This window comes from Bradyrhizobium sp. USDA 4532 (genome assembly GCF_024171315.1).
GTDB lineage: Bacteria > Pseudomonadota > Alphaproteobacteria > Rhizobiales > Xanthobacteraceae > Bradyrhizobium > Bradyrhizobium australafricanum.
Window position 1 is genome coordinate 1 of the sequence record NZ_JALJZN010000001.1, and the last position, 230,686, is coordinate 230,686.

Sequence of the window (230,686 nt, forward strand, 5' to 3'; positions counted from 1 at the left end):
GCAAGGCTGAAGATAGCCCGGTTGTCGCCCTTGAGGACTTCGAGCCAGCCTTGCTGCAAGCTGGGGACTGGGCTTCGATATAGCTGTAACCGAAGTGAGCCGCTATGAACGCACTACCGAGTTCGGCGACGCATTCCTCGGCCGCCTTGGCATTGCTGAACACCTTCGCGTTGAACTTGTGGTTCAATCGTAACTGGCGCCCAGTGGCGTGGATCGGTTCGTGGCCAACGTCGAGACAAAGTCGTCGTCCGAATCGAATGCGGAATAGGCCGGCATCATGACTTTGCCTCGTGCGGGGTAATAGGCCGGTTTGGTCTGTCGCCTCGTAGTGCACCGGAATGCCACTCGCTGGAAGAACCCTTTCGATCCTCGGCGCACCATAAACCCACGATACAACGTCGGTGATGAACTCCACGCCGGACGATCGCGATACACCTCGGGAGCTTGGCGAACGCCAAGCGCCACTGCTGGCGTGGTGCGCACCGCCTCATGCACCGGCCACAGATTGTAGTGAGCCACGTACAGGCTCACGACTGCTGCGTGGTGATCCAGATTCTTTGAGAAGCCGTTCGTGAGGCGCGCAAAGCGCTTTTCCGTCCTCGCCAGCATTGTAGCTGCGGCGATCGGCAAAGGCTTCATTGGCGGCACCGATGCGCTGGAAGCGGTCTTTGCCCAAGCGCTGGTGGGTCGCACCGTCCTCGCGCTGGTGACGCATGCGATAATTCGGGTGGCGCTGGCAAGAGGCTTGCTGGTGGTGCTGCCGACGGTCGCCGGATTCCTATTTGTACTCTATCTCGCTCGCGCCGAGTCTTTCGTTTGAGTTGACGAGCGCAATGGTTTCATCCGGAATAGCCGCTGCCGGTATTGGCTCACACATTGGCGAAACCAAATGATGCTTAGCGCAGACGTGTCCAGCATGCTGGACCGCATTCTAGATGCAGCAACCGATAACCTCAGGTTCGCAAAGATTCTGGTTCAGATGGGGCTCGATCCCAACAACGTGACCTGGGACGCCATCTTCAGCCGGCTGCTGGAAATCTTTCTGCACAACATCACCCTGGCAAACATGTTCGCCCTGGTCGGCGCGATCTTCTTTGTCGCCACCCTGCTGACGCAGACCATGGTGCCGCTCCGGGTCGCTAACATGATCGGTTGCGTATTCTTCGCCATCTTCGGTGCGCTCACTGGAGCCGTCACGACATTTCTTCTTTATCTCCTGATGGTTCCCATCAACGCCTACCGCCTTCGTCAAATGCTCGCTCTCGTGAAGAAGGCGCGCGCCGCAACACAGGGCGACATGTCGATGGAGTGGCTCAAGCCGTTCATGACCCAGCGCAAGTATCGCAAGGGTGATATCTTGATGGAGAAAGGTGACGCAGCCAACGAAATGCTGCTGACAGTTACCGGCAGATTCCGGGTCGTCGAAATCAACGTCGATGTTCCGCCGGGCCGCCTGATGGGCGAACTCGGCTTCCTCACGCCTGACAACCGCCGGACCGCGACGATCGAATGTATCGAGGACGGCCACGTTCTAACCATCACCTATGAAAAGCTGCTCGAGATCTACTTCCAGAACCCGCAGTTCGGCTATTACTTCCTTGTCTTGACCAGCCAGCGCCTACTGGAAAATCTCGCGCGGGCCGAAGCCATCATCGCGCAGAACAGGATCGCGGTGCAGACGGGCTCCGCGAACTGACGGCGGTCCGGCTCGATAAACTCAATGGAGGCGGGTATCCAACAGACGGTTCCCCGACGGGTTAGTGCAGCGTACCAGGGCGCGCGAAAAGGCGAGAACCGGACGTCAGCGAGGCCCGGGACCGAGCGTGCGCCGCCTTAGATCTGGCGCAAGGGGTGTCCTGTCAACCCCATTGAACGAATTCGCTTTTTTGAAAGGACGATTGCAGAAGCTGCGGTGTCTGCCACGGTGAACCACACGCTCGGAGTAGCCTATTATTGCCCTCACGGTGATACCGCGGTCCGGGACCGCGACGATATATCACGTTATCGAAGGTCGAGCGCGATGGCCCGGCTGTTCGGGGAAGAAGGAACGAGCGTGGTCACGAAGCTCTCCGCATTTCTGCTTCTGTGTATCGGGGTTCAGATCATGATCACCGGGTGGTCGAGGTTGCGCGGTCGGTGACCGGCATCTCCGTATAATTCATCGACAATTGGATCGGCTCAGTTGAGGGGTAGGCGAGCCGGGCTGGTTCACTGAGTTCAACGCGCTACAGGTCTCGCCGTAACGCGCCGTCTTCGCCTGCGGATCCGGTGCGCGCCTTCGTCCACACGAGCACACGAGGTCGGGTCGTACCGTGGGATCGCAGCCGCTGCATGTTCGGCAAGGAGGTGTTGTAAAGTCGGCTCCGGCATCATGCCGGTCGCGGGTCGTCGGCATTGTTTCCGGGATTGCCGCCAATTTCCTTTGAGAGTTGAGGCGATTGCACTCGTCAAAATGCTTGCACGATGTGCAGCCACACTGTCGCGCTCAGGATCATCCCTTGGAGATCGGCGATGATCTTCATGTTGTTTGCCATAGCCATCGCCGCCCTGTTTTTTGTCGGCTCGCTCATCTTGCTCCGTTGGGGGCAGCATCTGGGCAGGCGCTATCGTGAACGGAGCGAGGGAACCGGAGGGTTGGCGACTGTTGAAGGTGCAATCTTCGGCTTGATGGGCCTCCTACTGGCATTCACGATCTCGGGTGCATTGCAGCGCTTCGATGATCGCCGTCAGTTGGTCATTCAGGAAGCGACGACGGCCGCCACGGCGTACGACAGGCTGAGCCTATTTGCCGGGGACGATGGACGCAGGCTCCAGGGTAGCCTCAAGGAGTACGTTGGCGCTCGGATCGAGCTGTATCGTATGCCGCATGACTTTCTTGTGCTGCAGCGAGCGGAAGAGTTTTCAGACCAACAGGAAAAGAAAGTACGAGACCTCAAGAACCGGTTGTGGGGTTCGGCGGTGGTGGCCTGCCCGCAGCCAAACTACCGGCCTGCATGCGCGTTGTCGCTCCCGGCGCTGAACAGCCTCTTCGAGGTGGCGCTTCAGCGCGCTGGTGCGGCCGAAAAGCATCCGCCGCAGATCGTCTACTTCATGCTGTTCGGGCTTGGTCTCGGTTGCTCACTGCTCGCTGGTTTCGGCATGGCGGCGAACGCGGGGCGCAGTTGGATACATATGGTGATATTTGCAGGAACCCTGACGGTCGCGCTCTACATCGTCACGGACATGGAGTATCCGCGCCTCGGTCTCATTCGGATCGAGAGCTTCGACCATTTTCTTGCCGACGCTTATGAGCGGATGAACTGAGCCGCTAGGCGGGTGGAGGAACGGATCGTCGCTCCGTTCCCTTCGGGAATACGCGCGGCAGGCAGCCACGTTAATCTAAGTCAAGAACGCGTGACAGGGACACTGGATGCTGTTGCTGGTTCGCCGTTGTTATGAGGAGGGACGCGCGACATGCGGATCATCAGAACAATATGCTGGATATGCGCCTTCCTCGGATTATTGCATGTCGGCCTTCCTGCGCGAGCACAGACAAACGACCAGGGGCCGCAAACGCCGAGCAATGCACCCGCGCCGGTTCCCGAGCAGCCGGCGCTAAAGCCGGCTGAGCTCGAGGCGCTGGTAGCGCCCATTGCATTGTATCCCGATACGCTAATGTCGAATGTGCTGATGGCATCGACCTATCCGCTGGAAGTGGTGCACGCGGATCGCTGGATGAAGCAGAACAAGAACCTCAAGGGAGATGCCCTCAAGGCCGCGCGACGGATATCTGCGTGTCTACTATTCCCGGCTCGGCCTCAAGTTTCGGTCGTATGGTGGTTGGGCCGCGTCCGGAGGCGTGCTGCCGAACACTGGCGCGCTGCCGCGCCGAAGACCGCGCCCACGGTCGGCTGCTCCAAGCGCGGATTCGCTGGCCCTAAACTAGCCAGCGGATCGGGGCTGGATTGCCGAACCAACCGGCAACCCCAGCTTTGAACGTGCTGGCCTGTTTCCATCCACAGTGGTCCGCTTTGATTTTTTGGAGCGACCTAGTTTGGGTTTTAGCCCTGTGGCAACCAAGCCTAGGCCGATGCTCTCATTAGAGATATCGAGAAGCCTATTCAGTGTTGTGGGTGTATAAATTCCTGTGTTGCAATTCGCGCTCATTTCGCGCATGCGCGTTTGATCCAGACAAGTTTGTTTCTCCAATTGAGGTGGCGGTGATTGCACTATGCAACCGCGTTCGATCGGATGTAGAGTCCCAACCGCAACGCAGGAGTTGCGGTCATGGGCAGTGATCTCCTTAGTAGCTTTTGTACTGTACTCTTTGGACTAAGCCCGCTCGTCATCATCGGCATCGCGATGTTCTTGCCGTAAGGCACTTGGCGCACATGCGCCGCCGCCCGGGCCGGTAGTCGCCCCAGCACGCGCGCCCAACTTTTTGAGTTAAACAGCACGGCCGCCTCAGTTGGCGGCCTTATTCGTGCAGGAAACCCGGATGCATTCGCGTCCAAATGTCCGGCACGGAATGACAAGAACTGATGGCACGCAAGGGCTAGACTCGCGGCTTCTTGAGAAGGGGTTGCCAAGTGCCGTTCTCGCGGAGCCAGTCAGTCAAGTTGAAGGTCGCACAGTCCCAGATCTCGATGCTCGGTTGAATGGCATTTGTTTCCAATGTGTCGCGTGTTTCGGTGCGGCGGACGATCGGGGGGCTGCTCTTGGCTCGATCGTCTGTAGGCGCTTTCCTCATGGCAAGTTCCTTCGGGGTCACTGAGCAGTTTGCGGGCGGCATCGTCGGCTTACAACCCTCGGCGAAGAGCCTCGCGCTTACAGCGGTAGCGCCAAACAAATGACCTGGGGATCCCTTCCGCGTCGGACTTGAAAGCCAAATTTGGCGAAAACCCTTCGCATCGCCGTGTTCTCTGGCAGGACTTCGGCGACGAGCTGCTCGAGCCCAGCCGTGCGCGCCAGGATGAGGAGGTGGTGCATGAGCAAGGTGCCGACGCCCTGTCCCTGATAGTCGTCGATGGTCACGAAGGCGATCTCGGCCATTCCGGGATCCATGACGACGTAGCGACCGCCGCCGATGATCACCTCGTGTTCGTCCTCGTCGGCAAGCGCGATCAAGGCGACGTGATTGGCGAAATCGATGTTCATGAAGAAATCGACCTCCTTCTTTGAGAAGCTTCGCTTGGGGCCGAAGAAGCGACGTTGCAGCGACTGGCTACTCGTGCGGCCAACGGCGGCCAACATGTCGTCCTGGTCGTCCGCTCGTAACATGCGGATCTCGACGCTCCGGCCATCGCGCAGGCGTTCGCTCGCTGCATAATTCTCAGGCACGGGCATCAGCCTATCCTCCCGGCGCAAGAAAGACGTACGGCTGGGGCTCGTGGCTTGACCTAAATCAACGATCCGGTGCGCGTGACGCTTTCAATCGGACTGTCGGCGGAAGGACCGAAACGATGTCGCTGGACAATCTGCAACTCCCGGGCGGCCCGATGTCAGGGGTCGTCGCCAAGGCCGTGGAATATATGGTGGATGCCGGGCAGCGTAGCGTACTGCTGCTGGACATACTGCGGCAGCGCGGCGATCAGTATCGCGAGCATGTTGCCCAGACGGCGCCCCACGTCCTGAGCTATGCAGCCGAGCTCATCCTGGACGGTCGCACGCTCGAGCAGCCGGTCAACTATGCGTTGGTGCGCATCATCCCGCCCAAGGGTGTGGAAATCGACCTCAAGCGGCGGCCATTCGTTGTCGTCGACCCGCGTGCGGGCCATGGACCGGGGATCGGCGGCTTCAAAGCCGATAGTGAGATCGGCGTCGCGATGAAGGCGGGGCATCCCTGCTATTTCATCGGCTTCCTGCCCGAGCCAATGCCGGGCCAGACCATCGAGCGCATTGCCCACGCTGAAGCAATCTTCATCGAAAAGGTCATCGAGCGGCATCCCGAGGCTGATGGGAAACCATGTGTGATCGGGAACTGCCAGGCCGGCTGGGCGATCATGATCCTCGCCTCGTTACGGCCGGAACTGTTCGGTCCGGTGATCGTGGCGGGCGCGCCGCTCGCTTATTGGGCTGGCGTACACGGCAAATACCCGATGCGCTACTCCGGCGGACTGCTCGGCGGAAGCTGGCTGACCGCGCTTTCCAGCGACCTCGGCGCCGGCAAGTTTGACGGTGCCTGGCTGGTGCAGAACTTCGAGAATCAGAATCCGTCGAACACGCTCTGGACCAAGCAGTACAACGTCTACTCCAAGGTCGACACCGAGGCCGACCGCTATCTCGAATTCGAGCGCTGGTGGGGCGGGCACGTCAACCTCAATGCCGAGGAGATCCAGTTCATCGTCGATGAACTCTTCATCGGCAACAACCTGGGTGCCGGCCGGGTCAAGATGTCCGACGGGACCACGGTCGATCTGCGCAAGATTCGTTCGCCGATCGTGGTGTTCTGCTCGAAAGGGGACAACATCACGCCTCCGCAACAGGCGCTGCACTGGATTCTGGACCTTTATGCTGATGTCGACGAGATCAGGGCACATGGGCAGACCATCGTCTATACCGTGCATGAGACGGTCGGCCATCTCGGCATCTTCGTTTCCGGTGGCGTGGCCAAGAAGGAGCACGCGGAGTTCTCGAGCAACATCGACCTGATCGACGTGCTGCCGCCCGGCCTTTACGAAGCGACGTTCGAGGCGAGGGGATCCGACACGCTCAATGATGAGCTTGCGGTCGGGCAGTGGGTGATGCGCTGCGAGGCCCGCACACTCGACGACATCCGGGCGATGGGCGGGAACTCGCCGGAGGATGAGCGGCGTTTCGAGACTGCCAAGCGTGTCTCGGAAATGAATCTCGCTGCCTATCAGAAATACGTGCAGCCCTGGGTCAAATCGATGGTGACGCCACAGATGGCGGAGATGATGCGCAACTGGCATCCGCTCCGCCTGCAATACGAGGCGTTCAGCAGCGAGAACCCCTGGATGAAGATGGTGGAGAGCGCCGCGGAGAAAGCGCGCGACGACCGCAAACCCGTCGCCAAGGACAATCCGTTCCTGGCGTTCCAGGAGCGGGTATCGCAGCAGATCGTCAGTTCGCTCGATCAGTGGCGTGACTCGCAGGAGGCGCTGAGCGAGGCGATGTTCCTTGCCGTTTACGGCTCGCCGGCGCTGCAGGCCGCGGTCGGGGTCGATCCGCAGTCGACACCCTCCCAACGCCGCGACATGGATCCAAAGCACCGCGAGCTCTTGCAAGCTCGCGTAGCGGAGCTGACTTCCAGGATCGGCTCCGGTGGTATGCGAGAGGCCGGCATTCGGGCCTTGCTTTACGTCGGATCGGCCCGGGGCATGGTGGACGAGCGCAGCCTCGAGGCGCTGCGGCGGCTTCGCCAGGCCGATGAGGCTGCGCGCGTGACGCTCGCGGAGTTCAAGATGTTGGTCCGCGAGCAGTTCTTCATGCTGCTGCTTGATCGGGAATCCGCGCTTGCGGCCATTCCAAAGCTTTTGCCGGACAACATGGACGAGCGCCGCAGGGCGTTTGCCGCCATTCAGGACGTGCTGTCGGCGAGCGCGGAAATATCCGGCGAGGTGGCCAGGCGATTGAAGCACGTCGCCGGGCTGTTCGGGCTCGACGGTTACGACAACACCGTCCCTTTCGATCCGAAAGCCCGGGCATCATAGCAATTCAGAGCGGAGCGATGGGTGTCATGCCAGCCGGACCGAACGAAACCCAGCCGGGATCGAAATATGATCGCCTCATCGTCGCCGCGAAGGGCGTTCCCTCGGTCTCCACGATCGTGGTGCATCCCTGCGATGAAAGCTCGCTGCGAGGGGCGATCGACTCCGCCGAGGCAGGAATCATCAAGGCGGTTCTGGTCGGTCCGGCCGCGCGAATCCGGGATACCGCGACAAAGCACAATATTGATATTGCGGGCTATGAGATCGTTGATACGCCGCCAACTGAGGCTGCTGCCGCGGCCAGGGGCGTCGAGTTGATTCATGAGGGGCGAGGCGAAGTCCTGATGAAGGGCAGCCTCCACACCGATGAGCTGATGCGCAGCGTGACGGCAAAGGTCGGTGGGCTGCGCACCGACCGGCGCATCAGCCACGTGTTCGTGATGGACGTGCCGGCCTACGCCGAAACGGTGTTCGTCACCGATGCCGCCATCAACATCTTCCCGGACCTCGACGCCAAGCGCGATATCATCCAGAATGCCGTCGATCTCTACAATGAGGCCGGTTTCGGCACGACACCGCGGGTGGCGATCCTGTCGGCGGTCGAGACCGTCACGTCAAAGATTCCATCGACCATCGAAGCGGCCGCGCTCTGCAAAATGGCGGACCGCAAACAGATCACCGGCGCGCTGCTCGATGGTCCGCTGGCCTTTGACAATGCGATCGACCTGGAAGCGGCGCGGATCAAGGGGATCAGGTCGGAGGTCGCCGGCCGGGCGCAAATCCTGGTCGTGCCCGACCTCGAGTCCGGCAACATGCTGGCGAAGAATCTGGCCTATTTTGCCAAGGCCGATGGCGCCGGCATCGTGCTCGGCGCGCGGGTGCCGGTGGTGCTGACGTCGCGTGCCGATTCGGCGCGGTCACGGATGGCGTCAGCCGCGGTTGCATGCCTTTACGCGGATGCCCGGCGTCGCCGTGCTCCGATCGCCGCCGCGTGACTGCCATGGATACGATCCTCGTCGTCAATGCCGGCTCCTCAAGCGTGAAATTCCAGGTCTTCGCGGTGGAAGGCGAGGGCCGGCTGCGGCGGCAGCTGAAGGGCCAGATGGACGGCATCGGCAGCCGGCCGCGAATGCGCGCCAGCGGCTCAAGTGGCGAACCGCTGGCCGACCGCGCCTATCCGATCGAAGCGGTTGCCGACGTTCCTGCCGCCATGTCCGTCGCGGGAGCCTGGCTGAGGGAGGAACTCAACATCAACCCTGTGGCCGTAGGCCATCGGGTTGTTCACGGCGGCCCGGATTACGCGCACCCGGTGCTGATCGATCCTGTGGTCGTGTCGCGGCTGGAACGCTACGCGCAGCTGGCCCCGCTGCACCAGCCGCACAATCTGGCGCCCATCAAATCCCTGCTGACCAATTTTCCGGCCCTGCCGCAGGTGGCCTGCTTCGATACGGCGTTCCACCGTGATCATGACCCGCTGGCGGATCATTATGCCATTCCGCACCAGCTGTACGCCGAAGGCGTCAGGCGCTACGGCTTCCATGGCCTGTCATACGAATATGTGGCCAAGCGGCTGCCGCAGGTGGCGCCGGAGGTCGCGGTTGGACGTGTGATCGTGGCCCATCTCGGCAGTGGCGCCTCGATGTGTGCGATGCGGGCAGGCCGGAGCGTCGAGAGCACGATGGGATTTACGGCGCTCGACGGCCTCGCGATGGGAACGCGGCCCGGCCAGATCGATCCCGGTGTCGTCCTGCACCTGCTCACCGAGAAGGGAATGTCGGCCTCCAAGGTGCAGGATTTTCTCTACCGCGACTGCGGCTTAAAGGGACTGTCCGGCGTCAGCAACGACATGCGCGAGCTCGAGACAAGCGGAGACCCGCAAGCTGCATTTGCGATCGATTATTTCGTCTACCGTGTTGGCCTTAACGCCGGCATGCTGGCAGCCGCGTTGGAGGGGCTCGACGGCTTCGTCTTCACCGCGGGGATCGGTGAGAACTCCGTTTCGATCCGTGCTCGCATTGCCGAGAGGCTGTCCTGGCTTGGGATCGCGCTGGATCCCGCCGAGAATGCGCGGCACGCGACCAGGATCTCCGGACCCGAAAGCCGAATCCCCGTATTCGTCGTGCCGACCGATGAGGAACTGATGATCGCGCAGCATACGCTGACGCTGCTCATGAACCAGCCATCGCCCAATCCTAAACGCGAGAGAGTGTCATGACCATCCCGGTTTATCCTGAGACCAGTGTCGCGCTGAAGGGCAAGAAGGGATTGATCGTCGGCATCGCCAATGACCAATCGATCGCCTGGGGCTGTGCCAAGGCGTTTCGGGCGCTCGGCGCCGAACTCGCCGTCACCTACCTGAACGAAAAGGCCAAGAAGCACGTCGAACCGCTGGCCAAGGCGCTGGAATCGCCGATCTTCATGCCGCTTGACGTGATGGTCGAGGGCGAGACCGAGAAAGTGTTCGAGCGGATCCAGAAGGAGTGGGGTCAGCTCGACTTCCTGCTTCACTCGATCGCGTTCTCACCGAAGGACGCCTTGCATGGCCGTGTGGTCGATGTGGATCGCGCCGGCTTCCAGAAGACCATGGACGTGTCCTGTTGGTCGTTCATGCGCATGGCCCATCTCGCCGAACCGCTGATGAAGAACGGCGGTACGATGTTCACCATGACCTATTACGGCAGCCAGATGGTGGTGAAGAACTACAATGTGATGGGCGTCGCGAAGGCGGCGCTTGAGGCAGCCGTGCGCTACATCGCGGCCGAGCTTGGGCCGAAAGGCATTCGGGTCCACGCCATCTCGCCAGGACCACTTGCCACGCGCGCAGCATCCGGCATTCCCGAATTCGACGAATTGATGGACAAGGCGCAGTCGCAGGCACCGACGCGCAGCCTCGTCAGCATCGACGACGTCGGCAAGGCCACGGCGTTCCTCGCCCTCGACGGCGCAAAGCTGATCACGGGAGACGTGCTCTACGTCGATGGAGGCTACCATATCATCGATTGACGCACGTAAGCTCGGGGTCAGCTGTAGTGCAGGCCGATGACCTCCGCTACGCAGGCAGGGCGGGCACCGCCCTCCATCTCGATCACAACGCGGTAGTGCACTCTCAGCCCATTCGGCGGCACGTCTTCGGCTTCCGCGATGCCGACGCGACCGCGCAACTTTGATCCGGCGGGCACCGGTGCCAGGTAGCGGATCCGGTCCGCGCCATAGTTGAGCGTGTTCTTCAACCCCTTCAGGCCCATCACCGAGCGGATGAACATCGGCGTCAGGCTCAGCGACAAGAGGCCGTGGGCGATGGTCTTACCTCCGGGCATTTCGGCCTTCGCGCGTTCCTGATCGACGTGAATCCACTGCTCGTCGCAGGTCGCGTCGGCGAATTTGTTGATGCGTTCCTGGGTGATCTCGATCCAGTCGCTGACACCGACTTCGGTGCCGACCGCCGACTTGAGTTCGTTGAACCCGTTGAAGATCCTCATGGCATCGACTCGCTTTGGTCAGAACGTCATTTCGGGAACGGTGTCGGGAAGCACGAGTTCGGCTTCCGTCACTGCCAGCACCTCGGCAACCGTCAGGCCCGGCGCCGTTTCCAGCAGGGTCGCCTTGCCGCCGGGGAAGGCGATGACCGCCATATCTGTCACGACAAGGTCGACAGGTCGCGCTGACGTCAGCGGCAGGTTACATCTGGCCACGATCTTCGACTTTCCTTTTGCCGCATGTTGCATGGCGACGATGACCCGCTTGGCACCGCTGACGAGGTCCATGGCTCCGCCCATGCCCGGCACCATTTTGCCCGGGATCATCCAGTTAGCCAGATGCCCCGTGGCGTCGACCTGCAGGCCGCCGAGCACCGTGATGTCGACATGACCGCCACGGATCAGGCCGAACGACATGGCGCTATCGAAGGTCGCCGCGCCCGGCAAGGCGCTGATCGGCTTGCCGCCGGCATCGGTCAGCAGCGGATGAGCCATGCCCTGCTCGGGAATTGGGCCCGTGCCGATCAGGCCGTTCTCGGACTGGAAGTACACGTTGAGCCCTGCAGGAACGTAGTTCGCAACCAGGGTCGGAATTCCGATGCCGAGATTGACGAGGTTACCCGGCCGCAGTTCTTTCGCTACGCGACGCGCAATGATGGTCTGTGCATCCATGGCTCACCCGTTCGCAACGAGATAGTCGACCAGCGGTCCCGGCGTGATTACGTGATCCGGAGCAATCACGCCGACCGGAACAATATGTTCGGCGGTCACGATCACCGTGTCGGCCGCCATCGCCATCACTGGATTGAAATTTCGCGCGGTGAGGGCATAGGACAGGTTGCCGGCGTAGTCGGCCAGGAAGGCGTGGACGAGCGCGAAATCGGCGCGCAGCGCGGTCTCCAGCAGATATGGTTTGCCGTCGACTTCGATCTTCTGCTTGCCTTCCTCGACAAGCGTGCCGACGCCGGTGGGCGTCAGGACGCCGCCAAGACCGCATCCGCCGGCGCGGATCCGCTCGACAAAGGTGCCCTGCGGAATAAGGTCGACCGTGATCTGCTTGCCCAGCATCTGTTGCTGGGCTTTCGGATTCAGCCCGATATGAGTTCCTATCATGCTCGACACCTGGGTGCCGTCGAACAGCTTGCCGACACCCTTGCCGGGAGTGGCCGCATCATTGCTGATGAGTGACAGGCCCGATTTCTTCTGTCGGACCAGTTCATCCAGCAGGCGCTCCGGCGTGCCCACGCCCATGAAGCCGCCGACCATGATGCGCGCGTTGTTCGGAATCATCGCAACAGCTTCTTCGGCGGATACGGCCTTCATAATTGGGCTCCGGCAATTGATCCGAGGCGGGATATCCCGGTGAACACTGTCGTTTGGCGAAGCGGCTACGTTGATCTGGGTCAAGGCCCGCGTCATTCGCCGTCGGCGCGGTGGCTAATCCCAATGCTATCCAGCATCTCCGCCCACAATTTGCGCACCTGTCGATGCCGATCGTTCACGGCCGCGCTGACGGCGTCGCGGACGGGCTTGAGATCGTCACCTTTCAGAAAATGGATCTGGGCCTGGATCAGCCGGCTGCTTTCAAATTCGATCCGGCGCAACGCCACGACAAAAGGATCATCTGCCGACGCCTCGACCGGCAACAGGGCGGCGGGCCGGATGGCGCCGTGCGCGGCATGCCCGAGGGCTGCAATGTCGACTGTCGTGGCAAGCCGGCGATCGGCAACTCTGGAAACCGGGCTGGGCGCCCAAGCCAGTTCCCAGATCAGCGTGTTGTAGAAGGCCATGACATCAGGCGTCCACGAGGTGGCGCGCAGGAGAAGGGAAACGATCTCCGTCTCGCGATGCAACTGTGTGTTCAATTCGGTTTGCCAGCCGGCCTTGAACTGGCCCGGCAAGGCGAGGGCCAACTGTCGTGCAAGCGCGCCATGCACCGAGACCAGGAATGATGACACCCGAGTTTGCTGTAGCGGCGGTACGCGACCGGAGGAATCGAGCGGGCCAAGGAACTGGTTCATGACGTAGCCCTTGGCACGGGAATCGCACGCAGGTGGTCGAAGCCAGCCGGGAAGGGCATCATCTCGCCACCGGCGTCGTCGGGTGCGATCCATACCGTCTGCTTACCCTGCCAGCGCCCCGCTAGGACGTCTTCGGCGAAGCGTGCGAGCAGGTCGGCCGTCAGTGCGGCCTTCTCGAGGGTGAAGGCGTGGTAAGCGTTGGGGATGATGACTAGTGAGCTGTCGGCAATGTGAGTGCGCAGGGTTTCGTGAAGCGAACGCGGCGTGAGGAAGTCAAATTCTCCGTTGAGGATCATCGTTGGCGTCCTGATCGACGCCAGTTGTGGTGTCAGCGGCTGGAAGTCGAGGAAGGATTCCATCAAGTTTTGCACCGCATAAACGTCATTGATTAGCCAGCCCTGTCGCTTCACCGCGTCGAGATTGCCGAGCAGAGGCTTGAGCCAGGAGTCCGAGAGATTCATCGGAAGCAACAAATCCTGCAAATAGCTGGTTCCGCCCAAGATCAGCCCGGTGCGCAGCGCATTGCCAAGCAGCAGAAGTTGCGGCGACATTTCTGCGAAGGCACTCATAGGCACCAGGCCCGACAGCCTGTTGCTGTGCAAGATCGCGTAGCGCAGCGCGATCAGTGCGCCGAAACTGATGCCGCTGAGGAATATCGGGCCATCACCGAGTTCATCAATCAGGAGCCGAAGCGCCTCAACCTGATCATCCTGGCTGATAAACAGTTCTGGTTTGGCCGAGGCGCCCTGACCGAGCAGATCGAAAGTGGCGACACGAAATCCTTTGCCAACCAGCGTGTGCCGATAGGCCGCCCAGAGCTCCGAATATTGAGTAAGCCCGTTGACGAGCACATAGGCCGGCGCGTCCGTGGCACCGTCTAGTTCATAACGGATGCGGTGCGAGCCATGCGAGAGAAACGGCATTCGCTTCACTTGCTCAATGCTTTCGGGTGTCAAATTGTGGTGCGCGCCCAGCCGCACCCTTGACCTAGGTCAACGTCGGCCGCGCGGTCCCGACGGAACCTTCCCAAAATCGGTCAGGGAGGCATTCCATGAGGCGTCTTTTCATTGGCCTGCTATTGCTTGCCGTCAGCGCATCCGTTGCGGCTGCCCAACCGTTCACGCGCCGCTCGTCGCAAGTCCAGCATGATGGCCTGAAGCAATATTACGAGATTGCCGACTTCAAGCTCGGCGGCAAGTATGACCTGGCCAATCCGTCCAAGTGGGAAAATGGCGGCGAGGGTGGCGTGACCCTTGAATCGCTCGGTGGCGGTAAGCTGCGCACTGCCTACATCGCGGTCGGTACGCCGCGGCGCAACGCCGCAGGCGAGATCACCAATGCCGTTGTCATCAATTCATATTACTCGGGCGACTCCACCGACATGTATGAGCAGTGGGTCAAGGGCGCCGCGCTGTCGGGTGGCGTTCCGATCATCGGACCCGGCCGGCCGATCGACACCGACCGCTATTATGTCGTGATGGTCGATCCGCTCGGGACCTGGGGCGCAAGCAAGCCATCGGATGGCCTCGGGATCAAGTTTCCGCAGTACACCTACTACGACATGGTGCAGGCGAATTACCGGATGCTTCGCGATCATTTGAAGATCGCCAGGGTCGCGCTCGCGGCCGGCGTCTCGATGGGTGGCACGCAGACCTATGTCTGGGGCGTCATGCATCCGGAATATGTCAGTGCGCTGATGCCGATCGGCGGCACGACACAATCGGACGCCGGAGATCCCGTCGGCAACTGGACATTCCAATTGATGACGGCGGCGATCGAGTCGGATCCGGTCTGGCAGCAGACCAAGGGCGACTACTACAACCTGCCCAAGGAGAAGCACCCGCTGATGGGCATGGCGTTCGGCTGGTCGGTATTGGGTCTGACCGGTTACGATCTTTCATACCGGACTACGCAGGCGTTCACCGCGGTGCAGCCGGAAATCTTCTATTGGGATCCGCCGAACGAGAAGGCCGGGCTCAACGTGATCAATCGTTCCAAGCTCTATGACGCTGTTGACCTCGTATGGCGCAACCGCGTGGGCGAGCTTCACAACATCAACAATGACCTCGGTCGCATCCAGTCGCGCACTCTGGTCATGCACATCAAGAACGACCTGTGGCTCAACTTCAAGCTTGCCGAGAAAGCGGTCGAAAACATCCCGGGCGCCGACCTGATCGCCGAAGAGAGCCCGGTCGCGCATTACGGCGTGTTCTCGATCATCAATGGCCACAAGAACGACCCGAAATTCGTGGCGTTCATGGATGACGTCGCCAGCCTCGACAAGGCGCAGCAGTTCGTCGACAAGAACTTCCGCACGCCGGGCGTGGCGTCCGACATTGATCCGAAGAAATCCTTCTGGAAGGACTACGTCACCTATCCCTATCCGGTGAAATACGCGAATGCTAAGGACGCCAAAGGAACGATCTGGCAGATCGGCTACATGGATGAATACTACGGCAGCGAGAAGGATCCGAAGGTCCTCGTCATCATCCACGGCAAGGGAGCGTTCGCCGGCCACTACGGCAATATCATGCAGTACGCCCTGCGCAGTGGGTTGCGCGTGATCGCGCCGGACCTGCCGCACTACGGCATGTCGGGCCCGGGCAATCTCGACAAGAGCCCAGCGCGGACCATGCAGGACATGCGTGAAGTGGTCTATGACGTGATCGTCAACCAGCTCAAGGTCAAGCAAGCGGCCTACCTTGGCCATTCCTTGGGCGGCCAACTGATCCTGGGCTATGCGCTGACATATCCGGACGCGGTGAAGAGCCTCATTCTCGAGGCGCCCGCGGGCCTCGAGGAATATCCGCGCGAGGTAACGATTGCACCGGGCAAGACTGCTAAGCTGTTCGACGCCTCGCTCGCGGGTAACTTCGACAAGTGGAAGGATGTCTGGGGGCCGACCCAGGTATTAGCCAACGAAATCGCGCGGCCGGAGCAGAACATTCGCGACTTCTTCTATTTCAAGAAGCGCGATCCCGCTACCGGCGTGGTCGGGCGCAGCAAGAGTGGCTACTTCATGAACGACAGCGAGTATGCGCGGTTGCATACCGAGCAGCGTATCGGCCTCATCAAGGGCAACCCGAAGGAGCTCGAGCAATGGGCCAACGTGTACATTCTCGACATCTACGGTATGGTATCGGAGTTGCAGCAGGATGATCCGAAGAACCTGTATCGGCGGCTGACCGACATCAAGGTGCCCATTTTCCTGGCCTTCGGCGACAAGGAGCCGTTCATTCCCGGAACGCCCTTTAATGGGTTGAAGGACCTCGGTCGCGACATCATCACCCCGTTCATGACGCGGATGACGCGCGCGAACAACCGGCCGATCCTGAAAATCTATCCTGACACCGGTCATTTCATCCACACCGACAATCCGGTGGAATTTCCGGCTGACGTGACCGATTTCGTGATGACCGGCAATCTCGACACCAGTTCGCCGCTCGAGACGGACAGAATTATCAACGGCGTGGTGTCGGCGATGGCTGTTGCGCCGACGCCGGACGGACCGAATCCGACAGCCGGATTGAATAAGTGACCAGCAGGCTGAGTTGCAACGAGAGGATCAAACTGTAGCAATGCCCAAAGTGCGTGCCGGAGAGGTCGACCTTGGCTGGCGGGAGTGGGGCGAAGGCGAAACCACGGTCGTCTTCGTCCACGGCAATCTCGCCAGCAAGGACTGGATCGAGCTCGCCGCCCCCTTGTTCCCGAGCGGCCTTCGGGTCATCGGAATCGACTGGCGCGGTTGTGGCGACAGCGATCGCCCGGCCGCGACGCCGGGCTATACCAACTACTCGATGCAGCAACATGCGCTCGACATGCTGGCGGCGCTGGATGCTCTGCAGATCCCATTCTGTCATCTCGCGACGCATTCCACCGGCGGCATCATCGCGGCGCGCATGTTGCTGATGCGGCCGGAGCGGTTTGGCCGGGTATTCGCGCTCGATCCCGTGACGCCACTCGGGCTCGCGTTCAACGCGGAGCAGATCGGGCTGTTCCGCGCGATGATGGCGAGCCGCGAGGTGACGCGCGCTATGATGGCGACGGCTGCTTCTTCCTTGTTCCTTCCGGACAGCATGGCGCCGAATGCGGTGCCGGTGTTCCGCGAGGGGTTGGGCGCGATCCCAGCCCTGTTCGAGCGTATCCTGGAGCAGACGTTTGGCGTCTCCGAGGGAATATGGATCGGCACGCCCGTCAATCTGACACGCGAGCGGGAAAGCCGCGAGCTCGAGCGGCGGATGCCCGAAATCCGGCATCCACATCTCGTCGTCTGGGGCGAAGGTGACGGCTGGATCGCGCCCGCCGACCTCCGGACCATGGCGGCGGCGATGCCGAACTGCCGGTTGGTCGTCGTCCCGGGCGTCGGCCACTCAATGAACCTGGAAATGCCGCCACTCTATGCCGGCTATTTTGGCGCCTGGTTTGGTGGCCTGAACGACCAGCGATGGTGAAACTCGTGAAGATCCGAAATCCTTGGTTCGGTCGACGGGCGATTAGAAGCGGCATGCCGCAGAAGAAGGCCTGCTCGCTTCGAACCTCAACTGACTGTTGCTAGCTCCAATTTGAATCGAAGGGATCGCTTCGGAGGATCAATGGCTGACACCCCAAAACTCTCGGTCGAAAAGGCGCTAAAGAAATTGCGAAATAGCGATGAGCCGAAGTCGAAGAACGAACGTCATGACGAGAAAATGAGCGCGCTCGACGAAGAAATAAGGCGCATGAGAGCGCAGAGGCTGCGCCTGGATCGGCTCAAACGCACCCGCGACTAGGGGAACTCGTTGTTGTGGTAGCCCGAACGAACCCCCGTGACGTCGCCGACTCCTGAGCTTTTGGCCGGAAACGAGTCAGCGATGCTCAACGCGGTTGACAGACCCGCTGCGCTCGGGCGAGTGAACTGACGATCCGGCAAGGTTCGAACCTGCAACCCGCAGTAGAAATCCGCTGCTCGGCCATTTGGCCTACGGCGCGTTGAGCGGGCGGGTGCGGTGGTGGGTCGGTTTGAAAACCCATCCCGAAAGATTTCCCTTGGTTAATTCAAGGCCGCGTCCATCCCACCCGTAGAACTACGGGTTCGGCATCAACGGCCGCACCTTCACCAATCGCGAAGCAACTATGATGCTGTATTCGATGTATCCAACATCGGTGCGGCGGTGGATCGCCGCGCGCGGCGGGTTAACGCCGCAGATGATCTTCCTGCGCGGCAAGCAACTGCAGGCGATGTACCAACCGTGTTACCTCGATGCGTTAGGATCGGTTGGGCGCTGAACCTTCTCGGTCGGCTCCAATACGGTCCTGCCCACGCCGACGAGATGATCGAGTAGTCGGGCAGTTTGCCGTGGCGCATGAGGCCGGAAGTGACCCGAATGCGAAGTCCGGGCGCCCCCTGAATTGTCAGCTCGTCGGGGTAGACCGGAAGCGGGTGGCCGAGCTTCCGAACGGCGCTTTTGTGAAGGGTTTCGGATGCCGGCCGCATGACTGACGGCGCGGCACATTCGGCGGCCGGCGTCCGAAAGCCTCCAAGGGAGATGCTATGGTGCGGGCGGCGGCGGTGAGGACGGTGAGGATATGGCATTCATCGGCGCTGATGTGAACCGATGGAGCACCCCATGCAGAAGTTGAACGACCTGAGCCGATCCCTCACACCCCTCAAACCGGACGGTACGCTGATCGCTGTGATCGAGATGAGCCTGTCGAGCTGGCTCGTTGCGGGGATTGTGCCTGGTGTCGAGCGCCAGCCGTCGAAGAAGCTTGAGGTCGACGAGAACGCCTTGCTGAAGCTGCTCAATCGCTGGCGAGAAGAGGCGCGGAAGGCAGGACACCGCATCGAACGCATCGCGGTCGCTTTCGAGGCCGGCCGTGACGGTTTCTGGCTGGCCCGCTGGCTCAGGGTGCGCGACATCGAGGCGCATGTCATTCACGCATCGAGCATAGCGGTATCGCGCGAGCACCGGCGCGCCAAGACCGATCGTCTCGACACCGAACTGCTGAAACGCTCTTTTCTCGGCTGGTTGCGGGGCGAGCGTGATCACTGCAAGATGGTCGCGATCCCGACAATCAAGGACGAAGATGCCAAGCGCCCCACCCGTGAGCGCGAGAGCCTTGTCGGAGAGCAAAGTCGGATCGTCAACCGAATGAAAGCAGCGTTGATACGGCTCGGCATCCGCGGCTTCAATCCCAAGCTGAAGAAAGCCGCCGAACGCCTTGACGGCTTGCGCACCCCCGAAGGAGAGCCGATCCCGCCCAACACCCTGGCTGAGCTGCGTCGCGACATGGCGCGCCGGCGGCTCGTCAGCGATCAGATACGGCAGATCGAGGAGGCTCGCCTGGAGCGTCTCAAGCAAACGCCCAGTGATGGACCACACGCAATGGAGCGCCTGTTGGCGCGGGTAATCGGGGTTGGTGTCGAGACCGGCGACATGCTGGTGCAGGAGGTACTATCGCGAAGCATGCGCGACCGAAGGGCGATAGCGCGTTATGCCGGCCTCACTGGCTCGCCTGACGAAAGCGGCAGAAAACGCCGGGAGAGAGGGCTGACCCGTTCCGGCAATGCCCGAGTGAGACGAGGCATGATCGAATTGGCGTGGCGATTTCTCAGATTCCAGAAGGACAGCGTCTTGGCGCAGTGGTTTCGAACTCGTACCGAGAATGCCCGCGGGACGCGCAAGACCATGATCGTGGCCTTGGCGCGCAAGCTCCTGATCGCTCTGTGGCGACTCGTGCGGGAGGGCGTAGTGCCGGACGGCGTCGTTCTGCGGCCGGCATCATGAACGGAGGAAGGACACCCCAACAGTTTCGGCCTTCCGTCCGCCTGTGACGGTGTCGCCGATGACGGTTCGAGGTGGCGGGGTCCCGACGTGTTTCCTTGGCTTCGATGCCGAAAGGGAGAATGGGTCCGCCGCTTCGGAGCTTCGCTGCCGATGCGCATGACTGCATCATGGTTCGGGGTCCTTGGACCCACCGGATACAAGGTTGTGGCGCGATTGATCGCGCCCGCAAGCGGGCTCCCCTCCGATCGTCATCCCGATCGCACCAAGCGATGCCGTCGTGCTCGAAGCTGTCAAGGTGTGGCCTGGCAACGGCGGAGCCTGTCGTACGATTCGTGCGGCGGCCAACCTTGACAGCTTCTGCGCGCGCCAGCGCAAGCGAAGTGCGGGTCGGGACGAAGAAACGGCCTCAGATCGAACAAAGAAACTGACGAAGGAAAAGATGCGCCGACCTATCGCCTATTTAAACGCCTCCCTTGACAAAGCCCATACAAGGAAACCGCGCTTAAGGGAAACGTAGGCGGTGCCGCAGGCGCTATGGGGATTTGACTGCCGCGGGCGAATTGGCTGATTTGAATCGAGCCGATGCAACGAGGTGTTTGAGGGTGAATCGGCTGGCGAATGCGCGGCGGGTGGTGTCGAGCTCGACAAATTGTCGAGCGCGTTGTGGCGGGCGGTGGATATCTGAGCGCGCTCTGCCGTGGCTGGCCGAGAGGCAGCGAGCACTACGAATAGATTTGCAGGACAGCGACGTGGTCATGAGGTGTCGATCCTGATGCGGTTCGTTGGAGCTGTCGGCCGATGCCGTGGCGTACAACCGCGCTCGAAGACCTCGATGATGATCATGCGACCGCCGCAGCATGGGCAAGCCGGCTTGTTGGCATCGACGGCAGCCGCGGTGGGATTGGCTTCAGGCTTTGCACCGGTGAGCAGCTCGCGGACGCGTGCGATGTTGTCGGCGCAAGCGCCTTTGGCGAACAGGCCGTAATGGCGGATGCGGTGAAGGCCCTTGGGCAGCACGTGGATGAGGAAGCGGCGGATGAACTCGTCTGTGGCGAGCGTCATCTGCCTGTATCGATCAGCGGCCCTCGATGCGGTAGTCCTTCCATTTGAAGGTGACGCGCTGCTGGTCGCAAGCGATCAAGCGGCTGTTGGCGATGGCAACCCGGTGGGTGTAGCGCGACAAATAGGCCAGCACCGCCTCCGGTCCACCGAACGGACGCTTTGCATAGACGCCACTTGGTTTTGCGCAGCGGCGCCAGGAAGGCTGCGAAGCATGGGGTATCAGCGAGCTGGCTGTTGTCGCCAAAGAAGCTCAGGCGGCCGGCTTGATGGGCGGCGACGAGCTTCTGAAGGAACAATCGCCGGAACAGGCGGGAGAGCACGCGCACGGGGAGGAAGAATCCGGGCCGGCAGGACACCCAGCGCTGACCATCGGGCGAGATGCCGCCGCCCGGCACGATCATGTGCACGTGGGGGTGATGGGTCAGCGCCGAGCCGCAGGTGTGCAGCACGGAGGTGATGCCGATCCTGGCCCCCAGATGCTTCGGATCGGCGGCGATCGTCAGCATGGTCTCGGCCGAGACCTTGAACAGCAGGTCGTAGAGGACGGCCTTGTTCTGGTAGGCGATGTCGGCGATCGCTCCTGGGAGTGTGAACACCAGGTGGTAGTACGGCACGGGCAACAGCTCGGCCTCGCGATCGGCGAGCCACTCCTTTGCGGCGGCGCCTTGGCACTTCGGGCAATGCCGGTTGCGGCAGGAGTTGTAGGCGATCGTCGTGTAGGCGCAGTCCGCGCAGCGCGCGACATGGCCGCCGAGCGCCACCGTGCGGCAGCGCTCGATCGCCGACATCACCTTCAACTGGTCGAGGCTGACATGGCCGGCATGGGCTTTGCGCCATGCTACGCCATGGCTGCGGAAAATATCCGCAACGGGCGCGACACAAGCGCCGTCAGCCGGGCGGTCGGACCTCCTTGAGCTTCAGCGTGATATGCTCCAGCGGGCTCATGACCTCGCTGATCGTCTTGGTGGCGACGCGGGTATAGAGCGGGGTGGTGTCGAGCTTGGCGTGGCCGAGCAGCACCTGGATGACGCGGACGTCGATGTTCTGCTCAAGCAGGTGGGTGGCGAAGCTGTGCCGCAAGGTGTGCAGCGAGACGCGCTTGTTGATCTCCGCCATCTGGGGCGGCGGCGTGGCAGGCACGGTTGAGCTGGCGTGTGGTCATTGGCTGGGCCGGGTCACGGCCAGGGAACAGCCAGCCTTGCGGCCGAGCCATCTTCCACCAGGCCCGTAGCAGCGCGAGCAGGCTGGGCGACAGCATGACATTGCGGTCCTTGCCGCCCTTGCCCTGCTCGACGCGGATGATCATCCGCTTGCTGTCGATATCGGAGACCTTGAGCGAGACGACCTCGTTGGCACGCAGCCCGGCACCGTAGGCCGCGCTCAGCGCCGCCTTGTATTTGAGCCCCGGTGCGGCATCGAGCAGCCGTGCCACTTCCTCCACGCTCAGTACCACCGGCAGCTTGCGCGGCTCGTGAATGACATGGGTATGCTCGACGATCTCGTGGCGCTTGAGTGTGACCCGAAAGAAGAACCGCAGCGTCGAGACGGTCTGGTTGATGGTCGGCGCGCCAACGCCGCTTGCCGTCAGATGTAGCTGATAGCAGCGCACGTCCTCGAAGGTCGCCGTATCCGGTGATCGCCCGAGAAATGCGGCGAAGTTCTTGACCCTTTGCACGTAGTCATGTGGGTCTTCGGGGCCAACTTGCGGATCGTCATGTCTTCGATCATGCGCCGGCGCAACGGGCTCATTGCCTCGTCGGTCATGGGGATGCTCCTGTCTTGAGTGAGGTTGTCGAACCCCTCGATCTCAAGACAGGACGCCCCGTTGCGCTATCGTCTTGGCCGTGCCGCCAGCCGCGGCGTCCTACCGCGCGAGCGGTTTAGTCCTCTGACCCATCTGCGACATTGCGGCTGGCGGGGAGGGGTTTTGTCGGTCATCCTGATTTGTGGTACTTTGAGCCCAGGAAGAGCACAAGCTAACTCAAGCCGGCCCGGCGGAAGGCTTCTAGATAGTGCTCGCGGTCGGCCTCGTATTTGAACGGCAAGTTCTTCCCGATCCAGGCTAGGGAGAAATCGGGCTGTCTGCGGAGCAGTTCCTGCAATGCAGCCGTGGCGATTTCGCCTCGTCCGGCCATCGCAGCCGCCGCAGTCAGCATGCGGTAGCCGGAGACATGATCGGTGCGAAGCCGAATGCTGGCTCCGGCCAGGCGCATCGCCTCCTCGTAATTTCGTCCGACCAACTGGGCATGGGCGGCGATGCCGTTGTAGATCGCCGCAAATGGATCGCGCGGGCTGAGGCGCAACGCCTTCGTGGTGGCGACGCCGGCTTCCTCCCAGTGGCCGCTGAACGTCAGCGCCAGGCCGTACACGCTAAGTGCCAGCGCAAAGCTTGGATTGAGCTTCAGCGCCAGCTCAAACTCGCCAAGCGCTTCGTCGAAACGTCGCAGCAGCACATGAACGCAACCCAGCGCATGATGCGCCCAGGGATCCTCGCTGTCGGCGCGGACTGCCGCCAGCGCCGCGCGTTCGGCAATCGGCACCGATGTCGCCATCTCGCTCCAGCCATTGTAGGCGCAAAAGGTGTGGCTGGCGGACAGAACGGCAAGCGCTTGTCCGTAGTACGGATCGATCGCAATCGCCTTCTCCAGCAGCTCCTGCGCTTTGACATAGTCGGCTGGCGTGATCCGCCAGAAATGCGACATCGCCCGCATCACCAGACCCCAGGCGTCCATGCTGTCCGGGGTCTTGCGTTTGGAGTGAAAATGCTCCGCCGCATAGAGCTGCGGCTCGATCGACGCAACGATCGCCTCGGTGATCTCGTCCTGCACGGCAAACACATCGGCGAGGCTGCGATCGTAACGCTCCGCCCACAGGTGGCTGCCGGTGGCGACGTCGTTGAGCTGCGCGGTGATGCGCACGCGATCGCCTTCCTTGCGCACGCTGCCTTCGATGACATAACCGACGCCGAGGGTCGCCCCGACCTCTTTGATGTTGACGGACTTGCCCTTGTAGGCAAACGACGAGTTGCGCGCGATCACAAAGAACCAGCGCAGCTTCGAGAGCGCGGTAATGAGGTCCTCGCTGATGCCGTCGGAGAAATAATCCTGGTCCGGATCGTCGCTCATGTTGGCAAAAGGCAGCACGGCGATGGCGGGACGGTCAGGCAGAGGTAATGCCGCAATTCGCTCGCTGGATTCGTTCAAGTCCGGCTCCGCGCAAAGCTCTCCGAGCTCGTCGTCCATCGGCGGCGTGCGCACTTCGCCGACGAAGCGCAGACCCTTGCGCGAAATGGTGCGGATCAGCTTCTGCTGCTGGCCGCTGTCGCCGACCGCCTTGCGCACGGCATAGACGCGGCTGGTCAGCGTCGCATCCGAGGTGACGCGGCCGCCCCACACCGAAGCAACCAGATCGTCCTTGGTGACGACGCGATCGCGATTCTCGATCAGGTAGAGCAGAAGGTCGTAGACCTGGGGCTCGACTGCAATCAGTTCAGACCTGAGCCGCAGCTCGCGGGCGCTGGTATCAAGCACGTAATCGGCGAAATGAAACTGCATGCTCGTATCCTGGACCGGACTGCCGCAACGGCCTGTCGCGATTTGGACCGCATCGACCGTGGTTGCAACCGTCTTTGGTGCGCCGCGGCGCGTGTTTGCCGCGTCCGGCTGGGGGCTCAGGCGATCACGGCCCGATCACGGCCCGATCACAATAGCACAATCAGGAAATCAGCAGGGCTTCTTCAGGCAAATCACGGCGTTCTCAAGACCGGCTTCAAGCCTGTCATCCTCTTCGCGGCTAAGTATCGGTCAAGGGGCATGAAACCTCTGGAAGGATGACGACCATGGCTATCAAAGCTGGCTTTTCTCCGACCACCGGCCTGCTGTCGGTGTTCGACGACAATCTCAACAACTCGATCACCGTGAGTCGCTCCGCGGCCGGAACGATCCTCGTGAATGGCGGCGCGGTCCCGGTCACGGGGGGCACCTCGACGGTCGCTAACACCTCCTTGATCCAGGTGTTCGGCACCGGCGGCAACGACACAATCGCGCTGGACGAGGCCAACGGTGCACTCCCGGCAGCTCAGCTGTTCGGCGGCGCCGGCAACGACGTCATCACCGGCGGCTCCGGCAACGATCGGCTGTTCGGCGGCGCGGGCGACGACACCCTGATCGGCAAGGGCGGCAACGACCTGCTGTTCGGCGGCGGAGGCGGCGACACGCTGGTTGGCGGCGCGGGCGACGACCAGATGTTCGGCGGCGCCGGCAACGATCTCATGGTTTGGAATCCGGGCGATGGCACCGACCTGATGGAAGGTGGCGACGGCATCGACACCGCCCAGGTCAACGGCGGCAACGGCGCCGAAAACTTCATCCTCACCGCCAACGGCTCCCGCGTACGATTCGATCGCATCAGCCCGGCGCCGTTCTCGCTCGATATCGGCACCACCGAGAACATCGTGCTCAACATGAATGGCGGCGACGACGTCTTCACCGCCGGAAACGGCCTTTCCAGCTTGATCAAGCTAACCGTAGACGGCGGTGCGGGCAACGACTCCATCACCGGTGGCGACGGCAACGACACGCTGCTCGGCGGTGACGGCAACGACACCATCATCGGCGGCCGCGGCAACGATCAGCTGTTCGGCGGCGCGGGCGACGACACCTTCGTCTGGAATCCGGGTGACGGCAGCGACAAAGTCGACGGCGGTGACGGCAACGACACCCTGGTGTTCAACGGCGCCAATGTGACCGAGAACATGACCGTCTCGGCCAAGGGCAGCGGCGCCACCCTAACCCGCGACGTCGGCACGGTCTCGATGAACCTCGCCGGCATCGAGACCATCGATGTCAATGCGCTAGCTGGTGCGGACACCATCACCGTCAACGACCTGACCGGCACCAGCGTCAGTCAGGTCAACATCGACCTCGGCGGTAATGACGCGCAGCCGGACACGGTTGTGCTCAATGCGACCAACGGTGACGACGCGATCAATGTCACGGAAAGCAACGGCGTCATCACGGTGACGGGTCTTGCGACGGACGTGACCATCTCCAATGTCGGCGCCGGCGACCGTCTCGTCATCAACGGCCTCGGCGGCGACGATGTGATCTCGGCTTCCGGACTGCGCAACGGCATCCTGCTCACTGCCAATGGCGGCGGCGGCGACGATGTCCTGATCGGCGGGAACGGCAGCGAGATCCTCAGTGGCGGCGCGGACGATGACATTCTGCTCGGCGGCAGCCCGCAGAATGTCCTCGATGGCGGTGCGGGACACAACGTCGTGATCCCGGGCGCGGCGCCAGGCCTCGCGCATACGGCGGCGGCAAGCGCGAGCCTGCTCGGCCAGTTCATGGCGTCGAGCTTCGTCTCGGCGGGAGCGGATCACGGCGCGATGCCCGTCGCCGAGCCGCCGTTGAGCCAGCAGCCGCAGCTCGCTCAGCCGCACGCCGCCTGACGCCGACGGCGTCGTCCTGGAGAACAACCATGAGCATCGAAACCAATGGTGCGAGACCGACCGACCCGGGTCTCGAAATCCTCGTAACGCTGCTGCATCTCCAGGGCGTTGCGGCCGATGCCGGACAGATCGGGCATCGGCTGGGAACGGACAGGATCGGCGCAGCGGATATGCTCCGCTGCGCCAGGGATCTCGGCCTCAAGGCCCGTGCCTACCGAACCGATTGGTCACGGCTCGGCAGCACGCCCTTGCCCGCCATCGCGTCCCTGCGCGATGGCGGATTCCTTCTCCTTGCCAAGGCAGATGCGGACCGGGTGCTGGTGCAGTCGCCGCTTGCGCCTCGGCCAGCATTGATGTCACGGGACGAACTCCTCGCCATCTGGGATGGGCAGCTGATCCTGATGACCCGACGTGCCGGATTGTCCGACATGGCGCGGCGATTCGACATCAGCTGGTTCGTCGCCGCGATCCAGAAATACCGGCATCTGCTGGGTGAAGTGCTGGTCGCCTCATTCTTCCTGCAACTGCTCGGCCTGGCTTCGCCGCTGTTCTTCCAGGTGGTCATCGACAAGGTGCTGGTGCATCGATCGCTGAGCACGCTCGATGTCCTCGTGCTCGGGCTGGTGACGATCTCGGCTTTCGAGACCGTGCTGGGAATTCTGAGGACCTATTTGTTCGCGCACACCACCAACCGCATCGACGTCGAACTCGGCGCACGGCTGTTTCGGCAATTGCTGGCTTTGCCGATGGCCTATTTTCAGGCGCGTCGCGTCGGCGATTCGGTGGCCAGAGTTCGCGAGCTGGAAAACATCCGGAGCTTCCTCACCAGTTCGGCGCTGACGCTGCTCATCGACCTGTTCTTCACCTTCGTCTTCGTCGGCGTGATGTTCTTCTACTCGCCGCTGCTCAGCTGGATCGTGCTGGGCTCGTTCCCATTCTATATCGCGATCTCCGCCGGAGCGACGCCGCTGTTCCGGCAGCGGCTGGACGAGAAATTCCGCCGCGGCGCCGAGAACCAGGCCTTCCTGGTCGAGAGCGTCACCGGGATCGAGACGGTCAAGGCCATGGCGGTCGAGCCGCAGATGCAGCGGCGCTGGGAAGAGCAGCTGGCGGGCTATGTGGCTGCGAGTTTCCGGGTCCTGAGCCTCGGCAACAGTGTAAGCCAGACGGTGCAGCTCGTCAGCAAACTCGTCACCGCAAGTATCCTCTACTGTGGCGCAAGGCTCGTGATCGACGGCAGCCTTTCCGTGGGCGAGCTGGTCGCCTTCAATATCCTCGCCGGCAGGGTGAGTACGCCGGTGCTGCGTCTTGCTCAGCTCTGGCAGGATTTCCACCAGACGCGCCTGTCGATCGCACGGCTCGGTGATATTCTTAACACCGCCGCCGAGCCGACCTATTCGGCGGCGCGGGCGCGGCTGCCGGCGATTCGGGGGGACATCAAGTTCGACCACGTCTCGTTCCGCTATCGCGTGGACGGGCAGGAAGTCCTGCGCGACGTCTCGTTCGAGGTGCCGGCAGGCCAGATCGTCGGCGTTGTCGGACCTTCCGGGTCCGGCAAGAGCACGTTCGCCAAGCTGGTCCAGCGGCTTTACGTTCCGGAACGCGGACGCGTGCTGGTCGACGGAATGGATCTCGCGATGGCCGAGCCCACCTGGCTGCGCCGCCAGATCGGCGTCGTGCTGCAGGAAAACATGCTGTTCAACCGCTCGGTGCGCGACAACATCGCGCTTGCCGATCCGGCGATGCCGATGGAGCGCGTGATCGCGGCGGCGCGGCTTGCAGGCGCGCATGAATTCATCCTCGAACTCGCAGAAGGCTATGACACCATGGTGGGCGAACGCGGTTCGACTCTATCCGGCGGCCAGCGCCAGCGGATCGCCATTGCGCGGGCCCTCGTCACCGACCCGCGCATCCTGATCTTCGACGAAGCGACCAGCGCGCTGGACTATGAGAGCGAACGAATCATTCAACAGAACATGAAGGATATCGCCAACGGGCGGACCGTGCTGGTGATCGCGCACCGGCTGTCGACCGTGCGGACGGCGGACCGCATCGTGACGCTCGATCGCGGCCGCCTGGTCGAGGATGGCAGCCACGACACATTGATCAAGACCGGCGGCCGCTATGCGTCGCTGCATCGGCTGCAGGGAGGATTCCATGAGGTCGGCTGAACTCGCGGCGCCTAAACCGTCAACGCAACACGTGATCGCGTTCCGCAGTCCGCGAGGGAGGCGCCGCGAAGAGCTGGCGTTTCTCCCCGCCGCGCTTGAAATCGTGGAGACGCCGCCATCGCCGCTCGGTCGCACGATCGGCAGTACGATCGTCGTCTTGTTCTGCCTGGCTCTGGCTTGGGCCTGGTGGGGCACGATCGATATCGTCGCGTCGGCCACGGGCAAAGTCCTTCCCAGCAGTCGCGTCAAGATCATCCAGCCGTTCGAGACCGCCGTCGTGCGCTCCATTCGGGTACAGGACGGCCAGGTGGTCAGGGCCGGCGATGTCCTGATCGAGCTCGATCCGACCGCGAACGAGGCGGAGCGAGATCATCTGCGCAACGACCTCCTTGCCGAGCGGCTCAATATCGCACGTTTGCACGCGGCGCTTTCGGAGAATCCAGCGGCCGATTTCATGCCGTCGGCCGGCGTAGATCCGGAGCTGATCAACACGCAGCGTCAGCTGCTGCTCAATCAGGTGACGGAGCATCGCGCCAAGATCGCCGCGCTCGCGCGACAGCAAGCTCAGAAGGAAGCCGAACTGGCCACGACAGGGGCGACGATCCACAAGCTGGAGACCATCATTCCGGTCATTCAATCACGCGTCGATATCCGCAAGATGCTTGTGGAGAAGGAACTGGGCTCGAAGCTGACCTATTTCGAGGTGTTCCAGCTCCTGGTCGAGCAGCAGGAGGAACTTGTGGTTCAGACCAGTCGCTTGCACGAGACGGAAGCGGCCATCGCAGCGATTCGCGAGACGCGCAGCCAAGTGGCAGCGGAGTATCGGCACACGATCTCCGACGACCTCGCCAAGGCCGAACAGAAAGCGAGCGGGCTCACCCAGGACCTGATCAAGGCCGAGCAAAGAACGAAGCTGCAGCAGTTGACGGCGCCGGTGGACGGCGTGGTGCAGCAGCTTGCGGTTCACACCGTTGGCGGCGTAGTGACGCCGGCGCAGCAGCTGCTTGTGGTGGTGCCGAGCGAGAGCCGGCTCGAGATCGAGGCCATGGTGTCGAACGGCGATATCGGCTTCATCCATGCCGGACAACAAGCCGAAATCAAGGTCGATACTTTCAATTTCACCCGCTACGGCCTGTTGCATGGCGAGGTGCTGTCGGTGTCACAGGACGCCGTGATCCGCGACCGCCCGCAGGATCGCGCCGGCGATCGGGCGCTGGGTACGGCACGCGAGAGCAGCGAGCCGAAAGGCCAGGAACTGAACTACAGCGCGCGAATCTCGCTCGATTCTACCCAAATGCAGATCGACGACAGAATGGTCAATCTGTCGCCCGGCATGGCCGTCACGGTGGAGATCAAGACGGGATCGCGGACCATCCTGAGCTATCTGTTGTCGCCGCTCCGCCGCTATCGGCAGGAAACTTTGCGGGAGCGCTAGTAGGCAGGGTAATGTTCGCACTGATTTCGGCAAGGCCGTTCAAACGCTGGAATAGCTCGATCTGGTGTTGTCGGCGGCGCTGTTTGGCTAGACCAACCGGCTGATGCACGCGCTCGGCGAACCGCGGGCGTGACGACGGCCTGCTGGAGCATGATGAGGTCGGGTTGAATCGGTCTCTCGACCGCCGCGCTGCACTCCTTGCGAGCGGGAGCCCACCGACTTCGCTATGACCATTCAACCTGATCGCATCGCGCTCTACGAACGCACTCATAAATCCGGGATGTCCGCCCTTGAGGCAGAGCAGACTCGCAGCCCTGACCGAATGGGCTCGTCTTGTGGCCCTGGCCGTGTGAAAACGTCGATGCTTTTCTAAGATTCCCTGGTCATTGTGTGGGGGGAAGCTGATGAGGCGCTTCGTGAAGCAGGCGGATCGTGAACAGTGGACGCTAGCCGACCTTTCTTAGAATGCCCCCAATGTCCGCAGCCGGGAGGGAAGCCGACCAAAGTCGAGCGGGGCGTCGTGGTCGGCTTTTGACCATCCCGGACGTCGGCCCCAACCCGCAAGCGCCAGCGAAACCTTCATTTGAACATCGGCTATGTCCGACCACTATGCTCCCTTCACCGCACTGGCGAGGTGTGCCTTTATCGGAAACTTTAACCCATCATCGGCGACATGAGACGTCAGCGCGTCTTCTACCTCGCTGACCAAGACCCTACGGGTTTCATCCGAGACTTTGGCCACATGGCCTGAGAGCGGCGATCCGCGCACATAGTCCTGCACGAACCGCGAAACTGACGGAAAACGAACGGTTCCTGCAGCCGACTCAATCGTTATGTCGCTGAAACCTTCCGCAGCCACAAGCGCGCGTAGCTGTTTGGCATCGGCGAGCGCAAAAGGAGCGCGCATTATGCTCGCCGCCTCAGTGCTGACGTGCCGCGAAAGCGCACCGGCTAAGGCGCTGAACCCAGGACTGTATTGGATGTCCTGCCACACCATAAAGCCGAGGCGGCCGCCAGGTACCAGCACGCGATACATCTCGCGCAGTGCGGCGGGTCGATCTGGAAAGAACTGGAGTCCCAATTGGCAGTACACGACATCGAATGTCCCCGCAGGCAGAGGCATGTTCGTCGCGCTGGCCTCTTGCCACGTGATCGGTGCGCTTGTGGTCGGGCGGGCAGCTGCGATTGAGGCGGCGACCGCCAGCATACCGGGATTCAGGTCGAGACCGGTCACGCTCCCGGCGGGGCCTACTCGCTGCGCGGCGAGCCGCGCCACCACGCCGGTACCGCATGCGACGTCCAATACGCGCTCACCTGCTCGCGGGTCTGCGAGTGCAACTACGAGCGGTGCCCAAGGTGCGAAGACAGCCGGAACAAGGGCGTCCTCGTATGTCTCAGCGGCATTTCCAGCTACTTGCCATTGTCCTTGGTCAACCACGGCCTATCCTTGATAGCCACGTCCCCCGCTCGCTTCCGTGTGAAGCTAGCACATCGAGGGGGACAGCAGTCGCGGCCCTTTAGCGCACGTGAACATCGCAAAGTGCTCGATCTGAGGCGTGTACTCATAAACGTTGGCTTGCGGTCATAAAGCGGAAGTCGCCCGGTCTGACCGCCAAGGGCGGCTTTTGACCCAGCGGAAACGTCGCAGCTCTTTGCATTTGGTGTTATGATTGGGCACCAACGGCGGTGCAGCATCTGGGTTTCGGGGAGCGGCCATTGGGGCCTAAAAACGAGTCGGGATTTCAACTCAAGCCGTTGGCCAGCGAGCGGGCTCTGGAGCGCGCTGAGCGATTGGCCAATCTTCTGGCCTCCATCGTCGAGTCCAGCGACGATGGAATTGTGAGCAAGAATCTAGATGGCATTATTACGAGTTGGAACAAGGCGGCCGAGCGCATTTTCGGTTACTCGGCCACGGAGGCTATTGGTCAGCCCATTACACTCGTGATTCCGCAAGACCGGCTCAGCGAAGAACGGGAGATTTTAACCCGCATCCGACGAGGTGAGCGCATCGACCATTTCGAGACTGTCCGGCGACGTCGGGATGGTAGCTCAATCATCGTTTCGCTAACTGTTTCTCCTGTCAAAGACGCCCACGGCAACATCGTCGGCGCATCAAAAATTGCTAGAGATATTACCCAGCAGAAGCGAACTCAGGAGCAGATTAGCATTCTGGCTCGCGAGGCGGAGCATCGAAGCAAGAACATCCTTTCTAACGTACAGGCAATTATCAACCTTTCTCAGTCCGACACCTCCGAGGGCCTCAAGGAAGTGATCAGCGGGCGCATCCAAGCGATGGCAAATGTTCACTCGCTGTTTGTTGAAACGCGGTGGATAGGAGCCGAAGTCTCGGCGATCGCCAAGCAGGAGTTTGCCCCTTACCTCGAAGAGAGTCACCAGAAGCGGATTGTGATGGAGGGGCTGCAGACGGTGTTAGAACCCATCGCTGCGCAGGCGATTGCTGTTGTCCTGCATGAGTTAGCAACCAATGCTATCAAGTATGGAGCGCTATCCAACACAAGAGGCCGGATAGAATTGGCCTGGTCGCGCGCCGAGGATGGACAGCTGGTGCTCCGCTGGACCGAACTGGGCGGACCGAGGGTAAATGCGCCCCAACGTAAGGGTTTTGGTAGTCGGCTCATCGAAGGGACGATCAATCCACTTGGCGGGAAGGTGCTGTTTGACTGGCGCGCGGAAGGGCTGGTTTGCGAAATCGCCGTTCCGACGTGAGGTGCCAATCGAGCTTCGCTGCTCTCGCCGCTACAACTTTTGCTTATGGCCGATTCTGTTGAAAATGGCGGCTGTTGCGACGCAGAGGTATCAGTGATTCAGTCTGTCTAATTGGCAGGACTGAAGATCATGATGGGACATCGGCAACTCGACCAGGCTGCGTTGTTCTATGAGTTCTCGCTCGAAAGGCATATCCTCGCCGACCACTTGCTCCGGTCGATCGACAGGTTTGTCAACCTTGAACGGGTCAGGCAGGAGCTGGCGCCTTTCTACAGCAGCATCGGCCGACGTTCGATCGATCCCGAGCTGATGATCCGGATGCTCCTGATCGGTTACTGCTTCGGCATCCGATCGGAGCGGCGGCTGTGCGATGAGGTCCACCTCAATCTGGCCTATCGGTGGTTCTGCCGGCTCGGTCTGGATGGGGCGGTGCCGGATCACTCGACATTCTCCAAGAACAGGCATGGCCGCTTCCGGGAGAGCGACCTCTTCCGTCACGTGTTCGAGAGCGTCTTGTGCCGCTGCATCGAGGAGCGACTGGTCGGCGGTGAAGGATTTGCAGTTGATGCGAGCCTGATCAAGGCCGATGCCAATCGGCAGAAGGGGATCGAAGGCGATAAGGGACTTCTGCCGGATGCTGCCGGTCGAGCAATCGATGAGCGTCTGGCTATGCCGCTTTCGGAGCCGCGACCGAGGTCACCCCGAAGTTCATATCGCTCTCCGATCCGGCGGCGCGCTGGACGGGGCGCACGGCGGCCAAGCGTTTTTCTCCTATTCGACGAACTACCTGGTCGACATCGAGAACGCGATCATCGTCGATGTTGAGGCAACGACGGCAATCCGGCAGGCGGAGATATTGACCGCTAAGCGCATGATTGAGCGCTCGCTGGAGCGCTTTGATCTCTATCCGAGCCGGCTCCTCGGCGACAGCGGCTATGGCTCGGCCGAGATGCTCGCCTGGCTAGTCTATGAGCACGGCATCAAGCCGCACGTTACAGTCTTCGACAAGTCGGCCCCGCACAGACGGGATCTTCTCGCGGGAAGACTTCACCTATGACCATGCTGGGGACATCTATCGTTGCCCTGGTGGCAAAGTTCTTACCACGACGGGAACGTTGGTGAATGATGGTGCCACCATGCTTTACCTCGCCAGCAAGCGCGATTGTGATCGATGCGCATTGAAGGCTCGGTGTTGCCCCAAACAGGCTTCACGGAGAGTGCCGCGCTCAATCTATGAGGGCGCTCGCGACATGGCGCGCCAGATCGCGAGATCGTGGGAGGGAGGCACCTCGCGCCGGCTTCGCAAGAAAATCGAGACGTTGTTCGCGCACCTCAAGCGCATTCTCAAGCTCGACCGTTTGCGTTTGCGAGGTCCAAACGGCGCGCGCGACGAGTTCATCCTCGCAGCCACCGCCCACAAACCTTCGAAAGATGGCCAAGCTGATCCCGATGCCCACCCGGAGGCTCGCATAGGGTCGGTAGAGCAGTTCGGCCACGTCGCGGCGGAGCTACTAAAACGAAATACTGCCAGCCTTTTTCAACGCAATCGACCATATGCAGACATTCGTCACCCCGGCCCGCGCCCTCTCGGCTTGGGCTCGGCCAACGGTGCGACCTCGACCGTGGCGCTCTCTGTGGCGCGCTCTCGCTCAATAGTCAGCCGCACTTGCTGACCGACCGCGGTCAGCCCGATGAGGTTGCGCATTTGCGTGGCGCTGCGGATCGGGATTTCGTTGGCCTTCAGAATGATGTCGCCGCGGCGAAGGCCCGCGCGCTCTGCGGGCGAGCCGGGGCTGACCTCCTTGACACGGGCACCCTGCGTCACACCCGCAGCGGGCGCCTCGAGATCCTCCAGCGCAACGCCGATGCGGCCACGCTCGACCCGCCCTGTCTGCGCGAGCTGCTCCATCACCTTGCGGGCCATGTTGATGGGTACCGCAAAGCCAATTCCCACATTGCCGCCTCCCGGAGAGATGATCGCCGTGTTGATGCCAACGAGTTCGCCGCGCAGATTGATCAAGCCGCCACCGGAGTTGCCGGGGTTGATCGCAGCATCAGTCTGGATGAAATCTTCATAGCCGTGCTTACCAAGGCCGGTGCGCCCGAGCGCGCTGACAAGGCCTGACGTGACGGTCTGGCCCAGGCCGAAGGGATTGCCCACCGCAATGACGAAGTCGCCGACCTGAAGCGCGTCGCTGTCGCCCAGCGCGATGGCTTTCAACCCGACGGGCCCCTTGACCTGTAGTAGCGCGATATCGGTCGGCGCATCGCGGCCGACCACGCGACCGGCAAACTTTCGGCCATCCTTGGTTCTGATTTGCACCGCGGTCGCGTTGGCAACAACGTGGTTTGCCGTCAATACATAGCCGCGCTGGGCGTCGACAATCACGCCCGATCCGGTGGCGTTGATTTCCTTCTCCAGCTGCTTCGGAACGTCGAAGAACTCCCGGAAAAACGGATCCTGGTACAGCGGATTGTCCTCGCGCACGCTTCCCTGCACCGAGATGTTGACGACGCTCGGCGTCACCTCCTTGACCAACGGCGCAAGGGTTGGCACGCGGCCGGTGTTAACGTCTGGAATTTGGGCGAGAACTGGCGGTCCGGAAAGGGTTAATGCCAGCGTCGAGCTGAGCCCGAGTCGCGCAAGCCCACGCAAGTATCGCATCATTTCTCTCCGGTAGCACACGCGTTTATCGCCCCGTCCTCCGGGGCGGTGGCGGCGATTAACTGGTTGGCTCAAGTCGACTGTTCAAGAGCCCTCAGTGCATCGTTCGGATGAGCCGCCAAAATTTTCGTAGAAGCTCTTGAACGGATTTTGTCCGTTACCTAAGTCGCTTCCGCCCGGGGGCCGGTTTCCGGACCCGGATTTTTGACATCGCTGACCTAATCAGGAGGATGTGCATGCATTTCCGTCCATTGCACGACCGCGTGCTCGTGCGCCGCATTGATGCCGAAGAAAAGACCGCTGGCGGCATCATCATTCCCGACACCGCAAAGGAGAAACCGCAGGAAGGCGAAATCGTCGCCGCGGGCCCTGGCGGTCGGAATGAGCAAGGACAATTGGTGCCGCTCGACGTTGGTCCCGGCGACCGCGTGCTTTTCGGCAAGTGGTCTGGCACCGAAGTGAAAATCGACGGCCAGGACTACCTCATCATGAAGGAAAGCGATCTTCTGGGCGTGGTCGACAAAGCCGGCTCGCTCAAGAAGGCCGCTTGAGCAAGCTGGAAGCTGACAGTCATTCGAGAAAGGAGCAGATAATATGGCTGCCAAAGACGTGAAATTCTCAACTGAGGCCCGCGAGCGGATGCTGCGCGGCGTCGATACGCTCGCCAATGCGGTCAAGGTGACGCTTGGTCCCAAGGGACGCAACGTCGTCATCGAAAAATCCTTCGGCGCCCCGCGCATCACCAAGGATGGCGTCACTGTTGCCAAGGAAATCGAGCTCGAAGACAAGTTCGAGAACATGGGCGCACAGATGGTGCGCGAAGTCGCCTCGAAGACAAACGACCTCGCCGGTGACGGTACCACGACGGCGACCGTGCTAGCCCAAGCCATCGTCAAGGAAGGCGCAAAATCGGTCGCCGCCGGCATGAACCCGATGGACCTCAAGCGCGGTATCGATCTAGCGGTTGAAGTCATCGTCAAGGACCTGCAGGTGCATGCCAAGAAGGTCACCTCCAACGAGGAAATCGCGCAGATCGGCACCATTTCCGCCAACGGCGACACCGAGATCGGCCGTTTCCTTGCCGATGCCATGCAGAAGGTCGGCAATGAGGGCGTGATCACCGTCGAGGAAGCCAAGAGCCTCGATACCGAGCTCGAAGTGGTCGAAGGCATGCAGTTCGATCGCGGTTATGTCTCGCCTTACTTCGTGACCAACGCAGAGAAGATGCGGGTCGAGCTCGAGGATCCCTACATCTTGATCCACGAGAAAAAGCTCTCCGGGCTCCAGACCATGCTGCCGCTACTGGAGGCGGTGGTGCAGTCGGGCAAGCCACTGCTCATCGTCGCCGAGGACGTCGAGGGCGAAGCACTCGCGACTCTTGTCGTCAATCGGCTCCGCGGTGGCTTGAAAGTGGCAGCCGTCAAGGCGCCCGGGTTCGGCGACCGCCGCAAGGCCATGCTCGAGGACATTGCGATCCTCAGCGGCGGAACGGCGATATCGGAGGATCTCGGAATCAAGCTCGAGAACGTAACCCTCAACATGCTCGGGCGCGCCACGAAGGTCGTCATCGACAAGGAGAACACGACCATCGTCAACGGCGCAGGGGCCAAGAAGGACATCGAGGCCCGCGTCACCCAGATCAAGGCGCAGATCGAGGAGACTACCTCCGACTACGATCGCGAGAAACTCCAGGAGCGTTTGGCGAAACTCGCTGGCGGCGTCGCCGTGATCCGCGTCGGCGGTGCCACCGAGGTCGAAGTCAAGGAGAAAAAGGATCGCGTCGACGATGCAATGCACGCAACGCGCGCCGCGGTCGAGGAGGGTATCCTGCCCGGAGGCGGCGTGGCGCTCCTGCGCGCGTTGAAGGCGCTCGATGGTCTCAAAGCTTCTAATGCAGATCAGAAGGCCGGCATCGATATCGTGCGTCGCGCCATCCAGGTTCCTGCCCGGCAGATCGTCCAGAACGCCGGTGAAGACGGCTCGCTCGTCGTCGGCAAGCTGCTCGAGAACGCCGACTACAATTGGGGCTTCAACGCAGCCACGGGAGAGTACCAGGACATGGTCAAAGCGGGCGTGATCGATCCTGCCAAGGTCGTCCGCACCGCGCTGCAGGACGCGGCTTCAGTCGCCGCCTTGCTCATCACGACGGAGGCCCTGGTGGCCGACAAGCCGAAGAAGGCGGAGACGGCGCCTGCCGCGCCGTCCATGGACTTCTGATCAACCCTGAGCCCGGTCGGCGACGGCCGGGCTCATCCGATCCACCACGAGAAAGCAACGGTAGCACCAAGGAGCTTCAGATGAGCAGGCGCATGCAATCTCCACCACCCAACGGCGGGGCGGCTGTAATGCATTGGCTCATGTTCGCCCTCAGCCTTCTCACCATCGCTTGGATCGGCTTGCCGAAATTAGGAGGATGAGATGACAGGAAATGATACCCTTTCCGCTCGTGCTGAGACTTCAGCCCGCCGGGCCCGAATGATGATTGCGGGCGCGTTCGCTTATGCGGCAATGCTGCTCCCGGCGGGTGCCTGGGGCCTGGACGGTCCCCCAAGGCGGATCCCCGAGCGCGCGAACCACCCTCTGCCGCTTCCGCCCATCCCCTATCTGGATTCGATGCAGTGGATGAGCTGGAAACCGAGCCCGCCGCTGTTCAAGATGGACACGCTGCTGTTGCCAGACAGCAATGAACCCAACGTCCTTCGTCTTCCGTCCGACCTGGAAGGGACTGCACCCCAAGTGAGCTAATGCTCCACGCGCGGCCCGTCTATGGGTCACGCAGCTTCCCTGGCGCTCGAGGACGGCGAACCTGCGCCTCAACCGCGCTGTCCGAATTGCGGGCCCGGGTGCATAACTCGCTTGTTAACGAAACGGACGTCAGGTCAGGTTACTGGGGACCAAAAGCCCTAAAAAATTTTTGGCCCCCTCTTGAAACCAAAAACGACTTTGCTAATTTTTTTGTCGCCACCGAACGGTGGTGTCCGGGCGCCTCAGGGGTCCGGCCGTTGAGACGGGCACCGGTCGTGTCCGGTGCCGCTCGTAACCATCTTGCTCTTTGGAGGATTTGGCTATGCGCACTTATGATTTCTCGCCCCTTTGGCGTTCGACCATTGGCTTCGACCGCCTTTTTGACCTCGCGGAAATGGCCCAGCGGGCCGGCGAGGACAACTATCCGCCCTACAATATCGAACGGCTGTCTGAGGACCGCTACCAGATTTCGTTGGCGGTTGCAGGTTTTGCGCCCAACGAGATCGCGATCACGGCCGAACAGAACGTGATCACCATTGAGGGCAGCAAGTCGGAGAAGGCTGAGCGCGATTTTCTCTATCGCGGCATCTCCACCCGCAGCTTCAAGCGGCAGTTCAACCTGGCGGATTACGTTCAGGTCAAGAGCGCCGCATTCGACAACGGCTTACTCAAGATCGAGCTGGTCCGGGAAATTCCGGAAGCCATGAAGCCGCGCCGTATCGCAATCAACGGCGTATCGGCCGACAATGTCCAGAAATTGGAAGCCAAGGCAGCCTAAGCAGGCTCCGACCGGCGCCGCGCGAGGCTTCGCGCGGCTGCCGCTCGTCGTCAATGCAAAGGAGGATACCATGCGGCCGACGACCGCTGACGACAACGTGTTTGACTTCAACGCGCTCCTGCATCCCGGCACCGCTTTCGAACATCCCAGGGATGTCGTGTGCCACGCCGGCCTGACGACGGCCGAGAAGCGGGCAATTCTGGCATCCTGGGCGTCCGACGCATCGGCGATAACATCATGCCCGTCGCTCCGCTCGCCCGCCGGACTGAAGATGCCCGTATCGATCGACGAAATCCTCGAGGCCCTGTGCGAACTCGACGGCGGACCCCGGAATCCTCCGGGTGGAAAGCCTTGTCGGTTGCGCTCAACCGAGCGTGCCTTGGCCGCCTGAGCCGGAAGGGGACGAATGATGATCGAGGGAAATCTTGAACGCCTGCGTGCCCATTGCGCCAATATTCGGCGCTACCGCAGGCTCCTCGAGACGCGGCTGTCGGACCTGGAGCGAGCGTATATCGCACGCCGGATGAGCGAAGAGCAGCGTTCCGTGGAGGCTCTTTTGCACGAGACGTTTCCCGATCGCCTCTCGCTGCAGACGGATCGCCGACGAACAACGAACCTGGAGATGGCCGGGCTGCTGCATCCAGCCGAGGCGTTCGCTCATCCAATGGACGTTGTCGAAGATTTCGACCTCACATCGTACGAGAAACGGGCCATTCTATCGCTTTGGGCCGCGGATGCTTGCGCCGTGAAAGACGATCCAGAATTGAACCAGACAATCGATGGAGCCGTGAGCTTCGACGACATCGTGGATGCCCTGTGCCTTCTGGAGTCCGATTCGGATCGAAGGACCGATGGGTCCAACCGAAAAGGCCGACGTTTTGGCAGCCATGAGGCGGACGATAGTCCCGCCCTGTAGACCGATGCTTTTGTTGCTCTGCCGCGACTCTGACGAGCGCGGCAGAGGCGGGACTTTGTTGAGCGCTGCGAGGGGGAAATGTCTCAAACTGTCTCTCAGAAATTGCCGTCGCTCGGCACCGGGCTGACGAAGTATTTAACGGAAATTAGACAATTTCCGATTCTCACTCAGGAGGAAGAGACCACCCTTGGTCGGCGATGGCGAAACCACGGCGATCGTGAAGCGGCTTATCGCCTGGTGACAAGCCACCTGCGTCTGGTTGCGAAAATCGCCATGCGATATCGAGGTTATGGCTTACCCATTGCCGATATCATTTCCGAGGGCAATGTCGGCCTGATGCAGGCCGTGCGGCGATTCGATCCGGAGCGGGGCATCCGCCTTTCCACCTATGCCATGTGGTGGATCAAGGCAACGATCCAGGATTTTGTTCTTCGCTCCTGGTCGCTGGTGAAGATCACGGCGGACGCTGCCCAGAAGAAGTTATTCTTCAAACTGAGGCAATCGAAGAGTGCGATCGCCGCCTTGGAGGACGGGGATCTGAGGCCAGAACAGGTCAAGACGATCGCCACTCACCTCAAGGTACCCGAACGTGAAGTCGTGAATATGGACCGCCGCCTGCGTGGCGACCTGTCCCTGAATTTACGACACAACGATGCCGGCGACGTCGGCGATGCCCTCGAACGACTGGTAGATCCGTCGCCTACTCATGACGTGACGTTGGCCGAGCACCAGGAACTGGCTCAACGGCGCCAAGCATTGACAGCAGCCATTGAGAAGCTAAGCCCCCGTGAAAGGCATATCTTCACAGCACGCTATTTGAGTGAAGATCCCCCGAAGCTCGAAGCGCTCGCCTTGGAGTACGAAATATCGCGCGAGCGCGTCCGCCAAATCGAGCAACGGTCATTTGAAAAGGTACAGTCCGCGATGCTGGCAGGAGGAGCCTGTCTGAAAAGTCCAGACAACATTCGAAGGAACGGTAAGCACACTTTCGGCTCAGGCGCTTGACTGTACGATGCTAACGCCATTCATTCTTTGTCTGATGGCGCGAACAGCATGGCCGCGGCAGGAGCCAACTGCGCGGCACGACATATCTCCGCATTTGAAACTGCTCGCCTGCGTTCAACGTCATTAACTACAAAGGCATCAGAAGACGCGTGTGCTGACGCCAGCTCGTTCGCCGAAGACACGGAGATTCGCGACGCCGCCTGAAGCGCTCCCACGCATTTCAAAAATAGGGATTCGGGGCGCACCGTGGTGGGGCTCCCTCTTCTAGGTGCCTGGTAAGCGCCCGACGCAGAAATTTTTGCATCGAACCCAGAATTTTTCTTAGACCCCTCTTGAAGCCCAACTCGTTTTTTCTAACCAAGGTCCCAGCCGTGGCCCGTGGTCCCGCCTGATAGACGCCGATAGTGTGAGAAACAGCGGTACTGACAAAGGTCATGCCGGACGCAGCAACAATGCTCAGTCGTCGCTCGGAAAATCCAACTCATCCCTCGAGCAGAGAGAGCATGAGCAGTGCTCTGAAGCCGTAGATTGCTAAATCGTTTGGATCATACCAAGCCGTTCCCGCAAACCGGCGCAAACTACGCGGTCCCTGATATTCGGAGTTGGCGGAGAAGCATCAGGGACTTGCGCTCCGCGCTGGCGTATTCCCTAAGTCGTGAATAGCGGAAATGGTCCAGCCCGACACCACTGTTGGTCGGCTGCGCTCCGCGGCAACATTAGCTTTGAGATGGGATATGATCGGTGGGCGAAGTCGTGCGCCCCAATGCGCTGTAATATTCCTGCTGAAAATTAGAAAAAAGCGGCCCGGCCTTGGGGTAGCTCTGGGGTGGGCCGGGCCGTCAGGACATGCCGAAGTGTGAGTTTCCGGCCGCGCCATGAGCGGCTCCGATTCGGGCAGCAAGAGGGCGCGCAATTCGATGTCGAGGGGCGATCATTTTGCCAACTCTGCCAGATTTAGTATTTCGGCGACGATTTTACGCCGCTCCGATGTGTCGTTTGATCGATTGAACTTATCTTCCAGCACTTGGAAGGTTGTTCTGATCAGCGTGTCATCGAGCACGACCGGCAATTTATCCACGGCATCAAATCCGGCAGCAGCTGCCTCCTCAAACCCAGCCACGAATGCCTTCTTAAAGGCCTCGCGATCGTGCAGAAGATGCACGATCTTCGGCTCAATGGACGCGCTGAAGGCATGTCCGAAAACAAGAAACATACTCATGCCGCCACCCTCGAGCGACGCAAAGAACACGCGGGGAATTCCAGTGAATGGTACGACAACTGATCCTGGCATTACGAAGGTGCGATCTCGACCTTGGGGATAGGGGTCAACCAGGCCGAGATCGCGCTGCCTCGCCGCTGCTGACATCGCGATCATTGTTCGCCTTCATGGCCGTGTTCTGGCCGGATGGTGGCTCGATCTTGGTTGTCCGCGATGTTCACCGTGTCGGCATTGTCGTCGGGAGCCTCGCGGCGATCCGCCATCGCCTCGACGGCTTCGATCACATGCCGTCTTACTACCCGGTCCCGGATCGAGCGAAAGGCTCTGCCGCTTGACGTAGGGCTTCACATAGGCCTGAGCCATCAACCGCACCGCATGCCCCATCGTCCGCAGCTCGCGTGACCAATGATGCAATGATGCGCAAGCCTCGATCCCCACCAGGCGTGGCGGCAGCTTCTGGAAAAATGTCAGGACGTGCCGGCGCTTCAACTGTCGGCGTATGACCACCTGGCCGGCTGCATCAACGCCGTGCACTTGGAAGACCGACTTCGCGATATCCAGACCGATCGTCGAAATTGACTGCATAGGCTGCTAGTCCGAATCGTGGGAACCTCAAACGGCGCCCACTCCTTGGCACTCTCGTGCCTGTGGAGGAGTCGTCCAGCGTTAGGAGCTGACCTTCCGGCCCAGCTTCCAGAGCACTTCTTGCATGATCATCGCGCCGGCTTGTCCGCACGCTCTTGGCAGCATCCCCGCCGTGTCCACACGTAAAGGGCGATATTGTCATTGTCCTATCAAAATAGGTGTGCGGGATGCGCGTTACCCCATAGGTGGTACTGCTTCTTCACCCTTTACCTTGAATTTTCTCACTCCTTTACTGGCAAAGTTCCATTGGGAGGCATGGCCTCGAAATTTGTTGGACGGTGTTTGCTTCTCCACTTGCGTTCGCAGCAGTTTGCAGCAGATCGAGGGAGAATAGCATGCAAAAGCATCCGATCATTCGATTGCAGGTACTTCTCTCCGCGACTGATTATTCAGGCAGCGTCGGAGGGGCGTGCGCGAAGTAACGACAGGCTTCCGCTGCGCCCCATCTTAACGGACTTCCAGAAACTGACGTCCCCTCCCGGCGAGCGCCACAGATCGCCGAAGAGCTGACGCTTGGATTGCGCATTGTTTTGCAGCGAAACCGTTGGGCGATTGCGAGCCCGGGCGGCGACCGCCTGTTCCGAAGAAGGTACGAACGAGCGCCGCCTTTCGAAGGGAGGAAATCATGGCACCAGTATTGACGATCAATGGCAATCTCATCATCGACGAAGCCGCGAGCTTGCAGACCAGCGGCACTGACAATGACACGGGTGTTCAGGCGGGGCCCGACAACGAAGTTGCCTGGTCTTTCCTGCTTGCGAACATGAGCGCGGCTCTCAAGACCAGTCTGGGCATTGTGGCTGGCTCCACCGGCGAAGAGTCGGGTGATACGAGCGTGGTGTTTCCGCAAGCTGCGGCGCGGACGATCGGCAGTGCCGGCACCGATTTCATCCAGCTCGGCACGACCACCGTCACCGACCTGCAATTCTCGAACTCCACGGGGGGGACGATCACCAACGGCACGCCGACCCAGATTTTCGCCACCGGCGACGGCGCGCAGATCTTCCTCTACACCGATTCCAACAGCCACATCCTGCTCGGGCGCGAGGGCACAACGTCGGACGGTGGCCAGACCTGGCAAGCCAGTTCCACAGGCACCGTCGCCTTCGCTATCGTGCTGGACGAGACCATCACCTCCGGCAACGTGACAGGCGGCAACGTCTGGACCATCCAGTACGAGGCGCTGAAGCACACCAACACCAGCGGGATCGACGACGCCGATACGCTTAACCTTTCCGGCCTCGTCGATGTGAAGGCCTTCTTTACCACGACGACAACCGTCAACTTCGGCGATTTCAGCCACGTGCCGTCCGGATCTGACGACTGGTCGGCCATCGAGCAGACCGCGACCGCCGGGGCGGACACCAGCGATCCCGACATGCTCATCACCGGCTTGGCGCCGGGCTCGAAAGTGACCGTCAGCACACAGGGCCTCGGCAACAATTCGCAGGCGCTGAACCCCGGAGAGGCGGTGCGCGTCGATGTCGTCAATCACGTGAACTACCCCGACTTCCCCCTGACAAATCCAGACGTGCATGATCTGACGAAGCTCAGCTACAGCACGCATGTGGCCTCGGTGACGGAGGCGAGCTTTTCGTTGACCCAGGTGAACCCCGGGAACGCGAACACCACCGTCAAAGTGCACATATATGCCTTCAACGAAACGAGTGATCTTCAGGCTGGCAATCTTGTCTCGACCACCAGCATCGGCAGCAGCGGCTTGGCCGGCAACGACCAGACGCTGGTCCCGATCCTCGGCAACACGATCAAGGTGTATTCCGACCTCGCGAAGACACAGTTGGTCACGACAGGCATCACCGTTACGGCCGCGGGCGACGGATCGTACTTCATCGATGGCCTGAAAAAGAACTACACCGTCGACTTCCAGGTCGCACAATCCAGCCACATGGATCGCTTCGTGGTCGGCAATGCCCAGCCGACCAGCGGCAGCGGATCCAATGTCAGCTTCGACGCCGGCAATTTCGCGTTCAGCGTCTCGAACTCGACGAGCGACACTGCGCATACCGGCGTCGGCGGCAACCTGTTGTTCGAGGACGACGGTCCGACCCTGCTGGCGAACGGCACGGCCACGGCGTTGCAACTCGACGAGAGTTATCTCGCGGCCGGCTCCGCCCCCAATGCAGCGAACACCACCACGTCCGGCAGCTTCAGCGGCCTGTTCACACCCAATTACGGCGCCGACGGGGCTGGAGCCGTCGGCGGCTACACGCTCGGCGTCAAGTCCGCCAACGTCGATTCCGGGCTGGTCGATTCCGTGTCGGGACAGGCTGTTCTGCTCAGTATTGCGAGTGCCAACGACCCCAGCCACAACATCGTCACCGGGGACGTTATCGGCAAGACGAGCTCAGGTGGTGATCTCGTTTTCGGTGTTCACGTCGATTCGGCAGGAACCGTCACGTTCTCGGAGTTTCGGGCCGTCAAGGAAGCGACCGCCGACACCACCAGCACTGATGGGGCGGTCGGCGACAGTTCCGAAGCCAGCGCCAGCATGGCCGCGGACCTGATCACGCTCTCGGCCACTGCCACCGACAAAGACGGTGACACGAGCGCCGCCGCGGCGGCCAACATCGGAAACAAGTTCCAGCTGCTCGACGATGGTCCAAGCCTCAGCGGGGTGCAGAGCCTCTCCGGGCAGGACGCCCAGCATCCGGCCGTCGGCTTCACTGCCGGCTCCTCGGGATCGGACTCGTTCACGTCACCCGACGGCGCCGACGGGGCCAAGGTCACGATCGATGCCGCCGCTGCCATCACCGGGCTCACGCAGTCATACAACACTGATCATACAGTCCTGACCTACAAGGATTCCGGCGGCAACGGTGTCTACCAGCTGAGCGTATCCGACACAGGTTACACCTTCACGGTGCTGCAGACGCTCGCCAACCCGCCGGAGACGCTCAACTTCAGCGCCATCAAGTCGGGGAGCCCGGTCGAGACGCTCAATGTCAGCACCAGCGGCGGCCACAACATCGTCTTCAACGGACTGCTGTTCCCCGCCGCCGATACAGGTGCCCTCGGACTGCAAACCCAGGCCCAGTTGCTGACCGCGGATCTCGGCACCTCGAACCCGGCCGACGACCTCAACCCCGACAATATCGGCTTCGGGGTGAAGAACGGGCAGGCGTCGCAGATCAACATGAACGAGGGCTTCTTCTTCAATGAAGGCAGCGGCCTCAACCTCAAGAACCTGGCCTTCGACGTGGCGGGAATCGGCAACGTCACCAGCATCAAGGCGGAGTATTGGCTGTTCAACTCCGCCGGCGATTTGATCGACTACGAGAACCCAACCATCAGCGGTCTCAAGCAAGGCAACGTCCACGTCACCGTTGCGGACTTGGGCAATACTATCGTGCCCGGCAGCAATCACGATGCCGCCGGAGAAACATTCTCGACCGGCTACATCCGGTTCTTCTTCACCCCGGTCGACACCAATGCGGGTGTCCGCATCATCAACTTCACCACCCAGGTGGCCGCCCCGGTGAACGATCAGGACATCCAGTTCCGGATCGTCAACACCGACGCCGATGGCGATACGGCCAAGGCCACCTTCAACGTGCTGGTGGACAACCCGGACTCGACGACCGTGAGCCACTGGCCGTTGGCCTAGTTCCGTCGCGCGGAGACGCATCCGACATGGATGCGCCTCCGCGCCAAAGTCTCTTGAGGTCGAGAGCCCCTAGGAATCGATACGCGTGTTGGACATTCTCTCGGAGTGCTGGTCTCAAGTCGCCGCCAACGCGCAAGCCTGGTTCGGCCCGGCTCTCGACGGGCCGCGCGATTTCATGCTCCGCGCGGCGCTGCCTATCGTGGCGGCAATCATCCTTCTCCGGCTGGCGCGAAGGCGGCGGGGGCGCGCGCGGCCTGCTCCCGCCGGCGATCACGACGGGTCACCGACCGCACACGATCTTCCGTCGCTGCTCCGGGCCTGCCGCGGCGTGCTGATCGGCATCGGCTTGATCACGGCCATGCTGAACGTGCTATATCTCACCAGTTCGTTCTTCATGCTGGAAGTCTATGACCGCGTGGTGCCGAGCCACAGCGTGCCGACGCTCGTCGGCCTCGTCGTCCTGGCCTGCGGCCTCTACCTCTTCCATGCATTCCTTGACATCTTGCGCGGGCGCATCCTGATCCGCATCGGCGACTGGCTCGATCGCGCATTCTCGGAGCGGGCTTATGACATTGTTGCCCGCTGGCCGCTGCGGGCGCGCATCAGCGGCGACGGGCTGCAGCCGATGCGCGACCTCGATCAGGTCCGCAGCTATCTCTCGGGGCTCGGGCCGACCGCGTTGTTCGACCTGCCGTGGATCCCGTTCTATCTCACAATCTGTTACCTGTTCCACCCGCTGCTGGGGCTCACCGCGTTGATCGGCGCGCTGCTGCTCGTTTTGCTGACGCTAGTCACCGATCGGCTGACGCGTGCGCATGCCAGGGACATCACCGGGCGGGTAGCACAGCGCAATGCCCTGGCCGAGGCCAGCCGCCGCAATGCCGAGGTGTTGCACGCCATGGGCATGCGTGGGCGCCTCGCCGCGCGTTGGGCGGCGGCCAACGACGGTTACATGGCCAGCCAGAGGCGCGCCGCCGACATCGCCGGCGGCTTCGGCTCCGCCTCCAAGGTGCTGCGCATGGCCTTGCAATCGGCGGTGCTCGGCGTCGGTGGCTATCTGGTCATCCGACAGGAGGCGAGTGGCGGGATCATCATTGCCGGCGCCATCCTCACGTCGCGCGCGCTCGCTCCGGTCGAGCTCGCCATCGCGCACTGGAAAAGCCTGGTCGCCGCCCGGCAGAGCTGGAAACGTCTGCAGCAATACTGGGCGCAGCTCCCGGACGAGTCGGAGAAGACTCCGCTGCCGCCGCCGTGCAAGGGCCTCGCGGTCGAGACCATCTCCGTGCCGCCGCCGGGCGATCGGCGCGCGGTGGTGCTCGAGGTTTCCTTCACGCTAAAGCCCGGACAAGGGCTAGGGATTGTCGGCCCGAGTGCGTCGGGTAAATCATCGCTGGTGCGCGCCATCGTCGGTGTGTGGACACCGGCAACCGGCAAGGTGCGGCTCGACGGTGCCGCCCTCGAACAATGGAATTCGGAAGCACTCGGCAGGCACATCGGCTATCTGCCACAGGATGTCGAGCTGTTCGCCGGCACGGTGGCCCAGAACATCGCCCGATTTGATCCCGAACCCGACGTGCCGGCGACCATCGCCGCCGCGACAGCGGCCGGTGTGCATGAAACAATCCTGCAACTGCCTGATGGCTACGACACGCAGATCGGCGAGGCTGGAGCGGCGCTCTCGGCCGGGCAGCGCCAGCGCATCGCGCTCGCCCGTGCGCTATACCGCGATCCGTTCCTGGTGGTTCTCGATGAGCCCAACTCCAACCTGGACATGGAGGGCGACCAGGCCCTGACGCAAGCCATCATGGGCGTGCGCGCACGCGGCGGCATTGTCATCGTCGTCGCGCACCGAACCAGCGCGCTTTCCGGCGTCGACCAGTTGATGGTGATGTCGCAGGGACGTGTGCAGGCGCTCGGGCCGAAGGATGCGCTGCTGGCCAAGATGATGCAGCCGCGGCCGGCTCCGGTACCGCTCAAGGTCGTGAGCGAGGGAGCGAGCCCATGAACGAGCCCATGAACCGCGAGCCGGTCAACGTCGTGCCGCTCTCGATCCGCCGCCACCTCGGCGCGGGACTGGTGGGTGTCATCCTTCTCGCCGGCGCCGTCGGCGGCTGGGCCGCCACGACGGAACTCGCGGGCGCCGTCATCGGCGCAGGTACGCTGGTGGTCGACAGCTACAGCAAGAAGGTGCAGCACCCGACCGGCGGCGTGGTGGGCGAACTCAATGTCCGAGAGGGCTCGAGGGTGAAGGCTGGAGACGTGCTGCTTCGCCTCGACGAGACGGTGACGCGGGCCAACCTTCTGGTCATTCTCAAGAGCCTCGACGAGCTAGCGGCGCGCCAGGCCCGGCTCGAGGCGGAGCGCGACGACCAAAAGCGCGTCGACTTTCCGGCGGACCTTATCGCGCGTATCTCCGACACGGACGTGGCGCGCGTGCTCGTCGGCGAGCACAAGCTGTTCGAGCTGCGCGGCACCGCCCGAGCAGGCAAGAAGGCCCAGCTCAACGAGCGCATCGGCCAATTGCGAGAGCAGATCGGTGGTTTGGAAGAGCAGATCGCCGCGAAAGACGGCGAGACGAGGTTTGTCGACCAGGAGCTCGTCGGCGTGCGCGATCTGTGGCGCAAGAACCTGGTCCAGATCACGCGCGTGACCACACTTGAGCGCGATGCGGTGCGCCTGCACGGCGAACGCGGCGCTCTGGTCGCCTCCATCGCCGAAGCGAGGGGCCGGATCACCGAGACCGCGCTGCAAATCATTCAGGTCGATCAGGATCTCCGCACCGAGGTGGGAAAGGAGCTTGCCGAGATTCGCGCGAAGACCTCGGAGCTGGTCGAGAAGCGGGTGGCCGCCGAGGATCAGCTCAAGCGCATCGATATCCGGGCGCCGCAGGACGGCACCGTGCAGCAGCTCGCGCTGCACACGATAGGCGGCGTCGTCACCGCCGGCGAGCCGATCATGCTGATCGTCCCCGCCCACGACCTGCTGGTCGTCGAAGTGCGCATCGCCCCGCATGAGATCGATCGCGTATCGGTCGGCCAGCCGGTGCTGCTGCGCTTCACCGCCTTCAACCAGCGGACCACGCCGCAGCTCAACGGTGAAGTGAACCACGTGTCCGCTGATGTCACGAACGACCAAAAGACTGGAACCAGCTTCTATGTCACCCGCATTGCGGTGACGGAGGCGGAGATGGCCCGCCTCGGCGACGTGAAGCTGATCGCGGGCATGCCAGTCGAAGCCTTTATTCAGACCGGGCAGCGCACAGTGATGTCTTACCTCTTCAAGCCGTTCTCCGATCAGCTGATGCGCGCCTGGCGCGAGCGCTAGCGGCTCACGAACTCTGCCTCACCTCGACCGGCTTCTGCGCGAACTGCGGAAATGTCTCGGCCACGACCGGTCCACCCAGCCGCCAAGAATAGCAGTCGCCGACGAAGAATGGCTGCTCTCGCTGCTCAAACAGTTTGCGTACGACCTGCGCCATGTCGTCAGCCGGCAGACCCTGCCGGGTTATGAACTCGTGATCAGTCACGATTCGAGCGACGCTGAGTGACCGAACTTCAAACCCGTCCCTCTTGACGGGCTCACCGCGCGACTTCGCTGGCGCGGCCTCATTCCGCGTTCGGAGGACAGCCGATCGTCAGCTTGATGTGGTCCGAACTGCCAAATTTTGCGTTTTTAGGGCGTGTTATCCGAAATGAAATCAATGTCTTGTGCGGGCGGGGCTGCCCATGCGCACTCATGGGAGAGAAGGGTGCGCATCCCCGAGTCGTGAAATGGGTACGGCAAGTTTTGGTAGAGACTTTCGATTTTTGCGCAGATCGGTTGTTCGCATTGGAGTGAGGGTCTTAGCCCATCATAACCTTGTCGGCCCGGCTACGTCCGGTTCTTCGATCAACCCCGAGTTCGAAAGTAACACGATCACCTGGCCTAGGTGTTACTCCAGGCAGAAGGGACGTGACATGGAAGAAGATATCTTCCCCACCGGTATCCGGCTTTATGAATCCGAAGCCTTTGTCTTCCTTAAACAGCTTGACCATGCCCTTGGGCATTTCACTATTTCTCCGCTCAAAGACCGCATAATCGCACCTCCCTGTTAACGAGTTGCTTAGGCTGCGAACAGCAAGTGGTTAACGCGTCCGTAGGAATCCGGGGAAAGCGGCAAGCTCGGTATCCTCGCTGAGGCCCGTTTCTCCTGCCGATGTTTTTGTTCCACGCGCGGAAAGTAATAGAGGTTGCTGAGGGGCGGCGGATATCGAGAGAGCACTCGAAAGATTGTAGCAGGCGATCCGTGCCAGCCCGCACGATCTGCTGATGTGGCCTTGGTTGATCTGGCGTGGGCTCTTGCAGTTCCTTCCACGGGCCTGCGCTGCAGGCAATGCGCCAAGTTGCTCGCCTGCATCCGGGTTATGTAGTTACCTTCCAATCCATTGCCGCGCCGCTTATCCTGGGCGTTTGACGAGGCGCGCCCAGTCGCTGGAGCAGCTTGAGCGTTGGCCGGAAAAGCGACCGTGGATGCGGCCTGACGGTTATGTGCTTCTCGTCGAAGGTATCCGCCTCGCAGCCATCGAGTGACACCGCGATCCTAACCGAACCGGACAGCGGAAATCCTCTTTTGAAGATAACCGCCTTCGGCGTCAGAGCTGCGACGCTCGCCAGTTGTTCGGATTGCGAAATATGGTCCTGCGTCAAAGAAATAGCTCCATCGCAATTCCCAGAGCATCTAGCGCTCGGGCCCAGGCCACGAAGGCATATCAGACGGTTTGAGCGCGGCGCGCTCCAGTCTGCGAAGCGGTCAAACACGCGGGAGCCCCGCGCCAAGGCAGCTAAGGCCAGCAATCAGCAGCACGCCTGCGCACGCCTCCAGGATGATCGAACGACGCCGGCTTGCATACAAGGCGAGCATAGATCCCACGATCGTGGTCACGATACCGAATTCCAGGATCATCGATTCAAATCGCTGAACTTTGAAATTGGCTTTTGACGAAGAGAGAATGAAATATCTCAGAGACTGCCACGCCGGGCGCGCTCATCGTTTTTCGGTTTAACGTTAAGGTCGCGATCCGTGGACGGATGCGCCGCCGAGCCCGCGAACGCCGGCTTGCTCAATAGGGGAGGGAGGTCCGAGCGAGAAACCTCTACCGACGCGGACGAGGCTTCATTCCGACGCAAAAGCAGGGTCCGCTCTTTTGAAGCCAAAGCGGCGACGCGAAATGACGGACGTCAGGGCGTGCCTCGATCAATCGGGCCGTCGCACGCTGAGAAGCCGCTAGACGTCGCGATGAGTGGACGCCAGCGAACCGCTCTAGCGCGGTTGGTCAGGGATTTCTTGCCACGTCTTCGAGTGCTCTGAAATCCACTTCGCGGCGTCGTGCTCAGTAGTAAAACCCTTGATGACTTCCGTTTCGCCATCGGGCCACAGAATGTCGATCCTCCAGCCGGGGCCGGGATTTTTGCAAGCCATGAAAGCTGGTCGCTGCTCGATCATTTGTTGACTATGCGCCGACGGTGGCTAGCTACAAGCCAGTGATCCTGCCACACCTCCATCTTTTTCGCTCGTGCGACCCTTAGATCTCACGCCGATCCTTTCGTGGTCGTGAGTTAAGAAGATCCGGCAGCGCTGACAGTTGGGGGCGTGGCTCGGAACTTGGCTCTGTGGTTGCTTCGTCCTGGACATTGGTCCGGCGCCGGCGGCTAATCACAAGGCCAATCAGGCCGACCGCTATCAGCGCGGCCCCTGCGATTATCAGCCAATGCGGCAATGAGAGCAGCAAGGCCTTTGCCATTTTCACTCCAGGACAGCGTACTCAAATGCCACGCCCTCGGGGGCGTTTTCCTCGAACCATTTCTCGGCGGCCTCGATCGAAGCGAAGACCTTGATGTGGTCCTCGTCGCCGATTTTCTTGGCCGTGTCCGTGTAGATCCAGACAGTTTTCATCGCATCAACTCAAATAATCCTTGACCTCGGTCAACCCGCAGCTTGGTGCCCCACGGCATCTGCCCCAGCAGCATATGCCTCGTGCCGAGCGCGACCCGATCGCGTTAGATGTTGTCCTGTTCTGCGTGATAACCCTTCATGTCCGCGGCGAACCGGTGGGCGACCTCGGGCGGGATTTCCAGCAGCTTTCGGTTGATCGGCATGGCATTGGCATGAAATTACGACAACACTGCCAAGTTTAAAATACGCGCAGCCGGCGTGGGTGCCATGGTTCATCTTCCAAACGGATTACTGCGGCGGAGGCATGCAGAAGCTCCCGCTCTTCCAGCCGCCATGTTTTGACGGATAGGCGATGGCTGAAATCTTATTGGCCCGCATCGCCGGTGCGAGTGCAATGATGGGTTTGACCGACGTCTTGTGCGCCAGCTGCCATCCTTGCGCTAACGCTTGCGGGATCGCGGGGCGCAGCGAGCGGTGAAATCACGCGTATGAAGGACGATTCGACCAAAATCACGCTCGGCAAAATGCGACAAACAGGCGCAACTCGCACATTGTTCTCTGCAAAGATTATCGGCGCTCCCACAATGTCCGGCTAGGCGCAGCGATAGCACGACGGGATGTGCCTATCCGATCTTAATTTAATTGCACGGCCTTGAAAGGCAGGGCTCGATCATTCGATCGCTCGACGTGCCGCCCGAAATGGATCCTAATTAGCTGCGCCGGCAGACTGCGTTGGTGTACGTCGCTCGGCAATTACGCCGTAGTCAGTGCCCAAAAAACAACCACAGCAGGATGATCACAGGAATTGGCACGCCCAAAAGCCAAAGCAAAACGCCTCGTCCCATCTCGCTTCCCTCCCTTATTTATTCACGCCAATGGCAACTCCGGAGACGCGGCCATGTTCCTAGCCCACCGATCGCGTCGTTCTTGCCGCCGCTACGAAACCGGCGCCATGCTGATCACGTCAAACCGTAGTGTTGCCGAATGGGGCACCGTGTCGCCACCGCGATCCTCGACCGGCTCCTGCATCACAGCCACGTGCTGACGATCCGCGGCGACAGCTACCGGCTTCCGCGCCAAGCGCAAGAGCGGCCTCATCAAGCCGCCCGCCGCTGACGGCCCTCCGGTCGGCTCCGCCTCCCACCGGAGGACCATCTGATGGAACGAACCCAAATCTTCGACCTCATGGGCGAACTCAAGCTCTACGGCATGAAGGCTGCCTTCGACGAGATCATGGCAACTGCCGTCAAACGCCAGCACGAACCTCAGCGCATTGTCGGCGACCTGCTCAACGCCGAGATCAACGAGAAGCAAGCCAGGTCGATCAAATACCAGCTCACCATTGCCAAGCTGCCGCTTGCCAAGGACATTGCCGACTTCCAGTTCGACGGCACGCCGATCAATCAGACCCTCGTCAATGATCTCGCTGGCGGCGGCTTCATCGCCCAACAACGCAACGTCGTGCTGGTTGGCGGCACCGGCACAGGCAAGACCCACCTGGCCATTGCCATCGCCAGAAGCTGCATCCGATCCGGGGCCCGCGGCCGCTTCTTCAACGTAGTCGACCTCGTCAATCGCCTCGAGACCGAGACCCGCAACAGACGGCAAGGACGGCTCGCCGAGCATCTGACCCGGATGGACTTCATCGTGCTGGATGAACTCGGCTATTTGCCCTTCGCCCAGTCCGGTGGCCAGCTTCTCTTCCACCTCGTCAGCCGGCTCTATGAGCGCGCCTCTGTCATCGTGACCACCAATCTCGCCTTCGGCGAATGGCCGAGTGTGTTCGGCGACTCCAAAATGACCACCGCGCTGCTCGACCGGTTGACCCATCACTGCGACATTGTCGAGACCGGCAACGATAGCTGGCGGTTCAAGAGCAGAGACGACGATCACGCCACCCGCGCTCGTCTCGCCTCCGCTATCCCGGCCAGCTCCGACGAGACGAGCGCTACCAGCAAAGCCCGCCGCGCAAAGGGGTCAAAATTGGGCTCTGTAGCAGTTTTGGTGCAGCTCCGATTATTCTGCGCCGATTAGTCTGGCCTGAAGCAGATCGATTTTCCCGCGACCATACATCTGACGTCTGACGAGCTTGAGGCGCGTGATCTGACCTTCAGTCTGTCCGTTGGACCAAGGCGAGGTGATTGCCGCCCTAACCGCCGCTTCATCCCTGACGACGCCGCTCGCGAACGAGGCGACGAGACTGATGCGGGCGCGCTCGATCCATGAGGTAAGCCGTTCCTCAACCTTGCGCCGGATCATCGCGTGGAATTCGGCGATGATGTCACGGGCCTCGACCAAGCTTGGTACGCCAGCTTCGATCGCCGCGATCGTGACGGTCTCCGCTTTCGTCAGCAAGTCCCGGCCGATTGTCATGAGACGAGCGATCGTTCTGGCCGACGGAATCCGTTGGAGGTTTTGCGTATCGGCCTTTTCAGCTCGTCGCCTGCGGGTCGCCCACTCGCTGATGACGCGAAGCGAGCCTCGGAAGCCTCGCGCCTTCAGGCGACGCCAAAGTTCAGCTCCGTTTCGACAGCCGGACGCCCACTGATCGTCGAGCCAAGGCAAATGAAGGTCCAACGAGCTTTGTCGGGTCCGGAAAACATCGTTGCGCTCGCCGCGGATCACGTGCCGAACCAGCTTCCTACTGTAGCCAGTTTGACGCACGATCTGCTTGATAGGTAAGCCATTCTTCGAAATAGACAGGATGGCCGCGTTGGTCTCCTCGCGGCGAAGATAGCCCTCATACTGGAGGCGCTCGGCGGCTGTGAGCAGTTTGGGATCGATCGTGGTCGCACCGATGACGGTGCGTATCTGTCGCATCGATTTGCGGACGGCATCAAGGAAGGCTCGGCTGGCGTTCTCCATCAGATGCCAACGATCCGCGACCTGTACCGCGTGCGGCAAGGCCTTTGCTGTCGCTTCGCCATAGCCACCGCCACGATCGCGGGCGACGATCGAGATCGCAGGATGGGCAGCAAGCCAGGCTTGGGCGGTCGCAGGCTCCCGATCCGGCAGCAGGGTGACGACCCGGCGGCGTTCCAGATTGCAGATGATGCTGGCGTATCGGTGATTGCGGCGCCAAGCCCAATCATCAATGCCGACAACTCTGAGCGCATCAGCCGACGGACGGCTACGGCGCCGGACGACGCGGAGCAACGTATCCTTGCTCACCGGCAGCATCAGCCTTTTTGCGAAGCCTGCCGCCGGTCGACCTCCAAGCGCCAAGCCGAGGTGATGAACGATAGACTCCATCCTCGCCGTGCGCCGCGCCGACGGTGCCAGTACCCCTTCGGCGAAGCGCTCCGTGAAGATCTGGCGCCCGCACAGGACGGCATCGCAGCGGAAGCGGCGGGCGATTACCAGGAGCTGGACGATCCGCCCCGAGAGCGGCAGATCGGTCACACGTCGCCGATATCGGCTATGGACACGCCGGGAAACCGTTCCGCACGATGGACACAGACCAACGCTTCCGGACGCCCGGACCGCAATAACGGCCTTATCACCTTCGAAGTACGCACTCTCTACAACAAATCCACTCGGCACCAAATTGGAGCGCTGGAGTGCTTGCTGCATGGCGCTGATTCTCCCCAGTCAAAGCGCCAGACATCCCCCAAACTGCATCAAAAGTGAGTCAGAGCCAAATTTGAACGCCGATTGACATCAAACTTGCCACCGAGCTCCAACGCGCCCATCGGGGCGGCACATTATACGTTCTCGACGAGCCGACGACCGGACTGCATCCCTTCGACGTCGCAAAGCTCGGTAATCAGCTGCAAGGCCTCGTCGAGGCGGGAAACACCGTCGTTCTGATCGAGCATGATATGTCGGTTGCAGCGGAGAACGACTGGATCGTAGACGTCGGCCCTGGGGCCGGAAACAGAGGAGGCCGCATCGTGGCGTGCGGACCGCCGGATCGAGTTGCGGTCTCCGGGAGCCGGACAGCAGAATATTTGAAGCGGGCCCGCTGACTTATTGGCGGAACTTCACTGCGACGGGCGCCCAGCTCCGTAGGAACAGCGGTGCGCCAGATTGGTTGTTTGCCATCGGATGCCGGAAAAAGACACGCATGGAACGCACTCCGATAGCCGAATTCGATACCCGCCGCGCGACGGAGCTCGCGGTTGAGCACGCGGTGCAGGAATGCGGCGTCCAGATGTTCGTACAGCCGACCGGCGCCGACAACACGTCAGGCGATCGACCGGCCGGTGTTGTCGTGAAGACAGCGCCGAGGCCGGAGCAGGGCGGGAAGCTCGAAGGCCCGATCGAAGTGTCCGTCGACTTCCATGGCGACAATCCGAAGCGCGTCGCGGACGTGCTAACATCCGCAGGCGCCAAGGCCATCCGGACGAAGTGAAGGCGAGGACTATGCCCGATTATCCCAAGCCGCCATTCCCCAGCCAGCGACAGCCCATGCCGGGCTCGACCAAGAAGATGGATCCGCATCCGGATCACGGTGAGACCAGCTACAAGGGGGCGGGACGGCTTCAAGGTAAGCGTGCCATCATTACCGGCGGCGACAGTGGCATCGGGCGTGCGGTCGCCATTGCGTTCGCCCGCGAGGGCGCAGATGTCCTGATCGCCTACCTCGACGAGAGCGACGATGCGAAGGAGGTTGTGTCGCTGATCGAGAAGGAGGGGCGCAGGGCCATCCGCGTTGAGGGCGACCTCCGCTCGGCCGATCATTGCCGCGCCGTCGTCAGCCGCGCCGTTCGGGAACTTGGCGGCGTCGACATTCTCGTCAACAACGCCGCGCATCAGGCGACCTTCGCTGACATCGGCGAGATCAGCGACGATGAATGGCGCATGACCTTCGAGGTGAACATCCATGCGATGTTTTACCTCACCAAGGCCGCGGTCCCGCACATGAAGCCCGGAGCCGCCATCATCAACACGGCATCGGTGAATTCCGACATGCCGAACCCGATCCTGCTGGCCTACGCGGCGACGAAGGGCGCGATCCAGAACTTTACCGGCGGCCTCGCCCAGATGTTGGCGGACAGGGGCATTCGGGTGAATGCCGTGGCGCCCGGTCCGATTTGGACCCCGCTCATTCCCTCAACGATGCCAGAGGACGCCGTAAAGAACTTTGGCAAGCAGGTGCCGCTGAAGCGGGCTGGCCAGCCGGCGGAACTCGCCACAGCCTACGTGATGCTCGCCGATCCTCTGTCCAGCTACACGTCGGGCACGACCGTCGCGGTGACCGGGGGCAAGCCCTTCATCTGAGATATGGCCGGCATCAAGCATCCCGTGACGCCCCGACGGCCGCTACTTCGTCGTGAAGGGGAAACTTTGGCGTCTCAGCAATCCGGACATCGCGCCGCGAGAGAGAGCCCGTCTGGTGAAGACACTCATGGACGCGCGCCGCGCGCCGTCAAGGACGCCAATGTCGCCGAAGACCGCGGCGCGGAGTTCGAAGCTCACCGGAGGGGGGACGAGTCTAAGCGTGGCCTTGGGTGAGCGCGGCCCCGTCTGGTGGGACGACGGCGCGGACTTTAACAGTTACGCCGTCAAGAACACCCCGTACGCCGGTTGGTACTCGAAGCAGCGATCCGTCTGATTCGTCGCGACGCCACTATGCCGCAGGGTTCGGGGCCCGGAGATGCTTATGGAGGAAGGCAAGTTCCATGATCTCGACCGAGGTGAGCCCGGCGTACTGACGCTTGAACTTCTGCGCGATCTTCGCGTTCAGCGTCTTTACGAGATCGCCGGACATATAGGCGCTCAAGATCTCTGGGTGGACGTAGCTCTTGAGGCAGATGGCGGCCGTGTTGCTTGGCCACTTTCTTGATGGCCGCCACGACGTTTCGCTTCGCTTCGGCCTGGCTGTCGTACTTTTAGAGCTCCAACGCGAGTGCAGCCGGCACAATGCCGGCCCAGGTGCGGAGTCCTTGGCGCTGAAGTCCTGTCCCGTAACCTCCTTGATATAACCATTGACGTCGCCGGAAGTGACCGTCCGCGACGTCCCCTCTTCGTCGAGATACTTGAAGAGCTCGTGCCAGGGAAGCTCGGCGCAGCGCTTCCCGATGGCCGAGATGCGCTTGTCTTCGACCTGCAGCGTCTATTGCTTTGCTGGACTTGCCGGTGAAGTCGAAGCGTAGCACCCCTCGCCCATCCCGACGTGCCCAGGCCGCATCGTCGTCAGCCCGCAGGACTTGTTCTTCTCTGCGTATTCTCAGTTGCCGACACGAATGAGCGTCTTTTCGAGCAGGCTCACGATGGTCGCCAATACCGTCTCGCGGGGGAGGCCGTCCAGTTTCACGTCCGACGCAACGCGAGCGCGCAAGGCCGCGGGGGCGCCGCAAACTGCATGACATGCTCGTATGTGCTCTGCTCGCGGAGCCCGCGCCATGTCGGATGGTGCCGGGATCGCTTGCGTCGGCGCGCGTCGAGACCGGTCGCCTGTATGTGGCCGTTGGAAGTGGAACAGATTCAGACGAATTTGTCCGCTGAAGGGATGCCGATGGACTTGATGCGGCGGATGACAGCCTTGTCAGTGATGCGCTTGCCATCCTTGTCGTAGTAGGAGAACGACGTGCCGGTGCGCTTGCGGCGGTGGCCTGGTGAAGCGCTCTTCGGGGAAGGGCTCCGGCGCGTGCCATCATAGCCCCGTAAGGTGCGCCGGAGCCGTTCTTTGAAGGGGGCAGGTGGACAAGACAGCGAAGGTCCCTCTACTCGGTTTCCCTCACCGTTCGGGGGCCCGCAATTCCTTAGGCTCGTTCCTAGCGAACTCTCGACTATGGATTTCTCGAGGCGAAAGTATTGTTCGTCACCCGTAGTTATACGGGGATGAGCGCAGCCAGTTTCCGGCGGTAGGTAGCAAACCGACCAAGCCCGCCTCAGTTGGCGACCTCATATTTGGCTTACAAGCCCGTGGAGGGCACGAGACCTCGATACAATCTGATGATGATGGCGGCCCATTATGGGATGCTTTCAGCACATTTGCTAAACCCTTTGAAGCTAATTCATAATGGATCGATTGTCCGAGGACGTACGATGAGCGCAATTCGTCTCTTGGCTCTGTCAGTTTTGTGCAGCTGTTTCGCCTTTAGTCCGGCGATCGCCGGAAAGCGGGTTGCCTTGGTTATCGGCAATTCTGGCTATCAGAACGCTCCTCGTCTTTCTAATCCCATGAATGACGCTATAGCAGTAGCTGCGATGTTTAAGGCGGCGAACTTCGACTCCGTTGAGTCGAAGTTTGATCTTTCTGCGACAAACCTTCGTAAAGCGCTACGCGAGTTTTCAGATAGAACGCGGGACGCGGATGTTGCCGTCGTCTACTTTGGAGGTCACGGAATCGAGTTAGACGGCACGAATTATTTGGTGCCCGTCGATGCAGCTCTTGAGACCGATGGCGATGCACTGGACGAAACCGTATCGCTCGATCGAGTGCTGTTTGCTGTTGAGCCGGCTAAACAGCTTAGGCTTATCATCCTCGATGCGTGCCGGGTCAATCCCTTCGTCGATCGAATGAGGCGGAATACCGCTGTCTCACGAACTACCTCGCGAGGACTTGCCAGAGTAGAGCCGACAACTGCGAACACTCTCATCGCATTCGCAGCAAAGGCGGGGTCGACGGCATCAGATGGAAACTCTAAGAACAGCCCATTTGTCAAAGCACTCATCGAGTATTTGCCAAGACCCGGCCTAGATATCCGGCGAGCGCTGGGCTTCGTCCGGGACGACGTGCTGAAGAGCACTGGCAACAAACAGGAGCCTTACGTCTACGGTTCGCTCGGTGGCGACGATGCTCCTCTGGTCCCTGCAGCTTCACCCATGGCTCCTCAAGCAGACCCACAAGCCGCAGTTCGGCGCGATTATGAGTTGGCTCTGCAGCTTGCTACGCGTGACGGATGGGAGGCGTTCCTCTCACTGTATCCTGATGGCTTTTACGCAAATCTTGCAAAAGGACAGCTAAACAAGATCGCTGCTGAAGAGGCGCGCGCGGTGGCAGCGGAGAAGGCCCGCCTAGCCGAGAAAGAGAGAGCCCATCTCGCCGAGCAAGGCGCGAAAGAGGCCGAATTAGCTAAGGCAGTTGCCGTTGCGAAGGCGACAGAGGAAGCTCGTATTCTGGCGGAGGAAGCAACGCGTTCCGCTCAGGAGAAGGCTGCGGCCGCAGAAGCTACGCGGGTCACCGAACAAGAGAAAGCGAAGAGGATCGACAAGGAGGTCGCCGCCTTATCTTCATCTTCCGAACCGGTCGATCTTAAGTTGCGGGTTGCACTCCAGGACGAACTTCGACGTGTCGGATGCAACACGGGTGCGGTAGATGGCGACTGGACCATAGCCTCCCAACTCGCCCTAGAACTCTTCAACAAATATACTGGCACTCGATTTGATGTGAAGGTTGCGAGCACCGAGGCGCTAAACGCTGTAAAGAGCAAAATGGGCCGAACTTGCCCGCTTATTTGCGAACGCGGTTTTCGCGCCGAGGGTAGCAGTTGCGTCAAGTCTAACTGCGGCGCGGGCCACGAGCTTAATGACGATGGCTCGTGTAAAAAGGTTCGAGGAAGGCCAACGGTTGTTGACAAAGAACGAGTTCGCGAGCGCTCTAGCCCATCAGCCCGTAAGCGTCCGACTGATCAGCTAGAGCAGAGCCAGGAATCCAAGCCAGTCGGCTTGACCTGCACCAAATCGCTAGGCGTATGTAGAGTAAGATGTGTACAGCTGGGCGGCGGTCCAGATTGCGGGGCGACCATATGTGTGCGCCTCCACCAAGCCTGCCTGCGTTCAGGCTGCTGGTATGGGCGGACATTTAGTAGTTGTGGATTGATCAGACAATAGAGTTTCGGAACAAAGAATCGAACCACGGCAAGAAAGGTGAAGTGCTGAGCAGGTACCAGGAACGCAACATTTCAAGAACCAACTGGTGCATCATGACGAAATTCAATGGAATTTATGAAGTGCAAGGGGTCAAACTGATTGTCCAAGACAAGGACATGGCCTGTTGGTTTGCATCCGCCATGATGGTTCTGAACTGGAAGGAGCAGTACCGGCCCGGCAATGCTCACCAATGCTCTGCGAACGATCGCGTCACCATTGAGCTATACAAGGCAAATAATGGAATACAGAATCATCAAATTATTCCATTAGCGAGAAGATTGGGACTTGTTCACGTGCCACCGATGTCTCCGACGATTGACGCCTTAGCTGGTTGGCTGCGAAGCTATGGTCCTCTCTGGACGAACGGCACGCGTCATATCGTTGTTATTGCCGGGATTAGGAAAACTGTGCACGGCGACTATGAGGTGAAGGTATACGACCCTGGGCCCGGAATCGGTGTGGAGTGGCGCACTCTCTCAGGCTGGTACACGGGCTTCGACGCTGGTCGGAATTCGGTCAGCTCAAGAGACACAGGGCCTGACGTACAGACGGTATTTCTGCACGCTCCATAGATCATTTGGCGTATACCTCGAGAGAAGATCGAATGAGCTAAAGCTGGCACGCTTGCGTCTAGTTCTGGCCAAGGGCGGAAGTCGGCTGCGTCGCGGCCAGACGTCACTAACACAAGAGGATATCTGAGGCGGCCATTAAGGGAAGTGGATCGGTACCTCGCTTAGGTCCGCCGTCGTGGGTGAAGCGGACTTGGCCATCCAATTCCGAAGCCGACGTTTTTGACCAAGCTGACTTGCCGAGTCGCCTGAGTTCTTGCCCGGATTAGCAGATCAGGCATAGTTCCCCTAGTTAATGCAGTCGGTTGCTGACGTGGGAGAAAAAATGAAGACAATCGCGCTTGTCTTGCTCGCTAGCATGACCGCAGCTCTCGGTGGTGAAGCAACGGCGGAAGCACGAGGCCCGAATTTCCGACCTGATGGCCAAGACGCCGATGCCTACGGCAGAAGGGATGGATACCCGGCTTGCTCCAATTACGACTATGCCACCAAACAGCGTTGTCGTGTCGGGGCATTCAGCCATTTTGATACGCTCTTCCCCACACGCACTATTGCCGCCCCAAAGGTGCCGAGTCGCTTGATGCGCGCGCCCGCTGAACCGATTATTCGCTACAGTTACTTAGGGCAAACTTTAACGCTCGACGACTATCTCGAGCACCATCCAATCACCGGCTTTCTAATCGCGAAGGGCGACACTATTCTTTTGGAGCGATATCAGTACGCACGGACAGACAAGCATCGTATGACGTCGTTCTCAATGGCCAAGACGATCACGGCAATGCTGGTCGGAATTGCGGTAAAGGATGGGGTTATTCGATCTATCTACGACACGGCTGAGACTTACGTACCGGAGCTGAAGGGATCTGAATACGGACGCACCCCGATCAAGGCACTGTTGCAGATGTCGTCTGGAGTCGCCTGGAAAGAGGAAACAACCAATCTGACCGACCCAAAGAGCGACAGCGCTATTCTCTCTCGCTCCACCGTGGGACAGGGGCCTGGAGGAGTTATTGCTGGGCTGAAGCACTTCAATACGCGCGAGGCTCCTCCGAATGTACGGTGGAACTATTCTTCAGCAGAGACAGCAGTTTTGGGCCTCGTAGTTGCCGGTGCAACTGGCCGTAGCCTATCCGACTACGCAAGGGAGAAGCGGTGGGTGCCCTTGGGCGCAGAGGCCGACGCCAAGTGGTCGTTGGATGCGACGGGCCGCGAGGTTGCGTATGCCTACTTCAACGCGACGCTTCGGGATTGGGCGCGCCTCGGCTTGATGCTTGCTCATGACGGTAAATGGAACGATAAAGCCATTGTCCCCGAAAAATGGCTGCTCACGGGGACCACCATCGCACCGACCGATACCCATCTGAGTTTCTCCAATTCTTATTGGGCCGGGTACGGCTACCAAATGTGGCTTATCCCCGGAAATAACCGCATGTTCGCGTTTCAGGGTTTTCGCGGCCAATTCGTGATGATCGATCCGGAAAACAAACTGGTGCTTGTGCAGACCGGTGCGAGGTTCGCCAATGACTATGCCGCTGATAGGGAATTGATCGCAATTTTTCAGGCAGCGTCTGCACAGCTCCGCTAATGCCGATAGAGCCGCGACATCTGGCATCATAAGTGCGGTGCCACGGTGAGTTGCGACGCGATGCGCGCAACTGATCTTTCCATTCGTCAATTGTGAAATTACCTTGCTTTTGATTTTCCCAATCGAACGAGCAACTCCTTGCCTGAAGGGCTTGCAGCAAGCGATGACTTCTCGAGCCAACGCCGCGCCTCAACTACATCCTTGCGCCCACCGATGCCATCGGCGAGGCATCTGGCCAAATTCAACATCGCGGCGCTATCACCCAGGTCCGCAGCTCTCTCATAGAGGCCACGTGCTTGAACAGCATCCCGCGCTGTCCCTAGGCCCTTTTCCGTGAGCTCGCCCATTAGATTGACTGCCCGTGGATTACCGAGATCGGCTGCACGCCGGTAGTAGCTGTAAGCCGTTCCCAAGTTCCTAGTGACGCTGATGCCTTGTTCGTATTGAATTCCCAGGCTCACAATGGCCGGAGAAAAGTTCATTTCGGCTACGGTCTCATAGTAGAAGCGTGCACGAGCAGGATCCTTATCGACGCCATCACCGCTCTCATACATTTCGCCGACAGCGTAGAGTGCTTGCAGATTACCGAGTTCAAATGCCCTCATATAACTTGCGAGGGCTGACGAGTAGTTCTTGGCGGCAAAGAATGCTCGTCCGAGTTCATAATGGAAGCGGGCAATTTGGGGGAATTGCTGGGCTGCTTCCGAGCAAGCAATTACCGCTTCGCCAGCTCTGATGTTTTCGACCTTGACCCCGTAGACGGAAGGGTCTCTTCCCGCATCCTCAGGCGACGCCGCAAGCAAGTCGCAGGCATGAACTCTTGGCGGATCAGACTTCATGTCATGGAGATTGCGTTGCGATACCGAGTTCAAGAAAATTCTCGCGCTTGAAAGTTGGCCATACGTATAGGGTGTTTGCTTTTGAGCTGTGGCCTTTCTCACTTCATCGCGAACGTTACGGAAAAAAAAGCTGACCTCAAGATTCGGCTGAAAAAGGTACCTCATTGTCGCTGCTGCGAATGGACTATTGCGTCCATTTCCCTCTTCTACCGTCTTGCCCGGCTCGGCAGAAAAAAAGAGTGTAACGCCTCGTGCCGCCGCTCTAGGGTCTGTGGAAAGCTCCAGCTTGTCTTCGTATTGTTGTAGCGTTGTCTCGAGAGAATTTTCACGCCTCCCATCCAAAATGACTAATCCGAGGGATCGCGCCCCGGCAACGGCATTCATCGCCGAACGGAGTGCAATTGGATCTTTTGGCGAAAGCTTTTGTTCCACGAAACCCGCGTCTACAGGTAGGAGGTAGGTTTCGCCTCTCGCTGTGGTGGCATACCCGGCGTAATAGATAATTGAAATGTCTGCCTTCGCGGACTTGTCCGAGAAATCACGCAGGATCAATCGCAAATCGTCGCTGCCAATGTCCCTCCGAAATACGACCTCGTAGCCGAGGGTAGTCAGGACACCCGCTATGTCCTTCGCATCATTAGCCGGAGTCCTCAGTCGTTCGAACTGCCTATAGTCCGAATTTCCAACGACAAGTGCGACTCGAACCTCGGAAGCTTCCACAAAGGAACTAGACTGGAGAAGGATAGCGATCAGTATTGGGAGCAGAACAATACGCATTCCGAGTTCGGAACAGTTAAATCGAAGGACGCTCCAATTGACTATGATTGAACCAAGCCAACGGACTTGCCGCATTGGATGTCTCACCTCGATGACGAGATGACCGAGTGCGCACGTTGGCGATGTGTCTTGGTCCATTCGGCGAGAGTCATGAAGTCCAGTCCAAGCATCGCATAGTCGACCTGTAGATAACCATCGGGCGCACGGCCAACGGCCGCCGGGATGCGTTTGGCCACGTCCTGCGCTATTACTCCTACGTAGTAGGTATTGTCCCCGAGATATTTGTAGCGATAGAGCCGCAAACCCCGTCGCACAACGTTCAGTTGGACGACATCACGCTTCAGTCGTATATCCGAGGGAATCCTGATGTTGCCTGCCGCCCTTGCTGCCGCCTGCGCCGCCGCGTCTGCTGCGGCCTTGCTCGCAGCGCTTGATGCCGCTCTGCTTGCAGCGCTCGATGCTGCTCTGGTTGCTGCACCCGATGCGGCATGGGCGGCTGCGGTCGAAGCCGCAGTAGATGCAGCACGGGCTGCAGCTGCTGATGCAGCAGCTGCAGCAGCCCTACCGGCGGCCGCGGAGACCGCGGCGCCGACAGCATTGCTTACGGAGGTGCTGACGGTGTTGCTAATGACGTTGGAGACGACGTTTCCGACGTTCTCTTGTACGCGTGAGGCTACGCGACGATATTCTTTGTTGCGAGCCTTTTCCAGTTCTGAGCGGGTAAATCTAGAAACGAGCAGCCCTCGCTTACGAGCGTTCTCGACGGCTTGGGTCATACAACCCTTCGGATTTCCTTTTGCCCTGCACAGCTGGAATTTGAGCTGAACATAATCAGGGTATTTTTGAGTTGCCTTAGCGCAAGCTGCGGGGTGGCCGCCGAAGCATTGATTTACGTCTTCATCCTGAGCTGTCTTGATCATCAAGTCTGTGGGGTTGATTGACGACAACGACAGATCGCTGCCAGGCGATAGCCGATGGGACTTCAGGCTGGGATATGCTTGGGAGAAACGAGAAACCAATCGTTGATCGCGAGATGGCTTAAGCACCTCCCATGCCTTCTCTACCACCTCTGGGTTCTTCCCGTTTAAGTCGACCGACGCCGAGGCCGTTTGATACTTTGACGCGGGCGGTCGGGGCAGTTCTACCGCTGCAACCTTTTTTGATGAGGCTGCGGCCTCCAGCGATGCCAACGTCGCGCGCGCTTGGTCTACACGCGTTCCGTAAGGATATAGATCAAGATAGGCACGATAAGCTGATATCGATTTTTGTCGCTCGACAATCGCCCAAGCCAAATTCTCTGCGCTTTCCAGCTGAGCAACACGTTCGCGAACCTCCTCAGCATGAGGACTGGTCGGAAACTGGTCTGAGAAGCGACGCAGCGTAGCTATATCATTTGTCGCGCGAACAAATTGCCATGCTAGTGCCTCTGCCTCGGGCTCAAGGTCGACGGTCGGTGTACTTGGCGCATCTCCCTGCTTGAAGTAGATTTCCTCTTTCGACAGCGTCCCGTATACTGCTGGCTCCTGGTATTTTGTTTCTTGGACGACATCGTCGTGGACGAGACGAAAGAGGTAGTTGATTTCAAGTCCAGGCGCTTCTACGTGCCGCAAAAGAGAACCCGAGTACGGGCTGTTTCGGCCTCTCCCGTCACGGGCAATCGTGCCCGCTGCCGCTGCATATGCGACTAACACATTGTCGGATACTTCAACCGGAGCCAGGCCCCCCGGGGCCTCAGCTGCCGAGGTTTTGCGCGCGAATTTAGTCGAACTATCCGCCGGCAGCCTTTTTGACTTCGAGCCAGACATGCTTTTTGAAGGAGGAGCCTTGCCTGACACAAAAGGATTGTTCCGGCAGGCATCAAGGATCACTAAACCAATGGTCTTGGGCATGACGGATATGTCGATTAAGGTTTCGAGATTGATCGCCTCCGCATAAACGTCGATTTCCGACTTCACCTCGGCATCGATTGGAATTAGCCAGTTCTTCCCGTCGATCTCGACTCCATGACCCGCGAAGAAAATCACAGCCTGATCGGCGGTGCGCGCGACATTAGCGAAGTCAACAAGCGCTCGTCTGAACCCGTCGAAGTCAAGATCGTTCAGATTTTTGACTGAAAAGCCAAGCCTTGTCAGCGAAGCCGTCATATCGGAAGCGTCGTTCACGGGGTTGGGCAACGGATTTACTTTGCGGTATTGGCTGTTGCCAATAACGAGTGCGACCCTTTCCTGGGCTGAAGCTTGGGTCACAAGCAAAGCCGTAAAAAGCACTAAGCCGAAGGTCGCCGTCCTGACATGCCAGCTTTTGCGATTGCCCCTGGCGTCTTGCATTACCAGCTCCCACAAACCCAGAGCCTCATTGATAAAATCCGAGTCTGATCGAAATAAATTACACTACGATCAAATATGACGCACCAGAAACGAGGCGGACCCAAATGCTCAGACCAGAGGTCAGACCTCATCGAGCGTGTTTGGCTTGCGCTTGTTGTCAAACTTTGTAGTCGTTGACATTGATGCACGAAAGACCCATCATTTTCAACAATAGGGCTGGCGAGGATAAAGTAATCCCTCTTAGATCTAGTTATTGCATAGAAAAAGTACTGCGATTTAGGGTCTGACCATGTCAAACCTGCAGACACCAAATAGATTTCGGTCACTCTACTGGCTTCAGATCGCAAGCATTGCTCTGGCATCGAGTGCTGTTTCAGCGGCGGATCGCGTGACTGAGGATCAGATCATTCAGGCTTTGACGGCCAAAAAAGAGTTGGCTCGAAGTATAACGACGAACCCGCGCGTTGATCCTTCAGTTCAAGCTAGCTTCGTTGAGAGAATTCGTGGCCTAGAGCGCGTGCTTACGCCCGATGAGCGCGAACAGGTCGCGGTGATTACCGAGGACAAGCCTCAAATCGATTTGGAAATTACCTTCGACTACAACTCTGCAGAGATTAACTCCAAGGCTTTACCCTCGGTTCAGACGCTCGGCCGCGCGCTTGGGAGTCCTGATCTGAAGGGCGCGACGTTTGTGGTTGCAGGACATACTGATGCGGCTGGGCTTGAAGCTTACAACCAGGATTTGTCCCAGCGCAGAGCGGACTCGATCAAGCGCTACCTTATTCAGAACTTCGGAGTTCCCGGGGAAGACTTAGTCACAGTCGGATACGGCAAGACTAAACTTAAGGATCCCGGCCACCCCTTCGCCGAAGTCAACAGAAGGGTTCAGGTCTCCAACATTTCCAGTGCGAATAACTCGACGAAATAAGTCGGGCCCGTATTTTTACGGTGAGTGCCAGGAGTGCGAACGCTCTACTCAACCTGTAAGCGAGCGGCACAGCGCCGAAATGCCGCAATGGTGGAGGGGGCTGTTGCGGATTTGCATCTGTGGGAATAAACCGGCAGTTGCAGGCTGAAATCCAGCAGACATATCTGCGCGTCACGATACAATTCTTTCATTGTATCGTTATTTCGGGGGCCGGTTGCTTCCGCCGTCATGGGGCTTGCGATGGCATTTAGCAATTTGAAATTTGGTGCGTGCGGCATTCTGCTCGGATCGGTATTCGCATCCCTCACTGGGATGCCTGCGAAAGCGGATCAGATATCCGACAGAATCGTTCAGAATACAGTTCAGAATATCTTGGAAAACGTCCGAGATCAGGTCCAAGGCAGGCGTTTAGCTGCGCCAATTTCGCCGGGCAGGCTCCAGTTTACGGGCGACAACGACGAACGTTTATCAGCGGCCAACGATCCATTTGCAGCCCTCGCCTATGCGAAAGCGCCCGTCTACACTAAGGCGCCGCCGGTTATTGCCGCGCCTGCGCCGACCTATCTCTACGGCCTAAATCTTATTGGGTCGGGCGACTCGAGTCGCGCAGCGGGGATCACTGTGAGTTCGTTTGGCGTAACCGGCGCTGCTGATATCACGAAGATCGGCATCTTTTCGGCTTATGACGCGCTCACCTTTATTTTTACGGGAACTGGTGTTTGGTCTAATGCGCCCGGCATTGATACGAACACCGGCGTCGGCGCGGGTACAATCGCTTACATCAACGGAGGCTTCTCTGCGGACTTTACGTTGAGCGGCTCGTGGAGTTCGACTTCGGGCCCGCTTATCGCTCCCGTTCCTGGAGTCGCCGTCGCGGTTGGCGGTGATAGTACCGGCTTGAGCTATGCGCCGAACGTGCAATACAAATTCGACCTCGGGAACGGCTGGTACATTGAACCAACGGTTGGCGTAACATATTCACAGACCTTCACGGCCAATTTCGATACCCAGACCGGTGATAGCACCGAAGTCCACGGCGGAGCGCGCTTCGGCACCGAAACAACCTGGAATGGCGTTCGAGTCCAACCCTCTCTTAAGCTTGAGGCGTTTTCGATGGTGTCACAAAGTGGGATCGGCGCCGTTCTGAATACTGCCGGGACCGCCTTTATCCCATCGGCGTCGCTATTTGCTACAGGGCAGGTCGGCGGAAGAGCTTCCGGCAAATTGAATATGCTCTGGACACCGACGTTTTCGAGCTTCGTAGAAGCGCACGGGACCGATATTTCAGGATTCTCGTCATATGGTGCTCTAGGCGGCTTCCGTTGGACCTTCTGACTGCGGAACGTGGGGTCGCGCTTAGTTGCGCGACCCGACGTAGTTCAAGGATTTGTCGGCGTCCCGGCAGCGTGACCCGATGCCTGAGGCGAAGCTGCGCAAGCAGCCTCCAGCTAGGCCGCGATTGCTGTCAAATAACCTAACAACTTGGGTGGTCCCGGCAGTCTGACTGATGGCGGGTTATCTTGGAAAAATCGAACTCACCCAGGACGAGCGTGCTCTATTAGAGCAAATTGATTTCGATCTTTCATCTCACGAAGACCAAAGTTTGCTCACTAACGCCAAGCCCGTTGGCGCACTCATGGATTCGCTGATTAAGCGCGATGGGTTACCATACCATCGCATTAGTTGGTTTATTGATCCGGCCTATCATCGGAAGGGAGCTAAACATTCGAGACAAGGCATGTTTGAGCGCAATGGCATAGTAGGTCGGAATATCTTCTACCACCCAAGCTTTCTGGAGCATTTGCGCTACTTCATCTATGGGGCCAATCTTCCGATCGCCGTAATCGACCGGTTCTCATTTTTTGTAAGCCAGAATCAGCCAGTCAGTCGGAGGAACGTCCGCGATGTAGCAAACTTTGCAGACGACCTCGCCAGCAAGTTCAGGATCGATTTCTACGAGGCGGCTGACGAATTCTTTAAACTCGCGCTTGACTGCGGCGTGCACCTTGATTGGGCGCAATACATCCATGACCATGTCAGTAAAAATGAGCGCACACGATAGTTCATAAACATTTCAATAACATGCCTTCTTAGCTGATGGATAGCATCGGAAACACTGCGGACATTGGTCTGCGCAGGCTGCAACTCGGCTGTGACAATGATCGGATAGCGCATGCGCATCCCTGTCTACCGGCAATAATTGTTACAGCCCCTTTGCCTCTCCTGCGGAGCAATTCAAACATGGCTCCTCGTCAGCGGCGAGGTCGATGAGACCATCGCGTGTCGCAAGTCTTCCTTCGGACTTGACATGGCTCACCATGTCCGCAAAACCTATCTACGATTTTGCCTTACCTTTTTCTCTACTTTTAACTGAGACTTCGCTCATGCCGATCTTATTTAAAGATGCGGCTCTCAGGCCGCAGTATTCGAAACTGCATCACTTTAATCCAAAACTGTGCGGGATATTACACAGGCTGCAGGACATGGTGCAAAGCAGGTACGATAAGGACATCGTGATTACGCAAATCGAAAGAGGGCAGGATGAGAACGACCGCATCTACAAAAACGACAAGACCAACAAGCACAGAAAGACGGCGCACGGTGTTTGGGCCGCTGTTGACATAAGGAGCAGCATTTTTAGCAACACTGAAATTTCCGAAGTGATTGCTTTCTTAAACAGCTACAACGACACGAATAGCAATCCGATCAAGGGTGGCAATACTGCTCTACATCACGCGGTGGAAGGCGGAGTGAAGCACATTCACATCCAATACGCACCACGATTGAAGCATAAATCTGCCGGGGTTTAGAAGGTTGTTCGGTTACTAGATCAGTTGGATCATTTCGATGATGAAGCCATTTATTCAACTTCGCAAAGGCGACTCGGTCAGAAACAAGAAACTCTTAACTGACGCGATCACCAAATTTTGGCGCTTTGGATCTGAATGTTCTTCGCTTGGCGGGGGGCTAATGCCCGCCACGGTTCTGTTGATTACCGAAATCTCCACCAGGATGGGCGATCAATGGGTGAAACTTGAAATACCAGGGCGGTCTCCCAAAGCTATGCTCAAGGTTGCGGGCGAAGAGCTCCCAAACAACTTCGATTTAGCCTGAGGAGATATCGCGCGACGGCCAGTTTCTGCGTTTCTGCCTTTGCGATCTCGAGCGTGCCGATCACGCCGCCGGCGCCGGTGCGGTTTTCCACCACGAAGGGCTGGCCGAAGCTTTCCTGCAAGATGCCGTCGATTTGTCGCGCGACGCCGTCGGCCGAACCGCCGGGACCAAAGGGAACGATGATCCTGACCGGCCGCGCAGGATAGTCTTCGGCGTCGGCATATGAGCCTGACATGGACACGATCAGCAACGCCCCGCGACAAACACCAAGGCGTATCGCAGGCTCGCCATTGACTGAAACCCCCAACTTTAGTCTTGTTTCTTGATCAGAAGTCTAGCTGCAACCTGAAGCTTCTGTCGACGACAGACTCCGTTTTCGCGCATCGGAATAAGAGCGGGAGGACGGTGTGCTCAAACTTCGCCATCGCGTGCGGGGAATCATATGAGGAAACATCCTGGGCTATCGCGCCGCGACATGCTGAAGGGCTCGGGCGCGGTGCTGGCTGGGGCCGCCCTTTCAACGCGCGTGATGGCCGCCGCGCCGCCTGCGGAACCGGTGACGCCGACGTTGATCGAAAAGGCGAAGAAAGAGGGGCAGGTCGTCTACTACACGTCGACCGATCTGCCGGTTGCCGAGAAGCTGGCAAGGGCATTTGAAGCGAAGTATCCCGATATCACCGTGCGCGTCGAACGCACCGGCGCGGAGCGCGTGTTCCAGCGGGTCGGCCAGGAATATTCCAGCAACATTCATGCCGTCGACGTCGTCAATTCCTCCGACGCCGCGCATTTCATTGTGTGGAAGCGCGACGGCATTCTCGCGCCCTATGTTCCAGAGGAGGTCGCGAAATACTACCCCGAGGAGCATCGCGACGCGGACGGGCAATTCGCAAGCTTCCGGGTCTGGTTGTCGATCATTGCCTACAACACCAATCTTGTGAAGGCCGAGGAGGCGCCCACGAGCTTTGCCAATCTGCTCGATCCGAAATGGAAGGGCAAAATCGTGAAGGCGCATCCCGGCTATAGCGGCACCATCATGACCGCGACCTATCAGATGCAGCGCGATCTCGGCTGGAGCTTTTTCGAGCAACTCGCCAAGCAGAACATCATGCAGGTGCAATCCTCGACGGATCCACCCAAGAAGCTCGATCTCGGTGAGCGTGCTGTGATGGCCGACGGCAACGAATACAACATCTTCCAGATGAAGGAGGCCGGCCGCCCGGTCGAGCCGGTCTACGCCATTGAGGGGTCACCGATCATCGTCGGCCCCAACGGGATCTTCAAGGACTGTCCGCATCCGAATGCCGCCAGGCTGTTCCAGTCGTTCGCGCTCGGGCGTGAGGGCCAGCAGCTCAATGTCGAGATCGGCGGCCTCAGATCCGTCCATGCACAGGCCAAAGAGAAGGCTGGACGCAGGCCGCTAAAGGACATCAAGACGATGAAGGACGATCCGGTGGCGGTGGAGCGGGAAGGGGAATCGATCAAATCGCACTACACCCGCATCTTCCGCGTCTGATGGGACGGCTCAGGCCAATAGCTGCCCGTCCGGGCGCCTACCGCATGGCACGTGAGCAGATTTCGCGCCGGCTGGGTCAATAATGCCCCTCGGCGCGGGGGATATTTGATGTTACCAATTTGGCCATGAACCAGCATGCCAAGGTCGACATCCGCCATTCCACCTGTCCGCACGACTGCCCGTCGGCATGTGCGCTCGACGTCGAGGTGATCGAGGGACGCTCGATCGGTCGCGTCAGGGGCTCCAAACAGCAGACCTATACGGCCGGCGTGGTCTGCGCCAAGGTCGCGCGTTATGCCGAGCGGATTCATCATGCTGAGCGGCTGATGGTCCCGCTGCGCCGGACCGGGCCGAAGGGCTCCGGCCAGTTCGCGCGGATCTCCTGGGATGAGGCGCTGGACGAGATCGCGGCGCGGTTCGATGCGGCCGAGCGGGAATTCGGCGCCGAGTCGGTCTGGCCCTATTACTACGCCGGCACTATGGGGCTCGTGATGCGCGACGGCCTCAACCGGCTGTCGCATGTGAAGAAGTATTCGCGCTTCTACGGCACGATCTGCGCAACCATCGCGCGTATCGGCTTTGCGGCCGGGACCGGCAAGATCGCCGGTGTCGATCCCCGCGAGATGGGCGTCTCGGACCTCGTCGTGATCTGGGGCACCAATCCGGTGAACACCCAGGTCAACGTAATGACGCATGCATCGCGCGCGCGGAAGGAGCGCGGCGCGAAGATCGCGGCGGTCGACGTCTACAACAACGAGACCATGAAGCAGGCCGACATCAAGATCCTGCTGCGGCCGGGCACCGATGGCGCGTTTGCCTGCGCCGTGATGCACGTGCTGTTCCGCGAGGGATTTGCCGATCGCGAATATCTCGCGCGCTATACCGATTGCCCCGACGAGCTGGAAGCGCATCTGAAGACCCGCACGCCGGAATGGGCCTCAGTGATCTCGGGCGTGCCAGTCGAGGAGATCGAGGCGTTCGCGCGGCTGGTCGGACAGACCAAGCGCTCGTTCTTCCGTCTTGGCTACGGCTTCACCCGCAGCCGCAACGGTGCCGCCCAGATGCACGCCGCTTCGTGCATCCCCGCGGTCACCGGGGCCTGGCAATATGAGGGCGGCGGCGCGTTCTTCAACAACGCCGCAATCTGGCGCTTCGACGAGTCGATCATCGAAGGCCACGACGCGATCGATCCCTCGACGCGGGTGCTCGATCAGTCCAAGATCGGCCGCATCCTGACCGGCGACGCCGAAGCACTGCGGGGCGGCGGGCCGGTCAAGGCAATGCTGATCCAGAACACCAATCCGATGACGGTCGCGCCCGAGCAGGCGCTGGTGCGCCAGGGCTTTGCTCGCGAGGATCTGTTCGTCGCGGTGCACGAGCAGTTCATGACCGAGACGGCGCAGATGGCCGATATCGTGCTGCCGGCGACGATGTTCATGGAGCACGACGACCTCTATTACGGCGGCGGTCATCAGCACATCTCGGTCGGCCCGAAGCTGATCGATCCGCCCGGCGAGTGCCGTTCCAATCACGAGGTGATGCAGGGGCTCGGCCGCCGGCTCAACGCCGTGCATCCCGGCTTCGACATGACGCCGCGCCAGCTGATCGATGCGACGCTGAAGAAGAGCGGGCACGGCACGATCGAGGCCCTGGAGGCCGACATTTGGCGCGACCTGCAACCTGATTTCCGCACCTCGCATTATCTTGACGGCTTTGCCCATGCCGACAAGAAGTTCCATTTCAAGGTCGATTGGGGCAAGGTGCCCGTCGGCACCGGCGGGCTGATGGGGGCGTGGGACAAGATGCCCTCGCTGCCCGACCACTGGACCATCATCGAGGAGGCGGACGCACAGCATCCGTTCCGGCTCGCGACGTCACCCTCGCGCAGCTTCCTGAACACCAGCTTCAACGAAACGCCGTCGTCGCAAGCCCGCGAGGGCGCGCCGACCGTGATGATTCATCCCGACGATGCGGCGACGCTCTTGATCGCCGATGGCGACGCGGTGACGCTCGGCAACATGCGCGGCGAGACCACATTGACCGCAAAACTGTTCGACGGCGTTCGCCGCGGCGTGCTGATCGCCGAGTCGATCCATCCGAACAAGTCCCATATCGGCGGGCGCGGCATCAACATGCTGACCGGGGCGGAGGCCGTCGCACCGCTCGGCGGGGCCGCGTTCCACGACAACAAGGTCTGGATCCGGAAGGTATCGGTGGCCGCATAAATCCTGCTTGCAGTCGGCGCCGATCCTGCCGCAAATGTCGGCTGACACCGGCACACGGGTAAGAAAACAGGCAGGAAACATGACCGACAACAGCGTTCTTCTCGAAAAGCGCGGGCAGGCGTTCTGGATCACCATCAACCGCCCGGACAAGCGCAACGCGCTCAATGCCAGTGTGATCGCCGGCATCGCAAAGGGCTATCGCGAGGCGCATGACGACAAGGACGTCCGCGTCATCGTGCTGACGGGCGCGGGCGACAAGGCGTTCTGCGCCGGTGCCGATCTGCAGAACAGCGGCGCGGCGTTCTCGATGGATTTCTCGCGCCCCAATGTCGACTACGCCGATCTGCTGCGGCTGTCGCAGAATGCGACCAAGCCCGCGATCGCGCGGGTCGGCGGCGTCTGCATGGCCGGCGGCATGGGACTGTTGTGCATGACCGACATGGCGGTCGCCGCCGATGGCGTGATCTTCGGTCTGCCTGAGGTGAAGGTCGGCGTGTTCCCGATGCAGGTGCTGAGCCTGCTGCAATCGATCGCCCCGCCGCGCCTCGTCAACGAATGGGCGTTGACCGGCGAGCCGTTCGATGCCGCGACGGCCAAGGCTGCGGGTCTTCTCAACTACGTCGTGCCGGCAGCCGAGCTCGATGCCAAGGTCGATTGGCTGATCGGCCGCATCGCCGACAAGTCGCCGACGGCGATCCGCCGCGGCAAATACGCGATGCGGGCGATCGCCTCGATGTCGTTCGACGAGAGCATCGCCTACACCGAAAGCCAGATCGCGCTGCTCGCGATGACCGAGGACGCCAAGGAAGGCCTCAAGGCCTTCGGCGAGAAGCGCAAGCCGACATGGACCGGGCGTTAGGTGGAAACCTAATCCTGGTCTTCCGCCCGGTATCTCGCGCCGGCGTGAATTATGAAAATCAAGCGTGTCGATTGCTCGAAACGATTGAAGAATGAGGCGCGAGCACGCCTTCTGACAAGAGGGTCGTCCTGGCTCGCTCCTCGCGGCGCTTCTTGGCGGCCACGATCAATTGCTTCCGCGTGCGTTTGGCGTAGGTGGGTAGTTGTAGTCTCGAGCGATGGCGGCCGGCGGCACGCAGTTCAGCGTCCGTAAGATCGCTGTCTGCGCCTTCGGTGAAGCCGCCGTGGCGAAAGGACGTAAATGAGAGCTCGTTCCGAAGTCCCGCTGCTATGATTATCTTTTTAACGACATGCCGAAGGTAGCGCAGATCCTTGCGCTCGGTGATCCACGGCAGAGGAGTAGGCGACCTGCGATGAGCATGATCGCGGCGAAACGCCAGTCCTGAAGCGACTGAGTCTTTGAGAGCATCAAGCTCCGCCATCAACTCGGGGAAGAGCAGCACACTGTTCTCATCGACCAAAGGCCACCAGGCTTCTTCGCCGTTCTTGGGGTGCATAATCCTCACGCTGTTGGGGCGTTCTTTCGGTCGATAGTGCTCGATTTCGAAGACTCCGAATATATGTTCCTCGCGCTGCAGCCACTCCCAGGTCAGCAATGCAGCGGTTGCGATCGAGTGGTACCCCAGCCTCTTGGCGGCTTGCCTGAAGGCGACAAGCTCTTCCCAGGTTGCGGTAGGCGTCTCTCGCAGGGCCTGACCAGGGGCACGCGATTTCAAGCCCATCCGCGAGAATGGGTTGATGGCTGGCACTTTCGTTTCCTGGGCGCGCTGACCAACGAACCAGGCGCGCCTGCAGGCGGTCATGGCAGCGTTTGCGAAACGCCGACGCTCGCGCTTGACGATGTTTCCATCCGCGTCCTTGTATTGAACGACGAGCAGATTTGCATAAACCGCATCGACAAATGCTTTGGAAAAATCAGCAATCTGTTTCGAGCCCGCACGGCTACCGTCGTTCAATTCGTGGTTGGCGAATAGCGCCAGGCCTTGGTCGTATAAGCGTTGGGTCTTGAAATCGATTTCACGCCATCGGTGGTTGGCTTTGAAAACGCCGACAAGCCAATCAAAAGTGCCAGGCACGGGAGACGCCGGGACCATGTCGGTCAATCCGCCCGAACGCCAGCTGTCGAAGGCAGGCAGCAGAATATTCTTGGTTCTGTTGAGAGCGGTTGCATAGTCTTCTCCCAGTGCTTCAGCTGTGACAGGGCAGCCTTCATTGCGAGCCCACGTTGGTGGCTCGAAGAAATATCCGCGTCGACCATTCTTCAATGACTTTAGCCTGCAATAGCGCGGAAGCTTCATTGCAGCGCAACCTTAACGTCTTGCCAGGGAGGCCAAATCCTCGCCTTCTGATCTGTCCAAATTGGTAGTTCTACGGGGCGCGGCAAAATCATCAATCGCGGCCCTTGACCAGACCGGTTGCCGCGCCCGCCCAATTCCACGATAGCCGATTGGAGGCGGCGCCTCGCCGCGGCCTACGGCTCGCGCGAGTTCATGGGTATTTGCGAGATCCAAATAGGCGGCGGCCATGTCGGCGAGCATGAGTGCAGGCCAGGCGCCGATGGGTGGATAACGAGCAGGAAGAGCGGAGCGGGATGTCATAGGCGTTAGCTCGCGCGTCAATGCTGCAACGATCTCGGCGCCGAATTCAGTAGAATGGCGTCATCATCCCTGGATGAGGGTCCTTATTCGTGCAACGCCTCGGAAAGCACGAAACCGGATATTCAAAGTCAAATTCGCCGCTACCTTGTGGCCTTCTCGCATGCCGCCCTCCAGTCACATGGATGCTCTCCCGGAGCACGAGAAGGCTGCGAGGAAAAGAGCCATCAACAATTGGTGCGGTTGTCGGCCTCTTCACATGCGATCCACCATTGGCGCAGTTCTACGAACGGGCGGGCGCCTGGCCCGTCGTTCCGGATGTCGTGTTGATTGGTAGCCGGGATGAGGAAGCACTCTCCAGCGCGACCTTGAAAAAAGTTGTCCTCATGCGGCTCCTTTCGACGAAGGCCCGCGGTCTAGGGTCGATTTTCACGAATGCGACCATCGATCTCGATCTACCCGTCGGTCAATTTCTATGAGGCTCCCGTGATTGTAGGATGAAGCAACCGTTTGCTGTCTTTACTGGGCATGATGCAACTGGGCTGAAGCGGGTGTCCAACTCTCCCGGTTGCGGTATTCCGCGCTTGGTCCCATGGCTTTGGACGCATATCGAGCCCCGCGAAGTTGGCGCGCGCGGCGCCGTTGCAGGTTGCAGGCGGTGCCCACGCAATCCTGCAGGAACGGCGCTCGGCCGCGCGGCGCTTGTCGGTACGGGTCCACACTGCGCGCTCAACTCTGCGCCACATACGAGCCGCAAACCATGAGGCGGATAGAGCATTGGTTTCAGGAGTTCGTCGACGCCATCCAGATGGCCAATGGCGCGGCCGACTTCGAGCGTGTCGCGAGGCGGATCACGGAGCGGCTGGGTTTCGAATGGTTCGCCTATCTGCGCTTGACCGACAATGTACCGACGCTGATCTCCTCTTATCCGAAATCCTGGACCGGGCGGTATTTCGATCTTCGTTATCAGGATCTGGATCCGGTGGTGCGGCGGGCGCGCCGCGAGCATGATGTCTTTAATTGGGGAGGCGGGAGCCCGCAGGCAATGGGTACGCCGGAGCAGCGCCGGTTCTTCGATGAAGCCATGACGTTTGGCATCAACTCTGGCGTCACGGTGCCGATCAGAGGCGGCTTCGGACGAATGGCCGCATTTACGCTCGCAACCGGCGAATCGGTTGCCCAAAGCGAGCAATTGATTGCGGAAGTCCGGGACGTCATTCAGCTCGTTGGTCTCTATTTCGATACCCACGTGACGGCGAAGCTCACTGTTGGCGCCGAGGCACCGCTCATCAAGACGGTTTTGACGCTGCGCGAGCGGCAGTGTCTCGCATGGGCGTCGCGGGGAAAGACCGTCGCCGACATAGCGTTGCTGGTCGGGACGGCGCCGCGCACCGTGGTCTTCCATCTCGAAAACGCGCGCCGCAAACTTGACGCAGCATCGATCGCGCAATGCGTGGCGGAAGCGCTGCGCCGGGGCCTGTTGCCCTGATCGAGCTCGCCGGCTACCACCGCTCGGTGGTGACCGAGGTTATTGATGTACCTGTTCGCAGTCAGGACCCATGTTTGCTGGCCGTTGCACCCATGCTCCGGTTCGCCGCGACGTCATTTCCATGGCCTCGACCCGCAAAATTCGACAGGCGAAGCCGCTGCGACGCTTTGATTTGGTGACCGCTCCCGTCAAGCAGGAGGTCACCCATGTACGTTATTGCGCTAAGTTGTTCCCGGTTTGGCCAGCATCTCGATCTTCTGAAGGCGATGTTCCGGTTGCGTCGGCGTGTGTTCAAAGATCGCCTTGATTGGAATGTCTCCGTGTCAGGCGAGTTCGAGCTCGATATTTACGATGTATTCAAGCCCGTCTATCTGCTGTGTATATCGGAAGAACGTAACGTTGTGGGAAGTGTTCGCCTGCTTCCGACCACCGGTCCGACAATGCTCGCCGACACGTTTCCAAGTCTGCTCGGTGGTCGGCCGGCGCCGCGCAACGAGAAGGTGCTGGAGAGCTCTCGGTATTGCATTGACGCCAATCAGGCGGGCGAGCTTGCGCGGAACGGTCTCAATCGTGCGACCCTCATGCTGTTCGCCGCGATGATCGAGTACCTGCAAATCGCGAATGCCGAGGCTATTGTAACCGTCACGGACACCAGGCTGGAGCGTATCTTGCGGCGTGCCGGATGGCCACTTGAGCGCATCGCGGCTCCGCATCCGCTGGGGAGCAGCATGGCGCTTGCAGGCTTCTTGCATCGTTGCGACGAGGCGCTGGCCACGATGCGTCGGAGCGCTGGTGTCGAGGGGCCGGTTCTGGTAGACCCGGATTGGCTGGGGCGCGTGCGGTGACCCGCAGCCGTTCCCCCAATTTCTGCCACTGAGCTAATTCGGCTGTAACGATTTTCCGTCGACGGAACCGGTGCCGAAATCCGTGTGGCTGCACATGCGGGCGTTCAGCCTATCATCCGTGGGAATGCCCGAAAGGTGGTTAGCGGAAGGGGCGGATCCCGAAGAGAAATCATGGGTGAGGCAAACCTCAGTGGGCGGACGTTTGCGGAGATGCTGGCCAACAGACAGGGCCGCATCTACCGCGCCGGTCAGAATGCGACCACGAGCATGCAAGCAGCGACATTCCCTTAAGATTGCGGGCCGACGCAAAGAGCGCGCTGAGTGTTAACCCGGCGATCAGGGAATCACCATGCTCGGTCGGGGCGGCGGCGACACCGCGGCCGTTGCGATGGCGGCGGCACTGAAAGCCGAGCGCTGCGAAATCATCAAAGAGGTCGACGGCATTTGCTCGGCCGATCCGCGTATCGTACCGGATGCAAAGCCATTGCGGCGAGCGGCACGAAACGCTTGCCCGGGATCATTGGTGAGGCCGAGGCGGTCGAGATGATTCTTCTGAGGTTGACCGTGACGGGACCGCGTGCCCACGAAATCGGGACCGTGCATGAAGTCGTCGTCGACCCGCTCGCTCGCGCCGAGGAGATTGGTGCTGAGCTATCGCTGTCAGCTTGAGCAAACCTACGGCATGCGGCGTCCGACGATGACTGATACGAGGTCCTCGAGGGGTGCTTACGTTTGCTCTTGAGTTCGGACGGCCAATGCTCGGCCTAAAAGCGGTATTGTCGATATTGAATCGACCGGCCTGCCAATCGCTTCTCTTTCTACGCCAATCTACGACCGACATCGGCGTCTCGTTGCAATCAGTAAAATTCTGCTCTCTCTAATCATCCCCATCGAAGGGCATTCCTTGCCCTTTTCAGTGAGGATGGCGATGAGTTCTATTCACTTAGCTTGGAAGCGATCTCGCGCGGCGCGCGGACGATGTGTCCCGCGCTCAATCCTGCGATTTCTCTCAATCGCGCACGCGTCAATCGTCGAGACGACGCTCAGACTGAATGGTCGATCGCCGGATCGATCAAGTGCGCTGCGGTTCGACGGATAACCCCAAACGTTTCGCAATTGCTTATGGCGCACGAGCTGCTTGGCGAACTGCCCATCACATGAGCGGTCAAGGCCGCGCCGCGCTGTAGAGCGCGAGCGCTCGGCGACGTGACTTCGCGGCCATGTGCGCCGAGCTCAGCCGCATTTGTAATTCTTCACGCGAAAGGAGATCGTGACATGTTGAGGCCGGTATTGGGATCCGCCCTGTTCCTGTCGGGGGTGGCTATTTGGCTTTCTGCACCGGCAATGGCGCAGGTCCAACACGGCGTGGTAACACCGGCAGTGCAGAAATTTCGGCCGCCCGGCGGCTGCACAGACCAGCTCAGGCAGCAGTGGAAGGCGATGGGCGGCGAACTGGACTGCGCCGAACAGAAGCCGGTGCCGGTGCCGGCCCCACCCGCGACTGCACAATCGATCCCGGCCCCGCAGCCGGTGTCGACGCCGCAGCCGGTGATCCAACCTCCAAGTCCGAAGGACATTGTCACGTCCAATAATGATAATCTCGGCAGATCGACAGCTTCGACCTTCGGAGGAGGGGCCATCTTTGACCCCACGACCGGACAGGTTACTCACTTTTCGACACTCGTGAATGGAATGCCCTCCACCAATGTCGGCGGCGCGCTCGAAGCGATCGAGCAGCAGATTGCCACGATGAGCTCCTCCATGATCAACGACATCGGAAGCGGCGCGGTCGGGCTGGTCCGGCAGAGGGACCCAACAGCGGCCGTGACCATAGCTGCCAAGACGGGTGGCAAGCTCGTCGATCTGACCGGCAGCGACGGCCGTCGGACCTTGACGGGCATCACAAATGGCATTGTCTCAGCGCAATCGTCTGATGCGCTCACGGGGCAGCAGCTGTACCGGTCAGCCGATTCGGTCGCGACCTGGCTTGGCGGGGGCTCGCACGTCAATTCCGACGGAACCGTGTCGCAGCCCTCGTATACGATCCTCGGGAGCACCTATCATGACGTCGCCTCTGCCTTGAATGCTGCTTCTGTGAACAGCATCCGATATGACGTCGCAGCAGACGGTCATCGCCTGAATTCGGTAACTTTGCAGGGCGGCTCTCCCGGCGCTGTAGCACTGCACAATGTGGCCGCGGGTACTGCGGCGAACGATGCGACCAACCTGAAGCAACTGAATGATGGTCTCGCCGCGCTGGGCATTGAAGACCGGATGTATACAGATCGAAAGGTGGCCGCGGTGGACCGGCGCGCGCGAGCGGCTGGTTCGGCAGCGATGGCAGCGGCGGGACTTGCGTTCTCGGATGAGGCCAAAGGCGACCGCTCCGTAGCAATCGCGGTCGGCGCTTTCCGGGACTCGGTCTCATTGGCGGGAGGTCTTGCCTACCGCGCGAGTGATGCGGTGCGCCTCAAGGCAAGTGTGTCCTACACGCCGGATACGGGCGACGTTGGAGCTTCCGGCTCAATCGGCGTCAGATTCTGACCTCCTCGGCGCAGCACCATTGTCGCTCGAACCCGCCGCCATCAATCCGGAAACAAGCCATGCCCAGATCACGCTTGCCTCGTGTTGCTGCTTGGCTCTTGCCATTGGCCTTGACCGGCTTGTCGGCGGCGATCGCGTCCGACCCTGCACCCCGGCCTTCGAGCCAGACTGGAGCGGCCCCTGCCAGCATTGTATCCGAGCCGACAAAGGCAACTTCGCTTGGATTCGAGTGGGCGAGCGTCTTCGCGCCAGGAAAATCGGCCGCGGCGGGCGACTACACCCGCACGATCAGGCCTTTCCTCGATTGGATCCAGGTTTGCGATGAGGTCCGCAACGCGCGGCGCATCTGCTATCTGGAAACGATCTCGCACGGTGATGCCGCGCGATTGAACTGGCGTATCGCGCTCACCAAGGATGGACGATCGATGGCGCTGATCATGCTGCCACGCGACAGCAGTGTGGAGGTCGGCGCCACGGTCTCCTTTGGTGGCTTCACGCGCGTCGTCAAGCCGCTGATCTGCGACCAGGCGCTATGTGCCGCAACGTTTCCTGCGGACGCTGCTTTGATCTCGTTGCTGGGGCGTGAGGACCGCGCCACGATCGTGTTCGAGCGAGTTGGCAAGCCCATCACGATAATGACGAGCTTGCGGGGCCTAATGTTGGCACTGACGGATCTTTCGCAGTCGGTGGCTCCTGCCACCCCGGCACGCCCTCCAGCGAAGCCTGTCGCGCGCCGGACATCGACCGAAGCCGTTGCTGCCACCCAAGGCGACGGCGGCCCCTGGAAGGGCATCCGATAATCTTCGCCTGATAACTCCCACATGGTCAACGTTCAGGCTGGAGCGTTTTTTTGCGCTCGAAAGCGCCCTATGCCCTCGCTGAAAAGCGGTCGAATGCGGTGAGTGTCTGGATCCGCACCTCAACTTCCCTCTGATAGATCGTGCTCTGCAGATATTCGATCTCGGCTGTCTGATTGGGCTCATCGACGTCAATGTACCAGGACCGCGGCCGGCCATCGGCGCCGTCGCTCCAGCGATAGCCGCGGCGCTTGAGCTCGTCCTTGAGCTCGAACGGCGACTGCTCAGCCCAGACCCGGATCGTCTTGCGGCGGGCTCGCTCGAGCAGCACGGAGAGCACGGTGCGATCGAACTGGGGCAGGGTCATGGCGAGGATTTCGAGCAGCGCCAGGCAATCGTCGACCGCCCGGTGCGCCTCGTGAAACAGCCCGGCTTTCATCAGGAGATAGGACAGGCGCGATCCCTCGAAGCCAAGGCCGCGCCATTCGACCTCGCTCACCGAGCAGGCCCAGGCCTTGTGCGTCAACAGGGGTGCATAGCGCTCCATGAACTTGCGATCGAAGCCGGCATTGTGGGCGATGACCACGACCGCATCGGAGACGAAGGCGTTGATGCGCTCCTCATCGAGGCCGTGGTCCTTGACCATCTCGTCGGTGATACCGGTCAGCGCAGTGATCTCGATGGGAATTGCGATCGACGGCTGATTGAAGCAACTGCAAGTATCGATGACCCGGCCGATCCTTCCGTCGGAAAGATAGGTGAACTTGACCATCCCGAGCTCGATGATCTCGTCTTTGGCCGTATCTAGTCCGGTGGTTTCGACATCGAGCAGGATTGCGATCTTGGTCGATTGCCCGTCGCTTGGAGCAAATTCGGAGCGGGGAACCAGCCGCCGCAGCACCCGGTAATCGGGTGACTGCTCCAGCATGCCGGCGATCTCGGCAAGAGTCGGTTGAACGGTCATATTGGGCCGTGTGAGAAGATTGAGCTTGTTTGATAGCTCGCAAGTCTATCCGATCGGATCGAGCCCGGCATCGCAGCCCCTGTGGATAGGTCATCGGTGCGCGGAGAGTTCCCGGCACCAGGAGGACTTTTCCCGTGGAACCGGATTGACGATCCGGTCGGTCATCGTCCTAAAATTGAAGCTGTACTTGTTTGAACCAAGCGGCGAGAGCGGCGAAGACCAAACAGTTGTTGTCATCCGATGTTGGCCTTCAGGCCGGCAGCTTCGATGCCAGCTACGGCGCAGATCTCGTCATTGTCCGAGGTGTCGCCGCTGACGCCAACGGCGCCGAGCAGGGAAGAACCGTCCATGATCAGCACGCCGCCGGGGACCGGCACCAGCCGGCCCTGCGCCAACGTGTTCACGGAATCGATGAAATAGGCCTGCTCCTGGGCGCGCTGAAACAGCGCCCGCGATCCCATCCCGAGCGCCAGCGCGCCATAGGCCTTGCCATGGGCGATCTCGGCCCGCATCAGGCTGGTGCCGTCCTGTGCCGCCGTCACCTTCACCGCGCCGCGGGCGTCGAGGATGGTGACGACCAGCGGCTTGAACTTCTTCTCGACCCCCTTGGCCAGCGCGGCATCCAGAATCTTGCGGGCAGTTTCGAGAGTGAGCTCAGCCATGGGCCTCTTCCTTTGTCGGTAACAATCTGTCGGAATTCGATTTCGCACGTTTCAGGCTCATCGCCAATACGCTGGCGACATGCAGCGGCGTGCGCCCGCTGCCGTCCTTGATCTGGTGCCGACAGGAGGTGCCGTCGGCCACGATCAGGGTGTCCGGATCGGCGCTGCGAACCGTTGGCAGTAGCGACAGCTCGGCCATCTCGATCGAGGCCTGATAGGTGTCTGCGCCGTAGCCGAACGCGCCGGCCATGCCGCAGCAGCTCGACTCGATGGTCTTGACGTCGAGGCCCGGTACCAGGCGCAGCACCTTCTCCACCGGCTTGAACGCGCCGAAGGATTTTTGGTGGCAATGACCGTGCACCACGGCCTTGCCGGCGACCGCGCCGAGCGGCAAAGCGAGCCGCCCGGCCTCGGCCTCGCGCACCAGAAATTCCTCGAACAGCAGCGCGTGCGCGCTGACGGTCTTGGCGGCCTCATCCGAACGCAGCGACAGCAGCTCGTCGCGCAGGGTCAGCAGGCAGCTTGGCTCGAGACCAATGATCGGCACGCCGCGGGCCGCGAACGGGACATAGGTCGCAACCAGCCGGTCAAGCTCGGCGCGAGCCTGCTCAACCAGTCCGGCCGACAGGAACGTTCGCCCGCAGCACGGCGGCCGCCCGCCGTCCGATGGCCTCGGCAGATGCACGCGATAGCCGCCGGCGACCAGGACTTCGATCGCGGCGTCGAGATTTTCCCGCTCATAGCCGCGGTTGAACGTATCGGCGAACAGCACCACTTCGCGGCCGTCGGCTGGACCCAGCACCTCGGCGTCCGGCCGGAAGGTGTCGCGGCGAAATTCCGGCAGCGCGCGCTTGGCGCTGATCCCGGCGAGCCTCTCGAACAGGCTGCGCAACAGTGGGCTGCGGTTGCGCCAGTTCGCGATCGGCGCAAAGCGCGAGGCGAGATCGACGTAGCGCGGCAGATAGCCGACCAGCCGGTCGCGCAGCGTTAGACCATGGGTCGCCGCGCGCGCCGCCAGCACCTCGATCTTCATCTTGGCCATGTCGATGCCGGTCGGGCATTCATGGCGGCACGCCTTGCAGGAAACGCAGAGTTTTAGCGTCTCCATCATCTCGTCGGAGGCGAGCGCGTCCGCACCCAGCTGGCCTGAGATCGCCAGCCGCAACGTATTGGCGCGGCCGCGGGTGACGTCCTTCTCATTGCGCGTGGCACGATAGGACGGGCACATCACGCCGCCTTCGAGCTTCCGGCAGGCGCCGTTGTTGTTGCACATCTCGACGGCGCCCTGGAAGCCGCCGCCGGCGCCGGGATAGGCCGACCAGTCCAGCACCGTCTTCAATTCGCCGACGCGATAATCCGGCGAAAAACGAAACAGCGAACGGTCGTCCATCCTGGGCGGATCGACGATCTTGCCCGGGTTGAGCGTGTTGGTCGGATCGAAGCGCTGCTTGACCTCGCGGAAATCGGCCACGATGCGCTGCCCGAACATCGCTTCGTGGAATTCCGAGCGCACCAGGCCGTCGCCGTGCTCGCCCGAATGCGAGCCCTTGTATTCGCGCACCATCGCGAAGGCTTCCTCGGCAATGGCGCGCATGGCCTTGACGTCCTTCTCGAGCTTGAGATTGAGCACCGGGCGCACATGCAGGCAGCCTTCGGAGGCATGCGCATACATCGTGCCGCGGGTGCCGTGCCTGGCGAACACGGCATTGAGCCGCTCGGTGTAGTCGGCGAGATGCGGCAGCGGCACCGCGCAATCCTCGACGAACGAGACCGGCTTGCCCTCCTGCTTCATCGACATCATGACGTTGAGGCCGGCGGCGCGGAAATCAGCGATGCCAGTCTGCAGCGCGGGCTCGACGATCTCGACCACGCCGCCCCATTTGCGCTGCGGCTTGTCCCAGCCGAAGCCGAGGTCGGCCATCAGCTCGCCGAGCTGCTTGAGACGGGTGAGGTTGTCGGCCTGGTCTTCCTCGGCGAACTCGACCACCAGGATGGCGTCCGGATCGCCGCGCACGGCTGCCGAGATGATCGGCTGGAACATCGCGATCTCGCGGCCGAGTGCGATCATGGTGCGGTCGACCAGCTCCACGGCAATGGGTCGCAGCTTGACCAGATGCTGGGCCGCGTCCATCGCCTCGTAGAAGCTGCCGAAATGGCAGACGCCGAGTGCCTTGTTGCGGATCACAGGCCACAGCTTGAGTTCGACCTGTGTCGTGAAGGCGAGGGTGCCCTCCGAGCCGACCAGAAGATGCGCCAGATTGTTCGGCGCGTTGCGCGGCACCAGCGCGTCGAGGTTATAGCCGCCGACGCGGCGCTGCACCTTGGGGAATTTGTCGGCGATCTCGAGCGCCTCGCGCTCGCCGAGATCGAGCATGTCGCGAAACAGCTTCAGTCCGCTGTCGAACAAATTGACCCGTGTCAGGTCGCGCGGCACCTCGCCGAAATGCAGCAGCGTGCCGTCGGCGAGCGCGGCATCCATCGACAGCGTGTTGTCGCGCATCGTGCCGTAGCGCAGCGAACGGCCGCCGCAGGAATTGTTGCCGGCCATGCCGCCGATCGTGGCGCGCGATGCGGTCGAGACGTCGACCGGAAACCACAGCCCGTGCTTCCTGAGCTGGCGGTTGAGATCGTCGAGCACGATGCCGGGCTCGACCACGCAGGTCCGATGCTCGACGTCGAGCGAGAGGACCCGATTCAGGTGCTTGGACAGGTCGACCACGATGCCGTCATTGACGGTCTGGCCGCATTGCGAGGTGCCGCCGCCGCGCGGGGTGACGATCCGCCCGGCGTCGCGGACGATCGCAAGCGCCCGCAATGCCTCGTCGACGGTTCGCGGCACCACCACGCCGGCCGGCATGATCTGGTAGATCGAGGCGTCGGTCGCGTAGCGGCCGCGGTTGAAGGCGTCGAAAAAGACGTCGCCGGCCAGTTCGGACCGCAGGCGCTGTTCGAGCGAGGAGGCGTTCTTCATCCCAGATCCGATGTGATCCATGACGCCACGTTGATTGCTCATGGATTATGCATTCTCTCGACGTGAGAATTATATTATGAATTCATAATGAGCAAGGATGGCTGCCCTCCAATCATCCTTGAGCTGGCCCCTTTAGTCGTTCTGGGGCGTCGTCTCCAGGCCGCTGTCCGGCCCCTCCGCGAGGTGATCGATGGCGGCGGCCCGCTTGTTGCGCAGGTGCTGGAACAGGATGTCGCTGAGTTCGCTTGCCGCGCGCCGGCGCAGCGCATCGAGGATAGCCTCGTGCTCGCGCATCGCCTCGGCCCAGCGCTGCCGCTTGCGGGCGAAATTGGCGGAATAGCGGACGCGGCGGATCCGGCCGGCGAAGTTGGCGTAGGTCGCCTTCAGCGTCTCGTTGCGCGCGGCCGCAACAATGCTCTCGTGGATTTGCTGGTTGGTCTGGAAATAGCCGTGCATGTCGCGGTGCAGATAATGGCCGTACATCTCGTAATGCAGCCGCTCGATCGCGACGATTTCTTCGTCGGTGATGATCTCGCATGCCAGTCGTCCGGCGAGGCTCTCGAGCCCGGCCATGACGTCGAACAATTCCTCGAGGTCGCGCGGGCTGAGCCGGCGCACCCGCGCGCCGCGGTTGGGCAAGAGTTCGATCAGGCCCTCGGCGGCCAGCACCTTGAGCGCTTCGCGCAGCGGCGTCCTTGAGATCCCCAGCATCTCGCAGAGCTGGCGCTCTGGAACGCGGGCGCCCTCGGGAATGTTGCCCTCCACCACATAGTCGCGGAGCCGCAGCAGGATTTCGCCGTGAAGCGAGGCCTCCTGGCGGTCGCTGCCATTGCCGGCGGCGGGCGGGGTGATTGGAACCCCGGCTTCGGGAATCGCGGATTTCATATTCTGAACAATAATTTGCCGGCGCGGTCGCGTCGATGCTCTCGATCGAATACCAAAATTGGATTGAAAAGACAAAAAATGAATGCAAAATAGCTCGCTGAGGAGCCGAAATCCGGCGATTGGGAGGTTCTCATGCATCAAGGGCGCCATTTTCTGCAGATTCCAGGGCCAAGCCCGGTCCCGGATCGCATTCTTCGCGCGATGGACATGCCGGTCATCGACCACCGCAGCGCCGAATTCGCCGCGCTCGGCCGTGCCGTGCTCGAGGGCAGCCAGAAGGTGTTTCAGACCAAAGGGCCGGTGGTGATCTTCCCGTCGTCCGGGACCGGCGCCTGGGAGGCCGCGATCGTCAACACCCTGTCGCCGGGCGACACGGTCCTGATGGTCGAGACCGGCCACTTCGCCACACTGTGGCGGCAGATGGCCGGCCGCTTCGGCATCGAGGTGGATTTCATACCCGGCGACTGGCGCCGCGGCGCGGACCCCGCCCAGATCGAAGCAAGGCTTGCCGCAGACACCGCGCACAGCATCAAGGCGGTGATGGTCGTTCACAACGAGACCTCGACCGGTGCGACCAGCCGGATCGCGGACATCCGTACTGCCATCGACCGCACCGCGCATCCGGCGCTCCTGATGGTCGACACCATTTCCTCACTCGGCTCGGTCGATTACCGGCACGACGAGTGGAAGGTCGACGTCAGCGTCAGCTGCTCGCAGAAGGGCTTCATGCTGCCGCCCGGCCTTGGCTTCAACGCCATCTCGGAGAAGGCGCGCGCCGCGTCGCGCACCAATAAGATGCCGCGCTCTTATTTCGACTGGGAGGAAATGCTGAAGCCGAACGCCAAGGGCTTCTTCCCCTATACGCCGGCGACGAATCTGCTCTACGGGCTGCGCGAGGCGATCGCGATGTTGCTGGAGGAGGGGCTCGACAACGTGTTCGCCCGCCATCTGCGGCTGGCCGCCGCCACGCGCGCCGCCGTCAATCAGTGGGGGCTCGAGGTGCTGTGCCAGGAGCCCTCGGAATTCTCGCCGGTGCTGACCGCGGTGATGATGCCGCCCGGACATGATGCCGATCAGTTCCGCAAGGTCGTGCTCGACAATTTCAACATGTCGCTCGGTGCCGGCCTGTCGAAGGTCGCAGGCAAGGTGTTCCGCATCGGTCATCTCGGCGAGTGCAACGAGCTGACGCTGCTTGGCGCGCTGACCGGAGTCGAGATGGGATTGTCGGTCGCCGGTGTGCCGCACCGCTCGGGCGGCGTCGAGGCGGCAATGAAGCTTCTCGAACAGCGCGACCAGCGCAATACACCGCCGCATCTGAAAGTCGTCGGCACCTAGCAGCCAGCGCCTCAACAAACTCAAAAAAATCGCGGGGGAGGGGATATGAGGCTTCGGTTCAAGGCCACCCATGTCGTGTTGGCCATGCTCTGCGTGATGTATTTCATCACCTATGTGGACCGGGTGAACATCGGCACCGCGGCCGGCGAGATCCAGAAGGAGCTCGGCCTGTCCAACACCGAACTCGGCCTGGTGTTCTCGGCCTTTGCCTATCCATACCTGCTGTTCCAGGTGATCGGCGGCTGGGTCGGCGATCGCTTCGGGCCGCGCCAAACCTTGTTCTGGTGCGGCATGATCTGGGCCGCGGCGACCATCATGACCGGCTTTGTCCATGGCCTTGCCGCGCTGTTCGTCGCGCGTTTCGCGCTGGGGTTCGGCGAAGGCGCGACGTTTCCGACCGCGACGCGCGCGATGCAGTACTGGACGCCGGCGAACCGCCGCGGTTTCGCGCAAGGCCTGACGCATTCATTCGCGCGGCTCGGCAATGCCATCACTCCGCCGGTGGTCGCGCTGCTGATCCTCTGGCTGACCTGGCGCGGCGCGTTCGTCGTGCTTGGCTTTGTCAGTCTGATCTGGGGCGTTGCGTGGGTCTGGTACTTCCGCAACGAGCCGCGGGACCATGGCTCGATCACCGCGGCCGAGCTTGCGACCTTGCCGCCGCGGCCGAAAGGCGAGCGGCCGAAGGTGCCGTGGGGACCGCTGCTGCAGCGGATGTGGCCGGTGACGCTGACCTATTTCTGCTACGGCTGGTGCCTGTGGCTCTATCTCAACTGGCTGCCGCTGTTCTTCAAAAACAACTACAGCCTTGATCTGAAGAACTCGGCGCTGTTCGCATCCGGCGTGTTCTTTGCCGGCGTCGTCGGGGACAGCATCGGCGGCGTCATCTCCGATCGCATTCTCGAGCGCACAGGCAATGTACGGCTGGCACGACTCAGCGTGACGGTCGTGGGCTTCGCCGGCGCGCTGCTGTCGCTGATGCCGATCCTGTTCGTCCACGACATCACGGTGGTGGCGCTCTGCCTGTCGGCCGGCTTCTTCTGCGCCGAACTCGTGATCGGGCCGATGTGGTCGATCCCGATGGACATCGCGGCGAAATATTCCGGCACCGCCGCCGGGATCATGAACACCGGCTCGGCTTTCGCGGCCATCGTCTCGCCGCTGGTCGCCGGCTTCGTCATCGACGCCACCGGAAACTGGTACCTGCCGTTCCTGATGTCGATGGGACTGCTGCTGGTCGGCGGCTTCTCGGCGTTTCTGATGCATCCCGAAAGGCCGTTCGAGGAGACGAACGAATCGGTGGTGCCGGGCAAGGTGGTAGCCGCCGAATGAGGCGCTGCCGGCCCGGCGGAGCGCCGTCAGATATGCATGACGGACCCCCGCCGGGCCTAGGACAAACCCGGCGAATAGTGATATGCGAGCGGCTCACCACGACAAAGACGAGACCGGGAAAGACGCTCATGACCGTGCATACTGGAAGGCATTTTCTGCAGATTCCGGGACCGACCAACGTGCCGGACCGGGTGCTGCGGGCCATGGATATGCCGACCATGGACCATCGCGGTCCCGAGTTTGCCGAGATCGGCTTCGCCGTGCTTTCTGCGATGCAGCGTGTGTTCCGCACCAAGCAGCCCGTGATCATCTATCCCTCGTCGGGGACCGGCGCCTGGGAGGCTGCGATCGTCAACACGCTGCAGCCCGGCGACAAGGTCCTGATGTGCGAGACCGGCCAGTTCGCGGTGCTGTGGCATGGCATTGCCGACAAGTTCAAGCTCGACGTCGATTTCATCTCGGGCGACTGGCGCCACGGCGCCGACCTCGAGCAGATCGAGGCCAGGCTGTCCGCCGACAAGGCGCACAAGATCAAGGCGGTCTGCGTGGTCCATAACGAGACCTCGACCGCCTGCGTCACCTATCCGCGCGACGTCCGCAAGATCCTCGACACGCTGAAGCATCCGGCACTCTTGATGGTCGACACCATCTCCGGCCTCGGCTCGCTGGAATATGAGCATGATGCCTGGGGCATCGATGTCTCCATCGCCGGCTCCCAGAAGGGCCTGATGCTGCCGCCCGGCCTCGGCTTCAACGCCGTGTCGGAGAAGGCGCTCGCCGCGGCCAAGGCCAATCCGGGCATGCGCTCGTATTGGGATTGGCAGGAAGTCATCAACATCAACAAGGCCGGCACCTGGCCCTATACGCCCGCCACCAACCTCCTGTTTGGCCTGCGCGAGGCCGTGAATATGCTGGAGGAAGAGGGCCTCGAGAACGTCTTCGCCCGCCACAAGCGCCACAGCGAGGCGACGCGCGCGGCGATCAAGGTCTGGGGCCTCGAGACACAGTGCCAGGAGCAGGGCGCACACTCGCCGGCGCTGACCGCGGTGCGGGTGCCTGATGGCCACGACGCCGACCACTTCCGCAAGGTCGTGTTGGAGAATTTCGACATGTCGCTCGGCACCGGCCTCAACAAGGTCAAGGGCAAGGTGTTCCGGATCGGGCATATCGGGCACTTCAACGACCTGATGCTGATGGGCACGCTGTCCGGCGTCGAGATGGGGCTTGATCTGGCCAAGATGCCGCATCGCAGCGGCGGCGTGCTGGCGGCGATGGAGGTCCTGAAGGGACGCGACGCTTCGCAGTCGAAGGCTGTCGCTTAAAAGGCTGTCGCCTGAAATCGAATCGCAAACAACAGAAAGAGCGAGACATGAACGCGCCCGTCACTTCGACCGAAGACTTGATCTATTCCGTCGAGGACGGGATCGCGCGCATCACGTTCAACCGGCCGCAGGCGCGCAATGCGCTGACCTTTGCGATGTACGAGCAGATGGCGGCGATCTGCGAGAACATTAATCAGGATCACTCCATCAAGGCGCTGATCATGACCGGTGCCGGCGACAAGGCGTTCGCCTCGGGCACCGACATCTCGCAGTTCCGGGCCTTCAAGACTGCCCAGGATGCGCTGGACTATGAGGCGCGGATCGACCGCGTGCTGGGCACGCTCGAACAGTGCCGCGTGCCCGTGATCGCGGCGATCGCCGGCGCCTGCACCGGCGGTGGCGCCGGCATTGCCGCCTGCTGCGATATCCGGATCGGCACGGAGGCGACGCGGATCGGCTTCCCGATCGCGCGCACGCTCGGCAACTGCCTCTCGATGTCCAACATCTCGCGGCTGGTGTCACTGATCGGTCCGGCGCGGACCAAGGATCTGATCTTCAAGGCGCGCCTCGTCGAGGCGCCCGAGGCGCTGGCGCTCGGGCTGTTGAACGAAGTCGTCCCCGATGTGGAGACGTTGCAGCGCCGCGCCACCGAGACGGCGAAGCTCGTCGCGGGCCACGCGCCGATCACGCTCGAAGTGACCAAGGAAGCGGTGCGCCGCATCCGCCGCACGCTGTCGCGTGAGGAGGGCGAGGACCTGATCCTGCGCGCCTATATGAGCGAGGATTTCCGCGAGGGCATGGACGCCTTTCTCAACAAGCGCGCGCCCAACTTCAAGGGCAAGTAGCGGCGGCTGGGTGACAGAGGGCGGCGGGCTCGCTGAAGCGAGGTCTCCGTCGTCATTCGGGGCCCCCGGGGCCCATGGGTGCGATCGGCACCCGACTTTCCCCCTCTGTTCGAAGGGAGGGCGGAATGAGATGCAAAGCTCGGACAAATCATGTCGCGAGAGCGTGGATGTGTGACTCGCAAATCGCTCCACAAATTAGCTGTCGTCCCGGGCAAGCGAAGCGCGACCCGGGATCCATAACCACCGAAGGTCATTGTCGCATACGCTGGAGCCACAGCTCGCTTCAACAACGAACGTCTGTGGTTATGGGTCCCTGCTTCGCTTTCGCAGGGACGACTGCGAACAAACGGCGGGCCATTGGCTCCCCTCGCTAACGACACAACCTCATTCCAAAGTCATAAGCCATGCGGCAGTTCGCGGCTTGAACTCACCTTCATTCTCGGCACAATGACGCGAGCCCGCCACCTCGCAGGTTTTGCCAAGCCGAACAAATAGATAGGGAAGAAACACGTGGGACAGATTGTAAAAACCACGGCTGCAATCGCGGCCCTCTTGCTGAGCACGCCGGCCTTTGCCGGTTGGGAGCCGAGCAAGCCGGTCGAAATCGTAGTCGCGGCCGGTGCCGGCGGCGCCTCAGACCAGATGGCGCGCATGATGCAGGCGGCGATCCAGAAGAACAATCTGATGAAGCAGCCGATGGTGGTATCGCTGAAGGGCGGCGCGTCGGGTGCGGAAGCGCTGATGTACATGAAGTCCAGCGAGGGTGATCCCAACAAGGTGCTGATCGCCTATTCGCTGATCTACATGCTGCCGCTGTCGGCTAAGATTCCGTTCAACTGGCGCGACCTCACCCCGGTGTCGGTGATCGCACTCGACCAGTTCGTGCTGTGGGACAACGCCTCCGGTCCGAAGACCGTGAAGGAGTTCATCGCTGCCGCGAAGGCGGCCAGTGCGCCGTTCAAGATGGGCGGCACCGGCTCCAAGCGTGAGGATCACGTGCTGACCGTGTTCATGGAGCAGAAGACCGGCGCAAAATTCTCCTACCTGCCGTACAAGTCCGGCGGCGAGGCCGCGACCCAGCTGGTCGGCGGCCACACCGAGTCCAACGTCAACAATCCGAGCGAGAACCTCGAAGTCTGGCGCGCCGGACAGGTTCGCGCGCTCTGCGTGTTCGACAAGGAGCGCATCTCCTACAAGACCAAGGTCACCGACACGCAATCCTGGAACGACATCCCGACCTGCAAGGAAGAGGGGCTCGACGTGCAGTATCTGATGCTGCGCGCGATGTTCCTGCCGGGCAAGGTCACGCAGGAGCAGCAGGCGTTCTATGTCGACCTGTTTCAGAAGGTGACGCAGACGGCTGAATACAAGGACTACATGGAGAAGCAGGCACTGAAGCCGATCTTCCTCACCGGCAAGGACATGGTCGAGTTCCTCGAGGATGACGACAAGCAGAATGCCTCGCTGATGAACACGGCAGGGTTCGTTGCAAAATAGCGGTCCGGTCCGGAATTGCCTTGCAAGCGGCTGCGGCGCAGTGATTACTGCGCCGCAATATGGCCGAACGTCCGGCGAGCCCGATCGGGCTGGGTCACCCCTCCGGCGCCGTTGCGGGACCGTGAGGAGCGATCATGACCAAAGCCGTGTTAGGGATCATCGGTGGATCCGGCATCTACGATCTGCCGGGCCTGGAAAATGTCCGCGAGGAGGCGATCACAAGCCCTTGGGGCGAGCCGTCCGCGCCGCTCCGCCGCGGCGAGATGGCGGGACTCCCGATCGTGTTCCTGCCGCGCCACGGCCATGGACACGCGCTGTCGCCGTCCGACATCAACTATCGCGCCAATATCGATGTGCTGAAGCGGGCGGGGGTCACCGACCTCGTCGCGCTGTCCGCGTGCGGCTCGTTCAAGGAAGAGCTGCCGCCGGGCACGTTCGTATTGGTCGACCAGTTCGTCGATCGCACCCACAAGCGCGAGAGCTCGTTCTTCGGCAAGGGCTGCGTCGCGCATGTCTCGATGGCGCATCCGGTGTCGCCGTTGCTGGCAAGCCATCTCGCCGCCGCTGCCGAGGCCGAAGACATCGCGTTCGCCCGCGGCGGCACCTACCTCTGCATGGAGGGGCCGCAGTTCTCCTCGCTCGCCGAAAGCCTGACCTACAAGGCGCAGGGCTATTCGGTGATCGGCATGACCAACATGCCGGAAGCCAAGCTCGCCCGCGAGGCCGAGATCTGCTACGCCAGCGTGGCGATGGTCACCGATTTCGATTGCTGGCATCCGGCGCATGATGCCGTGACGGTGCAGGATATCATCCGTGTGCTGAATTCGAACGCCGAGAAGGCAAAGGCGCTGGTCGCGCGGCTGGCGCGGGATTTCCCGCGCGAGCACGAGCCGTGCCCGGTCGGTTCGGATCGGGCGCTGGATACCGCGCTGATCACGGCGCCCGCGGCCCGCGATCCGCAACTGCTGGCCAAGCTCGATGCCGTCGCCGGACGGGTGCTGCGGTCGTGAGGAAGTCCTCCAGCGAACGCGCGACGCGAAGGACGTAGGACATGAAAGTCGATGGACGACATTTTCGCAGCATCTGGCTCGAGCCCGACGGCTGGTCGGTCGGCGCGATCGATCAGCGCCGGCTGCCGCATGAATTCATCGTCGCCAAACTCACGACTGCCGACGAGGCCGGCGAGGCGATCCGCTCGATGCTGGTCCGCGGCGCGCCGCTGATCGGCGCCACCGCAGCCTATGGCATGGCGCTCGCAATGCGCGCCGACGCTTCCGACGCGGCGCTCGAGCGCGCCGGCAGGATGTTGGCTGCGACCCGGCCAACCGCGGTCAATCTGAAATGGGCTGTTGACGAGATGCAGCGCGCGCTGGGGCCGCTCGCGGCTTCGGCCCGCGCCGAGGCGGCCTATGCCCGCGCGCGCGAGATCGCCGACGAGGATGTCGAGATCAACCGCGAGATCGGCCGTCACGGGCTCGGCCTGATCGAGACGATCGCCGCGACCAAGAAGCCGGGCGAGGTCGTGAACGTCCTGACGCATTGCAATGCCGGCTGGCTTGCAACCGTGGATTGGGGAACGGCGACATCGCCGATCTACCAGGCGCACGATCGCGGCATTCCGGTCCATGTCTGGGTCGACGAAACGCGGCCGCGCAATCAGGGCGCTTCGCTCACCGCCTGGGAACTCGGGCACCACGGCGTGCCGCACACCGTGATCCCCGACAACACCGGCGGACATCTGATGCAGCATCGCATGGTCGATCTCGCGATCGTCGGGACCGATCGCGTCGCCGCCAATGGCGATGTCTGCAACAAGATCGGGACCTATCTGAAAGCGCTCGCGGCCCACGACAACAGCGTGCCGTTCTATGTTGCGCTGCCGTCGCCGACCATCGACTTTAGTATCGATGACGGTGTCAGGCAGATTCCGATCGAGCAGCGCGCGGCCGACGAGGTGACGCACCTCACGGGACGCACGGCGGATGGCCGGATCGAGACCGTGCGCGTGGTTCCGGACGGCTCGTCGGTGGCCAATTTCGGCTTCGACGTCACGCCGGCGCGGCTGGTGACCGGATTGATCACCGAGCGCGGCGTTCTCAAGCCGGAGCGTGCTGCACTTGCGAGCGCCTTTCCCGAACGTTCCACCGTTTAACTGAAGGCTGCATTGACGGTGGTTGCATCAGCACGCTATCCCAATCGTTGCCCTCGCAACCCAGACCGTCTCATCCATGTCCAATACCGAACTTGAGATCGTCGTCGACGATCCGACCGCACCTGAAGATAACTCGCCGGCGGTCGTCAGCACCGGCGTCGTCGACGTCGTCGTGTCGCTGCTCTTGCTTGCGCTCGCCGTGGTGCTCGGCTGGGACAATTGGCGCACCGGCGCATCGTGGGACTCGACCGGGCCGCAGCCGGGCTATTTTCCGTTCTACCTCTCGGTCATCCTCGGCGGTGCCAGCCTTTATGGTCTCGGCGCCGCCTTTCTTTTGCGCCGGGAAGCCGCCGAGACCTTTGTCACCCGGGCCCAGCTTCGCCGGGTGATGGCGGTGTTCGTGCCGACATTACTGTTCTGCCTCGCCACCCAATATCTCGGCCTCTACGTCGCGAGCTTTCTCTTGATCGCAGGCTTCATGCGCCTCGTCGGCAAGATCGCGCTGTGGAAGTCGCTGCTGACCGCCTTCGTCTTCACCGCCGCGATGTTCATAACGTTCGACGTCGCGTTCGACGTCATCATGCCGAAGGGGCCGCTCGAAGCGGCTCTCGGCCGCTAGCGAACCGGGTCGAACCATGGAAGCCTTCGGTCTCCTGCTGCACGGCTTTGCCGTCCTTTTGACGTGGAAGACGCTGCTGTTGATGATGGTCGGACTGGTGCTCGGCATCTTCGTCGGCGTGCTGCCCGGGCTTGGCGGCCCCAACGGCGTCGCGATCCTGCTGCCGCTCACCTTCACGATGGATCCGACGTCCGCCATCGTGATGCTGTCGTGCATCTACTGGGGTGCGCTGTTCGGCGGCGCCATCACCTCGATCCTGTTCAACATCCCGGGCGAAGCCTGGTCGGTCGCGACCACCTTCGACGGCTATCCGATGGCGCAGCAGGGCAGGGCGGCCGAAGCGCTCACCGCGGCGTTCACCTCCTCCTTCGTCGGTTCGCTGGTCGCGGTGCTGCTGATCACCTTCCTGGCGCCGATGATCTCGTCGTTTGCGCTGAGGTTCGGCCCGCCGGAATTCTTCGCCGTCTATCTCCTGACCTTCTGTTCCTTCGTCGGCCTCGGCCGCGAGGCCAAGCACAAGACGGTCATCTCGATGTCGCTCGGGCTGCTGCTCGCCGGCGTCGGCATGGATACGGTGTCCGGGCAGCTGCGCATGACGTTCGGCTCCGCGGAGCTCTTGCGCGGCATCAACTTCCTCGTCGCGGTCATCGGCCTGTTCGGCATCAGCGAGATCCTGCTCACGATGGAGGAGCGCCTCGCGCTGCGCGGACACGCCGCCGGCATCAGCCTGCGCGTCGTGCTCTCGGTGTGGAAGGACCTGCCGAAATACTGGGTGACGCTGCTGCGCTCGTCGGTGATCGGCTGCTGGCTCGGCATCACGCCGGGCGGCGCGATCGCGGCCTCCTTCATGGGCTACAACCTCGCCAAGCGCTTCGCCAAGGATCAGGAGAGCTTTGGCAAGGGCCGGATCGAGGGCGTGTTCGCGCCGGAGACCGCCGCGCATGCCTCGGGCACCTCGGCGCTGTTGCCGATGCTGGCGCTCGGCATTCCCGGCTCGGGGACTGCTGCGATCCTGCTCGGCGGCTTGATGGTGTGGGGCCTCAATCCCGGCCCGCTGCTGTTCGTCGAGCACAAGGATTTCGTATGGGGCCTGATCGCCTCGATGTATCTCGGCAACGTCGTCGGCCTGGTGCTGGTGCTGACCACGGTGCCGATCTTCGCCTCGATCCTGCGCGTGCCGTTCGCGGCCGTGGCGCCGATGATCGTGGTGTCCTGCGCGATCGGCGCTTATGCGATCCAGAATGCGATGTTCGATATCTGGCTGATGCTGGGCTTCGGCGTCGTCGGCTATGTCTTCAAGAAGATCGGGATCCCGCTCGCGCCGTTCACCCTCGCATTGGTGCTCGGCAACCGCGCCGAGGATGCGTTCCGCCTCTCGATGATCGGCTCCGGCGGCGACATGAAGGTGTTCTGGTCGAACGGCCTGGTCGGCACCATCACGACACTGGCGATCGTGCTGCTGTTCTGGCCGGTGATCGACAAGGCGTTCGTCGGGCTCGGACGAATGTTGCGGCCTGCACGGGCGTAGTCGCGGTCCGGGATCGGGCGACCTCGAACCGCTAGGCGTTGGTGGTTTGATACCGTCAAACCACCTTGCGCTGACGGAGCTCGGCAATCTCGTCCTTGCCGAAGCCGAATTCGGCCAGCAGCTCTTCGGTCTGCTCGCCGAACTCCGGCGGGCGGGCGGCCATCCTGCTCGGCGTCCGCGACAGCGTCACCGGCTGGCTGACCAGCTGGATCTGCCGGTTCTCGTCATTGGGTACGTGCTGGGCCATGCCGAGATGCTTGACCTGGGCATCCTCGAACATCTGGTCGATCGAGTAGATCGGCCCGCACGGCACGCCGGCGGCGTTCAGCTCCTGCACCCAGGTCTCGGTCGATTTCTTCTCGGTCAGCGCGCCGATCCTCGCATTCAGCGCGTCGCGGTTCTTCGAGCGCGCCGGGGCCGTCGTGTAGTCGGGGTCGGTGATCAGCTCGGGCGCGCCGATCGCCTGCGCGCAGCGCTCCCAGATCCGCCCGCCTGTGGTGGCGATGTTGATGTAGCCGTCGGAGGTCTTGAACACGCCGGTCGGGATCGAGGTCGGATGGTTGTTGCCGGCCTGCTTGGCCACTTCCTTCTCCATCAGCCAGCGTGCGGCCTGGAAATCCAGCATGAAGATCTGGGCCTGCAGCAGCGAGGTCTGCACCCACTGGCCTTCGCCGGAGACGTCGCGTTCCAGCAGCGCCGTGAGGATGCCGATCGCACAGAACAGGCCCGCGGTGAGGTCGGCCACGGGAATGCCGACCCGCATCGGTCCGCCGCCGGGTGCGCCGGTCACCGACATCAGCCCGCCCATGCCTTGGGCGATCTGATCGAAGCCCGGGCGCTTGTGATACGGGCCGTCCTGACCGAACCCGGAGATGCTGCCATAGACGATCCGCGGGTTGATCTCGCGGATGCTCTCGTAATCGATGCCGAGCTTGGCCTTGACGTCCGGCCGGAAGTTTTCGACCACGACATCAGCCTGTTCGGCCAGCCGCTTGAACACCTCGAGCCCCTTGGGGTCCTTGAGGTTCAGCGTCATGGCGCGCTTGTTGCGATGCAGGTTCTGGAAATCGGACCCGCCGCGCGGGCCGCCCGGCTGCTCGCCGCCGCCGTCCTCCAGAAGCGCATCGATCTTGACGACATTGGCGCCCCAATCGGCGAGCTGGCGCACGCAGGTCGGCCCAGACCGGACCCGGGTCAAATCCAGCACGGTGAAACGGGACAGGGCTTGGGATGCGCGGGGAAAGGGCATTGAGACACCTCTTGTTGGGCGGGCTGCCCGGGGGCTTGAGCCCGTCTGCCATAGACAATTTGGCAGGCCTTTCCAACTGTTACCCGGATCACAAACGGGGTCGGAAACAACCAGCCATGGTTCCGTGAAGATCGGCTCCTGTCTTTTGCGGTCCTGGCCTGGTCCCACACCTCCCCGCCGTCCGCCAACTCTCGACAATCACCGCGCCGGCTGCTAGCCCGTCGCCATGCCGAATGGGTTTTGCCCTTACGGAAGAGGCACTTGAGGCGTATCGGAGCGATGGACCGAAAGCGGGCATGGCGGTGAAAAAGGGTCCATCCCATCTGCTCGGTAACTCGGCATGGAACGCAACCGCCTTCGCTGTCGCGGTGCTGCTCAATCTCGCGATCCTGCCGTTCGTGATTTTCCGGCTCGGTCTCGCCGCGTTCGGCGTTGCGGGTCTGGTGACGGCCTGTGTCGCGCCGGCGCTGATGTTCAGCAATGCGCTCGGCCTTTCGACGGCGCGGGAACTCGCGCAAAGGCTGGAACCGTCCGACCGCGACCAGGCGCGGCGATTTTTCGCGACCGCTCTCGCGCTTGCCATCGTCCTTGGCGGCCTGATCGCGGCGTTGCTTGCCTTTGCCGGCGCGCCGCTCGCACGATTGGGGTTTCACCTCGGCGGCCCGGCTGCTGACGACCTCGGCCTTGCCTTTGTGTTGGCCGGCGCCGGGTGGCTATTCCAGTGCGTGTTCGCGGTGTTCCTCTCGCTGTTCACGGCGCGTCAGGATTATCGGCGGATCGCCTCGATCAGCATCACGGGCACGGTGGTGACGACGATGTCGATGCTGCTGCTGATCCCGCATGCACCGCGCGCCTCGACCTTCATTGGCTGTCAGGCCTTGGGCTTTGCAACAAATCTCGTGATGGCGTTCGCCTGGTCGCGCCACGCCATCAGTGACTGGCTGGCACGGCCGGCGCTCGATCGCGGTGCGCTGCGTGCGCTGGTCAAGCTTGGCGGTTGGCAGGTCGCGGCGCAAAGCGGCGCGCTGTTCGCAGGCCAGGCGGACCGCTATCTGCTCGGCGCGCTGCTGCAGCCGCAATTCGTGGGCTTCTACAGCGTCGCGCAGCGGCTGGAGGAGGCGGTCTATATCGGTGTGCTGAAGATCGGCGAGATCTTGTTCCCGTTCTTCAGCACCCTGCAGAGGGAAGATGACGATCGCAAGGTCGACCTCCTGCTGCGCTCGTCCTGGATTCTCAATGTGCTTGCCGCGAGCGCGCTGGGTGGCCTGATCCCGGTCGCAGGCGCATTGCTGCATCGATGGACCGGCGCCGAGGTCGCCGCCGAGGCCCAGCTGGTGCTGGTGGTGCTTGCGATCAGCGGAATATTGGGGTCTAGCGCCAATGTGTTTGCGTTCTATCTGCTGTCGCAGGGGCGCTCCAGTTCCAACGCGCTGATCTCGCTCGTCACGGGCATCTTCACGCTGGCGACAAGCGCCGTCGCGCTGCCGTATTTCGGCTGGCAGGCGGCAGGTTGGAGCTCCTGCGTCGGGATGATCGCCCAGATGGTGATCACCGTGCTGTTGCTGCGGCGAACCTTCAGGCTTTCGGGGATGTGGTCACGGATGTTGCATTTCGTATTGATCCCGCTCGGCACGGGCGTAGCCATCGCGCTGGCGCTGCGTTCGCAGCTCGGCCACGCGTCATTCGACCATGCGCCGTCCTGGTGGTATGTGGTGTCGCTCTACGGCGTGTCGGCGGCGGCGATCTTTGTCGCCGCCGTTGTCGCGTCGCAGCTCGGTCCCTATCGCGCCGTGTGCTGGCGGGATCTCCGCGTCATCAGCAGTCGCTTCCTGCCCTTCAAGGCCATCTAGACATGTGCGGCATCGCAGGCATCGTCAATCTGCGCGGCGCTCCTGTGGAGCCGGCCGACATCTCGCGGCTCACCAATTTGATCGCGCATCGCGGTCCGTTCGGCGAGGGCACCTGGTTCAATGCCAAGCGAAACGTCGCGTTCGGCCACCGCCGGCTCGCCATCATCGATCCCGGCGAGGGCGGCTATCAGCCGATGGTGTCGGGCGATGGCCGCCATGTGATCGTCTACAACGGCGAGATCTACAACTTCCTCGAATTGCGCCGCGAGCTCGAGGCGAAGGGCGCGGTTTTCCGCAGCCAGTCCGATACCGAAGTGATCCTTGCCGCCTGGCAGGCATGGGGCGAGGACATGCTGCTGCGCTTCAACGGCATGTGGGCGCTGGCGATCTACGACACGGCCACGGATGATCTGTTCCTGGCGCGCGATCGCTTCGGCATCAAGCCGATGCTGTATGCGTTGTCATCCGAGCGGTTCGTGTTCGCGTCCGAGCAGCGCGCGCTGGCGCGGAGCGGGCTGGTCGAGACGTCGCTCGATGTCGACGTGGCGCGGCGGCTGTTGCTTGACCCGTTCGGGATCGAAGGCAGCGAACGGACGCTGTTCGCGCAACTGCGCCGTCTGCAGGGCGGCCACTGCATGTGGTTGCGCCAGGGGCGTGCGCAGGTGCGCCGCTGGTGGCGAACCGTAGACCATCTGCCGGCAATCCCGGATACCGAGACCGCGCGCGTCGAGCGCTTTCGCGACCTGTTTCAGGATTCCGTCGCGCTGCGGATGCGCAGCGACGTTCCGATCGGGACCTGTCTGTCCGGCGGCTTCGATTCGTCCGCGGTGATCTGCGCCATGGCAAGCCATGAGAAGGCCGGCATGGGGCCGCGCGACTCGACCGCCTGGCGGCACGCCTTTGTCGCGACCTTTCCCGGCGCCAGCAATGACGAGCGGCCGATGGCGGAGGAAGCGGCCGCGTGGGCCGAGGTGGCACCGAGCTTTCTCGAGATCGGGCGCTCCGACGCGCTCACCGACCTTGACCGCATCCTCGACGACAATGACGACGTCTATATCGGGCTGCCGAGCGCGCCGTGGTTGATCTATCGCGAACTCCGGCGCCAGAACGTCACCGTGTCACTCGACGGCCACGGGGCGGACGAGTTGATGGGCGGCTATCTGCAGGAGGGACAGTCGGCCGCATTCCGGATCCGGAACGCAGCAGCCGCGCTCACCTCACGATCGCAGCTGGCGCAGCGCGGCATCGACTTCCTGCGCGCGCAGATGATCAGGCGCGAGGGCCACTACTTCCTGCGCGGAGGCGCTGCGGCCGCCCCTGCGCCGCTGCCGCTGGTCGCCGAGGATGACGAATTGCCTGATACATGGGGCGCGTTGAACCGGCGCCTCTACCGTATGTTCCATTCGACGACGCTGCCCACCATTCTGCGCAATTTCGACCGGCTCTCGATGGCGCACGGGATCGAGGTCCGCATGCCGTTCATGGACTGGCGGCTGGTCACCTACACGATGGCGCTGCCGGAAACGAGCAAGTCGGCGGACGGCCTGACCAAGGTGGTGGCGCGGCAGGCGATGGCGAACCTGATGCCCGAAAGCATCCGCACCGCGCGCCGCAAGGTAGGCTTCAACTCGCCGATGCCGGAATGGCTGAACGGGCCATTGGCGGGCTGGACTGCAGAGCTGCTCGATCGGAATGTTCCAGCATTCGCCGAGTTCGTCGACGAAACGCCCCTTCGAAAGGTGGTCGGCCGCTTGACGGCGTCGCAGAGCTGGGATTGGAAGAGTGTCGGCCGGATCTGGCCTTATTTGAACATGAAATGGATGTTGGCAAGGTCCGCGTAACCAATGCGTCTGTTCCAGAATAGCGGTCTCTATCCGTCCTATTTGCCGAGGTTGAACCAGCTCGCGGCAAAGGCGTCAAGTTTCGACGCGCGCCGCGACGTGTTTCTGCATGATCGGTTTGGCGCCGCGCATTTTCTCAAGCCCGTGCTCGACGGCGGAGCTGAAGCCTTCTTCACGAATGGCGACGATGAAGTGCTGCAGCGCCAGTGGGCGCGTGAGCAGGGCATGAAGGAATCGCCGACGCTCGAGGCCATTCTGCTCGCGCAGATCGAGCATCACAGAACCGAGGTGTTCTACAATCTCGATCCGGTGCGCTATCCGAGTGCGTTCGTCGCCAAGCTTCCCGGCTGTGTGAAGAAGACGCTGTGCTGGCGCGCCGCGCCTTCCGGAAATGCTGATCTCACCGCCTATGGCGCGGTGCTTGGAAACTTCCCCTCGATCCTCGAGGCGTGGCGCAGCAAGGGGTGCCGGGCGGAGCTCTTCTTTCCCGCGATCGACCCCGTCATGGAGCAGTACGGCCACGGCGAACGGCCGATCGACGTGGCGTTTGTCGGTGGATATTCGCGGCATCATAGCGCGCGGGGCAGGACGCTCGAACAGGTCGCCGCGCTGGCGGCTGATCGCAAGATCGTATTCTGCCTCGATGCGTCGCGGCTGACACGGCTTGCTGAAAGCGCGGTCGGTCGATTGCTGCCGCTGCGCAAGCACCGGCGCCCCGACGCCATCGCGCGAATCGCAAGGTTGCCGCTATTCGGCAGGGACCTCTACGAGCTGTTCGGATCGGCGAAGATCGTGCTCAATGGCGCGATCGACATGGCCGGCAACGATCGCGGCAATATGCGCTGCTTCGAGGCGATGGGCTGCGGGTCGCTGCTCGTATCGGATGCCGGCAACTATCCGCAAGGGATGCAGGACGGCGTCACGATGCGCACCTACGACGCTCCCGAGCGGGCCCTTGAGGCGATCTCAAGCAGCCTGCAGGATTGGCCGCAATGGGATGGGATCGCCGTCTCCGGCAGGAGCCGCGTGCAGGAGACCTACAGCAAGGCTTCGCAATGGGCGCAGTTCATCGACCTCGTCGCGCGGATTGAGCCGTGATAGACGGTGCACAGATCCGAGCGGAGGGCCATGGGGCCGCGATGATGTCTGCAAGCAACTTGATCCATCAACTCAAATGGGGGCCGACGAATGTAACCGAAAAAGGAGGCGACGATGCGAGTCTGCCGGTACAGCGGCGGGCGCGACCGGTTCAACGATGCTAACGCCATCGCCCAGAATTGAGTTGAGCTGATGAATCTCGACTATTGCCTGCAACGACTTGTGGGACGGGCAACCTGCCGTCTTGGAGCTGGTGCAAAATTGATGCGGACAGCACGCATCCGCAACATTCGTTGCGACAGCGATCGAATCGTCGTCGGGGATAACAGTATTATCCGCGGGGAGTTGATGACCTTCGCGCATGGTGGAGAGATCAGGATCGGCGAGTGGTGCTACGTCGGCGAAGGAACCCGGATCTGGTCTGCGACCTCGATCGAGATCGGCAACCGCGTCCTGATCTCGCATTCGGCGAATGTTTTCGACAATCTCACGCACCCGCTGCGGGCGGCCGAGCGGCACAAACAGGTCCAGCAGATTTTCACCCGCGGGCATCCGAACGATATCTCGCTTGATGAGAATCCGGTCAAAATCTGCGATGATGCCTGGATCGGCGCGGGTGCGATGGTCTTGCGTGGTGTGACGGTGGGCCAGGGCGCTATCGTCGCGGCCGGCGCGGTCGTGACCAGGGATGTCGCGGCGTTTTCGATCGTGGCGGGCAATCCGGCCGTATTGGTGAGGGAGCTTGGGGCCGATGAACGGTGAGCGCAAGTTTACCACCTGGGAGGACGCGGTGGTCTGGCTGCGCAATCAGCCGGATCAGCGCCAGCTTGTGCTCGATGCATTCTACGACGATCCGCTGGCCGGCGCTGCCGAACGCTATTTCCGGAGCTCCGAGTGGCAAGCGGTCGCTTCGCTGCTGGCCGGCCGGTCCGGCGCCGCGCTCGATGTCGGCGCCGGCCGCGGCATTGCGAGCTACGCGCTCGCCCGAACCGGCTTTGCCGTGACGGCGCTCGAGCCGGATCCCAGCGCGATCGTGGGAGCGGCGGCGATCCGCGATCTGGCAGGGCAGACGCAACAGCCGATCCGGGTGGTCGAAGAGTTTTCCGAACGGCTGCCGTTCGCCGATGCGGCGTTCGATCTCGTCTTTGCCCGCGCCGTGCTGCACCACACGCGCGATCTCGAGGGAGCATGCCGGGAGATGTTTCGCGTGCTGCGGCCCGGCGGCATGCTGATCGCGGCGCGCGAGCATGTCATCAGCAAGGAGGCTGACCTTCCCCAGTTCCTCGCGCAGCACCCGTTGCACCATCTTTACGGGGGCGAACATGCCTTCCTGCTCGATCGTTACACCGGCGCGTTGACCAAGGCAGGGTTTTCCGCGGTCGACACGCTGGCGCCGTTGCAAAGCCAGATCAACCTGTTCCCCTATACGCTGGAGACCCTGAAATCGGCGATCGTGACCAGGTTGACGCAAAAGGTTCCGGTCGCTCCACTGTGGCGAACCGCGTTTGCGTCACGTCTTGTGTTCGGCTCGCTGCTGTCGATGGCCGAACGTTTCGACAATCGACCGGGACGGCTCTACTCCTTTGTCTGTCACAAGGCCTGAGCGATGATCGTCTGGGTCACAGGCGCGAATGGGTTCATCGGCCGCCATCTCGTGCATGAGCTGGCGGGAGCGGGCCATGCGGTGCATGGCGTCGGGCATGGGGCGCTTGATGCAGCGGAATCCCGGCGGCTTGGTTTGCGGAGCTGGATCAACGGTGAAATCGACGCGGCCAACTTCAACGCGCTTGCCGCCGCCCACGGGCTGCCGGCGCAGATCTTCCATCTGGCTGGCGGATCGTCGGTCGGCATCTCGATCGAGCGGCCGTTCGAGGACTTTTCGCGGACTGTCGCAAGCACGGGACGGTTGCTCGAATGGCTGCGGGGATCTGCGCCAGGCTGCGCGGTCATCGTGGCGTCGAGCGCTGCCGTCTATGGGGGTAATCATATCGGGCCGATTCCTGAAGGCGCGGTGCCCGCACCGATGTCGCCCTATGGCTGGCACAAGCTCATGATGGAGCAGTTGTGCGCAAGCTACGCGCAATCGTTCAGTGTATCTTGTACCATTGTGCGGCTGTTCTCGGTCTACGGACCTAATTTACGCAAGCAACTGCTCTGGGACATTTGCTCGCGACTGAAGGCGCAGTCCGAAGTACTTAACCTAGGCGGAACGGGTGACGAAATCCGCGACTGGACCGACGTCCGTGACGTCGCTAGATTGTTGACCAGCTTCGCCACGCCTGCGTCGCGGTGCGCGTTCCGCGTCATCAATGGGGGCTCGGGTAGGGGGACAAGTGTCGCCGACATCGCGGCCGGCCTCGTCCGGCAGTGGGGTGGCAATGCGATCGTGCAATACTCCGGGGTTAGTCGACCCGGCGATCCCGTGAGCCTGTTCTCGGACAATGAGAGACTAGGTCGCATTGGATTCGATTGGCAGATTCCGCTCGACCGGGGTCTGGCCGACTACGTCACGTGGTTCAAGGGGCAGATGCATGGCTGAACGTGCGCCGTTACGGGTCGCATTCATCAACGTTTCACGTCGCCTCTGGGCGGGAGGGCACAACTATCAACGCAATCTCTTTTCAATCTTGAGTAGACATGAGCCGGCCGCGATTACTCCGGTGCTGTTTGTCGGAATGGACGAACCCTTAGACGAGATCGCTGACATTTCCAGTATTCCGGACGTGGAGGTAGTTCGCTCGCCTGCTTTCGATCGTCGCGTCAGAGGACTATCGGGTGCTTTGGCTTTGGGGCTTGACAGGGCCGCGGCCGCTGAATTTCGCGACCATCGCATTGATCTGGTGTTTGAATCCGCTCGCTTCTTTGGGTGGCGATTGCCTATTCCGACCATCGCGTGGTTTCCTGATTTTCAACATCGAAAGCTACCGCATCTCTTCTCGATGGCCGCGCGTCTTCACCGCGATCTCGGATTTAGGCTACAGATTGCGTCGGGCCGTCATATTTTACTTAGCAGCGCCAGCGCGCTGTCCGATCTGATCCGATATTATCCCACTCCGAGAAATGGTGTGTCGGTCGTTCGCTTTGCTTCTGAACCGCCCTTAGCTATGTTGGCTACGAGCCCACTCGATGTCGTTCGACACTATGATTTGCCCCCGAGATACTTCTATCTGCCCAATCAGTTCTGGCGGCATAAAAACCACCGCGTTGTGATCGATGCGCTTGACGTCTTGAAGCAGCGCGGCCTCCACGTGGTCGTTGTGGCGTCCGGCAGCACAGAGGATCTGCGCGAACCTCACTACTTCGAAAGTACAATGAGTCAGGTCACGGCGCGTGGCCTCACCGCGAACTTTCGCCATCTCGGCTTAATTCCGCTAGAGCACGTCTACGCGCTGCTGCGTGCATCGACGGCCTTGATCAACCCATCGGAGTTTGAGGGATGGAGTACAACAGTCGAAGAGGCGAAATCGTTCGGTGTCCCGTTGATATTGTCTGACATTGATGTTCATCGCGAGCAGACCGCCGGCTCAGCGCGCTATTTCGGTACGAGGGAGCCCGAAGTTCTTGCGGGTCACATGTCTGAGATGTTAAACGGCGCTGGGCCTGTGACTGCTCGTAACCTTCACTTCGACCTCGATCGACGCGTGCAGTCATTTGCATGTGATTTTGTTCGCCTTGCACAGGAACAAGTCGCGCTAGCCCGTTAGCATCGCTGCTCATGGTTGAGGGTTGGGCCGGCCGTCGCATTGCGGGGATAGTAAAGCTCCGGCTATTAGTGGTTATAGTACGCGGTGCTGAGCAATATGAGGGCGGTCGGGTAGCTAATGTCACCTCACGAATGCGACACTTCAAGCCCCATATGTCGTGGACGGATTGCTCTATATCTTTTCCGACGCAAGGTCCTCAATTATTGCTGCGCACAATGCTTTGCTAAGAATGCCTTGTGACGATCTGTCAAAGAGTCACGACCTGAGAACCATGGCGATAAGGGGCGAGGTGTGAGGAATAAGTTTCCTAAACTAGTGAACACCAAGCGGACTAAGATTTCTCCGTGGCTTGAAGTCGTCGTGAGGGACGTACAGTTCCGATCTGATTCAGAGATCGAAAAATACTACGCCATAATACAACCGCAATTCTTGGTTGCGCTCGCTGTCACCCCGGACGGGCAAGTGCTTTTGGTTAAGCAATATCGGCCCGCTATTCAGCGATTTTCACTTGAGCTTCCGGCGGGCATTCTCGAAGAGGAGGAAGATCCGAGCCAGGCGATCGCTAGAGAGATACAAGAAGAGACGGGATATCTCTGTCAATCAATCGAGCCACTAGGCGAAGGCGCGACCTGTTCCAGCCGGATCGATAACAGAACTCTTTCGTTCTTTGTCGAGGTCGGTGAGCGCATACCAAACTTCGTGGAAGAGCCTGGAATCAGCGTAAGTTCGGTTACACTTTCCGAGCTACGTGGACTGATCCTTTCGGGCGATTTCGCCGAGCAGACCCATCTCGGAGTGATAACGCTGGCACGCTGCAGAGGCTTGATTGCATTCTGAACGGAATCGGTAGTCGAGGTCGAGACTTCATTAGTGGCGCTATGACGATATCCTCGCGACGCGAGTACTGATGGTGATAACCTAATGGTGAGCCTAGTTGTAGTTTGGTCGGGCTGCTTACCTCAATAGACTTAGGCGTCTCAGCAAGAATCAGGGAAAGTCTGTTGGTCTAACCGGCGCAACTTAGATTGCGGTTGGGAAGAGTTGTCTCGTCGCTACATTTCAAATGCGTCGTCGTTTGCAGCGCATCTATTAACGGAGCGCTGGCTTGCGCGGAAACGCGTCTGGTGGGCTAATGTACCACAGAAACAACAACGTGCCCGCGCCATAAGTCAAAAGGGCCGTTGAAAGCGGAACATTGAGAATGACTTGGGAGAGCACGCAGCTGGAGATAAGGAGAACGTTAGAAGGCAACCGTGCTGAGAGACAGTTGCCAAAACCAATGAAGAGTCCGCACACGAAAGCTGATACAGGCGCTAACGATAGGCCGACCGACGCTATGCCTTCAGTGGCGAAAAGGGAGGCGTTGTAGTTGCCCAGCCCATATGCCTTCGCCATGACTACTCCAAGCTGATCCTGATAGGGGCAGGGCATCAGCATCCTCGCAAACGATAGATGGCAGAAATGGGTTCGCTCATGCCCTGCGAAAAATTCATTGTAGATCGCCAGAGCAGCTGACGGAATGTCGATCATTCGAAAGGCGAGCAATTCGAAAAGGTCGTCTCTTTTCCCGAACAAGACTGCCGACGAACCTATGAGGATAGGAATTGCTAACGTTGCCATTGCCGCTATTCGAACTTCGAAGATCCTTCCTAGAATGGCGACAAAGATCAGCCATGCGGGCGTGAATAGGGCGGTCTTACTCAAAGTAACCGGGAAGAACAGAGCTAACAGAGCTAAGGAAAGCAGAGCTTTCCAGAATTGGGCGCGTGCCACAAAGCACGCAAATGCATAGGGCAGTAGAGCGCTGGAGAGTATTCCTATGGCGTATCCTAAGGGAGGGGGAATCTTAAGTTGGTTGCGGAGCCGTGCGGTAAAAAGTTCATCGCGGAGCTCCCCAAAATCTGAAAAAGCGGCACGGAAATTGTAAATTGCGCCAACCAGAACCGTTAGCAATGAGAAGAATAGAACTGCGACTAGAAGCGCATCGAAAGCCTTATGGGAAAGCGTGAACACTGGCCTCAATTGATGATTCAAGAAAAGCGAAGGCAGTAGGAATAGAATCGCTGAAGCAATTGCTGATGTTGCTGCAAGGTGATGGTCATAGTTTTGGATCGTGAAGACGTTTAGGAAGAGAAACCCAACGATCATTGTATAGAGATAGAACCCGATGAGGTACCCGAAGCTAAATCGGGAGAATAGGAAAAATAGCCCAACCAACGAGAAGGCGGCGACGATGAGAACGGCTATCGGCAGCCGTTGTGGGTCAAATCTTATGAAGAGCTCGGGGTGGTAATGGGAGGTATAAACTAGTGAAACGCAAGTCGCAACGATATGAATTGTTAGAAGCCCAAGAAGAATAATGCGAATCTTTCGTTCGTTCGCCATTTCGCGCTTCCTAAGCGATCCCACCATGAGTCAATTAAAATTTGGAGTAGTCGCTTCAGTCTGAACGAGGCGGGAGCTACCTTTGCCCCAGAATCTCGAGGTAGATGCTCTTAACGCGTCGCATGAAATTCTCCTGATCGTACAATTCTCTAACTCGCGACTTTCCTGATTGTCCCAGTCGTCGAGCTAACGACGGATCAGCGAGAATTTGATTAAGTGCGGCAGCAAGCAAACCTGGATCGTTTGGTGCGACGGTCAGGGCTTCCAAGTCATGCCGTGCAATTTTAGGCACCGCGGTCGGTAGCGCCGTATTCACAATGGGTAGTTCCGCGGCCATAGCCTGTAATTGTACCAGTCCAAAGGCTTCAGCCTGGGTCACCGAAGGAAAAGCGAGAACGTGCGCTGCATGCAAATAGGATTTGACTTCAGCGTCGCTAAGCGAGCCGAGGAACGACACACGATCTGAAACTCCGAATTCTATGGCCATCCTTTCGAGTACGTTTCGAAGGCCCCCTTCTCCAATAAGGATCAGTTCTCCTTCGATTCCTTTGAGAGCTTCAATTAATACGGCAAATCCCTTGTATGGAACCAGCCGTCCGAGAGCTAGGATCAACCTGGGGTGCCTCTTTCTCAAGATTTCAGCTTTAATGCTTTCCTCGGTTGTGCAGGACGACCAGTAATCGACGTCAATACCATAGGGTATCACAACGCATTTTGCTCTATACGGCTGAAGAAACTGCGAATTATTGATTGTTGTCTGGTCAGCTACGATAATACGGTCTGCTCTGTCCAAGCTCCGCTTGATCGGGGGCGTTACAAGCCATCGGAGCTGCGAATAGCTTATGAGGTCGGCGTGCCAAAAGACGACGACTCCAATATGGTTCGACAGTCGAGAAACTGAAAGATCAGCGAGTGGAAACGGCGCGTGATGTACGACGATATCGAAATCGAGGGCGCGTCTACTCAAGGTCAATGGATAGGTAGGCGCTAAAGGTGTAGAGAACAGTGTTCCTAGGGATCCTACCGCCTCGACAGGTGTGCCGTCGATGATTTCGCTTCGAGAGCGACCACGTGTACGGGCAACAAGCACGCGATTATCTATCGCCTCTCTGGACTCGCGGTTTAGAACTGAGATGACGGAGGGCACTCCACCCTCCAGGTCGCCACGATATACCTTGTAGGTGTGGAGGACTTTGAGTGGCTCGGTCGTCATTTGGTCCGATCTGTCATCTGCATACGCTGTAGGCTTAGCAAAACTGAAAGGGCTGTCTGGCGTACGTCAACACGGCGACTTTTCCGATTCTAGCGGTAGGGAATCGAGACCATATTTCTGATTTGTTAACGGCACGGATCGCCCGGTTTGCGCTGTTTCAGTGCAGACAATTCTGAGTAAGAAAATTCCAAATCAAAGCGTCTCCGCTCGAGTTGAACCAAAAACCCGGCGGAGAAAATCAAAAATGATTCAGTTCAAGATCTCAATCAGGCGTTCCTATCATGTTGCTGCGAGCGTAGTCCTATGTATGGCTGCTCGCAGCTTAGAGGGCAACCCTGCGTGATGCCCAATTTTGGCATTCCAAGCCAACCGAGGCGTCTGCTTGTTCCAAAGTTAGGTGGTTACACCGGGTTTTCAATGTGCAAGTCCGGCTACCTCTTAGCCTACGGTGTATCGAGTCAACAAAACAAGCTCGCCATCATGTTGTCGCCCCGATATTGACGAGGGACGTTAGGTACGCAATGGACAGGCCGAACCGCTCATCGGGCAGCCGAGCGGGTAGATGGAATCGTCAAATTCAGCGAGAACATGAACTCTGAGCCGCTGCCGATTTGATGCCGCTTGAATGCCGCTCTGTGCTCAACTCAATGGGCTAGTCGAATCGAGTGGCTCCGACGAAAATATTACCGACGTGTTGGTTCAGACTTGGACCCGGACTGATCCTTATACCGAGGCCGATAGTCCTTCTTCATCAGCATCGTCCAGATGGCGCGCCATCTTGTTCGCAAGTTCATTCGCCACGAGCATGCGGGATTTACTTCTTCCCTGATCGCCCGGAAACACGTGGATGCACATAAGGTAGCCATCCAACAGGGCCACTACTTGTCGAAAAAGGTGCTTTCTTCGGGGGCAATCGCCTCTCCGCTTATCTCGCGCGCGACCTGAGACCTGCAACTGTCAAGCACCACACCAAGCGTGTCATGAATACTATACTTCGGGCTCCATCCGAGCAGTTCGCGGGCACGGGTTGCATCACCTATGACGCGCGGCAGGTCGCTTGCGCGTATTCTCGCCGGATCGTGCTCGATCGTAATCGCGACTCGACTGAGCGTCAGAAGGGTTTGCAGCATGTCGCCAATGCGGCAAGGAATGCCAGAGGCGATATTCAAAATGAGGCCCGATTGTAGGTCGGCGGTACGATGGACGGCCAATGCATAGGCGGACGCAACGTCGCGTACATCAAGAAAGTCGCGTTCGGCGTCAAGATTGCCAACGCGCAATACAGGCTTCGCCAACCCAGCTTCAATCCTTGCGATCTGCATCGCGAATGCCGGGATCGCAAACGCCTCGGTTTGACCGGGGCCCGTATGATTGAATGGCCGCAGCCGAAGCACTCTTAGCCCACGCCGAACGAGCGCCCCAAGGGCAAGATCGGCTGCTGCTTTGGTCACACCATAATCGTCGACTGGAGCCGGTAGCGCCTTTTCGTTGAGCGGCTGGTCCGAGTTGGCCGTATCACCATAGATCAGGCCTGACCCGACATTAAGCAGCCAGGAGTGTGGTGCAAGGTCAAGCATCGCACGCGCGAGGTTGCGTGCGCCGCCTACATGTACGGCCCAAGCTGTCTCGGGATCGGCGGAAGCCGCACCGATGGCGGCTACCGCCGCAAGATGAACGATGTGGCTGGGATCATCACGAGCAATGGCCGCCCGAACGGCGGCGGCGTCGGTGACATCGAGTGCATCCATTTTTCCGAACAGGGGGTGCATGCCGCCAACCCTAGAGGTTGCGATGATCTCCGTCCCAGTCCCGCATATGCAGCGCAGCGCTTTCCCGAGATGCGGGCCGACAAAGCCGTCGGCCCCAGTCATCAAAACCCGCACGGTCATGTTATTCGCGGCATTACAGATGCTCATGATGCTTAAGGCGCGCGAGATCGGCTTCCACCATTTCGATAACCAAATCTTCGAGACGCGTTTCAGGTACCCAGCCGAGTTTGTCCCGCGCTTTATTGGCGTTGCCAAGCAGTACCTCTACTTCAGCAGGTCGCATAAAGCGCGAGTCCGTAACGACGTGATCTTCCATATTCAAGCCAACATGCTCGAACGCTAACTTACAGAAGTCCCGAACCGATACGGTGCGACCAGTCGCCACGACGTAATCTTCGGGCCTATCTTGTTGCAACATCAGCCACATCGCCTGGACATAGTCGCGCGCATGACCCCAGTCGCGTTTTGCGTCAAGGTTACCCAGCGATAACGTTTTTTCGTGACCGAGCTTGATCCGCGCAACGCCATCTGTGATCTTTCGGGTGACAAATTCGATACCGCGCAGCGGCGATTCGTGATTGAAGAGAATTCCGCTTGCAGCGTACAAGCCGAAGCTCTCGCGATAGTTGACAGTCATCCAGTGTGCGTAAAGTTTTGCAGCGGCATAGGGCGACCGCGGATAAAACGGTGTTGCTTCGGACTGTCGTGGTTCTTGGATCAACCCAAACATCTCCGAGGACGATGCTTGATAGAAACGCGCATTGGGGCAGGCAGTTCGAACCGCCTCCAGCATATGGACTGCGCCGAGTCCCGTTACTGTCCCTGTCAGAAGTGGCTGTTGCCATGATGATTTGACGAACGACTGCGCAGCTAGATTGTACACCTCGTCGGGCTGAATATCTTGCATTATCCGAATTAGACCGGATAAATCGGTTAGGTTACCGTCATGCAGGGCGATTTTTCCGGCGACGCCGAGCCACTTGAGCCGCGCATCAATGACGTCTGCGGAGGCGCTCCGTCGTAGCAACCCATGGACCTCGTAGCCCTTTTCAAGTAAAAACTTTGAAAGATAGGCCCCATCCTGCCCTGTCACGCCTGTAATTAGTGCTCGTCTCGATTGCATCGTACTGCCCCCTCTCAAAATAAAGTGCGCCTCTTTTTAACCATGATCGGTCTCACGATGGTAGGTCGCCGTCGCGAATAGTATCGCCTTGAGATGACTTAACCAGCTTACCTTTCCGTCATTGGGCGCGGATTTCGGCATTGGTTGCCGCCGTCGAACCAAAAGCCGATGGTCACTTTCACAAACGAAAATAGGTAGGTTCGTATCCCGGTAGCAACATTCGACAGAATAATCCATTTCCATTTTTGACTTGCGGAATACCCAATGACCTCGCTGCTTCGTCCGGTGCTCTATCCGACGAATAGTGGTTGCCCTACCGTGACGTCGTGCCACAAGAAGGTTGCCCCGTCTACGGGCCGGCTCAGCGCCGCTGTCGCAATTGGTAAGCTGTCCGCATATCTGGCCGCTAGATCAAACGGTGAGACAGTTCTCAAATTCTCCTATACAGTGCCTGTCAAATCGGCAGTCTGGCGCAAAGCTACGGCGTCCGTTCTAGTGGGATGCGAGTCGTGTGGTAGTTTCTGGCGCGGCAGGGCCAATTTGCTTGCACCGCAATATAGTTTGTACCCGAAGGGTCTACATCCAATGGTCCGGTAGGCTCCAAATCGTGTAGCAAGCTAATCTTCCGCAATCATCAGGTTCCGCCCGTCCACAGATGTCACCGTCTTTCGATGTTCCAACGGATCTTAACGACTATCAAATGAAGACGCCGGAAGCGACGCTAAGCGTCGGATTTGACAGCGATTTGCTTTATTCCGGCATGACAGGTGTCGGAAACTACTGTTTTCATCTGCTCAGGGCGTTGATGCTGGATTATGCGGAACTCCGCTTCTTCGGCTTTGGCGGGTTGAATTGGGAGGAGATTGGCCCTGCCGATCTGGACAGTATTGAGCGGTTCCAAAGCAAATGTTTGCCTGAGCAAGGATTAAATGCGGAAACAGCAGGGCAACGGCTTTGGCAAATGAAAAACGCAATGCGGACGCGGTTGGCTCGCATTGACGCAGTGCGTTCCGGCTATCGCCATCTCCGGTCCCTGACGTTTAGGACGAGACGCCAACCCTCAGCGCTGGATCTATTTCACGCCTTTAAATACCTTCCCGTCGGTGAGCTCGCTGTGCCGACGCTACCGGTGGTGTACGATTTGTCATTTGTGCGCTACCCAGAAACACATCCGCGCCAGCGCTTGAGGGATCTCGAGCGACTGCCAGCTGTCATTGCGCGCGCCCCATTGGTCCATACAATTTCAGAATTCAGTAAATCCGAGATCGTAGGTGTCTTTGGTACTTCACCAGGCAAGATCTTCGTTGCTCCGCCAGCTGCTAGTCGCATTTTTCAACCGTTGGGTGATTGCGCCACGCGTGCTGATATCAAGAAATTCGATTTGTCACTCCACAGCTATCTACTTACCGTCGGCACGTTGGAGCCACGAAAAAACCTGAAAACGTTGATTGCAGCCTACGCACAACTTGCACCGGCGGAGCGCGATCGTGCGCCCCTGGTAGTGGTTGGCAATGCAGGCTGGGGCGACCTCGACCTGCCGCGCGAAGCCGTATCGCTCAAGAGTGACGGTACACTGCGCTTTCTCGGCGCTGTTTCAGACGTTCAACTCCGGAGTCTATACGAGGGCGCAATTGCCCTAGTGTTACCTTCGATTTACGAAGGGTTCGGAATGCCGGTGGTGGAAGCGCTTGCTTGCGGCACGCAGGTCGCCCACAGCCTCAACACCTCGATGGAATCGATCACAGATGGTGTAGCTACTTTACGTGCGCCGGCGACTGACGTCACGGCTTGGCGAATAATGCTGCAGGAGTTAATGGGGGACTTGTCGCGTATCTTCGACAAGCGCGATGCTCGTATTGCGCGCGCGCGGAAATTCTGCTGGCATCAAAGCGCTACGATCGTAAGAGAAGCCTACTCAGAGGCTAACGCTTAAAACCACGGCCTTAGTTCGAACACGGGAGTGCGATCTGAATCTTGCGTAAGGCGTTGTTCCCTTGAAACCTTCGTTCGGGGTCCCTTTGCCCATCAAAAGGACGTTCGCAGCAGGGGTGCTGGACGAGACCGGCAGCCGATCTAGACGGTTCTTGTTGGCGGACGTTTGTTCTGTCGAAATCTCGTCGCGATTTTGAGACTTTATGGATTGGGCTCTACGATCGTCGTTCTCAATGATAGGTCGGAAATAACGGCTAGGCCATTCGCGTCTACGATCTTCGATCTCCAACGTTTGGAAGACGAACGCGGCTTACCGTTGCGAATGGATTTCGCCTTTCAGTTTGGTCAGGCCCACTCTGGACAAAGCGGAATCTGGTGTTTAAGACGGCTCCCCGGAGCGGGGCACTTGGCCGCATTATGCCCGCGGGTCGGGCCGGCGACCGCGCGGGCAACATGATGCAATCGCCATACAAGTAACTAGCTATGTTTCGTAATTTGTGGGCCTACCGGTATTTTATACTCTCGTCGATCCGCGGCGAGTTCAAGGGACGTTTCGCGCGTTCCAGTCTTGGAGGCCTTTGGTTCGTTCTCCACCCTTTAGCGCAGGCTTTGATCTTCTCGGTGGTGCTAGCCGAAGTTTTGCAAGCTCGGCTGCCAAGGACGGACGTTCCCGGAGCATTTCCGATCTACTTGTTATCCGGCATGGCAGCGTGGGGGTTGTTTTCTGAAATTCTTACACGCAGCATGACAGTATTCATCGATCAAGCGCCGGTCATGAAGAAAATAGCCTTTCCGCGTTTGTGCCTTCCGATCATACTTGGCGGGACAGCCTTGATCAATCATGGTCTTCTATTGGCGGCAATATTCGTGGTCTTTGCTTTCTTCGGCCACGTTCCAGGAAAGACGCTTATTCTTTTGCCGCTTGGACTTTTTTTAATAACGGCCTTGGCATTCGGGCTTGGCGTCATTCTCGGGGTCATGAACGTATTTATGCGCGACGTTGCGCAGGTCGTTTCGATAATCTTGCAGCTTTGGTTCTGGATCACACCAATCGTTTATCCAAAGGAGGTGGTGCCGTCGCGATTTCAAGATATCTTGATGATTAATCCGATGGCGCCGCTGGTGGCACTTTATCAGGACGCGCTGCTGTTGGATCGTTGGACACCCGTAGAAACTTTGATCTATCCGTCGATGTTAGCTTTGGCGACTGTCGCTGTTGCTATCCTGTTCTTTCGGCGCGCAAGCCCTGAATTGGTGGACGTTCTTTGACCATTCTTACCGTTACCAATCTCGCAAAACGCTATGCGAGTTATGCGAATAATCTTCAACGGTTTGCAAGCTGGTTCGGCGCTCCGTTTACCCCTGTCGAGGAGTTTTGGTCAGCAAAAGATATCTCGTTTTCTCTTGATGCGGGTGAAGCAATCGCAATCATTGGTCAGAACGGGGCAGGCAAAAGCACCCTTCTCAAATTAATCACCGGCACCGTTCGGGCGACGCACGGGACAGTGCGTCTCGGTGGTCGAGTTGGTGCGATCCTCGAACTGGGTCTCGGGTTCAATCCGGATTTCACCGGCCGTGAAAACGTCTATCACGCGGGAGGCCTCATGGGGATCTCTCGCGCTCGCCTCGATGAATTGATGGTCGATATTGAGGATTTTGCCGAGATTGGAGAATTTTTCGACCAACCATTCCGGGTCTATTCGAGCGGAATGCAAGCCAGATTGGCATTCTCACTTGTCAGCGCTGAACGGCCAGCAATTCTGATCGTCGACGAAGTGCTCTCAGTCGGTGATAGTTACTTTCAGCATAAAAGCTTCGATCGTATCCGCTCGTTTAAGGAAAGTGGGACATCCATTATTTTGGTTACTCACTCTTTAGGCGATGTCAAGGCGCTCTGCGATCGCGTCATCTTGTTAGACAAAGGGCATGTACTAAAGGACGGTCCACCCGACGAGGTTGTCGACTATTACAATGCCATGATCGCCGCCAAGGAACGCGCAAGGGTTAGGGTCGAGCAGCGGCGCAGCAAAGATGGGTGGCTACGTACCCGCTCCGGAACGCTAGAGGCCCAAGTTGAGACGATCGAACTGCTCGACGCGAAGACAGGACTCCCGGTGGCAACGGCCACGGTAGGCCAAGAGCTGACCCTTCGGATTGCAGCACGTGCCGGCGTTATTCTAACCAGGCTCGTGCTAGGCGTGATGCTACGCGATCGAACCGGCCACGTGCTGTGGGGTACCAACACCTGGCATACGAAGCAGGTGATAGAAGATGTGAAGGTTGGAGAGACGATTATCTATGAGATGACCTTTGAATGCATTTTCGGGCCAGGCTCCTATTCCATTTCGCCCGCGCTGACAAACTCTCACACCCATCTTGAAGCTAACTATGACTGGTCGGACAACGCTCTCGTATTTGATGTTGTAATTGGCGATCGCCCTTTCTTCGTGGGAACCACTGCTCTCAACGCTAAATTCCATATCGATCGCAGCCGCCGGAGCCCGGTGTTTGATCGAGTCGCGATGACAATCTCCTGCCGCGACTGCGACGTGGTCGAGAAGGTCCCGAATGCGGGATGCATCGAACTCCATGACGGCGAACGCGTGCAAATTATGCACAATGGTTTGATGGTCGTCGCGGGAGGGTACTATGGTGCATGGATGGCGGACATCATCGCAGCTCTCAAGGGACACCATGAGCCACAGGAGGAGTTGGGCTTCCATGCCCTGCTTTCACATTGTCGACCCGGATCATTGTTCGTAGAGCTAGGTGCCTTTTGGGCATACTACTCACTTTGGTATTTGAAGGCGGTCCCTGGTTCCGAGGCTATTTGCGTCGAGCCGGACCCCAACAATTTAGACGTTGGTCGGAAGAATGCTGCGCTCAACGGGTTCACTAACCGAGTGCGTTTTGTCCAGGGCTGGGTTGGAGAGCTGGCGTCTTCGTCTCATGAGGCGGTGGCTGAAAGCATAGGTCAGCTGGTCAAGCTGCCATGCTACGATATGGCAGCAATTGCTAATCTAGTGAACGATCGGGTCATCGAAATCCTGCATGTCGACGCGCAAGGTGCGGAGCTTGGCCTTCTTCGCTCGATGTCTGGTACGAACATGCAAACAAAGGTACGCTTTGTCGTCGTCTCCACGCATCATGCGTCAATCAGCGGATCAGCCAGCGTTCACGCCGATTGCATGGCTGAGATTGTCAGGCAAGGTGGAACTATTCTGTGCCAGCATACCATTGACGAATCATATAGTGGCGATGGTTTGATCATCGCAAGCTTCTGTCCGGAAGACAGGGACATGATTCTACCAAAAGTGTCGCGCAACAAGGCGGAGACTTCGCTGTTTGGAACCCCTTGATCTGCTTACTTGTCCATGCATGCTCAGAACTTTGACGATACAATTTTGCGGGGAGCCCTCAAGCAGTTGGGCGCGGAATACTGGCGCTGGCCCGCAGATCCACCTTCTAAATCCAGGGCATTAGCCGAAATCCCTGGCGCGGACTAACACGTAGAGCCTGCTAATGCGGCATAATCTTCTTGCAGGAACTGAGGGCCTTCGTATGGCCGAGCGATCATCGTTGGCCGAACGCGCCTCGAGGACGAAACAACAAGCAATCGTGGTCCGGTAATGATTCGAGGCTCGATCTCGTCGATGGGCACGACCCTGGTCCGAGGTACCAAGCGGGCCGCGGGCTTCATCGTGGCTCGGCTGAGGACTTTGGCGAGATACGGGTTGCGACGCGCGATCACTTGGCTACATGGCAGGCCGCGTGCCGGTGCCTTTGCGAGATCTCTTGTTCGTCTGGTTCCGTCACTGGAGCGGCGCCTTCAGTCATTTTCAAGGACATCATCCGGAGACCTCGACGCGTGGACGCTTGAACCGGATCGTGAAATCCTGAACGAATGGCGTGTTCTGTTGCGGCTTCCGCGCAGTTGATGGGGAGGCGGATGCGCCTTTGGATTGATGGACAATGTCTGCAAACGTCTAGCCGTCTGCGCGGCATTGGCCGCTATGTAACTGAACTGGTTCGCGCCATTGCGGAGAATCACCCAGAGATTGAATTGCTGATGTCTTTCAACGCATCGATGCCAAATGAGGCGTTGCTTGCTCGAGAGGCTGTACGTGAGATAATTGATCCGGCAAATCTACGTGTATGGCATGGTGCGGTAACAGGTGGTGAGGCGATAGAGGGCTATACGCCCGAGCGGCATTTGAGCGAACTGGCGATCGCCCACCATGTGAACTCTGTAGCGCCCGATGTCGCGTTGTCAGCTAGCCCTTTTGAAGGCGTGGGAGATTTTGCTGTACCTCTGCTACCAGAGCGAGGTTGCGTCAGTCCGATAGCTTCGATCTTCTATGACGCTATTCCGTTTCGCTACAAAAAGAGGTACCTCACCCATTCGCTATTAAACACCTACTATCACCGGCGCCTGAATGCGTATTCCGGATTTGCTGCCAGTTTCTGTATTTCGGAGTTTTCGAAGAGGGAGCTCCAATCCATCCATCCTGATCTGGACGCGGTGAATATCGCCGCTGGCGTTGCGCGTAATTTTGGCGAGATCGCGAAGTCCGCGTCAGTCGATCATTTTGGTCTTGGTGCGTTCGTTCTTTACGTTGGCGCGCTTGATTGGCGGAAAAATGTTGGGGCCATAGTTCGGGCATTCGGCCACATTGACCGATTGTGGCCCAGAAACGGTCTTAAGCTGGTCGTCGCTGGCGACGCGCCTGTGCTGCTTCTGAGTGAGCTGGTCGAGTCTTGGAAAAAACTCGGTCTCGATCGCAATCGCCTTGTGCACCTCGCTCACATTTCGGACGAGCAACTGGTTTCACTTTACAAGCAGGCTCGGGTGTTGATTCAGCCGTCATTCATGGAAGGGTTCGGTCTAACGGCGTTAGAGGCAATCTATTGCGGGACGCTTGTCGTGGCCGCGCGGGCAGGCGCATTACCGGAGGTTGTTGGCGCAGACAAGTTGCTATTTGATCCGGCGGAACCTGAGGAATTGGCGGGTCTGCTCGTTCGATTGCTGCGTGACGACACCTGCCTTGCAGAGACATTGTTGAAGCAGTTACGCAAGCAGGCTGCGCAATTCACGTGGACGCGTAGCGCCGCACTTGCCGTCGAGCAGATTGGGATGCTGGCACAGCAGAGCGTGCAACTTGATATCGCCGGCTCGCGGAAACGGATCGCGCAAATTTTGACTGATAGTGAGGTCGACCGCGAGGTTGCCGCTCGTAGCTTGGCTTTGTCCGAGCCGACCTCGTTACAGCGACGACGGCTGCTAATTGATGCAACCTCCACGGTTCGCATTGACCATAAATCGGGAATTCAGCGTGTGGTGAAAAAAATTTGCGCTGCGTTGGCCGATCGTGCTCCGGATACCGCCATTGAGCAGATGTTCATCTCTCGCGACGATAGCTTGGGTTGGTTTGCGGTTGACGGCCGTACCCTGGATCCGCCGTTTAAGGTACAGCAAAGACCCTTGGCCATTGCGGGCGATATATTGCTTATGCTGGATAGCTCATGGGAATTTCATCAATTGCATTGGAAAGATTGGCGAGCTTGCCGTCTTAGAGGAGGGGAAGTGATTTCCTGCCTCTACGATCTGGTCCCCCTGAAAATGCCGGCAATGTGCAACCCGGCCGTACCGTCAGTTTTTGTTGAGTGGTTTAAATCGGCGCTCACCTGGTCCACGGGCTTCGTTTGTATCTCCCGTGCAGTCGCCGATGAATTGCTAATGCTGCTCAAGGCTATCGATTACCCTCGATCGATGAAAATCGGCTATTGGCAGCTTGGAGCAGATTTTGTGGATTTAGCAGGGGCGTCATCACCGAGACCCCAACCATTGCCGAATTGCCCGCGTTTGCTAATGGTTGGTACATTAGAGCCGCGGAAGGGTCATCGGGTCGCCCTAGATGCCTTTGATAAGTTATGGGCCGAAGATGTAGACGTCAGCCTCACTATTGTTGGCAAGGCCGGTTGGGGCATAGACCATCTGGTGGAGCGCATCAAGCATCACCCCGAGTTTGGTAGGCGGCTCGTTTGGCATGAATCGGTGAACGACGCCGAACTCAGCAGACTTTATGGCGACTGCGATGCTCTTATAGCTGCCTCATTCGCTGAGGGCTTTGGGTTGCCGATCGTCGAAGCGGCGCATTTCGGTAAACGTGTCATAGCGAGTGACATTCCAGTCTTCCGGGAGATCAGCGCTGGTGCAGTTGAGACTCACTTCTTTCAGCTGCGCAACTCAATCGAACTCGCCGAAGCCGTAAAGGAGTTGTTGGGTACAGGTGCCAAGCGGACAACAGTCCCAGCGCATTCGGCATGGCCGACTTGGTCTGAAAGTGCCAGCCAACTCGAAAATGTCGTACTCGGAGAGAACTGGTACAGGATTTATGAGCCACGCACGAAGAAACCATTCTCGTCATTGACTAGCCTAGGCCTAATCTCGATGGGCGAGCCTCTGACCGAGGCTGATCGATCTCATCGACTTGAATTGATCGAGGGGCCGTATTCGTCAGAGGGCGGGCTAAATTTGAAGATTGTCGTTACAGTTACTAATATGTCGAGCAAGGTCTGGTCGAGCGTTGCTAGTCAGGGGGCCGCAGTGGCACTGGGCTATCGTCTTTATGGAAAGGATGGAGCTGCAATGCAATACGACAATCCAAGGACTCATATTCCTTTTGTTCATTGTCCTGGCGAGACTATTTATTTAGCGGTCAAAGTGCCGTCCTCTTGGAAGCGTCGAGGTGCCGCTTTTGTAGACATTGAACTTGTCCAAGGGCGAGTCGGATGGTTTGGCGGCGCATTGCGCGTGGCATTGTAGTGGTCCATTTGGTTCAAAAGTGGGCACGGGTCAACCCTCGTAGATAAAGCGATCCATTGCCGGAAATTGAAGGCATGGGCGTATGACTGATGATACACCTACGCCGTCGAGACGGGCGCTCGACGTCATTGGACATTCCAGAAGCGGTGCCCAAGTCGAACGGCTTGAGGTGGTGGATACGGGCCGGCGGCGGCGCTGGTCGGAGGATGAGAAGCTCAAGATCGTCCTGGAGAGCTTACAGGCGCCGCGCCAGATCGCAGCAACCGCGCGGCGGTATGGCGTTTCGTATCCCTCCGTTGAGGGCCGCCTTGTTTGACGAACGCGATCGCTGCAGGTCCTAGGGGTAATCCTAGGAGAAGCGCTATGACGATTTCGAGGGCGGAGGTGATCACGTCGGTCGAGCGGCGGCGCCGCTGGTCGCAAGATGAGAAGGAACGGCTTGTTGCAGCGTCGCTGGAGCCCGGCGCCAATGTTTCCGAGGTGGCTCGCGTGGCCGGGCTTCATGTGAGTCATATCAGCTGTTCAGGTGGCGCAAGGAGCTTTGCAGGCACGGCGAAGCGAGCATAGCGCCGTTTGTTCCGGTCGAGATTGGGTCGTCCGCGCCACCGCGGGAGGTGGCCGAAGCGCCGTTGACGACGACGACGCGTCGACGCAAGAGCCACGGCATCATCGAGATTGATCTTGGTACCGGGCACCGCATCCGGGTCGATGGCGACGTTGATGGAGACGCGCTACGTCGTGTTCTCGATGTAAGCGCGATTTTCCGCGCACGTTGTCGGCCGCGATTTGACGGATGGCCTTCGTATCGGGGCGATGCTGAGCCGTTCAGGCAGTGGCCGCTTTGGGGAAGTTGAAGGGCAACAGGTCAGCGATATCGGCGTTGTCCACGCGCTGAGGCAACTCGGTGAGCACATGGCGCAGCCATGTTAACGGCTCGACACGTGAGGCGCGGCAGGTCAGCATTAGGCTGTAGACGACGGCGCTGGCCCTGGCTCCGTCGACGGTGTCGCTGAACAGCCAGCTTTTTCGGCCGGTGGCAAAAACCCTGATGTCGCGCTCCAGAAGATTGTTGTCGATCGGCATCCTGCCATCTTCGGTGTAACGCGTCAGATAGTCCCATTGGTTCCGGGTGTAAGATACGGCGTCGCCAAGCTTGCTGTCCGGCAGGACCTTCGGGGCGATTTGATCGAGCCACTCCTTGAGGGCGTTCAGGACAGGAATGCTGTGTTGCTGGCGGAAGCGACGGATGCATTGATCCGGCGTTTCGTCTCTGTCCGGTTTCTCGTCCCGCGCCTGCCTTTCAACCCGGTAGAGCTGCTCGAAGAACCGCAGCGCCTGCTCGGGCGGCCCGCCGCCCTTCTTTCTCGCTTTGAGGGCGTCGACAAAACGCCGCCGGGAGTGGGCCATGCATCCAATGTGGGTGGCCCCTTCCAGCGTGCGCCATGCGCTATAGCCGTCACTCATCACGATGCCACGGTAATCGCCGAGGAAGACCTGCGGGTGGATTTGGCCGCGGCCCGGCTGATAATCCAGAAGAACGATCGGCTCGTGACTATCCTTGCCGCTGCGATACGCCCACATGTACGATGTGCTGGTGGCCGCTTTGTCCTTCTCCTTGAGGACCTGAACCGTCGTCTCGTCGCCATGGATGAGAGGCTGCGATCTGAGCCGCAGCTTCAGGGCGTCATAAATGCGATGCAGATGCTTCTCGCTCGAGCCGATCACCCAGTGGCCCAAAGCGCCGCGGCTGACAGGAACGCCTGCGCGTTCGAAGGCCTGCGCCAAGCGGTAGAGCGGCGTGCCGTCGACATATTTGTGAACCAGCGCGAACGCCAGCGTCGAGGCCGTGGCAACGCTGCCCGGCAACGGCTGCGTCGGCATCGGCGCGGTCACGACAGGGGCGTTGATCCCGGTGCGATCGCAATGGCGGCAGGCATATTTGAAGCGCACATTCTGTAAAACCTTCGCCTTCACCTCGATATGAAGTTGCTCGGTGACAGCCTCGCCCATGCGATGCATCTGGCCACGGCAGCAAGGACACGCCTTCTGATCGTCGGGCAGGTCATACTCGACGCGCTCGCGCGGCAGGTTTGCCGGCAGCGGCCTGCGGCCGCGCTTCTTTCCCGTCGTGCTTTCGACCGATGGCAGACCCGTGTCCGGAAGTTCGGCGGTATCGTTCGTTTCGCTGCCGGCGTCATCCTCATCGGCGGCCTGCTCGGCTTCATTGAAGAGACGGTCGACGTGCTTTTCGCTGCGCGGCGCAAAACGATGCAGGCGTGCCAGCGCCAGTTCTTCCTCCAGCTTGACGACGCGCTCCGTGAGCTGACGATTCTCCGCCTCCAGCGCGGCAATGCGCGCCAACAGCACCTCGACACTCGGATTGCCGGTTCGATTCATCGGATTCTTGAATCTGAACCGTTCCGACGCGTCAACCGCTCAACTCAAGAGCTCAGCCGGCAACCTGATATTGCCGCACCGGATGACGGACCATCGCATCGATATCGATGCCGTCGAGGATCCAGTGCAACTGCTCGGTCGTAAGCCGGACGACCGCCTCCTGGCGGCGCGGCCATCGGAACTTGTCCTCGGTCAGCCGCTTCAGGACCAGCACAAAGCCGGACCGGTCGAAGAACAGCAACTTCATCCGGTCGCAACGGCGATTGCAGAACGCAAAAACCGCCGGCACAAACGGATCGAGCGCCATCGTCTCCTGAACCAGAACCGCAAGGCTGTTGATGCCAGCTCGGAAGTCGATCGGCTCACGGTGCAGATAGACCTGCAGGTCACCGCCCAGTCTGAACATGGCCCAGGGCTCCAATGATCGCCGTCAATGCATCCACATCCCCGCATTCCAGCGCGAGCTTCACGCCATTCGGCAGCGACGCGCTCACCTTGGCCGGAGAACAAAAAGCTGGAGACCCCTTGGATTCCGACCCACCCACTTCATCGCAGGTCGCCGGCAAATCCACCGCCTCCACACTGCCTTGCCGCGACAAACCCCGCTCGGCGGCCCCCTCAGGGTGAACCGGGATGAACGCCGAGGGTGACGACGACGGCGCCGACCTGGCCGCGGCGTCCTTCTTGATCCACTTCCGAAGCAGGTTCGCGTTGACCCCATGTTCGAGTGCAAGTCTCGAGACCGAAACGCCAGGCTCAAGGCAGGCCGCCACAAGACGCTCCTTCGATGTCGTCTCAAAGCGCCGGCGACCGTTCCGACCAACAAGCCTGACACGCAGTTTCTGACCATCGTCGCTCATCATGAGGTGTCCACCTATTTAAGTGGACACCTCATGCATCAGAGCACTCAAAACCAAAAGGTGCGGGGAAATTCGCGCTTACTTCTCGATGCTTTGGTCCGCCGATGATCCCAGTTCCCACGGGCGCGCGAGTGTGGCTCGCGACAGGCTACACGGACATGCGCCGAGGCTTTCCGTCGTTGGCACTCCAGGTGCAGGAGGTGCTGCGCAAGGACCCGCTCTTATGTGTCGGACGAGATTATGTGGCGGAGGCGCTCTAACGCCAGCCCGGGCCGGCCACTCAGGGTTTCTCCGCCACATAATAATCAGATGTTGGCCAGCAGCTGCAGGATGGTGTCGTTCGGCCGGAAGCGCGCGCTGCGGTCGCCTGAGACGCCCGCCTTCTCAAGTCCCCGGCGCATCATCTCGACATCCGCAGCGGCGTATCGTAAGCGTGGCGTTGAGGCCCTTGAGAATTTTTGTACTCAGTCCTGAGAGGACCGCTAGAAGAGTCATCTTCTGCAAGGGTGCTCACAATGGACGACCATTCGGACGACATAAGACGACCGTTGTCACCGCGTATCGAAGTGTACGCAGGCGCAGGTCGAAAGCGCTGGCCGGACGATTTGAAGGCACAGATTGCCGCGGAAAGCCTTGAGCCGGGGGCGATTGTCACAGATGTCGCGCGTCGCCATGGGTGCCGGCCCCAACAGGTGCACGACTGGCGGCGCCGGGCGCGTTTGGGCCAGTTGGTGCTGCCGGCTTCGGCGGACACGCTGTCGTTCGTGCCGGTGGTATCGGAATCGGCGCTACCGGCGGCCGCAGAGCCCACCGGGTCGCCGGAAGCAGCCGTTGTGACGGTTGAACTCCAGGGGGCACGCGTGGAGGTGCGAGGGACGCCTGGCCTTGCTGTGTTGAGTGATGTGTTCTTGGCGCTTCGACGGACACGTTCATGCTGACGCCGCCCGCGAGCCTCATGATTTACGTGGCGACGCAACCTGTGGACTTCAGAAAAGGTGCGGAGGGCTTGGCGCTGTTGGCGAAGGAGACGCTGGGCCATGACCCGATGAAGGGCGTGGCGGTGGTGTTCCGTGCGAAGCGCGCCGATCGGGTGAAGATTGTCGTCTGGGATGGCAGCGGCCTTGTGATGTATTGGAAGCGGCTCGATGGCAGCGGCTTCAAATGGCCTCCTATCGTGGCCGGCGTGATGCGGATGAATGCCGCCCAGCTGTCCGCGCTTCTGGCCGGCATGGATTGGACGCGGATGCACGCGCCTCGAATCCCGCAGCCGAAAGCACTTGCGTAGGACATAAAATCTTCGCTGCATCGGGGCGCGAAGCATGGCAGACTTGGGCCAATGAGTGATTTGCCTGATGAGCTGCCGAGCGATCCAGCCGAGCTGCGTGTCTTTGCCGCGGCTCTGCTGGATCGCTGCGCCAGGCTCGAGCGGTTGCTCAAGCTTGCGAAGGATGCGCAGTTCGGTCGATCGTCGGAAAAGCTGGACGCTGATCAGCTACAGCTTGTTCTGGAGGACATCGAAGAGGCCGTCGCGACTCTCGAAGCAGCTGAGGATCGCGCCAATCCCAGAGCCCGCGAGAAGAGAACTGCCAAGCGCAGAGCCAACCGTGGTCAGCTTCCGGAGCATTTGCCACGCATTGTCGAAACGCTGATGCCGGCTGCAACCTGCTGCCCGTGCTGCAAAGGCGATCTCGTTGAGATTGGTCACGATGAGAGCCAGAGGCTCGACGTCGTTCCGGTGCAATACAGGGTGATCGTCACCCGCCGGCCCAAGCTTGCCTGCCGCGCCTGTCATGGCGTCGTCCTCCAGCACGCTGCGCCCGAGCGATTGATCAAGGGGGGACTGCCCACCGAGCGTCTCGTCGCGCATGTAATTGACGCCAAGTATCATTGGCATTTGCCGCTCTATCGTCAGGCGCAGATGCTGGCGACCCACGGTATCGCCATCGACCGTTCCACGCTCGCCTTTTGGGTCGGCTACGCCGCCCAGGAATTGAAGCCCTTGTGGCATCGTCTGCGCCAGCTTCTGCTCGCCTCTTCGAAGCTCTATGTCGATGAGACCCCGGCGCCGGTGCTGGATCCAGGGCGCGGCAGGACCAAAACCGGCTACTTCTGGGCGCTGTCACGCGATGACAGGCCCTGGGCCGGACCTGATCCACCTGGCGTGGTTTACGCCTATGCACCGGGCCGTGGGGCCGTTCATGGCTTGAGGCTGCTCGAGGGCTATCGCGGCATCATCCACTGCGACGGCTATCAGGCTTACAAGACCATGACCCGAGAGACGCGTGCGGACGCCCTGTCCGGGACGCTCGCCTTCTGCTGGTCGCATCTGCGGCGCCAGTTTGTGAAGATCGAGCGGGAGGCTGCGCCGGCGCCAGCTCCGGTTGCCCGCGAGGCCCTTGAGCGCATCGCCCTGCTTTACGCGGTCGAGAAGGCACTCCGCGGCCGATCTGCGGACGAGCGCCGCGCGGGGCGACAAGCGCATGCCCGGCCTCTGGCTACAGCCTTGAAGCAGTGGTTTGAGGCCAAGCTTGCTCACCTTGCGCAGAAGAGCGACACGGCGAAGGCCCTGCGTTACGCGCTGCGTCATTGGGACGGCCTAACGTTCTACCTTGATGACGGGCGCATCGAGATGGACACCAATGCGGTCGAGCGAGCGATGCGGCCAATCAAGCTCAATGCCAAGAACTCCCTTTTTGCCGGTTGCGACGAAGGTGCCGAGAATTGGGCATTGCTGGCTTCGCTCATTGAGACCTGTAAGCTCAATGGCGTCAGTGCCGAGCACTGGCTCGCTGACGTTCTCGCCAAGCTCGTCAATGGTTGGCCTGCGGCGCGACTGGACGAACTGCTTCCCTGGGCGTCGACCTATACGATGCATACACACGATCCGAGGCTGGCGGCATGAGCCTGAACACGACCGCGGTCCGGATCAAGGTGACCCTCAAGGATGTGAAGCCGGAGGTGATGCGTCGCCTTGTCGTACCCGTCACCCTGCGCCTTGATCAGCTGCATCTGACGCTTCAGGCGGCGTTTGGCTGGACGAACAGCCATCTCTTCGAGTTCCTGGCCGGCGAAGGACGTTGGGGTATACCTGATCCCGATGGAGATTTTGGCCCTCAGCCCATCGATGCCCGCAAGACGCGGCTCTCTAATATCGTTCAGGAGACCGGCGCGAAGACGATCCATTATCTCTACGACTTCGGCGACAGCTGGGATCACGTGATCAAGCTTGAAAAGTGGTTCGACAACACGACAACGGAGGGACTTCCGTTCTTGCTCGAGGCCGCCGGCCGTTGTCCTCCGGAAGATGTCGGCGGTGCGCCAGGCTATGCTGAATACCTCGACGCCATCAGCGACCCCACCCATCCGGAGCACGAACATATGCGCCTCTGGGGCCCGGAGCAGTTCGATCCCAACGTCGTCGACCGGAAGGCGCTTGAGGCCGCGGTCAATGCGTTGTCCGACATATGGAAGCCGCGCCGGCGCACCACGCGCTCAAAATAGACGTCAAGCGCCAATCAAATGGGCCTCAGAGCTACGCTTACGGCGTATCGGTGGGTTGTGGCGACCTGAGCATGGCCAAGCCAAGCCTGGATCGTCAGGAGGTCCACACCTGACCGGAGAAGCTTCATGGCGAGGGAATGCCGGAAGATGTGCGGCGATATCGGCTTGCCCTCCAAGCTTGGCCTCGTGGACCCGGCCTGGGAGGCGGCACGCCGCACGATGTGTGTCGCGCCGAAACGCGTCAGGCGCTCGTTGTGAACCCCGACGAAGATCGGCCGCGGTTCATGATTGGCGAGACCGCGTTCGCTCAATAGGTCCGTCAGCGATCGCACCAGATCCTTAGGAATGGGAACGACGCGATCTCGGCGTCCTTTGCCATGAAGCAGCACCTGCGGGCGTCCTCGCTCCAACTGAAGGTCGTTCGCGTTGACGCCAGTCGCTTCGGACACGCGAGCGCCGGTTCTCGCCAAGAAGAGCAGAAAGGCCCGGTCGCGCCGGCCGCGGGGCGTCGTCTGATCAGGGGCTGCGATGATGGCCTCCACCTCGGCGTTGGTGAGATGATGCGTCACCTCGATGTGGGCCCGTTTGGTGGGGATCGTCAGAACCCGTTGGGCGACGCCGAACGAGGCGGGATCGGCGGCAGCGACGTGATGGAAGAAGGATCGGATCGCGGCTAATCGGGCGTTGCGCGTTGCGACGGAGTTGTTCCGCTTCTCCTCAAGCTCGTCAAGAAAGGCGAGAACAAGGTCCCGATCGAGATCCTCAAGGGCCAGCGCCGCCGGCTTCTTCCCCAAATGGGCGGCGGCAAAGAGGATCAGCATGCGCAAGGCATCGCGATAGCTGGCTAAGGTCGCGGAGGTCGCGTTGCGCTGCTTGGTCAACCGGCGACGAAAGTACGACTCCAGGAGCGGCGCCAGCAGGAGGTGTTCGTTCATGCCGCGCCTCCGTCGAGGAAGGCGCGCTCAGCCGCGATGGCGAGGAGATCCGACGAGCCGGTGAGGTAGTAGGCTGTGTCGCTATAGTTGGCGTGGCCGAGGTAGGTGGCGAGTAAGGGCAGCAGCGCTTGGACGTCTGCGCGCTGTTGGTGCCACAGCCTGAGCCTGGTCACCGCGAACCGGTGCCGGAGATCGTGCGGTCGCAGAGGCTTGCCATTGTCAAGACCCGCGAGCTTGCGGACCTTAGCGAAGTTGCTTTGCAGGCCGGTCGCCGACAGACGGCAGCCTCGCGAGCTGAGGAAGAAGGCCTCGCCTTTGGGCCTGGGAAACACGGTGTCGCGCTCACGGGCGTATCGACGAAGGGCTGCCTGGGTCGTTGGGTGAACAGGAATCAGGCGGTCTTTACGGAACTTGGTTTTACGGACGAGGACGATCCCGTTGGTCAGATCGACGTCGCCGCGATCAAGGCTGACCGCTTCGCCCGATCGTAATCCCGTGCTGGCCAACAATCCGATTAGCGTCGCCATCGTACGGCCCCTGAGAGGGTTCCCTGGCGAAATGAAGCTGCATGCGTCGATAAGCGACGTCAGCTCAGCCTCACTTAGGATGCGCGGCGGCGGAATCGCCCTGGACCGCGGGAAAGCTTTGCGCTCCAAGACCTCGGTCTGGGGGGCGTAGAGGACCAGGTACTCGTAGAATCGGCGGAGCACGCCGTGACGGACCGCGCGGCTGTCGGCGGCGCCACCGAACGATAGGACGAAGTCCAGCGCCATCGTCCGGGTGGCGGGCGCACCCAGCTGAGATTGCTCGACGTAGCGAACGAAAGCCCGCAGCGTGCCGGCTTGCTTGTTGAAGGCGTAGCCGAGGGAGCGGCGCAGCTCGATGTAGCGCTCGACCTTGTCGCCGAGGAATGCGGCGAAGGCAGTCATGCGGCGCCTCCCGGAAAGGGGAGCGCGACCTCAGCGAGCTGCGAGGCCGCGACCTTCACGTACAGCGCCGTTGTGTTGATGCTTCGGTGCCCTAGAAGATCGGCGACCTCGTTGATCGGCCTTCGTCGCCCGACGAGCTGGGTGGCTAGACTGTGGCGCAGGAGATGTGCGCCTCCGACGCGACCGAGCTCGATCCCACCATGCTGCAACCGCTCCGCACGATCCTTGAAACAGACGACGCGTACTTGAATGGTCCCACGGGCGGCGTGAAGGACAGGAACAGATGCTTACTATCGACCTTCGGTCTAGCCCGCAGGATATAGTCGGCGACCGCGGCGCCGGTCTCCTCGATGAGCGGGGCCACTCGGTCACGCTTGCCCTTGGTGCGCCGGACAAAAAACTCACCAGCTCGCCAGTCGATATCCCGGTGCTGAATAGCGCGTAGCTCGCCGTTGCGAATGCCTGTGGTGGCGAGCAACAACAGAACAGCTCGATCGCGAAGGTCGATCGGCGTCACCTTGCCGATCGCATCGATGGCGCGGCGAACATCATCCCACGAAAGCCGGGGCGGTAAATGGGCCAGTCGCCAATATGGCGTTCTTGGAACGATGGGAGCCAGATCCTGCTCGTGGTGACCACCCCAATGCAGAAAGCGGAGAAACGTTCGGATGTGAGAGATCGCCGCCGTGCGAGTGCCGGAGGTCGCCGAGAGCGACAGCCGATACTCGACAGCGGCAAGGACATGCTCTGCCGTCAACGCCTCGAGGTCTTGGCCAGGATGGCGATGGTGGAGCCAATCCAGAAAGCGCCGTGCGCCCAAGAGAACGCCATCGCGGGACCTTGGCTCAAGGCCTCGTACCCTGCTCAGATAGTGAGAAAAGGAGCGCAAAAGCGGAGCGTCCGGATCATCGACTACAATGGGCGTCGAAGCAATGAATCGTTCGGGCGCCACCCGTCGCGCGTGTTGGATCGCAGACACTGCCGCAATCCGTGGTGAGTCCGTGGTGAATGTGCATAGATAGCTATCGACGATAGCTTCGCCGATCGGCCGTGAACCGCAATGTGCTGCAGCAAAACGGCCGAACCGCGCGATCCGGCTCAGATAAAGCTTAGCGGATGCTTGCTTGTAACCGAGCGAGAAAAAGTGCCCCGCGATGCGATCCATCTCGGCGCCGAGCGCCCCGTCACGAAGGCGTTTAAGCACCCCGCGGTACGAAAAATAGAACTCGAGCATTGTGCCCCTCCGGCGTTACGGCGCAGGGGGATCCCGCGTCGCCACGAGGGGCACGAAATATTATGTGGCGGAGGAATCCAGCCGTGGCCGGCCCGGGCTGGCGTTAGAGCGCCTCCGCCACATAATCTCGTCCGACACATAAGAACGGATCTGAGCCGGCATCGCGCACCAGCGCAACAAGGCCATCCATACCCTTGCGGAAGTCGACTGGATGGCTCGCCAGGAACACCTTCATGCCGGAGGGGATCATGCCGAACGGACCGCCCGGATCACCCGCTGCAACTGCGCCTCGTCGACGTCCACGCCGGCGCGCACGATCACCTCGCCAATGGCAATCTCGATCACCGCGCCTGCCACAGGCGCCACCACACCCTCGCAACTCGAGTGCCGTGAGCGATAACGCCGCCGCTCGGCCCGAGCGTCACGGCGCCAGGCGAACAGCTGCGACGGGTGAATGCCGATCCGGCGGGCGATCGCCGAGACGCTCGCGCCAGGCTCCAGCGCCTCCATCACGACTTGGGCCTTAAACTCGTCCGACCAGCGTCGGCGAAGCTGCCGCGGCGCTCCCTCAAGACGGTCGGCGACCGCTTCGATCATATGGAAGGTTCTAGTTCCAGAACTAGGCGCAGACATAGAAGCTCACATCGGCTCACAAACTTAGCAGCCGATAGCCGATCGTTCACCCCCTCCGCCAGACGGGGTCTCCTTGCCGCTTACGACGAGGCGGCCGACGAATTCTTTAAACTCGCGCTTGACTGCGGCGTCCAGCTCGATTGGGCGCAATATATCCATTACCATGTCAGCAAAAATGAGCGAGCACGATAGTTCATGAACACTTCAACAACATGCCATCTTTAGCTGATAAATAGCCACCGGGCCGGTCGTTCGCATATCTTAGGAAACTGCGGGCATCGGTCTGCGCAGGCAACTCGACTGCGACATGATCGGATAGCGTATCGCGCGACGGCCGGTTTCATGAATGATGCGATCAAGGTAGATAATCCGGGATGCTCTGACTGGGAGAAGCTCCGCATCCTGGACTAGAAACGGTATCCGTCAGAAGTAAAGAAAACCGCGCCGACTGGCGGTTTGATCAAGATGAAAGTCTTGCTCTATGCTCAAAAAACCTGTGACCAGCCCGGGAATGAATAGCTGATAAACTCGGCGAGCGGCGATCTCATTCTGTTGCGTCATCTTGACCGGCGGACCGCCATTGTTTGTTTTCGTTACTACCGTATCGGCAAGACCTCGCCACGCTAGCAGCCGCGCATTTGCTCGGGCGCGGATCAATATTGTCACGTCGCTCCATTCCGGCGGCACCAGGCAGAGGTAGCGCAGCGCCATGCCGATCGACAAATCATGCGCTTGTGCGAAGCTGACGAGCTTTTCGAAAGCGCCTCGCTCCAACCACCAGGAACCGACAGCGACGCGATGCATCCCAGCGCCGACACTACCAAAGCGATAAAGCTTTTCGCCGGGTACAATCTCGAAAGGGGTCGGCGCCATCATGCCGCCGGTCTGTGCATAGGCCAAGACGTTTCCCTGCAGATCAACAATAGCGTTGGATTTGCGCAAATCGACGCCGGCAGCCATCATGCGACTGCTCGGATCGTGGAAGGCTACTTGATTTCCAAAAGCCACGACGACCTCCTCTTCTTCTGCACAAGTCCTCGCCGAAGGCGCAAAGAGCGAATTCGGCGGTTTCAACATGCCTTGTCTTTGAGCGCACCCACTCGCGACAGCTTACTGACCGCGGGTAATCCTAGCTTCAATCATATACATGTTAGGGACAAAATTGCTTCCCCGTGATGCTGTGACGAACGGCTTTAATAGTACAGCGCAAAGGTCTTGAGTATTGTTAAGCGGTCCGTAAAAAATGCTTCATGAAAACTCTGAGCCGCTGAGAAGTGTGAGCAAGCGTTCGTCGCATCGGTTCGACGCTCTATTTAGACTCATGTCTGTTCTGGGTCACAAAAGCCGCCGATAACGACCGAAGCTAGGGATTTCCAATTCATTTCGGAGATCCAACGCTCCCGATGGTTATCCAGATCGTCGGCGGCGGGCCATAATCTGCGGTGAAGGCTTTTTGTGCCCTCAGCCCCACTCCTGCAAGTGATTGCAGCGCAGCAATCTTGAAACTTAACGCCTAGCCTTGAGGAGGAAACTACTTCATAAATGCCACTGCAGACTCCGTGCGCCAGCGACGTTACGAACCATGGATTCACGGGAGGACGTCGATGTCTCTTTCAAGCCTAATCGAAATTGCAAAGAGTATCGAGGCTAAGGCGAAGCACGCTGAGGCCATCAATCATGCTCAGCTATTAAAGCGGTCAGAGCGAGAATACCGCAAGCTTTCCGTGGAAATGCAACAACGGGTTGTCGTTGTTCTACGTTATCTTCATGGGAAAAATTGGCAGCCCATTATCTTTCACGGCTCCAGGACGAAGGAGGAGCAGGCGAAAAAGGTTGCTTCTGGCCACAGTTGGACGATGCACAGTTTGCACGTTCACGGGGAGCAACAAAGGAAAAGCCAGGGGGCGAAGGCCTATACTGGAGCGGCGTACATGCTTGGCCAGCATGGCGCTTACATTATCAACGGTGAAGCTGCCGATATCGTGGATATCCGTTGGCTATGGGAAGGACCGTGCCATAACCTCAATCATCCCTTCTGGAACGATTTAGGGGTCGCCGCAAAAATGGCAGGGCTTGTTTGGGGAGGATTGTGGTCCGGAAAGTCGAGAGACGTGGCGCACGTTGAACTGCAAAAATATAAAGCGATTTCCGATACGAGGAACCCGGTCGCGTAAGTCGCTAAGTTTGGTTGTTGTGGCCTCCATAGCACCGGCAACCGAGGTGCTGATCGGAGGGATATGGGTCGCGCCGAATCGAGCAGCAAGTCTGCTTTCGGTCTTGCCCGTATAAAAACGGCCTTAGAGCAGTTAGTCTTGAAGCCAAAACTGGGCCAGCGTCAGGCTGCGATCGCGGCGATCAGCGGCCTGATCCCGAGGGTATTCATTGCTCGGGTCAGATTATAGGCCGGGACCGAGAGGGCATCCCGGCGGCTACCTTTGGGAGAGTTCTGGTCGGGAAGTGCGTCGCTCCCATGCGTGCCTTCATCGTCACTTGTCGAGCGCCTCGACGTCAGTCCGGCCAGCCAAACACCGGCCGCGCGCGAGATAGTCGCGCGCGTCTCGTTCATCTCGACATGTTGGAGATCTCAGTGGCCAGATCTTTTGGTTCGCCATCCACACTCATCGTCGGTCTATTCCGTGTATCTCTCCAACAATGCCGCCGAACGGGGCTTGCGAGGCATCGCTCTTGGACGGAAGTCCTGGCTGTTCTGCGGATCTGATCGCGGAGGACGGCGCGCCGCAGCTATGTACAGCCTCATCGTCACGGCGAAAATGAACGGCATCGACCCGCAGGCCTGGCTCACCGATATCCTCGCCCGCATCGCCGCCCATCCGGCTCATCGGCTGGACGAACCTCTGCCCTGTGGACGCCGGCATCAGCACTCTACGCTCGAGCGGTATGACCACGCACGTCAACTAGGTCCATCACGTCACCACCATCACCCAGGTCGCGAAAGACCTCGGCGAAGACGAAGATTGGCTGTGGGACATCGCCAACGAAATGGAGATCGAGGACGGCGTCATCTGGGTGTTTATGGCGTCGGAGAAGACGGCGTTCACCGACTTCGGAATCGAAAACCTTATCGAGCTGATTAGGTTCTACAAAGAGAACCCTGGACTGCTCAGGCGGAAACCCTGCGGCCTACGCCGAATGGATACGACGTAGCCGTATTCGCTCGCAAATCAGCTTGAGTGAATAGATGCGCCCGCCCGGCACCGCTGCGGCGGGTTTTCATTTGCAGCGTGTTTTCAAACGAACACGGCAGAAGACGTTCCAAAGTGGAGAGAAATAGATGGTGCACGGGATCAAAACCGGCGGCCGAAAGAAGGGCGCGCCGATCCTCGAAGCTGCAAGGAAGGCGGGCGGTAAGGGTGGGATGGTTGCGTACCTCGAGGCGAAGGCCAAGGCCAACCGGGCCCGTTTCTCAGCCTGCTTGGCAAGATGCTGCCGCTGGTGGCCGGCGAGGATGCCGCGCTGACCGTGGTGACCCTACAGATGTCGATCACGTAATGGTCATGCTCGCAGTCGAGCTCGGAATCGTAGTCGCCATAATCGTAATCTTCATCGTACGACATTGGTCGCCTCAAACTGCCGCTCGGCCTCGATCAGCGATTGCCACGCTTGATGGCGGCGCGGCGCCGGGCGCCTTCGTCAGGATCTCGAGGGTGGCTCGCTTCTCCGGCAGAGATCTCGCTGGAGAATTTCGGCGACAGATCGTTTCCTGGGCTGGCAGTTGATGTCGATGTAATCCCGGAGGCGCAGCAAGAGGTCGTAGAGCGGGGAGTCGGTCATGGAGATGGAGATGGTTCTGACCTCCCTTCATCTCGAAAACCGTCTCGAAGCCGTACCGATGGCCTCCACGAGGCAGGCAGTCCTACCGTCAGAGTCACGATGACGATCACTACGGCGCCGCCGGTCACGAAGATGCCCGCCTGCTGGAACACTTTTGGCGAGGCAGTGGTCACCGCCCGTGCGCGCCGCACTCCTTGGTGAGCGCTCCCTGCGGTCGCCGTCGGAGAGCGTGGTGTTTGGGGGCCATGGCGCGCATTTCCCTTGGAATCCGATACGCGGTAAGTCGCTGGGAGTTATCGCTGGGGCGGCGAGCCACGCCTTCGATTGGTTAATTGTTCTTCTGTCCTCTTGTAGAGGCCTGTAGTCGTCGTTCTGAGACGCCCGCTTTCAGGAGTAGAGCAGACCCGCAACCGAGAGGCGCCGACCGATGTTGAAGGCCTTCCAAGCTCCAGACGGGGCAAGCGCGACTCAACAGCAAAGGGCGCGAGGCTCGGCGTGTGACGGCCAAGTCAACGAACGTTTGACGGCAGCGGAGAAGGGGTTCCGACGACAGTGCGACCGGAGGATGAGCAAGGCGATGCTTCCGCGACATGATTGTTGGCGAGAATCCGGAGGTGAACGGCGCATCCGACCTTCGGCGATCCTGGCCGAAGCTCCGTCGGTCTTGCAAGATCGGCAGAGTTGGAAAGGTCCATACCACCTCAGAGGTAGTCACTCAAGGCGATTTCAACTGCGTCGCGTTCACGACAAGGTGGTGATCGATTTGTGGTGGAGAGCGGAATGACGACAGTTTTGGTTTCGGGGGCGGTCAAGGTTACCTCATCAACGAGCGACAACTACGTGATAGACGACGGGAACAGCCTTGAAGTTGAGTCAGGAGTCACCGTTGGCGGAATTATCGAGGTCTTCTCATCACCAGCGAACCAATTCACGCTGACGATTGATGCCGGAGCGATCGCAGAGACCTGTCTGATCGATGGCAGTGGACAGGCTGTCGTCCTCGGAACCGTGAATGCATCCACGCTTCACGGTTTCATGGCTGTCTATGGGAGTGCATTTGATACGTCAGTAGGCAACCATGGCATTGAGTATCTTTCCGGCGGACAATCAATAGGTGCTCAGATTAACAATGGGGGCGCGTCCGAAGTTTACTACGGTGGCACCTCATCTGGCGCACTAGTCAACTACGGAGGGGCTCTGAATGTTCACGACGGTATAGCAACCGGTGCGAGCCTCGCGCCTGGCGCAACGATGGAGGTCACCAGCGGGCAGCTGGGGCCAGGCTTAGCTAAATTCACACAGGTTGCGGCGGGAGCTACTGTATCGGCTTCCACAACAGGCGAAATTCAGTTCAGCACTATACACGGCCTTGAATCAATCCTCAGCGGTGGAATAGGTCATGGCGATAGCATCTTGAGTGACGGCGTACTTAACGTCGCCTCAGGCGGCGTGGTCAGCAATGAAAATATCTACGGGCACGCCCAAATATACGGGTCCGCTTCGTCCGACATGATTATGGACGGGGGCTCCGAATGGGTCGCATCTGGGGCGACCGTAGCAGACGAAACGGTTTTCGGTACCCTTGATCTATCGAGTGGAAGCAACGCCACAGGCATCTTCACGCTCGAGACAGGCGCAAAGCTTATTATCGAGAGTAGCACGGTCGATGCCAGTACATTCGGCGCGCAGATCGCGGGCTTTGGCCCAGGCGTTACTATCGATCTGAGCGCGATATCGTACTCGAGTGGAATGCATGTCCTCAGAGGGGACACGCAGAACGGTCAGACGACCTACTATGTCGAGGATTCGACTAATTCAACGGTCGCCACGTTGCAGATGACGCCCAACTTGAACTTCGTTCTTACGGACGATGGGACCGGACATGTCAATCTCATCGGCGCGGCTCCGCCTCGCTTGATGGACTTCAATGCCGATAGCAACTCGGATCTGCTCTGGCGCGCTGACGATGGGACCACTCACCTCTGGGAAATGAATGGCCTGCACGTTCAGAATGCGCTTGAAAACACAGTCGGTCAGCTTGTAAAGCCGGATTGGCAGATTGCCGCGGTAGCTGATTTCAACGGGGACTCCAGAGCTGATCTGATCTGGCGACAGCAGTCCACCGGCTCAACTCAAGTCTGGGACATGAATGGCAATCAGATCATCGGGACCGGTCTCATCAAGAATGCCGCCGGACAAGATGTTGGCTCTGATTGGCATATCATTGGAGCGGGTGACTTCGATGGAGACGGCAAGGACGATATCGTTTGGCGGTCAGATTCGGGAAACGTTCAAACTTGGACTATGAACAACAATCAGATCACGGGCGCTAACAATCTAACCACGTCCATGCCGGATAATTGGCATTTGGTCGGATCTGGTGACTTCGACGGAGACGGTAAGTCCGACCTAGTTTGGCGGGATGCGAATTCAGGTGCTACCCAGCTTTGGGAGATGAACGGCAATACAATCAAGACTGCGCTGTCGATCACGAATTCTGCCGGCCAGAACGTCGGAACGGATTGGCATGTAGCGGGGGTCGCGGATTTTGATGGCGACAGCAGAGCCGATATTGTGTGGCGGTCTGACACTGGGTTGACGCAGCTGTGGGAGATGAACGGAAACCAAATCAAGAACGCGCAGATGATCACCAACCTGGCGGGGCAACCTGTCATCACCGATTGGCAGATTACGGCTACTGGTGATTATAATGGTGATGGACATGCAGATCTATTGTGGCAGAACCACAACGTGCCAGGGGCAGACCAAATCTGGTTGATGAACGGCAACGCGATCGTTGATGCGGGCCTTCTTCCCGCCGTTGATCCGCAACACGGGAGCATCGTAACGCAGCACTACGACTTCGTGTGAAGCTCTCAATGGGACGCTGGTAAGACTTTGCAGAGACTCGCGGCGCACCACATGACGGCTATCAAGACCCAACAGGTATGCCTCATCTACTTCTCCTTTGTCAGTTCGGCCGGGGTGGTGGCGCAGGTGGTTGCTTGACCGGACGGGTTAGGGCGACCATCATGGTGCATGTGGGGGCCTCTATCGTTTGGGCGCGCCCTGCCAGTCGGTTCAGGTCGCGATGGTAGCCGATATCCGCGCCGCGAGTAAGGCCGTATGTCCGTGTCTGCCGATGAGGTGGCGCTCGCCCTACACTGCGCGTCCGAGGATTGCTCGGGCGGACCGAGCCGATCCTCATCACAGGAGGACGAGCCGTGGCAGATTATAGGGAAGCATTCGTCGGAATCGATGTGGCCAAGATGAGAAATGCCGTCGCGATTGCGGACGCAGGCCGGGAGGGGGAAGTGAGGTCGATGCTTCGGTCACCAACATGCGCCGCGTCTTAGAACGTACGCATCCGACGGGCGCCGTCTTGCGTGACGCGAGGTAATTCGCGAAGCGTGCGACCTTAAGTTCTAGCTTTAAGGTCACGTCGGGAATGCAGGTCAATGTGTTGGGTGCCGAGCGTCGGCGGCGATGGAGTTACGACGAGAAGGTCCGCCTTATCGAAGAGACCTTGCAGCCGGGTGAGACAGTCTGCAGGGTAGCACGCCGGCGCGGGATGGCTGATAGCCTGCTGTTCACCTGGCGTCGACAAGCGCGCCAGGGGCGACTGGGCGGAGATACTGCGCCTGCTCTTGTTCCTTGTTCCCGTCGAGATCGCACTTGTATCCTGTATCCTTGCCCGCATCGCCGCCCACCCAGCTCACCGGCTGGACGAGCTTCTGCCCTGGAGTTGGACGCCGGCATCAGCGGTCTCCGCTCGAGCGACATGACCACGCGCGTCAACAAGGTAAGCATGCGGCGTAGGCCGTCGGCTGGCCGGTTTGTCCGATTACCGGCTAAACCTTGTCGGGCTTTTCGCCCTTCGGCTTAACGATCGCCGCGAGCACCTGGCACCTGGCGGCGTTCTTCAATGATCAATGATCCAAGGAGCGTCCTTGTGGATCTGGATCAGATTTTTGAGGTTCTCGATTCCATCATCGGTGAACGCCATCACCCCGACTTCACCGACACCGACGACCCATAGCTGGCCATCCTCGGTGTCCATTTCTTCTGCCCAGACGCCTGTCCATGCACTCATTGTCCGTTGCCCTCCGCAACCGCTCAGGGGCAGCGGGGATGGGTGTCGTCTCCGGAAGGTATCCCGCATAGACCGCGGCAATAGAAGTCGCCTATTGTTAGATCGATACTCAAATCGATGCATTCTTTTCAGCGGCGGAAGAACTCTGAATCTGCCGCTGCTGAAGACCTAAAGCGCGCCGGTCACGCAAGCGTCGGCGCAAGTGAAGCGCTGGTTGCTCAATGATGCTGTAACTAACCCATGCCATCGCCAGCGAAGCAAATGGCATCAAAACTCTGCTGACGTCAAAATGGTCTGCAATCCATATCAGTAGAAAATGGTTGAGAAAGACACCGTAGCTCAAGTTGCCCAATAGTTCGTCGAAACCTGAGAAGCGCATCTTGCTCAATAGATATACGGCCGGAATGCCGACGATAATCCCTGCTACCACCTCCTTGTTGTAGTGCACCGCGTAGAGCGTCGGCATGGCAAGGATGAGAAGCATAGCGGCAAGTGTGGCAATCCCTGTCAGTGACACGAATGTCCATTCTCGTTTTGCGAGAGCGCTGCCGGTTACGAAAATGAAAAAGACTCCGGGGAGCAATCGATATCCGAACCGGTCCGTATCTACAATGCCGCCGATCGCAGCTGCAAAGATGAGCATAGAAGCGCAGGCCAGAGCGATCTTCAGGGCTTTGGGACTATGCCAGAAGACTGGAAATGTAAGATAGAACGTTAGTTCCAGACCGAGCGACCAAGCCTGCGGCAGGTAAAGCGCGTGGTCTAAGCCAAACATGTAATAGCCGACGGGCAAAATCAGAGAGTTGGCTGCGACGTAGACAGGGCCGCGATCCTGCAAATAAATGTTGGTGATACCGAGAAGTTTGACCGTCAGTAGCGTGAGGCCGAGATAGAATAGATATTGCGGAAACAATCGCGCGGCACGATCCAGATAGAAGCGCGCAAAATCAGTCGGCGCGGTATAGTGCTTCAGGATCAGAAGAGACATGACATAGCCGCTGATGATGAAGAAAGAGATCACGGCAACGACGCCAATGTGCCAGCCGGCGATCTCGCCAAAGGCATGCGCGTATAGAACACAAAACGCCAAAAATAGCCGGTATGTCCCCATGCCCCTCGGTGCCGTTCGAATGAGTGCAGGGCGCGGACACTATCCTTAGCAACCGCCGCGAACAAGTCGACTTGGAGGGTACAGTACCCAATGCAAAAATCGGCAATATCCTGCCGGGCACGACCGTTGACGCAATTGGTCGTTTGGTGATTCGAACGCGGCCGTAACTGCGGCAACCGAAAAAGCCCCGCGAGCGAGGCGGGTGGCTGGAAATACCGGCGGTCAGCCTGGCCTCAGGCCAGAAGCCAGCCTTGCTCAATTTGGAGCAGGTGGTGCTGTTGTGCTTCTTGTGACTCCGAAATGGCTAGCGCGACGTCCGCACGCGGTAATCCGTGAGACAATAACTCGGTCCATCCTTGCAGCCCGGTACTCTCTGCATGACGGCCTAAGGCGTTGATGTAAAGATTATCGACGAATTGAGCGTCACTTAGTCCAGAGTGCGTATTTTGATATTCGGGCGAGTTCAAGAACGCTTGGGCAAGATTCTTGAAAGAAAGTCCGTCATCAACCAGGCCGGTCCATCCGGAAAGCCCCAAGGGATCAGGCGCACGACCCAACACACCATAGTAGAGACGGGCAATATCGTCGGCATTTTGTTCAGGGACAAAGACACCGGCGTTCAAGGTGGTTTGCATTCCTGCAACGTTCTCAGTACTTAGCGCGAAGTCTATCACCACATCCGCGCGTGACATTCCCTGGTTGAGCGCGTTGGTCCACCATTCTAACCCACCAGTGTCGCCCGTGCGGTGCAAGGCAGTAGCGTAAAGCTCCTCCACAAAGGTCGCGTTATCCGGAGACCCGACGTGCAACTGCCCTTCCGGCGAAGCTAAGAAGCTTACAGCCACGTCACGCAGCGACGCCGTCTCCTTCAATATTGATGTCCACCCCTCAAAGCCGAGCAGATCCGGTGTTCGGTTCAAGATTGCATCGTAAAGCGCGTAGATTTTGCCACCGGCGCTCTGGACATCGTAGATCGTTGAGCCAAACAGGTTTGAAGCAGGCGCGTGGCCGTAGAGTGCCTGAGCACCATCAATGTCTGGCTGCTCTAGGTCGGTTATAGCGAGGTTCAGGGTTGCATTCATCACCGCGGGGGCGGCGTTGTAGTGGTCGAGTCCGATAGCGTGTCCGATTTCATGCAAAGCCACTTCAAACAAGTTTACACCGTCATTACTGACGACCTGACTTCCTGCGAGGTGCCATCCTTCGCCGGTGTCAAATTCGACGGACGCGGAGATGAACCGATTCCCTGAGTAGAAATAGGTCGTCTCTCCTACAACATTATCGAGGCCGTCGATTGCTCCCAAGCTGAAGTCGATTTGTGAGGAAGCGGTCGATGCCACTTCCTGAAACTGAATGTTGGCGTAGTGGCTCCAGTCAGCGAATGCCGAGCTAATGACGGCCACGAAGCTGGCAGGGACTGTAGCGTCTATTGCCCATGTGACGATGCCGCCGGCGCTTGCGAGGCCGGGTGCACCCCACTTGGGACCCTCAAGAACGAAGTCAGCCATTCGATTCCCAGACGGCAATACGTAGACACTATCGGAGAAAAATTAGCGATTCGTTTGGGGCGAAACGATGTTCGGCTAGGGGGCCGGCGCGCGGCAGCGATCTACACCCTCATTGACGCCACCAAACTCAACGACGCCGATCCACCAGCTTGGCTTGCCGATGTGCTGATTCGACTTGCCGGATCACCCCGCCAAAGCGCATCCAGGAACTCATGCCCTGGAACTGGCGAGCTCTGACGCCCACGCCGCACAAGCGAGCACCGCCATCCGTCAGATGATCTGGTGAGCAATGAGGCTGTAAGCTGTAAATGACGGCCGGCGTAAACCGGCAATCCCCCGGGCGAAGGTCCATTTTTCGCCCCAGGCCGCCCCGCTGGACGCCGTAGCTCCCGCTCGGCAATATTGTTCGACCTCCGCAGGTGCTCGCATGCCCGAGAAGCTCGCCTGTACCGATGCTTCGGAGAGCGAAGTCGCCCGATCTTAGGGCCCGCACGCCTGCCTGCGCCAGCTTCGCATTATTCTTGAGTAAGCAACCCAGAATAGAGGGGCGCGAGGGTTTCCGCCATGCGCTGTAGGCTAACGCGGCTGCGAACCTCGGTAGGGCAGGAGGGCAGCCCTTCCCGCAGCGCGCTGCGCACTAGATTCCGGAAGGCGTCCGGGGTGTCGGCAATGAATACACCCCGTCCAAGCACATCCTCAACGAGGGGTCCGTACCCCTCAATTGCATGAGAGGTCGCGATTACAGGGCGTCCGCTGGCCAAGGCATCGGCCGTCTTGAGCTTAGCGCCTGCGCCAATGTGCACGGGAACTATAACGCAGCAAGATGCGGCAAAAAACGACGCCTTGTCGGCGTCCGCCACATATCCCCACGTCCGCAGCCGAGCGTTGTTCACGGATTGGAAATCCTGGTAGCGCGCGTCCTCACAAAGGGCAGCACCGAGCGCACCCGCAACCCAGATCTGCTCGTCCTGCCCGAGGAACCCGAGACCGTTCGGAAAGGTGGTAAAGAAACCCTCAACGTTTGGCCAATAAGCGCTGCCCATCAAGGCGGCATACCGGCACTGACTATCGCGCGCAGTTTGGCTGAACGTGGTATGCAGCGGTGGGTTACTCGACGCGAGGTCGGATACAGCCGGCACATAAGCAACGTCTCGCCCACTGTCCTGGGCAATTAAAGCAGCCTCAATATCCGAGATAGCGAGCGTGAGGTCGGCGGCACGCGCAAACTCACTCTCCAGAAGCCGGGTCGCTTCTACGAGCCGGTCGGCTTCGCGGCGCTTGAGGCCAAGCTCGAACATGGGGGGCCGAGCACTCCATTCAATGTTTTGGCTCGAATACACGACCTTTGGCCTATCTACAGTCGACAGCGCGCGTTCTAGAACCAACCAGTCCCAGGGATGTTCCACATGCACGACGTCCGGCTGCAGTCGTGCCAATAACATCCGGAGCTGATCTATCACGCCGCTGTCAGCCGCAGCGTCTCGGGCTACATGCAGATCAGCGAATAGCATGTCATCCAGCGCGCGGCGAGCGACCGCCGGGGCACTAATAACGATATCAAGATTTCCCCATTCCTCGGCAGGGAAGAAGTTGGCGTGATAGATGCCAACGGTATCAACGTGCCAGCCCGTATGGCGCAGCGCCTGGACGATACTGGCCGCGCGGACCTGTCCGCCATGGCGCGGGATGGCGAGGGGGAATGGGGTTAGCACTAAGCAGCGGGGCATTGTTCGCTATTCGTGAGATGAGCTTCGGGCCCAGAGACGCTAAGGGCAATCGAGCGGATTGCGGCGGCAAACTCCTCGAAGGAGGGGCCGCGATAACGCGTGGCTTTCGACTTGAGTTCGTCAAGGCGCCCCTCGTCACGAATCAGGCTGCGCATTTCCTCGAGCCAAGCCATGAAGTCGAGCGGATCGTAAGCGGGCATCAGGCTCTCGGTAGCCTCGACTAAGGCCGGGCAGTTAGCGATAACGACCGGCGTGCCAAATGACAGGCTCTCGGCCGCAGCCAGGCCGTATCCTTCGGATAGGGAGGGAAAGAGAGAGAAGCGGGCGTTGCGATAAATCCAAATCAGCTCCGCATCGCTCACGCTCTCCAAGATCAGCAAACGATTGCGAAGATGGTAGTTGCGCTCACTCAGCAAGCGCACCGTCTCCGTTCCCCAACCCCACTTGCCAACGAACACCAACGTGGGCAGTTTGTCCGGGCTGAATTCAAGTCTGAGGCGGTCCCAGAGTTGGAGTAACAGATAATGGTTCTTGCGCGTCTCGATCGTTGAGCAGAACACGACGAAGCGACGACCAACCAGTTTTTGGACCGGACTCTCACCGATCTCGTGCACGCGTTCACGAAGAAAGTTCGGCAAATGCGCATAGCTCATTGACGGGAACAGGCCATTCGGCCTGCCAATAAACTCGGAATATTGGTCTGCGGTGAACTTAGATATCGCCAGTAGGTGCGCAGCGCTGTGCCCGATTTCAACCCAGTGGCGATGATAGATGTGCGATGGGCCGGGCGTCGAGAATGGAAACTGCATGGCGATGACGTCAAAAATGACGGAGACAAAACGCACCTTGTCGTACCTGCAGATCCGATGCAGGTAAGTGTAGTCTAAGTAATCCCAAGCGTTACTGAGTGAGAGAAGCACGCTACCGCTGCTGAACTGAACCGTACCTGCGGGGGCTTCGAACGAGATGCTACCACCTGCAGATGAATCGAGCGCGCTAGCATCACCGATTTGGGTCGTACCCGTTAACGATGCGGACGAGGCGGCGCCATTTGCAGACGGATCGGGAGTCAGAGCTAAATCCGGGCGCACTAGGTGACACGCCGTCTCGTGAACGCGTCGGAATGCAGTCGTCACACCATGAATCACAAAATGAATGCCAGTGGCGATTTCAAAGCAGGTCCGGCGTACTATGCGAATGGCCAAGCGTGGCCCAAAACCTTGCTCCTGTGTTACTGGAAGTAGCCGGGCGGCGTACTGCCCCAAAATACGCCTGAACTCGGGCGGCGATAATGTCAAGGCTGTGCGCACTCGGCGAATGAGTACTCGGGCTGTGAAGAACTTGGAGTTAGAGGAGGCTCCTGGTTCGGCTCCTACTCTCGGAGTCTGAGCCAGGGTCAGCGGCGCAAGCGCGTCCGATTCGGCTTCGCGTTCCCCATCGACTTCCGGTGCAGTGGTGGCCTGTCCGTAACGGTGGAAGAGGATACGCCGGAGCAGTATGGATTCCGCAGCCCTGAGATTGCGGAAACCGCCCAGCGAACTATCGAAGATTACAAACGTAATGTCTAACGTCGGGTCACGCGCGAGGAACTCAGCGACGTAATGTTCGGTCCGGATTAGGCCGACCGGAGTTTCCAAACCAAAATGGATGATAAGCGATGCATCGTAGTAGATTCGCCGCCGCCCCGACAGCAGTGGCTCTGGGGCTTCCGGCTTCGTGGGGTTGGTTGTATCAACTGTGGAGACATCGATGGCCGTCCTACCCAGTAAGCGCTCTACATCGGCCTGAGCCAGCTTCGCGTCTCGTTCGGCGCGAAGGGCTCTCAGTTCTGCATCTTCCCGCGCAGCGACAGCCCGCTGCAACTCCGCATGGAGCACGGGCCGCTCGTTCGATGCGTCCAAGAGCTCGGCTACCGGAAATCCGGCTCTTTGCGTCGCAATCGCCTTTCGAATTCCAGCGGCGCTTACGTAATCATCAAACACGTTGGGCGGTCGAGAAAATGCGGGGGCGAGTTCGGAGGCTCTCTCGTCTGCGGCGTAGAATCGGTTGAGCCCATCGAAGTAAACCAAGCCGTATCCGACGTTGAGCAGCGCCGATTCCCAGGTGACATCCGTCGGTTCCGGCGAATTCGGTTCAGTGGCCTCCACCACAACGAGCCACGGACGGAATCGGGCGAAGTCTGCGCTCGCCAGTACAGCAGCCTCCAGACCCTCCACATCAATCTTGAGAAAGTGGATTTCTTGCGGAGCATGCATGGCACAGACCTCGCGGAGCGTCATAACCGTCACGGTCCGCTCCTGTATCTGCCGACCCGCAGCTTGGTGCCGTTTTGCGATCTCGGCGTCGAGCGTCGAAAGTCCTGTCTCGGGCACATAATAAAACACGTGCTCGCCCGGCTGGTCCGAAATGGCAACGCCTAGCGTCAAATCCTCCGGCCGAGCGGCGACAAGTGCATCGCGCTTCTCTGTGTCGGGTTCAATATTTATGCCGCGCCAGCCACGCTCGTAGAACGCAAGAGTGACGCTGTCCTCTCGAGGGTCCCAGGCGCCAACGTCGATGTAGAATCCCCTGTCCACATGCTGCAGCGATCGCCACAGCATAACGTCTTCAAGGTTCTGGCTATAGGAAATGAACGGCACGATAACCTTTTGAGTCTTCTGCGTTCCCGCCAGGGGAGCTTATGTGGCGAGCGGCACGAGCGAAAGTCTTGAACGGCATTTTGGGACGTGGTACCCGATCCGATCCCATTGGGCAATCGATGGAACGCTTGCGCGTGTTGATTCAGAGCGTCGCTGACTCTGGTCGCGCATTCACATGACGACGTCGTCGCCAACTCTCTATAGGGAAGAGAATTCCCAGAAAGATGGCCGCGCTGATGCTGATAGCCCCACCTATGATAAGGCTAAGAGGTTCAAAGCTTAGTTCGACTACGCTCAGGCCGGCAGGGACCACTACGCCCTGAAAGGCCCCGTTCGTTCTCAATAGGTCGGTCCGCACACCGTTTACGCGAGCTTGCCATCCTGGGTGATACGACTCGCTTACGAAAAGTAAAGACGGCGCCGGTGCCGACACCTCAAAAACCTGCCGTGCTGATGTGTGTTCGATGCGCTTTACCTTATTGCCCGCGCCACTCTCCGTTGAGCCAAGTGCAGGCAAGGGACGTTCGACCAGAGCCAGAGTCAGGGGGTCGAAATTACCGCCTCCGGGGAGTTGGCCCGTGCGCACGGCGTGAGTTGCCTCTAGCGATGGTAGTTGCAACGTTTTACTCACAAGCCAAGCAGTCTCAGTGGGGCGATCACCTAGATTTGTGACGCTGTATCCTTCAATCGCTGACGTCGTTGTATCAGGTCGAGACAAAGCGAGTTCCACGAGATTGATGTCTCGATGGGTGCCGGTTAACGTATCAATCAGGCGCAATTGGTTGAGTTCCACCACGCCCTCATTTCCAGCGGGCACTTCAATAGCGATCGCCTCGACTGGCATCCGTGTACCCGATTCGATCGGCAACCTCGCAACATAGCGATTGCCCTGTGAGCCATCACCAGTCGTTCGCGGATCTATCGTGGCCCTGGAATGCTGCATTATGGGCTTAACGTCGGCACGGTCATAGGCCCACTCGGCTGTATCACGCCCAACCGTCAAGGGTATGGCGACCTCGCCCGAACTTGTTACCACACGCATTGACAACGCGATCTCGCCGTCCTTGCGATTGACTGAACAGCCCAGTTTCGAGACGACCTCAAGCTCTGAAGCATATAACGGTTCTGGTAGACGCAGTGTCAGGATCTGCTTCTTGCTAAGGCGGGTGCAGTCGCCAAACCTGATGGCTGGGGCGGTCGCTCTACCGACGAGGACTGAGGATACGGCTAAGGTCTCGATAACAGCACCGCTAGGTGATTCAGAAAGAAAGCCTGAGTTATCGATCCCCGTCGTCTCAAGATATGTCTTGGATTCTAATGGTCCGTATCCATTTGCTGAAGACACGCCGTGCATGAGGTTAAGGTTCGGGCTCAACGGCGTTCCTCCGGAGGGCATCTCCTGTAACATCAGGATCCGTCCGCCGCTTGTTATGTTATGCTTGGCAATTTTTTCCCACTCGGGCGACATGGTCAAATTCTTGATCGGGCCATGCCTCCATTCATAGAACCAACCGAACTGTGACAGGTCTATTGCGACGACTGCCAGCAGTAAGCAGGAGATAACAGCGGAGATAGTTGAAGTATTTTTCGCCCATTTCAGGAAGAATAGGACGACCGTGGTTGCGATCACAATCGAACCGGCGAACATTATGCGCGGGGCTACAAATTTCCAGTCGATGCTTGAAGCGGCTGCGGCTTGTGTCCACCAGTTGGTTGATACTACCAAAGATGTCGCCACAAGCGTCGCGGAAAGCACGACTAAACCAGCAATAATGATCTGGCGATTGGATACCCTAGCGTCGGCGATGCGACTAATGCCAAAACTCGCCAGAACAGCCACCGCAAAAGTGAAAGTTATCGCCGCCCGTGCTTGAGCTCGAAAGCTTCCTAGCACAGGAAGGTGAAACATTACTCTTCCGAGTTTGTTCTCGCCGATAGTGCAAGCGATCAGAGCGAGCACAATCATGACGCACCAGAAGATAGTGTCATCTCCACTTTGCCTGCTGCCAAAAGCGAGTACAGCAGCAACCAAAGTGCCTGTGCCTGCAAAAACCATTATTTCGGTCATGCCGCCCCATGCACCAAAATAGGGCATGCTATTTCCGGCTCCTCCACCACCAAAAAGGTAAGGAACGAAAACCGATGGCAACTGCCGTAGCGGGAGCGAATAAGATATAAAATCGCTGTAGGTCCAGACAGAAGAGCGGCTGCTCATCCCACTGAGTTCGATGAACGGAATGATGCAAACTGATGAAAGCGCTAACCCAAGAGCCATCATTAAGCAGTAGAGCAAAGCCAAACGTAACAGGTATGTCCAGCCCCGTGCTCTGTGGCTCCAAAGCCTTGCCAATATCAGAAAGGCAGCTAACAGTATAATGTAGAAGGATATCTGCGGATGACCGCCTACTATACAAAGGGCGACTCCAAAAGAGCCCGCGGCCAACCATTTCACCGTGCGGTGTCGATCGAAAGCGTCAACGCTCCAAATAACCAGAGGCAACCAAGCAGCTGAGTGTATTATGCTTACGTGGCCCAAATGACTCGTCATGAAACTGCCGGTTCCGTAGATTAGCCCGGCTGCTATCGCGGCAACAAACGACCGTGTTCTCCAGAAGAGATATCCATATGCTGAGGTGCTTGCGATAACGTAGGCCGAAATAACGAATGCGTTGAAATTGGCCATTATCCATCGAGGAGGGTACCAAGAAAAGAACTGGGGATCCGCAAATATTGGATAGCCAGCGAAAATCTTGGGATCCCAAAGTGCCCAAGGTATCGATACTGCGGGAAAGTAGAAATTGTATCCGTCACCCGGAGCAAGAAGGCGGTGCTCAAGTAAAGCCGGCGAGAAGAAGGCCAGGTAAAAGGCAATGAAGAACAGCAGGCCCCACGCAAGATATGCACGCCGCAGAATAGAATCTTGAGTCGCAAAGACTGAATTAGCGCGCATCATAACCTAGCCAGCAAACTATTGTGCCTGCGGAGAGCTCCCTTGCGAGATTTGCTGCGCTCGAATACCGCGTTGATATGGTCAAGCCACAATTTTGTTTCGTGAGAGCATAATTGGAGAGGCGCCGCTTCCGCACCGATCCAGTCGTCCTGCGTGGATGCATTTCGATACGATCAGCGTTGATCCCCAATTTCTTTGTGACACTGGCAGTTCTCATCGGTCGTGCTAGCTGGAACATGGATGACGATGTTAGCGGAAGGACCACATTGTTAAAGCAGGTAGCGGAAAGTAGGAAAATCAGGTACGCACTACCAGGATCGTTATGAAGGGAGCGGGTGGAACTGGCGAACGAGGACTATGGCTCGTACGAACTGCCAATTGGCCGAAACGACCGCGGGGCAGCAGCATTGCACAGGCGATCGAATTCGGTCCGGTGGCGGACTCTAGCGTCGGGCGCAGAATGCTGTCGTCCCGAGCTGCCAGCTGCATGGCAGGTTTGCGCGACATCTGCCACGACCTACTCTGGGTTGGGCAGTTGAAAGGGGGGGCGGATTTGTTTCAAAGAACGCTCCTAGCAATCCGTTCATCGTCGGGCGCTCATAATCATGGTCTCTGACTTGAACGTCAGCGGATTTCAGCGAAGCATGCTGCCCACGCCGCGGGCGGACTCACCGTTCGAACGCCGCTGATGTCCACCCAGTGGAAAACAACGTAGTGGCGTGAACCAAAAGTCACAAACCGTCCCAATCGCCGACGTGAGAATGCCAAAGATTTGCGCCCTGCGCATGTGTGCCCGAAACCATAAGGAGCAAAGGACGCGGCGTCAACATGGGCGGTAGCGCGATCAAGCCGCACCGCAGAAAGCCCAGGGTGCGCCATTGATTATTGAACGAGACCGTGGCGAGGCAGCCTTGCTGACGCGACCAATGGCCGGCGTGTCGGATTAGCAATCGCTGGGAGATCGCGTCGACCGCGAAAGTATCCATGATCACGCTGACCTTAACTCCGAACAAATGCAAGGTTCTTAGGACGATCCAACCGCGGTCTTCGGCACCGTTTTTTGCAACGTAGCAGGAATAGATCGGTCGTAGTGTGGAACAATAGCGAGCATTCATATATGCCGAGGACCTTATGATCCCCAATCGCCCGGGCTGCGTTGAATTGCGCGCTAAGAAATCCTGGTATTCTGTGAATCGATCGACGCGGTGAACCGTCTCGACCGCAGCTGAACTAGGAACGATCCCCGCGAAAGGCGAGAGTCTGTCAACATATCGCCAGCCCGTCGCGGCCAGTTGCGGCGCTGACCGTGAGTTCGGGAATCCGAAGAACACGTCGGTGGAAGGCAAGGCATTCCTCAGCACCGCCAAACATGCCTTAAAGTGTCCCTTCCTCCTCTCGTTGGGGGCGGTCGCGATATCACAGATTTGCCAACCCCTCATTGGGCCGCTATCCGTGCCGAGCTGCATCGAGAACGCTGCGCACATTGCGACCAGTCGCCCATTGCGACGCAACTCAACAATTTTCGCCGGCCCGAAGAGCGTATATTTCCACAGATAATAGTCGGACGTCTGAACAGCGGCTCGCTCGGCCTCGCCCGCGTGTCCTTGGAAACAGTGGTGTTGAAAAAGCGCTATCTCTTCCAGGTCCGCATTGCTTGCGACAACGAGTCTTGGTTCCACTGATTTGATCCATTGTGAACCGACCTACCCGCGTGCCGCGCCAAGCTGCTGGCTCGGTGAAACCTGCTGTAGCGTCGGTCCGATGTCGACAGGGACGACAGATACGGGCGTTCAAAACGCTGCAAAGAGGTATGTAGTACTTGCTCCTCGGGCAATGCGGCAAGAGGAATTGCTGTATTCTAGCGTGTCGTCTTAAGTCGCAAGACCGTATTTCCGCCTCTGCCAAGGAGGTAGCTCGCCCTCACTGCGTTCGAGGGGGCTCGGGCGGACCGTGCCGATCCTCAGTACAGGAGGACGAGCCGTGGCGGTTGCGGACGCATGCCGGGAGGGAGAAGTTCGCTTGTTCGGTGATGTCGAAGCGGCACGAACATGGCCGTGTCGTAGGCAGATCGCGAGCCAATTGGCCGTGTGAATTTCTGTTACGAGGCCCGCCCGACGGGCTATGACGAAGGCCACGATGCGAGCGGGATCTCGTTCGCGCCCGATCGGCAGCGGTTGAGAGACCGCCGATCCACCGGCTCGGCGTCTCGCAGTTCTGGGGCGTCCTGGCGTTCGGCCAGGGGTGAGTATCTTCATGCTCAAGCCGCACGGTTAGACGATGCGCTATCTGCGCTGGCTTCGGGGGCAAACTGTTCGATCATCCCGCACACCAAATTGTGCTCCAGGAAATAGTCGAAGCAGTTCGCGTCGCAAGGGCGCGGGTCGACCGGTTCGAGCGCATGATGAAAGAGTTCGTCTCGGTCCGGTCTCTGGAGCCGCTCGCGCGGGCGCTTCAAACATTGCTAGGTATCGATCTAATCGTCGCGGTGACATTCGCGACCGAGGTCGGTGACGTGAGCTGTTTGAGAGCCACGCCAACTTGAGGTTACCTCAGTCTAGCGCCAAACGAAAGATCGACGGGAGAGTCAGTCACGTGTGGTGGGCACGTCAACGGAACACGGCTGAGGGATTGCCCGCCGACGTTTTGTGGTTGGCACGAGCGCCGACGCCCGCAGCAAAGAGCAAACTTCGGACGCAAATTGGGAGCGCCGTGGCTAGCCCGCGCATAAGAGCTTGATCACGGATAGTCTTCGGTTTCGCTATCATTTTTGCACGGCCATCGCTGTGAATAGCCGATCGTCGAATCGAACGATTGCGCCGTTCTCAACGGCGGACATCACGCCGCCGATCTGTTCGCGACTTCTCGCGGCAATGGGATAGGCGAGTTTCGCAGTCTGTTTGAAGGAATCGGCTTGTCTCTATGCTCGACCATGCGCTTAGTTCAGACATGAAGACATGAAGACGCGCCGGCTGGAAGTGATCAGGGAGACGGGACGCCGTCGTTGGTTAGGGCCCGGATTGTCGAGCCGACGCTGGGATTAGGCGCGGTCGTTTCCGAGGTTGCCCCCGCAACATGTGTTCACCTGGCGCCGGCAAGCACGCCGGTCGATGAGGCCGATGGCTGCCGATCCGCCGTTTGTACCGGCGATGGTCTAAGCTATGGTACTGAACCCGATTGTCTCTGCGATTGTGGGTGGCCCGACCCGCGCCATTTCGCGTGAAGAACCTTTACTGACGTTCCTTCGGCGCTCGGCCACTACCTCATATGGGGTATGTGAAGAACGTCTTCGGATAAGAACTGAGCACGCGCTAGTGGGGAAGCCAGAAAAATATAGCGTCGGGCCGAGCGTTCTGACATAGTCGTGCGATTAAACTGCGATTGCCCCGGCTCATATTGTAACATTTTTTCGGAGCAGAGTTATGACCACGACTCCCAGACTTTGGAAATCTCTGACGCAAGTTAATACGACTGACAATGGGACTGCGCAGTCCGGCGGTCAAATTGCGCCCTTGGATGCCTCGGACGGCGGCTACGTAATCGTCTGGACGGACAGTAGCGATGTTTTTTCGACGGGCCAAGCAGTTATAGGCCAGCGGTTTGATGTGAATGGCAACAAGGTGGGGGGAGAGGTTAAGATCAGCTTGTTTGCCAATGGCGATGATTCCATTAGTGATGGCTCATCTATTGCGAACCTACACAACGGGACCATCGCGGTTACTTACACCGATTTTTTCGGGGGGAACAATAATACTTGGGTCCGGGTTGTAAACACCGCGCTTAATGTGGTGCGCGACGATGCAATCGACACCAGCGCCTTGCAGACATCACATTCTTCAATCACCGCTTTTGCAAACAGCAGCTACGTTGTTTCCTACACCCTCGACAACGGGAGCGGCAATACAGATATTTTGGGAAGGATCGTGACTTCTACCGGTGTAGTTGGAGCGCCTTTCACGGTAGATGACGATGGGACACAGTCTGCAGACTTCTCGCAGCTGGCGACTCTTTCGAACAACAATTTTGTTGATGTTTGGCAGAGACTGGTTGGCGGCGATCATGACGTATATTTTAGCATTTATACGCCAACCGGAGCGGTAGTCGCGGACCATTTCATTGCCGCGAACACCACCTTCGAAGAAACTGACCCCGATGTCGCCGCACTTACAGGAGGTGGGTTCGTAGTAGCTTGGACTGATGCGTCGGGCGATGGCAGCGGCCAAAGTATTCAAGCCAGGATTTACAACAATACAGGAGGGCTCGTCACACCTGATTTCCAGCTCAATACAACTTCACTGGGAAACCAAAATGAGGTGACTCTCGTTGGCCTTGCTGACGGCGGCTTTGTGGCGACTTGGGAAGACGACAACGCAGATCTTGTGCGTGGGCAGCGTTTCGACGCGACGGGACACAAGGTCGGCACCGAATATACGGTTAAAGTCGGAGTTTCCGTTGATAGCCCTGATAGTGCTTTGCTGAGCGACGGTCGGATAGGCTACGCCGTAGGCGATGTTTCGACCGGCGACGCCGACGTGACGACCTCGATCTGGGATCCGCGCACGCTGCACTTTGACCTCAATGGGGATAGCAAGTCGGATTTGATCTGGCGTGCGGACAACGGGACTACCCAGCTCTGGGAGATGAATGGCTTTCACATTCAAGCTCCGCTTGATATCAAGAATTCCGTTGGTCAATTTGTCGGGACTGATTGGCAGGTTGCCGCGGTAGCTGATTTCAACGCTGATGGCAAATCGGACTTGATTTGGCGTCAACAGTCTACGGGTTCGACCCAGGTCTGGGACATGAATGGTAATCAGATCAGCAGTGCTGCCGTCATCAAGAATGCCGCCGGACAAGATGTTGGCTCTGATTGGCATATCACTGGAGCGGGTGACTTCGATGGAGACGGCAAGGACGATATTGTTTGGCGGTCAGATTCGGGAAACGTTCAAACCTGGACTATGAACAACAATCAGCTCACGGGCGCTAACAATCTAACCACGTCCATGCCGGATAATTGGCATTTGGTCGGATCTGGTGACTTCGACGGAGACGGTAAGTCCGACCTAGTTTGGCGGGATGCGAATTCAGGTGCTACCCAGCTTTGGGAGATGAACGGCAATACAATCAAGACTGCGCTGTCGATCACGAATTCTGCCGGCCAGAACGTCGGAACGGATTGGCATGTAGCGGGGGTCGCGGATTTTGATGGCGACAGCAGAGCCGATATTGTGTGGCGGTCTGACACTGGGCTGACGCAGCTGTGGGAGATGAACGGAAACCAAATCAAGAACGCGCAGATGATCACCAACCTGGCGGGGCAACCTGTTACCACCGATTGGCAGATTACGGCTACGGGTGATTACAATGGTGATGGACATGCCGATCTATTGTGGCAGAACCACAACGTGACAGGGGCAGACCAAATCTGGTTGATGAACGGCAACGCGATCGTTGATGCGGGCCTTCTTCCCGCCGTTGATCCGCAACACTGGAGCATCGTAACGCAGCACTACGACTTCGTGTGAAGAGGTCTGCTCGCTAGTGACTCGCCATCGGGCTGGCTAATCGTCCGGACTGCGGACCAGCCCGATGGATGGGTAGTAAGTTATCAGTTAAGCTAAGTTCACTGGAAAGTCTGGTGTAAGCGTAGCTCTGAGGCCCATTTGATTGGCGCTTGACGTCTATTTTGAGCGCGTGGTGCGCCGGCGCGGCTTCCATATGTCGGACAACGCATTGACCGCGGCCTCAAGCGCCTTCCGGTCGACGACGTTGGGATCGAACTGCTCCGGGCCCCAGAGGCGCATATGTTCGTGCTCCGGATGGGTGGGGTCGCTGATGGCGTCGAGGTATTCAGCATAGCCTGGCGCACCGCCGACATCTTCCGGAGGACAACGGCCGGCGGCCTCGAGCAAGAACGGAAGTCCCTCCGTTGTCGTGTTGTCGAACCACTTTTCAAGCTTGATCACGTGATCCCAGCTGTCGCCGAAGTCGTAGAGATAATGGATCGTCTTCGCGCCGGTCTCCTGAACGATATTAGAGAGCCGCGTCTTGCGGGCATCGATGGGCTGAGGGCCAAAATCTCCATCGGGATCAGGTATACCCCAACGTCCTTCGCCGGCCAGGAACTCGAAGAGATGGCTGTTCGTCCAGCCAAACGCCGCCTGAAGCGTCAGATGCAGCTGATCAAGGCGCAGGGTGACGGGTACGACAAGGCGACGCATCACCTCCGGCTTCACATCCTTGAGGGTCACCTTGATCCGGACCGCGGTCGTGTTCAGGCTCATGCCGCCAGCCTCGGATCGTGTGTATGCATCGTATAGGTCGACGCCCAGGGAAGCAGTTCGTCCAGTCGCGCCGCAGGCCAACCATTGACGAGCTTGGCGAGAACGTCAGCGAGCCAGTGCTCGGCACTGACGCCATTGAGCTTACAGGTCTCAATGAGCGAAGCCAGCAATGCCCAATTCTCGGCACCTTCGTCGCAACCGGCAAAAAGGGAGTTCTTGGCATTGAGCTTGATTGGCCGCATCGCTCGCTCGACCGCATTGGTGTCCATCTCGATGCGCCCGTCATCAAGGTAGAACGTTAGGCCGTCCCAATGACGCAGCGCGTAACGCAGGGCCTTCGCCGTGTCGCTCTTCTGCGCAAGGTGAGCAAGCTTGGCCTCAAACCACTGCTTCAAGGCTGTAGCCAGAGGCCGGGCATGCGCTTGTCGCCCCGCGCGGCGCTCGTCCGCAGATCGGCCGCGGAGTGCCTTCTCGACCGCGTAAAGCAGGGCGATGCGCTCAAGGGCCTCGCGGGCAACCGGAGCTGGCGCCGGCGCAGCCTCCCGCTCGATCTTCACAAACTGGCGCCGCAGATGCGACCAGCAGAAGGCGAGCGTCCCGGACAGGGCGTCCGCACGCGTCTCTCGGGTCATGGTCTTGTAAGCCTGATAGCCGTCGCAGTGGATGATGCCGCGATAGCCCTCGAGCAGCCTCAAGCCATGAACGGCCCCACGGCCCGGTGCATAGGCGTAAACCACGCCAGGTGGATCAGGTCCGGCCCAGGGCCTGTCATCGCGTGACAGCGCCCAGAAGTAGCCGGTTTTGGTCCTGCCGCGCCCTGGATCCAGCACCGGCGCCGGGGTCTCATCGACATAGAGCTTCGAAGAGGCGAGCAGAAGCTGGCGCAGACGATGCCACAAGGGCTTCAATTCCTGGGCGGCGTAGCCGACCCAAAAGGCGAGCGTGGAACGGTCGATGGCGATACCGTGGGTCGCCAGCATCTGCGCCTGACGATAGAGCGGCAAATGCCAATGATACTTGGCGTCAATTACATGCGCGACGAGACGCTCGGTGGGCAGTCCCCCCTTGATCAATCGCTCGGGCGCAGCGTGCTGGAGGACGACGCCATGACAGGCGCGGCAGGCAAGCTTGGGCCGGCGGGTGACGATCACCCTGTATTGCACCGGAACGACGTCGAGCCTCTGGCTCTCATCGTGACCAATCTCAACGAGATCGCCTTTGCAGCACGGGCAGCAGGTTGCAGCCGGCATCAGCGTTTCGACAATGCGTGGCAAATGCTCCGGAAGCTGACCACGGTTGGCTCTGCGCTTGGCAGTTCTCTTCTCGCGGGCTCTGGGATTGGCGCGATCCTCAGCTGCTTCGAGAGTCGCGACGGCCTCTTCGATGTCCTCCAGAACAAGCTGTAGCTGATCAGCGTCCAGCTTTTCCGACGATCGACCGAACTGCGCATCCTTCGCAAGCTTGAGCAACCGCTCGAGCCTGGCGCAGCGATCCAGCAGAGCCGCGGCAAAGACACGCAGCTCGGCTGGATCGCTCGGCAGCTCATCAGGCAAATCACTCATTGGCCCAAGTCTGCCATGCTTCGCGCCCCGATGCAGCGAAGATTTTATGTCCTACGCAAGTGCTTTCGGCTGCGGGATTCGAGGCGCGTGCATCCGCGTCCAATCCATGCCGGCCAGAAGCGCGGACAGCTGGGCGGCATTCATCCGCATCACGCCGGCCACGATAGGAGGCCATTTGAAGCCGCTGCCATCGAGCCGCTTCCAATACATCACAAGGCCGCTGCCATCCCAGACGACAATCTTCACCCGATCGGCGCGCTTCGCACGGAACACCACCGCCACGCCCTTCATCGGGTCATGGCCCAGCGTCTCCTTCGCCAACAGCGCCAAGCCCTCCGCACCTTTTCTGAAGTCCACAGGTTGCGTCGCCACGTAAATCATGAGGCTCGCGGGCGGCGTCAGCATGAACGTGTCCGTCGAAGCGCCAAGAACACATCACTCAACACAGCAAGGCCAGGCGTCCCTCGCACCTCCACGCGTGCCCCCTGGAGTTCAACCGTCACAACGGCTGCTTCCGGCGACCCGGTGGGCTCTGCGGCCGCCGGTAGCGCCGATTCCGATACCACCGGCACGAACGACAGCGTGTCCGCCGAAGCCGGCAGCACCAACTGGCCCAAACGCGCCCGGCGCCGCCAGTCGTGCACCTGTTGGGGCCGGCACCCATGGCGACGCGCGACATCTGTGACAATCGCCCCCGGCTCAAGGCTTTCCGCGGCAATCTGTGCCTTCAAATCGTCCGGCCAGCGCTTTCGACCTGCGCCTGCGTACACTTCGATACGCGGTGACAACGGTCGTCTTATGTCGTCCGAATGGTCGTCCATTGTGAGCACCCTTGCAGAAGATGACTCTTCTAGCGGTCCTCTCAGGACTGAGTACAAAAATTCTCAAGGGCCTCAACGCCACGCTTACAGTCTGGTGGTGAGCTGCGCTATTCAATCGAAACACGCCATGCGTTGCGCGCTAGCCAGAAAAGTCGGCCTCGGGCCTCGGAGACCGGAAATGCTCGGCTTCCTAGGCTTTAGTCACACGACGCTGACGAGCGGAGATGTTGGCCAGTTCGATATTAAACGGTTATTATGGCTACTTTGCCGTGCTATGGACATCCAGTCGGTGCGTTTTGCTGATTGCGCGCGGCGCGATGCGCCAACATTGGAGACGGCGCAGCCGGGCTTGAGCAGTCCCCGACGTTCAAGATCGAGTAATCGCCAAGATGCCGAGGAAGACCATCGCGATGCCAATAATGCGTCCTAACGTAAGCAACTCGCCAAGTAGAGTGGAAGCGGTCATAGTGGAAAATACCAGTGTAAGCCCGATCGCTATCGGATAGGCGAACGATAGCTCATGTCGTCCGAGAATCACCAACCAGACCGCGAAGCTCCCGATGTAGAGAACAGCTCCCGCTAGGGCAAAAGCCACCGGAGCGGCGAGCCAATTCATGCGGATGACGAGTTCCTTCGCGACAACGAGATTCAATTTCAGCAGAATGAGTCCAGTGACGCTCGCGATTGTATAAGCCGCAAATAGCGCGAAATCCACATAACGCTCATTAAAGGCAGCACTCACTCCGGGCGCCTCTTGCCGACGACGAACATGATATCATATAGGTTCACCGTGACTCGAGCTCCCGTCATCGGCAACTTAGCCAAAGCCGCATAGAGCCCGGGACGCTTCATCTTCAAGGCTAGTAAAAAGTACAGGACTGAACGGATACGACGTGAGTTGCCAGGATGGCTCACGTGGATGACATCAAATCCGTGGCGCGAGAGTAGCGCTGAGAGCGTCGGCACTGAAAAATAATGCATGTGGGTCGGCGGATGAATCATCCGCCACGCAGCGCCGCGGAGTCTCGCATTCAAGCTGCCAATATCTCCGGTTGTAATCGCTAGAAGGCCGCCGGGCTTGATATCTGAAGCAAGTTTCTTGACGAACAGGTCCGGCCGCTTCAGGTGTTCGATGGTGTCCCACATCGCAACGATGTCGACCTGCCGTCGGAGATCGGTATTGAGGTAGTCGCCGCAACGCGCATCTACATCGAACCGCTCGACCGCATACCGAACGGCATCCGCAGATATGTCTATGCCGCTGGCGACGCCGACCTGTTTCTTGACCTCGTCTAGAAAGAATCCGTAGGCGCATCCGACTTCAAACAGATCAGCCTCAGACCATGTTGGAAGCAGCGATTTCAGCGTCGCCAACCGATTAGCGAAATTTAGTCGAAGGCTTTCTTCCTCGGCGACATAGTCTAGATATTCCTGGCCGTGGAAGTAATCCTCGCTGTACAGCGCGCGCAGCTCTTCGTCCGGAATGGAGAGGTCAGCGGAGATAAAGTTACAAGAAATGCACTGAAAAAGACCCGGTAGGGAACTAGGGCGATATCTGCCACCGCAGACTAAACAGGACAAGCTGGTGTCGTCTGCTTCCTTGCGGGGTTTGCTTGCGGTCGATGCCTCAAAGTCACTCATAGTCGCTGATCCAAATTCTTCTCCGATTCGACATGGCGGAAATTGGTTAGTCTGTTCTTGATAATGGAAACGATATAGGCCTTGTCGATCGCAGATCCCGGATTGTTGACGGCGGCTGCAATTCTGTCGAATAATCCATCGGCGGCCGCAAGGCTGGTCACATGCCGAACCGCTGCAACGGTTTCCAAATCAATGTTGATTTGAACCTCGCCCTCTCCGACGAACTCCTCATAAGGTTTTTCACCGCTGGTGTCGAGCGGAGTAAGCAGCACTGGCCAGCGGCCTGAACGAGCCAGGTCCCGGACGGAGCGCCGTGCGTCGTCCTCGCGATCAAAGAACTCCGGCCGGAACCCGTATGCCAACAACACCCGGACCGCAATATCCTCCAGAGACTGCAATTCGATCTGCGGCTCCATTCTCGGAAAAATGATGTGATTGTCCGGAGCACAAAACGCCGCGAGCATACATAGCTCGCCGGCCTCACGATGCGAAAGGAAATAACGCTTCGTATCCCGCGGAGCCGCTAATGGCTGGAAGCGTTCGAGACGATAACGGAACCCCTGCAAGAGACTGCCGTTCGAGAAGGCCACATTTGCGAAGCGAGCTGACGTCGTGACGTTCGCCGTTTCCGCGGCGACCTCAAACACAAGATCTTCCATTAGACGCTTGCTAGCGCCCATCAGGCTGGTGGGATTTGCGGCCTTGTCTGTCGAGACTGCAAAGTAGCGTTCACCATGCCGCCCACGCGCGAGCCATTGTTTAAATCTAATGTGCTTGACGACATTGGTGTCGAGCATTTGCAGGACCGAATAGATATCCTTCTCAGATCGCACATGCTTGAGCGCCGCGAAATTTAGCACGACGTGGTAGGGCTCGGATTCGCTGAGCAACCGCTCCATCACCGGGCCGCCGTAGTCAATCGGCAAAGCTCGAAAGTCGATTGCATCGGGCAAGCCCTCAGGTCGCCCGCGCAGATCCCGGACCAATTCGGCCAGATAATTCTCGCTATGGTCGACGACATGGACGCTTCTCGGACCGTAGTTCACCAACAACTGAGTGGTGGCCGAACCGATCGATCCTCCGCCCCCGACTACCAACACGCGGCGTCCCCGGACAAGGCTCTCGATGTTGCCGGCCTGCTTGCTAATATCACGGTGGATCAACGAATCTTCCCGTCGGGTCACCAGCACGTCTAGCTGAGGCGCACTCAGGTCAAGCCGGAGAGCCTCGGTCTTAGTAATGTCAGTCGGCATCGATCAATCCGTTTTCTTCGGCTTCACTTCGAGCGTGTATCACTGGAAAGTGTCAGACCTGCACGCGGCATAGCGCTCCCGATCAGAGTTTGGTCACAGTCGGAATCGTCCCGCCGCCCTTTGGAACTGCGACGATGGTGTCGGTCGAGCAGATATAGCGGGCGGTCCTTGACTTCATCAAAGATGAGGCTCACGTATTCGCCCAAAACGCCCATGAAAAAAAGCTGAACGCCGCTAGCGAAGGAAATCATCGCGATCAGTGATGCCCATCCCGGCACGTCCACACTGCCGGTCGCGTACATTAGGATTTGCACGAGGGCGCCGAGCAGGCTGAGCGTCGCCAGGATGAATCCGGCCCCGATGCAGAAGCGTAACGGCACCTTTGAAAAGGAACAGATTCCGTTCAACGCGAAATTAAGCAGTGTTGCAGGTCGATATTTAGATTTTCCCTGCTCGCGTTTGGCTGGCGTGAATTGCACGAAACTGACGCGATAACCTACCCAGCTCATTAGTCCGCGAAGAAACTGATTGTGTTCCCGAATTTCGTTGCGAAATACCTGCGCGACGCGACGTGATATCAAACGGTAGTCCGCGGCTCCGGATTGAAGATTAACCGCGCCCACCTTCATGAAGGTGGTGTAAAACCAACGCGAAGTCGAGCGCTTCAACCAGTTAGTTTCCGCGCCATCCGTTCGGATCGTTTGGACAATCTCGGATCCTCCTTCCCAGAGGCGCAGCAATTCCGGAATAAGCTCTGGCGGATGCTGAAGATCGCTGTCGAGCATGACTATGATATCGCCGTCGGAATGATCGATACCAGCGACCAATGCCATTTGATGACCGAAGCGTCGGGACATCGTGAGAATTTCGACGCGTTGATCGGTCTGACTGATCGAGGCAAGAATCTCCTCGGTCCTGTCAGGGGAAGGATCGACAACGTAGGTGATATGAACGGTGTATTTGTCAGGAAGAGTCCCAAGGGTCTTCGTAAGTCGCGTATGGAAGGAGGTGATGACCTCTTCCTCGCGATAAACCGGGCAAATTACGTCCAAAATAGTCATGACCTAGCCCTGCATTTGACCATTTTCTGCAACCCGGCGGCCAAACTAGTTTGTGGCTTCCAGCCAACGGCATCGTAAATTGCCGAGATATCTGCCTTAGTCAGGTCAATCTCGTTTTGCCTACGTTGGGCCTTTCCGAAGTACGGCTTGTTGACCCCCGCAGCCTTACAGATCAATTTGATAACGTCCTCTACCGAATAGGCATCTCCGCTACCGACGTTGAATATGGAGCCACTGCTTGCCCGCGTCGACCGCAAAATTGCTTCAATGACGTCATCGATGTAGATGTAATCGCGGCTTGGGTGCAGGTCCATCACTTCGATTTTGTCGTAGGCTGGGCTGACCGCCTGTTCGATGATAAAGGGAATTAGGAAGTTCGGACTTTGACCTGGGCCGTAGACATTGAAGAGCCGGAGCGACACCACATTTACGCCGTAGTTCTTCGCAAAAAAACAGCAAGCTTGCTCAGCTAGATGCTTCGAAAGAGCGTATGGATTATTAGTGTTGATTGAGTCAGTTTCTCTTATCGGGATGCGCTGCGGGTTTCCATAGATATAAGCGCTGAGGAATGACACGCCGCAATTATAGCTGCGGCATTGGTCGAGGACCCTGATAGTTCCTAACGTGTTGGTTTCGATAAATCCCGTGGGATCGTCCCAGGCGCTGGGAACGCCCGTGCGCGCCCCGGCGTGAAATACGTGGCCGACTCCCTTGAGCGGAAGCTGGTCTTTTGTCAGATCCAAACCAGTTCTTCGCGAGGTCCGGATCACCGTCTTTCCCAACGCTTCCAAGCGTTCACATAGATGCTGGCCAACGAAACCGGACGCGCCTGTCACCAGCACGGTATCGATGCCCGAAAGAATTTCGCCGCCGGATGCTTCGTCTCGCTCGGGCATCAGAGACCCAACTTCGTTTTGAGAGTGGGCCACTCCTCGATCGCTCTCTGGTAGTCATCGGGGCGTCCGATATCAAGCCAATACCCGTGGTGAAATTCGGCACGGAGCGGCTTACCGGCCGCGATCATTTTCAAAACCAACTGATCGAATCCGAATGGCTGCGACTCAGGAATTTCGGGAAGAACGCGCCGACTGAGGCAGTAGATTCCCATGCTTACGTTATAGGGGATTGATGGCTTTTCGTGGAAACCGCTGATGAAGCCGTCGCTTACCTCGAGCACTCCAAAATCGATGTGCTGTTGGCGCGCAGATGCGGCGACGGTCATCAGCCGATCTTCGGCCCTATGCTTAGCTAATAAATCGCCAAAGCGGATGTCGGAGAGGATATCCCCGTTCATGACGAGGAAGTATTCTGGAAGATTGGAGATTAGGCGCAATGGGCCCATCGTGCCGAGGGGTTCAACCTCGAGTGAATAGTCAATTTTTACGTTCCATCGATCGCCATCGCCGAAGAACGCTTTCAGCAAGTCCGCTTGGTGGTTCACCGCCAGCGTGATGTGATCGAAGCCTTGCATGACGAGTTGACGGATAATGATCTCAAGAATCGGCTGATCGACTATCGGCATCAAGGGCTTTGGCAGCGAGACCGTGAAAGGACGCAGGCGTGTGCCACGTCCGCCTGCCAAAATGACTGCTCTGGACACGTAAATCCCCCAAATTTGGCGTTGCGCCACGAAACCAGCTCGCTGATGCGTTCTAGGTATTCCTGCCCGCCTCCGCTTGCAATATCAAAGCAGGTGTTCAGTGAAAACCTTGGTGCTGGCCCGGATCCTGTCTCCGGCATGGTCTATTGAAACGCTAGGAACGCCGGTCTTTATCGAGGCAGCTAATCCTTGTTCCCGGTGCGTTCTGAGTCCTTGCGGAGGGCAAGAGACTTGTTGCCGAGAAGCAAGGCAAATTTCGGTAGGGACTGACCATCGGTACGTCGCGAGCTATTCCGAAGCGGTGACCAGAGGAGGCTCGTTGCGATGCGCCGGATATCGCGTCAGCGCATCACAACGCGAATGGTCGGTCGCTGGGAGCGCCACCGTCGCGACAGATCAGGCAACTTCTGGATCGATCAACTAGGCAGCGCAGGGCGTCGGGCTTCTACACTTGACGCCGACAATAAAACGACAGTTGCGAATCCTTAGGGCAAGACATTGCGACTAAGGAAATCAGCATATGAGCGTTGCAGCCCATCGCGGAGGGACACGCGAGGTTGCCAACCTAAGCTGCGTATGCGTGTGACATCTAGTAGCTTGCGAGGCATTCCATCTGGCTTAGTCTGGTCGAACGTGATTGAGCCGTGAAACCCAACAACATCGCGAATTAGCTCGGCAAGCTCGAGTATCGTGATATCTTCGCCCGTTCCTGCATTAATGTGTAAATTCGGCTGAACCGCCCTTGCATAATCAGCATCGGGCAACTCCATCGTTAGAACGCAAGCTGCAGCCAAGTCATCTACAAACATGAATTCCCGATGTGGCTTGCCCGTGCCCCAAATCTCTACCGCGGATGCTTGCGACATTTTTGCTTCGTGAAAGCGTCGGATCAATCCCGGTATGACGTGGCTATTCGAGGGATCGTAATTATCGCCTGGGCCGTACAAATTTGTCGGCATAATGCAACGATAGTCGGTGCCGTGTTCACGGTTGTAAGACTGGCACATCTTAATCCCCGCGATTTTTGCAATGGCGTAGGCCTCGTTTGTAGGCTCCAGCTGTCCCGTTAGCAGCGCTGACTCGGATATAGGTTGCGAAGCTTCTCTCGGATATATGCAACTTGAGCCCAGAAAAAGAAGGCGTCTAACTCCAGAATTCCAGGCTTCATGAATAATGTTTAGTTCCACCATCAGGTTCTGGTAAATGAACTCGGCCGGGTAGGTGCTGTTGGCCAAGATTCCACCTACCTTGGCTGCGGCCATATAAATCTGTTCTATCTGTTCACTCTGAAAAAAAGCCCTTACCTGCGTTTGATTCGTCAGGTCTAATTCGTTGCGACGCCGTGTGACAATGTTTGTGTAACCTGCACGCTGCAACGTGCGTAGGATAGCCGAGCCCACCATTCCCAGGTGCCCAGCAACAAAAACTTTGGCGCTATTCGACATAGTTGTTTCTCGTTAGTTCCGTTTTGGCATTAGATGGAAAATCTACCAGCGCCAGCAATCGAACTGATCGGCTAGAAACAGGCTCACATCCTACGATAGTCGGCCGGGAGCCTCATGATATTGTCTTCTCCAAGATAGCTCCCGGTCCGTACCTCTGACAGCAGCTTTTGCAGACAGCCCTCGTCAGCTGCACTACGATGCGTTTGACTTGGTGTCGTAACAGATCGATAGCTAGGAACGATGCACCTTGACATGCTCCTCGGTCAACCGTGGTGCTGGTGCCTTCGCACCGGACGCTTCAAGCCGGCGGCGTCCTTGTCGCGAAACTTTGAATATGGCGGGACCGCGCGCCCCATCATGTCCCCGCGCGTCTTTCTCCGACAATTCTCGAGCCGGTCTCAAGGAGCCGACGTCGGACCAACCACAATCAACCGGGACCGTGGCGCGCGAGGTCATTTCAGCACCGTCGATCGAGAGCGCCTTCGCAGAAAGTTTCAGGTTCCAGCGCAACGAAGTCGGGTTTGCGCTCGACGACGAGACGGCCCGCGCTGACGCAATTGGATGCGAAGACAGCGTCCGGTTCCTAACGATGATTACTGTGCGAACTTCGCTGGGCAACGGTTCTTCCGCACTTGCGCGAAGGAGATTAGAATCGTGGGTCCTCTCGCTTACTGGAGGACCGATATCCTAAGGATGCGGTATTATAGTAGAGGTTCGTTGAGTGCTTCAACTGCATCCTCGCTAGATTATTTCACGCTCACCTGAATAAAGACGCAGCCTTGACATTTGATGCCGCCCGATCACGTTTGTCGCCGTCGCTCTTTTCAGGATAATCGCAGCCGTCCACAAGCCGCGAGTTGCACCTTATCAATCATCGATGTCGACTTTTGCCGCAGGTTTTTTCACGTACATGAGGTTCGCCAGGTCCATGTTTCCCAAGCCGAAATCCGTGCTGGTTCCGAACACCTACGCCTTCGAATCCGAGCCGATGGTGAAGCCGACCGGGTTTCGCGAGTACGACGCGCGCTGGCTGTTCAACAAGGAAATCAACCTGATGGGCGTGCAGGCGCTGGGCATGGGGCTCGGCGCGCTGATCGCGGAGCTCGGCGTCCGCCAGGAGATCGTCACCGGTCACGATTTCCGCGGCTATTCCGCCTCGATCAAATACGCGCTGATCTCGGGGCTGATGGCGGCGGGCTGCAAGGTGCATGACATCGGGCTCGCGGTGACGCCGATGGCCTATTTCGCGCAGTTCGATCTCGACGTGCCCTGCGTCGCCATGGTCACCGCCTCGCACAACGACAATGGCTGGACCGGCGTCAAGATGGGCGCCAACCGTCCGCTCACCTTCGGTCCTGACGAGATGTCGCGGCTGAAGGCAATCGTGCTCAACGCCGAATTCAACAACACGGCCGGCGGCTCCTATCAATTCCACGAGAATTATCCGGCGCGCTACATCGCCGACCTCACCAGCCGGCCGAAGCTGAAGCGCAGGCTGAAGGTCGTCGCGGCCTGCGGCAACGGCACCGCGGGCGCGTTCGCGCCGCAGGTGCTGGAGGCGATCGGTTGCGATGTGATCCCGCTCGACACCGAGCTCGATCACACCTTCCCGAAATACAATCCGAACCCCGAAGACATGGAGATGCTGCACGCGATCCGCGATGCGGTGCTGGCGCACAAGGCCGATGTCGGCCTCGGCTTCGACGGCGACGGCGACCGCTGCGGCGTGGTCGACAACACCGGCGAGGAGATCTTTGCCGACAAGGTCGGCGTCATGCTGGCGCGCGACATGTCGGCGATCAACGCCAACGCGCAGTTCGTCGTCGACGTGAAGTCGACCGGGCTGTTCGTGACCGATCCCGTCTTGCAGAAGCAGGGCGCGAAGACGGTCTACTGGAAGACCGGCCATTCCTACATGAAGCGGCGCACCAATGAGCTGGGCGCGCTCGCCGGCTTCGAGAAGTCGGGCCACTTCTTCTTCAACAAGCCGTTCGGCCGCGGTTATGACGACGGCCTGGTGTCGGCGATCGCGATCTGCGAGATGCTCGACCGCGCGCCCGGCAAGTCGATGGCCGACCTGAAGGACGCGCTGCCGAAGACCTGGTCGTCGCCGACCATGTCGCCGCATTGCGCCGACGAGGCGAAGTACGGCGTCGTCGACGCTGTCGTGAAGCACTTCGAGACGCTGAAGCAGAACGGCGGGAAGGTCGCGGGCCAGAACATCCGCGACCTCGTCACCGTCAATGGCGTGCGCGTCACGGTCGAGGACGGCAGCTGGGGCCTGGTGCGCGCGTCCTCGAACAAGCCGGAGCTCGTGGTCGTGGTGGAAAGCCCGGTCAGCGAGCGACGCATGCACGACATGTTCGAGGCGATGGATGCCGTGCTGCGCACGCATCCCGAGGTCGGCGAGTACAATCAGAAGATTTGAGATGGATAACACACGCAGAGCTATGACGTTGTATCGGTTGTCATGGCGACAGTTCGACTTCACCGCACGTTGCGCCTGCTTCGAATTCGGTAAGGCAGCTAAGGAGACGCCGGAGCCAGCTACCCCTGTTCCCTCGGGCAGGACACTAACTTTCCTGTTGGCTTGTCTGACCGGTTGAGTTTCCAGTCTAAGGTTCGGTCCATGTAGCCGCCGTTGGTCCCTTTAGTTGATTCGCACCCCCTCATATGCGCCTGGCTATGATGACTTGTAATTTTGGTGCCGAGATGGTGAAAACAGTTCCTGTTCTGGAAGGCCGCATGACGCCCGACTGCGCGCTGGTACGTTGCGAGAGCTCAACGTCCAACTTGATTTGAGGTAAAGCCTTGATGATGATAGAAACGTTGCGCGGCTCGCTGCCACGTTACGTTGGACTCGATATTGTTTAGCGTTACGCGGGCACGTTGATGCCGCTGGATGCCGGAGTTTTGGCCTAACCCACAGAGGTTTTTGATGGTCAGATTTGGCCTACTCGGATGCGGGCGTATTGCCAAGCGCCACTCCGAGTTGTTGGGAGGCAATCATATCGCAAGTGCTAGCCTTGTTGCAGTTTGCGATCCGGATCGTGCACGCGCTGATGCGATAGCTTCGAAATTCGGAGTTGCGGCACACTACGATATAAACGAGTTCCTCGGGCGGAAGGACATCGATGCCGTCGCCGTGCTGACGCCGAGCGGGCTGCATCCCGCGCATGTGATCGCCTGCGCCAAGGCCGGCAAGCACACCGTGGTCGAGAAGCCCATGGCGCTGCGGCTGCAGGACGCCGACGACATGATCCGGGCCTGCGACCAGGCCGGCGTCAAGATGTTCATCGTCAAGCAGAACCGCTTCAACGTGCCGGTGGTCAAGGCGCGCGAGGCGCTCGACGCCGGCCGCTTCGGCAAGCTCATCCTGGGGACGGTCCGGGTGCGCTGGTGCCGCGACCAGGCCTATTACGACCAGGACGATTGGCGCGGCACCTGGGCCTATGACGGCGGCGTGCTGACCAATCAGGCGAGCCACCATGTCGACATGCTGGAGTGGTTCTTTGGCGACGTGGTGAGCGTGCATGCGCGCGCGGCAACAGCGCTGGCCAATATCGAAGCCGAGGATACGGCCGTCGCAACGCTGAAGTTCCGCAACGGCGCGCTCGGGATCATCGAGGCGACCACCGCGGCGCGCCCGACCGATCTCGAGGGCTCGCTCTCGATCCTCGGCGAAAAGGGCACGGTCGAAATTTCGGGCTTCGCGGTCAACCAGATCCGGCACTGGCGCTTTGTCGACGAGCTGCCGTCGGACAAGGACGTCGTGGAGAGGTTCTCGGTCAACCCGCCCAACGTCTACGGCTTCGGCCATCAGGCCTATTATCACCATGTGGTCGATTGCCTGGAGAACCAGCGCGCCGCGCTGGTCGACGGGCTCGAGGGCCGCAAGAGCCTTGAGCTGATCTCGGCCCTCTACGAGTCGATCGAGACCGGCGAGGAGGTCGCGCTGCGCTTCACGCCACGGTTGAGCCGGCTGGGCGTCGTTTCGTGAACCGGCCGGAAGTGCATCAGGCCAGCGTGCGCGATGTCGCGTTCGGCGAACGTGTCAAGGTCGTTGAGCCGTGCAACCTCTATGGCTGCAAGCTCGGCGACGACTGCTTCGTCGGCCCCTTCACCGAAATCCAGAAGGGCGTGATCGTCGGGGCGCGCACCCGCGTGCAGTCGCATGCCTTCGTCTGCGAGCTCGTCACCATCGGCGAGGATTGTTTCGTCGGACACGGTGTGATGTTCGTCAACGACACGTTCTCCGCCGGCGGCCCGGCGCGTGGACGCAAGGAGCTGTGGCGCGAGACGGTGATCGGCAACCGGGTGTCGATTGGCTCCAATGCGACGATCATGCCGGTCAGGATCGTCGACGACGTCGTCATCGGCGCCGGATCGGTGGTGACCAAGGACATCACGACGCCTGGCACCTACGCCGGCAATCCGGCGCGCCGGCTGCTGACGAGCCAATAGGGCAACAGGGGAATATCGATGGCGGTGCCGTATGCCGACCTGCAACTGCAATATCAGTCCATCAAGGGCGAGATCGACGCTGCGATCGCCGGCGTGATCGGCGACAACGCCTTCATTCGCGGCAGCTATGTCGACGCCTTCGAGCGCGAATTTGCGGCCGCGGCCGAAGTCGCTTATTGCGTGTCCTGCGCCAACGGCACCGACGCGCTTTACCTTGCCATGCGGGCGCTGAAGGTGAAGCCGGGCGATGAGGTGATCACGACGGCGCATTCCTGGATCTCGACCGCGGCGATGATCACCCATTCCGGTGCCACCGTCGTGTTCTGCGACACCGACGAGGCGACGTTCACGATCGATCCGGCGGCCATCGAGGCCGCGATCACCCCGCGCACGGTCGGCATCATCCCGGTGCATCTCTATGGCCAGCCCGCGGATATGGACGCGATCATGGCGATCGCGCAGAAGCACAAGCTGTGGGTGATCGAGGATTGCGCCCAGGCCCATCTCGCGCGCTACAAGGGCCGCATGGTCGGCACCTTCGGCGAGGCCGCGACCTATTCATTCTATCCTGGCAAGAATCTCGGCGCGATGGGCGATGCCGGCGCGGTCGTCACCAACGACGCGGCGCTCGCCGAGCAGACGGCCATGCTGGCGCGCCATGGTGGACTGGTGAAGCACCAGCACCACATCGAAGGCATCAACAGCCGGCTCGACGGCATGCAGGCGGCGATCCTCTCGGCCAAGCTGCCGCATCTTGCCGCCTGGACCGAGGCCCGGCAGGCCGCGGCCGAGGTCTATGATGCCGGCCTCAACCAGATCGAGGATGTCTTGGTGCCCGAGGTCGCGCCGGCGCGCAGCCACGTCTATCACCTCTACACGATCAGGCATCCGCGCCGTGACGCGCTCGCCGCCCATCTCAACGCCAACGGCGTGCAGACCGCCATCAACTATCCCACCGCGCTGCCGTTCCTGCCGGCTTATGCGCGGTTCGAGCATCGGGCAGAGCAATTCCCCAACGCGCATCGCGATCAGGGCCGGATTCTCTCGCTGCCGATGTTCGCCGAGATCACGCGCCAGCAGCAGGACGAGGTGATCGAGCTGATCCGGAAGTTCTGATCGCGATCGCGACCACGCGCCTGACGCGGTGGTCTTCAGCTCCCGAGCAGCAGGGGCCTCAGGAACTTTTCCAGATTGGAGCCTGAGAACAAGTAGCCCTTTACTCCGGCCGCACGTGCCGCCTCGAGATCCGTCGGCTGATCGCCGACCAGGAGGCTGCGTTCGACGTCGACCGGAAAGCGTTCCAGCAGATCATCGATCATTCCCGGCGATGGTTTGCGGCGGTGGCTGACCTGCCGATATCGTTCAACCGTCCCTTCAGGATGGAACGGGCAGTATTCAAAGGCGTCGATATGCGCGCCGATCCTGCCGAGCTCATCGGCCATCCAGTCGTGAAGCTGCCGGACGTGTGTCTCCTCGTAGAGACCCCTTGCGACGCCTGACTGGTTGGTTACGACGAACGCAAAATACCCCATGTCGTTGACGGCCTTAACCGCCTCGCGCGCGCCGTCGATCCAGACCAGCCTGTGGCATTCGAAGAGGTAACCGATGTCCCGGTTCAGGACGCCGTCCCGATCGAAGAAGACGGCCGGCCTTCGCGGCTGATCTCGGGAAGTGCTGCTCATGAGGTGATGATCCGTCCGTCTCCACGGGGCACGAGCTAGCTCAATAGTTCACAACGCCGCGCGCGACAAATGCGGACTGATCAAACGCGGTGATCTCAAGGCCTAACGCTCGTCTGTAATCACCTTGCCGTCGTTCGGCAGCGAGCCGGTGCCGACCAACTCGACGCTGCCGCCGAGCTTTGTCACGGCGCGCAGCGTTGCCGCGACGTCGCTCTGCAGCGCATCCGCCGCCGAGGCGCATTCGGCCCTCAGCGTCATGGTGTCGGCCTCGCCTGCGCGCGTGACCACGAGGCGCAGCCGTCCGAGCTCGGGATGGCGCCTGCCGATCTCCGCGATCTGCTCGGGTCGTACAAACATCCCCTTCACCTTGGTGGTCTGGTCGGCGCGGCCCATCCAGCCCTTGATGCGCATGTTGGTGCGTCCGCAGCGGCTTGCGCCGGGCAGGGCGGCGGTCAGATCGCCGAGCGCGAGGCGGATCCAGGGATGGTGCGGATCGAGCGAGGTCACCACGATCTCGCCGACGTCACCCGGCGCAACCGGATCGCCGGTGCCGGGTTTGACGATCTCCAGGATCAGGTCCTCGTTGACTGTCATCCCCTCGCGCGCCGCTGTCTCGAACGCGATCAGGCCGAGATCGGCGGTGCCGAAGGCTTGGTAGGCCTCGACGCCGCGCGACTTCATCTCCTCCTGCAGCGACTTTGGAAATGCCGCGCCCGATACCAGCGCGCGCTTGATCGAGGATACGTCGCGGCCGGCGGTGGCGGCGGCGTCGAGCAGGATCTTCAGGAAGTCCGGGGTGCCGCTATAGCCGACCGGGCGATAAGCCTCGATCAGCTCGAATTGCTGCTCGGTATTGCCGGGCCCCGCCGGGATCACCGCACAGCCGAGCGCGCGCGCCGAGGCATCGAAGATGAAGCCGCCGGGGGTAAGGTGATAGCTGAAGGTGTTCAGCACCACGTCGCTCTCGCGAAAGCCGGCCGCGAATAGCGCCCGGGCGCCGCGCCAGGGGTCCGCCTGACGGCCCTCGGGCTCGAAGATCGGTCCGGGCGAGGTGAACAGCCGGGCGAACGAGCCGGGCCTGTCGGCCACGAAGCCGCCGAACGGCGGGGCGGCCTTGTGCAGGGCCGGCAGTTCCGACTTGCGCAGCACCGGCAGTCCCGCCAGCGCCTCCCGGCTGGTGATGGAGGCGGGATCGGTGCCCCTCAGCAGGTTGGCATAGGCGGGCGCTGCCATCGCCTTGCGCAGCACCTCGGGCAGCCGGGCGAACAACGCGGCCTCACGCTCGGCCGGCTCGCGCGTTTCAAGGGCGTCGTAGTGGTCGGTCATGGTGGGTCCTAGAGAAGCTTCGTCTGGGTTGCACGCTGCTTCGCGCGTGCTATCACATGACCGCAACCGCTATGGGGATTGGTCCAGGGAGCACAATGGCAGAAGCAGAGAACGGTACGGCGGGGCAGGCGGCCACCGTTGTGGCAAGGTTGAAGGGACGGATGATCGATTGTGCCTTGCCGCTCTGGGCCACCGAAGGGTGGGACAGTGTGAAGGGTGGCTTCGTAGAGCAATTGCGGGAGGACGGAACCCCAGATCGTGCGGCGCCGCGGCGAGTGCGCGTGCAGGCACGCCAAATCTACTGCTTTGCAAAAGCCGCCGGAATAGGCTGGTTCCCAGAGGGCCGTGAGATAGCTCTGAAGGGCGTGGAGTATTTGCTTGCTAACGCAAAGGCGCCCGATGGCCGGCCAGGCTATGTCCATCGTCTTGCGCCCGACGGCAGCATGCTGGATCCACTGCGCGACACATACGACCACGCCTTCGTCCTGCTCGCACTCGCAACCGTCTATAGGCTGGACCGCGACAGTCGGATTCGGGCCGAGATCGATGCCGTGCTGTCGTTCCTCGACACCCGGCTGCGCTCGCCCCATGGTGGCTTCCAGGAGGGCCTGCCGACCTCGATACCGCGCCGGCAGAACCCGCACATGCATCTGTTCGAGGCGATGATCGCCTGCTTCGACGCGACTCACGATTTGTCGTTCCAGAACCGCGCCGGCGATTTTTTCGCGCTGTTCCTCGCCAACCTCTACGATAAGCAAACGCGCACCCTTGGCGAGTATTTCGAGGACGACTGGTCGAAGATCCTGCCGGTCAGCGTCGAACCCGGGCATCTCGTGGAATGGGTCTGGCTGCTGAAGGGATTTGAGCGGATTACTGGCTGCCCGACCGGGCGCCCGCGCGGCGAGCTGCTGGCGTCGGCGCTGCGCTATCGCGATGCGGCTACCGGCTGCCTGGTCGACGAGGGCGACAACGAGGGGAACATCCGTCGCCACACACGGCGGTTGTGGCCGCAAAGCGAGCTGGCGAAGGCCTGGATCGCGCAGGCCGAGTCGGGCGAAGCCGGCGCGGCGGACGAGGCGCGTGCGGCGCTGGTGCTGCTCGAGCGGCACTATCTCAGCCATCCCGTGGCGGGCGGCTGGTACGACCAGTTCGACCGTAACGGCAATTCGCTGGTCGACACGATCCCGGCGTCGTCGTTCTATCATGTGCTCTGCGCGGTTACTGAAGCCGAGCAGGTGCTCGGATAGAACCGCCTTCCTGGTCTGACGCGTTTTCTGCACACGCAACTCCGCCCGAAAACGCTCGCTATCCTCACAGCCAGCGCTTGCGCCGCTTGAAGCTCTTCAGGTTCTTGAAGCTCTTGCGCTGGTCGCCGGCGCCGCCGAGGTAGAATTCCTTGACGTCCTCATTGTCGCGCAGCTCGTCGGCGGAGCCGTCGAGCACGACCTTGCCCTGTTCCATGATGTAGCCATGGCTCGCGACCGAGAGCGCTGCGCGCGCATTCTGCTCGACCAGGAGGATCGTGACGCCGAGATCGCGGTTGATCTCCTTGATGATCGCGAACACTTCCTTGACGAGCAGAGGCGACAGTCCCATCGACGGCTCGTCCATCAGGATCATCTTCGGGCGCGCCATCAGCGCGCGGCCGATCGCGAGCATCTGCTGCTCGCCGCCGGAGAGATAGCCGGCGAGGCCGGTGCGCTCCTTCAGGCGCGGGAAATACTTGAACACCATGTCGATGTCATCGGAGACCTCGCCGTCGCGCCGGGTGAAGGCGCCGAGCCGCAGGTTCTCCAGCGACGTCATATCGGCGACGATGCGGCGGCCTTCCATCACCTGGAAGATGCCGCGGCGGACGATCTTGTCCGGATCGATGCCGTTGATGCGCTGGCCCTCAAACAGGATCTCGCCGCGGGTGACCTCGCCGTCCTCGGTCTTGAGCAGGCCGGAGATCGCCTTCAGCGTGGTCGACTTGCCGGCGCCGTTGGCGCCGAGCAGCGCCACGATCGCGCCCTTCGGCACTTCGAGGCTGAGGCCGCGCAGCACCAGGATGACGTCGTCATAGACGACCTCGACGTTGTTGACGCTGAGTAGCGGCGGCGGCGGGACGGCCGTCGGCACCGGGCGGGTGGCTTCGAGGGTTTCGTTCATGGCCTGTGTTACCCTTCGACATCATTGCCGGGCATAGCCGTCCGAAGGACGGCGTCGCTTCCGCTCGCCTTTGATCCGGCAATCCATCGATCGGAATACGTCTTCGCTTGATGGATGCGCGGGTCGAGCCCGCGCATGACGATGTGTGGACGTGTTCGGCTGCCGCCTCACCACCCAAACCATTCCGGCTTGCGCGGCAGGTCGACGGTCTTCACCTTCTCGAGCTTGATCGTGCCTTTGCCCATCAGGTCGTTGATGTCGCCATCGGTCGCGCCCGAGATCCTCGAGCGATACAGGTCGACCTTCGTGGTCGGGCGGTGATCCTTCTCGGTCCAGGTCGACGGATTGCAGACGCCGTCCATGCCGGCCGGCACCCAATCCTTCTTCTGGTAGAAGCCCTTGGCGACGTTCTCGCCGGTGGCGCCGCCGTTCTTGGCGGCCCAGTCGAGGGCTTCCTTCAGATAGAGCGCGCTGCAGACCGCGGCGATGTAGTGCACGGGCCGATAGACCTTGCCGGACGGATCGGACATCTTGGAGATTTCCATCACCGTCTTCATGCCGGGCGCGTTGCCGCCCCAGCTCACCGCCGTGCGGAGCGGGAAGATGACGCCGTCGGCTGCGTCGCCGGCGGTCTTGGCCGCGTTCTCGTCCATGCCCCAGACATTGCCGAGGAACTGGACATCGACGCCGGCGGTCTTGCAGGCCTTCAGCACCGAGATGTTGGAGGCCGCCGTGTTGCCGAGATAGGCATAATTTGCGCCCGAGCTCTTCAGGCTGAGACACTGCGCCGAGTAGTCGCCGGGCGACAGCGCGAACACCAGCGGCGGCAGCACCTCGAAGCCGAGCTCGGTCGCCAGCGCTTCACCGGCCGCCTTCGGTGCGTTCGGATACGGATGGTTGGCGCCCATGTGGACGAATTTCGGCTTGCCGGGCTTGCCCTTGGCCTTCCAGTCCTCGGCGGCCCAGGTCAGCATAGCGCGCATCGAGTCAGAGTAGCTCGGGCCGTAGAAGAAATTGTACGGCGCGGGCTTGGCCTTGCCGCTGGTGCCTTCCGGATCGGTCAGCGCGGCGGCGTAGGAGCCGGAGATGTCCGGGATCTTGTCCTGCGCCAGGAAGCCGGTGAGGGCCTCGGTATCCGCCGTGCCCCAGCCCATGATCGCCGCGACCTTGCCGTCAGGCGCCGACCACTTCTTGTACAGCGCGATGGCGCGCGGCACCTGGTAGCCATAGTCGTTGCTGTCGACATTGAGCTGCTTGCCGCCGACGCCGCCATTCTTGTTGACCCAGGCGAAGGTGTCGGCGACGCCCTGGCCATAGGGGGTGCCGACGTCGGACGTGCCGCCCGAGAGGTCCTGCAGATGGCCGATGGCGATCTGCGCCTGTGCGGTGGCGGCCGCGCTGCTGATCAGCAGCGCAACGGAGACCGAGCTCAAAAGGGATCTAATCGTCATTTTTGCTTTCCTCCAGCTTATTCGTTGAACCGAATTTTGAGTTGCGTTCCGTGCCTTGCGTCAATGCGAGAACGGGTAGAGCTTCCAGTAAGCCTTGATTTGCCGCCAGCGATGCGCGAGGCCGTCTGGCTCGAACATCAAGAAACCAATGATGATCAGGCCGATCGCGATCTCGCGCAGGAAGGTGATGTTGTTGTTGAGCTGCAGCGCCTTGTCGATGGCGCCGCCCTTCAGCCAGGCGCTCAGCCATTCCATCGATTCCGGCAGCAGCACCACGAAGGCCGTGCCCATAAGCGTGCCCATCACCGAGCCGGTGCCGCCGATGATGACCATGGCGAGGAACAACACCGAGCGCTCGATGCCAAAGCCTTCCTGCGAGACCACGAGCTGATAGTGCGCGTAGAGCGCGCCGGCGATGCCGGCAAAGAAGGCGGCAAGCCCGAACGATAGCGTCCGGTACTTGGTGAGGTTGATGCCCATGATCTCGGCCGAGAGATAGTGATCGCGGATCGCGACCAGCGCGCGGCCGTCGCGGGTGCGCATCAGATTGGTGACCAGCAAATAGCTGATCACCATGTAGGCGAGCACGACGTAGAAATATTGCCGGTCGCCGCGCAGGGTGTAGCCGAAGATCGAGAACGGATTGGCGCTGGCGGGCACCGAGCCGCCCGAGAACCATTCGGCGCGCGAGAAGAAGTCGAGCAGGATGTACTGCGCGGCGAGCGTCGCGATCACGAGATAGAGTCCCTTCAGCCGCGCCGCCGGCACGCCGAAGATCAGGCCGACCAGCGCCGTGACGACGCCGGCGAGGGGGATGGCAAAGAACACCGGGATCGGCGCGTTGTTGGAGATGTAGGCCGAGGTGAACGCGCCGAACAGGAAGAACGCGGCGTGGCCGATCGAGATCTGGCCGGTGAAGCCGACCAGGACGTTGAGGCCGAGGGCCGCGATCGCGAAGATGCCGATCTGGATCGCGATCGAGAGCAGGTAGTTGGACAGCAGCATTGGCGCGAAGCAGGCCAGCACGATGCCGAGGATCGCGAAATTGCGGCTGGTCGCGGTCGGGAAGATCGTGGTGTCGGCCGCATAGCTGGTGCGGAAATCGCCCGAGGGGATGAGTGTGCTTGTCGCCATTGATCAGACCCGCTCAATATCCTTGGTGCCGAACAGGCCGTACGGCTTGATCATCAGGATGATGATCAGGACGTAGAACGGCGCGATCTCGTAGAGATTACCCCAGTGCAGGTACTGGCTGTCGACATACTGGGCGACGTTTTCCAACAGCCCGATGATGATGCCACCGAGCACGGCGCCGCCGACCGAGTCGAGCCCGCCCAGGATCGCGGCCGGAAACACCTTGATGCCGTAGGCGGAGAGGCCGGACGACACGCCGTTGACCACCGCGACCACGACACCGGCGACCGCCGAGACGGTGGCCGAGATGGCCCACGCCATGGCGAACACGTTCTTGACGGAAATGCCGAGCGACTGCGCGACCTGCTGGTTGAAGGCGGTGGCGCGCATCGCAAGGCCGTATTTGGAGGCGCGGAAGAACCAGGCCATGCCGACCATCATGGCGAGCGAGACCACGAGGCTCATGACATAGACGGTCTGGATCTGCAGCCCGAACAGGCTGACCGACTGGCTCTGGAACACGCGCGGGAACGGCTGCGGGTTGACGCCGAAGATCCACTTCAGCGCGGCTTGGAACACCGTCGACAGGCCGATCGTCACCATGATCACGGAGATGATGGGCTCGCCGATCATCGGACGCAGGATCACGACCTGGATCGCGATGCCGAAGATGAACATGAAGACCAGCGTGATCGGCATGCCGACCCAGAACGGCACCTGATACTTCGTCAGCAGCGCCCAGCACACCCAGGCGCCGACAAGCAGCAATTCGCCCTGCGCGAAGTTCACGACCTGCGTCGCCTTGTAGATCAGCACGAACGACATCGCGACCACGCCGTAAAGCGTGCCGACCACGAGGCCGTTGACGATCAGCTGGATCAGGAACTGGGTGTTCATGGGGTCTCGCCGAATTTGTGGTTCGTCATCGCCGGGCTTGACCCGGCGATCCATCGCGCAAGAAAGCTGTCCTTGCGAAGGGGATGGATGCGCGGGTCAAGCCCGCGCATGACGATCGAGCAAGCGGTCATCGACGGTGTCATTCCGCGGCCTCCGCGATCACGGCGCGGCCGAGGTCGACGACCTCGAGCGTGGTGCGGACGCGCTGCGTCGAGCCGTCCTGGAAGCGGATCACGGTGTCGACGGGGATTCTGGCCTTGCCACGGTAGATCGCATCGATGATGTCGGCGTATTTCTCGTTGATGACGCCGCGGCGGACTTTTCGGGTACGGGTCAGCTCGCCGTCGTCGGCATCGAGCTCCTTGTAGAGCAGCAGGAAGCGCGAGATGCGTTGCGCCGGCGGCAGGGTGGCATTGACCGTCTCGACCTCTTTCTTGAGCAGCGCATAGACTTCGGGCCGCGAGGACAGGTCGGTGTAGGTCGTGAACGAGATCCGGTTCTTCTCCGCCCATTTCGAGATGATCGAGTAGCGGATGCAGATCATCGCGGCGAGCGCGTCGCGGCCGGCGCCGAGCACCACCGCCTCGGCGACATAGGGCGAGAACTTCAGCTTGTTCTCGATATATTGCGGCGAGAAGCGCTCGCCGCGCGAGGTCTCTGCGAGATCCTTGATGCGGTCGATCACGACAAGCTGCCGGTTGTCGTTGTAGTAGCCGGCATCGCCCGAATGCATCCAGCCGTCCTTAATGTCGGCGACCGATGCTTCGAGGTTCTTGTAATAGCCATGGAACATGTTGGGATGCCGCACCACAATCTCGCCGACGCCGTTGACGTCGGCATTGTCGATGCGGATCTCGATGTTTTCGGCCATCGGCACGCCGGTGGTGTCGGGATCGACCTTGCCTTCGGGATGCAGCGTGTAGGCGCCGAGCAGCTCGGTCTGGCCGTACAGCGTGCGCAGCGGCACGCCCATCGCCTGGAAGAACTTGAAGGTATCCGGTCCGAGCGCCGCGCCGCCGGTCGCCGCCGAGCGCAGCCGCGTGAAGCCGAGCCGGTCGCGCAGCGCACGGAACAAGAGCTGGTCGGCGAACACAGAGCGCTTGCCCTCGGCAAGCGCCGCCAGCCCGGTCTTCATGCCGAGATCATAGAGCCGCTGCTTGAACGGCGAGGCGTCCATCACCCCGGCGCGGACGTCGGCCGCGATCGATTCCCAAACCCGCGGCGCGAACAGCACGAAGGTCGGCGCGATTTCGCGGAAATCGTGCATCATGGTGTCGGGCTCTTCGACGAAGTTGACCTTCATCCGGGAGAGCAGCCCTTTGCCCAGCGCGTAGATCTGTTCCATGATCCAGGGCAGCGGCAGCACCGAGACATATTCGTCGTCCGGTCCCTTCGGATCGAAGGCGAGATAGGTCGCGCAGTGCTGCAGCACGCGCCCGGCCGAGAGCATCGCAAGCTTCGGGTTGGCCGTCGTGCCCGAGGTGGTGCAGAGGATCGCGACGTCCTCGCCCTTCGTAGTGTCGACCAGTCGCTCGTAGAGCCCAGGCTCGCGCGCGGCGCGGTCGCGGCCCAGCGCAACGAGCTTGCTCGCCTCCATCAATCGCGGATCGTCGTATTTGCGCATGCCGCGCGGGTCGGAATAGACGATGTGCTTGAGGTGGGGCACGCGATCGGCCAGGCCGAGCAGCTTGTCGACCTGTTCCTCGTCCTCGGCGAAGACCAGCTTGGCCTCGCCATAGGTCAGGAGATAGGCGGCTTCCTCGTCCAGCACGTCGCGATAAAGACCGAGGCTCATCGCGCCGATCGCGTGGGCCGCGATCTCGGCGGCGACCCAGTCCGGCCGGTTGTCGCCGATGATGCCGATCACGTCGCCGCGGCCAAGCCCGAGCTCGACCATGCCGAGCGCGAAATCATGGGTGCGGGTCTGGTAGTCGTTCCAGGTGAATTCGCGCCACAGCCCGAAATCCTTCTCGCGCAGCGCGATCTCTTGGCCGTGCTCCCTCGCGTTCAGGCGCAGCATCTTGGGAAAGGTATCGGCCTGCGAGGCGCGACCGGCATAGTCCATCATGCGGCGCTCTCCCGCACCGCGGGCTTGTCGTCGGGATCGACCAGCACTTCGTCTTCCTCGCCGAGATAGGCGCGCTTGACGTGGGGATCGGCGAGCACGGTGGCCGGATCGCCCTCGGCGATCTTGCGGCCGAAGTCGAGCACCATGACGCGGTGGGAGATGTCCATCACGACGCCCATGTCGTGCTCGATCATCATCACCGTCATGCCGAACTCTTCGTTGAGATCGACGATGTAGCGCGCCATGTCTTCCTTCTCTTCGAAGTTCATGCCGGCCATCGGCTCGTCGAGCAGGATCAGTTGCGGCTCGAGCGCCATCGCGCGGGCGAGCTCGACGCGCTTGCGCAGGCCGTAAGGCAGGGTGCCGGCGGTCGCCTTGCGCACTGATTGCAGATCGAGGAAGTCGATGATCTCCTCGACCTTGCGGCGGTGCTCCAGCTCCTCGCGGCGCGCGCCGGTCAGCCAGTACAGCGATCCCGTGATGAAGTTGTTCTTCAGGAGGTGATGGCGGCCGACCATGATGTTGTCGAGCACGCTCATGTGGTGGAACAGCGCGAGGTTCTGGAAGGTCCGGCCGATGCCGAGCCGGGGCCGCGCGTTCGGGTTGAGGCCGGTAATGTCCTGGCCGCGATAGAGCAGCTGGCCCTCGGTCGGCCGGTAGCGGCCGGAGATACAGTTGACGATCGAGGTCTTGCCTGCGCCGTTCGGGCCGATGATGGAGAACAGCTCGCCCTCGTTGACGCCGAAGCTCACTTCGGTCAGCGCGCGGACGCCGCCAAAGCGCAATGAGACTCCGCGCACCTCGAGACTATTAGCCACCCTGTTCCCTCCAGATACGGCGCTTTGGCGCGCTCTTTATCTTCGCTTCGATCTTTTTTCGATCTTACATGGACCGCCGAAGGGAGACCATCCGACTAATGATGCCGGCGTTCGGGAGCCGCTTGACCCGATCGCCGGCATCATGCGGCGGTAACGCCGCACCCGCCTGCAAGCCCGTCTCTCGCGTTGTCCGCCTTCAGCGATCCATCGAGGAGCTGCGCGACGTTACGCGAGGTGGCTCTGAATACGAGAAAGCGATAGGTTGAATTGTCATGTGCCCGACATTTGGTCAGGAATTTTCGCTGGCATTCCAGGCCCCGGGTCCCTGGCTTCGCGCACGGCGTTGCTGCGGTGCAATATCGTTGCAGTATCTTGGGGTGGGATGCCGTCGCTAGAATGATTGCTGCTGATTACCTGAGGCGCATCGCGGCCTGGTCGCGCGAATTGAGCGAGCAAGAAATCGAAATCGCACGGGCCGGCATTTCCGAGAAATCCTATCGCGCCAACGAATTCATCTTCATGCGCGGCGACAATTTCCAGTACTGGACCGGCATCGTCACCGGCCTGGCGCGCATGGGCATCGTCTCGCGCGGCGGCAAGGCGGCGAGTTTCGCGGGCCTCACCGCAGGCGCGTGGTTCGGCGAGGGGACCGTGCTCAAGAATGAGCCCCGGCGCTACGATGTGGTCGCGCTGCGCGACACCCGACTGGCGATGATGGATCGCCGGACCTTCGTCTGGCTGTTCGAGAACAGTGTCGGCTTCAACCGATTCCTGGTCGGCTCGCTCAATGAGCGGCTCGGCCAGTTCATCGCGCTGCTCGAATATGGCCGCACGCTGGACGCCACGGCGCGGCTGGCGCGCTCGATCGCCTCGCTGTTCAATCCGATTCTCTATCCCGACCTGACGCTGCACCTCGAGATCACCCAGGAGGAGATCGGGGCGCTGTCGGGAATCTCCCGGCAGAACGCCAACCAGTGCCTGAAGCGGCTCGAGCGCGAAGGGCTGTTGCGGCTCGAATATGGCGGGGTGACCATCCTCAACCTCGACCGCCTGCGGCACTATGGCGAGTGACGGGTTCCGGGCGCATTGAGCCGTTTTCGCAGACCTAAAGTCCTGATTTCAAAGGATTAAGCCAATAGACTTGAGACTTCGGGGCAGGCTGGATGCTACAGGCCGGCCTCGTCGCGATCGCGCGGTTTTCGCGCTTACTGGAGATGACATGGCGACTCAGAATTCAAAGGGGGCCCGTTGCGCTGATCACCGGCGTGGCCGGGCAGGATCGCGTGTATCTTGCCGAATATCTGCTCGGTCTCGGCTACACCGTGCACGGGATCAAGCGCCGGTCCCGCGTCGGCCATCTCCACCAGGACCTGCCTGCCGGCAACGTGCAGTTCCTGATGCACTATGGTGACATGACGGATTCGACCATTCTGATCCACCTAGTGCAGCAGGTCCGGCCCCGACCTAGAATACACAACCTCGTGGCCCAAAAACCTCGTCCAGCTCCGTTTCGAGAGCTCGGAATACACCGCGAATGCCGACGCGATCGGCGTGCTGCAGCTGCTGGAGGCGATACTCATCGTCGGCATGGAAAAGGAAACGCAATTCTATCAGGATCCTGCAGGTCGACGAGTCCGGCGACTACGTTCTCGCGATTAGCGAGACGCGGTCGGTCCGCGAGTTCGTCGAGCTGGCGTTTGCCGAGGCCGGCCGCAGCAGCCGAGGCCAAAGTTTCGGGCGCCGGCAACGTCGTGGTCTGGGCAACGGCACGCCGCGCCGCGAATTCCTCTATGTTGACGATCTCGCCGACGCCTGCATCCATCTGATGAAGACCACCTATTCCTCGCCCGAACTGGTCAATATCGGCACCGGCGAGGACATCACCATCGCCGAGTTCGCGCGCGTCGTCGCGGCCGCCGTGGGCTATCGCGGCGAGATCAGCTTCGACACGTCGCGCCCGGACGGCACGCCGCGTCAAGCTGCTCGACGTCGGCCGGCTGGCGAGGCTCGGCTGGGCGCCACCACCACCTCGCTCGAGGATGGCATCGCCCTCGCGTACCAGGCCTATCTGCGCGAGACGAAGTGACGCCGTGAACCTCCCGCCCTCCGACTGAGAATATCTGTCGGCTTGGCAACGCCGCGCGGCTAGGATGCGCGTACCCAAGCGTGCCGCAAGAGCCGCCAGTGCGTCGGAGGAGACATCATGAAGGTTCTACGCCGCCAGTTCCTGCAACTTGCAGCCGCTACGGCTGCGCTTCCGCTCACATTTGGAAAAGCTATTGCCGAGGCCTATCCGGCGCGGCCGGTTCGCCTCGTGATCGGCTATACGCCCGGCGGTTCAGCGGACCTGACGGCGCGCCTGATGGGACAGTGGCTGTCGGAAAAGCTCGGGCAATCCTTCATTGTCGAGAACCGGCCGGGCGGCGGGACCAACATCGCCACCGAGCAGGCGCTGCGCGCGGCGCCCGATGGGTACACGCTGCTGCTGGTCGCGCCGGCCAATGCGATCAATGCGACGCTCTACCAGAAGCTGACGTTCGATTTCATGCGCGAGATGGAGCCAATCGCGGGCATCATTCGCTTTCCCAACGTCGTGGTGGTGCACCCCTCGCTGCCGATCAAGTCGATTCCCGAATTGATCGCCTATGCAAAGGCCAATCCCGGCAAGCTCAACATGGCGTCCTCAGGCAACGGTTCGACGATCCACATGTCGGGCGAACTGTTCAAGATGCTGACCGGCATCAACATGCAGCACGTGCCCTACCGGGGCGGCGCGCCGGCGCTCACCGATATGCTGTCCGGCGTGATGCAAGTGATGTTCGACAATCTTCCGACCTGCGCCGAGCACGTCAAATCCGGCAAGCTGCGCGGACTTGCGGTCACCAGCACGACCCGTTCGGACGTGCTTCCGGACCTGCCGCCGGTCGCCGACTTCCTGCCGGGTTACGAGGCGAGCGCCTGGTACGGCCTCGCGGCGCCGAAGAACACGCCGCCTGAAATCGTCGACAGGCTTAACAAGGCCGTCAATGAAATCCTCGCCGATCCCAAGGCCAAGGCGCGCTTTACCGAGATCGGCGCGATCATGCTGCCGGGCTCGGCTGCCGACTTCGGCAGACTGGTGGCCGACGAGACCGAGAAATGGGGCAAGGTGGTCAAGTTCGCCGGCGCCAAGGTTGATTAGAGCGTTTTCGAGCGAAATGGACGCCGGTTCGCGTGAAGAAAACGCGTCAAAACTGGAATCTAGAGCTCCGTTCCGATTCGATCGGAACGGAAAAGGTTCTAGTGTGCTGAATGCGAAGTTCGTGCGATTTCGCGGCAGCCACTTTCACGAACTTCGCATTCATAAAGCACACTAGAATCATAAGTTTCCTAGTGTCTTTATCGAATCCGAAGTTCGCTCCGAAGGTGCGGCAAATGATGCGAACTTCGGATTCGGGACACTAGCTTCGCGCCGTCGCGCGCGGCGGATTCTTTGAAAGCGCCGCCGCCATCGCCGATATCAGCGGCCGCATGAAGAAGGCGTCTTCGGCCGGGTAGATGTCGGTGCGCAGGCCTTGGGACTTGAGTTCGTCCGATACCGCCGGTCCGACCGACGCGATCGGCGTACGCTCGAATCCCTCGCGTAACCTGTCCTCGCAACCGCGCGCCCGTGCCACCTCGATCAGGCGGCGGACCTGGCCGAGATTGGTCAGAGCGATCGCGTCGATGCGGCCCTGCGCCATCTCCTCGATCGCGGTGACGATGTTGGCGTCGGCGGCCTGAGCGTCATAGACATAGGGCAGCACCGTATCGACCTCGGCGCCCTGTGCCTTGATCGCGCCGATCAGGCTGGCGTGATCCTTGTCCGGATAGAGCTGCAGGCCGAGCCGATGGCCGGTCAGGTCGAGCTTCGACAGCATCTCGGCGACGCCTTCCGAGGTTGGCTTCTCGGTCGTCATTTGCGGTTCCAGGCCGATCTCGCGCAGTGCCCGGCCGGGTTTGGGGCCGCGAGCGAATTTGCGCGCCTTGGCGAGGCTATCGCCGAACTCCCGCTCGACGCTGATCCGGCGCACGACTTTCATCAGCCGGCGCAGGCCTTCGCCGGTCATCAGCACGAGGTCGTCGAGCGGCTGTTCGATGGCGCGGCGAATCCAGGCCACGATCGGCGCCGGATCAGGCGCATCGTGGATGGTGAACATCGGGCATTGCAGCACGTCGGCGCCCTGTTCGGCGAGCAGGCGGGAAAACTGCGCCTCCTCGCGCGTCTCGAGGATCAGGATGCGGTAGCCGTTCAGCCGTTCAGCCATGATGGTCCCTAACAAACATTGTCGTCATTTGTTCGATTTGACCCCCGCACCGGGATTGGCGCAAGGCCGCCTGCGGTGTAGACGGGGGCCGAAATGACCGTTCCACCAATCTGCTCAAGCTTTGGTCAATTGGCATGCCCGATCATCAATTCGTTTTGACCCTGTCCTGTCCGGACCGTCCGGGGATCGTCTCGGCGGTCTCGACGTTTCTTGCCCATAACGGCCAGAACATCCTGGACGCCCAGCAGTTCGATGACGTGGAGACCGGCAAGTTCTTCATGCGCGTGGTGTTCACCGCGGCCGACCTCGCGGTCGAGCTCGCGGCGCTGCAGACCGGCTTTGCCGCGATCGCCGAACGTTTCGGCATGGAATGGCAGATGCGCGATCGCGCCAGCCGCCGCCGGGTGATGCTGTTGGTGTCGAAGTCCGATCATTGCCTGGTCGACATCCTCTACCGCTGGCGCACCGGCGAGCTCGAGATGATCCCGACCGCGATCGTCTCCAACCATCCGCGCGAGACCTATGGCTCGCTCGATTTCGGCGATATCCCGTTCCATCATCTGCCGGTGACCAAGGAGACCAAGCGGCAGCAGGAAGACGCGGTGTGGAAGCTGGCCCAGGACACCAAGACCGATCTCGTGGTGCTGGCCCGCTACATGCAGATCCTGTCGGACGAGATGTCGGCGCGGCTGTCGGGCCGCTGCATCAACATCCATCATTCCTTCCTGCCGGGCTTCAAGGGCGCCAGGCCCTACCATCAGGCGCATGAGCGCGGCGTCAAGCTGATCGGCGCCACGGCGCATTACGTCACGAGCGATCTCGACGAGGGGCCGATCATCGACCAGGACGTCGAGCGTATCAGCCATCGCGACACGCCTGAGGATCTTGTGCGCAAGGGGCGCGACATCGAGCGCCGGGTGCTGGCGCGCGCGATCCGCTACCATCTCGCCGATCGCGTCATCCTCAACGGACGCAAGGCCGTGGTGTTCGTGGACTGATCCGCGCTTCACTCGGCCCGCACAAGGCGGGCTCTGCGGCCGGCCGACCGTGCGCTCAGCGGGCCGCGTCCTGCGGTGCGGTTGCCGGCTTCGCTTCGTCGCCGCGCTGGGCCGCAGGCATCAGCCGCTTGCGTTCCCGATCCCGCATGAACTTGTCGTATTCGGGGGTGCCCGGCCGCGGCGGCGCATCCGCCGGCAGGCCGCCGGCCCAGGATGGAATGGTATCGGCCATGCCGGCCGAGAGCTTCTGGTTCATGGAGCTGCATCCCCCGAGCGCGCCGGCCGCGAGCGCGAGGGCAGTCAGGACAGCGATGGGACGCGAGACGATTGGCATGGGAAGCAGGATACAGCCCTGGTCTTTATGGATGATGATCTCGGGCGCGACCGTTCGGCTGCAATTGTGCTTGTTTGTTGACATTGTCGCTGCGTTTGTACGATCGTACAAATGAATCGAGCCGGCGGCGGCCTTGAATACGCGAGACCGCTTCTCGCGGAGGCATTGAGTCTTGTGGACCGATATTGGTATCTTGATACTTGTCTCTGCAACCAGACCCGATCGCGTCGCGCGCGGCACACGTCCATCGTCCGATTGACAGAGGGCACGGGGAGACGCCTTGTCGCGTTGCGGCTTGGCCGTGCATGCTTGAGTTAAAACAAGGCAAGAGCCGGGGACCAAGGCTCGATGCAGAACAGCGGAAGGGGGAGGGACGTCGATGTTCAATCGTCGCAAAATGTTGCTGTGGGGCGCCGCTTCGGCCGTGCTTCCCGGGTTGTGTGCCAGCGTGCCGGCGTGGGCGGACGACGTCGTCAAGATCGGGCTGATTCTGCCGATGACCGGCGGTCAGGCGTCGACCGGCAAGCAGATCGATAACGCCATCAAGCTCTACATGCAGCAGAACGGCGACACCGTCGCCGGCAAGAAGATCGAGATCATCCTGAAGGACGACGCCGCGGTGCCGGACAACACCAAGCGGCTCGCGCAGGAACTGATCGTCAACGACAAGGTCAATTTCATCGCCGGCTTCGGCGTGACGCCCGCGGCGCTCGCTGCGGCGCCGCTGGCGACGCAGGCCAAGATCCCGGAAGTCGTGATGGCGGCCGGCACCTCCATCATCACCGAGCGTTCGCCCTATATCGTGCGTACCAGCTTCACGCTGGCGCAGTCCTCCACCATCATCGGCGACTGGGCGGTGAAGAACGGCATCAAGAAGGTCGCGACGCTGACCTCCGACTACGCGCCCGGCAACGATGCGCTGACCTTCTTCAAGCAGCACTTCACAGCCGGCGGCGGCGAGATCGTCGAAGAGGTCAAGGTCCCGCTCGCCAATCCGGACTTCGCGCCGTTCCTGCAGCGCATGAAGGATTCCAAGCCCGACGCGATGTTCGTATTCGTGCCGGCGGGGCAGGGCGGCAACTTCATGAAGCAATATGCCGAGCGCGGGCTCGACAAGAGCGGCATCAGGGTGATCGGACCCGGCGACGTCATGGACGACGATCTGCTCAACAACATGGGCGATGCCCCGCTCGGCGCGGTGACGGCGCATCTCTATTCGGCCGCCCATCCGTCCGCGATGAACAAGGAGTTCGTCGCCGCCTACAAGAAGGCGTTCGGCAACCGCCCGGGCTTCATGGCGGTCAGCGGCTATGACGGCATCCATCTGATCTACGAGACGCTGAAGAAGACCAATGGTGCGACCGACGGCGACAAGCTGATCGAGGCGATGAAGGGCATGAAGTGGGAGAGCCCGCGCGGCCCGATCTCGATCGATCCGGAAACCCGCGACATCGTGCAGAACATCTATATCCGCAAGGTCGAGAAGGTCGACGGCGAGCTCTACAATGTCGAGTTCGCGACCTTCGAGGCCGTCAAGGATTCCGGCAAGACCAAGAAATAGCATCGTCATCGGCGGCGTGCGCTCCGGCCCTCACCACGTCATGCGCGGCCAAAAGCGCGAAGCGCGTCTTCGCGCATGTGTGCCGGGCATCCACGTCTTTTCTTCCCGGCGAGCAGAAAGACGGGGATGGCCGGGACAGGCCCAGCCATGACGATGACCTTGACGTTCGAGCTGTTGTTCTTGTTGCGTCCTCACGGCTAAGCTGACTCCATGGCCTCTATCCTCACCAACCTGTTCGACGGCGTCGCTTACGGCATGCTGCTGTTCGTGCTCGCCTGCGGGCTTGCGGTGACGCTCGGGCTGATGAATTTCGTCAACCTCGCGCATGGCGCCTTCGCGATGGCCGGCGGCTATATCTGTGCCGTGCTGGTGAATAATTCCGGCTGGCCGTTCTTCGCAGGCCTGCCGCTCGCCTTTGTCGGCAGCGCGGTGATCGGCATCGCGCTGGAGCGCACGCTGTACCGCCATCTCTATAGCCGCAGCCATCTCGATCAGGTGCTGTTCTCGATCGGCCTGGTGTTCATGTCGGTGGCGGCGGTCGACTACATCATGGGATCGTCGCGGGTCTTCATCAAGCTGCCGGCGGCGCTGGAGGGCCAGATTGACCTGTTCGGCGTCGGCATCGGCCGTTACCGGCTGATGATCGTCGTGATCTGCGGCCTGCTCACGCTGGCGCTGCAACTGATCCTCGCCAAGACCCGGTTCGGCAGCCGGCTGCGCGCCTCGGTCGACGATCCGCGCGCTGCGATCGGGCTCGGCATCAACGTGCCGCAGGTGTTCGCCTTCACCTTTGCGTTCGGCTGCGGCCTCGCTGGCCTCGGCGGCGCGCTGAGTGCGGAGATCCTCGGGCTCGATCCGTACTTCCCGCTGAAATTCATGATCTACTTCCTGATCGTCGTCACCGTCGGCGGCTCGTCCTCGATCACCGGACCGTTCCTGGCGTCGCTGCTGCTCGGCATCGCCGACGTCGCCGGCAAGTATTACGTGCCGAAGCTCGGCCCCTTCGTGATCTACACTGTTATGATCGTGATCCTGCTCTGGCGTCCGAACGGCCTGTTCGGCCGTACCGCGGCACGGTGAGGCGGTCATGACGGCGCTATCAGACGTTTCCACTCACGCGATGGCCAGCGCGCGCTGGCGGGTCAGCGAGGTCGCGTTCTGGGCGCTGGCGCTCGCCTGCGCCTTCCTGTTCCCGTCGCGCTATTTGATCATGACCGACATCGTGCGGCTCGGCCTGTTCGCGCTGTCGCTCGACCTGATCCTCGGCTACGCCGGCATCGTCTCGCTCGGCCACGCGGCCTTTTTCGGCGTCGGCGCCTATTCCGCCGGCTTGCTGGCGCTGCACGGCATCATCAACGAGCCCGTCATAGCGCTGGTCGCCGCCGGTCTGGTCGCGGCGGTGCTCGGCTTCCTGACCAGCTTCCTGGTCATCCGCGGCGTCGACCTGACGCGGTTGATGGTGACGCTCGGCATCGCGTTGCTGCTGGAAGCGCTTGCCGAGCGCTTCTCCAACATCACCGGCGGCACCGATGGGCTGCAGGGCATCGAGATGCAGCCGATCCTTGGTCTGTTCACCTTCGACATGTTCGGCAAGACCGGGTTCTTCTACTCGCTGATCGTGCTTTTCATCCTGTTCCTGCTGGCCCGAAGCATTGTGCATTCGCCGTTCGGCCTGTCGCTGCGCGCGATCAAGAACAATCCGCTGCGCGCGGCCGCGATCGGCGTGCCGGTCAACCGTCGCCTGATCGCGGTCTATACGCTCGCGGCCTTCTATGCCGGGATCGGCGGCGCGCTGTTCACCCAGACCACGGCGCTCGCCTCGCTCGACGTGTTTTCCTTTGAGCGCTCCGCCGACCTGATGCTTATGCTCGTGATCGGCGGCACCGGCTATCTCTATGGCGGCCTGATCGGCGCCGTCGTGTTCAAGATGCTGCAGGAGCTGTTTCAGAGCATCACCCCGCAATACTGGCTGTTCTGGATCGGCCTCGTGCTGGTCGTGATCGTGCTGGTCGGCCGCGCGCGCATCCATCGCTGGGTGCTGTTCATGCCCAACCTGATCATCCGCCAGTTCGCCGGCCGCAAGGCCGCCGTTGCCGTGCCGGAGAGCGACGCGTCATGACGATCGCGCTGGAAACACGCGGCCTCGAAAAATCCTTCGGCGCCCTTCGCGTCACCCGCGATCTTTCGCTGAAGGTGATGCAGGGCGCGCGCCACGCGCTGATCGGGCCGAACGGCGCGGGCAAGACCACCGTCATCAATCAGCTGACCGGCGTGCTAACGCCGAACAGCGGGCGCATCCTGCTCGAAGGCAGCGACATCACCGGCCTTTCCGTCCACAAGCGGGTGCTGCGCGGGCTGTCGCGCACGTTCCAGATCAACCAGCTCTATCGCGACCTGACCCCGCTCGAAACCATCGGGCTTGCGGTCTCCGAACGGATGGGGCGCGGCGGCGACTGGTGGCGACGGATGGGAACGCGGAGCGACGTCAATGCCGAGATCGCCGAGATACTGTCGCGCTTCCATCTGCTCGACGTGATGACGGAGCCCACCTCGACCTTGCCCTATGGCAAGCAGCGCCTGCTCGAGATCGCGGTCGCGATCGCCGCCAAGCCGCGGGTGCTGCTGCTCGACGAGCCCGCGGCCGGCGTGCCCGAGAGCGAGCGTCACGACATCCTTGCGGCGGTGGCGGCACTGCCGCGCGACGTCACCGTGCTGCTGATCGAGCACGACATGGACCTCGTGTTTTCCTTCGCCGACCGCATCTCGGTGCTGGTCAATGGCGGCCTGCTCACCGAGGGCGCCCCCGATGAGGTCGCGCGCGATCCGCAGGTGAGGGCGGTCTATCTCGGCGAGGCCGCCGATGCCTGAGCTTCTTTCCATCCAGGGCCTGCGTGCCGGATACGGCGAGGCGGTGGTGCTGCCCGACATGTCGCTGGCGCTTGCCGAGGGCCAGGTGCTCGCGCTGCTCGGCCGCAACGGTACCGGCAAGACCACGCTGATCAATTCGATCGTCGGCATCGTCAGGCGCCTCAGTGGCAGCGTCGCGCTCGCAGGCCGCGACATCACGGCGATGCGGCCCGACCAGCGCGCCCGCGCCGGGATCGGCTGGGTGCCGCAGGAGCGCAACATCTTCCGCTCGCTGACGGTGGAAGAGAACATGACCGCGGTGGCGCAGCCCGGGCCGTGGACGGTCGAGCGGGTATACGAGATGTTTCCGCGGCTGCAGGAGCGGCGGCGCAATTTCGGCAACCAGCTGTCCGGCGGCGAGCAGCAGATGCTGGCGATCGGCCGCGCGCTGACCCTAAATCCGAAAGTGCTGCTGCTCGACGAGCCGACCGAAGGCCTCGCGCCGATCATCGTTGAGGAATTGTTAAAGGCGATCGGAACCATCACGCGCTCGGGTGGCATCTGCTCGATCATCGTCGAGCAGAACGCGCAAAAGATTCTGGGGCTGGCCGACCGCGTTGTGATATTGGAACGCGGCACGATCGTGCACGATGCCGCAAGCAGCGCGCTGAAAGCCGATCCCTCCGTCCTCGAGCGCCACCTCGGCGTCTCCGGGGCCAAGGCACATTAGAAGGCACATGAGAAACGTCCGGGAGTTGACCATGCAGCGAACCAAGCCTCCGTTCCGCGCCGACGAGGTCGGCAGCTTGTTGCGGCCGCCGAAGATCAAGGAGGCCCGCGCCAGATTGGAGAAGGGCGAGATCTCGGCCGACGAGCTGCGCAAGGTCGAGGACATGGAGATCGAGAAGGTCGTGCACAAGCAGGCCTCGGTCGGCCTGAAGCTTGCGACCGACGGCGAGTTCCGCCGCTCCTGGTGGCACTTCGATTTCCTCAGCCATCTGACCGGTTGCGAGCTGTTCCATCCCGACATGGGTATCCAGTTCGCCGGCGTGCAGACCCGGCACGACGCCATCAGGGTGATCGGCAAGCTGGATTTCTCCGATCATCACCCGATGCTCGATCACTTCAGGTTCCTGAAGAAGTACGCCGACCAGGCGCACGTCACGCCGAAATTGACGATCCCCTCGCCGGCGGTGCTGCATTTCCGCGGCGGCCGCAAGCTGATCTCGAAGGAGGTCTATCCGGACCTCGAGGAATTCTATCAGGACCTCGGCAAGACCTATCGCAAGGCGGTGAAGGCGTTCTACGACGCCGGTTGCCGCTATTTGCAATTCGACGACACGGTGTGGGCCTATCTGTGCTCGCAGGAGGAATTGCAGAAGTCGCGCGACCGCGGCGACAATCCCGATGGCCTGCAGGAGATCTACGCCCGGGTCATCAACTACGCGATCGCCGACCGTCCGTCCGACATGGTGATCACGACCCATGTCTGCCGTGGCAATTTCCGCTCGACCTGGATCTCCTCCGGCGGCTACGAGCCGGTCGCCGAGACCCTGCTGGCCGGCACCAATTACGACGGCTACTTCCTCGAATATGATTCCGACCGCGCCGGCGGCTTCGAGCCGCTGCGCTTCCTGCCCAAGGGCAACAAGGTCGTGGTGGTCGGCGTCATCACCTCGAAGTTCGGCGAGCTCGAGAAGAAGGACGACATCAAGCGGCGGCTGGAAGAGGCATCGAAGTTCGCTCCGATCGAGCAGCTCGCAGTGTCCCCGCAATGCGGCTTCGCCTCGACCGAGGAGGGCAATATCCTCTCCGAGGAAGAGCAGTGGGCCAAGCTCAGGCTCGCGGTCGAGGTCGCGAACGAGGTGTGGGGGAAATAAGGCCGCATTCTCCGTCATTGCGAGGAGCGAAGCGACGAAGCAATCCATCTTTTCCCTGCATGGAGGCATGGATTGCTTCGCTGCGCTCGCAATGACGTGGAGAGCGCTGTGTCACTGCTCCGCCAGATAGACCTCGCCGAGCAGCGACGAATTCGACCACGGCACCTGCTTGCCCTTGGTCGCGGCGACGACTTCGGCGCGGACCCGGGTCAGCATCTGCTGCACCTCGAGGCCGGGCGTGCCGACATGGCGCGACAGCGCCGCCGAGAACGGACTGTTGGCGCCTTCGCCGTCGAGCGCGACCTCGCCCGGCGCGGTCGCAAACGCGATCAGCGTGCCGGCGCCGAGCGTCGAGCCCGATCCGAGCGAGGCGGGCGCGGCAAGGCCGGAGCCCGCTTCGATGCCGCGGCTTGAACCTGCGGAGGCCAGCTGCGGTGCCATCGGATTGTTGCGGCAGGCATCGAGGATCAGGATGTTGGTGCGGATCTGGTCGTCGAGCCCGGCCATGATCGTGTCCATGTCGACCATCGCGTCGGTCATGCGCGCGCCCGCCCTGAACTCGATGTCGACCGGCACGAGATAGTTGCGGCCGTCGACCTGCACGCCGTGACCGGCATAGTAGACCACGGCGATCTGCGACTGCGCCGCCTCGCGCAGGAAATCATTGATCGTCTTCCGCATCGTGTCGCGATCGAGATCGAGCCCCTCGGAGACGGTGAAGCCGATGTCGCGCAGGCTCCTGGCGATGGCGCGCGCATCGTTGGCCGGATTGGGCAGCGCCTTGACATGCGCATAGGCGCCGTTGCCGATCACCAGCGCGAGGCGTCGGCCGGTTGCTGCCGCCGGGGCCGCCGCGGCGGGCGGCGCCGGTGCCGGTGTCTTGACGGAAGCGGCCGGTGGCGCGGCCGGGCTGCTCTCGGCGGCCGGCGCTGCCGCGGTCTTGCGCGGTGCCGCGTCGGTCTCCTTGAGCAGCGCGAGCCGAACTTTCGCGGTGGCCTGGTTGGCCTTGCTGCCGGCATCGGATGCCACGCCTTCGAGCACCGAGGCGTAATCTTCCTTGACATGCGCAGCATCACCCTTCGCTTCGTAGCTGAGGCCGCGCTGGGTATAGGCTGAGATCAGCACGCTGCCGGGCGGCGTCATGATGTTGACGGGCGCTTTGGCCTTGGCGAGCCGGATCGCCTCCGTCGTGTCCGCGATCGCGCGCTCGATCTCGCCCTTGGCGCGCCAGATCACGGCGCGGCTGATCAGCGGCTGCGGCAGCGACGGGTCGATCCTGACCGCCTCATTGATGTCGGCGAGCGCGCCGTCGAGATCGCCGAGCGCCCGCTTCGAGGCGCCGCGGTTCTGATAGGAGAAGGCTGACTTCGGACCGGCCTTGATCGCGGCGTCATAGTCGGCGATCGCCTTGGCATAGTCGCCCTTGCTGCGATAGGCGTTGCCGCGGTTGTGAAAAATGATGCCGCTCGGCGGCCCCATGCGCAGCGCATCGTTGAAGTCGGCGATCGCAATGTCGTACTCGCCTTTGTCGAAATAGGCCGAGCCCCGGAGATTGTAAACGGCGGTGCTGGGCTTGAGGCGCAGCGCCTCGGTGGCGTCGGATATCACCTGGGCGTAGTTGCCCTTCTTGTTCCAGCCGACCGCGCGCCAGAAATAGATGGTCGCGAGCTTCTCGCCGAAAAACACCTTCAGCGCGATGATCTTGGTGCAGGCGTCGATCATCTGGTCGGCCGGCGTGGTCTCGGTCGTGCAGAGCGGACCGAGTTGGGAGCGCGCCTGGGCGAAACAGGGCGCCGACCAGAGCAAAGCGGCAAGGAGGGTGGGGATCAGGAGCAGGCGGCGCATCGGTCATCCGGGTAAGGCCGTCATGGCGATCGACGACGGCAGGGCGGTCCAAGAGACCGGTCCAGGGGGCGGTCCATGACTGTTTGGTGATTGGGCAGCAGAGGGGGTTCAACTGGTGGGAAAATGGTGATAAGACGCTACCAGTCATCATTTCTGCCCACTCCCGTCCCACTCGCTGCTGCCCGCCCAAGGCGCCATGAAGAACGACGAAATCCTCAGCCAGATCACGGATTTCTGCCGCCGCTCCGACATGGCGGAGACGACGTTCGGCCGCCGTGCCGTCAATGACGGCAAGCTGGTGTACCGGCTGCGGGAGGGCAAGCGCATCACGATCGATACGCTTGACCGTATCAACGCCTTCATCGCGACCTCCACGCCGGGCGGCGTGGCGCCGCCGCGGGGCCTCGTGGTGCCGCCGGAAAAGCGCGATCCACGGGGCAATTTCCGGTTTTTCGAGAACCGCCAGCGCTATTTGCTGTTCGTCCACACCTGCAGCGAGAAGCGGGTGATCGCCGACCGGGTTGCGCTGGAGCTGGCGGCCATCCACCCGCGGCCGCCGGCGCTGCGGGTGTTCGATGCCGGGATGGGCGACGGCACGGTGCTGGCCCGGGTCCTGCGCGCCATGCATGGCCGCTTCCCACATATGCCGTTCTATGTCGCCGGCAAGGAACTGAGCCTTGAGGACGTCCGCCTGACCCTCGACAAGGTCCCCGACCGCCTGTTCGAGCATCCGGCCAGCGTCTTCGTGTTCACCAACATGTATTACGCCGAGGCGCCGTGGCTGACGCCCAAGAACTCCGCGGCGGCCGCCAGCATGATCTGGCACGAGGTAGCCCTGCGGGGCGCTTCCTCGGGTGAGTTCGAGGCCCAGATCGCCGAACTCGGTCCGTTCCTGGAGCAGAACTGGCGCGCCAATCTCAGCCCCGGCAATGCGATGCCGATCTATGAGCGGCCGGTGGCGCTGGTCCTGTACCGGGACGATCACCGGTTCCTGCTCGATTCCATCATTCCGCGGGCCGGACGCACCGAAGCCAATTTCGATCTCGTGATCGCCTCGCAGCCCTATCGTGCCAAATCCTCGGTGAACTTCCGCGCCAAGCGGATCATCGCGCCGCTGGCCCGCGCGCTGCGCGGCGGCGGACGGCTGATAGGAATCCACTCCCACGGCGGCGATCCCGGACTTGAAATGATTCAAGCGGTCTGGCCCGGAGAAAATCCTTTCGCCGTCAGCCGCCATGAGATACTGCGCGCGGTGAAATACGAACTGGGCTCCGCCGGCCGCGAGCTGAACTTCAACGCTTACGCCGATAACCGTTCGATCTTCCGATATGATATGGAAGCGCTGCCCAATGAGGTAACCGGCTCGATCGGAACCTCGACGGCCTTTGCTGCGTGGAATGCGGCGGTGTATGTCGCGCAGATCGAAGATGAGCGGTTGACCGAAACGACCGAAAACGGACGAGCTCTCGAGGCCACACGCGAAGTTCTCCGCAAACACAACGGGCTGTGGTTCTACGACGAATCCTACGTCATCTCGCGGCGACGAGACTGACATGCCGGGGACATATTCACCAACCAACGTCGGACTTCGACTTAACAAGGGGTTTGCTTGATGCGCGCGTCTTACCTGTTCACCAGCGAGTCGGTCTCGGAAGGCCATCCGGACAAGGTCTGTGATCGTATTTCGGATGAGATCGTCGATCTGTTCTATCGCGAGGGACCGAAAGCGGGCATCGACCCGTGGCAGATCCGCGCGGCGTGCGAGACGCTCGCGACCACCAACAAGGTGGTGATCGCCGGCGAAACGCGCGGCCCGAGCTCGGTCACCAACGACCACATCGAGAGCGTGGTTCGCTCTGCAATCAAGGACATCGGTTACGAGCAGGACGGCTTCCACTGGAAGAACTGCGACATCGAGATCCTGCTGCATCCGCAGTCGGCCGACATCGCGCAGGGCGTCGACGCGCTGCAACCGGGCGAGGTCAAGGAAGAGGGTGCCGGCGACCAGGGCATCATGTTCGGTTACGCCACCAACGAGACGCCGGACCTGATGCCGGCGCCGATCTTCTACGCCCACAAGATCCTGCGGCTGATCTCTGAAGCGCGCCACTCCGGCCGCGAGAAGGTGCTGGGTCCGGACTCCAAGAGCCAGGTCACGGTGCAGTACGAGAACGGCAAGCCGGTCGGCGTCCGCGAGATCGTGGTCTCGCACCAGCATCTGGTCGAGGACCTGTCGTCCAAGCAGATCCGCGACATCGTCGAGCCCTACGTCCGCGAGGCGCTGCCGAAGGAGTGGATCACCGACAAGACGATCTGGCACATCAATCCGACCGGCAAGTTCTTCATCGGCGGTCCCGACGGCGACTCCGGCCTGACCGGCCGCAAGATCATCGTCGACACCTATGGCGGCGCGGCTCCGCATGGCGGCGGCGCGTTCTCCGGCAAGGATCCGACCAAGGTCGACCGCTCGGCCGCCTATGCCGCGCGCTATGTCGCCAAGAACATCGTCGCGGCGGGTCTTGCCGACCGCTGCACGCTGCAGCTCGCCTATGCCATCGGCGTGGCGCGTCCGCTGTCGATCTACATCGACACCCACGGCACCGGTAAGGTGTCGGAGGATCAGCTCGAGAAGGCGGCGGCCAAGGCGATGGATCTGACGCCGCGCGGCATCCGCAGCCATCTCGATCTCAACCGCCCGATCTACGCGCGCACCTCGGCCTACGGTCATTTCGGCCGCACGCCCGACAATGAGGGCGGCTTCTCCTGGGAGAAGACCGATCTCGTCGAGCAGCTGAAGCGCGCGCTCTGATACTTGCGTCATTCTGGGGCGCTCGCGAGAGCGAGCGAACCCGGAATCCCTAATCATCACCTCGAGATTCCGGGTTCGCCTCTTCGAGGCGCCCCGTAACGACCCGTTCAACAACAGGACGCTCAAATGAACGCCCCCACGAAGCCCGGCTTCACCGACTACATCGTCAAGGACATTGCGCTCGCCGATTTCGGCCGCAAGGAGATCTCGCTGGCCGAGACCGAGATGCCCGGCCTGATGGCCACCCGCGAGGAGTTCGGCCCCAAGCAGCCGCTGAAGGGCGCGCGCATCGCGGGCTCGCTGCACATGACGATCCAGACCGCGGTGCTGATCGAGACGCTGGCCGCGCTCGGCGCCGACATCCGCTGGGTCTCCTGCAACATCTACTCGACCCAGGATCACGCCGCGGCCGCGATCGCCGCCGCCGGCATTCCGGTGTTCGCCGTCAAGGGCGAGACGCTGACCGAGTACTGGGACTACACCGCAAAGCTGTTCGACTGGCACGGCGGCGGCACGCCGAACATGATCCTCGATGACGGCGGCGACGCCACCATGCTGGTGCATGCCGGATACCGCGCCGAGCAGGGCGACACCGCCTTCCTCGACAAGCCGGGCTCCGAGGAAGAGGAAATCTTCTACGCGCTGGTCAAGCGCCTGCTGAAGGAGAAGCCGAAAGGCTGGTTCGCGGAGATCGCCAAGAACATCAAGGGCGTCTCGGAAGAGACCACCACGGGCGTGCATCGCCTCTACGAGATGGCCAACAAGGGCACGCTCCTGTTCCCGGCGATCAACGTCAACGACAGCGTCACCAAGTCGAAGTTCGACAACCTCTATGGCTGCCGCGAGTCGCTGGTCGACGGCATCCGCCGCGGCACCGACGTGATGCTGTCGGGCAAAGTCGCGATGGTCGCCGGTTTCGGCGACGTCGGCAAGGGCTCGGCCGCCTCGCTGCGCCAGGCCGGCTGCCGCGTCATGGTCTCCGAAGTCGATCCGATCTGCGCGCTGCAGGCGGCGATGGAAGGCTATGAGGTCGTGACCATGGAAGACGCGGCGCCGCGCGCCGACATCTTCGTCACCGCCACCGGCAACAAGGACATCATCACCATCGAGCACATGCGCGCGATGAAGGATCGCGCCATCGTCTGCAACATCGGTCACTTCGACAACGAGATTCAGATTGCGAACCTTCGCAATCTGAAGTGGACCAACATCAAACCGCAGGTCGACGAGATCGAATTCCCCGACAAGCACCGCATCATCATGCTGTCGGAAGGCCGCCTCGTGAACCTCGGCAATGCGATGGGCCATCCGTCCTTCGTGATGTCGGCGTCCTTCACCAACCAGACGCTGGCGCAGATCGAGCTGTTCGCCAACAATAAGGACGGCAAATACGCCAAGAAGGTCTACGTGCTGCCCAAGACGCTCGACGAGAAGGTCGCCCGCCTGCACCTCGCCAAGATCGGCGTCAAGCTGACCGAGCTGCGCAAGGACCAGGCCGACTACATCGGCGTCAAGCAGGAAGGTCCGTACAAGTCGGATCACTACCGCTACTGATCCGCGCTCACAGCGATCGATCACGGGAAGAGCCCCGGCATCGCCTGGGGCTTTTTTGCGGGGGTGGTGGGGGTGACGGAGGGCCGTCGCCGCGGCGGAACGACGCTCCGACGTCGCCAAATACCCCGTCGTCGTCCCTGCGATAGCAGGAACCCATAACCACAGGGCTGTGTTGTTGAAACAAGCTGCGGCCACGGCCTGCAAAGCAGATGAGTTTGCAAGTAATTTAAGCGCAGAATTCTGAACAGAACCTGTTTTTTACCCCATTGATCCTGCTGGATTATTTTCGAGATTCAGAATTGAATTGACGGTTGCGTCATGCCGCCTTCGGATAGTTCCGGTCACTCTCAGATTGAAAGCGGAAGACCGCATAAAGTCGAAGTCGCTAGCCTAACTGGTGGTAGAAAGATGTGTTAGATCAACGGTTGATCGAAGTATCCGGAATACCGCTGCGGATAACGAATATACTATTCAAGCCTTTGAAACTCTCCCAGAGCATGTTTTTTTCGCAGAATCGGGATTCCCAGCGGGAGCGATTTCTGATTCAAACTCCGTGCTGGAGAACGGAGGCCACATGGATGACGCGACCCTATTCAGAAGACCTTCGTGAACGGGCTCTGGCGCGAGCTGATGCAGGAGAACAGTTCGTTCGATTGCAGAGGCGCTTCAGATCAGCCCGTCCTGTGTAACGAAGTGGAAGAATCTGAGACGGGAGACTGAGGGCGTTTCACCCGGCAAGATCGGCGGTCACAAGAAGCCGGTTCTGTCCGGTGCCAATGCTGATTGGCTGCGTAAGCGCGTTCTCTCGGGACCATTCACTTTGCGGAAGCTGACACAGGAACTGCCGGCGCGCGGGATCAAGCCGATGTGCGGGCGGTGTGGACGTTTGTGCATGCCTAAGGGCTGAGCTTCAAAAAAACGATCCTGCCAGTCGAACAAGGTCGCCCCGACATCGCCCGTAAGCGGACACGCTGGAAGGCCCATCAAGGCAAGATTGACGCTTCACGCCTGATCTTTATCGACGAGACTTGGATCAAGACCAATATGGCGCCACTGCGCGGTTGGGGACCGAGTGGACAGCGGCTCCAAGCATCCGCCCCACGGCCCCATCAATGACGAACTCTTCACCCTCTATGTCGAGAAGGTGTTGGCCCCAACTCTGACAAAAGGCGAGGTCGTCATCCTCGACAATCCTGGCAGTCACAAGGGCAAGTCCGCCCGCAATGCCATCCGCGCCACCGGAGCGCATCTGCTTTTCCTGCCGCCCTACAGCCCTACAGTCCCGATCTCAATCCGATCGAACAGGTCTTCGCCAAGCTCAAACATCTGATGCGAGCCGCAGAACCGCGCGATGTCGAGGCAACCTGGCGCAAGGTCGGCGAACTCCTCGACCTCTTTTCTGCACAAGAGTGCGCCAACTATCTCAAAAACTCAGGCTGTGTTTCCGTGTAAAAACAGCGTGTTCTAGCCAAACGTCACGGAGTGAATGAGAGCGCATTGCATGAAAACGCCGTGGACTGTCGAAATTCTCAAAGCTGTTTTTGCTTGGTCGACAGCTTGCTGGCCCCGTCGGCTCGCTTCTCGATGGTGGCTCGATGTGCATAGCGCTTCCGCGTCGCGGCCAACGCACGCTTCTCGGCTCGGTTGGCGTAGCCCTCATAGGCCTTCGACTTGTGGCCGGAGAGGGCACGGCCCTGGCCGTCGGTCAGCTCGGCTTCCTCGAGTTCGGTCATGCCGCCGTGCCGGCAGGCGTCGAGCGTGAACGTGTCGGGCAGGCCGAGCAGCTCGCGCAGCTTGCGGACGTGACGGGCCATGGTGTGGATATCCCAGACTCGCGCCACGTGGTCTTTGGTGCGCCCGGGCTTCATGATCAGGCCGGTGCCGAGCTTCGGCAGATGGCCTAACACCTGTTCGGCCTCGTCGTAGAACAGCACGCGTTCGCCTTCGATAGTCTCCTCGAGGGGATGCAGCACCATCTCGCCTGTCTTGTGGTGCTCGATCCGGATCTGGTTGGGGTGACGGGCGCTGCCGCAGCGGCATTCAACACCATCACGAACTTCAACTTCACCAACAACAAGTTCTTTGGCTGTACGAATACCAGCGGCGCTCTCATCAACGTGTCCGTTTGCTCCCAATTCAATATCTCGAACAACCAGGCGAATGGCGGAGGCTTTACATACTTCGCTACGATCAGCCCGGCACAGGACTACTATGTCGTGCGCGGCAATCTGAGCGGCGGCCTGGCGACCGCGGGCACCGGCAATGCCAATATCAGCAACGTATCGCCCGGCGCGCACTCCACAGTAGATGAGAACTGGTGATCTACAGTTGAGGTTCTTGTGAGATGCGGCGCGACCACTCTTCCGACCGCTCGACCGGAACCAAGAACCAGTCCCAATAGGAGACGTCGCATGTGTGCTCCCACTCATCCAGGTCGCTGACAATCGATCCGAAGAAGTCGCCGATGCGGTATTGCATCGACTCGGCCGCTTTAAAAAGCGTCTGCCTGCTGTGCCCATAGGCCGAGTATGACGGGTAACCGTATTCGACACTGAGGAACGGCCTGTTCTCCGCGAGGGCTTTGCGCGCGCCGTTGAGCACCGCAATCTCATTGCCCTCGACGTCTATCTTGATGAACGACAGACCATCCAATTCGCCCGCGAAATCGTCCAATGCGCGTACTTCGACCTCGAATTTGTCGAGCTTGGTGACCAGATCGGGGCGATTGTAGATTTTCTGCCGCAACCCGCTTTCTTCTAAAGCGCCTTCGACGCGCGTGAAGGTGGCAGTTCCGGCGCGATCGGAGAGGGCAAACGGATAAATGCGCAGGCAATCGCGCGGAACGATGGCGTTTCTGACCTCGGGGAGCGGTTCGAAAGCCCATACCCTGCCAGTTGGACCAACCAGTTCGGAAAATACCGAAGTGTGCCGGCCTGAATGCGCGCCGATATCGATGACTAAATCTCCCGGGGAGATCAGCCTTCTATATTTCTGCTCCAGGGTTGCCTCATAATCGGGCGCTGGCTTGAGAGCCGCCATGCGGAGGGCGTTGGCACGAGCGGTTGTCATCACTCTCCTCTCAATTTCAAGGCGAATTCTATCGGCGCAACCGGGATGCGTAAAGACAATTTAAGGTGTGCACGCGCCGGGCTCGCTGGGCAGCGTTTCCGCAACAGGGTAGGGCTACGCATGACGCATGCCGATCGTCAAAGCAGCTGAATACCGAGCGGACGTCAGTGGTTATGGCGGCGCTTCGACGCGGAATATTCTGAACGTCATCCCGCAGGGTGATAGGCACGGACCTTTCCCGTCTTTCGCGCCTAACTCGCAGAAGCTTCGGGGCTGTGCCGCGGCGTGTTCTACGTTCTTAGATCTGACGTCAGCGTTGTGACGTTCGCGCGGCTAAACCCTACGTGCTCCACAACACCGATTTCAGTTGGACCGACGTTTCGGCGGGCGGCGGCAGCTTCAGCGCATTATCGACCACGGCGCAATAGCAGTTTGCGTAAACAAGGCACTTGATCTTTGCGACGCAAGCCAATGCGGTGTTGCAAATCTTTGACATGTCGGCATCGACCCAGTAGGCGGCTCGCCGCGGCGAGCCGACTTCACCACCGTCATCGGCGTGGTTTCTCGTCTTGTCGGGCCTGCTGTCGTCGCCCTATCGCGTCATGTGGCCAGACCTCAACAGCTTCAGCGCTGCGCAGACTGCCGAGCCTCAACTCTAATGTGCGCAAGAGTTACGGCGGGAAATGAGCGGGCCGGCATGTGCGAGCCTCGATGGCGCGGCTGAACGCGAGTGCCTGAGTCGTGTGGTTGCTGCGGTGACGCAAGGGCGAGAAGCGTAGGGCAGCAGCCAAAGGTGACAATCCGGAACCAGCCCCCGAGTGGTGCACAATCGGGGGAATTCCTCATGACCAACGAGTCTTTACCATCCGCTAATGCACGGCCGCCATCTGCGCTCCCGTTACTCGTTGCGGTCATCGCTCTCATGACCGCCGGCGGCGCGCTTTGGGCGAGCTACGGGAACGCAACAAAGCTGGCCACTTCGCAAGAGCATGCTGCGGTTGTCCCACCTCCGGATCCTGCAATTGAACAGAGAGCTGCAAGGCATTCAGGCTGAGCAACAAAGGCAGGCCGAACGGATCGGCGACGTTCAACAGAAGACTTCAGCGCAACAGGGGGCAAAAGCTATTGTCCGATCAACTCAGTGCACTGAGTGCGCGCGTTAACTCGCTCCAGTCGGCAACGGCTGAAACAATCTCCGGCACCGCAACCCGCGCCAGCCCCGCAAGGTGCCAAACGTAGCAGGCGATAGGGAAGTAACCCACTCAGCTAAGGGTTGCACGCGGCCGGACGCTGCTGCTAGAATAGCGCAGCCCCTGTAATCCGCGTTCGGGTGGCTGGTCGCGGGCGCTCCAGCTTGGTACACGGGCTGGGGCGCTGCGCGTCTTGTGGCCGATCGCGAAAAGCGGGGCGGTCTCCGTTTGGATGGACCGCAAGACAATGACGTTTGAGGAATTAATCACCACAACATTGCGGGTCTGCTGTCGCCTCTGGCGACCACGAGATCTGATTGCGTCGTCGCAGCGTGAGACAGCCGAGCAACCGTCGGGCGTATATGCCCCGTTCACAAATCCATGCGGGTGTGGCCGACGCTTCGGCCTGCTGCGGGTCGCAGCGCCGCGGGCGACGCTAGGTGGGATTGTGTCCCACGGCGCGGACGGCTAAAAGTTAGGCATGAATGCCAAGGCCCCGAAGTCGAAGGTGGGATCGTTCGCGCCGATCGCCGCAGCGAAGCTGCATGCGCCGCTGGCGCGGATGTTGCGCCCGCTGGTGCGGCTTTGCATCCGCGGCGGCATGACGTTTCCGGCGCTGACCCAGCTGCTGCGCGAGCTCTATGTCAACGTCGCCGAGCACGACTTCGCGCTCGAGGGCAAGGAGCAGACCGACAGCCGCGTCAGCCTGCTGACCGGCATCCACCGCAAGGAGGTGGCGCGGCTGCGCGGCGCCGGCGCGCCGGTCAATGCGGAGCCGGCGACGCTGTCGCGCACCAGCGCGATCATCGCGCGCTGGCTGGCCGGGCCCGAGTTCACCGATGCCAAGGGCGAGCCGCTGCCGCTGCCGCGCACCGCGGACGGAGGCGCGCCGTCGTTCGAGACGCTGGTCGAATCGATCACCAAGGATGTGCGGCCGCGCGCGGTGCTGGAGTACGCGCGGCTGCCACGGAGCGAACTCGGCATCAACCGTAGGCAAAAGCTTCGGAGTTTCCTCAGCCGATGCCGCTACGGCGGCGATCTGCACCGGCGTAAAAGATGGTGCAACTTGTTCCGATGTCCGTGCTTGTCGACGCCAGGTAAACACCAGGCTGGCCGCTACTCCGTTGCGACGCGCAACCTCAGTCACCTTCGTGCCCGGTGCCAATGTCTCCTCGACAATCCGTGCCTTGTCGTCCTGCGACCAGCGCCGCCGCCGCTCTAGCCCGCCCAAAACCTCGACCCGCATCGCCTGATGACCTTAAAGCTAGACTTAAGGCCACACGCTTCGCGAATTGCCACCCGTCACGCAAGACGGCCCCCGTCGGATGCGTACGCCGGATCAAACGGCGAGCACTCCTTTACGGGTGCGCAGGTTTGGGGGAGGCCGGGCGTGGCGATTAGGCGGAAGGTCGAGGCAAAATAGCCTACTGCTATGGGCGAGGTTTGTCCGAGCGGTCCGTAGACAGCAACGGCGGTAGTGGCGCCATCTGCGGGCGTCGCTCCTTCTCTTCCTCGAGCTCATCGTCAGAATACTTAAAGCGGCTTCTCGCGATGAGGCCGGCCAGCAACAAGATGAAGCCAACACCGATCATGAGTACGGGGATCAGCTTTTCCCAATCAGTGATCAAGTCATTCACTCAAAGATCTCCGCGATATATCCGGATGCGCCCTGCGCTGTTGGAAGCTTCCGACCTCAAAGAAACAAGCGCAATGCGGAGTGATCGGCAGTCATGATTGCCGTGACGCCGCCTCGTGGATGAGAAAGACTGAAGATGCGCTATTGGAGAGCGAAGTGGACCTTATTCAATAAGGATGGCTCGACAGCGGTGACAAGCGCAAAGAGTAGCAAGACGACACCGATCGGCTCCAAATAGCGGCGCCATGTAGCAAACAGCCCCATGCTGAAGAAAGCCGTTGCGATCAAAATACTGACGAAAACCTTTCCATTATAAAGCCACAACGCCAGAAACGACACATAGGCCAGTACGCAAGCCTTCATGCCACCACGAGCAGCCAAACCATCAAACGTATCATTCATTGTCGCCCCACCCCAGAAAAACGCGTAGTCGCAAAAATCGGAAAACAAGGATGCCTAGTATTCTATGTCAGCTACGGCAGCAATCCCTTTGAAAATCCCTCGAAGTTTGAACGTGACCTTAAGATGAGTGGCGCGGGGCCGGCAACTAGCTTTTTGGGTTGATTAGACCATTGGTGCCGGATCCCTTGGCCGCTACGAGGGAGCTGGAAAGCTAATCTATTTGATTGATTCTCGATGAAGATAGCTATGAACTAGGGTTTGTTCGGGCGACCAGCGTACGGCTCCGCAAGCCGTAGGCCGACCGGCGTGGGTGGCTAGGCGCTTTTGGATTTTTGGGTTTGATGGCTGAACCAATCTTGAAGGTGGCACCGTATCGGCGACTGAATCCGAGTTCTGTGGTTTTTCGCGTTAGCCTGATCTCATCCTCGGGAGAGCGATTGATCGAGGTCACCGTGCCTGTGGACGTGCCGGTGGATCGGTATGCGTGGCCGCCGCCAGAAGGTTCAAATGTGCAGCCTCCAATCCCCAGGGCTGCATTGCTACTCGTGGTCGACGCCGCAAAGCGGGCGGCGCGACAATTCTCGGAATGCGCTTTCGAACTATGAGTGCGCAATCCCAGTCTCTGATTCACATAGGTTATTTCATGAGTTCGTAATGGCGCTTGAATAGGACAAGTTGGCGTGGCTAACGCCGAGGATACCGGCAGGAAATAGGTTATCAAGAGGCGGTTCGGAGAGCTCAAATAGGCAAAATGGCGTATTGCCACGCACACAGCGGTTCGCGGAACCTCTACGCACGCAGCGGTGCACGCTACAGCTTCGCAACTAGAGCACCAGCGCCGGGTACGGAGCTGGTGCTTTTTAGGCGAAGTCTTTGCCGGCCCAAGTCATCGCGTGAAGGTCCCGTGTAAGATTGCGATCTTAGACCATCCTGATCTTAGCTTTTAGCTTTCGATGGATGAGCATTTCTGCTCGTCGTTTATCCAATTCTGGCAGATTCGAACTATGCTGCGTGCTTCTGCGCTATCGAGATGAATCACAATTTCAAACTGCTCATCGTAGCGGTGGATCCCCGGGAAATGGGATCTGTTTTCCGCCAGCAAGTAGTCCTAACGCGAGTTGGTATAGCATCTGGATTGCAGTTTTCCCGGTTGGCGTGGGCGATTCTTCGCCGCGCCCTGTGCGTGATGCAAGTGTTCGATGCACTTGGACTCGGGCCGACAGAGAACCGCTCCCATGTTTGTCGTAAGGCGGCCTTGGCACGCGCAGATCGGGCGTACTCCCATTGCGCGATGGATGGACTGGAAGCGGGACTCTGATGTGCGTCCAGGCGGGGTTGCTGGTACGCAGCAACCGCGACTGGTGCCATGGCGTCTACCGCTGGCGGTACAAGCGCCAGCGCCTCCGGGTCGACGTGCGCATCCACCCGGATGCGTCGTCGGTTGCCAAGGTCAATTTCGATCAATCCAGTACGCGCGGACGCTACGGAGCGCACCCAGCCGTCACCCGCAGGCAAAAGCTTCGGAGCTTCCTCCACCTCCCTAGCGACGATCTGCACCGGCGCAAAAGATGGTACAACCTGCTCTGATGTCCGTGCTTGTCGACGCCAGGTAAACACCAGGCTGGCCGCGACGTTGCGGCGCGCAACCTCAGTCACCTTCGCGCCCGGCACCAACGTCTCCTCGACAATCCGCGCCTTGTCGTCCTGCGACCAGCGCCGCCGCCGCTCCAGCCCTCCCAAAACCTCGACTCGCATCGCCTGATGACCTTAAAGCTAGACTTAAGGCCGCACGCTTCGCGAATTCCTCACGTCAAGCAAGACGGCGCCCGTCGGATGCGTACCGTCCGACTTAAGCGTATGGTCAAGCATAGACACAAGCCGATCCCTTCAAAGAGATCGTGAAACTCGCCAATCCCGTGTGCCGCGAGAAGGTGGGAGCAGAACGACGCTTATCGGTCCCTGCTTTCGCAGGGACGACGGCGAGTTTGTTGCGTGACTGAATCATACGTCAACATTCTCGCGACACGATCTGTCCGAGCTTTGCATTTCGCTTCGCCGCTCTGGAAACAGAGAGCGCAGGGAAAGCCGGATGCCGATCGCACCCATGGGCCCCGTGCAAAAGGTAGAAAGCACGGGGGTAGGACCACAGGTGTAACCGGAGCAATCCGGCTTTCCCTGCGCGATGGTTTTACGGCTTATACGTGCTCGCCCCGGTGAGACTGGGCATTTTTGTCACCGCCCTCGCAAACGCTTGCGCACTTTGCGAGAGGACACCTGCCGCTAGGGCGTCAGGCCTGCGCGATTTCGCCGTCCGCCTCGCGCGCACTCGTCAGTCGCGCACGCGGCGTCCACCGCATCTCACCGCAACACCCGTGACGATGCGCAGCGCCCCTCGATCGGGTGAGACGAGGGAACCATACACCGGGGCTTGCGCTGTCGGGCAACTCAGTGGCACGCGCGCGAGGGAGCCCGGCTGGCGCGCTCGCCTCACAGTCACTTCAATGCCCGCGCCGTGCCGTGCCCCAGTTGCCGCGAGATATCGACGGCGCAGCCTTGCAGCGCGGCGGCGATCGCGCTGTCCCAGCTGGCGTCGAAGGTGCCTTCCGGTCCCATCGCGGTGATGACCAGCGCGACGTGGCCGGCGTGATCGAACACCGGCGCGGCGAAGGCGTTGACGCCGGGCAGGGGATCGCCGATCGCCCGCGCCAGCCCGAGGCTGCGGACCTCGGCGAGGATCTCGGCCGTCTTCGCGTCCGCCGGCGGCCGTTTCGGATTGTAGCCGACGCCGAGGCGATCGAGGCCGCTCTCGAGCGCGGTCCTGATAGCATTCGGCGGCATGAAGGCAGCGAAGGCGCGGCCGGTCGCGGTCTCGAGCAGCGCCACCACCGATCCGACGCGCATCGCGATATGCACCGGATGGCTCGGCTCTTCGAGCCTCACCACGGTCGCGCCGTGGGTGCCCCAGACCGACAGCGACACCGCGTGATTGATGCTGTCGGCGAGCGCCGCGATCCGCGGCGTTGCGATCCGCACCGCGGACTGCCGGCGCAGGCTGATCAGGCCGAGCTCGAGCGCTAGCGCCCCGATCTCGTAACGGCCGGTGACCTCGTCCTGCTCGATCAGGCCGATGCGGGAAAAGCTGACGAGATAGGGATGCGCCTTGGCCGGCGGCATGCCGGCTTCGCGCGCGAGATCGCGCAGCATCATCGGTTCGCCGCTGCGGGCCAGCGCGCGGAGCAATTCTCCGCCGACCTCGATCGACTGTATGCCGCGGCTCTCTCTCGTCATGTGGCCCTGTTCGCGTTCGCGCGTTCGCACTTAGCAGGAAACCTTGCCGTCCGCGAGACGCGGGGCGGCAGGATCAATCTGGCGCGTCACATCCGCCTCTATCACTGTCAGCCTGGGAGCGCACATCTCGCGCGCGTCTCGAAGGGTCGACGGCCCTACTGGTGGCCGTGCATCCTTCGAGGCTTGCTCCGCTCGCGCCTCAGGAGGACGGGTTTGACCTGCCCCTCTGCTCCGCCGCCACACCGGCAATGTGCTTGCCCGCGATGTAGCCGAAGGTCAGCGCGGGCCCGAGCGTGATGCCGGCGCCGGGATAGTTGCCGCCCATGATGCTCGCCATGTCGTTGCCGGCGGCATAGAGGCCGGCGATCGGCTGGCCGTCGGCGTCGAGCGCGCGGGCATTGGCGTCGGTCCGGATGCCGGCATAGGTGCCGAGATCGCCGATCACCATCTTGATGGCGTAGAACGGCATGGCGTAGAACGGCCCGTGCTGGATCGGCGCGATGCAGGGGTTGGGTCCGTGCAGCGCATCGCCCTGGTAGCGGTTATAGGCACGCGAACCCTTGCCGAAGGCGGGATCGCGTCCCTCCGCCGCGGTGGTGTTGAACTCCGCGACGGTCTCCTCGAGCGCCTTGGCGTCGATGCCGGCCTGCGCGGCGAGCTCCGCCAGCGTCGCGCCGCGCTTGAGATAGCCGGTCTTCAGGTGATGGCCGAGCGGCATGGGGCGCGGTGGCACGCAGCCGAGGCCGTATTTGCGCAGCGTCTCGTGATCGCAGATGAGATGCGCCGCGATCTCCTCGCCGGGCTTCGCCGCCTTGATCATCGCCTGCACGAAGTCGTGGTAGGAATTGCCTTCATTAGCAAAGCGCCTGCCGTCGGCCATCACCGCGATCACGCCCGGCTTGGCGCGATCGATGAAATGCGGCATCACGCCTTTCGAGCCGTCCTTGCGCGTCGTGACCGAGACCGGCACCCAGGCCGCGGCATTCGGCAGCGAGTCGTCGACGCGGCCGCCGGCGGATTCCGCAAGGCGCAAGCCGTCGCCGGTATTGCCGATCGGGCCCGGCGAATAATGTTCTTTTCCAGTGGGGGCGTGCGGAAACATCTTCTGCCGTCGCGCGACGTCGTGCGGAAAACCGCCACAAGCGAGCACCACGCCACGCTTGGCGTTGACGCGGATCGTGCGCCCTTCACGCACGACGACCGCGCCGCGCACCACGCCGTTCTCGACGATCAATTCGCGCACCGGCGAGTTAAGCCAAAGCGGGATCTTGAGGTCGAAGGCGGATTTCGCCAGCCGTCCGGCGAGCGCGTTGCCGTTGGTCAACGTCATGCCGCGGCCGTTGCGGATCACGTCGATGGCGTGCTTCGACAGCCGTTTGGCGACATAGGCCGCCGAGGTCAGCGACCGGGTCGCGCGCATGAAATGCACGATCTCCTTGCCGGAGCCGAGCATCATGCCGAACACGGTGAGCTCGGGCAGGGGGCTGCCGAGATTCTTGAGGGCGTCGCCGAGCTCGTGGGCGTCGAACGGCCGCGTCACCATCGAGCGGCCGCCCTGCGCGCCGCCCGGCGCTTCCGCATGATAGTCCGGGAAGGTCAGCGGCATGTCGAAGCGTACCGCGGTGCTGGTGGTGAAGAAGTCGACCGCCTTCGGCCCCTCGGTCAGGAACGCATCGACGCGGGCGGCGTCAAAGCTGTTGCCGGCCTCGTGGCGCAGATAGGTTTTGGCCTGATCGGTCCTCTCCTCGATGCCCCAGGCCTTGGCCAGCGAGGTGCCGGGGATCCACAGCCAGCCGCCGGAGCGCGCGGTGGTGCCGCCGAACCGCGGCTCCTTCTCGACCACCAGGACCTTGAGGCCGTGATGGCCGGCGGTGACCGCCGCCGACAGCCCGGCGCAGCCGGAGCCGACGACCAGCGCGTCGCAATCATAAGCTTCTTCGTTGGCCACGCGATCGATCCTATTTCTTGAGCAGCGGGCACTTCGACTCGGAGACCGGACGATAGGCGTCCTCGCCCTTCACCGTCTTGACGATGTCGAGATAGCCCCACGGTTCCTTGGATTCCGAAGGCTTCTTCACCTTCGCCAGATACATGTCGCGGATCACGCGGCCGTCCTCGCGCAGCTTGCCGCCATGCACGAAGGTGTCCTCGATCGGCAGCTCGCGCATCTTGGCCATCACCGCCTTCGGATCGTCGGTGCCGGCGGCCTGGATCGCCTTGAGATAATGCAGCACCGAGCCGTAGACGCCGGTCTGGATCATGGTCGGCATCACATTGGCGCGGGCGTAGAACTTCTTCGACCAGGCGCGCGTCTTCTCGTCCATGTTCCAGTACGACGCCGTCGTCATGTAGGTGCCTTGCGCGGCGTTGAGGCCGATCGCATGCACGTCGGTGTCGAACATCAATAGCCCGACCAGCTTCTGGCCGCCCTGCACGAGGCCGAACTCGCCGGACTGCTTGATCGAATTGTCGGTGTCCTGGCCGGCATTGGCGAACGCCACCACGTCGGCCTTCGAGCTCTGCGCCTGCAGCGCAAAGGAGGAGAAGTCGGCGGTGTTGGTCGGATGCTTGACGCTGCCGAGCACCTTGCCGCCCATCTCGTTGATGAAGCGCGTAGCGTCCTTCTCGAGCTGCTGGCCGAAGGCGTAATCCGCGGTGACGAAGAACCAGGACTTACCGCCTTCCTTGATCACGGCCGAGGCCGTCACCTTGGACAGCGCGTAGGTGTCGTAGGCGAAATGCACCGTGTTGGGGCTGCACAGTTCGTCTGTCAGCGAGCTCGCGCCGGGACCGGACAAGAGCGCGATCTTGTTGCGCTCGCGCACCATGTTGTGCACGGCGATCGCGATGCCGGAATTCGGGATGTCGACGACCGCGTCGACCTTGCCGTTGTCGAACCAGCCGCGCACGACCTGCACGCCGACATCGGTCTTCATCTGGTGGTCGGCGGAGATGATCTCGATCGGCTTACCGAGCACGGTGGGGCCGAATTCCTCGACCGCCATCCTGGCCGCCTCGACCGAGCCCGGGCCCGAATTGTCGCGTCCCCAGCTCGACAGGTCGGTCAGCACACCGATGCGCACGACGTCGTCGGAAACCTGGGCGTGAGCGGCCGTGGTGATCACCGCGACAATGGCTGCCGCCAGAAACTGTCTCATCATTCCTCCCTTTGGATGTCCGCGTTCTTCGGCGGGTCATCTCAGGATTAGGAATTGTCTAATCAGTTTGTCAATGGCGAATTAGGTGTGTGAATAGTGTCACAAGGTTGGCACCAGTGCGGCGCGATGCTTCACATTTGGTGAGCGAACGCTTACACTGGCTCGTCCGGGACGGCACCGCGGCAACGATTCCGGCTCATTTGCCAGACCGCGCCGCAGTGCCAAGTCACTATGAAACAGGGGAGTTTTCGCGGACGGCGACGCGTCTCGCCGCCCGGACTGGGCCGCCCGTGAAGGGCAAGGCTCCTGCGGGCGGGGCATGAAGGGCGTCGGCGGGCAGCGATCATAGACGGATCATGTTGAGACAGCTCTTCGCGCCGCAGCTCGTCATTCTTTACGTGCTGGTGGCCTCTACGCTCTACGTCCACTTCCGCGGCAAGCATCGGTTGCGCTTCGCTCGCCAGCTCGGCGATCACTCGACCTACCTCGCGCCCTACAATGTGCTGATGTATGCTGGCTCCGCCGTGCCCAACACGCCGGTGATTCCGGTTGAGCAGTTTCCCGAGCTCAAGAAGCTCTCCGACAATTGGGAGACGATCCGGGACGAGGCCACGCGCCTGTTCGACGAAGGCTTCATCCGTGCCGCGGCCAAGAACAACGACTGGGGCTTCTACTCCTTCTTCAAGAGCGGCTGGAAGCGCTTCTATCTGAAATGGTACGACGACTTCCTGCCGTCGGCGCGGACGCTGTGCCCGAAGACGGTGGAGCTGCTCAACTCGATTCCGAACGTGCATGGCGCGATGTTCGCGATGCTGCCGCCGGGCGGTAAGCTCGGGGCGCACCGCGATCCCTTCGCCGGCTCGCTGCGCTATCACCTCGGCCTCGTGACGCCGAACTCGAACCAGTGCCGCATCCTCGTCGACGGCGTCGAATGCGTCTGGCGCGACGGCGAGGCCTTCATGTTCGACGAAACCTTCATCCACAGCGCCGAGAACAAGACCGACGTCAACCGCATCATCCTGTTCTGCGACGTCGAGCGCCCGATGAAGTTCGGCTTCATGACGGCGATGAACCGCTGGGTCAGCCACAACATCGTCAAGGCGTCGGCGACCCAGAACGTTGACGGCGAGCACGTCGGCGCGCTGAACAAGGTGTTCGGCAAGCTCTACGAGATCCATGTCGCCAGCCGCAAGGTGAAGGAGTGGAATCGGAACGTGTATTACACGCTCAAATATTCCGCGACCGCGCTGATCCTCGGCCTGATCGTGATGTCGGCGCTGCACTGACCGCGGCGGCGTTGCCGCGTTGGAAGCAAAAGCCCCGAAGCATGCTCCGGGGCTTTTTGTCTGGGACGAGAGCTGTGAGGCGGAACAGCGTCAGTCGCGCTCGAAAACCTTGGCGCCAGGGTAGATTCGCCTGGCATAGGCGACGACCCACTCCCTGTCCTGGGTCTCCAGGAACGGAGTTCGGATCTTGCACGACCCGACGATCAGGTGCCACAGGCCGTTCAGCTTCTGAATGTTGACGATCATCTGAGTGGTCCTCGAAACCCGCGTTCCAGTCGACACCTGCCACGCGTGACAGTCTTGCGATTGACGGCTCGGAGCAGTGATCCTGATCACGTTGGAGTAGCCGCGAGTGTAAAAATCTCTCGCAATCGCTCAACTGTACGGGCGTAAGCACGGGCCATCACAAGGAATCAGGCGGGCTATACCAAGGTATGTTGGTGTCGATCAGGAGGTGCAGCCGCAGCGTCGGGGCCGTTCAACTTTGCGCGGCGGCGCGCCTTCGCGCTCCGATCCGTTACGTGGGCGTGATAACGTCCGATCTGGCGTTTCGCATTGAGGGGACCTTGCCATGTCGGAGTCATCAGGAGCTTTTGCGACCACTGCGCTGAGCGGCTACGAGCTGCTGGCCGATCCGCAGCTGAACAAGGGCACGGCGTTCTCCGAGGCCGAGCGCGAGGCGTTCGACCTGCATGGCCTGTTGCCGCCCAATATTTTGACGCTGGACGAGCAGGTCTCGCGCCGCCTCGAGGCGCTGCGCGGTTTTGAGACCGACATCGAGCGCTATGCCTTTCTGCGCGAGCTGCAGGACACCAACGAGACGCTGTTCTACGCGCTCCTGGTCGGCAACCTGGAAGAGCTGTTGCCGATCGTCTACACGCCGACCGTCGGCGAGGGCTGCCAAAAATTCAGTCGGCTGTTCCGCAAGCCGCGCGGGCTGTTCCTCAGCATCCCACATCAGCACCGGATCGACCGCATTTTCGCCCATCCGCGCTTCGATCACGTCGAGGCGATCGTGGTGACCGACGGCGAGCGCATCCTCGGCCTCGGCGACCAGGGCGCCGGCGGCATGGGCATCCCGATCGGCAAGCTCGCGCTCTATACCGGCTGCGGCGGCCTGCATCCGGCGACGACGCTGCCGATCATGCTCGACGTCGGCACCGACAATCCCGATTGCCTCGCCGATCCGCTCTATGTCGGCTGGCGCAACGAGCGCGTCCGCGGCCAGGCCTATGACGACTTCATCGAGGCTTTCGTCGCGGCGGTGGTGAAGCGCTGGCCGCGCGTCCTGCTGCAGTGGGAGGATTTCGCCAAGAACAACGCGACGCGCATGCTCGAGCGCTATCGCGACCGGCTCCTGACCTTCAACGACGACATTCAGGGCACCGCGGCGGTGGCGACCGGCGCCTTGCTCTCCGCGATCAACGTCACCGGCGTGCCGCTCACCGAGCAGCGCGTCGCCGTGCTGGGCGCAGGCTCGGCCGGCTGCGGCATCGCCAGCCTGATCCGCGCCGCGATGGTCGATGCCGGCCTGTCGGAGAGCGAGGCGGCGAAGCGCTTCTTCATGGTCGACCGCGATGGGCTGCTGCTCCAGGGCATGGGCGGGCTCGCCCCGTTCCAGCTTCCGTTCGTGCAGGACAGGCAGGCGATCGCGGGCTGGCAGCTCAGCCATCCCGACAAGATCGCGCTGCTCGACGTCGTGCGCAACGCGAGGCCGACGGTGCTGATCGGCGTCTCCGGGCAGGCCGGCGCGTTCTCCGAACCGATCGTCCGCGCGATGGCCGAGTGCAACAAGCGGCCGGTGATCTTCCCGCTGTCCAACCCGACCTCGCGCGAGGAGGCGACGCCGGTCGATATCGAGGCGTGGACCGAGGGGCGGGCGTTGATCGGTGTCGGCAGCCCGTTCCCGCCGATCATGCGCGACGGCGCGCGCTTCAAGGTCGACCAGACCAACAACTCCTACATCTTCCCGGGGGTCGGCGTCGGCGCGCTCGCGGTCGGTGCCAGCCGGGTCAGCGACGGCATGTTCATGGCCGCCGCCAAGGCGCTGGCCAGCGTCTCGCCGGCGCGCGACAACCCGAAGCACAATCTGCTGCCGCCGGTCAGCGCGTTGCGCGACGTCTCGCAGACCGTGGCGCTTGCGGTCGCGCTGCAGGCGCACAAGGAGGGATTGGCGAGCAACGTTCCGATCGACCAGGTCGAGGCGCGGATTCACGCCAAGGTCTGGACGCCGCGCTACGTGCCGTACCGCCGCAGCGATCGGGCTTAGAGCTCGGCGCGTCGGTGCGGGGCGATCCTCCGGGCCGCGCGCGGCCCCGCATCGATTTTATGACCATCATGATCGGGTCAGGATGGGCTCGACCTCGCTTACGCCTTCTCAACGGGCTTGACCGAAGTAAGAATTTTCTTCAATCTTGGTATGCCAAATGCCAGTGGCGGTCCTTCGGGGATTTGGACGTCGCGGTGTCCGCAGCCCGTGATCGCACAACATCGACACAACGAGGAAACGGGGAGGGAAGTCGAATGGCCAATCTTGGCATGTCGCGCAGGGAGTTGCTGGTCGGGTCCATGCTCACGGCGGTCGCCGCGGCGGCGCCGCGACCGCTCCGGGCCCTCGACAATACGGGCGCGCTGGCGCGATCGAAGACTGGCATGGTGACGAGCCCGTCCGAACTTGCCACGCAGGCAGGGCTCGAGGTGCTGCGCAAGGGCGGCAATGCGATCGAGGCGGTCATCGCCATCGGTGCCACGCTGTGCGTGACCTATCCGCATTTCAGCGGCCTCGGCGGCGACAGCTTCATGGTGATCAGCGACCGCAAGGGAAATGTGCGGACGCTGTCCGGTGCAGGTCAGGCTGCGCTCAACCTGCCGAACTACAGCGGCTCGGTCCCGATCCGGGGGCCTGGGTCGGCGCTGACCGCGGCCACGACCGTCGACGTCTGGGACCAGGCGTTCGATTTCAGCCGCAAGTCCTGGGCCGGAAAGCAGAGCTGGGCGTCGCTGTTCGCGCGCCCGATCGAATACGCGAGCAAGGGCTTCCCGGTCACGCCGTCGCAGCGCTTCTGGCAGGACATGGAAGCGAAGAACCTGAAGGACTGGCCCGACATCCAGCGCATCTTCATGCCCGCCGGCCGGATGCCTGAAATCGGCGAGCCGCTGGTCCAGCCTGAACTCGCGAAATCGCTGGAGATGCTGGCGGCAAATGGCGGGCGTGATTTCTACGAAGGAAAGCTCGCCGCGCGCATTGCGGCCGGACTGAAGCAGATCGGCTCGCCGCTGACCGCCGACGATCTGGCACGCTGCCGCGCGCGCGACGAGACGCCGTTGCGCGTCGGCTATCGCGGCGGCGAGCTGCTCGGGCTGCGCCCGCCGACGCAGGGTCTCACGACACTCGAGATCATGGGTATCCTCGACCGCTTCGAGCTCGCGAAATATCCGGAAGGGAGCGCGGACTACTATCACCTGCTGGTCGAAGCGGTGAAGCAGGCCTTCATCGACCGCAGCCGCTACATCGGCGATCCGGAATTCGTCGACGTTCCGGTCAATCAGCTGCTCTCGGCGAGCTACCTCGACGCGCGCGCGAAGGCGATCAACCTCGAGAAGGCGATGCCGTGGCCGCACGTGTTCAAGAAGGGCGACACGGTTTATCTCGCCGCGACCGACCGGGACGGCAATTGCGTCAGCATGCTGCAAACCGTCTACTACGATTGGGGAAGCGGCATGGTGGCCGGCGACACCGGCATCATCTGGCACAACCGCGGTGCCTCGTTCAACCTCGACCCGGCCAGCCCCAACTGCCTCAAGCCAGGCAAGCGGCCGTTCCACACGCTCAATCCGGGGATCTATCTCAAGAGCGGACGGCCGCATCTGCTGTACGGCACGCAGGGAGCCGACGGCCAGCCGCAGACGCTCGCGGCGGTGCTGACCAGGCTGATCGACTACAACATGGATCCGCTCACCGCGCTGTCGCGGCCGCGCTTCCTGCTCGGCAAGACGTTCTCCGATGCGCGCGACAGCTTGAAGCTGGAGAAGGATGCCGGTGAAGAGGTGTTCAAGGCGCTCGCCGGGCGCGGCCACGAAATCAGTCCGATACCAGCCCAGAGCCCGCTCGCAGGACATCCGGGTGCGATCCGGATCGACGCTGACGGAAGCATCACCGGGGCGCATGATCCACGCAGCGACGGGCGGGCGCTCGGGCTGTCATGAGACGAAGCGCGGTGGATTGACGGAGCCGCCCGGCGGCTGCCGAATCCGGCAGCCATCTGCGAAGCATGGTCCCCCCGGTGGGCGAGCGGTGGCGGACGACGCCCTCGACGCGTTGCGATCCGTCGCTCGCCATGGCCGACTGAAGGCCGACTAAAGTTCAAGCCTCGACGGTCCATCCCGGTGGAACTTTCCGGCGCGCCTTATCGTTTGTACTCAAACAAACCACAGTCAATATCCGTCCGGGGGCCTGTGCGAGGGAGACACCCCCATGGCAAGATTTGGCCCAATGCTTGGTCTGACCCCCGGCCTCGACGCCAACCGGCTCACACCATCCGAGCATCAGCTGCAGATGCGCCGTGCGGTGATCGCCTCCACCGTCGGGACCGCGATCGAGTGGTATGACTTCTTTCTCTACAGCACCGTCACCGGCCTGGTGTTCGCAAAACTGTTCTTTCCGCATTCCGATCCCTGGGTCGGCACGCTCGAGGCCTTCGCCATCTATGCGGTCGGCTTCGTCGCGCGGCCGATCGGGGCTGCGATCTTCGGGCACTATGGCGACCGCATCGGCCGCAAGTCGACGCTGATCGCGACGCTGCTGTTGATGGGACTGGCGACCGCGGCGGTCGCATTGGTGCCGACCTATTCCAGCATCGGCATCTGGGGTGCGGTGATCCTGACCGTGTTGCGCTTCATCCAGGGCGTCGGCGTCGGCGGCGAATGGGGCGGCTCGGTGCTGATGTCGATGGAATGGGCGCGCAACGATCGCTCCCGCGGCCTGATCGCGTCATGGCCGCAATTCGGCGTGCCCTGCGGACTGTTCCTCGCCAATCTCGCGGTGCTGGCTTTCAGCCAGATGTCGGGCGACCAGTTCCTGTCGTGGGGCTGGCGCATTCCGTTCGCGCTCAGCATCGTCCTGGTCGGTGTCGGCCTCTACATCCGGCTCGGCATTCTGGAAACGCCTGTGTTCAGCAAGCTGCTGGCCGAGCGTCAGCTCGACCGCACGCCGATGCTGACGGTGATCCGCGATCATCCGAAGGAGATCCTGCTGTCCGCCTTCGCGCGGATGTCCGAGCAGGCGCCGTTCTACATCTTCACCGCCTTCGTGTTCTCCTACGGCGTCGGAACGCTGCACGTGTCGCGTGACTTCCTGCTGACCGCGGTGCTCGCGGCCTCGGTGCTGTCGTTCGTCTCGATCCCGCTGTGCGGGCACATCTCCGATCAGATCGGCCGCAAGAACATGTACATGATCGGCGCTGCCGTGACCGGCGTGTTCGGCTTCATCTATTTCGCGATGCTTAACACCGGATCGGAAACGATCATCTTCCTTGCGATCTTCCTGTCGCTGATTCCGCACGACATGCAGTACGGCCCGCAGGCGGCCCTGATCGCAGAGAGCTTTACTGGTCGCCTGCGCTACAGCGGCGCCTCGCTCGGCTATCAGCTTGCTTCCGTGATCGCCGGCGGTCCGGCACCGCTGATCGCGACCTGGCTGTTCGGCACGTTCCATTCGGCGACCGCGATCGCGGCCTATATCGCGGCTTGCGCAATCATCACGCTGGTCGCGACCGCGATGATGACCGACTACACGGGCAGGGACATCAATGCGCCCGAGGCGCATCAGCTGCGGGTTTGAGTAGCAAGGGAGCAATCGATGATGAAGTGGCGAAAAGAATCCGCGCTCGATCTCTATAACCTCATCGCAGCGATTTTCCTGCTCGCTGCGCCGTGGCTGTTCGTGCGGGCCAATCCGACGGCGGCGATCGATCTCAGGATCAGCGGCGCGGCGATCGCGATCATGTCGCTGGCGGCGATCGTCGTGTTCTCGATCTGGGAAGAATGGATCAACCTGGTCGTCGGATGCTGGCTGATCGTCTCGCCCTGGCTGCTCGGCTTCACGCATACCCGCGCGATGCATTTTGCCATTGCCGCCGGCGCGGTGGTGGCATTCATGGCGCTGCTCGAGCTGTGGCTCGAATACGAGAAGACGCATTTCGGCCCGGCGGCGCCGCAGGCCGCCGAAAGGCAGTAGGATCCGCCGCCGGCGAGACCGAGGGGTGTGGCTCCTTGTCTTTGAGCATGACCTCCTCGGAAAACCGTTTCGCGCTTTTCCGGATCATGCTCTAGCAGCCGCGGCAAATCCCCTTGATCTTGCGGTGGACGATCGCGTCCTCCTGATCGATGATCTGCTGCGATGTCGATGTCGTCGCCGGAATATCGGCGGCGCGCGGCTGGCGATGGCCGACCGGCGCCGACCACGGCCTGCTCGCGGTTTCGTTTGACGCGTAGGCGCGGGGCTGCTGGACCGCTGCCTGTGCGAAGCAAGCGGCCGCCATTGCCGCGGACATAATCGCAGCCAAGCCCAGTCGTACGCCGGGTCGTTGAAGATCGATCATGAAAACCTCCATATTGTCGTCGCCGCGTTTTGCGCGCGGCCTTGATGACATGGAGTGCCTCGGTCGCTCCGGTATTCCCCGCTCCATCTGAAGTGATCAGGCGCTCGCGACGCGGTGATCGCGCGTGATGAAATAATTTCCGGGCGCGCGCGGTCCTGAACACAGGAGCCGAGCTAGGTCGGCTTCACCCACCGTACGGAGAAATCCCATGACCAAATTGACCCTCGCGGCGCTTGCGCTGGTTGCGGCAGCCGCCTGTTCGGCGCAGGCGTCGGCCGCCGGCAACAACGCTGCGGTGCGGCGCGCCAATGCTTCGATGACGACAACGACGGTCAGCAGCAAGACCACCGATTGCGTGCGCGCGCCGAAGGTTGGATCGTTCGCGACCGCCCCGTTCACCGAGCCGCCCTGCATGCCCGGCACGATGCGCTGATGGCGCACAGCAAAAAGCCCCGGACCTGAGGTCCGGGGCTTTGGGCCTTGCCTCGTCTGCTGAGGCGGTTATTCCGGCTTGCCGATCGTCACCGCGAGCTTGCCGACGCCGTCGACACCGCATTCGAGCTTGTCGCCCACCTGCAGCTGCGAGACGCCGGCGGGCGTGCCGGTCATGATGATGTCGCCGGCGGCGAGCTTCACCTGCTGCGAGAGCTGCCAGATGATTTCAGGCACGTTCCAGATCAGCTCGGTGAGGTCGCCCTTCTGCGCTTCCTTGCCGTTGACGGTGAGCCAGATCTTGCCCGCGGTCGGGTGGCCGATCTTCGCGGCCGGCTGGATCGCCGAGCAGGGCGCGGAATAGTCGAACGACTTGCCGATCTCCCAGGGCCGCTCCTTCTTGCGCGAGGCGATCTGCAGGTCGCGGCGGGTCAGGTCGATGCCGACGGCATAGCCGTAGACATGCTCGAGCGCCTTGTCGGCGGGAATGTTCAGCCCGCCGCTCTTCATCGCCACCACCAGCTCGACCTCGTGATGCAGGTCCTTGGTCAGCGGCGGATAGGGGATGATCGCGCCATCGGGCACCAGCATGTCGGCATGCTTGCCGAAGAAGAATGGCGGCGCGCGCTCGTCATTACCCATCTCCCTGATATGCTCGAGATAGTTGCGGCCAACGCACCAGATGCGGCGGACCGGATAGCTGCCGGATTCGCCTACGACGGGAAGCGAGGGCTGCGGGGGAAGCGGAATGACGGTGGATGCGGCGTTCATGAACGGGTCCCGGAGGGTTGAAGGAGGGAGCGCGGGCGGTATTTACGCGCTTACGCCGCTCAGGGCTAGTGGCTGCGGCTGCATCCGGCGCAGAGGTGAGGCCAGCTTTCCGCCGAGCGCAGCCGCCTTTGGTCGACAAAGGCGGTGGTGTCCATGAGGAAATGGCTTTCGATCGGCCTGGCGCCGGTCGCCGTGGTCCTGATCGCCGCCGCCGTTCGCTTTTTCACGGTCGCCCCGGAGCGGATCGACCGGGCGCAGAACAGGGTCCAGCGCGTGGCGCTGGATATCACGCCCGCCGCTACGGCCCTGCAGGCGTCGCTCGACGTGGCGGACATGCATGCGGACAGCCTGCTGTGGAAGCGCGACCTGATCGCGCGATCCGATCGCGGCCATATCGACCTGCCCCGCCTGATCGAGGGACACTACGCGCTGCAGGTGTTCTCGTCGGTCACCAAGTCGCCCAAGGGCCAGAACTATGATGCCAACGGCGCCGACACCGACACCATCACGAACCTCGCCATCATCGATCTGCAGCCGCCACGGACGTGGTTCTCGTTGCTGCAGCGCTCGCTGTGGCATGCAGAGAAATTGCGGAGCTTCGCCGAACAATCCACCGGGCGGCTGCGCCTGATCGCAACGCCGGCCGACCTCGACCGCCTGCTCGCCGACCGCAGGAGCGGCGCGACGGTGGTTGGCGGCATGCTCTCGATCGAGGGCCTGCAGGACATCGAGGGCAACATCGCCAATCTCGACGTGCTCTATGCCGCCGGATTCAGAATGGCCGGTCTCGCTCACTTCTTCGACAATGACGTCGCAGGTTCGATGCACGGCGTCGCAAAGGGCGGACTGACGCCGCTCGGCCGGCAGGTGGTGCAGCGGATGGAGGCGATGGGCATGATCGTCGACCTCGCGCATGCGAGCCACGCGGCGGTCGCCGAGGTGCTGGCGATGGCGACGCGCCCGGTGGTCTCGAGCCACGGCGGCGTTCAGGCGACCTGCAAGGTCAACCGCAACCTCACCGACGACGAAGTCCGGGGTGTCGCGCGGACCGGCGGCATCGTCGGCATCGGTTTCTGGCAAGGCGCGGTCTGCTCGCTCGATCCGAAGGACGTCGCGCGGGCGATCGCCCATGTCCGCGACCTGGTCGGGATCGACCATGTCGGCCTCGGCTCGGATTTCGACGGCTCGACCACCACGGGCTTCGATGCCAGTGAGATCGTCGCCGTGACCCAGGCGCTGATGTCGCGCGGGTTCTCGGTGGACGACATCCGCAAGGTCATGGGCGGCAATGTCCTGCGCGTGCTGCGCGCAGGCATTGCCCCGAGGGGATGACAGGCTCTAGCCGGTGGCGCTGATCGGCGCCAGCGCCAGCGGCGACGGGTCGTGGTGGTGCTGCAGGCGGAAGAACGAGGCGTAGCGGCCGCCGCGGCGCAGCAGCTCCTCGTGCCGTCCGCGCTCGACGATTTCGCCGCCCTCGACCACCAGGATCGCATCGGCATGCATGATGGTGTGCAGGCGGTGCGCGATCACGATTGTGGTGCGGCCCTGGCAGAGATGCTCGATCGCTTCCTGCACCTGCTTCTCGGACTCCGAGTCGAGCGCGGCGGTGGCCTCGTCGAGCAGGATGATCGGCGCGTTCTTGATCAACGCGCGGGCGACCGCGATGCGCTGGCGTTGCCCACCGGACAGCTGGGTGCCGTGTTCGCCGACCGGCGTGTCGTAGCCAAGCGGGAAGCTCATGATGAAGTCGTGTGCGCAGGCGGCCTTGGCGGCGTCGACGATCTCTTGCTCGGTGGCGCCCTGCTTGCCGAAGGCGATGTTGGCGCGGATGGTATCGCGGAACAGATAGACGTCCTGCCCGACATAGGCCGTCTGCTGCCGCAGCGATTTGCGCGACACCGACGAGATCGGCTGTCCATCGATCAGGATGTCGCCCTCGCGCGTCTCGTAGAAGCGAAGCAGCAAGGCCAGCACGGTCGATTTGCCGCCGCCGGAGGGGCCGACCAGCGCGGTCACCTTGCCGGGCTCGGCGACGAAGCTCATGCGGTTCAGCACCGGCTCGCCCGGCCGATAGGCGAAGCTGACGTCGCGCAGTTCGATCCGCGCGTCGGACAGTTTCAGCGCCGGCCTGTCGTCATCGGTCTGCTCGCTCGCGGGGCTATCGACCACCTCGAGCAGCATCCGCGCGCCGACCAGCTGGCTATTGAGGTCGATGTTGAGCCGCGCCAGCCGCTTGGCCGGCTCGGTCGCCATCAGGAAGGCTGTCAGGAACGTGAAGAACTGGCCCGGCGTGGAGCCGAGCGCCACCACGCTGTAGCCGCCATACATCAGGCAGCCGGCGACCGCGAAGCCGCCGAGCATTTCCATCAGCGGATTGGAACGGTTGGCGACGCGCGCCATCTTGTTGGCATTGCTCTCGACGGTTGCGATGTGCTCGTCGATCCGCTGCTGCATGGTGTCTTCCAGCGTGAACGCCTTCACGGTGCGGATGCCCTGCAGCGACTCCTGCATCGTCTCCATGATGTCGGCGGTGCCGGTGAACTGGTTGTAGGCGAGCCCCTTGATCCGCTTCACCAGCCTGCGCAGCATCAGCATCGCCGGCGGCACCGCCACGAGCCCGATGAACGACATCAGCGGGTCCTGCCAGACCATGACAGCGACCATGCTGATCAGCATCAGGAAGTCGCGGCCGATCGCATTGACCAGCATGTTGAGCACGTCGGTGATCGACTTGGCGCCGGCGGTCAGCCGCGCCAGGAATTCCGACGAGTGCCGTTGCGAGAAGAAGCCGATGCTCTCACTCATCAGCTTGGCGAATAGTTGCCGCTGGTTGCTGGCGAGGATGGCGTTGGAGATCTTGTTCAGGATCACCATGTGGCCGTAGGTCGCCACGCCCTTGATGAACAGCAGCACCACCGTGATCCCGGCGAACATCGCGATGCCGGGGATGTTCTTGTCGACATAGGCCTGGTTGATCACCTGGCCGAGCACGTAGGTGGCGCCGGCCGTCGAGCCGGCCGCCACGGCCATCAGCGCGAACGCAGTCAGATAGCGCCGCCAATAGGTAATCCCTTGTTCCATGACCAGGCGGCGAATCAGGATCGCCGCGCCATAGGGATCGTCGGTAATTTTCTTTGGAAACTGGGCCATCCGCGTTCCATTGACGGCGGGCAGCGCCGGCCGTCAGGGTTGCGGGACCTCCTTGCCCGCTTGGCGGGGCTTTTTCAAGCACAATAACTGCTTGATAACGGTTTGTTTTTTAGGCCGATTCCGCCTGTCGCGCGGAGCCCGCGCGCTCCCGGAACAGCTTCTCCTCCCAGGCCAGCGCGTGGCTCGCGATGGTCTCGAGATCGTCGAAGCGCGGCGTCCAGTCGAGCAGCGAGCGGATCCTTGTCGTGTCGGCCACCATGGTCATGATGTCGCCGGGCCGGCGCGCGGCGTAGGCGACCGCGAAGTTGCGCATCGAGACCCGGCGCACCGCCTCGATCGTCTCGAGCACGGAATAGCCGCGGCCATAACCGCAATTCATCGTCACCGATTGCCCGCCGGCACGCAGATAGGACAGCGCCGAGCGGTGCGCCTCGACGAGGTCGCTGACATGGATGAAATCCCTGATGCAGCTGCCGTCCTGGGTCGGATAGTCGGTGCCGAACACGTCGATCTTGGCGCGCTGGCCGGTCGCGGCCTCGACCGCGATCTTGAGCAGATGGGTGGCGCCGATGGTGGCAAGGCCGACGCGGCCCTTCGGGTCGGCGCCGGCGACGTTGAAGTAGCGCAGCACGACGTAGCTCATGCCATGAACGGATGCGACGTCGTGCAGCATGATCTCGGTCATCAGCTTCGACGAGCCGTAGGGCGATAGCGGACGCGTCGGTGCGATCTCCGGCACCGGCACCTGGTCCGGGTTGCCGTAGACGGCCGCGGTCGAGGAGAAGATGAAGCGGCTGACGCCGCCCTTCACCGCCGCGTTGAGCAGGCTGCGCGTCGTCATGGTGTTGTTGCGGTAGTAGCCGAGCGGATCGCGCATCGAGTCCGGCACCACGACGGAGCCCGCGAAATGGATGATGCTGTCGATGCCGTGCTGGGCGATCACGCCCTCGACGAGGTTCTCGTCGCCGGCATCGCCGATGAACAGCGGCACGCCTTCGGGCAGGAACGCGGAGAAGCCGGTGGAAAGGTTGTCGATCACGACGACGCTCTCGCCGGCATCGACCAGCGCATGAATCATGTGACTTCCGATATAGCCGGCGCCGCCGGTCACGAGCACGGTCATGGATAGAGCTCTCCCGATGTTCTTTAACTGGCGATGCTAGCGGGAGTGCGGTGAAGAGGGGGTTTCGCCGCGGCCGAACTGGCCACTATGCTTAATGTTGCGTATAGGAACTGGCACGAAACGGAGACTTGAGTGCCGATCGAGAACACACCTGCCCGCGAGCTCGAGCTCATCGTGCCCAATCTGCACCGACGCTATTCGGGTGTCACCGCGACCAACCGCATGGTAGCGCCGAAGCTCGCCAAAATGTTCCGCGCAGGCTGGCTCGGCTCGCATCGGCCCGACGGCATCGACGCGATCGGATTCGCCGATCTCCTGCACCTGTGGCGGCGCGCATCGCCGCTGATCTGGCACGCGCGGCGCAACGACGAGATGATCGTCGGGCTCGCGCTGCGGGCGCTCGGCTGGCCGCTGAAACTGATCTTCACCTCGGCCGCGCAGCGCCACCACACCTGGCTGACGCGCTGGCTGATCCGCAACATGGATGCGATCATCGCCACCAGTCCGCTGTCGGCCTCCTACCTGAAGCGTGACGCGACAGTGGTGATGCACGGCGTCGACACCGATCGTTATGCGCCACCGGCCGATCGCGCGGCAGCCTTCGCCGAGAGCGGACTGCCGGGCCGCTATGCGATCGGCTGTTTCGGGCGGGTGCGCGCGCAGAAGGGCAGTGACGTCTTCGTCGAGGCGATGTGCAGGCTGCTGCCGCGCTATCCCGATTTCACCGCCGTCATCGTCGGCGCCGTGGTGCCGGAGCAACTCGCCTTTGCCAACGAGCTGAAGCGGAAGATCGAGGCGGCCGGGCTGCAATCGCGCATCGTCATCACCGGCGAACTGCCGATCGAGGATGTCATGCGCTGGTACCAGCGGCTGACGATCTACGCCTTCACCTCGCGCAATGAAGGTTTTGGCCTGACCCTGATCGAGGCGATGTCGGCAGGCGCGGCGCTGGTGGCAGCGCGCGCGGGCGCAGCCGAGTTCGTCGTCGAGGACGGCGTCACCGGCGTGCTGACGCCGCCTGGCGATGCCGACGCGCTGGTGGCCGCGCTGGAGCCCTTGATGCGCGATCCGGCAGCGGCCGCGGCGATGGGGGCGCGGGCGCGGCAACGAGTTGTGGATAAGTTCAGCCTCGATGCCGAGGCGAACGTGATCGCGGCGGTCTACCGCGCGCTGACCTGAGCCAGCACGCGCTGCGCAATCTCCACGACCTCTTCGGGGGCGATGTCGCGCATGCAGCGATGATCGTTCATGGTGCAGACCGTGCGCTGGCACGGCTGGCACGACAGCTTGCTCCTGGTCTGCAGCACTGTCGCGGCGAGGCCGTTGAGGGGCGCCCAGAGATAGGGATCGGTCGGGCCGAAGATGCCCATGGTCGGCGTGCCGATTGCGGCGGCGATGTGCATCAGGCCGGAGTCGTTGGTCACAGCGACGCTGGCCGCGGCCATCGCAACGATGCCGTTGCGCAGATCGGTGCCGGTGAGGTCGCGGACCCGCGCGCCGCCGACGGCCGAAATCTCCTGCGCCAGCGCCTTCTCGCCGGGGCCGCCGACCACCCAGACGTCGAAGCCACGTTCGGCGAACAGGCGCGCGGCCTCCGGATAATAGGTCCAGCGTTTCGAGGCGCCGACCGAGCCGGGGCCGAGCGCGATGGCGGAACCGCGGCCGAGGCCGTTGGCCTGCCGCCAGCGTTCGATTTCGTCCGCGGGAACCCGAAGCTGTGGCACCGGCCATTCCGGCGGGCGGGCGGCGCCGTCGGGCAGCGCCAGGATCGCGTTCTTGTCGATGAAGCGCGGCTGCTGCTTTTCACCCCATCGCATCGCGTTGATGAGGCCGAACCGCGCCTCGCCAAAGAAGCCGACCCGTTCCGGGATGCCCGCCAGCGCCGGCGCGAGAGCGGCCTTCCAGGTCCGCGGCAGCACCAGCGCGGTGGCGTAGTTCCGTCGGCGAAGCTCGGCCGCGAGGGCTTGCTGCTGGGCCAGCGCGAGCCGGCTGCGCGGCAGGTCGGACACGATCCCGGCGCGAACATCGGGCATATAATCGACCAAAGGGGCGCAAAGCCTGGACGTCAGAAGGTCGATCGGCCGGTTCGGCCAACGCTTGCGGAGCACCCTGACCACGGTGTGGCCGCGCACGAAATCGCCGATCCAAACATAGGGCACCACGAGGATCGGTCTGGTATCCCCGGCATCCTGTGTTTCGATATCAGATATTGAATCAATATTCATTT

Annotated in this window: 183 protein-coding genes and 19 pseudogenes; 114 read left to right on the top strand and 88 right to left on the bottom strand. The window is 60.7% G+C overall.

From position 1 onward, the window contains the following. A partial coding sequence (locus J2R76_RS00005) for a hypothetical protein (protein ID WP_253623524.1) occupies positions 1–187 on the bottom strand: 187 nt, incomplete at its 3' end. A gap of 384 nt (positions 188–571) precedes the next feature. Here J2R76_RS00005 and J2R76_RS00010 point away from each other — a divergent pair. The 5 genes and pseudogenes from J2R76_RS00010 to J2R76_RS00030 form a co-directional block, all read left to right on the top strand. Further along, the gene (locus J2R76_RS00010) at positions 572–820 is read left to right on the top strand and encodes a hypothetical protein (RefSeq protein WP_253623525.1); all 249 of its coding nucleotides are present in this window, start codon (positions 572–574) and stop codon (positions 818–820) included. Positions 821–889: 69 nt separating this feature from the next. Next, complete coding sequence (locus J2R76_RS00015; RefSeq protein ID WP_141342264.1) at positions 890–1,696, top strand: Crp/Fnr family transcriptional regulator; 807 nt, start codon at positions 890–892, stop codon at positions 1,694–1,696. A gap of 324 nt (positions 1,697–2,020) precedes the next feature. Further along, positions 2,021–2,140: a MarC family protein gene (locus tag J2R76_RS40890; RefSeq protein WP_253623526.1), complete on the top strand. Its 120-nt coding sequence runs from the start codon at positions 2,021–2,023 to the stop codon at positions 2,138–2,140. A 371-nt stretch (positions 2,141–2,511) separates the two neighbouring features. Then, entirely contained in the window at positions 2,512–3,303 is a 792-nt protein-coding gene (locus J2R76_RS00025) for a hypothetical protein (protein ID WP_253623527.1), read from the top strand. A gap of 150 nt (positions 3,304–3,453) precedes the next feature. Further along, positions 3,454–3,753, top strand: a pseudogene (locus tag J2R76_RS00030) (DUF3300 domain-containing protein); the annotation flags it as partial. A 1,053-nt stretch (positions 3,754–4,806) separates the two neighbouring features. On the opposite strand, the gene J2R76_RS00035 reads toward J2R76_RS00030, so the two are convergent. Continuing rightward, positions 4,807–5,325 (bottom strand): GNAT family N-acetyltransferase, encoded by a 519-nt coding sequence (locus tag J2R76_RS00035; protein WP_076826007.1) that lies wholly within the window; start codon positions 5,323–5,325, stop codon positions 4,807–4,809. 116 nt (positions 5,326–5,441) lie between these two features. On the opposite strand from J2R76_RS00035, the gene J2R76_RS00040 reads away from it, so the two are divergent. From J2R76_RS00040 to fabI, 4 genes are read left to right on the top strand one after another with little or no spacing between them, the layout of a single operon-like run. Then, complete coding sequence (locus J2R76_RS00040; protein ID WP_253623528.1) at positions 5,442–7,652, top strand: DUF3141 domain-containing protein; 2,211 nt, start codon at positions 5,442–5,444, stop codon at positions 7,650–7,652. Positions 7,653–7,669: 17 nt separating this feature from the next. Further along, positions 7,670–8,644 (top strand): phosphate acetyltransferase, encoded by a 975-nt coding sequence (locus tag J2R76_RS00045; protein ID WP_375166465.1) that lies wholly within the window; start codon positions 7,670–7,672, stop codon positions 8,642–8,644. A gap of 5 nt (positions 8,645–8,649) precedes the next feature. Then, the gene (locus J2R76_RS00050; protein ID WP_076826004.1) at positions 8,650–9,864 is read left to right on the top strand and encodes an acetate/propionate family kinase; all 1,215 of its coding nucleotides are present in this window, start codon (positions 8,650–8,652) and stop codon (positions 9,862–9,864) included. Then, positions 9,861–10,652, top strand: a complete 792-nt coding sequence (gene fabI / locus J2R76_RS00055; RefSeq protein WP_076826002.1) for an enoyl-ACP reductase FabI — start codon at positions 9,861–9,863, stop codon at positions 10,650–10,652. Before J2R76_RS00050 ends, fabI begins: the two co-directional genes overlap by 4 nt. Before the next feature lie 17 nt (positions 10,653–10,669). On the opposite strand, the gene J2R76_RS00060 is transcribed toward fabI, so the two are convergent. The 5 genes from J2R76_RS00060 to J2R76_RS00080 all read right to left on the bottom strand — a co-directional run bounded on the left by J2R76_RS00060 (position 10,670) and on the right by J2R76_RS00080 (position 14,069). After that, complete coding sequence (locus J2R76_RS00060; RefSeq protein WP_253623529.1) at positions 10,670–11,128, bottom strand: MaoC family dehydratase; 459 nt, start codon at positions 11,126–11,128, stop codon at positions 10,670–10,672. 18 nt (positions 11,129–11,146) lie between these two features. Then, entirely contained in the window at positions 11,147–11,797 is a 651-nt protein-coding gene (locus J2R76_RS00065) for a 3-oxoacid CoA-transferase subunit B (RefSeq protein WP_253623530.1), read from the bottom strand. Between the two features lie 3 nt (positions 11,798–11,800). Further along, a complete protein-coding gene (locus J2R76_RS00070) occupies positions 11,801–12,448 on the bottom strand; it encodes a CoA transferase subunit A (protein WP_076825998.1) in 648 nt (215 codons plus the stop codon). Between the two features lie 92 nt (positions 12,449–12,540). Then, a complete protein-coding gene (locus tag J2R76_RS00075; RefSeq protein WP_253623531.1) occupies positions 12,541–13,146 on the bottom strand; it encodes a hypothetical protein in 606 nt (201 codons plus the stop codon). Continuing rightward, on the bottom strand, positions 13,143–14,069 hold the full coding sequence (locus J2R76_RS00080) for an alpha/beta fold hydrolase (protein ID WP_253623532.1): 927 nt from the start codon (positions 14,067–14,069) through the stop codon (positions 13,143–13,145). The genes J2R76_RS00075 and J2R76_RS00080 overlap by 4 nt, the downstream gene beginning before the upstream one ends. Before the next feature lie 128 nt (positions 14,070–14,197). On the opposite strand from J2R76_RS00080, the gene J2R76_RS00085 reads away from it, so the two are divergent. From J2R76_RS00085 to J2R76_RS00105, 5 genes and pseudogenes are all read left to right on the top strand, one after another. Beyond that, positions 14,198–16,684 carry an alpha/beta hydrolase gene (locus tag J2R76_RS00085; RefSeq protein WP_141342266.1) on the top strand — a complete coding sequence of 829 codons (2,487 nt, stop codon included), beginning with the start codon at positions 14,198–14,200 and terminating at the stop codon, positions 16,682–16,684. A gap of 40 nt (positions 16,685–16,724) precedes the next feature. Continuing rightward, complete coding sequence (locus J2R76_RS00090) at positions 16,725–17,597, top strand: alpha/beta fold hydrolase (protein WP_253623533.1); 873 nt, start codon at positions 16,725–16,727, stop codon at positions 17,595–17,597. A 141-nt stretch (positions 17,598–17,738) separates the two neighbouring features. Next, positions 17,739–17,915 carry a hypothetical protein gene (locus J2R76_RS00095; RefSeq protein ID WP_194295329.1) on the top strand — a complete coding sequence of 59 codons (177 nt, stop codon included), beginning with the start codon at positions 17,739–17,741 and terminating at the stop codon, positions 17,913–17,915. Positions 17,916–18,210: 295 nt separating this feature from the next. Continuing rightward, a pseudogene (locus J2R76_RS00100) lies at positions 18,211–18,411 on the top strand (hypothetical protein); the annotation flags it as partial. 341 nt (positions 18,412–18,752) lie between these two features. Next, positions 18,753–19,913, top strand: coding sequence for an IS110 family transposase (locus J2R76_RS00105; protein WP_083715145.1), 1,161 nt, complete (start codon positions 18,753–18,755; stop codon positions 19,911–19,913). A gap of 753 nt (positions 19,914–20,666) precedes the next feature. On the opposite strand, the pseudogene J2R76_RS00110 reads toward J2R76_RS00105, so the two are convergent. The 3 genes and pseudogenes from J2R76_RS00110 to J2R76_RS00120 form a co-directional block, all read right to left on the bottom strand. After that, a pseudogene (locus J2R76_RS00110) lies at positions 20,667–21,835 on the bottom strand (IS91 family transposase). Positions 21,836–21,863: 28 nt separating this feature from the next. Further along, positions 21,864–22,650: pseudogene (locus J2R76_RS00115) on the bottom strand (tyrosine-type recombinase/integrase). A 301-nt stretch (positions 22,651–22,951) separates the two neighbouring features. Next, positions 22,952–24,529, bottom strand: a complete 1,578-nt coding sequence (locus J2R76_RS00120) for a winged helix-turn-helix domain-containing protein (protein WP_253623534.1) — start codon at positions 24,527–24,529, stop codon at positions 22,952–22,954. A 284-nt stretch (positions 24,530–24,813) separates the two neighbouring features. Here J2R76_RS00120 and J2R76_RS00125 point away from each other — a divergent pair, with 284 nt between their 5' ends. The 3 genes from J2R76_RS00125 to J2R76_RS00135 are packed head-to-tail and all read left to right on the top strand — an operon-like array spanning position 24,814 to position 30,033. Then, the gene (locus J2R76_RS00125; RefSeq protein WP_253623535.1) at positions 24,814–26,427 is read left to right on the top strand and encodes a calcium-binding protein; all 1,614 of its coding nucleotides are present in this window, start codon (positions 24,814–24,816) and stop codon (positions 26,425–26,427) included. A gap of 29 nt (positions 26,428–26,456) precedes the next feature. Beyond that, positions 26,457–28,598 (top strand): type I secretion system permease/ATPase, encoded by a 2,142-nt coding sequence (locus J2R76_RS00130; protein ID WP_057018186.1) that lies wholly within the window; start codon positions 26,457–26,459, stop codon positions 28,596–28,598. Continuing rightward, positions 28,585–30,033, top strand: a complete 1,449-nt coding sequence (locus J2R76_RS00135; protein ID WP_253623536.1) for an HlyD family type I secretion periplasmic adaptor subunit — start codon at positions 28,585–28,587, stop codon at positions 30,031–30,033. Before J2R76_RS00130 ends, J2R76_RS00135 begins: the two co-directional genes overlap by 14 nt. 607 nt (positions 30,034–30,640) lie before the next feature. Here J2R76_RS00135 and J2R76_RS00140 read toward each other — a convergent pair. Then, on the bottom strand, positions 30,641–31,471 hold the full coding sequence (locus J2R76_RS00140) for a methyltransferase domain-containing protein (RefSeq protein WP_063790114.1): 831 nt from the start codon (positions 31,469–31,471) through the stop codon (positions 30,641–30,643). 353 nt (positions 31,472–31,824) lie between these two features. Here J2R76_RS00140 and J2R76_RS00145 point away from each other — a divergent pair, with 353 nt between their 5' ends. Both J2R76_RS00145 and J2R76_RS00150 read left to right on the top strand, forming a co-directional pair. Next, a complete protein-coding gene (locus tag J2R76_RS00145) occupies positions 31,825–32,760 on the top strand; it encodes a PAS domain S-box protein (RefSeq protein WP_253623537.1) in 936 nt (311 codons plus the stop codon). A 129-nt stretch (positions 32,761–32,889) separates the two neighbouring features. Continuing rightward, a pseudogene (locus J2R76_RS00150) lies at positions 32,890–34,233 on the top strand (transposase). Between the two features lie 94 nt (positions 34,234–34,327). On the opposite strand, the gene J2R76_RS00155 reads toward J2R76_RS00150, so the two are convergent. Beyond that, positions 34,328–35,425, bottom strand: coding sequence for a trypsin-like peptidase domain-containing protein (locus tag J2R76_RS00155; protein ID WP_253625967.1), 1,098 nt, complete (start codon positions 35,423–35,425; stop codon positions 34,328–34,330). A 236-nt stretch (positions 35,426–35,661) separates the two neighbouring features. Here J2R76_RS00155 and groES point away from each other — a divergent pair, with 236 nt between their 5' ends. The 7 genes from groES (at position 35,662) to rpoH (ending at position 40,869) form a co-directional block, all read left to right on the top strand. Next, positions 35,662–35,976, top strand: coding sequence for a co-chaperone GroES (groES, locus tag J2R76_RS00160; RefSeq protein ID WP_076828150.1), 315 nt, complete (start codon positions 35,662–35,664; stop codon positions 35,974–35,976). A gap of 43 nt (positions 35,977–36,019) precedes the next feature. Next, positions 36,020–37,642, top strand: coding sequence for a chaperonin GroEL (gene groL, locus J2R76_RS00165; protein ID WP_057018175.1), 1,623 nt, complete (start codon positions 36,020–36,022; stop codon positions 37,640–37,642). A gap of 201 nt (positions 37,643–37,843) precedes the next feature. Continuing rightward, complete coding sequence (locus tag J2R76_RS00170; RefSeq protein WP_253623538.1) at positions 37,844–38,170, top strand: hypothetical protein; 327 nt, start codon at positions 37,844–37,846, stop codon at positions 38,168–38,170. 322 nt (positions 38,171–38,492) lie between these two features. Continuing rightward, positions 38,493–38,948: an Hsp20 family protein gene (locus J2R76_RS00175; protein ID WP_018272795.1), complete on the top strand. Its 456-nt coding sequence runs from the start codon at positions 38,493–38,495 to the stop codon at positions 38,946–38,948. 70 nt (positions 38,949–39,018) lie between these two features. Continuing rightward, on the top strand, positions 39,019–39,339 hold the full coding sequence (locus tag J2R76_RS00180) for a hypothetical protein (protein WP_253623539.1): 321 nt from the start codon (positions 39,019–39,021) through the stop codon (positions 39,337–39,339). A gap of 15 nt (positions 39,340–39,354) precedes the next feature. Next, positions 39,355–39,864 (top strand): hypothetical protein, encoded by a 510-nt coding sequence (locus J2R76_RS00185; RefSeq protein ID WP_200844541.1) that lies wholly within the window; start codon positions 39,355–39,357, stop codon positions 39,862–39,864. 78 nt (positions 39,865–39,942) lie between these two features. Beyond that, entirely contained in the window at positions 39,943–40,869 is a 927-nt protein-coding gene (gene rpoH, locus J2R76_RS00190; protein WP_076828143.1) for an RNA polymerase sigma factor RpoH, read from the top strand. Positions 40,870–41,800: 931 nt separating this feature from the next. On the opposite strand, the gene J2R76_RS00195 is transcribed toward rpoH, so the two are convergent. The 3 genes and pseudogenes from J2R76_RS00195 to J2R76_RS00200 all read right to left on the bottom strand — a co-directional run. Continuing rightward, a complete protein-coding gene (locus tag J2R76_RS00195; protein WP_253623540.1) occupies positions 41,801–42,244 on the bottom strand; it encodes a hypothetical protein in 444 nt (147 codons plus the stop codon). After that, entirely contained in the window at positions 42,241–42,372 is a 132-nt protein-coding gene (locus tag J2R76_RS40550) for a hypothetical protein (protein ID WP_256522273.1), read from the bottom strand. Before J2R76_RS40550 ends, J2R76_RS00195 begins: the two co-directional genes overlap by 4 nt. A gap of 43 nt (positions 42,373–42,415) precedes the next feature. Then, positions 42,416–42,673, bottom strand: a pseudogene (locus J2R76_RS00200) (IS110 family transposase); the annotation flags it as partial. 685 nt (positions 42,674–43,358) lie between these two features. Between J2R76_RS00200 and J2R76_RS00205 the strand changes: the two are divergent. The 3 genes from J2R76_RS00205 to J2R76_RS00215 all read left to right on the top strand — a co-directional run bounded on the left by J2R76_RS00205 (position 43,359) and on the right by J2R76_RS00215 (position 49,682). Then, positions 43,359–46,358 (top strand): DUF5801 repeats-in-toxin domain-containing protein, encoded by a 3,000-nt coding sequence (locus tag J2R76_RS00205; RefSeq protein WP_253623541.1) that lies wholly within the window; start codon positions 43,359–43,361, stop codon positions 46,356–46,358. 88 nt (positions 46,359–46,446) lie between these two features. After that, complete coding sequence (locus J2R76_RS00210; protein ID WP_253625968.1) at positions 46,447–48,363, top strand: type I secretion system permease/ATPase; 1,917 nt, start codon at positions 46,447–46,449, stop codon at positions 48,361–48,363. 8 nt (positions 48,364–48,371) lie between these two features. Then, positions 48,372–49,682: an HlyD family type I secretion periplasmic adaptor subunit gene (locus tag J2R76_RS00215; protein ID WP_253609939.1), complete on the top strand. Its 1,311-nt coding sequence runs from the start codon at positions 48,372–48,374 to the stop codon at positions 49,680–49,682. A 4-nt stretch (positions 49,683–49,686) separates the two neighbouring features. Here the strand turns inward: J2R76_RS00215 and J2R76_RS00220 are convergent, their stop codons facing one another. From J2R76_RS00220 to J2R76_RS00230, 3 genes are all read right to left on the bottom strand, one after another. After that, positions 49,687–49,836 (bottom strand): hypothetical protein, encoded by a 150-nt coding sequence (locus J2R76_RS00220; protein WP_253623542.1) that lies wholly within the window; start codon positions 49,834–49,836, stop codon positions 49,687–49,689. A 364-nt stretch (positions 49,837–50,200) separates the two neighbouring features. Next, entirely contained in the window at positions 50,201–50,404 is a 204-nt protein-coding gene (locus J2R76_RS00225; RefSeq protein ID WP_038383590.1) for a cold-shock protein, read from the bottom strand. Positions 50,405–52,140: 1,736 nt separating this feature from the next. Beyond that, entirely contained in the window at positions 52,141–52,290 is a 150-nt protein-coding gene (locus J2R76_RS00230; protein ID WP_168856000.1) for a hypothetical protein, read from the bottom strand. 931 nt (positions 52,291–53,221) lie between these two features. Between J2R76_RS00230 and J2R76_RS00235 the strand changes: the two are divergent. Both J2R76_RS00235 and istB read left to right on the top strand, forming a co-directional pair. Then, positions 53,222–53,449: pseudogene (locus J2R76_RS00235) on the top strand (ATP-binding protein); the annotation flags it as partial. Continuing rightward, positions 53,449–54,324, top strand: coding sequence for an IS21-like element helper ATPase IstB (gene istB, locus J2R76_RS00240; RefSeq protein WP_309143520.1), 876 nt, complete (start codon positions 53,449–53,451; stop codon positions 54,322–54,324). The pseudogene J2R76_RS00235 and the gene istB, both read left to right, overlap by 1 nt. Here the strand turns inward: istB and J2R76_RS00245 are convergent. Then, positions 54,307–55,863 carry an ISL3 family transposase gene (locus J2R76_RS00245; protein ID WP_253623543.1) on the bottom strand — a complete coding sequence of 519 codons (1,557 nt, stop codon included), beginning with the start codon at positions 55,861–55,863 and terminating at the stop codon, positions 54,307–54,309. The two genes, istB and J2R76_RS00245, sit on opposite strands and share 18 nt — an antisense overlap. Before the next feature lie 86 nt (positions 55,864–55,949). On the opposite strand from J2R76_RS00245, the pseudogene J2R76_RS40895 reads away from it, so the two are divergent. The 3 genes and pseudogenes from J2R76_RS40895 to J2R76_RS00260 form a co-directional block, all read left to right on the top strand. Further along, positions 55,950–56,258: pseudogene (locus J2R76_RS40895) on the top strand (excinuclease ABC subunit A); the annotation flags it as partial. Between the two features lie 98 nt (positions 56,259–56,356). Next, a complete protein-coding gene (locus J2R76_RS00255; protein WP_253623544.1) occupies positions 56,357–56,644 on the top strand; it encodes a hypothetical protein in 288 nt (95 codons plus the stop codon). An 11-nt stretch (positions 56,645–56,655) separates the two neighbouring features. Next, on the top strand, positions 56,656–57,513 hold the full coding sequence (locus J2R76_RS00260; RefSeq protein WP_253623545.1) for an SDR family oxidoreductase: 858 nt from the start codon (positions 56,656–56,658) through the stop codon (positions 57,511–57,513). A 349-nt stretch (positions 57,514–57,862) separates the two neighbouring features. Here J2R76_RS00260 and J2R76_RS00265 read toward each other — a convergent pair whose 3' ends face one another. Both J2R76_RS00265 and J2R76_RS40900 read right to left on the bottom strand, forming a co-directional pair. Beyond that, on the bottom strand, positions 57,863–58,003 hold the full coding sequence (locus tag J2R76_RS00265) for a hypothetical protein (protein ID WP_253623546.1): 141 nt from the start codon (positions 58,001–58,003) through the stop codon (positions 57,863–57,865). Positions 58,004–58,719: 716 nt separating this feature from the next. Beyond that, positions 58,720–59,130, bottom strand: coding sequence for a hypothetical protein (locus J2R76_RS40900; protein WP_375166563.1), 411 nt, complete (start codon positions 59,128–59,130; stop codon positions 58,720–58,722). A 153-nt stretch (positions 59,131–59,283) separates the two neighbouring features. On the opposite strand from J2R76_RS40900, the gene J2R76_RS00270 reads away from it, so the two are divergent. From J2R76_RS00270 to J2R76_RS00280, 3 genes are all read left to right on the top strand, one after another. Then, complete coding sequence (locus tag J2R76_RS00270) at positions 59,284–61,071, top strand: caspase family protein (protein WP_253625969.1); 1,788 nt, start codon at positions 59,284–59,286, stop codon at positions 61,069–61,071. Next, on the top strand, positions 61,050–61,682 hold the full coding sequence (locus J2R76_RS00275) for a papain-like cysteine protease family protein (RefSeq protein WP_253623547.1): 633 nt from the start codon (positions 61,050–61,052) through the stop codon (positions 61,680–61,682). Before J2R76_RS00270 ends, J2R76_RS00275 begins: the two co-directional genes overlap by 22 nt. Before the next feature lie 322 nt (positions 61,683–62,004). Then, positions 62,005–63,264: a serine hydrolase gene (locus tag J2R76_RS00280; protein WP_253623548.1), complete on the top strand. Its 1,260-nt coding sequence runs from the start codon at positions 62,005–62,007 to the stop codon at positions 63,262–63,264. Between the two features lie 98 nt (positions 63,265–63,362). On the opposite strand, the gene J2R76_RS00285 is transcribed toward J2R76_RS00280, so the two are convergent. Together J2R76_RS00285 and J2R76_RS00290 are read right to left on the bottom strand one after the other, a co-directional pair. Then, on the bottom strand, positions 63,363–64,880 hold the full coding sequence (locus J2R76_RS00285) for a caspase family protein (RefSeq protein ID WP_253623549.1): 1,518 nt from the start codon (positions 64,878–64,880) through the stop codon (positions 63,363–63,365). Positions 64,881–64,963: 83 nt separating this feature from the next. Beyond that, the gene (locus J2R76_RS00290) at positions 64,964–67,207 is read right to left on the bottom strand and encodes a caspase family protein (protein ID WP_253623550.1); all 2,244 of its coding nucleotides are present in this window, start codon (positions 67,205–67,207) and stop codon (positions 64,964–64,966) included. 289 nt (positions 67,208–67,496) lie between these two features. Here J2R76_RS00290 and J2R76_RS00295 point away from each other — a divergent pair, with 289 nt between their 5' ends. The 4 genes from J2R76_RS00295 to J2R76_RS00310 all read left to right on the top strand — a co-directional run bounded on the left by J2R76_RS00295 (position 67,497) and on the right by J2R76_RS00310 (position 70,945). Further along, on the top strand, positions 67,497–68,135 hold the full coding sequence (locus J2R76_RS00295; RefSeq protein ID WP_253623551.1) for an OmpA family protein: 639 nt from the start codon (positions 67,497–67,499) through the stop codon (positions 68,133–68,135). A gap of 240 nt (positions 68,136–68,375) precedes the next feature. Next, positions 68,376–69,470, top strand: coding sequence for an autotransporter outer membrane beta-barrel domain-containing protein (locus tag J2R76_RS00300; protein WP_253623552.1), 1,095 nt, complete (start codon positions 68,376–68,378; stop codon positions 69,468–69,470). A gap of 172 nt (positions 69,471–69,642) precedes the next feature. Next, positions 69,643–70,197, top strand: a complete 555-nt coding sequence (locus J2R76_RS00305; RefSeq protein ID WP_253623553.1) for a hypothetical protein — start codon at positions 69,643–69,645, stop codon at positions 70,195–70,197. 205 nt (positions 70,198–70,402) lie between these two features. After that, positions 70,403–70,945 carry a hypothetical protein gene (locus tag J2R76_RS00310; RefSeq protein ID WP_253623554.1) on the top strand — a complete coding sequence of 181 codons (543 nt, stop codon included), beginning with the start codon at positions 70,403–70,405 and terminating at the stop codon, positions 70,943–70,945. Between the two features lie 338 nt (positions 70,946–71,283). On the opposite strand, the pseudogene J2R76_RS00315 reads toward J2R76_RS00310, so the two are convergent. Beyond that, positions 71,284–71,484: pseudogene (locus J2R76_RS00315) on the bottom strand (tripartite tricarboxylate transporter substrate-binding protein); the annotation flags it as partial. A 207-nt stretch (positions 71,485–71,691) separates the two neighbouring features. Here J2R76_RS00315 and J2R76_RS00320 point away from each other — a divergent pair. The 3 genes from J2R76_RS00320 (at position 71,692) to J2R76_RS00330 (ending at position 75,846) form a co-directional block, all read left to right on the top strand. After that, positions 71,692–72,762, top strand: a complete 1,071-nt coding sequence (locus J2R76_RS00320; protein ID WP_253623555.1) for a substrate-binding domain-containing protein — start codon at positions 71,692–71,694, stop codon at positions 72,760–72,762. 125 nt (positions 72,763–72,887) lie between these two features. Then, positions 72,888–74,987: a molybdopterin oxidoreductase family protein gene (locus J2R76_RS00325; RefSeq protein WP_253623556.1), complete on the top strand. Its 2,100-nt coding sequence runs from the start codon at positions 72,888–72,890 to the stop codon at positions 74,985–74,987. 79 nt (positions 74,988–75,066) lie between these two features. Then, a complete protein-coding gene (locus J2R76_RS00330; RefSeq protein ID WP_253623557.1) occupies positions 75,067–75,846 on the top strand; it encodes an enoyl-CoA hydratase/isomerase family protein in 780 nt (259 codons plus the stop codon). Positions 75,847–75,904: 58 nt separating this feature from the next. Here the strand turns inward: J2R76_RS00330 and J2R76_RS00335 are convergent, their stop codons facing one another. Continuing rightward, complete coding sequence (locus J2R76_RS00335) at positions 75,905–77,203, bottom strand: hypothetical protein (protein WP_141341731.1); 1,299 nt, start codon at positions 77,201–77,203, stop codon at positions 75,905–75,907. A 569-nt stretch (positions 77,204–77,772) separates the two neighbouring features. Here J2R76_RS00335 and J2R76_RS00340 point away from each other — a divergent pair. The 6 genes and pseudogenes from J2R76_RS00340 to J2R76_RS00365 all read left to right on the top strand — a co-directional run bounded on the left by J2R76_RS00340 (position 77,773) and on the right by J2R76_RS00365 (position 83,178). Continuing rightward, positions 77,773–77,979 (top strand): hypothetical protein, encoded by a 207-nt coding sequence (locus J2R76_RS00340; protein ID WP_253623558.1) that lies wholly within the window; start codon positions 77,773–77,775, stop codon positions 77,977–77,979. A 281-nt stretch (positions 77,980–78,260) separates the two neighbouring features. Next, positions 78,261–78,989: an autoinducer binding domain-containing protein gene (locus J2R76_RS00345; RefSeq protein WP_253623559.1), complete on the top strand. Its 729-nt coding sequence runs from the start codon at positions 78,261–78,263 to the stop codon at positions 78,987–78,989. Positions 78,990–79,195: 206 nt separating this feature from the next. Then, positions 79,196–79,834, top strand: coding sequence for an acyl-homoserine-lactone synthase (locus tag J2R76_RS00350; protein ID WP_253623560.1), 639 nt, complete (start codon positions 79,196–79,198; stop codon positions 79,832–79,834). Positions 79,835–80,177: 343 nt separating this feature from the next. Beyond that, positions 80,178–80,321 (top strand): annotated as a pseudogene (locus J2R76_RS00355) (aspartate kinase); the annotation flags it as partial. A gap of 788 nt (positions 80,322–81,109) precedes the next feature. Further along, entirely contained in the window at positions 81,110–82,378 is a 1,269-nt protein-coding gene (locus J2R76_RS00360) for a YadA-like family protein (protein ID WP_253623561.1), read from the top strand. A gap of 104 nt (positions 82,379–82,482) precedes the next feature. Continuing rightward, positions 82,483–83,178, top strand: a complete 696-nt coding sequence (locus J2R76_RS00365) for an invasion associated locus B family protein (protein WP_253623562.1) — start codon at positions 82,483–82,485, stop codon at positions 83,176–83,178. A gap of 67 nt (positions 83,179–83,245) precedes the next feature. Here the strand turns inward: J2R76_RS00365 and J2R76_RS00370 are convergent, their stop codons facing one another. The 4 genes from J2R76_RS00370 to J2R76_RS00385 all read right to left on the bottom strand — a co-directional run bounded on the left by J2R76_RS00370 (position 83,246) and on the right by J2R76_RS00385 (position 88,657). Beyond that, complete coding sequence (locus tag J2R76_RS00370; RefSeq protein WP_253623563.1) at positions 83,246–84,139, bottom strand: 3'-5' exonuclease; 894 nt, start codon at positions 84,137–84,139, stop codon at positions 83,246–83,248. Positions 84,140–84,372: 233 nt separating this feature from the next. After that, positions 84,373–84,801: a heme-binding protein gene (locus J2R76_RS00375; RefSeq protein ID WP_076833912.1), complete on the bottom strand. Its 429-nt coding sequence runs from the start codon at positions 84,799–84,801 to the stop codon at positions 84,373–84,375. After that, positions 84,794–87,772, bottom strand: coding sequence for an FAD-binding and (Fe-S)-binding domain-containing protein (locus tag J2R76_RS00380; RefSeq protein ID WP_253625970.1), 2,979 nt, complete (start codon positions 87,770–87,772; stop codon positions 84,794–84,796). Before J2R76_RS00380 ends, J2R76_RS00375 begins: the two co-directional genes overlap by 8 nt. 132 nt (positions 87,773–87,904) lie before the next feature. Then, positions 87,905–88,657, bottom strand: coding sequence for a GntR family transcriptional regulator (locus tag J2R76_RS00385; protein WP_075968269.1), 753 nt, complete (start codon positions 88,655–88,657; stop codon positions 87,905–87,907). 132 nt (positions 88,658–88,789) lie between these two features. Here J2R76_RS00385 and J2R76_RS00390 point away from each other — a divergent pair, with 132 nt between their 5' ends. The 9 genes from J2R76_RS00390 to J2R76_RS00430 all read left to right on the top strand — a co-directional run bounded on the left by J2R76_RS00390 (position 88,790) and on the right by J2R76_RS00430 (position 99,284). Beyond that, complete coding sequence (locus J2R76_RS00390; protein ID WP_225647022.1) at positions 88,790–89,992, top strand: alanine--glyoxylate aminotransferase family protein; 1,203 nt, start codon at positions 88,790–88,792, stop codon at positions 89,990–89,992. Between the two features lie 45 nt (positions 89,993–90,037). Beyond that, entirely contained in the window at positions 90,038–91,321 is a 1,284-nt protein-coding gene (locus J2R76_RS00395; protein ID WP_168858736.1) for an MFS transporter, read from the top strand. Positions 91,322–91,449: 128 nt separating this feature from the next. Next, on the top strand, positions 91,450–92,643 hold the full coding sequence (locus J2R76_RS00400; protein ID WP_253623564.1) for an alanine--glyoxylate aminotransferase family protein: 1,194 nt from the start codon (positions 91,450–91,452) through the stop codon (positions 92,641–92,643). A 47-nt stretch (positions 92,644–92,690) separates the two neighbouring features. Next, positions 92,691–93,488: an enoyl-CoA hydratase/isomerase family protein gene (locus tag J2R76_RS00405; protein ID WP_028343116.1), complete on the top strand. Its 798-nt coding sequence runs from the start codon at positions 92,691–92,693 to the stop codon at positions 93,486–93,488. 519 nt (positions 93,489–94,007) lie between these two features. Continuing rightward, a complete protein-coding gene (locus tag J2R76_RS00410) occupies positions 94,008–94,985 on the top strand; it encodes a Bug family tripartite tricarboxylate transporter substrate binding protein (RefSeq protein WP_375166564.1) in 978 nt (325 codons plus the stop codon). Between the two features lie 134 nt (positions 94,986–95,119). Then, complete coding sequence (locus J2R76_RS00415; protein WP_229158112.1) at positions 95,120–95,995, top strand: S-methyl-5'-thioadenosine phosphorylase; 876 nt, start codon at positions 95,120–95,122, stop codon at positions 95,993–95,995. 41 nt (positions 95,996–96,036) lie between these two features. After that, the gene (gene mtnA, locus J2R76_RS00420) at positions 96,037–97,137 is read left to right on the top strand and encodes an S-methyl-5-thioribose-1-phosphate isomerase (RefSeq protein WP_253623565.1); all 1,101 of its coding nucleotides are present in this window, start codon (positions 96,037–96,039) and stop codon (positions 97,135–97,137) included. Between the two features lie 76 nt (positions 97,138–97,213). Then, positions 97,214–97,756, top strand: a complete 543-nt coding sequence (locus J2R76_RS00425; RefSeq protein ID WP_141341241.1) for a tripartite tricarboxylate transporter TctB family protein — start codon at positions 97,214–97,216, stop codon at positions 97,754–97,756. A 16-nt stretch (positions 97,757–97,772) separates the two neighbouring features. Then, on the top strand, positions 97,773–99,284 hold the full coding sequence (locus J2R76_RS00430) for a tripartite tricarboxylate transporter permease (RefSeq protein ID WP_038380818.1): 1,512 nt from the start codon (positions 97,773–97,775) through the stop codon (positions 99,282–99,284). A gap of 55 nt (positions 99,285–99,339) precedes the next feature. Here J2R76_RS00430 and J2R76_RS00435 read toward each other — a convergent pair whose 3' ends face one another. Next, positions 99,340–100,533: a CaiB/BaiF CoA-transferase family protein gene (locus tag J2R76_RS00435; protein WP_253623566.1), complete on the bottom strand. Its 1,194-nt coding sequence runs from the start codon at positions 100,531–100,533 to the stop codon at positions 99,340–99,342. Positions 100,534–100,829: 296 nt separating this feature from the next. Between J2R76_RS00435 and J2R76_RS00440 the strand changes: the two genes are divergently transcribed. From J2R76_RS00440 to J2R76_RS00475, 8 genes are all read left to right on the top strand, one after another. Then, positions 100,830–102,383 carry a lipopolysaccharide biosynthesis protein gene (locus J2R76_RS00440; protein WP_253623567.1) on the top strand — a complete coding sequence of 518 codons (1,554 nt, stop codon included), beginning with the start codon at positions 100,830–100,832 and terminating at the stop codon, positions 102,381–102,383. A 2-nt stretch (positions 102,384–102,385) separates the two neighbouring features. Then, on the top strand, positions 102,386–104,224 hold the full coding sequence (asnB, locus tag J2R76_RS00445) for an asparagine synthase (glutamine-hydrolyzing) (RefSeq protein WP_253623568.1): 1,839 nt from the start codon (positions 102,386–102,388) through the stop codon (positions 104,222–104,224). 3 nt (positions 104,225–104,227) lie between these two features. Then, positions 104,228–105,322: a glycosyltransferase gene (locus J2R76_RS00450; RefSeq protein ID WP_253623569.1), complete on the top strand. Its 1,095-nt coding sequence runs from the start codon at positions 104,228–104,230 to the stop codon at positions 105,320–105,322. A 192-nt stretch (positions 105,323–105,514) separates the two neighbouring features. Continuing rightward, positions 105,515–106,084 (top strand): DapH/DapD/GlmU-related protein, encoded by a 570-nt coding sequence (locus J2R76_RS00455; RefSeq protein WP_253623570.1) that lies wholly within the window; start codon positions 105,515–105,517, stop codon positions 106,082–106,084. Next, positions 106,074–106,925, top strand: coding sequence for a class I SAM-dependent methyltransferase (locus tag J2R76_RS00460; RefSeq protein WP_253623571.1), 852 nt, complete (start codon positions 106,074–106,076; stop codon positions 106,923–106,925). The genes J2R76_RS00455 and J2R76_RS00460 overlap by 11 nt, the downstream gene beginning before the upstream one ends. Before the next feature lie 3 nt (positions 106,926–106,928). Further along, a complete protein-coding gene (locus tag J2R76_RS00465; protein ID WP_253623572.1) occupies positions 106,929–107,861 on the top strand; it encodes an NAD(P)-dependent oxidoreductase in 933 nt (310 codons plus the stop codon). Then, on the top strand, positions 107,854–109,026 hold the full coding sequence (locus J2R76_RS00470; RefSeq protein ID WP_253623573.1) for a glycosyltransferase family 1 protein: 1,173 nt from the start codon (positions 107,854–107,856) through the stop codon (positions 109,024–109,026). The genes J2R76_RS00465 and J2R76_RS00470 overlap by 8 nt, the downstream gene beginning before the upstream one ends. Positions 109,027–109,386: 360 nt before the next feature. Next, entirely contained in the window at positions 109,387–109,863 is a 477-nt protein-coding gene (locus tag J2R76_RS00475; protein ID WP_253623574.1) for an NUDIX hydrolase, read from the top strand. Positions 109,864–110,115: 252 nt separating this feature from the next. Here the strand turns inward: J2R76_RS00475 and J2R76_RS00480 are convergent, their stop codons facing one another. The 4 genes from J2R76_RS00480 to gmd form a co-directional block, all read right to left on the bottom strand. Further along, positions 110,116–111,411 carry a hypothetical protein gene (locus J2R76_RS00480; protein ID WP_253623575.1) on the bottom strand — a complete coding sequence of 432 codons (1,296 nt, stop codon included), beginning with the start codon at positions 111,409–111,411 and terminating at the stop codon, positions 110,116–110,118. A 76-nt stretch (positions 111,412–111,487) separates the two neighbouring features. Further along, the gene (locus J2R76_RS00485; RefSeq protein ID WP_253623576.1) at positions 111,488–112,558 is read right to left on the bottom strand and encodes a glycosyltransferase; all 1,071 of its coding nucleotides are present in this window, start codon (positions 112,556–112,558) and stop codon (positions 111,488–111,490) included. Between the two features lie 944 nt (positions 112,559–113,502). Continuing rightward, complete coding sequence (locus J2R76_RS00490; RefSeq protein ID WP_253623577.1) at positions 113,503–114,540, bottom strand: NAD-dependent epimerase/dehydratase family protein; 1,038 nt, start codon at positions 114,538–114,540, stop codon at positions 113,503–113,505. Further along, complete coding sequence (gene gmd / locus J2R76_RS00495) at positions 114,527–115,516, bottom strand: GDP-mannose 4,6-dehydratase (RefSeq protein WP_253623578.1); 990 nt, start codon at positions 115,514–115,516, stop codon at positions 114,527–114,529. The genes J2R76_RS00490 and gmd overlap by 14 nt, the downstream gene beginning before the upstream one ends. 700 nt (positions 115,517–116,216) lie before the next feature. Between gmd and J2R76_RS00500 the strand changes: the two genes are divergently transcribed. The 6 genes and pseudogenes from J2R76_RS00500 to J2R76_RS00525 all read left to right on the top strand — a co-directional run bounded on the left by J2R76_RS00500 (position 116,217) and on the right by J2R76_RS00525 (position 124,841). Next, on the top strand, positions 116,217–117,449 hold the full coding sequence (locus tag J2R76_RS00500; RefSeq protein WP_253623579.1) for a glycosyltransferase family 1 protein: 1,233 nt from the start codon (positions 116,217–116,219) through the stop codon (positions 117,447–117,449). 482 nt (positions 117,450–117,931) lie between these two features. Continuing rightward, positions 117,932–118,717: an ABC transporter permease gene (locus J2R76_RS00505; protein ID WP_253623580.1), complete on the top strand. Its 786-nt coding sequence runs from the start codon at positions 117,932–117,934 to the stop codon at positions 118,715–118,717. After that, positions 118,714–120,807 carry a Wzt carbohydrate-binding domain-containing protein gene (locus J2R76_RS00510; protein WP_253623581.1) on the top strand — a complete coding sequence of 698 codons (2,094 nt, stop codon included), beginning with the start codon at positions 118,714–118,716 and terminating at the stop codon, positions 120,805–120,807. The genes J2R76_RS00505 and J2R76_RS00510 overlap by 4 nt, the downstream gene beginning before the upstream one ends. A gap of 590 nt (positions 120,808–121,397) precedes the next feature. After that, positions 121,398–124,274 carry a glycosyltransferase family 1 protein gene (locus tag J2R76_RS00515; RefSeq protein ID WP_253623582.1) on the top strand — a complete coding sequence of 959 codons (2,877 nt, stop codon included), beginning with the start codon at positions 121,398–121,400 and terminating at the stop codon, positions 124,272–124,274. An 82-nt stretch (positions 124,275–124,356) separates the two neighbouring features. Next, positions 124,357–124,560: pseudogene (locus J2R76_RS00520) on the top strand (transposase); the annotation flags it as partial. Positions 124,561–124,637: 77 nt separating this feature from the next. Beyond that, a complete protein-coding gene (locus J2R76_RS00525; protein WP_253623583.1) occupies positions 124,638–124,841 on the top strand; it encodes a transposase in 204 nt (67 codons plus the stop codon). Positions 124,842–125,099: 258 nt separating this feature from the next. On the opposite strand, the gene J2R76_RS00530 is transcribed toward J2R76_RS00525, so the two are convergent. Genes J2R76_RS00530 through J2R76_RS00540 form a run of 3 tightly spaced genes read right to left on the bottom strand, consistent with a single transcriptional unit; the run spans position 125,100 to position 127,531 of the window. Next, positions 125,100–126,671, bottom strand: coding sequence for an IS66 family transposase (locus tag J2R76_RS00530; RefSeq protein ID WP_141343446.1), 1,572 nt, complete (start codon positions 126,669–126,671; stop codon positions 125,100–125,102). 52 nt (positions 126,672–126,723) lie between these two features. Further along, positions 126,724–127,077, bottom strand: a complete 354-nt coding sequence (tnpB, locus tag J2R76_RS00535) for an IS66 family insertion sequence element accessory protein TnpB (RefSeq protein WP_076834308.1) — start codon at positions 127,075–127,077, stop codon at positions 126,724–126,726. Next, on the bottom strand, positions 127,058–127,531 hold the full coding sequence (locus tag J2R76_RS00540) for a transposase (RefSeq protein WP_253625971.1): 474 nt from the start codon (positions 127,529–127,531) through the stop codon (positions 127,058–127,060). Before J2R76_RS00540 ends, tnpB (J2R76_RS00535) begins: the two co-directional genes overlap by 20 nt. Positions 127,532–127,635: 104 nt before the next feature. On the opposite strand from J2R76_RS00540, the gene tnpB (J2R76_RS00545) reads away from it, so the two are divergent. From tnpB (J2R76_RS00545) to J2R76_RS00565, 5 genes are all read left to right on the top strand, one after another. Further along, positions 127,636–127,791, top strand: a complete 156-nt coding sequence (gene tnpB / locus J2R76_RS00545; protein ID WP_256520261.1) for an IS66 family insertion sequence element accessory protein TnpB — start codon at positions 127,636–127,638, stop codon at positions 127,789–127,791. A gap of 255 nt (positions 127,792–128,046) precedes the next feature. Then, a complete protein-coding gene (locus J2R76_RS00550) occupies positions 128,047–128,469 on the top strand; it encodes a transposase (RefSeq protein WP_247280258.1) in 423 nt (140 codons plus the stop codon). After that, entirely contained in the window at positions 128,463–128,816 is a 354-nt protein-coding gene (gene tnpB / locus J2R76_RS00555; RefSeq protein ID WP_011931031.1) for an IS66 family insertion sequence element accessory protein TnpB, read from the top strand. The genes J2R76_RS00550 and tnpB (J2R76_RS00555) overlap by 7 nt, the downstream gene beginning before the upstream one ends. Positions 128,817–128,867: 51 nt before the next feature. Beyond that, entirely contained in the window at positions 128,868–130,433 is a 1,566-nt protein-coding gene (locus J2R76_RS00560) for an IS66 family transposase (RefSeq protein WP_253623584.1), read from the top strand. Further along, entirely contained in the window at positions 130,430–131,032 is a 603-nt protein-coding gene (locus tag J2R76_RS00565) for a plasmid pRiA4b ORF-3 family protein (RefSeq protein WP_253623585.1), read from the top strand. Before J2R76_RS00560 ends, J2R76_RS00565 begins: the two co-directional genes overlap by 4 nt. A gap of 14 nt (positions 131,033–131,046) precedes the next feature. On the opposite strand, the gene J2R76_RS00570 is transcribed toward J2R76_RS00565, so the two are convergent. The 7 genes from J2R76_RS00570 to J2R76_RS00600 form a co-directional block, all read right to left on the bottom strand. After that, positions 131,047–131,967 carry a tyrosine-type recombinase/integrase gene (locus J2R76_RS00570; RefSeq protein WP_253623586.1) on the bottom strand — a complete coding sequence of 307 codons (921 nt, stop codon included), beginning with the start codon at positions 131,965–131,967 and terminating at the stop codon, positions 131,047–131,049. After that, entirely contained in the window at positions 131,964–132,896 is a 933-nt protein-coding gene (locus J2R76_RS00575; RefSeq protein WP_253610414.1) for a tyrosine-type recombinase/integrase, read from the bottom strand. Before J2R76_RS00575 ends, J2R76_RS00570 begins: the two co-directional genes overlap by 4 nt. Beyond that, on the bottom strand, positions 132,893–133,105 hold the full coding sequence (locus J2R76_RS00580) for a tyrosine-type recombinase/integrase (RefSeq protein WP_253623587.1): 213 nt from the start codon (positions 133,103–133,105) through the stop codon (positions 132,893–132,895). The genes J2R76_RS00575 and J2R76_RS00580 overlap by 4 nt, the downstream gene beginning before the upstream one ends. After that, on the bottom strand, positions 133,042–134,130 hold the full coding sequence (locus J2R76_RS00585) for a tyrosine-type recombinase/integrase (protein WP_253623588.1): 1,089 nt from the start codon (positions 134,128–134,130) through the stop codon (positions 133,042–133,044). Before J2R76_RS00585 ends, J2R76_RS00580 begins: the two co-directional genes overlap by 64 nt. Positions 134,131–134,233: 103 nt before the next feature. Next, on the bottom strand, positions 134,234–134,365 hold the full coding sequence (gene tnpB / locus J2R76_RS00590; RefSeq protein WP_253623589.1) for an IS66 family insertion sequence element accessory protein TnpB: 132 nt from the start codon (positions 134,363–134,365) through the stop codon (positions 134,234–134,236). Between the two features lie 11 nt (positions 134,366–134,376). Beyond that, a complete protein-coding gene (locus J2R76_RS00595) occupies positions 134,377–134,727 on the bottom strand; it encodes a transposase (protein ID WP_253606702.1) in 351 nt (116 codons plus the stop codon). A 459-nt stretch (positions 134,728–135,186) separates the two neighbouring features. Beyond that, positions 135,187–135,840 (bottom strand): hypothetical protein, encoded by a 654-nt coding sequence (locus J2R76_RS00600; RefSeq protein WP_253623590.1) that lies wholly within the window; start codon positions 135,838–135,840, stop codon positions 135,187–135,189. A 527-nt stretch (positions 135,841–136,367) separates the two neighbouring features. Here J2R76_RS00600 and J2R76_RS00605 point away from each other — a divergent pair. From J2R76_RS00605 to J2R76_RS40905, 4 genes and pseudogenes are all read left to right on the top strand, one after another. Then, positions 136,368–136,937 carry a hypothetical protein gene (locus J2R76_RS00605; protein WP_253623591.1) on the top strand — a complete coding sequence of 190 codons (570 nt, stop codon included), beginning with the start codon at positions 136,368–136,370 and terminating at the stop codon, positions 136,935–136,937. A 462-nt stretch (positions 136,938–137,399) separates the two neighbouring features. Further along, a pseudogene (locus J2R76_RS00610) lies at positions 137,400–137,624 on the top strand (transposase domain-containing protein); the annotation flags it as partial. Between the two features lie 1,711 nt (positions 137,625–139,335). Then, positions 139,336–141,426 carry an FG-GAP-like repeat-containing protein gene (locus J2R76_RS00620; protein ID WP_253623592.1) on the top strand — a complete coding sequence of 697 codons (2,091 nt, stop codon included), beginning with the start codon at positions 139,336–139,338 and terminating at the stop codon, positions 141,424–141,426. 577 nt (positions 141,427–142,003) lie between these two features. Then, a pseudogene (locus J2R76_RS40905) lies at positions 142,004–142,198 on the top strand (transposase); the annotation flags it as partial. Between the two features lie 279 nt (positions 142,199–142,477). Here J2R76_RS40905 and J2R76_RS00625 read toward each other — a convergent pair. The 7 genes from J2R76_RS00625 to J2R76_RS00660 all read right to left on the bottom strand — a co-directional run bounded on the left by J2R76_RS00625 (position 142,478) and on the right by J2R76_RS00660 (position 154,262). After that, on the bottom strand, positions 142,478–142,648 hold the full coding sequence (locus J2R76_RS00625; protein WP_253623593.1) for a hypothetical protein: 171 nt from the start codon (positions 142,646–142,648) through the stop codon (positions 142,478–142,480). A gap of 109 nt (positions 142,649–142,757) precedes the next feature. Further along, positions 142,758–143,759, bottom strand: a complete 1,002-nt coding sequence (locus J2R76_RS00630; RefSeq protein ID WP_253623594.1) for an acyltransferase — start codon at positions 143,757–143,759, stop codon at positions 142,758–142,760. Between the two features lie 233 nt (positions 143,760–143,992). Then, on the bottom strand, positions 143,993–145,267 hold the full coding sequence (locus tag J2R76_RS00635; RefSeq protein ID WP_253623595.1) for a DUF4214 domain-containing protein: 1,275 nt from the start codon (positions 145,265–145,267) through the stop codon (positions 143,993–143,995). 515 nt (positions 145,268–145,782) lie between these two features. Then, entirely contained in the window at positions 145,783–146,994 is a 1,212-nt protein-coding gene (locus tag J2R76_RS00645; RefSeq protein WP_253623596.1) for a glycosyltransferase, read from the bottom strand. Then, positions 146,979–149,633: an FkbM family methyltransferase gene (locus J2R76_RS00650; protein ID WP_253623597.1), complete on the bottom strand. Its 2,655-nt coding sequence runs from the start codon at positions 149,631–149,633 to the stop codon at positions 146,979–146,981. The genes J2R76_RS00645 and J2R76_RS00650 overlap by 16 nt, the downstream gene beginning before the upstream one ends. Positions 149,634–149,775: 142 nt before the next feature. Further along, positions 149,776–151,932 carry a YfhO family protein gene (locus tag J2R76_RS00655; protein WP_253623598.1) on the bottom strand — a complete coding sequence of 719 codons (2,157 nt, stop codon included), beginning with the start codon at positions 151,930–151,932 and terminating at the stop codon, positions 149,776–149,778. Between the two features lie 1,382 nt (positions 151,933–153,314). Beyond that, complete coding sequence (locus J2R76_RS00660; protein WP_253623599.1) at positions 153,315–154,262, bottom strand: GNAT family N-acetyltransferase; 948 nt, start codon at positions 154,260–154,262, stop codon at positions 153,315–153,317. A gap of 1,740 nt (positions 154,263–156,002) precedes the next feature. Here J2R76_RS00660 and J2R76_RS00670 point away from each other — a divergent pair. Beyond that, positions 156,003–158,108: a VCBS repeat-containing protein gene (locus J2R76_RS00670; RefSeq protein ID WP_253623600.1), complete on the top strand. Its 2,106-nt coding sequence runs from the start codon at positions 156,003–156,005 to the stop codon at positions 158,106–158,108. 156 nt (positions 158,109–158,264) lie between these two features. On the opposite strand, the gene J2R76_RS00675 is transcribed toward J2R76_RS00670, so the two are convergent. The 11 genes from J2R76_RS00675 to J2R76_RS00725 all read right to left on the bottom strand — a co-directional run bounded on the left by J2R76_RS00675 (position 158,265) and on the right by J2R76_RS00725 (position 168,250). After that, positions 158,265–158,867 carry a plasmid pRiA4b ORF-3 family protein gene (locus tag J2R76_RS00675; protein ID WP_253623585.1) on the bottom strand — a complete coding sequence of 201 codons (603 nt, stop codon included), beginning with the start codon at positions 158,865–158,867 and terminating at the stop codon, positions 158,265–158,267. After that, positions 158,864–160,429 carry an IS66 family transposase gene (locus J2R76_RS00680; RefSeq protein WP_253623584.1) on the bottom strand — a complete coding sequence of 522 codons (1,566 nt, stop codon included), beginning with the start codon at positions 160,427–160,429 and terminating at the stop codon, positions 158,864–158,866. Before J2R76_RS00680 ends, J2R76_RS00675 begins: the two co-directional genes overlap by 4 nt. A 51-nt stretch (positions 160,430–160,480) precedes the next feature. Continuing rightward, positions 160,481–160,834, bottom strand: a complete 354-nt coding sequence (gene tnpB, locus J2R76_RS00685) for an IS66 family insertion sequence element accessory protein TnpB (RefSeq protein WP_011931031.1) — start codon at positions 160,832–160,834, stop codon at positions 160,481–160,483. Next, positions 160,828–161,250, bottom strand: a complete 423-nt coding sequence (locus J2R76_RS00690) for a transposase (RefSeq protein ID WP_247280258.1) — start codon at positions 161,248–161,250, stop codon at positions 160,828–160,830. The genes tnpB (J2R76_RS00685) and J2R76_RS00690 overlap by 7 nt, the downstream gene beginning before the upstream one ends. A gap of 367 nt (positions 161,251–161,617) precedes the next feature. Then, positions 161,618–161,992, bottom strand: coding sequence for a hypothetical protein (locus J2R76_RS00695; RefSeq protein ID WP_253623601.1), 375 nt, complete (start codon positions 161,990–161,992; stop codon positions 161,618–161,620). Beyond that, the gene (locus tag J2R76_RS00700) at positions 161,989–162,891 is read right to left on the bottom strand and encodes a class I SAM-dependent methyltransferase (RefSeq protein WP_253623602.1); all 903 of its coding nucleotides are present in this window, start codon (positions 162,889–162,891) and stop codon (positions 161,989–161,991) included. The genes J2R76_RS00695 and J2R76_RS00700 overlap by 4 nt, the downstream gene beginning before the upstream one ends. Next, on the bottom strand, positions 162,888–164,144 hold the full coding sequence (locus J2R76_RS00705; protein WP_253623603.1) for a polysaccharide biosynthesis protein: 1,257 nt from the start codon (positions 164,142–164,144) through the stop codon (positions 162,888–162,890). Before J2R76_RS00705 ends, J2R76_RS00700 begins: the two co-directional genes overlap by 4 nt. Positions 164,145–164,167: 23 nt before the next feature. Further along, positions 164,168–165,205, bottom strand: coding sequence for a glycosyltransferase family 2 protein (locus J2R76_RS00710; protein WP_253623604.1), 1,038 nt, complete (start codon positions 165,203–165,205; stop codon positions 164,168–164,170). Next, positions 165,202–166,101: an NAD(P)-dependent oxidoreductase gene (locus J2R76_RS00715; RefSeq protein ID WP_253623605.1), complete on the bottom strand. Its 900-nt coding sequence runs from the start codon at positions 166,099–166,101 to the stop codon at positions 165,202–165,204. The genes J2R76_RS00710 and J2R76_RS00715 overlap by 4 nt, the downstream gene beginning before the upstream one ends. Continuing rightward, a complete protein-coding gene (locus J2R76_RS00720) occupies positions 166,101–166,805 on the bottom strand; it encodes a sugar phosphate nucleotidyltransferase (RefSeq protein ID WP_253623606.1) in 705 nt (234 codons plus the stop codon). Before J2R76_RS00720 ends, J2R76_RS00715 begins: the two co-directional genes overlap by 1 nt. Before the next feature lie 485 nt (positions 166,806–167,290). Further along, positions 167,291–168,250: a GDP-L-fucose synthase gene (locus tag J2R76_RS00725; RefSeq protein WP_253623607.1), complete on the bottom strand. Its 960-nt coding sequence runs from the start codon at positions 168,248–168,250 to the stop codon at positions 167,291–167,293. A gap of 928 nt (positions 168,251–169,178) precedes the next feature. On the opposite strand from J2R76_RS00725, the gene J2R76_RS00730 reads away from it, so the two are divergent. The 4 genes from J2R76_RS00730 to J2R76_RS00745 all read left to right on the top strand — a co-directional run bounded on the left by J2R76_RS00730 (position 169,179) and on the right by J2R76_RS00745 (position 173,830). Continuing rightward, on the top strand, positions 169,179–170,678 hold the full coding sequence (locus J2R76_RS00730) for a phosphomannomutase/phosphoglucomutase (protein WP_253623608.1): 1,500 nt from the start codon (positions 169,179–169,181) through the stop codon (positions 170,676–170,678). Positions 170,679–171,188: 510 nt separating this feature from the next. Then, positions 171,189–172,250, top strand: a complete 1,062-nt coding sequence (locus tag J2R76_RS00735) for a Gfo/Idh/MocA family protein (protein WP_253623609.1) — start codon at positions 171,189–171,191, stop codon at positions 172,248–172,250. Further along, on the top strand, positions 172,247–172,714 hold the full coding sequence (locus tag J2R76_RS00740; protein ID WP_253623610.1) for an acyltransferase: 468 nt from the start codon (positions 172,247–172,249) through the stop codon (positions 172,712–172,714). The genes J2R76_RS00735 and J2R76_RS00740 overlap by 4 nt, the downstream gene beginning before the upstream one ends. Positions 172,715–172,732: 18 nt before the next feature. After that, the gene (locus J2R76_RS00745) at positions 172,733–173,830 is read left to right on the top strand and encodes a DegT/DnrJ/EryC1/StrS aminotransferase family protein (protein ID WP_253623611.1); all 1,098 of its coding nucleotides are present in this window, start codon (positions 172,733–172,735) and stop codon (positions 173,828–173,830) included. Positions 173,831–173,865: 35 nt separating this feature from the next. On the opposite strand, the gene J2R76_RS00750 is transcribed toward J2R76_RS00745, so the two are convergent. Both J2R76_RS00750 and J2R76_RS00755 read right to left on the bottom strand, forming a co-directional pair. Beyond that, on the bottom strand, positions 173,866–174,396 hold the full coding sequence (locus J2R76_RS00750; RefSeq protein ID WP_253623612.1) for an HAD family hydrolase: 531 nt from the start codon (positions 174,394–174,396) through the stop codon (positions 173,866–173,868). Positions 174,397–174,498: 102 nt separating this feature from the next. Further along, positions 174,499–175,722 carry a phenylacetate--CoA ligase family protein gene (locus tag J2R76_RS00755; protein ID WP_253623613.1) on the bottom strand — a complete coding sequence of 408 codons (1,224 nt, stop codon included), beginning with the start codon at positions 175,720–175,722 and terminating at the stop codon, positions 174,499–174,501. 95 nt (positions 175,723–175,817) lie between these two features. On the opposite strand from J2R76_RS00755, the gene J2R76_RS00760 reads away from it, so the two are divergent. Beyond that, complete coding sequence (locus J2R76_RS00760; protein WP_253625974.1) at positions 175,818–176,969, top strand: AGE family epimerase/isomerase; 1,152 nt, start codon at positions 175,818–175,820, stop codon at positions 176,967–176,969. Between the two features lie 64 nt (positions 176,970–177,033). Here the strand turns inward: J2R76_RS00760 and J2R76_RS00765 are convergent, their stop codons facing one another. From J2R76_RS00765 to J2R76_RS00790, 6 genes are all read right to left on the bottom strand, one after another. Continuing rightward, positions 177,034–177,873, bottom strand: coding sequence for an ABC transporter ATP-binding protein (locus J2R76_RS00765; protein WP_253623614.1), 840 nt, complete (start codon positions 177,871–177,873; stop codon positions 177,034–177,036). A gap of 167 nt (positions 177,874–178,040) precedes the next feature. Beyond that, positions 178,041–179,324 carry an ABC transporter substrate-binding protein gene (locus J2R76_RS00770; protein WP_253623615.1) on the bottom strand — a complete coding sequence of 428 codons (1,284 nt, stop codon included), beginning with the start codon at positions 179,322–179,324 and terminating at the stop codon, positions 178,041–178,043. A gap of 60 nt (positions 179,325–179,384) precedes the next feature. Then, the gene (locus J2R76_RS00775) at positions 179,385–180,458 is read right to left on the bottom strand and encodes a branched-chain amino acid ABC transporter permease (protein WP_057020451.1); all 1,074 of its coding nucleotides are present in this window, start codon (positions 180,456–180,458) and stop codon (positions 179,385–179,387) included. A 3-nt stretch (positions 180,459–180,461) separates the two neighbouring features. Beyond that, entirely contained in the window at positions 180,462–181,355 is an 894-nt protein-coding gene (locus J2R76_RS00780) for a branched-chain amino acid ABC transporter permease (RefSeq protein WP_028343071.1), read from the bottom strand. A gap of 139 nt (positions 181,356–181,494) precedes the next feature. Continuing rightward, a complete protein-coding gene (locus tag J2R76_RS00785) occupies positions 181,495–183,423 on the bottom strand; it encodes a long-chain fatty acid--CoA ligase (RefSeq protein WP_253623616.1) in 1,929 nt (642 codons plus the stop codon). Next, positions 183,420–184,241: an ABC transporter ATP-binding protein gene (locus J2R76_RS00790; RefSeq protein ID WP_253623617.1), complete on the bottom strand. Its 822-nt coding sequence runs from the start codon at positions 184,239–184,241 to the stop codon at positions 183,420–183,422. The genes J2R76_RS00785 and J2R76_RS00790 overlap by 4 nt, the downstream gene beginning before the upstream one ends. Before the next feature lie 396 nt (positions 184,242–184,637). Between J2R76_RS00790 and J2R76_RS00795 the strand changes: the two genes are divergently transcribed. The 4 genes and pseudogenes from J2R76_RS00795 to J2R76_RS00810 all read left to right on the top strand — a co-directional run bounded on the left by J2R76_RS00795 (position 184,638) and on the right by J2R76_RS00810 (position 187,422). Continuing rightward, positions 184,638–185,312 (top strand): Crp/Fnr family transcriptional regulator, encoded by a 675-nt coding sequence (locus J2R76_RS00795; RefSeq protein WP_028343069.1) that lies wholly within the window; start codon positions 184,638–184,640, stop codon positions 185,310–185,312. Positions 185,313–185,455: 143 nt separating this feature from the next. After that, positions 185,456–185,855 (top strand): annotated as a pseudogene (locus tag J2R76_RS00800) (GDP-mannose 4,6-dehydratase); the annotation flags it as partial. Between the two features lie 107 nt (positions 185,856–185,962). Further along, positions 185,963–186,327, top strand: a pseudogene (locus J2R76_RS00805) (NAD-dependent epimerase/dehydratase family protein); the annotation flags it as partial. 117 nt (positions 186,328–186,444) lie between these two features. Next, positions 186,445–187,422, top strand: coding sequence for a tripartite tricarboxylate transporter substrate binding protein (locus tag J2R76_RS00810; RefSeq protein WP_253623618.1), 978 nt, complete (start codon positions 186,445–186,447; stop codon positions 187,420–187,422). 259 nt (positions 187,423–187,681) lie between these two features. On the opposite strand, the gene J2R76_RS00815 is transcribed toward J2R76_RS00810, so the two are convergent. After that, complete coding sequence (locus tag J2R76_RS00815) at positions 187,682–188,527, bottom strand: uroporphyrinogen-III synthase (RefSeq protein WP_253623619.1); 846 nt, start codon at positions 188,525–188,527, stop codon at positions 187,682–187,684. A gap of 134 nt (positions 188,528–188,661) precedes the next feature. On the opposite strand from J2R76_RS00815, the gene purU reads away from it, so the two are divergent. Continuing rightward, positions 188,662–189,525, top strand: coding sequence for a formyltetrahydrofolate deformylase (purU, locus tag J2R76_RS00820; protein WP_253623620.1), 864 nt, complete (start codon positions 188,662–188,664; stop codon positions 189,523–189,525). A gap of 55 nt (positions 189,526–189,580) precedes the next feature. Here the strand turns inward: purU and J2R76_RS00825 are convergent, their stop codons facing one another. Next, complete coding sequence (locus tag J2R76_RS00825) at positions 189,581–189,859, bottom strand: hypothetical protein (RefSeq protein ID WP_253625975.1); 279 nt, start codon at positions 189,857–189,859, stop codon at positions 189,581–189,583. A 379-nt stretch (positions 189,860–190,238) separates the two neighbouring features. Between J2R76_RS00825 and J2R76_RS00830 the strand changes: the two genes are divergently transcribed. The 6 genes from J2R76_RS00830 (at position 190,239) to J2R76_RS00855 (ending at position 196,147) form a co-directional block, all read left to right on the top strand. Further along, positions 190,239–191,420 carry an ABC transporter substrate-binding protein gene (locus tag J2R76_RS00830; RefSeq protein ID WP_253623621.1) on the top strand — a complete coding sequence of 394 codons (1,182 nt, stop codon included), beginning with the start codon at positions 190,239–190,241 and terminating at the stop codon, positions 191,418–191,420. Positions 191,421–191,630: 210 nt separating this feature from the next. Beyond that, a complete protein-coding gene (locus J2R76_RS00835) occupies positions 191,631–192,500 on the top strand; it encodes a branched-chain amino acid ABC transporter permease (protein WP_253623622.1) in 870 nt (289 codons plus the stop codon). Between the two features lie 7 nt (positions 192,501–192,507). Further along, a complete protein-coding gene (locus J2R76_RS00840) occupies positions 192,508–193,539 on the top strand; it encodes a branched-chain amino acid ABC transporter permease (RefSeq protein ID WP_253623623.1) in 1,032 nt (343 codons plus the stop codon). Next, the gene (locus J2R76_RS00845) at positions 193,536–194,288 is read left to right on the top strand and encodes an ABC transporter ATP-binding protein (protein WP_253623624.1); all 753 of its coding nucleotides are present in this window, start codon (positions 193,536–193,538) and stop codon (positions 194,286–194,288) included. The genes J2R76_RS00840 and J2R76_RS00845 overlap by 4 nt, the downstream gene beginning before the upstream one ends. Beyond that, the gene (locus tag J2R76_RS00850; RefSeq protein ID WP_229191356.1) at positions 194,281–194,997 is read left to right on the top strand and encodes an ABC transporter ATP-binding protein; all 717 of its coding nucleotides are present in this window, start codon (positions 194,281–194,283) and stop codon (positions 194,995–194,997) included. Before J2R76_RS00845 ends, J2R76_RS00850 begins: the two co-directional genes overlap by 8 nt. A 31-nt stretch (positions 194,998–195,028) precedes the next feature. Continuing rightward, a complete protein-coding gene (locus J2R76_RS00855) occupies positions 195,029–196,147 on the top strand; it encodes a cobalamin-independent methionine synthase II family protein (RefSeq protein WP_253623625.1) in 1,119 nt (372 codons plus the stop codon). Between the two features lie 111 nt (positions 196,148–196,258). Here J2R76_RS00855 and J2R76_RS00860 read toward each other — a convergent pair whose 3' ends face one another. Next, complete coding sequence (locus J2R76_RS00860; RefSeq protein ID WP_253623626.1) at positions 196,259–197,992, bottom strand: caspase family protein; 1,734 nt, start codon at positions 197,990–197,992, stop codon at positions 196,259–196,261. A gap of 196 nt (positions 197,993–198,188) precedes the next feature. On the opposite strand from J2R76_RS00860, the gene J2R76_RS00865 reads away from it, so the two are divergent. The 4 genes and pseudogenes from J2R76_RS00865 (at position 198,189) to J2R76_RS00880 (ending at position 203,807) form a co-directional block, all read left to right on the top strand. Beyond that, entirely contained in the window at positions 198,189–199,544 is a 1,356-nt protein-coding gene (locus J2R76_RS00865; protein WP_016843649.1) for a hypothetical protein, read from the top strand. Between the two features lie 60 nt (positions 199,545–199,604). After that, entirely contained in the window at positions 199,605–200,801 is a 1,197-nt protein-coding gene (gene metK / locus J2R76_RS00870) for a methionine adenosyltransferase (RefSeq protein ID WP_057016728.1), read from the top strand. Positions 200,802–200,927: 126 nt separating this feature from the next. Continuing rightward, a complete protein-coding gene (gene ahcY / locus J2R76_RS00875) occupies positions 200,928–202,355 on the top strand; it encodes an adenosylhomocysteinase (protein ID WP_253623627.1) in 1,428 nt (475 codons plus the stop codon). A 578-nt stretch (positions 202,356–202,933) separates the two neighbouring features. After that, positions 202,934–203,807: pseudogene (locus J2R76_RS00880) on the top strand (transposase). Between the two features lie 77 nt (positions 203,808–203,884). Here J2R76_RS00880 and J2R76_RS00885 read toward each other — a convergent pair. Next, positions 203,885–204,331 (bottom strand): hypothetical protein, encoded by a 447-nt coding sequence (locus tag J2R76_RS00885; protein ID WP_253623628.1) that lies wholly within the window; start codon positions 204,329–204,331, stop codon positions 203,885–203,887. Between J2R76_RS00885 and J2R76_RS00890 the strand changes: the two genes are divergently transcribed. Further along, entirely contained in the window at positions 204,320–204,676 is a 357-nt protein-coding gene (locus tag J2R76_RS00890) for a hypothetical protein (RefSeq protein WP_253623629.1), read from the top strand. The genes J2R76_RS00885 and J2R76_RS00890 overlap by 12 nt on opposite strands. 1 nt (position 204,677) lies before the next feature. Here J2R76_RS00890 and J2R76_RS00895 read toward each other — a convergent pair whose 3' ends face one another. After that, complete coding sequence (locus J2R76_RS00895; protein ID WP_253623630.1) at positions 204,678–205,424, bottom strand: FkbM family methyltransferase; 747 nt, start codon at positions 205,422–205,424, stop codon at positions 204,678–204,680. A gap of 1,671 nt (positions 205,425–207,095) precedes the next feature. Here J2R76_RS00895 and J2R76_RS40910 point away from each other — a divergent pair. Beyond that, positions 207,096–207,566: pseudogene (locus tag J2R76_RS40910) on the top strand (DUF6502 family protein); the annotation flags it as partial. Positions 207,567–207,707: 141 nt separating this feature from the next. On the opposite strand, the pseudogene J2R76_RS40915 reads toward J2R76_RS40910, so the two are convergent. The 3 genes and pseudogenes from J2R76_RS40915 to J2R76_RS00910 all read right to left on the bottom strand — a co-directional run. Continuing rightward, positions 207,708–207,860: pseudogene (locus J2R76_RS40915) on the bottom strand (transposase); the annotation flags it as partial. 184 nt (positions 207,861–208,044) lie between these two features. Further along, a complete protein-coding gene (locus J2R76_RS00905) occupies positions 208,045–208,251 on the bottom strand; it encodes a hypothetical protein (RefSeq protein ID WP_253623632.1) in 207 nt (68 codons plus the stop codon). 140 nt (positions 208,252–208,391) lie between these two features. Continuing rightward, positions 208,392–208,652, bottom strand: coding sequence for a hypothetical protein (locus J2R76_RS00910; protein ID WP_253623633.1), 261 nt, complete (start codon positions 208,650–208,652; stop codon positions 208,392–208,394). A 1,317-nt stretch (positions 208,653–209,969) separates the two neighbouring features. Here J2R76_RS00910 and J2R76_RS00915 point away from each other — a divergent pair. Continuing rightward, positions 209,970–210,239, top strand: a complete 270-nt coding sequence (locus tag J2R76_RS00915) for a hypothetical protein (protein WP_253623634.1) — start codon at positions 209,970–209,972, stop codon at positions 210,237–210,239. A 33-nt stretch (positions 210,240–210,272) separates the two neighbouring features. Here the strand turns inward: J2R76_RS00915 and J2R76_RS40920 are convergent. The 4 genes and pseudogenes from J2R76_RS40920 to J2R76_RS00930 form a co-directional block, all read right to left on the bottom strand. Then, positions 210,273–210,407: pseudogene (locus J2R76_RS40920) on the bottom strand (transposase); the annotation flags it as partial. 738 nt (positions 210,408–211,145) lie between these two features. Beyond that, positions 211,146–211,940 carry an IclR family transcriptional regulator gene (locus J2R76_RS00920; RefSeq protein ID WP_253623635.1) on the bottom strand — a complete coding sequence of 265 codons (795 nt, stop codon included), beginning with the start codon at positions 211,938–211,940 and terminating at the stop codon, positions 211,146–211,148. A 199-nt stretch (positions 211,941–212,139) separates the two neighbouring features. Further along, a complete protein-coding gene (locus J2R76_RS00925) occupies positions 212,140–213,888 on the bottom strand; it encodes an FAD-dependent oxidoreductase (protein ID WP_253623636.1) in 1,749 nt (582 codons plus the stop codon). A 10-nt stretch (positions 213,889–213,898) separates the two neighbouring features. Then, positions 213,899–215,101, bottom strand: a complete 1,203-nt coding sequence (locus tag J2R76_RS00930) for an ABC transporter substrate-binding protein (RefSeq protein WP_375166467.1) — start codon at positions 215,099–215,101, stop codon at positions 213,899–213,901. A gap of 353 nt (positions 215,102–215,454) precedes the next feature. Between J2R76_RS00930 and J2R76_RS00935 the strand changes: the two genes are divergently transcribed. Next, complete coding sequence (locus J2R76_RS00935; protein WP_253623637.1) at positions 215,455–216,384, top strand: aspartyl/asparaginyl beta-hydroxylase domain-containing protein; 930 nt, start codon at positions 215,455–215,457, stop codon at positions 216,382–216,384. A 90-nt stretch (positions 216,385–216,474) separates the two neighbouring features. On the opposite strand, the gene J2R76_RS00940 is transcribed toward J2R76_RS00935, so the two are convergent. Continuing rightward, entirely contained in the window at positions 216,475–216,630 is a 156-nt protein-coding gene (locus J2R76_RS00940; protein WP_016843659.1) for a hypothetical protein, read from the bottom strand. 325 nt (positions 216,631–216,955) lie between these two features. On the opposite strand from J2R76_RS00940, the gene J2R76_RS00945 reads away from it, so the two are divergent. From J2R76_RS00945 to J2R76_RS00960, 4 genes are all read left to right on the top strand, one after another. Beyond that, positions 216,956–218,653 carry an NAD-dependent malic enzyme gene (locus tag J2R76_RS00945; protein WP_168855042.1) on the top strand — a complete coding sequence of 566 codons (1,698 nt, stop codon included), beginning with the start codon at positions 216,956–216,958 and terminating at the stop codon, positions 218,651–218,653. Between the two features lie 254 nt (positions 218,654–218,907). After that, on the top strand, positions 218,908–220,590 hold the full coding sequence (gene ggt / locus J2R76_RS00950; RefSeq protein ID WP_375166469.1) for a gamma-glutamyltransferase: 1,683 nt from the start codon (positions 218,908–218,910) through the stop codon (positions 220,588–220,590). Positions 220,591–220,858: 268 nt separating this feature from the next. Beyond that, positions 220,859–222,223, top strand: a complete 1,365-nt coding sequence (locus J2R76_RS00955) for an MFS transporter (RefSeq protein ID WP_253623638.1) — start codon at positions 220,859–220,861, stop codon at positions 222,221–222,223. 18 nt (positions 222,224–222,241) lie between these two features. Next, positions 222,242–222,619, top strand: a complete 378-nt coding sequence (locus J2R76_RS00960) for an SPW repeat protein (RefSeq protein ID WP_253623639.1) — start codon at positions 222,242–222,244, stop codon at positions 222,617–222,619. A gap of 91 nt (positions 222,620–222,710) precedes the next feature. On the opposite strand, the gene J2R76_RS00965 is transcribed toward J2R76_RS00960, so the two are convergent. Then, entirely contained in the window at positions 222,711–222,983 is a 273-nt protein-coding gene (locus J2R76_RS00965; RefSeq protein WP_253623640.1) for a hypothetical protein, read from the bottom strand. Positions 222,984–223,191: 208 nt separating this feature from the next. On the opposite strand from J2R76_RS00965, the gene J2R76_RS00970 reads away from it, so the two are divergent. Further along, entirely contained in the window at positions 223,192–223,416 is a 225-nt protein-coding gene (locus J2R76_RS00970; RefSeq protein WP_057016719.1) for a hypothetical protein, read from the top strand. Positions 223,417–223,484: 68 nt separating this feature from the next. On the opposite strand, the gene J2R76_RS00975 is transcribed toward J2R76_RS00970, so the two are convergent. Continuing rightward, positions 223,485–224,186 (bottom strand): fumarylacetoacetate hydrolase family protein, encoded by a 702-nt coding sequence (locus J2R76_RS00975; RefSeq protein ID WP_253623641.1) that lies wholly within the window; start codon positions 224,184–224,186, stop codon positions 223,485–223,487. Positions 224,187–224,339: 153 nt separating this feature from the next. Here J2R76_RS00975 and J2R76_RS00980 point away from each other — a divergent pair, with 153 nt between their 5' ends. Next, on the top strand, positions 224,340–225,518 hold the full coding sequence (locus J2R76_RS00980; protein ID WP_253623642.1) for a dipeptidase: 1,179 nt from the start codon (positions 224,340–224,342) through the stop codon (positions 225,516–225,518). Between the two features lie 6 nt (positions 225,519–225,524). Here J2R76_RS00980 and J2R76_RS00985 read toward each other — a convergent pair whose 3' ends face one another. Both J2R76_RS00985 and galE read right to left on the bottom strand, forming a co-directional pair. Further along, on the bottom strand, positions 225,525–227,336 hold the full coding sequence (locus tag J2R76_RS00985; RefSeq protein ID WP_253623643.1) for an ABC transporter ATP-binding protein: 1,812 nt from the start codon (positions 227,334–227,336) through the stop codon (positions 225,525–225,527). A 109-nt stretch (positions 227,337–227,445) separates the two neighbouring features. Further along, positions 227,446–228,459 carry a UDP-glucose 4-epimerase GalE gene (gene galE, locus J2R76_RS00990; RefSeq protein ID WP_253623644.1) on the bottom strand — a complete coding sequence of 338 codons (1,014 nt, stop codon included), beginning with the start codon at positions 228,457–228,459 and terminating at the stop codon, positions 227,446–227,448. Positions 228,460–228,591: 132 nt separating this feature from the next. On the opposite strand from galE, the gene J2R76_RS00995 reads away from it, so the two are divergent. Then, complete coding sequence (locus J2R76_RS00995; protein ID WP_375166470.1) at positions 228,592–229,638, top strand: glycosyltransferase family 4 protein; 1,047 nt, start codon at positions 228,592–228,594, stop codon at positions 229,636–229,638. On the opposite strand, the gene waaF is transcribed toward J2R76_RS00995, so the two are convergent. Next, complete coding sequence (gene waaF / locus J2R76_RS01000; RefSeq protein ID WP_253623645.1) at positions 229,620–230,684, bottom strand: lipopolysaccharide heptosyltransferase II; 1,065 nt, start codon at positions 230,682–230,684, stop codon at positions 229,620–229,622. The two genes, J2R76_RS00995 and waaF, sit on opposite strands and share 19 nt — an antisense overlap. Positions 230,685–230,686 lie beyond the last annotated feature (2 nt).

Bases quoted from the DNA above. Each gene is read 5' to 3' on its own strand.
- J2R76_RS00015 (WP_141342264.1), top strand. From the start codon at position 890: ATGATGCTTAGCGCAGACGTGTCCAGCATGCTGGACCGCATTCTAGAT.
- J2R76_RS40890 (WP_253623526.1), top strand. From the start codon at position 2,021: ATGGCCCGGCTGTTCGGGGAAGAAGGAACGAGCGTGGTCACGAAGCTC.
- J2R76_RS00025 (WP_253623527.1), top strand. From the start codon at position 2,512: ATGATCTTCATGTTGTTTGCCATAGCCATCGCCGCCCTGTTTTTTGTC.
- J2R76_RS00035 (WP_076826007.1), bottom strand. From the start codon at position 5,325: ATGCCCGTGCCTGAGAATTATGCAGCGAGCGAACGCCTGCGCGATGGC.
- J2R76_RS00040 (WP_253623528.1), top strand. From the start codon at position 5,442: ATGTCGCTGGACAATCTGCAACTCCCGGGCGGCCCGATGTCAGGGGTC.
- J2R76_RS00045 (WP_375166465.1), top strand. From the start codon at position 7,670: ATGGGTGTCATGCCAGCCGGACCGAACGAAACCCAGCCGGGATCGAAA.
- J2R76_RS00050 (WP_076826004.1), top strand. From the start codon at position 8,650: ATGGATACGATCCTCGTCGTCAATGCCGGCTCCTCAAGCGTGAAATTC.
- fabI (WP_076826002.1), top strand. From the start codon at position 9,861: ATGACCATCCCGGTTTATCCTGAGACCAGTGTCGCGCTGAAGGGCAAG.
- J2R76_RS00060 (WP_253623529.1), bottom strand. From the start codon at position 11,128: ATGAGGATCTTCAACGGGTTCAACGAACTCAAGTCGGCGGTCGGCACC.
- J2R76_RS00065 (WP_253623530.1), bottom strand. From the start codon at position 11,797: ATGGATGCACAGACCATCATTGCGCGTCGCGTAGCGAAAGAACTGCGG.
- J2R76_RS00070 (WP_076825998.1), bottom strand. From the start codon at position 12,448: ATGAAGGCCGTATCCGCCGAAGAAGCTGTTGCGATGATTCCGAACAAC.
- J2R76_RS00075 (WP_253623531.1), bottom strand. From the start codon at position 13,146: ATGAACCAGTTCCTTGGCCCGCTCGATTCCTCCGGTCGCGTACCGCCG.
- J2R76_RS00080 (WP_253623532.1), bottom strand. From the start codon at position 14,069: ATGCCGTTTCTCTCGCATGGCTCGCACCGCATCCGTTATGAACTAGAC.
- J2R76_RS00085 (WP_141342266.1), top strand. From the start codon at position 14,198: ATGAGGCGTCTTTTCATTGGCCTGCTATTGCTTGCCGTCAGCGCATCC.
- J2R76_RS00090 (WP_253623533.1), top strand. From the start codon at position 16,725: ATGCCCAAAGTGCGTGCCGGAGAGGTCGACCTTGGCTGGCGGGAGTGG.
- J2R76_RS00095 (WP_194295329.1), top strand. From the start codon at position 17,739: ATGGCTGACACCCCAAAACTCTCGGTCGAAAAGGCGCTAAAGAAATTG.
- J2R76_RS00105 (WP_083715145.1), top strand. From the start codon at position 18,753: ATGCAGAAGTTGAACGACCTGAGCCGATCCCTCACACCCCTCAAACCG.
- J2R76_RS00120 (WP_253623534.1), bottom strand. From the start codon at position 24,529: ATGCAGTTTCATTTCGCCGATTACGTGCTTGATACCAGCGCCCGCGAG.
- J2R76_RS00125 (WP_253623535.1), top strand. From the start codon at position 24,814: ATGGCTATCAAAGCTGGCTTTTCTCCGACCACCGGCCTGCTGTCGGTG.
- J2R76_RS00130 (WP_057018186.1), top strand. From the start codon at position 26,457: ATGAGCATCGAAACCAATGGTGCGAGACCGACCGACCCGGGTCTCGAA.
- J2R76_RS00135 (WP_253623536.1), top strand. From the start codon at position 28,585: ATGAGGTCGGCTGAACTCGCGGCGCCTAAACCGTCAACGCAACACGTG.
- J2R76_RS00155 (WP_253625967.1), bottom strand. From the start codon at position 35,425: ATGCGATACTTGCGTGGGCTTGCGCGACTCGGGCTCAGCTCGACGCTG.
- groES (WP_076828150.1), top strand. From the start codon at position 35,662: ATGCATTTCCGTCCATTGCACGACCGCGTGCTCGTGCGCCGCATTGAT.
- groL (WP_057018175.1), top strand. From the start codon at position 36,020: ATGGCTGCCAAAGACGTGAAATTCTCAACTGAGGCCCGCGAGCGGATG.
- J2R76_RS00170 (WP_253623538.1), top strand. From the start codon at position 37,844: ATGACAGGAAATGATACCCTTTCCGCTCGTGCTGAGACTTCAGCCCGC.
- J2R76_RS00175 (WP_018272795.1), top strand. From the start codon at position 38,493: ATGCGCACTTATGATTTCTCGCCCCTTTGGCGTTCGACCATTGGCTTC.
- J2R76_RS00180 (WP_253623539.1), top strand. From the start codon at position 39,019: ATGCGGCCGACGACCGCTGACGACAACGTGTTTGACTTCAACGCGCTC.
- J2R76_RS00185 (WP_200844541.1), top strand. From the start codon at position 39,355: ATGATGATCGAGGGAAATCTTGAACGCCTGCGTGCCCATTGCGCCAAT.
- rpoH (WP_076828143.1), top strand. From the start codon at position 39,943: ATGTCTCAAACTGTCTCTCAGAAATTGCCGTCGCTCGGCACCGGGCTG.
- J2R76_RS00195 (WP_253623540.1), bottom strand. From the start codon at position 42,244: ATGATCGCGATGTCAGCAGCGGCGAGGCAGCGCGATCTCGGCCTGGTT.
- J2R76_RS00205 (WP_253623541.1), top strand. From the start codon at position 43,359: ATGGCACCAGTATTGACGATCAATGGCAATCTCATCATCGACGAAGCC.
- J2R76_RS00215 (WP_253609939.1), top strand. From the start codon at position 48,372: ATGAACCGCGAGCCGGTCAACGTCGTGCCGCTCTCGATCCGCCGCCAC.
- J2R76_RS00220 (WP_253623542.1), bottom strand. From the start codon at position 49,836: ATGGCGCAGGTCGTACGCAAACTGTTTGAGCAGCGAGAGCAGCCATTC.
- J2R76_RS00225 (WP_038383590.1), bottom strand. From the start codon at position 50,404: ATGCCCAAGGGCATGGTCAAGCTGTTTAAGGAAGACAAAGGCTTCGGA.
- J2R76_RS00230 (WP_168856000.1), bottom strand. From the start codon at position 52,290: ATGAAAACTGTCTGGATCTACACGGACACGGCCAAGAAAATCGGCGAC.
- istB (WP_309143520.1), top strand. From the start codon at position 53,449: ATGGAACGAACCCAAATCTTCGACCTCATGGGCGAACTCAAGCTCTAC.
- J2R76_RS00245 (WP_253623543.1), bottom strand. From the start codon at position 55,863: ATGCAGCAAGCACTCCAGCGCTCCAATTTGGTGCCGAGTGGATTTGTT.
- J2R76_RS00255 (WP_253623544.1), top strand. From the start codon at position 56,357: ATGGAACGCACTCCGATAGCCGAATTCGATACCCGCCGCGCGACGGAG.
- J2R76_RS00260 (WP_253623545.1), top strand. From the start codon at position 56,656: ATGCCCGATTATCCCAAGCCGCCATTCCCCAGCCAGCGACAGCCCATG.
- J2R76_RS00265 (WP_253623546.1), bottom strand. From the start codon at position 58,003: ATGTCCGGCGATCTCGTAAAGACGCTGAACGCGAAGATCGCGCAGAAG.
- J2R76_RS00270 (WP_253625969.1), top strand. From the start codon at position 59,284: ATGAGCGCAATTCGTCTCTTGGCTCTGTCAGTTTTGTGCAGCTGTTTC.
- J2R76_RS00280 (WP_253623548.1), top strand. From the start codon at position 62,005: ATGAAGACAATCGCGCTTGTCTTGCTCGCTAGCATGACCGCAGCTCTC.
- J2R76_RS00285 (WP_253623549.1), bottom strand. From the start codon at position 64,880: ATGCGTATTGTTCTGCTCCCAATACTGATCGCTATCCTTCTCCAGTCT.
- J2R76_RS00290 (WP_253623550.1), bottom strand. From the start codon at position 67,207: ATGCAAGACGCCAGGGGCAATCGCAAAAGCTGGCATGTCAGGACGGCG.
- J2R76_RS00295 (WP_253623551.1), top strand. From the start codon at position 67,497: ATGTCAAACCTGCAGACACCAAATAGATTTCGGTCACTCTACTGGCTT.
- J2R76_RS00300 (WP_253623552.1), top strand. From the start codon at position 68,376: ATGGCATTTAGCAATTTGAAATTTGGTGCGTGCGGCATTCTGCTCGGA.
- J2R76_RS00305 (WP_253623553.1), top strand. From the start codon at position 69,643: ATGGCGGGTTATCTTGGAAAAATCGAACTCACCCAGGACGAGCGTGCT.
- J2R76_RS00310 (WP_253623554.1), top strand. From the start codon at position 70,403: ATGAGACCATCGCGTGTCGCAAGTCTTCCTTCGGACTTGACATGGCTC.
- J2R76_RS00320 (WP_253623555.1), top strand. From the start codon at position 71,692: ATGAGGAAACATCCTGGGCTATCGCGCCGCGACATGCTGAAGGGCTCG.
- J2R76_RS00325 (WP_253623556.1), top strand. From the start codon at position 72,888: ATGAACCAGCATGCCAAGGTCGACATCCGCCATTCCACCTGTCCGCAC.
- J2R76_RS00330 (WP_253623557.1), top strand. From the start codon at position 75,067: ATGACCGACAACAGCGTTCTTCTCGAAAAGCGCGGGCAGGCGTTCTGG.
- J2R76_RS00335 (WP_141341731.1), bottom strand. From the start codon at position 77,203: ATGAAGCTTCCGCGCTATTGCAGGCTAAAGTCATTGAAGAATGGTCGA.
- J2R76_RS00345 (WP_253623559.1), top strand. From the start codon at position 78,261: ATGAGGCGGATAGAGCATTGGTTTCAGGAGTTCGTCGACGCCATCCAG.
- J2R76_RS00350 (WP_253623560.1), top strand. From the start codon at position 79,196: ATGTACGTTATTGCGCTAAGTTGTTCCCGGTTTGGCCAGCATCTCGAT.
- J2R76_RS00360 (WP_253623561.1), top strand. From the start codon at position 81,110: ATGTTGAGGCCGGTATTGGGATCCGCCCTGTTCCTGTCGGGGGTGGCT.
- J2R76_RS00370 (WP_253623563.1), bottom strand. From the start codon at position 84,139: ATGACCGTTCAACCGACTCTTGCCGAGATCGCCGGCATGCTGGAGCAG.
- J2R76_RS00375 (WP_076833912.1), bottom strand. From the start codon at position 84,801: ATGGCTGAGCTCACTCTCGAAACTGCCCGCAAGATTCTGGATGCCGCG.
- J2R76_RS00380 (WP_253625970.1), bottom strand. From the start codon at position 87,772: ATGAAGAACGCCTCCTCGCTCGAACAGCGCCTGCGGTCCGAACTGGCC.
- J2R76_RS00385 (WP_075968269.1), bottom strand. From the start codon at position 88,657: ATGAAATCCGCGATTCCCGAAGCCGGGGTTCCAATCACCCCGCCCGCC.
- J2R76_RS00390 (WP_225647022.1), top strand. From the start codon at position 88,790: ATGCATCAAGGGCGCCATTTTCTGCAGATTCCAGGGCCAAGCCCGGTC.
- J2R76_RS00395 (WP_168858736.1), top strand. From the start codon at position 90,038: ATGAGGCTTCGGTTCAAGGCCACCCATGTCGTGTTGGCCATGCTCTGC.
- J2R76_RS00400 (WP_253623564.1), top strand. From the start codon at position 91,450: ATGACCGTGCATACTGGAAGGCATTTTCTGCAGATTCCGGGACCGACC.
- J2R76_RS00405 (WP_028343116.1), top strand. From the start codon at position 92,691: ATGAACGCGCCCGTCACTTCGACCGAAGACTTGATCTATTCCGTCGAG.
- J2R76_RS00415 (WP_229158112.1), top strand. From the start codon at position 95,120: ATGACCAAAGCCGTGTTAGGGATCATCGGTGGATCCGGCATCTACGAT.
- mtnA (WP_253623565.1), top strand. From the start codon at position 96,037: ATGAAAGTCGATGGACGACATTTTCGCAGCATCTGGCTCGAGCCCGAC.
- J2R76_RS00425 (WP_141341241.1), top strand. From the start codon at position 97,214: ATGTCCAATACCGAACTTGAGATCGTCGTCGACGATCCGACCGCACCT.
- J2R76_RS00430 (WP_038380818.1), top strand. From the start codon at position 97,773: ATGGAAGCCTTCGGTCTCCTGCTGCACGGCTTTGCCGTCCTTTTGACG.
- J2R76_RS00435 (WP_253623566.1), bottom strand. From the start codon at position 100,533: ATGCCCTTTCCCCGCGCATCCCAAGCCCTGTCCCGTTTCACCGTGCTG.
- J2R76_RS00440 (WP_253623567.1), top strand. From the start codon at position 100,830: ATGGCGGTGAAAAAGGGTCCATCCCATCTGCTCGGTAACTCGGCATGG.
- asnB (WP_253623568.1), top strand. From the start codon at position 102,386: ATGTGCGGCATCGCAGGCATCGTCAATCTGCGCGGCGCTCCTGTGGAG.
- J2R76_RS00450 (WP_253623569.1), top strand. From the start codon at position 104,228: ATGCGTCTGTTCCAGAATAGCGGTCTCTATCCGTCCTATTTGCCGAGG.
- J2R76_RS00455 (WP_253623570.1), top strand. From the start codon at position 105,515: ATGAATCTCGACTATTGCCTGCAACGACTTGTGGGACGGGCAACCTGC.
- J2R76_RS00460 (WP_253623571.1), top strand. From the start codon at position 106,074: ATGAACGGTGAGCGCAAGTTTACCACCTGGGAGGACGCGGTGGTCTGG.
- J2R76_RS00465 (WP_253623572.1), top strand. From the start codon at position 106,929: ATGATCGTCTGGGTCACAGGCGCGAATGGGTTCATCGGCCGCCATCTC.
- J2R76_RS00470 (WP_253623573.1), top strand. From the start codon at position 107,854: ATGGCTGAACGTGCGCCGTTACGGGTCGCATTCATCAACGTTTCACGT.
- J2R76_RS00480 (WP_253623575.1), bottom strand. From the start codon at position 111,411: ATGGCGAACGAACGAAAGATTCGCATTATTCTTCTTGGGCTTCTAACA.
- J2R76_RS00490 (WP_253623577.1), bottom strand. From the start codon at position 114,540: ATGAGCATCTGTAATGCCGCGAATAACATGACCGTGCGGGTTTTGATG.
- gmd (WP_253623578.1), bottom strand. From the start codon at position 115,516: ATGCAATCGAGACGAGCACTAATTACAGGCGTGACAGGGCAGGATGGG.
- J2R76_RS00500 (WP_253623579.1), top strand. From the start codon at position 116,217: ATGAAGACGCCGGAAGCGACGCTAAGCGTCGGATTTGACAGCGATTTG.
- J2R76_RS00505 (WP_253623580.1), top strand. From the start codon at position 117,932: ATGTTTCGTAATTTGTGGGCCTACCGGTATTTTATACTCTCGTCGATC.
- J2R76_RS00515 (WP_253623582.1), top strand. From the start codon at position 121,398: ATGCGCCTTTGGATTGATGGACAATGTCTGCAAACGTCTAGCCGTCTG.
- J2R76_RS00525 (WP_253623583.1), top strand. From the start codon at position 124,638: ATGACGATTTCGAGGGCGGAGGTGATCACGTCGGTCGAGCGGCGGCGC.
- J2R76_RS00530 (WP_141343446.1), bottom strand. From the start codon at position 126,671: ATGAATCGAACCGGCAATCCGAGTGTCGAGGTGCTGTTGGCGCGCATT.
- tnpB (WP_076834308.1), bottom strand. From the start codon at position 127,077: ATGTTCAGACTGGGCGGTGACCTGCAGGTCTATCTGCACCGTGAGCCG.
- J2R76_RS00540 (WP_253625971.1), bottom strand. From the start codon at position 127,531: ATGAGCGACGATGGTCAGAAACTGCGTGTCAGGCTTGTTGGTCGGAAC.
- tnpB (WP_256520261.1), top strand. From the start codon at position 127,636: ATGATCCCAGTTCCCACGGGCGCGCGAGTGTGGCTCGCGACAGGCTAC.
- J2R76_RS00550 (WP_247280258.1), top strand. From the start codon at position 128,047: ATGGACGACCATTCGGACGACATAAGACGACCGTTGTCACCGCGTATC.
- tnpB (WP_011931031.1), top strand. From the start codon at position 128,463: ATGCTGACGCCGCCCGCGAGCCTCATGATTTACGTGGCGACGCAACCT.
- J2R76_RS00560 (WP_253623584.1), top strand. From the start codon at position 128,868: ATGAGTGATTTGCCTGATGAGCTGCCGAGCGATCCAGCCGAGCTGCGT.
- J2R76_RS00565 (WP_253623585.1), top strand. From the start codon at position 130,430: ATGAGCCTGAACACGACCGCGGTCCGGATCAAGGTGACCCTCAAGGAT.
- J2R76_RS00570 (WP_253623586.1), bottom strand. From the start codon at position 131,967: ATGAACGAACACCTCCTGCTGGCGCCGCTCCTGGAGTCGTACTTTCGT.
- J2R76_RS00575 (WP_253610414.1), bottom strand. From the start codon at position 132,896: ATGACTGCCTTCGCCGCATTCCTCGGCGACAAGGTCGAGCGCTACATC.
- J2R76_RS00585 (WP_253623588.1), bottom strand. From the start codon at position 134,130: ATGCTCGAGTTCTATTTTTCGTACCGCGGGGTGCTTAAACGCCTTCGT.
- tnpB (WP_253623589.1), bottom strand. From the start codon at position 134,365: ATGAAGGTGTTCCTGGCGAGCCATCCAGTCGACTTCCGCAAGGGTATG.
- J2R76_RS00595 (WP_253606702.1), bottom strand. From the start codon at position 134,727: ATGATCGAAGCGGTCGCCGACCGTCTTGAGGGAGCGCCGCGGCAGCTT.
- J2R76_RS00600 (WP_253623590.1), bottom strand. From the start codon at position 135,840: ATGTTGAAACCGCCGAATTCGCTCTTTGCGCCTTCGGCGAGGACTTGT.
- J2R76_RS00605 (WP_253623591.1), top strand. From the start codon at position 136,368: ATGTCTCTTTCAAGCCTAATCGAAATTGCAAAGAGTATCGAGGCTAAG.
- J2R76_RS00620 (WP_253623592.1), top strand. From the start codon at position 139,336: ATGACGACAGTTTTGGTTTCGGGGGCGGTCAAGGTTACCTCATCAACG.
- J2R76_RS00625 (WP_253623593.1), bottom strand. From the start codon at position 142,648: ATGAGTGCATGGACAGGCGTCTGGGCAGAAGAAATGGACACCGAGGAT.
- J2R76_RS00630 (WP_253623594.1), bottom strand. From the start codon at position 143,759: ATGGGGACATACCGGCTATTTTTGGCGTTTTGTGTTCTATACGCGCAT.
- J2R76_RS00635 (WP_253623595.1), bottom strand. From the start codon at position 145,267: ATGGCTGACTTCGTTCTTGAGGGTCCCAAGTGGGGTGCACCCGGCCTC.
- J2R76_RS00645 (WP_253623596.1), bottom strand. From the start codon at position 146,994: ATGCCCCGCTGCTTAGTGCTAACCCCATTCCCCCTCGCCATCCCGCGC.
- J2R76_RS00670 (WP_253623600.1), top strand. From the start codon at position 156,003: ATGACCACGACTCCCAGACTTTGGAAATCTCTGACGCAAGTTAATACG.
- J2R76_RS00675 (WP_253623585.1), bottom strand. From the start codon at position 158,867: ATGAGCCTGAACACGACCGCGGTCCGGATCAAGGTGACCCTCAAGGAT.
- J2R76_RS00680 (WP_253623584.1), bottom strand. From the start codon at position 160,429: ATGAGTGATTTGCCTGATGAGCTGCCGAGCGATCCAGCCGAGCTGCGT.
- tnpB (WP_011931031.1), bottom strand. From the start codon at position 160,834: ATGCTGACGCCGCCCGCGAGCCTCATGATTTACGTGGCGACGCAACCT.
- J2R76_RS00690 (WP_247280258.1), bottom strand. From the start codon at position 161,250: ATGGACGACCATTCGGACGACATAAGACGACCGTTGTCACCGCGTATC.
- J2R76_RS00700 (WP_253623602.1), bottom strand. From the start codon at position 162,891: ATGAGTGACTTTGAGGCATCGACCGCAAGCAAACCCCGCAAGGAAGCA.
- J2R76_RS00705 (WP_253623603.1), bottom strand. From the start codon at position 164,144: ATGCCGACTGACATTACTAAGACCGAGGCTCTCCGGCTTGACCTGAGT.
- J2R76_RS00710 (WP_253623604.1), bottom strand. From the start codon at position 165,205: ATGACTATTTTGGACGTAATTTGCCCGGTTTATCGCGAGGAAGAGGTC.
- J2R76_RS00715 (WP_253623605.1), bottom strand. From the start codon at position 166,101: ATGCCCGAGCGAGACGAAGCATCCGGCGGCGAAATTCTTTCGGGCATC.
- J2R76_RS00725 (WP_253623607.1), bottom strand. From the start codon at position 168,250: ATGTCGAATAGCGCCAAAGTTTTTGTTGCTGGGCACCTGGGAATGGTG.
- J2R76_RS00730 (WP_253623608.1), top strand. From the start codon at position 169,179: ATGTTTCCCAAGCCGAAATCCGTGCTGGTTCCGAACACCTACGCCTTC.
- J2R76_RS00735 (WP_253623609.1), top strand. From the start codon at position 171,189: ATGGTCAGATTTGGCCTACTCGGATGCGGGCGTATTGCCAAGCGCCAC.
- J2R76_RS00745 (WP_253623611.1), top strand. From the start codon at position 172,733: ATGGCGGTGCCGTATGCCGACCTGCAACTGCAATATCAGTCCATCAAG.
- J2R76_RS00750 (WP_253623612.1), bottom strand. From the start codon at position 174,396: ATGAGCAGCACTTCCCGAGATCAGCCGCGAAGGCCGGCCGTCTTCTTC.
- J2R76_RS00755 (WP_253623613.1), bottom strand. From the start codon at position 175,722: ATGACCGACCACTACGACGCCCTTGAAACGCGCGAGCCGGCCGAGCGT.
- J2R76_RS00760 (WP_253625974.1), top strand. From the start codon at position 175,818: ATGGCAGAAGCAGAGAACGGTACGGCGGGGCAGGCGGCCACCGTTGTG.
- J2R76_RS00765 (WP_253623614.1), bottom strand. From the start codon at position 177,873: ATGAACGAAACCCTCGAAGCCACCCGCCCGGTGCCGACGGCCGTCCCG.
- J2R76_RS00770 (WP_253623615.1), bottom strand. From the start codon at position 179,324: ATGACGATTAGATCCCTTTTGAGCTCGGTCTCCGTTGCGCTGCTGATC.
- J2R76_RS00775 (WP_057020451.1), bottom strand. From the start codon at position 180,458: ATGGCGACAAGCACACTCATCCCCTCGGGCGATTTCCGCACCAGCTAT.
- J2R76_RS00780 (WP_028343071.1), bottom strand. From the start codon at position 181,355: ATGAACACCCAGTTCCTGATCCAGCTGATCGTCAACGGCCTCGTGGTC.
- J2R76_RS00785 (WP_253623616.1), bottom strand. From the start codon at position 183,423: ATGATGGACTATGCCGGTCGCGCCTCGCAGGCCGATACCTTTCCCAAG.
- J2R76_RS00795 (WP_028343069.1), top strand. From the start codon at position 184,638: ATGATTGCTGCTGATTACCTGAGGCGCATCGCGGCCTGGTCGCGCGAA.
- J2R76_RS00810 (WP_253623618.1), top strand. From the start codon at position 186,445: ATGAAGGTTCTACGCCGCCAGTTCCTGCAACTTGCAGCCGCTACGGCT.
- J2R76_RS00815 (WP_253623619.1), bottom strand. From the start codon at position 188,527: ATGGCTGAACGGCTGAACGGCTACCGCATCCTGATCCTCGAGACGCGC.
- purU (WP_253623620.1), top strand. From the start codon at position 188,662: ATGCCCGATCATCAATTCGTTTTGACCCTGTCCTGTCCGGACCGTCCG.
- J2R76_RS00825 (WP_253625975.1), bottom strand. From the start codon at position 189,859: ATGCCAATCGTCTCGCGTCCCATCGCTGTCCTGACTGCCCTCGCGCTC.
- J2R76_RS00830 (WP_253623621.1), top strand. From the start codon at position 190,239: ATGTTCAATCGTCGCAAAATGTTGCTGTGGGGCGCCGCTTCGGCCGTG.
- J2R76_RS00835 (WP_253623622.1), top strand. From the start codon at position 191,631: ATGGCCTCTATCCTCACCAACCTGTTCGACGGCGTCGCTTACGGCATG.
- J2R76_RS00840 (WP_253623623.1), top strand. From the start codon at position 192,508: ATGACGGCGCTATCAGACGTTTCCACTCACGCGATGGCCAGCGCGCGC.
- J2R76_RS00845 (WP_253623624.1), top strand. From the start codon at position 193,536: ATGACGATCGCGCTGGAAACACGCGGCCTCGAAAAATCCTTCGGCGCC.
- J2R76_RS00850 (WP_229191356.1), top strand. From the start codon at position 194,281: ATGCCTGAGCTTCTTTCCATCCAGGGCCTGCGTGCCGGATACGGCGAG.
- J2R76_RS00855 (WP_253623625.1), top strand. From the start codon at position 195,029: ATGCAGCGAACCAAGCCTCCGTTCCGCGCCGACGAGGTCGGCAGCTTG.
- J2R76_RS00860 (WP_253623626.1), bottom strand. From the start codon at position 197,992: ATGCGCCGCCTGCTCCTGATCCCCACCCTCCTTGCCGCTTTGCTCTGG.
- J2R76_RS00865 (WP_016843649.1), top strand. From the start codon at position 198,189: ATGAAGAACGACGAAATCCTCAGCCAGATCACGGATTTCTGCCGCCGC.
- metK (WP_057016728.1), top strand. From the start codon at position 199,605: ATGCGCGCGTCTTACCTGTTCACCAGCGAGTCGGTCTCGGAAGGCCAT.
- ahcY (WP_253623627.1), top strand. From the start codon at position 200,928: ATGAACGCCCCCACGAAGCCCGGCTTCACCGACTACATCGTCAAGGAC.
- J2R76_RS00890 (WP_253623629.1), top strand. From the start codon at position 204,320: ATGCAGCACCATCTCGCCTGTCTTGTGGTGCTCGATCCGGATCTGGTT.
- J2R76_RS00885 (WP_253623628.1), bottom strand. From the start codon at position 204,331: ATGGTGCTGCATCCCCTCGAGGAGACTATCGAAGGCGAACGCGTGCTG.
- J2R76_RS00895 (WP_253623630.1), bottom strand. From the start codon at position 205,424: ATGACAACCGCTCGTGCCAACGCCCTCCGCATGGCGGCTCTCAAGCCA.
- J2R76_RS00910 (WP_253623633.1), bottom strand. From the start codon at position 208,652: ATGAATGATACGTTTGATGGTTTGGCTGCTCGTGGTGGCATGAAGGCT.
- J2R76_RS00915 (WP_253623634.1), top strand. From the start codon at position 209,970: ATGTGCGTCCAGGCGGGGTTGCTGGTACGCAGCAACCGCGACTGGTGC.
- J2R76_RS00920 (WP_253623635.1), bottom strand. From the start codon at position 211,940: ATGACGAGAGAGAGCCGCGGCATACAGTCGATCGAGGTCGGCGGAGAA.
- J2R76_RS00930 (WP_375166467.1), bottom strand. From the start codon at position 215,101: ATGATGAGACAGTTTCTGGCGGCAGCCATTGTCGCGGTGATCACCACG.
- J2R76_RS00935 (WP_253623637.1), top strand. From the start codon at position 215,455: ATGTTGAGACAGCTCTTCGCGCCGCAGCTCGTCATTCTTTACGTGCTG.
- J2R76_RS00940 (WP_016843659.1), bottom strand. From the start codon at position 216,630: ATGATCGTCAACATTCAGAAGCTGAACGGCCTGTGGCACCTGATCGTC.
- J2R76_RS00945 (WP_168855042.1), top strand. From the start codon at position 216,956: ATGTCGGAGTCATCAGGAGCTTTTGCGACCACTGCGCTGAGCGGCTAC.
- ggt (WP_375166469.1), top strand. From the start codon at position 218,908: ATGGCCAATCTTGGCATGTCGCGCAGGGAGTTGCTGGTCGGGTCCATG.
- J2R76_RS00955 (WP_253623638.1), top strand. From the start codon at position 220,859: ATGGCAAGATTTGGCCCAATGCTTGGTCTGACCCCCGGCCTCGACGCC.
- J2R76_RS00960 (WP_253623639.1), top strand. From the start codon at position 222,242: ATGATGAAGTGGCGAAAAGAATCCGCGCTCGATCTCTATAACCTCATC.
- J2R76_RS00965 (WP_253623640.1), bottom strand. From the start codon at position 222,983: ATGATCGATCTTCAACGACCCGGCGTACGACTGGGCTTGGCTGCGATT.
- J2R76_RS00970 (WP_057016719.1), top strand. From the start codon at position 223,192: ATGACCAAATTGACCCTCGCGGCGCTTGCGCTGGTTGCGGCAGCCGCC.
- J2R76_RS00975 (WP_253623641.1), bottom strand. From the start codon at position 224,186: ATGAACGCCGCATCCACCGTCATTCCGCTTCCCCCGCAGCCCTCGCTT.
- J2R76_RS00980 (WP_253623642.1), top strand. From the start codon at position 224,340: ATGAGGAAATGGCTTTCGATCGGCCTGGCGCCGGTCGCCGTGGTCCTG.
- J2R76_RS00985 (WP_253623643.1), bottom strand. From the start codon at position 227,336: ATGGCCCAGTTTCCAAAGAAAATTACCGACGATCCCTATGGCGCGGCG.
- galE (WP_253623644.1), bottom strand. From the start codon at position 228,459: ATGACCGTGCTCGTGACCGGCGGCGCCGGCTATATCGGAAGTCACATG.
- waaF (WP_253623645.1), bottom strand. From the start codon at position 230,684: ATGAATATTGATTCAATATCTGATATCGAAACACAGGATGCCGGGGAT.